162 protein-coding genes and 2 tRNA genes are annotated in these 188,713 nt (G+C 66.1%); 62 read left to right on the top strand and 102 right to left on the bottom strand.

Going from position 1 to position 188,713, the window contains the following annotated elements; all coding sequences use genetic code 11:
- From H7F51_RS13130 to lpdA, 3 genes are all read left to right on the top strand, one after another.
- Positions 1-1,006 (top strand): 2-oxo acid dehydrogenase subunit E2 (locus H7F51_RS13130; RefSeq protein ID WP_185664757.1); only part of this gene is annotated, 1,006 nt, incomplete at its 5' end.
- A 64-nt stretch (positions 1,007-1,070) separates the two neighbouring features.
- The gene (locus H7F51_RS13125; protein ID WP_185664772.1) at positions 1,071-1,406 is read left to right on the top strand and encodes an acyl-CoA thioesterase; all 336 of its coding nucleotides are present in this window, start codon (positions 1,071-1,073) and stop codon (positions 1,404-1,406) included.
- Between the two features lie 5 nt (positions 1,407-1,411).
- Complete coding sequence (gene lpdA, locus H7F51_RS13120) at positions 1,412-2,824, top strand: dihydrolipoyl dehydrogenase (protein WP_185664756.1); 1,413 nt, start codon at positions 1,412-1,414, stop codon at positions 2,822-2,824.
- 401 nt (positions 2,825-3,225) lie between these two features.
- On the opposite strand, the gene H7F51_RS18700 is transcribed toward lpdA, so the two are convergent.
- Complete coding sequence (locus tag H7F51_RS18700; RefSeq protein ID WP_185664755.1) at positions 3,226-4,179, bottom strand: HWE histidine kinase domain-containing protein; 954 nt, start codon at positions 4,177-4,179, stop codon at positions 3,226-3,228.
- A 240-nt stretch (positions 4,180-4,419) separates the two neighbouring features.
- On the opposite strand from H7F51_RS18700, the gene H7F51_RS13110 reads away from it, so the two are divergent.
- Complete coding sequence (locus H7F51_RS13110; protein WP_185664754.1) at positions 4,420-5,520, top strand: MBL fold metallo-hydrolase; 1,101 nt, start codon at positions 4,420-4,422, stop codon at positions 5,518-5,520.
- 21 nt (positions 5,521-5,541) lie between these two features.
- On the opposite strand, the gene H7F51_RS13105 is transcribed toward H7F51_RS13110, so the two are convergent.
- Positions 5,542-7,167, bottom strand: coding sequence for a family 43 glycosylhydrolase (locus H7F51_RS13105; RefSeq protein ID WP_185664753.1), 1,626 nt, complete (start codon positions 7,165-7,167; stop codon positions 5,542-5,544).
- 94 nt (positions 7,168-7,261) lie between these two features.
- Positions 7,262-7,351, bottom strand: a tRNA-Ser gene (locus H7F51_RS13100).
- 172 nt (positions 7,352-7,523) lie between these two features.
- On the opposite strand from H7F51_RS13100, the gene H7F51_RS13095 reads away from it, so the two are divergent.
- The 9 genes from H7F51_RS13095 to H7F51_RS13055 are packed head-to-tail and all read left to right on the top strand — an operon-like array spanning position 7,524 to position 15,610.
- Positions 7,524-8,582 (top strand): lytic murein transglycosylase, encoded by a 1,059-nt coding sequence (locus H7F51_RS13095; protein WP_185664752.1) that lies wholly within the window; start codon positions 7,524-7,526, stop codon positions 8,580-8,582.
- Positions 8,566-9,492, top strand: a complete 927-nt coding sequence (locus tag H7F51_RS13090; protein WP_185664751.1) for a septal ring lytic transglycosylase RlpA family protein — start codon at positions 8,566-8,568, stop codon at positions 9,490-9,492. Before H7F51_RS13095 ends, H7F51_RS13090 begins: the two co-directional genes overlap by 17 nt.
- Before the next feature lie 39 nt (positions 9,493-9,531).
- On the top strand, positions 9,532-10,710 hold the full coding sequence (locus tag H7F51_RS13085; protein ID WP_246448346.1) for a D-alanyl-D-alanine carboxypeptidase family protein: 1,179 nt from the start codon (positions 9,532-9,534) through the stop codon (positions 10,708-10,710).
- 7 nt (positions 10,711-10,717) lie between these two features.
- Positions 10,718-11,347, top strand: coding sequence for a dTMP kinase (gene tmk, locus H7F51_RS13080; protein WP_185664749.1), 630 nt, complete (start codon positions 10,718-10,720; stop codon positions 11,345-11,347).
- A complete protein-coding gene (locus H7F51_RS13075; protein ID WP_343061289.1) occupies positions 11,344-12,297 on the top strand; it encodes a DNA polymerase III subunit delta' in 954 nt (317 codons plus the stop codon). The genes tmk and H7F51_RS13075 overlap by 4 nt, the downstream gene beginning before the upstream one ends.
- Positions 12,298-12,316: 19 nt before the next feature.
- Positions 12,317-13,873, top strand: a complete 1,557-nt coding sequence (metG, locus tag H7F51_RS13070; RefSeq protein WP_185664748.1) for a methionine--tRNA ligase — start codon at positions 12,317-12,319, stop codon at positions 13,871-13,873.
- Positions 13,873-14,649 carry a TatD family hydrolase gene (locus H7F51_RS13065; protein ID WP_185664747.1) on the top strand — a complete coding sequence of 259 codons (777 nt, stop codon included), beginning with the start codon at positions 13,873-13,875 and terminating at the stop codon, positions 14,647-14,649. Before metG ends, H7F51_RS13065 begins: the two co-directional genes overlap by 1 nt.
- Positions 14,646-15,428: an MBL fold metallo-hydrolase gene (locus H7F51_RS13060; protein ID WP_185664746.1), complete on the top strand. Its 783-nt coding sequence runs from the start codon at positions 14,646-14,648 to the stop codon at positions 15,426-15,428. The genes H7F51_RS13065 and H7F51_RS13060 overlap by 4 nt, the downstream gene beginning before the upstream one ends.
- Positions 15,425-15,610 (top strand): hypothetical protein, encoded by a 186-nt coding sequence (locus H7F51_RS13055; RefSeq protein WP_185664745.1) that lies wholly within the window; start codon positions 15,425-15,427, stop codon positions 15,608-15,610. Before H7F51_RS13060 ends, H7F51_RS13055 begins: the two co-directional genes overlap by 4 nt.
- A gap of 163 nt (positions 15,611-15,773) precedes the next feature.
- On the opposite strand, the gene pobA is transcribed toward H7F51_RS13055, so the two are convergent.
- A complete protein-coding gene (pobA, locus tag H7F51_RS13050; protein WP_185664744.1) occupies positions 15,774-16,943 on the bottom strand; it encodes a 4-hydroxybenzoate 3-monooxygenase in 1,170 nt (389 codons plus the stop codon).
- A gap of 126 nt (positions 16,944-17,069) precedes the next feature.
- Between pobA and H7F51_RS13045 the strand changes: the two genes are divergently transcribed.
- Both H7F51_RS13045 and mazG read left to right on the top strand, forming a co-directional pair.
- Positions 17,070-17,945, top strand: a complete 876-nt coding sequence (locus tag H7F51_RS13045) for a helix-turn-helix domain-containing protein (protein ID WP_185664743.1) — start codon at positions 17,070-17,072, stop codon at positions 17,943-17,945.
- 83 nt (positions 17,946-18,028) lie between these two features.
- Complete coding sequence (gene mazG / locus H7F51_RS13040) at positions 18,029-18,802, top strand: nucleoside triphosphate pyrophosphohydrolase (protein WP_185664742.1); 774 nt, start codon at positions 18,029-18,031, stop codon at positions 18,800-18,802.
- A 9-nt stretch (positions 18,803-18,811) separates the two neighbouring features.
- Here the strand turns inward: mazG and hflX are convergent, their stop codons facing one another.
- The 7 genes from hflX to dusB all read right to left on the bottom strand — a co-directional run bounded on the left by hflX (position 18,812) and on the right by dusB (position 28,214).
- Entirely contained in the window at positions 18,812-20,146 is a 1,335-nt protein-coding gene (gene hflX, locus H7F51_RS13035; RefSeq protein WP_185664770.1) for a GTPase HflX, read from the bottom strand.
- Positions 20,143-20,715, bottom strand: a complete 573-nt coding sequence (gene hfq / locus H7F51_RS13030; protein WP_185664741.1) for an RNA chaperone Hfq — start codon at positions 20,713-20,715, stop codon at positions 20,143-20,145. The genes hflX and hfq overlap by 4 nt, the downstream gene beginning before the upstream one ends.
- Before the next feature lie 178 nt (positions 20,716-20,893).
- Positions 20,894-22,279 carry a nitrogen assimilation response regulator NtrX gene (ntrX, locus tag H7F51_RS13025; protein ID WP_185664740.1) on the bottom strand — a complete coding sequence of 462 codons (1,386 nt, stop codon included), beginning with the start codon at positions 22,277-22,279 and terminating at the stop codon, positions 20,894-20,896.
- 16 nt (positions 22,280-22,295) lie between these two features.
- Positions 22,296-24,479, bottom strand: coding sequence for a sensor histidine kinase (locus H7F51_RS13020; RefSeq protein WP_185664739.1), 2,184 nt, complete (start codon positions 24,477-24,479; stop codon positions 22,296-22,298).
- A 187-nt stretch (positions 24,480-24,666) separates the two neighbouring features.
- Entirely contained in the window at positions 24,667-26,085 is a 1,419-nt protein-coding gene (locus H7F51_RS13015; RefSeq protein ID WP_185664738.1) for a sigma-54-dependent transcriptional regulator, read from the bottom strand.
- Positions 26,086-26,095: 10 nt separating this feature from the next.
- The gene (locus tag H7F51_RS13010; protein ID WP_185664737.1) at positions 26,096-27,190 is read right to left on the bottom strand and encodes a two-component system sensor histidine kinase NtrB; all 1,095 of its coding nucleotides are present in this window, start codon (positions 27,188-27,190) and stop codon (positions 26,096-26,098) included.
- A 7-nt stretch (positions 27,191-27,197) separates the two neighbouring features.
- Positions 27,198-28,214 carry a tRNA dihydrouridine synthase DusB gene (dusB, locus tag H7F51_RS13005; protein WP_185664736.1) on the bottom strand — a complete coding sequence of 339 codons (1,017 nt, stop codon included), beginning with the start codon at positions 28,212-28,214 and terminating at the stop codon, positions 27,198-27,200.
- Positions 28,215-28,287: 73 nt separating this feature from the next.
- Between dusB and H7F51_RS13000 the strand changes: the two genes are divergently transcribed.
- The 3 genes from H7F51_RS13000 to H7F51_RS12990 are packed head-to-tail and all read left to right on the top strand — an operon-like array spanning position 28,288 to position 30,515.
- A complete protein-coding gene (locus tag H7F51_RS13000) occupies positions 28,288-29,436 on the top strand; it encodes a bifunctional 2-C-methyl-D-erythritol 4-phosphate cytidylyltransferase/2-C-methyl-D-erythritol 2,4-cyclodiphosphate synthase (protein ID WP_185664735.1) in 1,149 nt (382 codons plus the stop codon).
- Between the two features lie 24 nt (positions 29,437-29,460).
- The gene (locus H7F51_RS12995; protein WP_185664734.1) at positions 29,461-29,991 is read left to right on the top strand and encodes a hypothetical protein; all 531 of its coding nucleotides are present in this window, start codon (positions 29,461-29,463) and stop codon (positions 29,989-29,991) included.
- Between the two features lie 5 nt (positions 29,992-29,996).
- Positions 29,997-30,515: a CinA family protein gene (locus H7F51_RS12990; RefSeq protein WP_185664733.1), complete on the top strand. Its 519-nt coding sequence runs from the start codon at positions 29,997-29,999 to the stop codon at positions 30,513-30,515.
- On the opposite strand, the gene H7F51_RS12985 is transcribed toward H7F51_RS12990, so the two are convergent.
- Positions 30,476-30,937, bottom strand: coding sequence for a type II toxin-antitoxin system RatA family toxin (locus H7F51_RS12985; protein ID WP_185664732.1), 462 nt, complete (start codon positions 30,935-30,937; stop codon positions 30,476-30,478). The two genes, H7F51_RS12990 and H7F51_RS12985, sit on opposite strands and share 40 nt — an antisense overlap.
- A 10-nt stretch (positions 30,938-30,947) precedes the next feature.
- Positions 30,948-31,910 carry a lipoyl synthase gene (gene lipA / locus H7F51_RS12980; RefSeq protein WP_185664731.1) on the bottom strand — a complete coding sequence of 321 codons (963 nt, stop codon included), beginning with the start codon at positions 31,908-31,910 and terminating at the stop codon, positions 30,948-30,950.
- 109 nt (positions 31,911-32,019) lie between these two features.
- Here lipA and H7F51_RS12975 point away from each other — a divergent pair, with 109 nt between their 5' ends.
- Entirely contained in the window at positions 32,020-32,673 is a 654-nt protein-coding gene (locus H7F51_RS12975) for a carbonic anhydrase (protein ID WP_185664730.1), read from the top strand.
- Positions 32,674-32,757: 84 nt separating this feature from the next.
- On the opposite strand, the gene H7F51_RS12970 is transcribed toward H7F51_RS12975, so the two are convergent.
- Positions 32,758-34,047 carry a hypothetical protein gene (locus H7F51_RS12970; RefSeq protein WP_185664729.1) on the bottom strand — a complete coding sequence of 430 codons (1,290 nt, stop codon included), beginning with the start codon at positions 34,045-34,047 and terminating at the stop codon, positions 32,758-32,760.
- A 368-nt stretch (positions 34,048-34,415) separates the two neighbouring features.
- Here H7F51_RS12970 and gyrA point away from each other — a divergent pair, with 368 nt between their 5' ends.
- The 3 genes from gyrA to H7F51_RS12955 are packed head-to-tail and all read left to right on the top strand — an operon-like array spanning position 34,416 to position 37,669.
- Positions 34,416-37,136: a DNA gyrase subunit A gene (gyrA, locus tag H7F51_RS12965; protein WP_221774138.1), complete on the top strand. Its 2,721-nt coding sequence runs from the start codon at positions 34,416-34,418 to the stop codon at positions 37,134-37,136.
- Positions 37,133-37,483 (top strand): DUF952 domain-containing protein, encoded by a 351-nt coding sequence (locus H7F51_RS12960; protein ID WP_185664727.1) that lies wholly within the window; start codon positions 37,133-37,135, stop codon positions 37,481-37,483. Before gyrA ends, H7F51_RS12960 begins: the two co-directional genes overlap by 4 nt.
- Before the next feature lie 9 nt (positions 37,484-37,492).
- On the top strand, positions 37,493-37,669 hold the full coding sequence (locus H7F51_RS12955) for a DUF1289 domain-containing protein (RefSeq protein WP_185664726.1): 177 nt from the start codon (positions 37,493-37,495) through the stop codon (positions 37,667-37,669).
- A gap of 101 nt (positions 37,670-37,770) precedes the next feature.
- On the opposite strand, the gene H7F51_RS12950 is transcribed toward H7F51_RS12955, so the two are convergent.
- Positions 37,771-38,622, bottom strand: a complete 852-nt coding sequence (locus H7F51_RS12950) for a fumarylacetoacetate hydrolase family protein (RefSeq protein ID WP_185664725.1) — start codon at positions 38,620-38,622, stop codon at positions 37,771-37,773.
- Positions 38,623-38,801: 179 nt separating this feature from the next.
- Here H7F51_RS12950 and trmFO point away from each other — a divergent pair, with 179 nt between their 5' ends.
- A complete protein-coding gene (gene trmFO, locus H7F51_RS12945; RefSeq protein ID WP_185664724.1) occupies positions 38,802-40,172 on the top strand; it encodes a methylenetetrahydrofolate--tRNA-(uracil(54)-C(5))-methyltransferase (FADH(2)-oxidizing) TrmFO in 1,371 nt (456 codons plus the stop codon).
- Here the strand turns inward: trmFO and H7F51_RS12940 are convergent.
- The 13 genes from H7F51_RS12940 to pyrC form a co-directional block, all read right to left on the bottom strand.
- Positions 40,152-40,661: an EF-hand domain-containing protein gene (locus tag H7F51_RS12940; protein ID WP_185664723.1), complete on the bottom strand. Its 510-nt coding sequence runs from the start codon at positions 40,659-40,661 to the stop codon at positions 40,152-40,154. The two genes, trmFO and H7F51_RS12940, sit on opposite strands and share 21 nt — an antisense overlap.
- Before the next feature lie 49 nt (positions 40,662-40,710).
- Entirely contained in the window at positions 40,711-41,238 is a 528-nt protein-coding gene (locus H7F51_RS12935) for a hypothetical protein (protein WP_343061288.1), read from the bottom strand.
- Positions 41,239-41,359: 121 nt separating this feature from the next.
- Positions 41,360-42,718 (bottom strand): pyruvate dehydrogenase complex E1 component subunit beta, encoded by a 1,359-nt coding sequence (locus H7F51_RS12930; protein WP_185664722.1) that lies wholly within the window; start codon positions 42,716-42,718, stop codon positions 41,360-41,362.
- Positions 42,718-43,806 carry a pyruvate dehydrogenase (acetyl-transferring) E1 component subunit alpha gene (gene pdhA / locus H7F51_RS12925; RefSeq protein WP_185664721.1) on the bottom strand — a complete coding sequence of 363 codons (1,089 nt, stop codon included), beginning with the start codon at positions 43,804-43,806 and terminating at the stop codon, positions 42,718-42,720. Before pdhA ends, H7F51_RS12930 begins: the two co-directional genes overlap by 1 nt.
- 134 nt (positions 43,807-43,940) lie before the next feature.
- Entirely contained in the window at positions 43,941-44,198 is a 258-nt protein-coding gene (locus tag H7F51_RS12920) for an FtsB family cell division protein (protein ID WP_246448336.1), read from the bottom strand.
- Between the two features lie 160 nt (positions 44,199-44,358).
- The gene (locus H7F51_RS12915; protein ID WP_185664719.1) at positions 44,359-45,750 is read right to left on the bottom strand and encodes an efflux transporter outer membrane subunit; all 1,392 of its coding nucleotides are present in this window, start codon (positions 45,748-45,750) and stop codon (positions 44,359-44,361) included.
- Complete coding sequence (locus H7F51_RS12910; RefSeq protein WP_185664718.1) at positions 45,747-48,941, bottom strand: multidrug efflux RND transporter permease subunit; 3,195 nt, start codon at positions 48,939-48,941, stop codon at positions 45,747-45,749. Before H7F51_RS12910 ends, H7F51_RS12915 begins: the two co-directional genes overlap by 4 nt.
- Before the next feature lie 9 nt (positions 48,942-48,950).
- On the bottom strand, positions 48,951-50,093 hold the full coding sequence (locus H7F51_RS12905) for an efflux RND transporter periplasmic adaptor subunit (RefSeq protein ID WP_246448334.1): 1,143 nt from the start codon (positions 50,091-50,093) through the stop codon (positions 48,951-48,953).
- Between the two features lie 270 nt (positions 50,094-50,363).
- Entirely contained in the window at positions 50,364-51,524 is a 1,161-nt protein-coding gene (locus H7F51_RS12900) for a glycosyltransferase (RefSeq protein ID WP_185664717.1), read from the bottom strand.
- A 20-nt stretch (positions 51,525-51,544) separates the two neighbouring features.
- Positions 51,545-52,102, bottom strand: coding sequence for a DUF2141 domain-containing protein (locus tag H7F51_RS12895; RefSeq protein WP_425491026.1), 558 nt, complete (start codon positions 52,100-52,102; stop codon positions 51,545-51,547).
- Positions 52,102-53,043, bottom strand: a complete 942-nt coding sequence (locus H7F51_RS12890; protein ID WP_185664716.1) for a hypothetical protein — start codon at positions 53,041-53,043, stop codon at positions 52,102-52,104. The genes H7F51_RS12895 and H7F51_RS12890 overlap by 1 nt, the downstream gene beginning before the upstream one ends.
- Positions 53,044-53,234: 191 nt before the next feature.
- Positions 53,235-53,990, bottom strand: a complete 756-nt coding sequence (locus H7F51_RS12885) for a DUF2334 domain-containing protein (protein ID WP_246448373.1) — start codon at positions 53,988-53,990, stop codon at positions 53,235-53,237.
- On the bottom strand, positions 53,987-55,027 hold the full coding sequence (pyrC, locus tag H7F51_RS12880) for a dihydroorotase (RefSeq protein WP_185664714.1): 1,041 nt from the start codon (positions 55,025-55,027) through the stop codon (positions 53,987-53,989). Before pyrC ends, H7F51_RS12885 begins: the two co-directional genes overlap by 4 nt.
- A gap of 86 nt (positions 55,028-55,113) precedes the next feature.
- On the opposite strand from pyrC, the gene H7F51_RS12875 reads away from it, so the two are divergent.
- Complete coding sequence (locus H7F51_RS12875) at positions 55,114-55,485, top strand: YciI family protein (protein ID WP_185664713.1); 372 nt, start codon at positions 55,114-55,116, stop codon at positions 55,483-55,485.
- 8 nt (positions 55,486-55,493) lie between these two features.
- On the opposite strand, the gene H7F51_RS12870 is transcribed toward H7F51_RS12875, so the two are convergent.
- The 4 genes from H7F51_RS12870 to grxC form a co-directional block, all read right to left on the bottom strand.
- A tRNA-Arg gene (locus H7F51_RS12870) sits at positions 55,494-55,570 on the bottom strand.
- A 53-nt stretch (positions 55,571-55,623) separates the two neighbouring features.
- On the bottom strand, positions 55,624-56,109 hold the full coding sequence (locus H7F51_RS12865; protein WP_185664712.1) for a DUF1178 family protein: 486 nt from the start codon (positions 56,107-56,109) through the stop codon (positions 55,624-55,626).
- Positions 56,110-56,118: 9 nt separating this feature from the next.
- A complete protein-coding gene (locus tag H7F51_RS12860; RefSeq protein WP_185664711.1) occupies positions 56,119-56,958 on the bottom strand; it encodes a carbon-nitrogen hydrolase family protein in 840 nt (279 codons plus the stop codon).
- Positions 56,959-57,216, bottom strand: coding sequence for a glutaredoxin 3 (grxC, locus tag H7F51_RS12855; protein WP_185664710.1), 258 nt, complete (start codon positions 57,214-57,216; stop codon positions 56,959-56,961).
- Between the two features lie 199 nt (positions 57,217-57,415).
- Here grxC and H7F51_RS12850 point away from each other — a divergent pair, with 199 nt between their 5' ends.
- Positions 57,416-57,898, top strand: coding sequence for an Hsp20 family protein (locus tag H7F51_RS12850; protein WP_185664709.1), 483 nt, complete (start codon positions 57,416-57,418; stop codon positions 57,896-57,898).
- A gap of 466 nt (positions 57,899-58,364) precedes the next feature.
- Here H7F51_RS12850 and pyrG read toward each other — a convergent pair whose 3' ends face one another.
- The 3 genes from pyrG to tpiA all read right to left on the bottom strand — a co-directional run bounded on the left by pyrG (position 58,365) and on the right by tpiA (position 61,432).
- Entirely contained in the window at positions 58,365-59,996 is a 1,632-nt protein-coding gene (gene pyrG, locus H7F51_RS12845) for a CTP synthase (RefSeq protein WP_185664708.1), read from the bottom strand.
- Positions 59,997-60,213: 217 nt separating this feature from the next.
- On the bottom strand, positions 60,214-60,561 hold the full coding sequence (gene secG, locus H7F51_RS12840) for a preprotein translocase subunit SecG (RefSeq protein ID WP_185664766.1): 348 nt from the start codon (positions 60,559-60,561) through the stop codon (positions 60,214-60,216).
- A gap of 106 nt (positions 60,562-60,667) precedes the next feature.
- Complete coding sequence (tpiA, locus tag H7F51_RS12835; RefSeq protein WP_185664707.1) at positions 60,668-61,432, bottom strand: triose-phosphate isomerase; 765 nt, start codon at positions 61,430-61,432, stop codon at positions 60,668-60,670.
- A gap of 270 nt (positions 61,433-61,702) precedes the next feature.
- Between tpiA and H7F51_RS12830 the strand changes: the two genes are divergently transcribed.
- The 10 genes from H7F51_RS12830 (at position 61,703) to lexA (ending at position 72,195) form a co-directional block, all read left to right on the top strand.
- Positions 61,703-63,643, top strand: a complete 1,941-nt coding sequence (locus H7F51_RS12830) for a SurA N-terminal domain-containing protein (protein ID WP_185664706.1) — start codon at positions 61,703-61,705, stop codon at positions 63,641-63,643.
- Between the two features lie 22 nt (positions 63,644-63,665).
- Positions 63,666-65,204: an anthranilate synthase component I gene (gene trpE, locus H7F51_RS12825; RefSeq protein WP_185664705.1), complete on the top strand. Its 1,539-nt coding sequence runs from the start codon at positions 63,666-63,668 to the stop codon at positions 65,202-65,204.
- The gene (locus H7F51_RS12820) at positions 65,201-65,734 is read left to right on the top strand and encodes a YcxB family protein (protein WP_185664704.1); all 534 of its coding nucleotides are present in this window, start codon (positions 65,201-65,203) and stop codon (positions 65,732-65,734) included. Before trpE ends, H7F51_RS12820 begins: the two co-directional genes overlap by 4 nt.
- A 44-nt stretch (positions 65,735-65,778) precedes the next feature.
- Complete coding sequence (locus H7F51_RS12815) at positions 65,779-66,366, top strand: anthranilate synthase component II (protein WP_185664703.1); 588 nt, start codon at positions 65,779-65,781, stop codon at positions 66,364-66,366.
- A complete protein-coding gene (gene trpD / locus H7F51_RS12810) occupies positions 66,363-67,358 on the top strand; it encodes an anthranilate phosphoribosyltransferase (protein WP_185664702.1) in 996 nt (331 codons plus the stop codon). The genes H7F51_RS12815 and trpD overlap by 4 nt, the downstream gene beginning before the upstream one ends.
- Positions 67,355-68,143, top strand: a complete 789-nt coding sequence (gene trpC, locus H7F51_RS12805; protein ID WP_185664701.1) for an indole-3-glycerol phosphate synthase TrpC — start codon at positions 67,355-67,357, stop codon at positions 68,141-68,143. The genes trpD and trpC overlap by 4 nt, the downstream gene beginning before the upstream one ends.
- A gap of 94 nt (positions 68,144-68,237) precedes the next feature.
- Positions 68,238-69,671: a methyl-accepting chemotaxis protein gene (locus tag H7F51_RS12800; RefSeq protein WP_185664700.1), complete on the top strand. Its 1,434-nt coding sequence runs from the start codon at positions 68,238-68,240 to the stop codon at positions 69,669-69,671.
- 63 nt (positions 69,672-69,734) lie between these two features.
- Positions 69,735-70,205 carry a cyclic pyranopterin monophosphate synthase MoaC gene (gene moaC / locus H7F51_RS12795; protein WP_185664699.1) on the top strand — a complete coding sequence of 157 codons (471 nt, stop codon included), beginning with the start codon at positions 69,735-69,737 and terminating at the stop codon, positions 70,203-70,205.
- Positions 70,202-71,407, top strand: coding sequence for a molybdopterin molybdotransferase MoeA (locus H7F51_RS12790; protein ID WP_185664698.1), 1,206 nt, complete (start codon positions 70,202-70,204; stop codon positions 71,405-71,407). Before moaC ends, H7F51_RS12790 begins: the two co-directional genes overlap by 4 nt.
- Before the next feature lie 98 nt (positions 71,408-71,505).
- Positions 71,506-72,195 carry a transcriptional repressor LexA gene (gene lexA / locus H7F51_RS12785; protein WP_185664697.1) on the top strand — a complete coding sequence of 230 codons (690 nt, stop codon included), beginning with the start codon at positions 71,506-71,508 and terminating at the stop codon, positions 72,193-72,195.
- Here lexA and H7F51_RS12780 read toward each other — a convergent pair.
- Complete coding sequence (locus tag H7F51_RS12780; protein ID WP_343061287.1) at positions 72,189-74,600, bottom strand: ComEC/Rec2 family competence protein; 2,412 nt, start codon at positions 74,598-74,600, stop codon at positions 72,189-72,191. The genes lexA and H7F51_RS12780 overlap by 7 nt on opposite strands.
- Between H7F51_RS12780 and gltX the strand changes: the two genes are divergently transcribed.
- Entirely contained in the window at positions 74,545-75,999 is a 1,455-nt protein-coding gene (gene gltX, locus H7F51_RS12775; protein ID WP_185664696.1) for a glutamate--tRNA ligase, read from the top strand. The two genes, H7F51_RS12780 and gltX, sit on opposite strands and share 56 nt — an antisense overlap.
- Positions 76,000-76,017: 18 nt before the next feature.
- Positions 76,018-77,298: a citrate synthase gene (locus H7F51_RS12770; RefSeq protein WP_185664695.1), complete on the top strand. Its 1,281-nt coding sequence runs from the start codon at positions 76,018-76,020 to the stop codon at positions 77,296-77,298.
- An 82-nt stretch (positions 77,299-77,380) separates the two neighbouring features.
- On the opposite strand, the gene H7F51_RS12765 is transcribed toward H7F51_RS12770, so the two are convergent.
- The 4 genes from H7F51_RS12765 to H7F51_RS12750 all read right to left on the bottom strand — a co-directional run bounded on the left by H7F51_RS12765 (position 77,381) and on the right by H7F51_RS12750 (position 81,318).
- Complete coding sequence (locus H7F51_RS12765) at positions 77,381-78,784, bottom strand: sensor histidine kinase (RefSeq protein ID WP_185664694.1); 1,404 nt, start codon at positions 78,782-78,784, stop codon at positions 77,381-77,383.
- Positions 78,781-79,698 carry a hypothetical protein gene (locus tag H7F51_RS12760; protein WP_185664693.1) on the bottom strand — a complete coding sequence of 306 codons (918 nt, stop codon included), beginning with the start codon at positions 79,696-79,698 and terminating at the stop codon, positions 78,781-78,783. Before H7F51_RS12760 ends, H7F51_RS12765 begins: the two co-directional genes overlap by 4 nt.
- A gap of 24 nt (positions 79,699-79,722) precedes the next feature.
- A complete protein-coding gene (locus tag H7F51_RS12755) occupies positions 79,723-80,916 on the bottom strand; it encodes a hypothetical protein (protein ID WP_185664692.1) in 1,194 nt (397 codons plus the stop codon).
- A gap of 96 nt (positions 80,917-81,012) precedes the next feature.
- The gene (locus H7F51_RS12750; RefSeq protein WP_185664691.1) at positions 81,013-81,318 is read right to left on the bottom strand and encodes an Hpt domain-containing protein; all 306 of its coding nucleotides are present in this window, start codon (positions 81,316-81,318) and stop codon (positions 81,013-81,015) included.
- Between the two features lie 71 nt (positions 81,319-81,389).
- Here H7F51_RS12750 and H7F51_RS12745 point away from each other — a divergent pair, with 71 nt between their 5' ends.
- Complete coding sequence (locus H7F51_RS12745; RefSeq protein WP_185664690.1) at positions 81,390-83,981, top strand: ATPase; 2,592 nt, start codon at positions 81,390-81,392, stop codon at positions 83,979-83,981.
- A 46-nt stretch (positions 83,982-84,027) separates the two neighbouring features.
- Here the strand turns inward: H7F51_RS12745 and H7F51_RS12740 are convergent, their stop codons facing one another.
- The 21 genes from H7F51_RS12740 to H7F51_RS12640 all read right to left on the bottom strand — a co-directional run bounded on the left by H7F51_RS12740 (position 84,028) and on the right by H7F51_RS12640 (position 104,153).
- A complete protein-coding gene (locus H7F51_RS12740) occupies positions 84,028-84,309 on the bottom strand; it encodes a DUF1467 family protein (RefSeq protein WP_185664689.1) in 282 nt (93 codons plus the stop codon).
- Between the two features lie 9 nt (positions 84,310-84,318).
- Positions 84,319-85,953, bottom strand: coding sequence for an MBL fold metallo-hydrolase (locus H7F51_RS12735; protein ID WP_185664688.1), 1,635 nt, complete (start codon positions 85,951-85,953; stop codon positions 84,319-84,321).
- Positions 85,950-86,729 carry a type III pantothenate kinase gene (locus H7F51_RS12730; protein ID WP_185664687.1) on the bottom strand — a complete coding sequence of 260 codons (780 nt, stop codon included), beginning with the start codon at positions 86,727-86,729 and terminating at the stop codon, positions 85,950-85,952. Before H7F51_RS12730 ends, H7F51_RS12735 begins: the two co-directional genes overlap by 4 nt.
- A gap of 20 nt (positions 86,730-86,749) precedes the next feature.
- Positions 86,750-87,460: a biotin--[acetyl-CoA-carboxylase] ligase gene (locus H7F51_RS12725; RefSeq protein ID WP_185664686.1), complete on the bottom strand. Its 711-nt coding sequence runs from the start codon at positions 87,458-87,460 to the stop codon at positions 86,750-86,752.
- Between the two features lie 31 nt (positions 87,461-87,491).
- Positions 87,492-88,955: an NADH-quinone oxidoreductase subunit NuoN gene (gene nuoN, locus H7F51_RS12720; RefSeq protein WP_185664764.1), complete on the bottom strand. Its 1,464-nt coding sequence runs from the start codon at positions 88,953-88,955 to the stop codon at positions 87,492-87,494.
- 11 nt (positions 88,956-88,966) lie between these two features.
- A complete protein-coding gene (locus H7F51_RS12715) occupies positions 88,967-90,508 on the bottom strand; it encodes an NADH-quinone oxidoreductase subunit M (protein WP_185664685.1) in 1,542 nt (513 codons plus the stop codon).
- A gap of 1 nt (position 90,509) precedes the next feature.
- A complete protein-coding gene (nuoL, locus tag H7F51_RS12710; RefSeq protein WP_185664684.1) occupies positions 90,510-92,561 on the bottom strand; it encodes an NADH-quinone oxidoreductase subunit L in 2,052 nt (683 codons plus the stop codon).
- Positions 92,562-92,565: 4 nt separating this feature from the next.
- On the bottom strand, positions 92,566-92,871 hold the full coding sequence (gene nuoK / locus H7F51_RS12705) for an NADH-quinone oxidoreductase subunit NuoK (RefSeq protein ID WP_185664683.1): 306 nt from the start codon (positions 92,869-92,871) through the stop codon (positions 92,566-92,568).
- Positions 92,871-93,488, bottom strand: coding sequence for an NADH-quinone oxidoreductase subunit J (locus H7F51_RS12700; RefSeq protein WP_185664682.1), 618 nt, complete (start codon positions 93,486-93,488; stop codon positions 92,871-92,873). Before H7F51_RS12700 ends, nuoK begins: the two co-directional genes overlap by 1 nt.
- 12 nt (positions 93,489-93,500) lie before the next feature.
- Positions 93,501-93,986, bottom strand: a complete 486-nt coding sequence (gene nuoI, locus H7F51_RS12695) for an NADH-quinone oxidoreductase subunit NuoI (protein ID WP_185664681.1) — start codon at positions 93,984-93,986, stop codon at positions 93,501-93,503.
- The gene (nuoH, locus tag H7F51_RS12690; protein WP_185664680.1) at positions 93,983-95,026 is read right to left on the bottom strand and encodes an NADH-quinone oxidoreductase subunit NuoH; all 1,044 of its coding nucleotides are present in this window, start codon (positions 95,024-95,026) and stop codon (positions 93,983-93,985) included. The genes nuoI and nuoH overlap by 4 nt, the downstream gene beginning before the upstream one ends.
- A complete protein-coding gene (gene nuoG, locus H7F51_RS12685) occupies positions 95,023-97,047 on the bottom strand; it encodes an NADH-quinone oxidoreductase subunit NuoG (RefSeq protein ID WP_185664679.1) in 2,025 nt (674 codons plus the stop codon). Before nuoG ends, nuoH begins: the two co-directional genes overlap by 4 nt.
- On the bottom strand, positions 97,047-98,333 hold the full coding sequence (gene nuoF, locus H7F51_RS12680; protein WP_185664678.1) for an NADH-quinone oxidoreductase subunit NuoF: 1,287 nt from the start codon (positions 98,331-98,333) through the stop codon (positions 97,047-97,049). The genes nuoG and nuoF overlap by 1 nt, the downstream gene beginning before the upstream one ends.
- A gap of 3 nt (positions 98,334-98,336) precedes the next feature.
- Entirely contained in the window at positions 98,337-99,005 is a 669-nt protein-coding gene (locus H7F51_RS12675; RefSeq protein ID WP_185664677.1) for a complex I 24 kDa subunit family protein, read from the bottom strand.
- Positions 98,998-99,195, bottom strand: coding sequence for a hypothetical protein (locus H7F51_RS12670; RefSeq protein ID WP_185664676.1), 198 nt, complete (start codon positions 99,193-99,195; stop codon positions 98,998-99,000). The genes H7F51_RS12675 and H7F51_RS12670 overlap by 8 nt, the downstream gene beginning before the upstream one ends.
- On the bottom strand, positions 99,192-99,542 hold the full coding sequence (locus H7F51_RS12665) for a nuclear transport factor 2 family protein (protein WP_185664675.1): 351 nt from the start codon (positions 99,540-99,542) through the stop codon (positions 99,192-99,194). The genes H7F51_RS12670 and H7F51_RS12665 overlap by 4 nt, the downstream gene beginning before the upstream one ends.
- Entirely contained in the window at positions 99,539-100,750 is a 1,212-nt protein-coding gene (locus tag H7F51_RS12660; protein ID WP_185664674.1) for an NADH-quinone oxidoreductase subunit D, read from the bottom strand. Before H7F51_RS12660 ends, H7F51_RS12665 begins: the two co-directional genes overlap by 4 nt.
- Entirely contained in the window at positions 100,747-101,628 is an 882-nt protein-coding gene (locus H7F51_RS12655; protein WP_221774127.1) for an NADH-quinone oxidoreductase subunit C, read from the bottom strand. Before H7F51_RS12655 ends, H7F51_RS12660 begins: the two co-directional genes overlap by 4 nt.
- A 4-nt stretch (positions 101,629-101,632) precedes the next feature.
- A complete protein-coding gene (locus H7F51_RS12650; RefSeq protein WP_185664673.1) occupies positions 101,633-102,190 on the bottom strand; it encodes a NuoB/complex I 20 kDa subunit family protein in 558 nt (185 codons plus the stop codon).
- Positions 102,187-102,561 (bottom strand): NADH-quinone oxidoreductase subunit A, encoded by a 375-nt coding sequence (locus H7F51_RS12645; protein WP_185664672.1) that lies wholly within the window; start codon positions 102,559-102,561, stop codon positions 102,187-102,189. Before H7F51_RS12645 ends, H7F51_RS12650 begins: the two co-directional genes overlap by 4 nt.
- A gap of 149 nt (positions 102,562-102,710) precedes the next feature.
- Positions 102,711-104,153 (bottom strand): coniferyl aldehyde dehydrogenase, encoded by a 1,443-nt coding sequence (locus H7F51_RS12640; protein ID WP_185664671.1) that lies wholly within the window; start codon positions 104,151-104,153, stop codon positions 102,711-102,713.
- Between the two features lie 118 nt (positions 104,154-104,271).
- Here H7F51_RS12640 and H7F51_RS12635 point away from each other — a divergent pair, with 118 nt between their 5' ends.
- On the top strand, positions 104,272-105,465 hold the full coding sequence (locus H7F51_RS12635; protein WP_185664670.1) for an acetyl-CoA C-acyltransferase: 1,194 nt from the start codon (positions 104,272-104,274) through the stop codon (positions 105,463-105,465).
- A gap of 124 nt (positions 105,466-105,589) precedes the next feature.
- Here H7F51_RS12635 and H7F51_RS12630 read toward each other — a convergent pair whose 3' ends face one another.
- On the bottom strand, positions 105,590-106,075 hold the full coding sequence (locus H7F51_RS12630) for an SH3 domain-containing protein (RefSeq protein ID WP_185664669.1): 486 nt from the start codon (positions 106,073-106,075) through the stop codon (positions 105,590-105,592).
- Positions 106,076-106,296: 221 nt separating this feature from the next.
- Between H7F51_RS12630 and H7F51_RS12625 the strand changes: the two genes are divergently transcribed.
- The gene (locus tag H7F51_RS12625; protein WP_185664668.1) at positions 106,297-107,601 is read left to right on the top strand and encodes an ammonium transporter; all 1,305 of its coding nucleotides are present in this window, start codon (positions 106,297-106,299) and stop codon (positions 107,599-107,601) included.
- Positions 107,602-107,686: 85 nt separating this feature from the next.
- Positions 107,687-108,154 carry a DMT family transporter gene (locus H7F51_RS12620; protein WP_185664667.1) on the top strand — a complete coding sequence of 156 codons (468 nt, stop codon included), beginning with the start codon at positions 107,687-107,689 and terminating at the stop codon, positions 108,152-108,154.
- A gap of 67 nt (positions 108,155-108,221) precedes the next feature.
- On the opposite strand, the gene H7F51_RS12615 is transcribed toward H7F51_RS12620, so the two are convergent.
- From H7F51_RS12615 to H7F51_RS12590, 6 genes are all read right to left on the bottom strand, one after another.
- Complete coding sequence (locus tag H7F51_RS12615; protein ID WP_185664666.1) at positions 108,222-109,628, bottom strand: NAD(P)H-dependent flavin oxidoreductase; 1,407 nt, start codon at positions 109,626-109,628, stop codon at positions 108,222-108,224.
- A 7-nt stretch (positions 109,629-109,635) separates the two neighbouring features.
- The gene (locus H7F51_RS12610; protein ID WP_185664665.1) at positions 109,636-110,391 is read right to left on the bottom strand and encodes a class I SAM-dependent methyltransferase; all 756 of its coding nucleotides are present in this window, start codon (positions 110,389-110,391) and stop codon (positions 109,636-109,638) included.
- Entirely contained in the window at positions 110,388-111,515 is a 1,128-nt protein-coding gene (gene prfB, locus H7F51_RS12605; RefSeq protein WP_185664664.1) for a peptide chain release factor 2, read from the bottom strand. Before prfB ends, H7F51_RS12610 begins: the two co-directional genes overlap by 4 nt.
- Positions 111,516-111,608: 93 nt before the next feature.
- Complete coding sequence (locus tag H7F51_RS12600; RefSeq protein WP_185664663.1) at positions 111,609-112,151, bottom strand: peroxiredoxin; 543 nt, start codon at positions 112,149-112,151, stop codon at positions 111,609-111,611.
- Between the two features lie 118 nt (positions 112,152-112,269).
- A complete protein-coding gene (locus H7F51_RS12595) occupies positions 112,270-114,783 on the bottom strand; it encodes a penicillin-binding protein 1A (protein WP_425491025.1) in 2,514 nt (837 codons plus the stop codon).
- A gap of 133 nt (positions 114,784-114,916) precedes the next feature.
- Positions 114,917-115,786 (bottom strand): N-acetylmuramoyl-L-alanine amidase family protein, encoded by an 870-nt coding sequence (locus tag H7F51_RS12590; protein WP_343061285.1) that lies wholly within the window; start codon positions 115,784-115,786, stop codon positions 114,917-114,919.
- A gap of 589 nt (positions 115,787-116,375) precedes the next feature.
- On the opposite strand from H7F51_RS12590, the gene H7F51_RS12585 reads away from it, so the two are divergent.
- Positions 116,376-119,216, top strand: coding sequence for an Rne/Rng family ribonuclease (locus tag H7F51_RS12585; protein WP_185664660.1), 2,841 nt, complete (start codon positions 116,376-116,378; stop codon positions 119,214-119,216).
- A gap of 183 nt (positions 119,217-119,399) precedes the next feature.
- On the opposite strand, the gene H7F51_RS12580 is transcribed toward H7F51_RS12585, so the two are convergent.
- On the bottom strand, positions 119,400-120,608 hold the full coding sequence (locus H7F51_RS12580; protein WP_185664659.1) for a pilus assembly protein TadG-related protein: 1,209 nt from the start codon (positions 120,606-120,608) through the stop codon (positions 119,400-119,402).
- 227 nt (positions 120,609-120,835) lie between these two features.
- On the opposite strand from H7F51_RS12580, the gene H7F51_RS12575 reads away from it, so the two are divergent.
- From H7F51_RS12575 to zapE, 3 genes are read left to right on the top strand one after another with little or no spacing between them, the layout of a single operon-like run.
- Positions 120,836-121,618, top strand: coding sequence for a succinate dehydrogenase iron-sulfur subunit (locus H7F51_RS12575; RefSeq protein ID WP_185664658.1), 783 nt, complete (start codon positions 120,836-120,838; stop codon positions 121,616-121,618).
- Between the two features lies 1 nt (position 121,619).
- The gene (locus H7F51_RS12570; RefSeq protein ID WP_343061283.1) at positions 121,620-122,081 is read left to right on the top strand and encodes a PaaI family thioesterase; all 462 of its coding nucleotides are present in this window, start codon (positions 121,620-121,622) and stop codon (positions 122,079-122,081) included.
- Positions 122,078-123,199: a cell division protein ZapE gene (gene zapE / locus H7F51_RS12565; RefSeq protein WP_185664657.1), complete on the top strand. Its 1,122-nt coding sequence runs from the start codon at positions 122,078-122,080 to the stop codon at positions 123,197-123,199. The genes H7F51_RS12570 and zapE overlap by 4 nt, the downstream gene beginning before the upstream one ends.
- Positions 123,200-123,506: 307 nt before the next feature.
- Here the strand turns inward: zapE and H7F51_RS18695 are convergent, their stop codons facing one another.
- The 13 genes from H7F51_RS18695 to H7F51_RS12500 form a co-directional block, all read right to left on the bottom strand.
- A complete protein-coding gene (locus H7F51_RS18695) occupies positions 123,507-125,780 on the bottom strand; it encodes an EAL domain-containing protein (RefSeq protein WP_246448331.1) in 2,274 nt (757 codons plus the stop codon).
- Positions 125,781-125,854: 74 nt separating this feature from the next.
- The gene (locus H7F51_RS12555) at positions 125,855-127,750 is read right to left on the bottom strand and encodes an XrtA/PEP-CTERM system amidotransferase (RefSeq protein WP_185664656.1); all 1,896 of its coding nucleotides are present in this window, start codon (positions 127,748-127,750) and stop codon (positions 125,855-125,857) included.
- 12 nt (positions 127,751-127,762) lie between these two features.
- Positions 127,763-129,316 (bottom strand): exosortase A, encoded by a 1,554-nt coding sequence (xrtA, locus tag H7F51_RS12550; protein WP_185664655.1) that lies wholly within the window; start codon positions 129,314-129,316, stop codon positions 127,763-127,765.
- Entirely contained in the window at positions 129,306-130,538 is a 1,233-nt protein-coding gene (locus tag H7F51_RS12545) for a TIGR03087 family PEP-CTERM/XrtA system glycosyltransferase (protein WP_185664654.1), read from the bottom strand. The genes xrtA and H7F51_RS12545 overlap by 11 nt, the downstream gene beginning before the upstream one ends.
- Positions 130,538-131,608 (bottom strand): FemAB family XrtA/PEP-CTERM system-associated protein, encoded by a 1,071-nt coding sequence (locus tag H7F51_RS12540; RefSeq protein ID WP_185664653.1) that lies wholly within the window; start codon positions 131,606-131,608, stop codon positions 130,538-130,540. The genes H7F51_RS12545 and H7F51_RS12540 overlap by 1 nt, the downstream gene beginning before the upstream one ends.
- Complete coding sequence (locus H7F51_RS12535) at positions 131,605-132,486, bottom strand: XrtA system polysaccharide deacetylase (protein ID WP_185664652.1); 882 nt, start codon at positions 132,484-132,486, stop codon at positions 131,605-131,607. Before H7F51_RS12535 ends, H7F51_RS12540 begins: the two co-directional genes overlap by 4 nt.
- Before the next feature lie 19 nt (positions 132,487-132,505).
- The gene (locus H7F51_RS12530) at positions 132,506-133,672 is read right to left on the bottom strand and encodes an XrtA/PEP-CTERM system-associated ATPase (RefSeq protein ID WP_185664651.1); all 1,167 of its coding nucleotides are present in this window, start codon (positions 133,670-133,672) and stop codon (positions 132,506-132,508) included.
- Positions 133,673-133,719: 47 nt separating this feature from the next.
- Positions 133,720-135,453 carry a preprotein translocase subunit YajC gene (locus H7F51_RS12525; protein ID WP_185664650.1) on the bottom strand — a complete coding sequence of 578 codons (1,734 nt, stop codon included), beginning with the start codon at positions 135,451-135,453 and terminating at the stop codon, positions 133,720-133,722.
- A gap of 5 nt (positions 135,454-135,458) precedes the next feature.
- Entirely contained in the window at positions 135,459-136,451 is a 993-nt protein-coding gene (locus tag H7F51_RS12520) for a P-loop NTPase family protein (RefSeq protein ID WP_185664649.1), read from the bottom strand.
- Between the two features lie 10 nt (positions 136,452-136,461).
- The gene (locus H7F51_RS12515; RefSeq protein ID WP_185664648.1) at positions 136,462-137,979 is read right to left on the bottom strand and encodes an XrtA system polysaccharide chain length determinant; all 1,518 of its coding nucleotides are present in this window, start codon (positions 137,977-137,979) and stop codon (positions 136,462-136,464) included.
- Positions 137,980-137,988: 9 nt separating this feature from the next.
- Entirely contained in the window at positions 137,989-138,633 is a 645-nt protein-coding gene (locus H7F51_RS12510; RefSeq protein ID WP_185664647.1) for an XrtA/PEP-CTERM system exopolysaccharide export protein, read from the bottom strand.
- Positions 138,634-138,832: 199 nt separating this feature from the next.
- Complete coding sequence (locus tag H7F51_RS12505; protein WP_185664646.1) at positions 138,833-140,059, bottom strand: pyridoxal-dependent decarboxylase, exosortase A system-associated; 1,227 nt, start codon at positions 140,057-140,059, stop codon at positions 138,833-138,835.
- A complete protein-coding gene (locus H7F51_RS12500; RefSeq protein ID WP_185664645.1) occupies positions 140,056-141,585 on the bottom strand; it encodes an acyl-CoA ligase (AMP-forming), exosortase A system-associated in 1,530 nt (509 codons plus the stop codon). The genes H7F51_RS12505 and H7F51_RS12500 overlap by 4 nt, the downstream gene beginning before the upstream one ends.
- Before the next feature lie 25 nt (positions 141,586-141,610).
- Between H7F51_RS12500 and H7F51_RS12495 the strand changes: the two genes are divergently transcribed.
- The 6 genes from H7F51_RS12495 (at position 141,611) to H7F51_RS12470 (ending at position 146,219) form a co-directional block, all read left to right on the top strand.
- Positions 141,611-142,609, top strand: coding sequence for a GNAT family N-acetyltransferase (locus tag H7F51_RS12495; RefSeq protein ID WP_185664644.1), 999 nt, complete (start codon positions 141,611-141,613; stop codon positions 142,607-142,609).
- 36 nt (positions 142,610-142,645) lie between these two features.
- Entirely contained in the window at positions 142,646-142,903 is a 258-nt protein-coding gene (locus H7F51_RS12490) for an acyl carrier protein (protein ID WP_185664643.1), read from the top strand.
- 9 nt (positions 142,904-142,912) lie between these two features.
- Positions 142,913-143,578, top strand: a complete 666-nt coding sequence (locus H7F51_RS12485) for an alpha/beta hydrolase family protein (protein WP_185664642.1) — start codon at positions 142,913-142,915, stop codon at positions 143,576-143,578.
- Positions 143,575-144,369, top strand: coding sequence for a hydrolase 1, exosortase A system-associated (locus H7F51_RS12480; protein WP_185664641.1), 795 nt, complete (start codon positions 143,575-143,577; stop codon positions 144,367-144,369). Before H7F51_RS12485 ends, H7F51_RS12480 begins: the two co-directional genes overlap by 4 nt.
- A 47-nt stretch (positions 144,370-144,416) precedes the next feature.
- Positions 144,417-145,289, top strand: a complete 873-nt coding sequence (locus H7F51_RS12475) for an alpha/beta fold hydrolase (RefSeq protein ID WP_185664640.1) — start codon at positions 144,417-144,419, stop codon at positions 145,287-145,289.
- Positions 145,290-145,394: 105 nt separating this feature from the next.
- Positions 145,395-146,219 (top strand): flagellin N-terminal helical domain-containing protein, encoded by an 825-nt coding sequence (locus tag H7F51_RS12470; protein WP_185664639.1) that lies wholly within the window; start codon positions 145,395-145,397, stop codon positions 146,217-146,219.
- 101 nt (positions 146,220-146,320) lie between these two features.
- On the opposite strand, the gene H7F51_RS12465 is transcribed toward H7F51_RS12470, so the two are convergent.
- From H7F51_RS12465 to H7F51_RS12455, 3 genes are all read right to left on the bottom strand, one after another.
- The gene (locus H7F51_RS12465; RefSeq protein WP_185664638.1) at positions 146,321-147,604 is read right to left on the bottom strand and encodes an MFS transporter; all 1,284 of its coding nucleotides are present in this window, start codon (positions 147,602-147,604) and stop codon (positions 146,321-146,323) included.
- Between the two features lie 53 nt (positions 147,605-147,657).
- Positions 147,658-148,500, bottom strand: coding sequence for a 2-keto-4-pentenoate hydratase (locus tag H7F51_RS12460; protein ID WP_343061282.1), 843 nt, complete (start codon positions 148,498-148,500; stop codon positions 147,658-147,660).
- A gap of 109 nt (positions 148,501-148,609) precedes the next feature.
- Positions 148,610-150,121: a UxaA family hydrolase gene (locus H7F51_RS12455; RefSeq protein WP_185664637.1), complete on the bottom strand. Its 1,512-nt coding sequence runs from the start codon at positions 150,119-150,121 to the stop codon at positions 148,610-148,612.
- 186 nt (positions 150,122-150,307) lie between these two features.
- Here H7F51_RS12455 and H7F51_RS12450 point away from each other — a divergent pair, with 186 nt between their 5' ends.
- The 5 genes from H7F51_RS12450 (at position 150,308) to H7F51_RS12430 (ending at position 155,673) form a co-directional block, all read left to right on the top strand.
- Positions 150,308-151,336 (top strand): LacI family DNA-binding transcriptional regulator, encoded by a 1,029-nt coding sequence (locus H7F51_RS12450; protein ID WP_185664636.1) that lies wholly within the window; start codon positions 150,308-150,310, stop codon positions 151,334-151,336.
- A 122-nt stretch (positions 151,337-151,458) separates the two neighbouring features.
- Complete coding sequence (gene kduI / locus H7F51_RS12445) at positions 151,459-152,295, top strand: 5-dehydro-4-deoxy-D-glucuronate isomerase (RefSeq protein WP_185664635.1); 837 nt, start codon at positions 151,459-151,461, stop codon at positions 152,293-152,295.
- Positions 152,296-152,316: 21 nt separating this feature from the next.
- The gene (gene kduD, locus H7F51_RS12440) at positions 152,317-153,072 is read left to right on the top strand and encodes a 2-dehydro-3-deoxy-D-gluconate 5-dehydrogenase KduD (RefSeq protein WP_185664634.1); all 756 of its coding nucleotides are present in this window, start codon (positions 152,317-152,319) and stop codon (positions 153,070-153,072) included.
- Positions 153,073-153,080: 8 nt separating this feature from the next.
- On the top strand, positions 153,081-154,115 hold the full coding sequence (locus H7F51_RS12435) for a sugar kinase (RefSeq protein ID WP_185664633.1): 1,035 nt from the start codon (positions 153,081-153,083) through the stop codon (positions 154,113-154,115).
- Positions 154,102-155,673: a carboxylesterase/lipase family protein gene (locus H7F51_RS12430; RefSeq protein WP_185664632.1), complete on the top strand. Its 1,572-nt coding sequence runs from the start codon at positions 154,102-154,104 to the stop codon at positions 155,671-155,673. Before H7F51_RS12435 ends, H7F51_RS12430 begins: the two co-directional genes overlap by 14 nt.
- Here the strand turns inward: H7F51_RS12430 and H7F51_RS12425 are convergent.
- Both H7F51_RS12425 and H7F51_RS12420 read right to left on the bottom strand, forming a co-directional pair.
- Positions 155,670-156,062 carry a cupin domain-containing protein gene (locus H7F51_RS12425; RefSeq protein ID WP_185664759.1) on the bottom strand — a complete coding sequence of 131 codons (393 nt, stop codon included), beginning with the start codon at positions 156,060-156,062 and terminating at the stop codon, positions 155,670-155,672. The genes H7F51_RS12430 and H7F51_RS12425 overlap by 4 nt on opposite strands.
- A 2-nt stretch (positions 156,063-156,064) precedes the next feature.
- Positions 156,065-157,417 (bottom strand): pectate lyase family protein, encoded by a 1,353-nt coding sequence (locus H7F51_RS12420; protein WP_185664631.1) that lies wholly within the window; start codon positions 157,415-157,417, stop codon positions 156,065-156,067.
- Positions 157,418-157,723: 306 nt separating this feature from the next.
- On the opposite strand from H7F51_RS12420, the gene H7F51_RS12415 reads away from it, so the two are divergent.
- From H7F51_RS12415 to H7F51_RS12405, 3 genes are read left to right on the top strand one after another with little or no spacing between them, the layout of a single operon-like run.
- Positions 157,724-160,621, top strand: a complete 2,898-nt coding sequence (locus H7F51_RS12415; RefSeq protein WP_185664630.1) for a TonB-dependent receptor — start codon at positions 157,724-157,726, stop codon at positions 160,619-160,621.
- Between the two features lie 20 nt (positions 160,622-160,641).
- Positions 160,642-161,658 carry an alpha/beta hydrolase gene (locus H7F51_RS12410; RefSeq protein ID WP_185664629.1) on the top strand — a complete coding sequence of 339 codons (1,017 nt, stop codon included), beginning with the start codon at positions 160,642-160,644 and terminating at the stop codon, positions 161,656-161,658.
- Positions 161,655-163,265 (top strand): family 43 glycosylhydrolase, encoded by a 1,611-nt coding sequence (locus H7F51_RS12405; RefSeq protein ID WP_185664628.1) that lies wholly within the window; start codon positions 161,655-161,657, stop codon positions 163,263-163,265. The genes H7F51_RS12410 and H7F51_RS12405 overlap by 4 nt, the downstream gene beginning before the upstream one ends.
- A gap of 8 nt (positions 163,266-163,273) precedes the next feature.
- On the opposite strand, the gene H7F51_RS12400 is transcribed toward H7F51_RS12405, so the two are convergent.
- The 9 genes from H7F51_RS12400 to H7F51_RS12360 all read right to left on the bottom strand — a co-directional run bounded on the left by H7F51_RS12400 (position 163,274) and on the right by H7F51_RS12360 (position 174,344).
- The gene (locus H7F51_RS12400; protein WP_185664627.1) at positions 163,274-163,849 is read right to left on the bottom strand and encodes a cupin domain-containing protein; all 576 of its coding nucleotides are present in this window, start codon (positions 163,847-163,849) and stop codon (positions 163,274-163,276) included.
- A 96-nt stretch (positions 163,850-163,945) separates the two neighbouring features.
- Complete coding sequence (locus tag H7F51_RS18910) at positions 163,946-165,295, bottom strand: ATP-binding protein (protein WP_185664626.1); 1,350 nt, start codon at positions 165,293-165,295, stop codon at positions 163,946-163,948.
- Positions 165,292-165,957, bottom strand: coding sequence for a response regulator transcription factor (locus H7F51_RS12390; RefSeq protein ID WP_185664625.1), 666 nt, complete (start codon positions 165,955-165,957; stop codon positions 165,292-165,294). The genes H7F51_RS18910 and H7F51_RS12390 overlap by 4 nt, the downstream gene beginning before the upstream one ends.
- A gap of 135 nt (positions 165,958-166,092) precedes the next feature.
- Complete coding sequence (locus H7F51_RS12385) at positions 166,093-167,475, bottom strand: dienelactone hydrolase family protein (protein WP_185664624.1); 1,383 nt, start codon at positions 167,473-167,475, stop codon at positions 166,093-166,095.
- A 50-nt stretch (positions 167,476-167,525) separates the two neighbouring features.
- Positions 167,526-168,488, bottom strand: a complete 963-nt coding sequence (locus tag H7F51_RS12380) for an SMP-30/gluconolactonase/LRE family protein (protein ID WP_185664623.1) — start codon at positions 168,486-168,488, stop codon at positions 167,526-167,528.
- Between the two features lie 19 nt (positions 168,489-168,507).
- Complete coding sequence (locus H7F51_RS12375; protein ID WP_185664622.1) at positions 168,508-169,698, bottom strand: lactonase family protein; 1,191 nt, start codon at positions 169,696-169,698, stop codon at positions 168,508-168,510.
- 5 nt (positions 169,699-169,703) lie between these two features.
- Positions 169,704-170,975, bottom strand: a complete 1,272-nt coding sequence (locus H7F51_RS12370) for a PepSY-associated TM helix domain-containing protein (RefSeq protein ID WP_185664621.1) — start codon at positions 170,973-170,975, stop codon at positions 169,704-169,706.
- A gap of 108 nt (positions 170,976-171,083) precedes the next feature.
- Positions 171,084-173,498 carry a TonB-dependent receptor gene (locus H7F51_RS12365; protein ID WP_185664620.1) on the bottom strand — a complete coding sequence of 805 codons (2,415 nt, stop codon included), beginning with the start codon at positions 173,496-173,498 and terminating at the stop codon, positions 171,084-171,086.
- Positions 173,499-173,558: 60 nt separating this feature from the next.
- A complete protein-coding gene (locus tag H7F51_RS12360) occupies positions 173,559-174,344 on the bottom strand; it encodes a hypothetical protein (RefSeq protein ID WP_185664619.1) in 786 nt (261 codons plus the stop codon).
- Between the two features lie 318 nt (positions 174,345-174,662).
- On the opposite strand from H7F51_RS12360, the gene H7F51_RS12355 reads away from it, so the two are divergent.
- From H7F51_RS12355 to H7F51_RS12345, 3 genes are all read left to right on the top strand, one after another.
- Positions 174,663-176,249, top strand: a complete 1,587-nt coding sequence (locus tag H7F51_RS12355; protein WP_185664618.1) for a flavin monoamine oxidase family protein — start codon at positions 174,663-174,665, stop codon at positions 176,247-176,249.
- Entirely contained in the window at positions 176,246-176,674 is a 429-nt protein-coding gene (locus tag H7F51_RS12350) for a c-type cytochrome (protein ID WP_185664617.1), read from the top strand. Before H7F51_RS12355 ends, H7F51_RS12350 begins: the two co-directional genes overlap by 4 nt.
- A 114-nt stretch (positions 176,675-176,788) precedes the next feature.
- On the top strand, positions 176,789-177,859 hold the full coding sequence (locus H7F51_RS12345) for a transglutaminase-like cysteine peptidase (protein WP_246448329.1): 1,071 nt from the start codon (positions 176,789-176,791) through the stop codon (positions 177,857-177,859).
- On the opposite strand, the gene H7F51_RS12340 is transcribed toward H7F51_RS12345, so the two are convergent.
- The 6 genes from H7F51_RS12340 to H7F51_RS12315 all read right to left on the bottom strand — a co-directional run.
- The gene (locus H7F51_RS12340; RefSeq protein ID WP_185664616.1) at positions 177,846-179,135 is read right to left on the bottom strand and encodes an HlyD family type I secretion periplasmic adaptor subunit; all 1,290 of its coding nucleotides are present in this window, start codon (positions 179,133-179,135) and stop codon (positions 177,846-177,848) included. The two genes, H7F51_RS12345 and H7F51_RS12340, sit on opposite strands and share 14 nt — an antisense overlap.
- Positions 179,132-180,187, bottom strand: a complete 1,056-nt coding sequence (locus H7F51_RS12335; protein WP_185664615.1) for a cell wall hydrolase — start codon at positions 180,185-180,187, stop codon at positions 179,132-179,134. The genes H7F51_RS12340 and H7F51_RS12335 overlap by 4 nt, the downstream gene beginning before the upstream one ends.
- Positions 180,187-182,292, bottom strand: a complete 2,106-nt coding sequence (locus H7F51_RS12330; RefSeq protein WP_185664614.1) for a type I secretion system permease/ATPase — start codon at positions 182,290-182,292, stop codon at positions 180,187-180,189. The genes H7F51_RS12335 and H7F51_RS12330 overlap by 1 nt, the downstream gene beginning before the upstream one ends.
- Before the next feature lie 40 nt (positions 182,293-182,332).
- Entirely contained in the window at positions 182,333-183,730 is a 1,398-nt protein-coding gene (locus H7F51_RS12325) for a TolC family protein (RefSeq protein WP_185664613.1), read from the bottom strand.
- A gap of 18 nt (positions 183,731-183,748) precedes the next feature.
- Positions 183,749-184,468: an OmpA family protein gene (locus tag H7F51_RS12320; RefSeq protein WP_185664612.1), complete on the bottom strand. Its 720-nt coding sequence runs from the start codon at positions 184,466-184,468 to the stop codon at positions 183,749-183,751.
- A gap of 48 nt (positions 184,469-184,516) precedes the next feature.
- A partial coding sequence (locus tag H7F51_RS12315; protein WP_185664611.1) for a beta strand repeat-containing protein occupies positions 184,517-188,713 on the bottom strand: 4,197 nt, incomplete at its 5' end.

The raw sequence follows: 188,713 nt of genomic DNA, 5'->3' as shown, positions 1-188,713 counted from the left end.
CGCCGCCCCGGCTCCCGCTGCTGCCGCGCCTGCGCCGGCCGCTGCCGCCGCGCCGGCCCCTGCTGCCGCCAAGAGCGCCTCTGGTGCCCGCGTCCTCGCCAGCCCGCTGGCCCGCCGCATCGCCGCCGAAAAGGGCATCGACCTCGGCGCCGTCACCGGCACCGGCCCGCGCGGCCGCATCGTGCGCGCCGACGTCGAAGGGCTTACCGGCGGCGCTGCCGCACCGGCTCCTGTCGCCGCCGCTCCCGCCGCGGCCTCTGCCGCCGCGCCCGCCGCTGCGCCGGTTTCGAACGCCGCCGCGCTGGTTGACGACCGTGTCCCGCACACGATCGAGAAGCTCTCGAACATGCGCAAGACCATCGCGCGCCGCCTGACCCAGTCCAAGCTCGAAGCTCCGCACATCTACCTCTCGGTCGACGTGCAGCTCGACAAGCTGCTCGCCCTGCGCGGCCAGATCAACGCGGCGATGACCGACGGAACCAAGGTCTCGGTCAACGACATGCTGGTCAAGGCGCTCGGCAAGGCGCTCGTCGCGGTCCCGAACTGCAACGTCTGCTTCGCCGGTGACGAAATCATCAAGTATGAGCGCGCCGATATCTCGGTGGCAGTCTCGATCCCCAATGGCCTGATCACGCCGATCGTGCAGAATGCCGATGGCCGTTCGATCTCCTCGATTTCCAAGGCGATGAAGGACCTCGGTTCGCGCGCCAAGGAAGGCAAGCTCCAGCCCGGCGAATATCAGGGCGGTACGGCTTCGATCTCCAACATGGGGATGATGGGGATCAAGCAGTTCCTCGCCGTGATCAACCCGCCGCAGGGCATGATCCTGGCGGTCGGCGCGGGCGAGAAGCGCCCTTGGGTCATGGCTGACGGTACGCTCGGCGTGGCCGACGTGATGACCGTGACCGGCAGCTTCGATCACCGCGCAATCGACGGGGCAGACGGTGCCAAGCTGATGGCCGTCTTCCGCGAACTGGTTGAAAACCCGCTCGCCCTGGTGGCCTGATCCGGTGTCGGACACGTCGTCAGCCCAGCGCCCGCCGCAGGAGCCGGTCATCCGCGTCACCGCCATGCCGGCTGATGCGAATGCCTACGGGGATATCTTCGGCGGCTGGCTGATGAGCCTGATGGACATGGGTGCGGGGCTGATCGCCGCGCGCCGGTCCCACGGCCGCGCGGTTACCGTGGCGATGGACGGGATGCAGTTCCACTCGCCGGTCAAGATCGGCGACGAAGTCTCGGTCTACGGTGAACTGCGCAAGGTCGGGCGGACCTCGCTGGTGATCGGCATCGAAGCCTGGCGGCGCCCCCGCCACCAGGAAATTGCAAACAAGGTGACGGAAGCGACTTTCACTTTCGTCGCGGTGGACGAGGACAACCGGCCCCGTCCGGTCGGACAGGAGTAGTTCAAGTGGCTGACAGCTATGACGTGATCGTTCTCGGTTCGGGCCCCGGCGGCTATGTATCCGCCATCCGCTGTGCGCAGCTCGGCCTGAAGACCGCGATCGTGGAGCGCGAGAACCTCGGCGGCATCTGCCTCAACTGGGGCTGCATCCCGACCAAGGCCCTGCTGCGCTCGGCCGAGATCTTCCACTACATGAACCACGCCAAGGACTATGGCCTGGCCGCGGAAAAGATCACCGCCGACCTGAACGCCGTGGTCGCCCGTTCGCGCGGCGTGGCCAAGCAGCTCAATCAGGGCGTCACGCACCTGATGAAGAAGAACAAGATCGCCGTGCACATGGGCGTCGGCACGCTCAAGGGCGGCGGCAAGCTCGAGGTGAAGGGCGACAAGGGCACTGAAACGATCAGCGCCAAGCACATCATCGTCGCCACCGGCGCGCGCGCCCGCGACCTGCCCTTCGCCCCGGCTGACGGCAACCGGGTCTGGACCTACCGCCACGCGATGACGCCCAAGGAAATGCCCAGCAAGCTGCTGGTCATCGGCTCGGGCGCGATCGGCATCGAATTCGCCAGCTTCTATAACGACATGGGTTCTGACGTCACCGTGGTCGAGATGATGGACCGGATCGTGCCGGTGGAAGACGCCGACGTTTCGGCCTTCCTCGAAAAGGCACTCAAGAAGCAGGGCATGACGATCATGACCGGCGCCGGGGTCGAGGCGATCTCGGTCGGTGCCAATGGCGTCAAGGCCAAGCTCAAGGCCAAGGACGGCACAGTCAGCGAGAGCGAGTTCAGCCACGTCATCGTCGCGGTCGGCATCGTTGCCAACACCGAGAACGTCGGGCTGGAAGCCCAGGGCATCACGCTCGAACGCGGGATCATCCCGGTCGATCCCTATGGCCGCACCGCCGCCAAGGGCGTCTGGGCGATCGGCGATTGCACCCCGGGGCCATGGCTTGCCCACAAGGCGAGCCATGAAGGCGTCACCACGGCCGAGGCGATCGCCAAGGAACTGGGCAACAAGGACGTCCACCCGCATCCGCTCGACCGCGCCAACATCCCGGGCTGCACCTATTGCCACCCGCAGGTCGCCAGCGTCGGCCTGACCGAGGGCAAGGCCAAGGAAGCGGGCTACGCGGTCAAGGCCGGAACCTTCCCGTTCATCGGCAACGGCAAGGCGATCGCGCTGGGCGAGGCCGAAGGCTTCATCAAGACCGTGTTCGACGCGAAGACTGGCGAACTGCTCGGTGCCCACATGATCGGCGCGGAAGTGACCGAACTGATCCAGGGCTACGTCGTCGGCAAGACGCTTGAAACGACCGAGACCGAACTGATGAACACGGTATTCCCGCATCCTACCCTGTCGGAAATGATGCACGAAGCCACGCTCGCTGCCTACGGCCGCGCGCTGCACATCTGATCCCGGCGACCCGCCCGGCAAATGCTCGGGCGGGAACCCAATCGGGAATGAACATGGGGGAAGGGCGCCGACGCGGTTATCGCGTCGGCGCCCTTCCTGCGTTCCAGCGGTGTTCGCCCGTCAGTGCGAATGCTGCGTTGATCTCAACTGGAAGCCGTGCCCGATCTCGCGCGAGGGCTGCCGCTTCAACTGCTCAAGATGCTGCTTGAATTTGCGACGGTGATTGATTGCCAACCTGACGCGCGAAAATATCCTGTCCACGACCCCACTCCATGCTTTTATTTTGCAACATGGTTACCGCAGATTTCTGCTTACTCAAGCTAATTTAGGTTTGCCTTATATTACATTGCTTTCCCGCATTGCGGGGCAGAATCGGTTCTGCAATGCCACGCAAAGCGAAATCAGGCGCCGATCACGGTCATGCTGCAGACGAGGCCTTCCGGCCGCCAATCCTGGTGCACTGCAGCAAGGCCGCTGTGCGGGGTGAGCAGCCGGGTACCGAGCCCGCGATGGGTCGGTTGCCTGACGCGCGGGCCGCCGGTTTCCCGCCAGACAAGTTCGATGCCTGGATGGGCTGCGTCGCCGGCCGTTCCCCACTTCACGGCGACCATGCCGGCATCGACCGAGAGCGCGCCGTACTTGGTGGAATTGGTGCACAGCTCGTGTAGCGCCAACATCAGCGGCGTAACGGCCTGGCGCGCAACCTGGCACGGCGGTCCGTCCAGTTCGAAGCGCGCGGCATCGAATGGGGAAATCGCCGCTTTTATCATGGCTCCCAGTTCCGCCGATTCCAGCGCACCAAAGCGAAGCAGTTCATTGGCCTTGGCCAGGGCGTCGAGGCGTCCAGCCAAGGTTTCGAAATAGCTTGCCGGGTCCTCGCCCCGTGGCCCCCGTGCGATCAGGGCGCGCATGATCTGGAGTGCGTTCTTGGTCCGGTGCTGCAGTTCGGCGTTAAACGTCTCCTGCTGCTTTAGGTGCGCCTCGTTTTCCTGGACCAGCCTGCGCAGGACCTGCCCGGTGGCGATCACCACCAGGATCGTCATGGCATAGAGCGCGGCAATGGCGAGCGGAATGGCGGGCGTGGTGAGGAGGCCTCGTCCGTTGCCGAACAGGTGGACCGCCGCGGCGGCCGAGGCGACCGCGGCCACGGCCGCATATTCCCCGCCAAGGAACACCGCGCTCAGCAAGACCACGGGATAGTAGGTGAGAAACGGAAATCCGCCGGAGCCGGCATCGACCGCCAGCCTCAGACCGGTCGCAAGCAGCAGGGCGGCGGCAAGCACGGCCCAGTTCACCCACCACGGTCGGTGAGCGACGATCAGCCGCTTGACCTGTTCCAGCCCAACCCGTGCCACGGTGCCCTCCCCGCCGGTACACGCGAGCGGTGATGAGGCCAAAGCACCATCATTGCAACCACTTGCTTGCGTATGGCCATTCCGGGCATTGCGGCGGGCGGAACCATCCACTCAGCCGCGCCGGAAAATCCGCAAGGCCGGGAATATTGGGCTGACTGTCCGTTGCAACAGCGTAAACTTGTACCTATCCGGGCCTTGTTGTCCGGTCACATGGCCGGGCGGCGGGATGGAGTGATGGCGATGAAGCGGGCATTGCGGATCGGGCTGGCTGCAGCCGCGTTGTTGGCCGGCGGTGCGGGGCTCGCCCAGGAACTGAGCGAGCAGCAGGCGGCCGGCGGGCAGCGGCAGGACGATCTGCTGCCGCAGATCACCCCTGCGGCGGATCGCCATTTCGCTGCCGCCTACAAGGCGGGCGAGGGCCTGTTTCCGGGGCCGCTGCAACTGTGCAATTCGGCGCGCCCGGCGGGGCTGAAATGGGACCTGTCGAAAATGATCGACCGGGCCGGCCCGACCAATGCCGAATTGATGCGCATGGGCAAGACCCGGGCCGAGTTTCTCGCCGGCGGCGGGATCGAGCGGCGGGCGCCCGCGCCCACCCGGATTTTCGACAACGTCTATTACGTCGGGATCGAGGACGTGACCGCTTGGGCGATCACCACGTCCGAAGGCATCATCCTGATCGATTCACTCAACAACAGCCGGGAATGGATCGACCGGATCGAGCCGGGGATGCACAAGGTCGGCCTCGATCCGGCGCGGATCAGATATGTCATCGTCACGCACGGGCATGGCGACCATTTCGGCGGAGCCGCCTATATCGCGAAGAAGTATGGCGCCCGCATCATGATGAGCGCGGTGGACTGGGAGATCGCCCCGTCCATGGTCGACAAGCCGTTCTTCGATGCGCCGCCGCCGCGCGATCTCTCGATCACCGATGGACAGGTGTTCAGGCTCGGCAACCAGAGCGTGCGCATGTTCATCACGCCCGGGCACACCCGCGGGACGATCTCGCTGATCTTCCCGGTGACCGACCGTGGCCGCAGGCATGTTGCCCTCCTGTGGGGCGGCACCGGCTTCAACTTTCCGCACACGGCAGACCGCTTCGCGATCTATTCCGGTTCGGCCCGGCGCATGATGGGTCTTGCCAAGGCCGGCCGCGCCGACGTCGTGCTGTCGCCCCACTCGGATTTCGACGGTGCGATCGGCCGGATCGCGAAGCTCGGCCAGCGCGGCCCGCGCGGTCCCAACCCCTTCGTCGTCGGCGCCGCTGGGGTGGCTCGCTACCTGACTGTCCTTGGCGAGTGCGCTCAGGCCTACAGCGCCCAGATGCGCTCGCGCTGAAGGTGAGCGGGGCGATCCGCGTCAGATCGCCCCGTCGTAGTGCAATTCGCTGAACCGCGCCGCACCCGATCCCGCCGCGAACAGGGCAGGCCTCAGGCTGAGGAATCCGCCAGCCATGTTGTGGTTGTAGCCGGATACCTCCATCGCCATCACTCGTGTCCACGCCTTGCCGTCGCGGCTGACGAAGAACTGCGCGATGTCGTCCTTGAACAGCATCCGCACGAAAATGCGCCCGCCGACTTCCAGGTTCAGGGCCGGGTAGACCATCGGTTTGCCCAGCTTGTAGCGGCGCAGGATCGTGCCGTCGGTCGCAAGGCCACAGAACAGGGCATCGTTGTAGAACAGCAGCAGGCCCGCCTCGGCGCCCTGTTCCACCTCGATGCCGATCGTCAGCTCGTAGCGACGGTCGCCGGGGATCATCGCGATCGGCGAGGAATCCCCCGGTCCCTTGCCCCGGGCCTTGAGCGTCAGCGCGCCGTCCGCCAACAAAACCCGGCTCATGTAGTCGGCACGCGGGCGGAAGAAGGCGAGGCGGGCCCCGAAATCGTCCGCGCGGAATGGCCCGGCAAGGGCATGGCCGTTCGGCGCGCCGGGAAGATCGGCGGGCTTGGCCATCGGCTCGGCCAGTATCCCGCCCATTGCCCGGGGCCAGCCGTCCGCAGCCCACGTGATCGGCTCGAGCACGGTCGGCCGCCCTTGCGAGCGAAGGTCCTTCTCGAAGGCCGAATAGATGATCCACCAGCGTCCGTCAGGCCCCTCGACCGGCGTGGCGTGGCCGCGCGACCACCACGGATCGTCACGCGCATCGGCCCGCACCAGAGGGTTGTGCGGCGAATTTTCCCACGGCCCGTCGATGGATTTCGATCGGGCCACGACCACCATCTGGCCGTTGGCAGGGCCGGCGATGCCGCCCTGCGCCGAAAACAGGTAGAACCAGCCGTCACGGCGAATCAGCTTGGGACCGTCCAGGCTGAAGCCCTCGTTGATCATGTCATCGGGGATCGGCCATCCGCCATGCACCCTGCGCACCGGTCCGGCCACCGCCAGCCCGTCGTCGCTGAGCGGCACCCGGTATCCGTCGTCGAGAAAGAGATAGCGCTTGCCGTCCTCGCCGACCACGTGCCCCGGATCATAGCGTCCTTCGAGCCCGAGGTGGACCGGTTCGCTCCACGGTTTTCCGATCGCCTCGGCATGGATCACGTAGACCGAAAATCCGCGGTGCCATTCGCCTCCGGCCGACTGCGGGGGGAGCGCGGCAAAGTAGATGAAATACCGTCCCCCGTGCCGGACCAGCTCCGGAGCGAAAACCGAACCCATCGGACGGTGCAGCGCCGGACCGACCGGGGTCCAGTTCACCAGGTCCCGCGAATGCCAGATGACCAGCCCCGGATAATATTCGTAGGAGGCGAAGGTCGCGTAATAGTCCGCGCCGTCCTTGAGTACGGTCGGGTCCGGGTGGTCGCCGGGGATCACCGGGTTCAGGTATCGCCCGTCGCCAAGGTCGGCGTGCCGCTGCCCGTCCTGCCCGCGCTTCCACGGCCCGCGCCGGTCGACGGTCGAGGCGGCAAGGGCGGGAAACTGCGCCGAGAGCACCAGTCCCCCTGCGCCGAGCGCAAATGTCATCGCATGACGGCGAGTGTGGGCCATGGCCGGCTGTTCCTGGATCAACGCATTGAACCAGCGCCCATACCGGACCGGCGCCTCCCGGCAAATCCAACTTTTTCAAGTGCCGGGCCGGCGTTGGCGGACAGGGTGGGATTCGAACCCACGGTGAGCTTCCACCCACGGCGGTTTTCAAGACCGCTGCCTTAAACCACTCGGCCACCTGTCCGCGCGCCTGGCACTGCGGGCAGTGCGCGGGTCTCAGCGCGGCTAGCCCGAACCGCGCCGCTTGTCACCCCCTCTGCCTCGGTGACCTGCCTTAGCGACAGGGCGGGCTTCTTCCCCGGCCGAATTGCCCTTGCGGGATTCCCATCAGCGCGGCGCTGTGCTTCAGTGACGTCATGACGCCAACTTTCCGCCACCTGCGCCAGATCGGCCTCGGTTTTGCGCTCGTCCTGCTCGGCGTTCCTTGCCAGGCCCAAAATCCGCCTGCCTATTCGCCTTCCGAAGAGGCGGGGTTCGAGGGCTATCTCCAGCTCCTCGCCGCCCGCGCGCGCAGCGAAGGCGTGCGCGAGACGACCATCCAGCAGATGACCGCGGGCCTCACCTTCAATCCCAAGGTCATTGCGCTCGACCGTTCGCAGCCCGGCGCCGCCAACGGTCCCGCGGCCGGTTCCCCCGCCTTCGCCCCCTATCGCCGCACCCATGTCGATGCGGCGCGGATAGCGGCGGGCCGCGCGATGTACGCCAATGTTCGCTCAATCGCCCCTGCGGTCGAGGCCCGGTTCGGCGTGCCCGCCCCGATCCTGCTGGCGATCTGGGGGCATGAGACGAACTACGGCCGCTACACCGGCGATTTCGATCTCGCCCGCAGCCTCGCCACCCTGGCTTACGAAGGCCGCCGCCGCGCGCTCTTTTCCGACGAATTCATCGCCCTGCTCAAGATGGCCGATGCGGGCGTCCCGCGCAGCAGGCTGGTCGGCTCCTGGGCCGGAGCCTTCGGCAATCCGCAGTTCCTCCCATCGATGTACCTGCGCCTCGCTGTTGACGGCGACGGCGACGGTTTTCGGGACATCTGGTCGAGCCGGGCCGATACGCTCGCGTCGATCGCCAACTATTTCCGCGATGCCGGGTGGCAACCGGGTCTGCCGTGGGGCGTCGCCGCCAGCGTTCCGGCCGGGATCGACCGCGCCAGCCTCGCCAGCCCGATGACCGCGCCCGAATGCCCCCGCGTCCACGCCCGCCACTCGCGCTGGCTGACGGTTTCCGAATGGCGCGCGCGCGGTGTCCAGCCGCTCGCCCCGCTGGGGGACAAGGTCCTCGCCAGCCTGATCGAGCCCGATGGACCGGGCCAGACCGCTTACCTGTTAACCGGGAATTATCGGGTTATCCTCGAATACAACTGCTCGAACTACTACGGATTGTCGGTGGGGTTGCTTGCAGATGAGATTGCCCGTTGAAACCCCTGCGGTCCTTGCCCTAGCGCTGCTCGCCGCCGGTTGCGGGGCTGGCGCCCCCCCGCTGAGCCTCGCGCAGACGCCTGCGCCAAGCGGCCCTGCGGCAGACTATCCGATGGTACTTGGCGCGCCGTTCACCGTCGACGGCGTCAAATACACCCCCGCCGATACGCTTAACTATGATCAGGTCGGCTATGCCGCCATCGGCGGGGAAGGGCAGGGCATCACCCTCGTGCACCGCACCCTGCCGCTGCCGAGCTATGTCGAGGTAACCTCGCTCAAGTCCGGCAAGACCGTGCTGGTCAGGGCGGAGCGACGCGGTCCGATGACCGGCGGCGCCATCGTCGAATTGTCCCCCGCCGCCGCCGCCCAGCTTGGCGTGAGCGGCGACAGGGCCCCGATCCGCATCCGCCGCGTCAATCCGCCCGAGGCCGAGCGCGCCCTTCTGCGCAGCGGCCAGCAGGCGCCAGAGCGGATGGACACGCCGATGTCGCTCGTCGCCGTGCTGATGCGCAAGCTCGATCCGGCCGCTCCTCCGCCTGCCGCTACGCCGACTGCCCCGGCCCTGGCCGAAGCTGCGCCGCAGCCCGCGCCCGCACTGGCCGCGGCTCCCATGGCCAAGCCGCAGCCCAAGGCGGCGGTCAAGCTGGGCGCAAAACCGGAAGCACCATCGGTCTCCGGGGCAGAACCCAGACCTGCCGCCAAGGGCATTTTCGCGGTCCAGGTCGCCGCCTTCGCCGATCCCGCCAACGCCGCCGCCGCCGCCCGCAAGCTTGGTGGTTCCATCACTCCGGCCGGCAAGTTCAGGGTAGTGCGGATAACCGGGTTCGCCTCTGCGGCAGACGCCGGGGCCGCCCTCGCCAAGGCGCGGTCAGCGGGTTATAGCGACGCTCGAATCCAGCGCGTGAACTGACCGTCAGGTCCGCATTCCGCGCCAATGCGTGGACCGGACTTGAATCGCCCCATTCTCACTGCCGCCCTTCTCCTGGCCCTGCCGCTGACGGCTGCGCCGGCCCGGGCCCCGCTTGCCCCGGTCTATACCGATCCCCATGTCGTCCCGCCCGAAGTCGGCCCCGCGCCGATCGCCCTGCTGGTCGATTTCAACTCGGGTCAGACGCTCTATTCGAAGGAGCCTGACCGCCGCTTCATGCCCGCCTCGCTGACCAAGGTGATGACGCTCTACGTCGCCTTCGAGATGATCAAGCGCGGCCAGCTCAATCCCAATGCCGTCACCCGGATGAGCGAGGACGCCTTCAAGCACTGGCACGCCGTCGGCTCGACCATGTTCCTCGATCGGCAGCACGACGTCACCGTCCACGAACTGCTGATGGGCATCGCCAATGTTTCGGCCAACGATGCCTGCGTGGTCCTGGCCGAGGCGGCGGCCGGCTCGGTTCCCAACTGGCTCGCCCTGATGAACGCCGAGGCGCGCAAGCTGGGCATGAAGAACAGCCACTTCGGCACGCCCAACGGCTGGATGGACGAGGGGCAGACCTACATCACCGCGCGCGACTATGTCACGCTGGCCTCGGCCATCCTCTCGCGCCACCCCGATCTCTACCACGAATATATCGGTCGCCAGACGATGACGTGGAACGGGATCACCCAGCACAACCACGACCCCATCCTCGGCAAGCTCGAAGGCGCCGACGGGATCAAGACCGGCTTCACCAATCAGGCCGGCTACGGCTTCATCGGCTCGGCCGAGCGCGGCGGACGGCGCCTGATCATGGTCCTCGCCAGCGTTGACCGACATCAGGACCGGGCCAAGGCCGCCGCCGCGCTGATGGACTGGGGCTTCGCCGCGTTCGACAGCCGCGCCCTCTTCGCCGCCGGCACCACGGTTGGCGAGGCGAGGGTGCAGGACGGTGCGGCCGCCAGCGTGCCCCTCGTCGCGCCCGGCAACTATGCGGCCACCGCGCCGAAGGGCGCGGCGGGGCCGATCAAGCTGCGCGTGGTCTATGATGGCCCGCTCAAGGCGCCGATCGCCAGGGGAACCCCGGTGGCCAGCCTCGAAATCCGCGTCGGCGGCAGCGCGCCGAGCCGGGTACCGCTGCTCGCAGGGGCCGACGTTGCCCGCGCCGGGCTATTCGACCGTCTGCTCAACGGCCTGCGCGGGCTTGTTTCGTGAGGGCGCGGTGACCCGGCCCGGACGTTTCATCGCCCTCGAAGGCGGGGAAGGGGCGGGCAAGTCCACCCAGTCCCGCCTGCTGGCCGAGGCCCTGCGCGCGCGGGGCATAGACGCCGTGGTCACCCGCGAACCCGGCGGTACACCGGGCGCCGAGGCGATCCGCAGCCTGCTCCTCGATCCGGCGGGCGAAGGCTTCGGCCCCCGCGCCGAAGCTTTGCTTTTCGCCGCCGCCCGCGCCGACCATGTTGATCGCTTGATCCGCCCCGCGCTCGCCGCCGGACAATGGGTGATCTGCGATCGCTTCATCGATTCCAGCCGCGCCTATCAGGGCGGGGCCGGAGGGCTGGACGATGCCGAGATCATGGATCTCCACCGCATCGGCAGCCAGGGTTTCCTGCCCGATCTGACCCTCCTGATCACCGTCACGCCGGAAGAGGCGGCCGAGCGGCTCGGACGGCGCGACGTCGGCGGGGCCGACCGGATCGGCGGCCGCCCGGCCGAATACCACGCCAATGTCGCCGCGGCCTTCGATCGTTTCGCCGCCGAACAACCTCGGCGCTTCGCCCGGATCGACGGTAACGGCACGCCCGAGCAGACCCATCACCAGATCATGGACGCGCTGGAGGACCTGCTGTGAGCCTGCTCGGCCATGACGAGGCATGGCGCGAATGGCGCGGGGCCATGGCCTCGGGCCGGATGCACCACGGCTGGATTCTCGCGGGCAAGCAGGGCCTCGGCAAGTCGGCTTTCGCCATGGCCGCCGCGCGCGCGCTGGTGGCTGAACCCGGCATTCCCCAGCCCGATCTTCACCCCGACATCCTCCTGCTCGAACCTCTCCCCGCCAATGATGACGAGGCGAAGAAGAAGGAGGAGGGCAAGCCCTATGCCACCAAGCGCAATATCTCGATCGATCAGGTCCGCCAGATCCAGCACCGACTGATCACCCGGCCAACGCTGGGCAGCCGGCGCCCGATCATCATCGACCCGGCGGACGATCTCGAAAAGAGCGCGGTCAACGCCCTGCTCAAGAGTCTGGAAGAGCCGCCGACCGGATCGTTCTTCCTGCTCGTCGCGCACCGGCCGGGCCGCCTTCTGCCCACGATCCGCTCGCGCTGCCGCACCCTGCGGTTCCCGGCACTGAGCGACGCGCAGGTCGGCGAAGTCCTCGCCCGCGAGGCGCGCGGGGCCGATGCTGCCACCCGTGCCGCCGCCGTCGCTGCCGCCGAAGGCTCGCCCGGTGCCGCGCTCGGCTTCGTCGAGCAGGATCTCGGGCCCCTCCACGGCCTGATGGACCGGATCGTCAGCGAAGGAGACGAGCTTTTCGCCCTGCGCGGCGAACTGGCCGGGGAAATCGGCGCCCGCCCCGATCGGGAGCGCCTGCTCGCCACGCTCGACCTCGCCCGCGCGGTCCTCGCCGGGCGCCTTCGCGCCGCCAGCCCCGCCCAGCGCCTGCGCATGATCGACGCTCACGGCGAACTGGCCCGCCTCACCGCGCAGGTTCCGACCTACAATTACGATCCCGGCCTGCTCGCGATGGAAATCGGCGGGTTGCTCGCCTCGGCGGCCATGCCTAGAGAGGCCGCCTGACCTTCAGCTTGGGCGGATCATGGCCGAACCTTATTACATTACCACCGCGATCAGCTATCCCAACGGCAAGCCGCATATCGGCCATGCCTACGAAGCCATCGCCGCCGACGTGATCGCGCGCTTCAAGCGCCTGCAGGGCCGCGACGTCCGCTTCCAGACAGGGACCGACGAGCACGGTCTCAAGATGGCCCAGAAGGCGCGCGACCTGGGGATCGAGCCCAAGCAGCTTGCCGATGAAATGTCTCAGCATTTCATTGATATGTGCCATGCCCTTAACGTCAGATATGATGTCTTCATGCGCACCACCGAGCCGCGCCATCACGAGGCGAGCCAGGAGCTGTGGCGCCGCATGGAAGCGAGCGGCGACCTCTATCTCGATCGCTACGAGGGCTGGTACTCGGTCCGCGACGAAGCCTATTACGACGAGAGCGAACTGACCGGCGGGGAAGGGGAGGAGCGCCTCTCGCCCCACGGCACCCCCGTCGAGTGGACGGTCGAGGAATCGTGGTTCTTCCGCCTCTCGAAATATGCCGACCTGCTGCTCGCGCTGTACCGCGACCATCCCGAATTCATCCAGCCTGACAGCCGCCGCAACGAAGTCATGCGCTTCGTCGAAGGCGGCCTGCGCGACCTCTCGGTCTCGCGCACCAGTTTCGACTGGGGGGTCAAGGTCCCGGGCAGCGACGAGCATGTCATGTACGTCTGGGTCGATGCCCTGACCAACTACCTGACCGGGCTTGGTTTTCCGGATGAAAGTGACGAATTTTCAAAGTGGTGGCCGGCAGACCTCCACCTGATCGGCAAGGACATCGTCCGCTTCCACACGGTCTACTGGCCCGCCTTCCTGATGAGCGCCGGCCTCGCTCTGCCGAAGCAGGTCTTCGGCCACGGCTTCCTGCTCAACCGCGGGCAGAAGGAATCGAAGTCGCTCGGCAACGTCACCGATCCGCTCGACCTCGCCGAACGGTTCGGGGTGGACACACTGCGCTACTTCCTGATGCGCGAAGTCGCCTTCGGGCAGGACGGGTCCTACTCGCCCGAAGCCATCGTCACCCGTGCCAATGCCGAGCTTGCCAACAGCTTCGGCAACCTCGTCCAGCGCGTCTGCTCGATGATCTTCAAGAACCTCGACGGCCAATTAACCGCGTTCACACGGACCGAGGCCGATGAAGCGCTTCTGGCAGCGGTGCAGTCCGGTTGCAGCCAGCTTGCAAATGAGTTCGAGGCACTCAATTTCTCCGCCGGGATCGAGGCGTGGATGAAGGCTGTCTTCGCCTGCAACGCCTATATCGACGAGCAGGCCCCCTGGGCGCTCAAGAAAACCGACCCGGAACGGATGGGCGCTGTCCTGCTTTGCCTGTTCATGGCCATCCGCGATCTGACCATTGCGATCAGCCCGGTCGTCCCCGCCGCCGCCGCCAAGGTCCTCGACCAACTCGGCGTCCCGGCCGGCGAACGCGACCTCGTGGCCCTCGGCGATGCCGGATGGTATGAGCACCGCGTCGCCACCGGCGAGCCGCTCGGCCAGCCCAGCCCAGCATTTCCTCGCCTCGAACTCCCGGTGGAAGAGGGCTGATGCTGATCGATTCCCACTGCCACCTCAATTACAAGGGCTTGGTCGAGGACCAGCAGGGCGTCCTCGCCCGCGCCCGGGCCGCGGGGGTAGGGGGCTTCCTCAATATCTCGACCCGCCTGTCCGAATGGCGCGATATCGTGGCGCTGGCCGAGCAGGAAGGCGATGTCTGGGCCTCGGTCGGCATTCACCCGCATGAAGCCGATGCCCACGCCGACCTCGGCGCCGCTTCGCTGCTCGAAGCGACCCGCCACCCGCGCGTGATCGCGATCGGGGAAACCGGGCTCGACTATTATTACGACCATTCCGACCGCGAGACCCAGCAGGCACTGTTCCGCGTCCATATCGAGGTGGCGCGGGAGACTGGCCTGCCGCTGATCATCCACACCCGCGATGCGGAAGAGGATACGGCGCGGATCATGGCCGAGGAAATGGGGAAGGGCGCCTTCCCGGCGCTGATCCACTGCTTCACCGCCTCGGCCGAATTTGGCCGGAAAATGCTTGACCTCGGCCTCACGATTTCGATTTCCGGGATCGTAACCTTCAAGAACGCCAAGGACTTGCAGGCCGTAGCGGCGGAATTACCGGAAGACAGGTTGTTGGTCGAAACGGACAGTCCCTTCCTCGCGCCGGTGCCTCATCGCGGCAAGACCTGCGAGCCCGCCTACGTGGCCGACACCGCGCGCTTCGTTGCCGGCCTGCGCGGCGTTTCCGCCGAACATCTTGCGGAAATAACCACCCGTAACTTCTTCAAACTGTTCATGAAAGCCTCGGCATGAAGCTGATCATGCTCGGCTCGGGCACGTCGACCGGGGTGCCGCGGATCGGCGGACCGGACGGCCGGGGCGACTGGGGCGATTGCGATCCGGCGGAACCGCGCAACCGCCGCAGCAGGGTCTCGATCGTCGTCGAGAGCGACGCCGGTTCGCGCTTGCTGGTCGATACGTCGCCAGACCTGCGCCACCAGTTGCTGGCGCAAGGCATCGACAAGGTCGACGCGGTTTTCTGGACTCACGACCATGCCGATCACACCCATGGCATCGATGACCTCCGGCCGATGCGCTATGGCCGGGCGGCGCCGATTCCGGGCTACGGCCACGAAGAGACCGTCCGCCGCCTGCGCAACCGGTTCGGCTATGTTTTCGCCGGACAGCACGGCTATCACACGATTTGCGAGATCCAGACGCTCGATCGGTTGCGGATGTGCGCCGGGATCGGTGTCGCCTGGTGCCAGATGGACCATGGCCCCGCACAGAGCACGGCGTTTCGCTTTGATTGTGACGGAAAAACAATCGGTTATGCAACTGATTTTAGTTCGATTAATAAGGATATGATCGACCTGTTCTGGCGGGTGGATCTGCTCGTGGTCGATTGCCTGCGGCGTGAGCCGCATCCGACGCACGCACATCTCGCCATGTCGCTGGAACTGGCCTCTGCGACCAAGGCTGGGCAAACCGCGCTGACGCATCTCGACAAATCGATGGATTACGCGGCGCTTGCGGCTGAGATCCCTGACAATGTCCGGGTCGGCTACGATGGTTTGGTGATCACGCTGTGAGCGGCGGGCGGCTCGACGGCGATGTGGTCGTCGCGCTGCTCGGCGTTGTGATGGTGGCGGCCTTGCTCAGCAGGAACAACGCGTTGCGCGGCCTGCCATTCGATCGCAAGGCGCTCTACGCTGCGATCTGGCTCGCGATCTTCGTCGGCGGGGTAGTTTTGGCGGGTATCCTGTTGAAGTAGCGCGCGGATTTCCGCCCCCGTCGGAACCCCATATTTAACATAATATATATTATCGCTCTAACGCAGGTTTCGAGCCTCGAACTCCCCTGCCGCTACTCCCGGCCCAAAACCAGCGTCGCGCCGGAAGGCAATGGACCCAAGCCATTGCCTTCCGGCTGCGGTGTCAGACCGGAAGACCGACGTAATTCTCGGCAATGCTGGTCTGCGCCGCCTTGCTCGAGGCGATGTAGTCCAGTTCCGCAACCTGCATCGCGCGCTCGAACGGGCCGTCGTCGGGGAAACGATGCATCAGCTTGGTCAGCGACCAGGAGAAGCGTTCCGCCTTCCAGACCCGCGCCAGCGCCTTGGCTGAATAGCCGGCCACCGCGTCACGGTCACTGCGACGGAAGAAGCCCGTCAGCGCTTCGGCCGCATAGTGGACGTCGCTCGCGGCCAGGTTGAGGCCCTTGGCTCCGGTCGGCGGCACGATGTGGGCGGCATCGCCGCACAGCAGGAGCGAGCCATAACGCATCGGTTCAAACACGTAGGAGCGCAGCGGCGCGATCGACTTCTCGATCGCCGGGCCACGCGTGATATGCGCCGCCGCATCGGGCCCGAGGCGGATCGCCAGTTCGTCCCAGATCCGCTCGTCCGACCAGTCCTCGATCTTCTCCGTCAGCGGCACGTCGACATAGTAGCGGCTGCGGGTGTGGCTGCGCATCGAGGCCAGCGCAAAGCCGCGCTCGTGGTTCGCATAGATCAGTTCGTGATTGCACGGCGGCACATCGGCGAGGATGCCGAGCCAGCCGAATGGATAGACCCGCTCATACTCGCGTGCCACGCTGGCCGGGATCGCCTTGCGGCTCGGACCGTGGAAGCCGTCGCAGCCCGCGATGAAGCGCGCGTCGATCCGGTGCTCCGTCCCGTCCTTGCGGTAGGTGACGTAGGGTGCCTCGCTTTCGATGTCATGCAGGGCAACGTCGTCAACGCCGTAAATCACCTCGAGGCCGCGGCTGGGCGCGGCGTCCATCAGGTCGCGGGTGATTTCGGTCTGGCCATAAACCACCACGGTCTTGCCGGTAAGCCCGGCGACGTCGATCCGGATAAGGCGCTCACCGTCGGCGAGATTGAAGCCCTCCTCGACCAGTCCCTCGGCCTTGAGCCGGGCGTCGAGGCCAAGCCGCTCCATCAGGCCGACAGTGACCTGCTCCAGCACCCCGGCGCGGATGCGGCCGAGCACATAGTCCCCGGTCTGGCGCTCCAGCACCACACAGTCGATCCCCTCGGCGCGCAGAAGGTGGCCAAGCAGCAGGCCGGCCGGGCCCGCACCGATGATTGCAACCTGAGTGCGCATGATAACCGTCTCCGCCAGCGGGGCACTCTCCATCCGGTGCCGCGTCACCGTGCAATATTGACAAGTCCGGGCTTCGGGCGGAATGGACGGCAGTACCATAATTCGGGTACTTTTGGGACATTCTCGATGCCCTCAGCGCTCATCCCCAGCTTCCTGCTCTACGGCGAAGACGATGACGATACGCCGCCAAACTTCGCCCACATCGAGACGATCGCATCGCGCAGTTCGCTGCACGACTGGGAAATTGCCCCGCACCGCCATCGCCAGAGCGTTCAGGCGCTGGTGGCACTCGCTGGACAAGTAACCTATCGCAACGAACAGGCGGTCCATGTCATGGCCGCGCCCTGTTTCGCCGTGGTTCCGGTTGGCTCGGTCCATGGTTTCCAGTTCAGTCCGGATACGACCGGGCATATTCTTTCGCTGTCCACCGGGTTCGCCGCGCGCGCGGCCGAGCCGGTCGATCGCCTGCTGCAGCTACTCACCCATGGCGGACAAGGGACCCTCCCCGCCGACGTCGCGCGCCGCATCGACTGGCTTTGCGGGGAAATGCTTGCCACGCAGGCGGATTGGCGCACGCCCGATCCTCTTTTTCTTGCGCTTGCCGAAGTGCTGATGCGCTCGCTCATCGGGGGCGAGGAAGACAATAGCCCGCTCGACAGTCAGCGAATGGCGCGCTTCCGCCGCCTGCTCGAACTCCACCTGCACGAACATCGCAGCGTCAACTGGTATGCCGAGCACCTCGGGATCACCGCCAAGACCCTGTCCCGCACCTGCCGGCAATGTGCCGGACTTTCGCCCATCGCCCTGATTCATTCCCGGCTGGTGCTGGAAGCGCAGCGCCTGCTCTGCTTCACCAATGCCAGTATCGCGCAGGTGGCGGACAGCCTCGGGTTTTCCGATCCGTCCTACTTCTCACGGTTTTACAAGCGGATGACCGGCGATCGCCCGATCCTGGTCAAGAAGCCGGCTGCGGCGGCGGGGGACTTGGTGGATAAAGGCTGACGGGAAGCGCGATGGCGTTTGTCCGCTACTGGCCGGCGCCCTATAGCAAACGGGACCCCATCAGCACGATTCCATAGGCTTCCGTGACCCAGATCACCTCGCTCAACCGCCTTCTCGCCATCATGGCCCGCCTGCGCGATCCCGAGACCGGGTGTGACTGGGATACGGCCCAGACTTTTGCCACGATCGCCCCCTACACCATCGAGGAAGCCTACGAGGTTTCCGACGCGATCGAGCGGCACGACATGGCCGCGCTCAAGGACGAACTGGGCGACCTTCTGCTGCAGGTCGTGTTTCACGCTCGTATGGCCGAGGAGGCCGGGCTTTTCTCGTTTGACGACGTTGCGGCCGCCATTTCCGACAAGATGGAGGCGCGCCATCCGCACATTTTCGGCGATGGCGGGCATGATGGGCAGGAGCGTGAGACGCGCTGGGAAAAGCTCAAGGCAAACGAGCGCGAGGCCAAGGGCGCAACCAGCGCGCTCGATGGGGTCGCCCTTGCCCTGCCCGCGCTGATGCGCGCCGAAAAGCTCCAGAAGCGCGCCGCCCGGGTCGGGTTCGACTGGGAGGACACGGAAGGCCCGGCCGACAAGCTGCGCGAGGAGATGGTCGAACTGGCCGATGCGGCAACTGCGGATGAGCGGGTGGACGAGGCCGGCGACCTGCTGTTCGCGGCGGTCAATCTCGTTCGCGCGCATCGGATCGCGCCGGAAGAGGCCCTGCGCGCGGCGAATGCCAAGTTCGAGCGGCGCTTCCGAGCAATGGAGGCAATCGCCTGCGCGGAAGGCCAGATCTTTGGCGAACTGACCTTGGCCCGGCAGGAAGCGCTGTGGCAGCAGGTCAAGGCCGCCGAATAGCGCTTCTGCTCAGATCCGGCTGAACCGGCCCATTTCCTTGGGCGTCAGCCGTACCGAAACACGCCGCTGGGGCCCGTCGCTCCCATCTCCGGCGTCATCGTCGGACACAACCTCGCCGTGGGCATGAAGCCAGGCCAGCTTCTGGCCCGCGCTGACCGGCAGGACGAAAACATGGAGCTTGGCATCGGCCGTGAGCAGGCCTGAAAGCAGGTCGAGCAGATCGTCGCAGCCTGCCCCGGTCAGGGCCGAGGCGCGAACGACTTTCTCCTCGGGATGCCGGGCGATGTCCTCTTCCAGTTCGGCCATCTGCTCGGCCGTCAGCAGGTCGCACTTGTTCCACACCTCGACCATCGGGACCTGCACCTCCCCTTCCCCGCTCTCCGCATCGGGCAGGATGCCGAGATCGGCGAGGACGGCCAGCACCTGCCGCTTCTGGGCCTGGGTGTCGGGATTGGCGATATCGCGAACGTGGACGATCACGTCGGCCGCCGTCACTTCTTCCAGCGTGGCGCGGAAGGCGGCAACGAGTTGGGTTGGAAGGTCGGAAATGAAGCCCACCGTGTCCGACAGGATCGCCTTGTCGATGCCCGGCAGGCGGATCGCCCGCATAGTCGGGTCGAGCGTGGCGAACAACAGGTCCTCGGCCATGACCGAAGCCCCGGTGAGGCGGTTGAACAGCGTCGACTTGCCGGCGTTGGTATAGCCCACCAGCGCGATCACCGGCCACGGGGCCTTGCCGCGGCGCTGGCGGTGCAGGCCGCGGGTGCGCCGCACTTGTTCCAGTTCACGGCGCAGGCGGGCCATACGGTCGCGGATCATCCGGCGGTCGGCCTCGATCTGGGTTTCGCCCGGGCCGCCAAGGAAGCCGAAGCCGCCGCGCTGACGCTCAAGGTGAGTCCATGAACGCACCAGCCGCCCGGCCTGATAATCGAGGTGGGCCAGCTCGACCTGCAGCCGCCCTTCGGCGGTGGCCGCGCGTTCCCCGAAGATTTCGAGGATCAGCCCGGTCCGGTCGATCACCTTGCGCTTGAGCTTTTCCTCGAGATTGCGCTGCTGGATCGCGGTCAGCGCGCCGTCGACGATGACGAGTTCGGCATCCTCGCGGTTGCAGGCCACGGCGATGTTCTCGATCTGCCCTTCGCCGAACAGGGTCCCGGCGCGCGCCTCGCGAATGGGCACGGCAAAGGCCTCGACCACCTCGATACCGATGGCGAGTGCGAGGCCCTTGGCTTCCTCGAGGCGGGATTCGGTATCCACGGCGGTCCGCTGCCGCATCGCCGGATAGACGATGACGGCACGGGCACCCCTGGTAACCTCTCCCTTGAGGTCTTCGTTATCGTTCAGTCTGCTTCGTCCTCTTCGTCCTCGAACTCGCCGCCGGTCAGGTCCACGGGGGTGACGGGCTGGATCGTCGAGACGGCGTGCTTGTAGGCAAGCTGCACATAGCCTTCGCGTTCCAGCATCATGCAGAACAGGTCATAGGCGGCAACCCGCCCCTGGAGCATGACGCCGTTGACGAGGAACATGGTGACCTGCACCCCGGCCGCGCGGATCGAGGCGAGGAATACGTCCTGCAGCAGCCGCACCTTCTTGTTCGTCGCTTCAGGCCCGCCGAACAGGCGCGCATCGATCGGCGTCGAAGGCATGATGGTCGAGACCGCGTGCTTGTAAACCAGCTGCGACTGGCCATCGCGGCGCAGGAGAATCGAGAAATTGTCGAACCAGGTCACGATGCCCTGCAGCTTGACACCCTTGACGAGGAACATCGTCACCGGGGTCTTGTTCTTGCGCAGGTGGTTGAGGAACTGGTCCTGCAGGTTCTGGCCACCCTTCCCCGCGGGCGCGGGCGGCGGCGCTGCCGGCTGTTCCGGCGGGGTGGGTTTAGGGCGTGCGGAGAGTGTACGACCGGTCACCGAGTACTCCTTTTTCTTCTTCGTTGGCGGCCGCATTTGCGCGGTCCGCGATCTGGCGAGCCGGGCCGGCAGAGCCCGATTCACCGCTTGAGAATGTCACGCTATCGTTTTCCGATGCGTCCGACAATCGCACTTCTGCAATTTTGTTCGCACTTGCACAATAAATTTATAGGCCGCCTCAGCCTTCGTCCTCATCTTCCCGTTCGCCCATGCCCAGCAGCTTGAGCTTGCGGTGGAGCGCCGATCGCTCCATCCCGATGAAGGTCGCAGTCTTGGAAATGTTCCCGGAAAACCGCCGGATCTGCACCTTGAGGTACTCCCGCTCGAAGCTCTCGCGCGCCTCACGCAGCGGTACGCCCATCAGCGTGGACATGCCCGTATCGCCGCCCATCCGGCCGGTCACGATCTCCGGCGGGAGCATTTCGGCTTCGATTTGCCCGAGCTTGTCGCGCGGGGTGAGAATCACCGTGCGCTCCACCACGTTGCGCAACTGGCGGACATTGCCCGGCCATTCGTAGGCCTGCAGCGCTGCCATGGCCTCGGGCGAGACCTTGGGCGGGGCCACCCCCTGGTCGGCGGCGAAGCGGGTGAAGAAATGTTCGACCAGCGCCGGGATGTCGTCGCGCCGCTCGGCCAGGGCTGGCACCTGCACCGGCACCACGTTGAGCCGGTAGAACAGGTCCTCGCGGAAGCGCCGCTCGGCGATTTCCTTCTCGAGATTGCGGCTGGTGGACGAGACCACGCGCACGTCGACCCGAATCTGGCGCAGCCCACCGACGCGGACGAAGGCCTGTTCGGTCAGTACGCGCAGGATCCGTGCCTGGGTCGAGAGCGGCATGTCGGCCACTTCGTCGAGATAGAGCGTGCCGCCGTCGGCCATTTCGAGCAGGCCGGGGCGGATCAGGTTGCCGTCCTGCTCCTCGCCGAACAACTCGTGCTCGAAGCGCTCGGGCGTGATGCGCGCCGAATTGACCGAGACGAAGGCCTTGTCCGCCCGCGGGCTCCACGAATGGAGCAGCCGCGCGGCCACTTCCTTGCCCGCCCCGGCCGGGCCGGAAATCAGCAGGCGGCTGCCGGTGTTGGCCACCCGCTTCAGCGTGGCGCGAACCTGGTTGATCGCCGCCGAATTGCCGGTGAATTCCTCGCCGGTAATGGTGAAGCCCTGGCGCAATTGCTGGTTCTCGCGGCGCAGGCGCTCGGTCTCGGTCGCGCGCTCGACCAGCAGCAGCAGCCGCTCTGCCTCGAAGGGCTTCTCGATGAAGTCCATCGCCCCGCGACTGATCGCGGAGACGGCCGTGTCGATATTGCCATGGCCGGAGAAGATGATCACCGGCAGTTCCGGCTCGCGCGCCTTGATCGCGTCCAGCACTTCAAGCCCGTCCATCGGGCTGCCGTGCAGCCAGACGTCGAGCAGGACCAGGCTTGGCCGTCGCTGGTCGACCGCGTCGAGCGCGGCCCGGCTGTCGCCCGCCGTGCGGCATTCGTACCCTTCGTCGCTGAGCACGCCGGCCACGAGTTCGCGGATGTCGCGTTCATCGTCGACGATCAGGATATCGAGCGCCATTGGTCCTCCAAATATCTTATTCAGCCGCTTCGGGCGCACGCTGGCCCGAGAGCGGATCGCGCGCGAAGCGCAGGGTTACGGTGGTTCCGCCGCCTTCGGCCGAGGCGAAGGTCATGTCCCCGCCATGTTCCTCGACGATCTTCTTGACGATGGCGAGGCCGAGCCCGGTGCCCTTCTCGCGCGTGGTCACATAGGGTTCGACGATCCGCTCGCGGTCCTGCGGCAGACCAATCCCGTTGTCGGTGATCGTCACCGCGATCGAGCCGGCCTCGCCTTCGCCCTCACCGAGCATGGCCACCGAAATCTTGCCGCGATATTCGGCATCGGCCACCCGCGCGCGCGCCTCGGTGGCCTCGACCGCGTTCTTGAGCACGTTGGTCATGGCCTGGCCGAACTGGTGACGGTCGCACAGGATGCGGCCCTGCGCGGCCTCGTCGGCGCTGAAGCGGAAATTGAGGTCGGGCCGCGCCACTTCCTGCAGGAACAGCGACTGGCGAGCGAGGTCGACCGGGTCCTCAGCGCGGAACACGGGCTTGGGCAGGCGGGCGAACGAGGAGAACTCGTCGACCATCTTCCTGAGGTCGCCGACCTGGCGGACGATCGTGCTGGTCAGCTCGTCGAACAGCTCGGGATCGGCGTCGATCTGCTTGCGATAACGCCGCTTGAGCCGCTCGGTGGCGAGCTGGATCGGGGTCAGCGGGTTCTTGATCTCGTGCGCGATGCGCCGCGCCACGTCCGACCAGGCGGCCTGCCGCTGGTCGAGCAACTGGCGCGTGATGTCCTCGAAGGTGATGACGTGGCCTGTCCGGTCCCGCGCGATGCGTACGGCGAGGGTCAGTAGTTCGCCGCCCCGGCCATGCTGGATCACCGACTGATCACGCCCACCTTCGACCAGTGCGGCCAGCTGGGGCGCGAAGTCGGCCAGCAGCTCGCCCGCCGGATGCTCAGCCTCGGGATCGAGCAGTAGGCGCTGGGCCGAGGAGTTGATCAGCTGGACCCGCCCTTCCCCATCGACCGAGATCACCCCGGCGCCGACGGATTCGAGCACGGCCTCGATAAAGGCGCGCCGCTCGTGCAGCTGCTGGTTCGCGCCGACCAGCGCCTGGGTCTGCCGCTCGATCTGCGCGGTCATGCGGTTGAACGCGCGGTTGAGCTGGCCGATCTCGTCCGGCCCGGTGCGCCCCTCCACCCGCAGCGCATAGTTGCCGCTACCCACCCGCCGCGCCGCGCCGACGAGGTCGTAGAGCGGTTTCACCTGCCGGTCGGCAAAGCGTAGGGCGAACCAGACCGACAGGCCGACAAGCGCGAGGCTCGCCACGAACAGGGCGACGTTGAAGCGCAATTGCAGCGTTCGCGCGCGCCGGGTCAGCACTTCGTAGGCGCGCACGATGTTCTGCGCGCGCTGCCCCTGGCTGAAGGCGAGCAGGTCCGAAGAGCGCGCGGCATAGAGATAGACGCCCGAATCCCGGTCGATCGGGGCCACGGCCTCGATCCGGTTGGCATTGGCCGTGACGACCATCGGCTCGCCCTTTTCGAGCCGGCCCATCACGTCGGCGGTGATCCGCTCACGGGTCGAGTTCTTTTCCGGATCGACGATCGCCGCGGTCAGCATCTTGCCGTCGGGCGCCTTCTGGATGATCGCGCTCTCGTTGAGCTTGCGGCTCACGACCTGGTAGGAATAGCCCTCGGCAAAGGTCGGGCTGGTGATTGGCGCCTGCCCCAGATAGTCGCGCAGGTCGCTCGCCATCGCGACCGTCTCGTTGCCAACGTCACGCAGGTTCTGCTCGTAGTAACCGCGCGCCAGCTTGTTGGCATTCTCCAGCAGCCCGCGCGACGAGTCGGAAAACCAGAACTCCACGCCTGACTGGAACAGGTAGGACGCGAAGACCACCACCAGCAGGGTCGGGATCGCCGAGATCAGCGAGAAGAAGAACACAAGCTGGGTGTGCAGCCGCCCGGTTCCGCCCAACGTTTCGGCCGCGCGGCGCAGGGCCATGCGCCGGCCGAGCAGGATGAGCAGGCCCATTGCCGGAACCAGCGTGCCGATAAGCAGGGTCGCGGTCAGGTCCGAGGGCATCAGCTCGCGGTCGGACTGGTTGCGGATAGTAAGGAAGGTCACCACCGTCATCGCCACGAAAGCGACCGCGGCGACCACTTCCATCACCGCGAAGACGTTGGAGCGCCGCGCCGCAACCTGCATCCGCCGCCACCAGCGCGGGGTTCGCCGCAGGGACGTCGCCGGCACACGCGCGGGGCCGGCCGTCTGATCCGTTACGGGGTGAAGAGCTTTCCCGGGCATCGTTGCAGAAAGACAACACTACCTGTTGCAGCAACGCAAGACCCTTGTGCCATTCTGCTACGATGGCCGGGGCAAAACTCCGTGACGATCAGGCGCGGCGGACGAAACCTTCGGGATCGAGCGCCAGTTCGCCCAGCCGCTTGCGCAGGGTATTGCGGTTGATGCCCAGGATCTGCGCCGCGCGCAGCTGGTTGCCGCCCGTATCGGCCAGAACCCGCGCGAACAGTGGCCGCTCGAAAGCGGCCAGAGCCTCGTCATAGACACGGCCGGGAGGCGGGGCCTCAAGCCCGAGCCAGTGTTCCACCGCCGATTCAAAGCTCACCCCGGCCGTTCCCTGTTCGCTTTCCACGCGCTGGGCCTGGGCGAGCAACGGGGCGATCACCGCTGCATCCACTACGTCTTCGCGCGCCAGCAGGGCGAGGCGATAGATGAAGTTCTTCAGCTCGCGCACATTGCCGCGCCACGGCTGGCGCTGGAGCAATTCGGCCCCGTCGCGGGTGAGCTGGCGCCGGGGCAGACCCTCGCCCGCCGCCTGCTTGAGGAAATGGTTGGCCAGCGCCTCGATGTCGTCGGCCCGCTCGCGCAGCCCAGGCATCTGGATCGGCACCACGTTGAGCCGGTAATAGAGATCCTCACGGAACAGCCCGGCCGCGATCATCGGCTCGAGATCCTTGTTCGTCGCGGCAACGATGCGGGTGTCGATCGCCACTTCCTCGCGCCCGCCGACCCGGCGGATCGAGCCCGATTGCAGCGCGCGCAGCAGGCGGGTCTGCGCCTGCATCGGCATGTCGCCGATCTCGTCGAGGAACAGGGTGCCCCCTGCGGCCTGCTCGAACTTGCCGATGTGCCGGGCAACGGCGCCGGTGAAGGCGCCCTTCTCGTGCCCGAACAGCTCGCTCTCGATCAGGTCGGCAGGGATCGCCGCGGTGTTGACCGCCACGAACGGGCCGCCCCGACGATGGCCAAGCTGGTGGATCGCCTCGGCAACCAGTTCCTTGCCGGTGCCGCTCTCGCCCAGGATCAGCACGGTCAGGTCGTTACGCAGAACCCGGGTGATCATCCGATAGACCGCCTGCATCGGCGCCGAACGGCCGACCAGAGGCAGGCCCTCGCCCCCCTGGTCCTCGCCCATCAGGTCGACTGTCTGGGTGTTCATTCCCACGGCCTGGCGCACGGTCCGGGCCAGCTCGTCGATGTCAAAGGGCTTGGGGAAATATTCAAAGGCGCCGGTGTCGCTCGCGCGCACGGCGGTATCGAGCGTGTTCTGGGCCGAGAGGATGATCACCGGCATGTCCGGCCGCAGCGCCCGCACGGCGGGAAGCGTTTCGATCCCATCCCCATCGGTCAGCTTCACGTCGGTCACCAGCGCGGAAAAGGTCTGGGCCGAAAGCAGACGGTCGCGTTCGGCCACCGAATCGCAGCGCGTCACCTCGAAGCCTTCGGCCTCGAGCGCGGCGGTAATCACGATCGCGATCGACTCGTCATCTTCGACCAGCAGGACGCTCATGCCTTGTTCCTTACGCTGCCTTGGCCTTGCGCGCCTTGCCCGGTTCGGGCGCGAGCGGAAGGTGGATGCGGAAATGGGTCCAGCCCGCGCCCTCGTCGCGCTCGTGGGTGATGCGCCCGTTCATGTCGCGCACCAGCTTGCGGACCAGCGCCAGCCCCAGCCCCTGCCCGCTCTTCTTGGTGGTCACGAAGGGCTCGAAAATGTGGTCGCGCATCGCCGGATCGACCCCGGGGCCATTGTCCGAAACGCGCAGTTCCACCGGCAGGCGAACCGGCTTGCCGTCGCTCACCGCGTGTAGCTGCAGCCCGCTGGAAAAGCGCGTGCGCACCTGGATGCGCGGGTTGCGGGTCGAGGCACAGGCCTCGGCGGCATTGGACATGAGGTTGATCAGCACCTGAACCAGCCCGTCGGCGCTGCCCAGCACGGCCGGAAGCGAGGGATCGAACTCCTCCTCGATGCGCGGCCCCTTGCCCGCCGCGTCAAGCACGGCGCGGGCCCGGCGCACCTGCTCGTGCAGGTTGCACGGCGAGACCGGCTCGGCCGTCCGGCGCGACAGGGTCTGCATTTCGTCGATCAGCTTGGCGATCCGGTCGACCTCGTCTGCGATCAGCCCGGTCAGCGCGCGGTCCTTCGCCTCGACCTTGCGGGCGAGCAGCTGCGCCGCGCCGCGAATGCCGGCGAGCGGGTTCTTGATTTCGTGAGCGAGTATTTCCGGCGCGCGCAGCACCGAATCCTCGGCCGTGCCCGGGTCTTCGCCCAAGGCCTCGGCCGCGCTGGTATCCTGCAGGGTGACGATCTGCCAGCCGGGATAGTCGGCCATCGGCCCGAAAGTGACGTCAAGCCGCCGGGGCCCGAGGCCAAGGATCACTGCCCCGGCATCGCGCGCCGAAAGCGGGTAGTCCGTCTGCCCTGCGCGGTCCGCCAGCCGCGGCTCGTCGAACCGGATCAGATCGAACAGCAGCTTGCCCGAAACCCGGCGGAGCGACTGGCCGAGGAACTGCTCTGCCGCAGGATTGGCGCCGACGATCCGCTGCTCCGGCCCAAGCAGCACCACGGCGACATTGAGACTGGCCAGTTGGCGCAGCGCGTCGGGCGTGGCCGGCATCGCGGGCTCAGGCCGCCTGCCGGCTAAGCAGTGGGCGGTAAAACTCGCGCAGGTCGCGGATCACCGCATCGGCATCGTCAACGAAGTTGACCATGTTGCGAAACTCGGCCGAACCCGGCAGCCCCTTGGTGTACCAGCCGAGGTGCTTGCGTGCCATCTTGACCCCGGTATCGCGGCCGTAATGGACCAGCATGTCCTCGTAATGCTCGATCATCGTCTCGAACTGCACGTCGATCGAGGGATCGGCCAGCACCTGCCCGGTCTTCCACCAGTGCATCACCTGGCCGAGCAGCCACGGCCGGCCATAGGCCCCGCGCCCGATCATCAGCCCGTCCGCGCCCGATTGCTCCAGCGCCTGCGCCGCATCCTCGATCCCGCAGATGTCCCCGTTCACGATCACCGGGATCGAGACCGCTTCCTTGACGCTGCGCACGAACGACCAGTCCGCGCTGCCCTTGTACATCTGGTTGCGGGTCCGCCCGTGGACGGTGATCATCTTCGCACCCAGATCCTGCGCGATCCGCGCCAGTTCCGGGGCATTCAGGCTGTCATGGCACCAACCCATCCGCATCTTCACCGTGACCGGCACCGACACGGCCTTGACGCAGGCCTCGATCAGCGCGGCGGCCAGCGGCACGTCGCGCATCAGGGCCGATCCGGCATCGCCGTTGACCACCTTGCGCACAGGGCAGCCCATGTTGATATCGATGATCGCCGCCCCGCGATCCTCGTTGAGCTTGGCTGCCTCGCCCATTTCCTTCGGTTCGCAGCCAACCAGCTGCATCGAGACCGGCTCTTCCGCCGGGTCCCACGCCGCCTTCTGGATTGACTGGCGCGTCTCACGGATCGCCGCGGCCGAAGCGATCATCTCGGTCACGTTAAGGCCGGAGCCGAAGCGGCGCACCATACGGCGAAACGGCAGGTCGCTCACCCCGGTCATCGGGGCGAGGATCACCGGACAGTCGATCCGCACCGGACCGATGTCGATTGGTTTCACTGCGGAGGGTGTCGGAGCAGAGTTCATCATGCGTGCCTAAAAAACAGGCAGCGCATAGTGGATTGTCCTTTGCCCCGCAAGTGATTACCGGCGAGCGAAGATGGTCGCTGCTGTCACCCCTGTCATTGGATGCGCCGCCGTGGTGGTTGCGGCGGGTGCCGGCCTGCGCGCTGGTCAGCCCGTCCCCAAGCAGTTCGCATCGTGGCGCGGCAAGCCGGTGGTACGCCACTCGGTCGAGGCACTGGCCGAGGCCGGCTGCGCCCCGATCGTGGTCTGTATTCCGCAAGGCGGCGAAGACCTCGCTGCCGATGCGCTGTCCGGCCTCCCGGTCCGCTTCGTCACCGGAGCCGTAACCCGGCAAGCTTCGGTCCGCGCCGGGCTCGAAGCGCTCGCCGCCGATGCGCCCGAACTGGTCCTGATCCACGACGCCGCCCGTCCGCTCCTGCCCCGCGCCGTAATCAACCGCCTGGTCGAAGCCCTCGCCCACCATCCCGGCGCCATCCCGGTTCTTCCGGTGGTGGACAGCCTCTGCCACGATTCTGCCGGATTGATGGGGCAGGCGGCCCCGCGTGAACAACTGCGCCGGGTCCAGACCCCGCAGGCCTTCCGCTTCCCCGCAATCCTCGCCGCGCACCGCGCGTGGCTGGGCGCGGCCGATGCGGGTGACGATGCGCAGGTGGCGCGAGCCGCGGCGCTGGAGGTCGTGCTGGTCGAAGGAGACGAAGTCTTGCACAAGCTGACGTTTTCCGGCGACTTTGCCGCCGCCCTGCCCGCCATGCGGGTCGGCACCGGTTATGATGTCCACCGCCTGGCCGAAGGCGAGGAACTCTGGCTCTGCGGCGTGCGGATCGAGCACAGCCATGGCCTTGCCGGCCACAGCGATGCCGACGTCGCGATCCACGCCCTGGTCGATGCCCTGCTCGGCGCGATCGGCGCGGGCGACATCGGCCAGCATTTCCCGCCGAGCGACCCGCAGTGGAAGGGCGCCTCGTCCGACCGTTTTCTTGCCCATGCCGCGGCCCTCGTTGCCGGTTCGGGCCATGCCGTCGGCAACGTCGATCTCACCATTATCTGCGAGGCACCGAAGATCGGGCCGCACCGCGATGCCATGCGCGCGCGCCTCGCCGAAGTGCTGGGGATTGACATTGCCGCCGTCAGCGTCAAGGCGACGACTACTGAAGGACTTGGTCCGGCCGGACGGCGCGAGGGGATCGCCGCCCAGGCAGTCGCCACCGTAATCCGGGCCTGATCGGCCCTTTCCGAAAGCCCCACGATGCGTCGCTTCATCATCCCCCTCGCCCTTTTTGCCCTCACGGTGCCGCAGGTCGCGGCGGCGGCCGAGCCGCCCTGCCTCACTACCGGCGAATTCACCGCGCTCACCACCTATGCCCTGCCCAGCGCGATCGGCTCGGTCACGCGCGGCTGCACTGCCAGCCTCCCCACCTCGGCCTGGCTGCCCCGCAATGGCCCGGCTCTGGCCCAGCGCTATGCCGCCGGCAAGGTCGATGCCTGGCCTGCCGCCAAGGCCGCCTTCATCAAGCTGAGCGAGGCGACCAATCCCGAGGCAGCCCAGTTGTTCGTCGCCATGCCGGATGAAAGCCTGATGCCGCTGGCCGATGCAGCCTTGGCGGGCATCATATCGGCCAAGGTTAAACCCGATTCCTGCCCGGTGATCGACCGGGCGCTCTCCCTGCTTGCCCCGCTTCCGGCCGAAAACACCGCCGGCCTGATCGCGCTTGCGGTCGGCCTCGGTGCCAAGACCAGCGAGCCGCGTCTCGGCAAGATCGCTATTTGCAAGGCCTGATGTCCATGTCCGACACCGTTCCCGAATCCCTTCTCCCGCCGCAGGTCACCGCGCTAGCGCGCCGGGTGATCGAGGAGAACATGAAGCTTGGCCGCAAGGTCGTGGTCGCCGAAAGCTGCACCGGCGGGCTCGTGTCCGCCGCGCTGACCGAGATCGCCGGCTCGTCCGCCGTGGTCGAACGCGGCTTCGTGACCTATTCAAATGAGGCCAAGCGCGAACTGCTCGCCGTACCGGGCGACATTATCGACACCTTCGGGGCGGTTTCGGTCGCCTGCGCCTGGGCCATGGCCCAGGGCGCGCTCAAGCACAGCCATGCCGATGTGGCGGTCGCGGTCAGCGGCATCGCCGGGCCGGATGGCGGCTCCGATCAGAAGCCGGTCGGCACGGTGGTCTTCGCCCGCGCCCTGCGCGATGCGCCCGAGGGAGAGGATTCCGACGCCGAGGAAAAGCGGTTCGCGGCCACGACCCGCGCCGACGTGCGCCTTCAGGCGACGCTGGTCGCGCTGGAACTGCTGCTGCCGTAAAGCTGCTGGGCGCGCGTCTCGAACGCGGCCACCATCTTGCGGAAGGCCTTGTCGAGGTATTGCCCGGCAAGCTTCTGGAACAGCGCGTTGCGGAACGTGAACTCGACCCGGAAGTCGATCTCGCAGGCATCGGGGCCCAGCGCGCGGAACAGCCAGCGGTTATCGAGGTCGCGCAGCGGCCCGTCGATGTAGTGGACCCTGATCTCGTCAGGCCGGCGCTTTTCCACGCGTGAGGTGAACTTCTCGCGCAGCGCGGAAAAGCCCACCAGCATGTCGGCCACCATCTCGCTCTCGCCGTCCGAACGGACCCGGGTCGCGATCACCCAGGGCAAGAATTCGGGATAGCGGCCGACATCGGCCACCAGGTCGAACATCTGCTCGGCGCTCCACGGCAAGCGCCTGGTTTCGTGGATCGCTGCCATGCGCCTGCGCTTACTTCCCGGCGCGCTTCGCCAGTTGCGCCTCGCGGTTGGCGCGCATTTCGGCAAAGTCCTTGCCGGCGTGATAGCTTGACCGCGTCAGGGGGCTCGCCGCCACCTGCAGGAAACCCTTGGCCCGTGCGATCGCGCCATAGGCGCTGAAGGCCTGCGGGGTGACGAATTCGATCACCTTGGCGTGCTTGGGGGTCGGCTGGAGGTACTGGCCCATGGTCAGGAAGTCGATTCCAGCCGTGCGCATGTCGTCCATCACCTGGTGCACTTCGAGCCGCTGCTCGCCAAGGCCCAGCATGACCCCGCTCTTGGTGAAGATCAGCGGGTTGTGGCGCTTGACCTCTTCCAGCAGGCGCAGCGAGGCATAATAGCGCGCGCCCGGCCGGATCGTCGGGTAGAGCCGCGGCACGGTTTCGAGGTTGTGGTTATAGACGTCCGGCCCCGCTGCCACGATGGCCTCCACCGCCTCGCGCATCTTGCCGCGAAAGTCGGGGGTCAGGATCTCGATGGTGGTCGTCGGCGTCATCTCGCGCAGGGCGCGGATCACCTTGACGAACTGCCCCGCCCCGCCGTCCGGCAGGTCGTCACGGTCGACCGAGGTGATCACGATGTGCTCGAGCCCCAGCTTGGCCGCCGCTTCGGCCACGTGAGCCGGCTCGTCGGCATCGACCTTGCGCGGCATCCCGGTCTTGACGTTGCAGAAGGCACAGGCCCGCGTGCAGACATCGCCGAGGATCATCACCGTGGCGTGCTTCTTGGTCCAGCATTCGCCGATGTTCGGGCAGGCCGCTTCCTCGCACACCGTATTGAGCTTGAGATCGCGCATCAGCTGGCGCGTCTCGTTATAGCCCTTGCTGGTCGGGGCCTTGACCCGGATCCAGTCAGGCTTGCGCTGGCGCACGGGCGCGTCCGACGACGCCTCGGGGGTGGGAACGGAATCGGGAATGGTCGCAAGATCGCTCATGGGGCGCAGATAAGCGTTTCAGCCGTTCCATGCCAGAGGCAATCTCCCCTTCCCTGATACCCCCTGCTGACCCTTGCCACGGCGGGCCGGTGCAGCCATGAGGGCGCCCATGACCGATGAAACCTCCCCTCAGCTCGACCGGCTGATCGCCGGTTACCGCCGCTTCCGCGAATCCGGATGGAATCCGAATCGCGAGCGCTGGGCCACCCTGCGCGATGGGCAGCAGCCCGAAGTCATGGTGATCGCCTGTTCCGATAGCCGGGTCGACCCGGCCCAGATCTTCGATGTCGACCCCGGCGAAATATTCGTGGTCCGCAACGTCGCCGCCATGGTCCCCCCGTTCGAGACGACGCCGGGCCACCACGGTGTCTCGGCCGCGCTCGAATTCGCGGTCCAGGTGCTCAAGGTCAAGGAAATCGTGGTCATGGGCCACGGCATGTGCGGCGGCTGCAAGGCCGCGCTCACGCAGGAACTGCGCGGGACCGAGCCGGGCGAAGGCGGCTTCATCGCCGACTGGATCGCCATGCTCGACGAAGCGCGCGTTCCGATCGCGGCCCAGCATGGCACCACCGGCCGGGCGGCGGAGCAGGCGATGGAACTGGCGGGCGTGAAGGTCAGTCTCGAAAACCTGCGCACCTTCCCCTGCGTACGCCGCAAGGAACGCAGCGGCGACCTGCGCCTGACCGGGGCCTTCTTCGCCATTTCCGACGGTGTGCTCCACGTCCTCGACGAAGCGTCGGGCGAATTCGCCCCGGCGGACTGAAGACAAGCCCATCGATCGGGAGCAAACAAAAAGGGCGGCAGGTAACTGCCGCCCTTTCTTTATTCCGGTGCCTTCAGCAGCCTGTCAGCCGCCCTTGGCCTTCTGTGCGGCATAGGCGGTCCACAGCGCGGCGATCGGCTTGCGCACGCCGCCGATCTGGCCAAACGACGCCTGGGCATCGGCATACTTGCCAAGGCCGACCTGGGCGATGCCGAGGCGGGTCAGCGCACGGTCCTTGTCGATCCCCGGCTTGGTCAGGGCGATCTTGTAGAGTTCCTCGGCCTTGGCATTATCGTCGTAGCTGAGGAAGGCGTCCGCCGCTGCAACAACCGTCGCGCCGGTCGCGGCCGGGGCATGGGCGTCCTTGTCGAGCGACGGCAGACCGGCCTTGTCCGCAGCGAGGCGGGCATTGGCCTGAGTGCGGTTCTCGGTGACGAACACGTCCGAGGCATTGAGCTTGCCCGCGGCCACGCCGGCGTCGAGCACCTTGAGCACTTCGCCCGGCGCGCGGCGCGCGTCAGCGGCCTGGAGGTATTCGGAATAGTCGCTGGTGTCGCGGAAGCTGCCGGTGCGGCCCATCAGGCGCATCAGGTCGAGCGTTTCCTGGGCTTGGTACTTGCCGGCAAGCCGCGCGATCGAGATCGCGTCGCCCCAGTTGTCCTTGGTCGGGTAGGTCGCGGCCAGGCCCGTACCGAAGCGCAGCGCCTGGTCATACTGCTTGGCGCGGTAAGCCACCGAGATGCCGCGCGCGAACCATTCCTGCGGCGCCGGGGTGCCGGCGGCCTTCTTGGCTTCGATCGCCTTGGCGAGGGCGTCGTAACCGGCCTGGTTCTGCTGCTGGCCGAAATAGGTTTCCGCCAGCAGGACCTCGATGTCGTTGCCGGTGTAGCCGTTGCTGATCGCCGAATTGAAGGCGGCCTGGGCCCCGGCGTAGTCCTTGGTCTCCATCATGTTGGCGCCAAGGAAGAACTGGAACTTGCCCAGATCGGCGCCAGCCATCTTGCCGCTATCGACCGCGGCCTGGAGGCCCTTGCGCTGCAGCGGCTTGTCATTGTCGAGCTGGCTGGCCTGGATCGCGAACTGGCCGCCGAAGAACTTGTCGTCCGGGGTGGTCGCGGCGGCGAGGGCAGCCTCGGCCTGCTGCTTGAGCGCGGCGATCCCGGCGGCATCGGGCTTGGCCTTCTGCGCGGCGTTCAGGCCGTTCTGCAGGGGGGCGGCAAGCTTGCTGAAGGCCGGCGAAAGCTGCGGCTTGGCCTGCTTCTGGGCCATGGCCGGGGTTGCAACGAGCGTGGCGCCGCCGGCCGCGCCCAGCGCGAGGGCAGCCGCCATGGCAGCGCGCGAAAGCGAACGGGCGCGCTTGGAATTCGGGAACATGGGCCTCTTACTCCTTCCTCTGCCGCGCGATCCCGGATGCGGAATCGAAGCCGCGGCCCAAAACTTCATTTGCCCGCCGCAAATGGCCGGGATTTGCCCCTTTGGCAACAGGAACGCGGCCTAGCCGCCTACGCTTGAACGCGAATTGAACACCGCTTCGCCCCGCCGTTCAGCCAGTCCGGCGCTATGCGGCCCGAACCTTGCGTTGATGTGTGGAAAAAGCGCCCTCGCCGGGCCTTGTGGGACGGGTTCGGCTGGCCTTGCCCGCGCCGATGCCCTAGGGCCAAGAAACACCAATATTCCTGATCAGAAAAGACCGCGCAAAAGCCGTGAGCGACGACACCGAAATTCTCGACAGCCCCTCCCCGATGGGCGAATTCCAGCGCGTCGACATCGTCGACGAGATGAAGACGAGCTATCTCGACTACGCGATGAGCGTGATCGTCAGCCGCGCGCTCCCCGACGTGCGCGACGGGCTCAAGCCGGTGCACCGCCGCATCCTGTGGACCAGCCACGAAAACGGCTTCACCGCGGGTAAGCCCTATCGCAAGTCGGCCCGTATCGTCGGCGACGCCATGGGTAAGTATCACCCTCACGGTGACGCCGCGATCTACGACGCCCTTGCCCGCATGACGCAAGACTGGTCGATGCGGCTCCCGCTGATCGACGGTCAGGGCAACTTCGGCTCGATGGACCCCGATCCGCCGGCCTCGATGCGCTACACCGAGGCGCGCCTCGCCAAGGTGGCCGACGCCCTGCTCGCGGACATCGAGAAGGACACGGTCAACTTCCAGCCCAACTACGACGGGGCGGAAAGCGAACCGCAGGTCTTGCCCGCGCGCTTCCCCAACCTCCTGGTCAACGGCGCCGGCGGCATCGCGGTCGGCATGGCCACCAACATCCCGCCGCACAACCTCGGCGAAGTGATCGACGGCTGCCTCGCCTTCCTCGAGAATCCGGCGATCACCACCGAACAGCTGATCGAGATCATCCCGGGGCCGGATTTCCCCACCGCGCCGCTGATCCTCGGCGCCGCCGGCGCGCGTCAGGCCTACCACACCGGCCGCGGCTCGATCATCATGCGCTGCAAGCATGAGATCGAGGAAGGCCGCGGCGATCGCCGTTCGATCGTCCTCACCTCGATTCCTTACCAGGTCGGCAAGTCCAACCTCGTCGAAAAGATCGCCGAGGCCGCGAAGGACAAGCGGATCGAGGGCATTTCCGACATCCGCGACGAATCGAACCGCGAAGGCATGCGCGTCGTGGTCGAACTCAAGCGTGATGCCACGCCCGAGGTCGTGCTCAACCAGCTCTGGCGCAACACCCCGGCCCAGTCGAACTTCGCCGCCAACATGCTGGCGATCCGTGGCGGGCGCCCGGAAATCCTTGCGCTGCGCGACATCATCCAGGCTTTCGTCACCTTCCGCGAGGAAGTGATCACCCGCCGCACCAAGTTCGAGCTGAACAAGGCGCGAGACCGGGCGCACATCTTGCTCGGCCTCGTCGTCGCGGTCAGCAACCTCGACGAGGTCGTGCGGATCATCCGCGGCGCCCCCAATCCCGCCGCCGCGCGCGAGGCCATGCTTCGCCGCGAATGGCCGATCGGCGACATCGCCCCCTATATCCGGCTGGTCGAGGCGATCGAGCCGAATGCCGATCAGGAAGGCGGCACTTACCGCCTGTCCGAGATCCAGGTGAAGGCGATCCTCGACCTGCGCCTCCACCGCCTCACCGCCCTCGGGCGTGACGAGATCGGCGACGAACTGCAGGGTCTCGCCGCCGCGATCGAGGAGTACCTCTCGATCCTGGCCGACCGCGCCAAGCTCTACGGCGTGATGCGCGAAGAACTGGTCCAGGTGAAGGAGCTTTACGCCACCCCGCGCCTGTCGCAGATCGCCCCGGCGTGGGACGGGATCGACGACGAGGACCTGATCGAGCGCGACGAGATGGTCGTGACGGTCACGCTCGATGGCTACATCAAGCGCACGCCTCTCTCCACCTTCCGCGCCCAGAACCGTGGCGGCAAGGGCCGCGCCGGGATGGCGACCAAGCAAGAAGATGCCGTGGCGACGATGTTCGTCACCTCGACTCACACCCCGGTCCTGTTCTTCTCTACCGCGGGCAAGGTCTATCGCCTCAAGGTCTGGAAGCTGCCCGAAGGCGGACCCGCCACGCGCGGCCGCCCGATCGTCAACCTGCTCCCGGCGCTCGACAAGGACGAGACCATCGCCGCCGTGCTTCCCCTGCCGGAAGACGAGGCTGAATGGGGCAAGCTCCATGTCGTATTCGCCACGGCCAAGGGCAATGTGCGCCGCAACGCGATGGATCTTTTCGCCAACGTGCCCAGCAACGGCAAGTTCGCCATGCGCTTCGAGGAAGGTTCGGCCGACCGCCTGATCGGCGTCGCCCTGCTCGAGCCGACCGACGATGTCCTCCTCGCCTCGCGTCAGGGCAAGGCGATCCGCTTCGCCGGAGACGACGTGCGCGAATTCCAGAGCCGCACCTCCACCGGTGTGCGCGGCATGATGCTGAAGGGCGATGACGAGGTCATTTCGCTCTCGATCCTGCACCGCGTCGGCACCTCGAGCGAGGAACGCGAGGACTATGTCCGCTTCGCTCCGTGGAAGGGCGAAAAGGAAGGCGAACCCTCGATCAGCCCGGAGCGCATGGCCGAACTGGCCGAGCGTGAGCAGTTCATCCTCACGGTCTGCGCCAACGGCTACGGCAAGATGTCCTCCGCCTATGAATATCGCCGCACCGGTCGCGGCGGCCAGGGCATCACCAATATCGACAATATCGGCCGCAACGGCCCGGTCGTCGCCTCCTTCCCCGCCACCCAGGCTGACCAGTTGATGCTGGTCACCGATCAGGCCAAGCTGATCCGCCTGCCGCTGGAAAGCCTGCGGGTCATCGGTCGCGGTTCTGCCGGTGTGCGCCTGTTCAACGTCGCGGGCGATGAACACGTGGTCAGCGCCGTCCGTCTCGACGAGCAGGAAGAGCCGGAAAACCCCGCCGAACAGGCCGTGGCCGACGAAATCGCCGCGAGCCACCCCGAGAGCGGGTCGCCTGCCGACGGCGAGGCCGAGTGAGCCAGCACCCCGCGCCGGCCTACAAGGTTCTTACGGCCGACCAGCATGAAGAACTAACCGCACGGGGCTCCTTCGCAGGAGCCCCGGTCGACCTTGCCGATGGCTACATCCACCTCTCCACCGCCGAACAGTTGGCGGAGACGGTCCGCAAGCATTTCGCCGGGCAGGACGATCTGTGGATCGCGGCGTTCGATCTCACGGCGCTTGGCGATGCCGTGGTCTGGGAGCCGTCACGCGGCGGCCAGCTCTTCCCGCACATCTACGCCGAATTGCCGCTCGCGGCGGCAATCGCGATAGCTCCGCTCGCATGGACCGCAGACGGTGCGGTCGCCCTGCCGCAAGGCTAAGCACGCGCGATGAAGTCCCCCTGCATCGAAAACTGCGTGTTCGACGGCAAGTCCGGCTGGTGTCGCGGCTGCGGCCGCACCAAGCCGGAATGCCGCAGCTGGAAAAAGGCCCAGCCGCACCAGCAGCGCAAGATCGCCGCCGAACTGCCAAGGCGCCTTGCCAAGCTTCGCGCCGCGCAATCCTGAAGCATCGCCAGCTCAAACTCTCGTCGTTGCGATGAGCGAAGCAACGAAGCAATCCAGAGCGCCGACACGCGGCGCCCAGGATGAATGTTGCCCCGCCCCGCTCAGACCGCGTCCCAGCCCCGCACCACGTGGCGCTGGGTGCCGAGCTTATCGATCCCCAGTTCCACCACGTCGCCTTCCTTGAGATAGACCGGCGGCACCTTGCCCATGCCCACGCCCGGCGGCGTTCCGGTGGCGATGATGTCGCCCGGCAGCAGCACCATGAACTGGCTGAGATAGGAAACGATCGTCGCGCAGTCGAAGATCATCGTCCGCGTATTTCCGGTCTGCATCCGCTGGCCGTTGACGTCGAGCCACATGCCAAGGTCCTGCGGATCGCCGACTTCGTCGAGCGTGACCAGCCACGGCCCGACCGGGCCGAAGGTGTCGCAGCCCTTGCCCTTGTCCCAGGTTCCCATGCGTTCCATCTGGAAGCTGCGCTCGGACAGGTCGTCGCAAACTACCAGCCCGGCAACGTGCGCCATGGCCTCGTCCTTCTCGACATAGGCGGCACGCTTGCCGATCACGATGCCCAGCTCGACCTCCCAGTCCATCTTCTCCGCTCCGCGCGGGCGGCGAACGTCGTCGTCAGGCCCCTGCAGGCAGGATACGGCCTTGGTGAATAGGATCGGCTCAGGCGGCACGGCCATGCCCGCCTCCTCGGCATGGTCCCGGTAGTTGAGCCCGATTGCGAGAAACTGACGCGTACCGGCCACCGGCACGCCCATCCGTTGCGGGCCGCTCACCACCGGAAGGGCTTCGACGGCAATGGAGCGTAGCGTTTGCAGCCGCGCCGGGTCCAGCCACTCGCCCGCGATGTCCGGGACATGGCCCGACAGGTCGCGGACCTGCCCCTGATCGTCGATCAATCCGGGCTTCTCGGCGCCGCGCGGCCCGAAACGAACAAGCTTCATCGTGCAACTCCATGGGCTGGCAAGAGCGCCTCGTCCCTATCCGAGCCATAGCCTGCCCACCGGGCACGATGCCATTTCAAAGCGCAGTCGCCACCTATTGAAACCGCAGGCTCCCCGGCCAGACCGGCAATCATCCCCGCCATGGCATTTGCCCGATCGCGGCGCTATTGGCCGGGACCATGACTTACGACATCCACATCATCGGCGGCGGTCTCGCCGGCAGCGAGGCGGCCTGGCAACTCGCCCGCCGCGGCTTCAAGGTCCGCCTGTCCGAAATGCGCGGAACCGGCGAACGCAGCCCCGCCCACCAGACCGACAACCTTGCCGAACTGGTCTGCTCCAACTCGCTGCGGTCGGATGATCACGAGAAGAACGCCGTCGGCCTGCTTCACCACGAGATGCGCCTCTGCGGCTCGCTCATCATGACCGCCGCCGAAAAGGCCCGCGTTCCCGCAGGCTCGGCCCTTGCAGTCGACCGTGAAGTCTTTTCCGGCGCGATCGAACAGGCGCTCACCGCGCTCCCCAACCTTACCCTCGTGCGCGAACGGATCGACGTCCTGCCCGAAGCGGGTCTGACCATCGTCGCCACCGGCCCCCTCACCGCCGCGGCCCTTGCCTCATCGATTGGCGCGGCAACCGGCGCAGACAGCCTCGCCTTCTTCGATGCCATTGCGCCGATCGTCTACCGCGAATCCATCAATATGGACGTCGCCTGGATGGCTTCGCGCTGGGACAAGGGTGCCGAAGCCTCGATCGCGCTCGGCGGAGACGGACGGGACTACATAAATTGCCCGATGACGCGGGACCAGTACCTCGCCTTCCGCGAGGAAATCCTCGCCGGCGAAAAAGGCGAGTTCAAGGAATGGGAGGCCAACACCCCCTATTTCGACGGCTGCATGCCGATCGAGGTCATGGCCGAACGCGGGGTCGATACCCTGCGCTTCGGCCCGATGAAGCCGGTCGGGCTCGACAACCCCCACTGGGCCACGCCCGAACACCCCAATGGCCGGTGGCCCCATGCCGTGGTCCAGCTCAGGCAGGACAATACCCTCGGCACGATCTGGAACATGGTCGGTTTCCAGACCAAGCTTAAATATGCCGAACAGCAGCGGATCTTCCGCACCATACCGGGGCTCGAGAATGCCGAGTTCGCCCGCTTCGGCGGCCTTCACCGCAACACCTTCCTCAACTCCCCCACGCTGCTCGACCGTCAGCTCCGGCTCAAGAACGCGCCGCACGTGCGCTTCGCCGGTCAGATCACCGGCTGCGAAGGCTATGTCGAAAGCGCCGCCGTCGGCATGATGGCCGGGATCATGGCCGCGCTCGAACTTTCCGGGAAGTCGTGGGAAACGCCGCCGCGCACCTCGGCGCTCGGCGCCCTCCTCGCGCACATCACCGGCGATGCCGAGGCCGAGACCTATCAGCCGATGAACATCAACTTCGGTCTCTTCCCGCCGCTTCACGATGTCAAGAAGAAGCAGCGCAAGGAAGCCTATACCGAGCGGGCCAAGGCCGACCTCGCCGCCTGGTTACCCCTCGTCGTCGTCTGACGGGGTGGGCGCCGGTGGCGGTGCCTTTGCACCGCACTTGCAGGCCGGTTGCACTTTCGGTTTGGGCTTGGTCGTGGCGAACTCGCCCCGGTCGAGCAGCCCATCGCCGTTGGCATCGGCGCCCTTGAACTTGTTGCCGGTTTTTACCGCCCATTCCTCGAACGAGAGCAGGTTGTTGCCGTCTGTATCGAGCTTGCGGAAAGCGGCAGCGCGCGGAGCGAGCATTTCGACCCGCGCAATCTTGCCGTCGCGGTTGCGGTCGAGCCGGTCGAAGCGCTTCTGCTCCTTGCTCTGTTCGCTCGCCTGCGGCAGCGCCGCGCCCTTCTGGCCGGCCCCGGTCGCGGTCGGCAGGGAAAGGTCTTCCTGCGGCGCGGCAAGGGAGAACGCCGGAATCTTGCCCGGATCGACGGCCGCGCGGCCCTGCCACCAGAACAGTCCCGCCGCCACCATCAGCAGCGCAGCAAACCCGCCCAGCACCATCCGATTCATGATTGCCCCCGAAATCCGGGCTCCGTAAAAACCCGTGGGGCTATTTACCCTATCTTCCGATAATGCCAAGCCGGATCGCGGCGAGCAGCGCGCCGGGGCCCGAAAGCGCTTCGCTCGCCCCCGTGCGCACGGCGCGCTCGCTCAACCCGGCAAGAATTGCCAGCGGCCGCAAGGTCCCCCCCACTTTCCCGGCGGGGTCGGCTTCGTTCAGCAAGCCGTGGGCCGCCGCCTTTTCGTGAGGGTCACCAAGATGAAGGGCAAGGTCGGCCAGCGCCCACCGCATCGCCGCCGCGCGCGCGATCCCGGCGTCGGCGCCGTGCCTTGCGGCAAGGGCGGCCACGCCCCCTGCCCGGCCCCGGGCGAATTCGGCCAGGGCACTTCCAGCCAAAGGTGCATCGCCCAGCAGGGCTTCCCAGCCATCGACCAGTGCAGCCAAGCCGCCCGCCGCGTCGCCCCAGTCCGCCAGCCGGGCCAGCAGCGGTTCGCCCTTCGGCCATGTTGAAATATCGGCGTTCAGCCGGTCGCGCCACCAGGCCAGCCGCATTTGCGCCAGCATCGGTTCGCGCGCGGAACGCACGATTCCAGCCAGCCGCGCGTCAAGCGTCAGCAGGCTGAACCAGTCATTCCGGGTAGTCGAGGGCGCATAGGCCAGCGCCAGCCGCGAAAGCGGCGGGAGCTGGCCTTCACCCGCTTCACTGTCAGCGATAGCAGACCTGCTTGACGGCAGCGACGATCTTGGCCGTGTCGATCAACGCGGCCTTCTCGAGGTTGGCGGCATAGGGCAGCGGCACGTCCTCGTTGCACACGCGGGTCACCGGCGCGTCGAGGTTGTCGAAGCCTTCTTCCATGCAGATCGCGATGATTTCCGAAGCGATCGAGCAGACCGGGAAGCCTTCCTCGGCCACGACCATGCGGTTGGTCTTGGCAAGGCTGGCCAGCACGGTTTCCTTGTCGAGCGGGCGCAGGGTGCGCAGGTCGACGATTTCCGCTTCGATCCCCTCGGAGGCAAGCTGCTCGGCCGCTTCCAGCGCGAAGCCGACGCCGATCGAGTAGGACACGATGGTCACGTCCTTGCCCTCGCGCACGATCCGCGCCTTGCCGATCGGCAGGACGTGGTCGTCCAGTTCCGGCAGCTCGAACGTGCGGCCATAGACCAGTTCGTTCTCGAGGAAGACCACCGGGTCTTCGCTCCGGATCGCAGCCTTGAGCAGGCCCTTGGCATCCGAAGCGTCATAAGGCGCAATCACCACCAGGCCCGGCACGTTGGCATACCACGGGCCATAGTTCTGGCTGTGCTGCGCACCCACGCGGGCGGCGGCGCCGTTCGGGCCGCGGAACACGATCGGACAGCGCATCTGGCCGCCCGACATGTAGTTGGTCTTGGCCGCCGAGTTGATGATGTGGTCGATCGCCTGCATGGCGAAGTTGAACGTCATGAACTCGACGATCGGACGCAGGCCGCCCATGGCCGCACCGGTGCCGATGCCGCCGAAGCCATATTCGGTGATCGGCGTGTCGATCACCCGCTTCGGACCGAACTCGTCGAGCAGGCCCTGGGTCACCTTGTAGGCGCCCTGGTACTGGGCCACTTCCTCGCCCATCACGAAGACGCGCTTATCGCGGCGCATTTCCTCGGCCATGGCGTCGCGCAGGGCTTCGCGCACGGTCGACATCTTCATGTTGGTGCCGGAGGGCAGCGCGGGGTCCTTTGCCGCCTTGGGCGCAGCTGCCGGAGCAGCCGCAACCGGTGCCGCGGCCGCCGGTGCGGCAGCAGCGGGGGCCGGAGCGGCGGCTGCCGGAGCCGAGGCGGAAGCGGCATCGCCGCCGATCACCGCGATAACCGTGCCGACCTTCACGCCCTCGGTGCCTTCCGGCACGAGGATCGCGCCGAGGGTGCCCTCGTCAACGGCCTCGAATTCCATCGTCGCCTTGTCGGTCTCGATTTCGGCGATGATATCGCCCGATTTGATCTCGTCGCCTTCCTTGACGAGCCAGCGGGCCAGGGTGCCTTCTTCCATGGTCGGCGAGAGGGCGGGCATCTTGAGTTCGACTGACATCAGTAACGCTCCACCAGCACGTCGGTGTAAAGTTCGGGCATTTCCGGCTCGGGCGAATTCTCGGCGAAATCGGCCGCCTCGGAAACCTGCGCGCGGATGGTCTTGTCGATCTCCTTGAGCGAGTCCTCGGAAACGCCGCGGCTGATCAGTTCGGTCTTGAGCCCTTCGATCGGGTCGTGCTTCTCGCGCATTTCCTGCACTTCGTCGCGGCTGCGATACTTGGCAGGGTCCGACATCGAGTGGCCGCGATAGCGGTAGGTATGCAGTTCCATCAGCACGGGGCCGTTGCCGCCCCGCACATGCTCCAGCGCCACTTCTGCGGCCTGGCGCACTTCCAGCACGTTCATGCCGTTGACGCTCATGCCGGGGATGCGGAACGCGGTGCCTCGGCGGTAGAACTCGGTCTCGGCCGAACCACGGCTGACCGCCGTGCCCATGGCATAGCCGTTGTTCTCGACCACGAAGATGATCGGCAGGTTCCACAAGGCGGCCATGTTGAAGGTCTCGTAGACCTGGCCCTGATTGGCCGCGCCATCGCCGAAGTAGGCCATGCAGACGCCGCCGTCTTCATTGTACTGGTGCGCGAATGCCAGCCCCGCGCCGAGCGGCACCTGCGCGCCGACGATGCCGTGGCCGCCGTAGAACTTGTGCTCGGTGCTGAACATGTGCATCGAGCCGCCCTTGCCGCGCGAAATGCCGGCGGCGCGCCCGGTCAGCTCGGCCATGATCACCTTGGGGTCGATGCCGTAGGCGAGCATGTGGCCGTGATCGCGATAACCGGTGATCACGCTGTCGTGCCCTTCCTTGAGCGCCGACTGCAGGCCCACCGCGACAGCTTCCTGGCCGATGTAGAGGTGGCAGAAGCCACCGATCAGGCCAAGGCCATAGAGCTGGCCCGCGCGCTCCTCGAAGCGGCGGATCAGCAGCATCTGTTCGTAGAACTTGAGCAACTCCGCGTCCGTGGCGTCGTAGCGTTTACTGGCTTCGAACTTGTCCTGGAGCGAGCGCAGCGCCGGAGCGTTATCGGCGACGGGCGCCTCGGCTTCGGCCTTCTTCGCGGTCGTGGATCTGGTGGCGGGCTTGGCCAACTTCCTGTCCCCTGTAGCTGTGTTGTTGTGAAGCTATAGGCAACGGATTCCGCGAAAGGAATGCTGCCATACGCATTTTCTTATGGGGTCAATTCAGCTTCCGATTGACCGTAACATTCGAACCCACCGCCTGCTCACTTGAGCAGCATAACCATCTCATCAGGATGAACGACGTTAAGATTGCTGCGCAGCAGTTCACCGGCAAGGTCCGGATCGGCATGCCGCGGATCAAGCAGCGCCACCCGGTTCCGCAACTCGTCACGCTCGGCCGAAAGCTGCTGCACTTCATGCTGGCGCTGTTCCAGCAGCCGCAGATTCTCGCTCCAGGCGAGCAGCCCGCTCGGCCCCGCGATCGCCCAACCACCCATCACCAGCAAGGCGCCGAGGGCCATGGTTCGGGTTACGGCTTCCTTGGCGAAACGGGGTTCGGTGCGGCTACGCTTCATAGGATCACAGGAATCACAGAAGCGCCCGGCACACAAGAAAATTCTCTCGGGAAACCGTCGATTTGCGCCGATCTGCCCTGTCGGGCGCTTTGCCGATCCGCCCGGCTCAACGCGGGCTCGCCGCTGCTTGGTCGCCGCCCAGGACGCGGTAAAGCGTGACCCGGTTGGAAATCAGCAGGAGGCGTTCGCCCACCAGGGTCCTCTGCACGGTATAGAGGCTGCGCTGTGCATCGAGATTGTCGAGCGAGCTGGCAATTCCCCCGCGATATTGCGCGGTTACGAGCGTTGCCGTGTCGGTCGCCGCCGCGGTCCGGCGCTCCACCGCCGCCAGTTCGTCCCCGATCGTGCCCTGCCGGGCAAGCGCATCGGCCACCTCGCGGAAGGCGGTCTGGATCGCCAGTTCGTAAGTCGCCAGGGCCGCATCGCGCTGCGCCTCGCTGACCGCCACACCGGCCCTGGCCCCGCCGGCGTTGAAGATCGAGTAGCTGGCATTGCCGCCGACCGTGGTGTGAAAGGCGTCTCCGGTGAACAGGGCAGCCAGCGAGTCGCTGGCCAGGCCGAGGAGGCCGGTGAGCGTGATTCGGGGGAACAGTTCGGCCCGCGCCACGCCGATGTTGGCATTGGCCGAGCGTAGCCGGTACTCGGCGGCCACGACGTCCGGACGGCGCAGCAGGACCTCCGAACTGGTTCCCGCAGGCAGGGCCTTGATCGACGCGACCACCTCGGAGAGGTCGCCCGGCAGGAGTGCGGGATCGAACGGAGCGCCGACCAGCAACATGATCAGGTTGCGGTCCTGGGCGAGCGCGGTCTTCTGCGCGGCAACGTCGGCCTCGGCCGTCGAGAGCACCTGTTCCGCCTGGCGCAGGTCCGTGCGCGGGGCCACACCGCCCTCGAGACGGGCCCGGGTCAGCTTGACCGTGGCCTGGGCACTGGAGGCCGTGGCCTCCGCCAGCTTCAGCAGTTCCTGATCGGCACCGTAGCCCGCCCAGGCATTGGCAAGGTCGGCCACGAGGCCGAGCCGCACGGTCCGCGCCGAGGCCTCCGAGGCAAGGGCGGTCTGCTTCTGCGCTTCGGTGGCCGAGGCAAGCCGTCCGAACAGGTCGAGTTCGAACGAACTGATCCCGCCCGAGATCGAATAGCTCGTGCTGGCCGCCTTGCCGCCCGTCCCGCTGTCGCGCGAGGCCGAAGCGCTTGCGGCCACCTCGGGGAACTGGTTGGCGCGAACGACGCGCACCTGTGCCCGGGCTGCGGCAAGGTTGGCTGCGGCCACCCGCAGGTCGCGGTTGTTGGCAAGGGCCTGCTCGACCAATGCCTGCAGGCGGGCATCGGTGAAGATGTCGCGGTAAGACACTGCAGGCAGCGCGGCCTCGCTCTGTGCGAGATAGGCATCGCCGACCGGCCACGAAGCAGGAACCGGCGCCTCCGGCCGGACATATTTCGGGGCCATCGAGCAGCCGGCGAGCAGGGCTGCGAGACCGAGCGATGCAACGCGCTTCATGCTCGTGCCTCCCGCCGCTGCGCAAGCCGTCCGCGCACCGCCTTCAACCCGTCGCGCACTCCGCGGCGCACCAGCACGAAGAACAGTGGGATGTAGAACACGGCAAGGATCGTCGCGGTCAGCATCCCGCCGATCACCGACGTGCCGATGGCGATGCGGCTGTTGGCGCCGGCCCCGGTGGCCACGGCCAGCGGCAGGACGCCGAAGATGAAGGCGAAGCTGGTCATCAGGATCGGCCGCAAGCGGATCCGCGCCGCCTCCAGCGCGGCATCGATCACGCGCATGCCCTTGCGCTCGGCCTGTTCGGCGAATTCGATCATCAGGATCGCGTTCTTGGCGGCAAGGCCCATGGTCGTGATCAGGCCGATCTGGAGATAAACGTCGTTCTGCAGCCCGCGCAGCGTCACGGCGAAGACCGCGCCGACGAGGCCGAGCGGCACGATCAGCAGCACGGCGAAGGGGATCGACCAGCTTTCATAGAGCGCGGCAAGGCAGAGGAAGACCACGACCAGCGAGATCGAGTAAAGCAGCGGCGCGCGGCCGGAGCTGAGGCGTTCCTCGTAGGAGGACCCAGCCCATGCCACGGTCGTCCCCGGGATCTTTGCGGCCAGTTCCTCGATCGCTTCCATGGCTTGGCCCGAGCTGGAATCGGACCCGGCCTGCCCCTGGATCTCGTAGGCAGGTACGCCCTGGAAGCGCGACATCGACGTCGGCGCGGTCGACCAGCCGATCTTGGCGAAGGCTGAGAAGGGAGTCATCGCCCCGGTCGATCCGCGCACGTACCACTGGCCCATGTCCTGGGGCTGCGCCCGGTACTGGGCATCGCCCTGCAGATAGACACGCTTGACCCGGCCGTTTTCAATGTAGTCGTTGACGTAGCGGCCGCCCCAGGCGGTCGACAGGGTCGAGTTTACGTCTGACGGGTTCACGCCGAACGCGGTCAGCCGCGGCGTATCGAAATCGACCTTGAGCGTCGCATTGTCCGGCAGGTCCGTCGTGCGCACGCTGGTCAGGCGAGGATCGTTGTTGGCGGCCTGAACCAGCTTGTCACGAGCAGCGAGGAACTCGTCGTGCGACATGCCGCTGCTGTTGAGCAGTTCCATGGTGAAGCCGTTAGACGAGCCGAGCCCGCGAATGGCCGGCGGCACCAGAATGAACACCTGGGCATCGCGCAGACCCTTGCTGGCCTGGGTTGCGCGCTTGGCGATGGCGTCTGCCGAGCGATCGGAACTGGAGCGTTCGGACCAATCGGTCAGGTTGAGGAAGCCCTGCCCCGAATTCTGGCCACCGCCTCCTTGCCCGCCGCCGCCGGCGACAAGGAAACCGCCCGCAACGTTGGCCTTTTCGGGGCCGAAGAAGTACTTCTCAAGATCTAGCTGGACCTCCTGGGTTCGCTCGATCGTTGTTCCCGCGGGCAGACGCATCTGGATCTGGACGAAGCCCTGGTCCTCGGTTGGCAGAAATCCGCTGGGCAGCCGTGCGAAGAGGACCACCAGGACGACGACGGTCACCGCGTAGATGCCGAGGAAACGCCACTTGTTCTCCACCACGCGCTGCACCGAATTGCGATAACGCACGATCATCGCGTCGAAGCGGTGGTTGAATCCGTCCAGGCCCCGTTGCACCAGGCCGGTGAATTTGGGGAAGTGCCGCTCCATCCACGGCCGGTCGGCGTGGCTGCCGTTATCGCGGGCGCGCAGCAGGGTGCTGGTCAGTGCCGGGCTGAGGATCAAGGCGACCAGCACCGACAGGGTCATGGCCGAAATGATCGTCAGCGAGAACTGGCGATAGATCACGCCGGTGGACCCGCCGAAGAAGGCCATCGGCAGGAACACGGCCGAAAGGACCAGCGCGATCGCGACCAGGGCCATCTGGATTTCGGCCATGGACTTGATCGTCGCCTCACGCGGGGTCATCCCCGGGTTCTCATGCAACAGGCGCTCGACGTTTTCGACCACGACGATGGCGTCGTCGACTAGCAGACCGATCGCCAGCGTCAGCCCGAACATGGTCATCGTGTTGATCGAGAATCCGGCGAGATAAAACACGCCGAAAGTGCCAAGCAGCACGACCGGAACCGCGATCGCCGGGATCAGCGTGGCGCGCCAGGATTGCAGGAAGACGAACATCACGACGACCACCAGCGCGATCGCCTCGATCAGTGACTTGACCACCTCTTCCACCGAAAGCTTGATGAACTTGGTGGAATCGTTGACGTAATCGTACTTGATGCCTTCGGGGAAGGTCTTGCTGAGGTTCTCGACCTCGGCCTTGACCAGTTCCGCGGTCTTGAGCGCATCGGCGCCCGGAGCCAGCGAAATCGCCACGCCGGCGCCCGGATGGCCGTTGAACCGCCCAAAGCTGCCGTAGCTTTCCGCCCCAACCTCGATCCGTGCCACGTCGCGCAGGTACACGGTCGAGCCGTCGGTCAGCGTCTTGAGGGCAATGGCGCCGAACTCGGCCGTGGTCTGCAGGCGCGACTTGGCCGTAACCGTCGCGTTGAGCATGTTGCCCTTGGGCGAGGGAAGCCCGCCAACTTCACCGCCGGCAACCTCGGTGTTCTGGTTGGTGATCGCGGTCACCACATCGCTCGGCATCAGCGACATGGCAGCCAGCCTTTGCGGATTGAGCCAGATCCGCATGGCGTGCTGTGCGCCGAAGATGCTGGTTTCGCCCACGCCGTCGACGCGCGAAAGCGGATCCTGGACATTCGACGTCAGGAAGTCCGAAATGTCATCGCGGGTTCGCTGGTCGGATTCGTCATAGACCGCCACGAGCAGCAACTGGTCGTTGGTCGACTTGGTGACGCGCACGCCCTGCTGCTGGACCTGCGAGGGCAGACGCGACAGGACGCTGGCGACCTTGTTCTGGACCTGGACCTGGGCAGTGTCGGCATTGGTCCCCTTGCTGAAGGTCACGCTGATCGTGGCCTGCCCGCGCGAACTGGACTGCCCGCTGAAATAGAGCATCCCATCCAGCCCGGTGAGCGATTGCTCGATGATCTGGGTGACGCTGTTTTCCACCGTCTCCGCCGAAGCGCCGGGGTAGGTCGCACGGACATTGACCTGGACCGGGGCAATGTCGGGGTATTGGGCGACGGGCAGCGAAAGCAGCGCACCGACGCCGCCCAGCATGACGATGATCGCCAGGACCCAGGCGAAAATCGGGCGGTTGATGAAAATGCCAGACATGTCAGCCGATCAGCCGCCGTTGCCCTGGCCGGAACCGGCCTTGCCGGCTCCCGGCTTGCGCACCTCGATCTTCTGCGGCGTCGATGCCGGCACGGGGCGAACGTCCATGCCGTTCTTGAGGCTCGAACTGGCCTGCGTGATGATCCTGTCGCCCGGCTTGAGCCCCTTGCTCACCACCCAGTCGCCGCCGACCGTGCGCGGCGCGATGACCGTGCGGCGCTCGGCCTTGTTCTGCGCACCGACCACATAGATCACCGCATCGCCGTTCACGTCGCGCGAAACCGCGTTCTGCGGCACGAGGAAGGCATTGGTCTCGACCGACTGGGCGAAGCTTGCCTGGACGAACATGCCGGGGAGCAGCAGCCCTTCCGGATTGGGGAAGCGTGCCCGCAGGGTCACCGTGCCGGTGGCCTCGTTGACGGTCACTTCGGAGAACTGCACCGTGCCGGCCTGCGGATAGGCGCTGCCATCCTCAAGCGTCAGCCTGACCGAGGCGCTGCCCGGCGAGGCGCCGCCAGAAGCAAGAGCCCGGCGCAGCGCGACAAGATCGGCGCTCGATTGCTGCATGTCGACGAACATCTCGTCGGTCCGCTGGATCACCGCGAGGGCATCGACCTGATTGGCACTGACCAGCGCGCCGGAGGTGAAGAGCGAACGGCCGATCCGGCCGGAGATCGGCGCCGGTACCGTGGTGAAGCGCAGGTTGATCCGCGCCGTGTCGAGCGCGGCGCGGGTCTGGGCAACGGAAGCTTGCCCCTGCCGCGATTGAGCCAGAGCATCGGAATAGTCCTGCCGCGATACGGCTTCCATTTCCGCGAGCGGCTTGTAGCGGCTGGCCCGGGCACTGACCGCCTCGGCATTGGCTTGGGCGCTTTGCAGGTTGGCCTGGGCCTGGTTGACGGCGGCGCGGTAAAGGCTCGGGTCGATCTGGAACAGCGGCTGGCCCTGGCGGACATAGGCCCCTTCGGTGAACAAACGCGCGCGGATCACGCCTGTGACCTGAGGTCGCACTTCCGACGTCTCGACCGCGACCGTGCGGCCGCCGAGCGTAACGGTCAACGGAACGGCCGACGGCTTGGCGACGACGAAGCCCACCTGCGGCGCGGGCGGCTTGGACTGCTCCTTCGATCCGCTGCAAGCGGACAAGGACAAGATCGCCACCACGGCCCCGGGCGCGAGGATCAGTCGATACGCAGCAAGCAAGCAATTCACCCCATCGGCAGGTCGGCGTCGCAAACAGGCACGGAGGGGGGAAACGCCGTCCAAGCCCCCGGCGAGCCTGTTATTGGATCATTCCCACCAAACTGTCATCCCGCTCTGTGTGCAATGCGACAAATTGCGACAGTGACACGGTTTATGAGTGCGGATATCACAATTCCGTGCGGCTGCTCGTTGCCTGCGTAATCTAGCCGAGGGCCGATTTCAGGCCGCGGCGCGCGCTTGCAAGCCGATCCGTTCGTATTCCGCGAAGAGCCGCTCGAAGTGCTGCTCCATGGTCACGGGCGGATCGATTTCGCCCACCAGCGGCGCCCGCCCGGCAAACAGATCGACGATCGCCTGCGATGCGGCCAGCGCATTGCCTGCCGCATAGGCGATTCCCGCTCCGCCTCGGGCATGGTCGGCCGCCCCGCCCCGGTCGGGCACGATCACGGGCACGCCGGCCGCACGGGCCTCGGCCGCCGCCATGCAGAACGTCTCGGCCTCGCAGCCGTGGATCAGCGCGTCGGCGCTGGCGAGCAGGGCGGCAAAGCGCTGGCGATTGCGTTCCGGCGCCAGCAGGCGGATATGTGGATTGCCCGCGATCTGGCCGAGGATGCGGTTCTTGTTGCGCCCCGCGCCCAGCATGACCAGCCCGATCGGCAGGGTCCGGCTCGCGGCGGCGACAGCGTCGATCACCATCGGCCAGCGTTTCTCGGCGGAAAGGCGGCCGACACCAATCAACAGGTGGGCATCCTCCGGCAGGTCGCAAAGTGTCAGGAGTTCGCGCCGCAGGGCCAGGTCGCGCCGTTCGGGGGTGAACAGCCCGGCCTCGATGCCCATCGGGTGCAACGCGGCATTGGCCACGCCGCCCTCGGCCAGCCGGCCCTGCAATTCGCGGCTCGCGCAGACCACCTGGTCGAAAGCCTCGCCCAGTTCGCGCAGATGGTCCCAGAAACGCTCGAAGCGGCGGTCGATCGTCTCGCGGCTGAGCAGGGCGCCGAACCAGCGGTAGGCATAGGCCGAGAGCGGATCGGCATGCATGATGAGCGCCTTGGGCACATCAGGGCGCCAGCGGGCCACCATGCTCGCACTGCGCCACGGCGACGAACATTCGACGAAATCCGGCGCCTCGGCGGCCAGGGCTTCGTGAAGGCGCGGCTCGTCGTCGAAATACCAGTACTTGCGGTCGAGCGGGAAGCGCGGCGATGCCAGGGTCACGATCCGGGCTCCGGGCCCGCGCGTGATCACCTCGTCGTGGTCACCGGGGGCGATGATCACGATCTCATGACCGAGCCTGGGCCCGATTGCCAGCTTCTGCTCGATATAGGTCTTTACCCCGCCGCCCTGGGGCGAGAGAAAGGCGCAGACGTCGACGATCTTCATGCCAACGCCCTACAGGCGCGTCAGTTCTTCCGCAACGGTCCGAACGACATCAGGCCCGTGCGATAGTTCATCACGACCGCGATGCGCGAAATTCCGTTGCCGGTCACGACCACGCTGGAATGGCCAGCCTTGGGCTTGCTCAGGCCTAGCTTGGGGTTGCCGGAAAAAGCGATCCCGTCGACCGACAGGCCGAACTTGCGGTTGCCGTCGCGGTCGTGGAGGATCGACACGGCATAGGTACCGGGGCCGGGAATGCGCACGCACAGCTCGACCGGGTTTTCCGCGCCGACCGGCTGCTCGACCCGGCGAAACGTCTTGCCTTCCGAGATCAGGATGTTGTCATCCTGCAGGAAATCCTTGTCGTTGGCCGGATAGACTTCGAGCTTGAGATTGCCGCGATGATCCTTGAGCCCATCGACCCGCACCAGCAGCGCCGGCCCGCCCTCGCCCGAACGGCACTTGCCTTCGGCCTTGCCCAGATCGGGGGTCGAGGGAATGATCGGCTGCGCAGCGGCCATCGGGGCCGTCAGCGCCGCCGCTGCCGTCAGGACCAGGCCGAGGGAAACACCAAGCTTCATCACGCACTCCTCCGCGTCTCGATCAGCCCCGCAACGCCGGAAATCACGCCGGCCAGAACGTGGCCGCCCAGCGTGACAACCGCCATCAAGGTCATCAGTGCCGCGATCTCGAGATCATGGCCGAGCAGAAACACGGCGATCCCGGCAAACACGATGTCCTTGTTCGGCAGGAGCGGAAGACGCGAAACCAGCATGCGCAGGGTTGCCAGCACCATCCACAGCCCGACCGAGACCTGCGGAAGGACGAGGTGCCACATCAAGGCTGAAAAGGCGATGAACGTGATGATGCGAAGGCCGTGGATGCCCGTAATGAACCACAGCTCGCGCCGGCTGAGCGAGAACAGCTTCTTGCGGAACAGCAGGATCGCACAGGAAATGAGCAGGACCACGCCGAGCGACAGGAAGACCGAGCGCATCGGCATGCCCAGCGAGCCCGATGCCACCAGCGGCCAGGCCAGCACCAGCATGATCACTGTTGCGGCGTTGCCGGTCAGGGCCGAGAGAATCGCCACGTCCTTGATCGCGCCGAACGGAGCGGCGATCAGGTTGGCCCGCGCCCGCGCCCAAGCATAGAACTGCGCCTCGCCGAGGTAGCCCAGCACCAGCTCGTTCGAGACGAGCTTGCGCAGCAGGGCCATGATCCCGCTAACGAAGGGAACGTGCCAAAGCCGGCGGAAGATCACCCATTCGAACAGCGGGCCGTGCATGTAATAGATCACGAAGATCAGCCAGAAGCCCACGTCGCGCGGGATCATGGCCTCAACCGTGTCGACCCGCAGGTCCCGGTAGGTAAAGGCCGCGGCGAAGACCACCACGACCGACAGGATCACCCCGACCAGCCCGAACAGCCCGTTGCGGGCCGAGACCGACGGCGTGTCGGCCACCTGGATCGGCGGAAGGCCATCGCCTGTCGATTGGTAGGTTGCTTCTGCCGTATGCATGTTCCGTCCGCGCCAAGTGCATCCCTGAAGACGGCGCCCCGTCCGGCCTTGCATCGGATGTATAAGAATTCGATCGAGCCCGTTGCCGGGCCGTCTTTATCGCGCCGTGGCCCGAGCGCAAGCAACAATAGCAAGGAACCGGTCGATCCGGTGCCGCAAAGTCCGCCTATACATCGGGAAAGGCGCGATTTTCACGGCCTGCCGTCCTGCAGCAGATTCCCGTAGCGCACCGCGGGCCGTCGCGCCGCAAAGCTGGCATAGGTCCGCGCTATCGAATCCATCAGCGCCGGAACCGTGGTGTCGCCGGGATGGACCGCGACGCGCGCGACCTTCATCCCGTGAAAGGCCGCGCGCGCCAGCGCAGCCACGCCCAGCGAACTGAGCTGGCGCCCCACGCTGCGGCTCGCCCAGGTTACGACCGGCCCGCGGGCCAGCGTCTCGCCGGTGCGCGCGTTCCACACCTTCATGTGATCCTCGGCGATGGCGAAGTCGGCCTTGGCCAGCGCCGCCAGCGCGTCGGGGCCATAGAGCCAGGCCGGCGCGATGAAGCCTGCGACCGGTCCGCCGATGGCATCCTCGATCAGCGCCTTGCCATCGGCCATGCGCTGCGCTGCCACTTCTTCCGAGAGGCCGAGGAACTCGCCCTCCCCGGCCGTCATGTGCTTCGCCTTGAAGCTGGCCATGCCCGAGTGCTCGGCCATATCCTTGTGGTACCAGCCGTGGACGAACATCTCGATGCCCTGCCCGGCCCAGTCGCGCAGCCGCGCGCGGAAGGCCGCCGCCTCGGCCAGCGGCGCCAGCCCCCAGTGATCCGGCACGACCAGCATGGCGAATTTTGGCCCGCCCAGCACCCCGGAAATCAGCTCGGCCAGCCGGTCGACCTCGCGCTCGAACCTCGGGCCCACGTCATGGATCGAGGCGAGCAGGACCTTGTCCACCGCGCTCAGCCTTCCGCCCCGGCAAAGCGCCAGTTCATCGTTTCGCCGGCAAGCCATGGCACGATCTCGCCCTCGCCCATCGGCAGGCGCGCCGGCATCACCGTTTCCCCGCGCGTCAGCGTGACCGTCCCCTCATTGAGCGGCAGGCCGTAGAACTTCGGCCCATTCTCCGAGGCAAAGGCCTCGAATCGGCCCAGCGCGCCCTCCTCGTCGAACACCGTCACATAGCTCTCCAGCGCATTCGGCGCATTGAAGATGCCCGCGCAGCCGCAGCCCGATTCCTTGGCCTGCACGAGGTGCGGCGCGGTGTCGGTGCCAAGGAAGAACTTGGCGCTGCCGGAAGTCGCCGCCTTGCGCAGGGCGAGGCGATGCACCTCGCGCTTGGCGATCGGCAGGCAATAAGCGTGCGGCCGGATCCCGCCAGCGAAGATCGCGTTGCGGTTGATCACGAGGTGGTGGCAGGTGATCGTCGCCGCCACGTTGTCAGGCGCCGCCGCCACGAACTCGGCTGCTTCCTTCGTCGTGATATGCTCGAACACCAGCTTGAGCGCCGGAAAATCGCGCAGGGTCGGGATCAGCACGCGCTCGATGAACACGGCCTCGCGGTCGAAGATGTCGGTCGCCGCATCGGTCACCTCGCCGTGGACGAGCAGCGGCATGCCGATCGCCTGCATGGTCTCCAGCACCGGGTAGATCGAGCGGATGTCGGTTACGCCGTGGGCCGAATTGGTCGTGGCATGGGCAGGATAGAGCTTGCAGGCCGTCACCGCGCCATTGGCAAAGCCCGCGGCCATGTCCACCGGATCGGTCCCGTCGGTCAGGTACAGGGTCATCAGCGGCGTGAAACCCGCCGGCGCCACCTTGGCAATCCGGTCCCGATAGGCCAGCGCCAGCGCCGTCGTCGTCACCGGTGGCGAGAGGTTGGGCATGACGATCGCCCGCGCGAACTGGCGCGCGGTATGGGCAACGGTATCGGCCAGGAATGCCCCGTCGCGAAGGTGAACGTGCCAGTCGTCGGGGCGGCGGATGGTAAGGCTGTCAGTCATCGCCCGCGCCCATAGCGCAGCTTGCGCCGCCGGCACAACAAGCCCGCGTGCGCGTTGTGCTTGCGGTTCCAGCAAGGAGAGGCCCGATGCGCGTCATGGTCCTGGTCAAGGCCACCGAGGAGAGCGAGGAGAAGGGCTACCACCCCACCCCGGAAACGCTGGCGATGATGGCGGAAATGGGCCGCTTCAATGACGAACTCGCCGCCGCCGGAATCCTGCGGATGGCCGATGGTCTCAAGCCCTCGTCCGCCGGCAAGCGCGTGGCCTTCGATGGCGCCGTCCGCACCGTCACAGACGGCCCCTTCCCTCACCCGCGCGAACTCGTCGCCGGTTTCTGGCTGTGGGAGGTCAAGGACATGGAAGAGGCCGTGGCCTGGGTGAAACGCTGCCCCAACCCGATGGCGGGGCCCAGCGAGATCGAGATCCGCCCGCTGTTCGAGGCCGAAGACCTGAGCTGAGCGGCGAGTGGTGCGCCCGACGGGATTCGAACCCATGGCCCCCAGATTAGGAATCTGGTGCTCTATCCGGCTGAGCTACGGGCGCACTCGCGGCTCCTTTAGGCGGCGCCGCGCGATCGGGCAACCGGGTTCACCCAACTAGTTGGCCTGCTCGGGCGGCACGACTGGAAACAGGATCGGCGCGATTTCCACGCCTTCCTCCAGCAGGTCACGAACCTCCTCCGGCCGTGCCTGGCCGTGGATCGCCTCGGGATCGTTCTCGCCGTAGTGAATGGCCCGGGCCTTTTCCGCAAAGTCCTCCCCCACCCAGCGCGAAGACTTGAGCGCCTGGGCCTGGGCCTCGGCAATCGCCCGCAACATCGCGGCCGCCTCGGGTGGAAGCGCGGGCCCTGCATTGGCAACCGCCGGCACCGGGCCGCCCACCGCCTTTCGCGCTGGTTCGGGCAACTGGTTGCCCTTGCGGCCGACATTGGGCGCCATCACCGCCTTGTTCACCTCGGCCGACCCGCAGGTCGGGCAGCACACCAGCCCGCGCTCCTGCTGGCGCGCGAAATCCTCCGAGGAGGAAAACCACCCCTCGAACCGGTGCCCATCAGGGGCGCATTGCAGGTCGAAAACGATCATGACGCGAATCTAGTTGGGGATCGCGCGCCGGTTGGCAAGGCTCGGCAACTGCGCCCGCACCGCCGCGATCCGCGCCGGGTCGATCTCGGCAAAACCCAGCCCCGCCGCGCCGCCGTCATCCGCCCCGCCCATGTCGAGCAGGACATGCCCCCATGGATCGACCACCAGCGAATGGCCATAGGTCTCGCGTCCGTCCTCGTGCCGGCCAACCTGCGCTGCGCTGATCACGAAGGCGCTGGCCTCGACCGCGCGCGCGCGCTGCATCAGGTGCCAGTGATCGCGCCCGGTCGGCACGGTGAAGGCCGCCGGGATCGCGATGGCATCGCATTGCCGCCGCCCCAGTGCCTCGAACAGCGCCGGAAACCGCACATCGTAGCAGATCGCCAACCCCAGCCTGCCGACCGGAGTGCCCTCGACCACGCCCAGCGCCTCGCCCGGTGCATAGGCGTTCGATTCCCGCCACGATTCGCCCGTAGCAAGGTCGACGTCGAACATGTGCATCTTGTCGTACCGCGCCCGGATTTCGCCGTCCGGCCCGATCACCAGCGCACGGTTGGCAAAGCGCCCGTCACCCTCACCCGACCGGCGCAGCGCCAGCGAACCCAGCGCCACCCAGATCCCAGCCCGGGCCGCCGCCTCGCGCGCGGCCGCCAGCGTCAGGTCGGCCTCCTCGGACACGATCGAGGCCGCGGCCCGCTTGCGGTCGCGGTCGATCAGCCCCGCCATTTCCGGGGTGAACAGCATCGCCGCCCCCTCGGCCGCGGCCCGGGCCGCCCCTTCGGCAACGGCGCGGGCATTCGCGGCGGGGTCGATCCCGCTGGTCATCTGCAGCAGCGCGATGCGGGTCATTCAGAGGCCCAGCACGGGATCGAGCTTGCCCGCCCGGTCAAGCGCGTGAATGTCGTCGCTCCCACCATAGGCAACATCGTCGATGAACACCTGCGGCACGGTCCGCGCGCCCGGCGCGCGCTCGACCATTTCGGCCCGCTTCTTCGTGTCCATCGTCACGTCGTACTCGGTGTAGGCCACACCCTTGCTGTCCAGCAGTGCCTTGGCCCGCACACAAAAGCCGCAGCCCCACTGGGTATATATCTCGACCTTGGCCATCGTCGTCCTTTGCTCGGCGCGCCGATCGGCTTCATGCCGGGCGCAACCCTTGAAACGCCCGGGCGCTAACATATCTCCCACCACGTGTCATGCGCCGCCCCCGCCTGTCCCGAGTGAAGGTGAAGCGGGCGTGACACACTGCCGGGATGCCATTCGGGTCCCGCCGGTCCGTTGAATTGCTCGAATGAGGATTTGCACCATGAACCGCTTTGATTTCACCCCCTATCGCCGCAACACCGTCGGGTTCGACCGGTTGTTCGACCTGCTCGAGAATGCCTCGCGGGCCAGCGGCGGTGACAATTACCCGCCCTTCAACATCGAGCGCCGGAGCGAGGATGCCTATCGCATCACCCTCGCCGTCGCCGGGTTCAAGCCCGCGGACCTCGATATCACCGCGCAGCAGAACCTGCTCGTGATCCAGGGCCGCAAGGTCGACGAGGGTCAGGGCGATGGCCAGTTTCTCCACGTCGGGATCGCCCAGCGCGGGTTCGAGCGCCGCTTCGAGCTTGCCGATTTCGTCAGGGTAGAGAATGCCAACCTCGAGGACGGCCTCCTGATCATCGACCTCGTGCGCGAAGTGCCCGAGGCGATGAAGCCGAAGAAGGTCTCGATCGGCACGCAGAAAAGCCTCGACGTGGTCGAGGCGCGCCCGGCGGTCGGAGCGCAGGACAAGGCTGCCTGATTGATTGCGGCTGGCGCGCCTGACTGGCGCCGCCACGGGAAATTCGGGGGTGGGTCCGGGAAGACCCACCCCCACGACGCCGCGAGGACATCGCCAAGCCCCTTCCTGATCGTCCGGGTCGCAGAAGACGATCGATCCAGGTCAAGCCTGTATTACGGGCGGGCCAGGCCCGATCCCAAACATCGTGCTGCACTATTGATGGACGGCAGTGATCTATCCCCGCAGCTCGCACAATAGCGCGCTGATGACAGGAAAAATGATCACGAATTCTGTCACAATTCGCAAAACGGGTGTGAGCCTCCGGTAGGGCATGCCGTTTTGGATTGGCAAGGACTTTCCAAAATATAACGAAGAATTTGCATTTCATTGTGCATCGGAAAAATGCAGTCCGCAGAAACAGAAAGGGCGCCAATTCGCCGTTAATTCGGCAAATTGGCGCCCTTCTAGCGGTATTTACTTGCTGTCTTTAGACAAGGCGTGCCTGGCGCAGCGCGGCTCCGATGAAGCCGCTGAACAGCGGGTGCGGCTCGAACGGCCGGCTCTTGAGTTCGGGGTGGAACTGCACGCCCACGAAGAACGGGTGGTCCGGCCGCTCGACGATCTCGGGCAGCAGCCCGTCGGGCGACATGCCGGAGAAGACCAGCCCGCCCCGCTCCAGCGCGTCGCGATAGGCGCAGTTGACCTCGTAGCGGTGGCGATGGCGTTCGCTGATCTCGCTCGCGCCATAAATGGTTGCCGCATGACTGTTGGGCGAAAGCTTAGCCGGATAGGCACCGAGCCGCATGGTGCCGCCCAGGTCCCCGCCCTCGGCGCGGGTCTGCAGCCCTTCCTCGGTCATCCACTCGGTGATGATGCCCACCACCGGTTCTTCGGTCGGGCCGAACTCGCTCGAGGATGCTGCAGCGATGCCCGCCGTGTTGCGCGCGCCCTCGATGCAGGCCATCTGCATGCCGAGGCAGATCCCGAAGAACGGCACCTTGCGCTCGCGGGCAAAGCGCACGCTGGCGATCTTGCCCTCGGTGCCGCGCTCGCCGAATCCGCCGGGGACGAGGATGCCGTGCATCGGCTCAAGCTGTGCCGCGATTGCCGCATCGTCCTGCTCGAACAACTCGGCGTCGAGCCACTTGATCTTGACCTTGACCCGGTGGGCGATGCCGCCGTGAACGAGCGCCTCGTTGAGCGACTTGTAGGCATCCTGCAGGCCGACGTACTTGCCGACCACGCCGATCGTCACTTCGCCCTCGGGGTGCTGATAGCGCTCGACGATATCGTCCCAGCGCGAAAGGTTCGGCTCTACCGAGGTCAGCCCGAAATGGCGCAGCACTTCGGCATCGAGCCCTTCGGCGTGATACTGCAGCGGCACGGCATAGATGCTGGAAGCGTCGAGCGCCGGGATTACCGCTTCCTTGCGCACGTTGCAGAACAGCGCAATCTTGGCGCGCTCGCCGTCGGGAATTTCCTTCTCGCAGCGGCACAGCAGCAGGTCGGGCTGAACCCCGAGCGCGGTCAGTTCGCGCACCGAGTGCTGGGTCGGCTTGGTCTTGAGTTCACCCGCCGCCGCGATGAACGGCACCAGCGTCACGTGAATCGAACAGGTCTGATCGCGGCCGAGTTCATTGCGCATCTGGCGCAGAGCCTCGATGAACGGCAGGCCCTCGATGTCGCCCACCGTGCCGCCAATCTCGCACAGCACGAAATCGAGGTCTTCGGTGTCGGCCTGGGCAAAGGCCTTGATCGCGTCGGTCACGTGCGGAATGACCTGCACGGTCGCGCCGAGATAGTCCCCGCGCCGTTCCTTGGCGATGATCGTCTGGTAGATCCGGCCCGAGGTGATGTTGTCCGCCTGCCGCGCCGAAACCCCGGTGAACCGCTCGTAGTGGCCAAGGTCAAGGTCGGTTTCCGCGCCGTCGTCGGTCACGTAGACCTCGCCGTGCTGGTAGGGGCTCATCGTTCCGGGATCGACGTTCAGGTAGGGGTCGAACTTGCGGATCCGCACGCGAAAACCGCGCGCTTGCAGCAGTGACGCGAGGCTCGCCGCCATGAGACCCTTGCCGAGCGAGGAAACCACGCCGCCGGTGATGAAAATGTACCGCGCCATGGGAGTTGGGCCTTAGTCCTGTTCGGGGGACAAGGGCAAGCGTCTCCGGCAAGGGAGCACGCAAAATCCACAGTCCCGCATTGCTGCACAATGCCGGAAGCGCCGCAATCGACTGGCGATGCGGAGCAGGAAGACCGGCGATGGGGTTGCGCGGCCCTTGCGAGCCGCGCCTGGGGAGCGCGCGGCCTTGGGTCAGGCCGCGCATGTCTGGTCCGGCTTACTGGGCCGGGGTGGCGGCGGGCAGCGGACCCGCTGCCGGAGCCGGATTGGCGAGCGGGTCCGCCGGCGCCTTCTGGACCGGGGCAACACGCTCGAGCGAGGTGTCGAGATCGCGCGAGCCGATGGTTTTCACCGCCAGCCCTGCCAGGGCGATCGAGAGGACGACGAAGATCGTGGCCAGGATCGCCGTGCTGCGGGTCAGGAAGTCCGCCGCGCCGCGCGCCGACATGAACCCGGTCGGGCTGCCGCCGGTGCCGAGGCCGCCGCCTTCCGACTTCTGCATGAGGATCACGCACACGAGGAGCGAGGCAACGATCGCCTGGACGACCATGAGGAAGATGAACAGATTCATGAATATCCAATCCGTCAGGCAAGAGCCCGGAATCGACCGCCATCTAGGCGCCCATCACGCGCAGCGCAAGGGTGGGAATGCCCCGCCCTCGTTGCCGGCGTCAGCCCTCGCGCACCGCCGCGGCGGCCGCCACGATGGCAAGGAAGCTCTCGGCGGTCAGGCTCGCCCCGCCGACCAGCGCCCCATCGACGCCCTCGGCCGCGAGCAGGTCGCGCGCATTGTCCGCATTGACCGAGCCGCCATAGAGAATGCGCACCGAGGGCCCGGCCTCGCCAAGCGCGCCGGCCAGCGTCTTCCCGATCGCCCCGTGCATGGCGACGACGTCGTCCACCGCGGCCACCCGCCCGGTGCCGATCGCCCAGACCGGCTCATAGGCCACGGCAACCTTGGCCGCCTGCCCCTCGTCGGCAAGGTCCGGCAGCGATCCCGCCACCTGCCCTTGCACCACGGCCTCGGCGCGGCCCGCGTCGCGCTCTTCCAGCGTCTCGCCAACGCAGATGATCACCCCCAGCCCCGCCGCCAGTGCCGCCTCGGCCTTGGCCTTGACGAGGCCATCGGTCTCGCCATGGTCGCGCCGCCGCTCCGAATGGCCGACGATCACGAAGTGAGCGCCCGCATCGGCCAGCATGGCCGCTGAAATGTCGCCGGTGTGGGCACCCTTGACGGCAACATGGCAGTCCTGCCCGCCCGTCTCGAGCGCACCGACCTGTTCGGCCATGGCCTGGACCAGGGTGAACGGCGGCGCCAGGCCCACCTGCACCTCCGGGTAGCGGCCCGCCCCGCGCTCGATCGCCCGCGCCTCGGCGAGCATCGCGCGGATGCCGTTCATCTTCCAGTTGCCAACGATATAAGGCCGATTGGACATGCATGATCCCTGCTGCACCGCTTTGCTGGCGCGCCGACCGCGGCCATCTGGCCCGCGATTCCCCCCGCGCCACGGCATTTGCCGCGCTGCTAGGCACCCGGCGCCCGCTTGTCAAAAGCGCAAGGCGCGATTTTCCCGTGGCTGAGCCGGTAATACGACGAACCGCAAGCGGGATGAAGCGCATAGGCCCGTTGCGATTGGCGCGATTGCCTCCTAAAGCCGCCCACCGGACCGCCGCCGCGCGCGGCGCCTAGAGGTGACAGGTTTTTCATGCTCAATATCTTTCGCTCGTTCATGAAGTCCAAGGTCGGCGCGGCGCTTGCCCTGCTTTTCCTCGGGCTGATCGCGCTGGCCTTCGCCGCCGCCGACGTTACCGGCAGCGGTACCTTCGGCTCGGTCACGGGCGGAGACCGGGTGGCCAGCGTCGGCAAGCGCAAGATCAGCACCGCCGATCTCGGCCAGGCCGCAACCACCGGGCTCGAGCAGGTCAAGCAGAACAACCCGCGCCTGACGATGCAGGCCTTCGTCGCCGGCGGCGGCCTGACCGAGGCGCTCGACCAGCTGGTCGACCGCGCCGCCATCTCGGAATTCGGCGCCGAACACGGCGTCATCGCCAGCGATCGCCTGGTGGATAGCGAACTGGCCAAGATCGACGCCTTCAAGGGCATCGACGGCAAGTTCAGCACCGCCACCTTCAAGGCCGTCCTCGCCCAGCGCGGCCTCAACGAAGCCGCCGTGCGTCAGGACATCGCCGATGGCCTCGTTGCCCGCCAGCTGCTCGTTCCGGCCGCCTTCGGCGCCAAGATGCCGCAGTCCGTGGTCGGCCGCTACGCCGCCCTGCTGACCGAGCAGCGCACCGGCTCGATCGCCCTCATCCCTTCGGGCGCCTTTGCGCCCAAGGCCCAGCCGACCGACGCGGACCTCGCCGCCTACTACAGCGCGCACCGTGACAATTTCATCCGGCCCGAGCGCCGCGAGATCCGCTGGGCCGTGTTCGACGACGCCGCGATCAAGAACGTCCCCGCGCCGACCGAGGCCGAGATCGCGGCCCGCTACAACGGCAACAAGGCGCAATATGCCGCCACCGAGAGCCGCAAGGTCACCCAGCTCCTGCTGCCGACCGAGGCTGCCGCCAAGGCCGTCCTCGCCGAGGTTTCCGGCGGCAAGACCCTCGAGGCCGCAGCCTCGGCCAAGGGTCTCGCCGTCGCCGCGATCGGCCCCTCGACCAAGACCCAGCTGACGACTCAGACCAACCCGGCGCTCGCCGATGCGGTCTTCGCCGCGGCCAAGGGTGCGATGGCCGGGCCGATCAAGGCCACTCTCGGCTGGGCGATCCTGCGCGTCGACGTCATCGACCAGCGCCCCGGCAAGACCCTCGATCAGGCCCGCGCCGAAATCAGCGCCGACCTCGCCGCCCAGAAGAAGCGCACCGCGCTGTCCGACTTCTCGAGCAAGATCGAGGAAGAGTTCGACAATGGCGGCTCGCTCGGTGACGTCGCCAAGGAACTGTCGCTGACCCTTCAGCAGACCGAGCCACTCACCGCGGATGGCAAGGTCTATACCAAGGGCACCCCGGCCCCGGCCGAACTCGCCCGCGTGCTGCAGACCGCCTTCTCGATGGAGCGCGAGGGCCAGCCGCAGCTCGCCGAAATCGAGCCCGGCAAGAAGTTCGTGGTCTTCGACGTCGCCCGCATCACCGCGTCGGCCCCGGCCCCGCTCGCCGAGATTCGCGGCGACGTCGCCTCGGCCTACCTGCTCGAAAAGGGCGCCGCCGCCGCCAAGGCCGCCGCCGAGAAGGTCTCCGCGCAGGCCCGCAAGGGCACCGATCTCGGCGCGGCCCTGGCCGGCCTCGGCGTTGCCGGCCTGCCGCCGGTCCAGCGGCTGAACATCAACCGGCAGGAATTCTCCCGTCAGGCGAATGGCATTCCGCCCGCGCTCGGGCTGCTGTTCTCGATGGCGCAGGGCACGACCAAGGTCCTTGCCGCTCCCGGCGGGCAGGGCTGGTTTGTGGTCAGCCTCGCGAAGATCGTCCCCGGCACGCCGCAACAGGCCGCCCCGCTGCTCGCCTCGGCCACGGCCGAACTGTCGCAGATGACCAGCCGCGAATATGCCGAGCAGCTGCGCAAGGCGATGCGCGATGCAGTCGGTTTCAAGAAGAACCAGATCGCGATCGACGCCGTCTCCCGCCAGCTGACCGGCACCGGCAACTGATCGCCCGCGAAGCACCCAGCGCATGACCCTGACCGCGACCGCCGCCGCCACCAGCACCCCGGAAAACGCCGCGCCGGCCCTTGCCCAGCTCGCCGCTGGCAAGCCGGCGCTCGTCTGGCGCCGGCTGGTGGCCGATACGGAAACCCCGGTCGGCGCCGCGCTCAAGCTGTTCGAGGACGGGCGCGGCGATTTCCTGCTCGAGTCGGTCGAAGGCGGCGCCGTGCGTGGGCGCTACAGCCTGCTCGGGATCGATCCTGACCTCGTTTTTCGCGCCACCGGCCACGGGGCCGAGATCAACCGCGCCTGGCAGACCGACCGCGCGGCCTTCTCACCGCTCGCCGGCGATGCGCTTGCCGAACTGCGGGCGCTGGCCGCCTCCTGCCGGATCGACGTCCCGGCCGAGTTGCCCCCGGCGCTGGCCTGCCTCGTCGGCTATTTCGGCTACGAAACGATCGGCCTCGTCGAGAAGCTGCCGCGCGCCCCCCAGTCCGCGCTCGAACTGCCCGACATGCTGTTCGTCCGGCCGACCCTGATCCTGGTGATCGACCGCTTGTCCGACGCCCTGTGGTGCGTCGCTCCGCTCTGGCCCGGTCAGGGCGAGCCGCAGGCCCAGATCGACGCCGCGGCCGAGCGGATCGACGCCGCCCTCGCCCGCCTCGCCCGCCCGGCCCCGCCGCCGGTCCACCGGGCCGACCTGCCCGAGCCGGTCCGCACCCCGGTCATCGCGCCCGAGCGTTATGAACAGATGGTCCGCAAGGGGCAGGAATACATCGTCGCGGGAGACATCTTCCAGGTCGTTCTGGCCCAGCGCTTCACGACGCCTTTCGCCCTGCCGCCGATCGCGCTCTACCGCGCGCTGCGCCGGGTAAACCCCTCGCCGTTCCTCTATTTTCTCGACCTGCCCGGCTTCGCCCTGATCGGGTCGAGCCCGGAAATCCTCGTCCGCGTTCGTCACGGCGAAGTCACGATCCGCCCGATCGCCGGCACCCGCCCGCGCGGCGCCACGCCCGAGGAAGACCGCGCCAACGAGGAAAGCCTGCTGGCCGATCCCAAGGAACGGGCCGAGCACCTGATGCTGCTCGATCTCGGCCGCAACGATGTCGGCCGGGTCGCGGCCAAGGGCTCGGTCAAGGTCACCGAGAGCTACACGATCGAACGCTACAGCCACGTCATGCACATCGTCTCGAACGTGGTCGGCAAGCTCGATACGGCCAATCACGACGCGGTCGACGCGGTTTTCGCCGGCTTCCCGGCGGGCACGGTTTCGGGCGCACCCAAGGTCCGCGCCTGCGAGATCATCGCCGAACTCGAACCCGAAACGCGCGGCGCCTATGCCGGCGGCGTCGGCTATTTTGCCCCCGATGGCTCGGTCGATTCCTGCATCGTCCTGCGCACCGCCGTACTCAAGGACGGGGTCATGCACGTTCAGGCCGGCGCCGGAATCGTTGCCGACTCGGTCCCCGCCAGCGAGCAGGCCGAGTGCGAGAACAAGGCAGGCGCTCTCTTCGCCGCCGCGCGAGAGGCAGTCCGGCTCGCGGCCGAACCCGGCTTCGGGCAATGAACGGCGGCGGCTTCGAGATTACCCTCACCGAAGAGGATCTCGTCGCCGCCTTCCGCCTTCATGCCCGGCTCGAACGGACCCGCCCGCTGTTCCTGGCCGTCCTGCTGCTGGTCGAACTGCTGGTGATCCTGCTGATCTGTTCGCCGCAGGCACGCTGGTCCGTTACCTCGCGCCCGCTCACCCTGCTGCTCGAAGGCGCCCTCGCCCTCGCCGCGCTGCTGCTCTTGGCGGTGATGATCGCCCTGCGCCCGCTCTGGCGCCTCGCCGCCCGCCGCCAGCTGGCCCAGCGCCCCGACCTCTCGGGCCCGATCCGCTATGCCTTCACCGATGAAACGCTCAGCCACGGCACGGTCTTCAGCGAATCGACCTATCCCTGGTCCGCCCTCCATGGCTGGCGCGAGGACGAGCGCACGCTGATGATCTACATCTCGTCCCAGTTGTTCTACCCGATCCCCAAGGCCAAGGTTCCACCCGCAACGATCGCCGCGCTCACCGGGGCCTTGCAAGCCGGCGGTGTCGTGCGCAGGTAGGATTTGCTTGCTTGCCGCGCCGAAGGCTGAAAAAGGGCGGGACCATGATCCTTGTCATCGACAATTACGACAGCTTCACCTGGAACCTGGTCCATTACCTGATGGAACTGGGCGCCACGGTCGAGGTCGTGCGCAACGATGCCCTCACCGCGCAGCAGGCGGTGCAGTCCGGCGCCAACGGCTTCCTGCTCTCGCCCGGTCCCTGCACACCGAATGAGGCGGGGATCAGCCTCGATCTGGTCGGCGCCGCGGCGGACAACGGCTTGCCGCTCCTCGGCGTCTGTCTCGGGCACCAGTCGATCGGCCAGTATTTCGGCGGCAAGGTCGTGCGCGGCGGGCTGATGCACGGCAAGACCAGCCCGGTGACGCATGACAATACGGGCGTGTTCGAGGGTATCCCCTCGCCGTTCCTCGCCACCCGCTATCACTCGCTCATCGTCGATCCGGTGCCGAACGCGCTCGCGGTCAATGCCCGTTCCGACGATGGCCACACGATGGGCTTCCGCCACGTCTCGCTGCCGATCCACGGTGTGCAGTTCCACCCCGAATCGATCGCGACCGAGCATGGCCACGCCATGCTGGCCAACTTCCTGAAGCTTTGCGGAGTTCAGCCCGCCGCCCTTCCGGCATGAGTCTGCTGCCGCCCGTCACCACCGCTTCGCTGCACGAAGACGAGGCCGAGGCCGCCTTCGCCGCCATGCTCGACGGCAGGGTGGCTGACGAGGACATCGCCGCATTCCTCGTCGCCCTGTCCGACCGGGGCGAGACCGCAAGCGAGATCACCGGCGCCGCCCGCGCCATGCGCGCGCGAATGATCCCGGTGGCCGCCCCGGCAGGCGCGATCGATGTCTGCGGCACCGGCGGCGACGGCCTTCACACCCTCAACGTCTCGACCGCTGTCAGCCTCGTCGTCGCGGCCTGCGGCGTGCCCGTCGCCAAGCACGGCAACCGCGCCGCCAGTTCCAAGTCGGGCGCGGCCGATACGTTGGAAGCTCTCGGCCTCAATCTCGACCGCGCGGTGGAGACGGCGGAGGACACCCTTGCCGATCTCGGCATCTGCTTCCTGTTCGCTGCCCGGCATCACCCGTCGATGGGGCGGATCATGCCGATCCGCAAGGCGCTCGCTCGCCGCACCATCTTCAACCTGATGGGCCCGCTCGCCAACCCGGCCGGCGTCACCCGCCAGCTCGTCGGCATCGCCCGTCCGGCATATGTCCCGATCTATGCCGACGCGATCCGCCGTCTCGGTACCGAGAAGAGCTTCGTCGTCTCGGGTGATGAGGGGCTCGACGAACTCAGTCTTGCTGGCGGCAACGAACTGGCCGTGGTCGAAGGCGATGCAGTGCTGATGCAGCGCGTTTGCAGTGCCGATGCAGATATCCCGTCGTCGCCGGTCGAGGCGATCCGCGGCGGCGATCCGGCCTATAACGCAGCGGCCCTGCGCGCGCTGCTGATGGGCGAAACCGGCCCCTACCGGGACGCCGTCCTTTTCAACGCCGCCGCCGCCCTGATGGTGGCAGGAGAGGCGGAAAACTGGGCTTCCGCCGCCGAGGAAGCCGCCGAAGCCATTGACAAGGGGCTGGCCAAGGCCCTGCTCGACTGCTGGATCAACGTGCTCAAATGACCGACAAGCTCGCTGAAATCTGCGCCACCACGGCCGCCGAAGTCGCCCGGCGCAAGCCGTTGAAATCGCTCGCCGATCTCGACGCAATGGCCGCCGCGCAAACGCCTCCGCGCGGGTTCGAGGCCGCCCTGCGCCGTGCGGCCCAAACCGGCTACGGCCTCATTGCCGAAATAAAGAAAGCCAGTCCTTCCAAGGGCTTGATCCGCGCCGATTTCGATCCCCCCGCCCATGCCCGGCAATACCAGGAAGGCGGCGCCACCTGCCTCTCGGTCCTCACCGACGCGCCCTATTTTCAGGGGCATGAAGACTTCCTGATAGCTGCAAGAAATGCCTGCCAACTTCCTGTAATCAGGAAGGATTTCATGGTTGACCCATGGCAGTGCGCCGAGGCCCGGGCCATCGGCGCCGATGCCATCCTGATCATCGTCGCTGCCCTGTCGGACGCCCAGATGATCGAGATCGAGGCCGCCGCCATGGAGCGCGGCATGGACGTTCTGGTCGAGGTTCACAACGAGGAGGAAATGGCCCGCGCCCACGTCCTCAAGTCGCGCCTCGTCGGCGTAAACAACCGCGATCTCAAGACTTTCGTCACCGACCTGACCACTACCGAACGCCTCGCCCCGCTCGCCCCGAACGGCGCGCTGCTCGTCGGCGAAAGCGGGATCAATGCCCATGCGGACATCCTGCGTCTCGAACAGGCCGGCGTCCGCTGCTTCCTCGTCGGCGAGAGCCTGATGCGCCAGTCAGACGTCGCTGCTGCCACGGTAACCCTTCTCAACGGCTGAAACCCTAGGGACTTGCCCGCTGGGTCGCGGCCATCCGACCTTTACCCTGCCCGTCTAGAGAAGCCACATTTCCGGCTTTGAGGACGAGGCGGTCATGGCATTTGTAACCCTCAACGAAACCAACTATCGCTATTTCCCGCGCATTCGCGCCCTGATCGACAAACATGCTGGCGGGGCATTGGCGAAGCTCTACGAGCGCATCTCCAGCGATCCATCCGCCCGCGCCCTGTTGCCGACCGAGGAGCAGCGCGGCAGGGCTGCCACTGCCCAAGTCAAGCACTGGCAGGCCCTGTTTTCGGGCGCTTTCGACGAACAGGCCTACAACCGCTCGGCACACATCGGCCGGGTCCATGCGAATGTCGGCCTGAGCCCCAACTTCTACATCAGCGGCTATGCCGTGGTACTCGAAGGCCTGATCAAGAAGGCCAGCACCGACAATCTGCTACTCCGCCTCGGCGGCGCCGGCCTTGGCGAGATGATCGGGGCCATGGTCAAGACTGCCTTGCTCGACATGGAAGCAGCCCTTTCGGCCTATTTCGCGGCCGAGGAAAAGTCGCGCAAGGATATCATCGAGCGGCTTGGCAAGGCCCTGGCCGATATGGCCAAAGGTGACCTGCGTGCCGAACTGGGCGAAGTTCCCAAGGTTTATGAAGAGCTTGCGGCCGACTTTCACAAGATGCGCTACCATGTCAGCAGCATGGTCAACTCCATGATCGACATTGCCGAGCAGATGGACACCGGCGTGGGCGAGATCACCGCCGCAGCAAATGATCAGGCGCACCGCACCGAACGCCAGGCCGCCGCTCTTGGCCGGACGGCCGAGGTCATGAAGAATGTCGCCGAAGGCACCCTGACCACGGCCGACAGTGCCCGCAGGGTCAATTCGAGCTGCGCGGAGGTCGACGTCCAGGCCAAGCGCGGCGGCGCCATCGTGGAGCAGGCGGTGCTCGCCATGCAGAAGATCCGGGCCTCGTCCGAAGAAATCGCGCAGATCACCGACGTGATCGAATCGATCTCGTTCCAGACCAACCTCCTTGCCCTCAATGCCGGCGTCGAGGCGGCTCGCGCCGGCGAGGCCGGAAAGGGCTTTGCGGTCGTTGCCAACGAAGTCCGCGCGCTTGCCCAGCGAACGACCGAATCCGCGATGAATATCAAGGACCTGATCGGAAAGTCTGCGCAATACGTGCTCGAAGGGGTCGAACTGGTCGATCGGACCGGCACTGCCCTTGGTGAGATCATCGGCAAGGCCGGTGAGGCGACCGGCCAAGCGGCGGGCATCGCCGCCCACTCCGGCGCCCAGTCGGAAAGCCTGCAAAAGATCAGCGGCGAGATCCAGCAGATGGATCTCAATACCCAGCAGAACGCCGCCATGGCCGAAGAAACCAGTGCTGCCGCCCGCAGCCTGTCGATGCAGGCCGAGGCCTTGACCGATCTGGTCGGCCAATTCCGTCTCGAAAGGCGCACCAATCCGCGCGGCTCGAAGGGCAAGGGCCAGCACGCTGCCCAAATGGAAACCCGCGCCGCCTGAAACTGTGCGGCTTCCTGAGATCCGGGGCTGTTTTCACGGCCCCGGGTCTGGCAAGGGAGGCGCATGAGCGCACTCACCCATCTGGACGACCAGGGCAAGGCCCGCATGGTCGATGTCGGCGGCAAGCCGCAAACGGCGCGCGTCGCCGTCGCCTCGGGCCGGATCACCATGTCGCCGCCGGCCCTCGCCGCGATCCGCGACGGCGCAGTGCCCAAGGGCGACGTTCTCGCTGCCGCCCGCATCGCCGGGATCATGGCGTCGAAGAAGACGGCCGAACTGATCCCGCTGTGCCACCCGCTCGCGCTTGACGCCGTCACGGTCGATTTCGCCATCGAGGATGACGGCGTCCGGGCGACGGCGACGGCCAGCCTGACCGGGCGGACCGGAGTGGAAATGGAGGCTATGACAGCGGTTTCGGTCGCACTCCTGACAATCTACGACATGGCCAAGGCCATCGACAAGGCGATGGTCATCGGGGACGTTCGCCTCGTTTCCAAGAGCGGCGGCAAGTCCGGCCCCTGGATCGCGCCATGAACCCGCCGTTGCTTTCGCTCGAAGAGGCACAGGCCCGGCTCATCGCGCTGGCCAGTCCGCTTTCGATCGAGCGGGTCGACGTTCCCGGCACGCTCGGGCGCTATCTGGCCGAACCCTTGCGCGCCCGTCGCACCCAGCCTGCGGCCCACGTCTCGGCGATGGATGGCTATGCCGTCCGCGCTGACGATCTTGCCGGTCCGTGGCACGTCGTCGGAGAAAGTGCCGCCGGCCATCCGTTCCATAGCCCGGTTAATCCGGGCGAAGCCGTTCGGATTTCCACCGGAGCGATCGTGCCCTCCGGGGCGCAGGCCGTCATCGTCCAGGAAGATGTTACCCGCAGCGACGGCAGTGTAAGCCTGACTGGCTCTGGCCCCAATCCTTGCGGACGTCATATCCGCGGCGAAGGCAGTGATTTTCGCCGTGAAGCCGAATTGCTGCCGGCCGGAACGCGGATCGGTCCTGCCCAGATCGCCCTTGCCATCGCGGCGGGCCATCGGCACCTCGCCGTTCGCCGTTCGCCGCGCATCGCCATTATCGATAGTGGTGACGAACTGTCGGCCGATCCCGAGACTTGCGCCTTGCATCAGGTTCCGGCCAGCAACGGCGCGATGATCGCTGCCCTCGCGGCGTCTCTTCCGGTTCAGGTTAGCCGGATCGGCCCGGTAGCCGATTCGCGCGAAGCCATCATCGCTGCCTTTGATGCGGTGGAAGACGCCGATGTCATCGTGACCTCCGGTGGGGCCTCGGTCGGCGATCACGACCTCATCCGGCCCGCGCTGGAGCAGTGGGGGGCGCGGCTCGATTTCTGGCGGATTGCCATCAAACCCGGCAAGCCCCTGCTCGTTGCCGAGCGCGATGGCCGCCTGATCGTCGGCCTGCCCGGCAATCCGGTCTCCGCGATGGTGACGTCCTATCTGTTCCTTCTCCCCCTGCTGCGCGGGCTCCTTGGCGCTGCCCGGCCGTTGCCGGTGGCCATCGACCAGCGCCTTGCCGGGCCCCTGCCCGCTACGGGAGACCGCCGTGAGTTCATTCGGGCGCGGTTTGAGGCAGGCGGCGTGAGCGCCGTTTCCACGCAGGACAGCGGCGCGCTCGGTGCATTGGCCATGACCGATCTGCTGGTCGATCGACCTGCCGGAAGTCCGGCCCTGGCGGCGGGAGAAAGCGTGCGCGCCTACTTGCTCCAAAATGGCGGACTGTCTTGACGTGTTCCTGCAAGTTGCTTAATTGTTCCTTGTTCGTTCACTGAACGGCGCGGGAACATTCACCTTTGCCCGCTCCGTCCATACGGGAGTGTGTAGCGATGCTGACGCGCAAGCAGCACGAGCTTATCCGTTTCATCCAGGCTCGGCTGGAAGAAAGCGGCGTGTCCCCCTCGTTCGAGGAGATGAAGGAGGCGCTCGATCTCAAGTCGAAGTCGGGTGTGCACCGCCTGATCTCGGCGCTGGAAGAACGCGGCTTCATTCGCCGCCTCCCCAACCGGGCCCGTGCGCTCGAGGTTTTGCGCCAGCCTGACGACGTCAGCGCCAAGGTAAGCGCCCCTCCTGTCACCACGCCTCAGGTCGCGGCGGCCAAGGCTTCGGTCGTCTCCCGCCCCGATCCGGCGAACGACGTCATCGAAATCCCGCTCCATGGGCGCATCGCCGCCGGCGTTCCGATCGAGGCGATGGAAACGGCGTCCATGCTGCCTGTCCCGGCCGCGCTGCTTGGGCCGGGCGAGCACTATGCCCTGGAAGTATCGGGCGATTCGATGATCGAGGCGGGCATCCTTGACGGGGATTTTGCCCTGATCCGCCGTACCGATACGGCGCGCGACGGGGAAATCGTCGTCGCTTTGGTTCGCGGCGAGGAAGCAACGCTCAAGTATCTCTATCGCGACAAGGGGCAGGTGCGGCTTGACCCGGCCAACGCGGCCTATGAACCGCAGGTCTATGGTTCGGGCGAAGTACAGGTCCAGGGCAAGTTGGCGGGCCTTCTGCGGCGTTATCACTGATTGCCGGCGGGCGCCGCCGGGCCTTGACTGGCCCGGCCCTCGCTCGAAGCGCGGGGTGAAGGGCTGGTTCCGGGGCGCCACCAGCCATGCTGCCCCTGGCTTTCGGCAACGGTCCTGATCGTTGCTTCGGTGAGGTCGAGAGCCATTCCGCCGGTTTGCTCCAGCAGGCTGCGGTCGGCCTTAAGCACCGCCGGACGACAGGAGCGCGGTAGGTATCGGTCGGCAATGACCACGTCCGCACCCGCGCAAGCCGCGGCCGTTTCGCCGAGCGGTGCCTGGTTGTGGCTCCGCGCCATCAGGAAATGCCAGACCCGCCCGCCTTTAGTGATCTCCAGCGCGCAGAAATCCGTGTTGCACCGCGCGCCCGGCCATTGGTCGAGCGGTGTGATCTGCCCGTCCATACCGGCGCTTTCGGCCAGATTGTCGCGGGCAAAGGAGCTTCGCCCGTCGCGGAGCATGAGCAGACTGTCGGGCGCGAGGGTAGCGAAGGCGACATGGCGGCCATCGCCGGAGATGAGGACATCGGGCGGGCGCAGGAAGGCGAGCCACAGCGTCCCGGCCAGCAAGGGGACGATGCCCCAGTAGCGAATCCGGCGATGCCACAGCGCCAGCCACAGCCCGCCGCTGACGAACAGGGCGAAAGCACCTTGGCCCATGGTCGGAAACATCGTCACTGCCCCGGGCTGGCGGGCCACGAAATGGGCCATGCCCAGAAGCAGCGACAGCGATTGGCCGGTCAGCCACCACGCGGGGCCGCCGGCGCCGAACAGGTCAAGCAAAAGTGCGGTGGCGATCATTGGCATGGTCACGAAAGTGGTCAGCGGGATCGCGAGGACATTTGCGAACGAGCCGTAAAGTCCGGCCCGATGGAAGTGGAACAGGACGATCGGCGTAAGCGCCAGTTCGATCGCAATGCCGGTAACCAGCAGAACTGCACCGTGGCGAAGGGCCCGCGCCCAGAGCGGTTCGATCCGCCGCGCGGCAAATGCCCGAACCGGGGCGGCGCCATGAAGCGTAACGATGGTCAGAACGGCCGCGAAGCTCAGCTGGAAGCTCGGTCCGACCACGGATTCTGGCCAGATCAGCATGACTGCGAAGCCGGCGGCGGCCAGCATCCGGACCGACAGCGCCGAACGCCCCAGCGATACGGCGATGAGAACCAGCATGGCACCGGCAACGCTGCGAACGGTAGGCACTTCGGCTCCGGTCAGGAGCGTGTAGGCCAGGCCGACGAAGGCTGCGATACCGGCCGAGACGATCGGCAAGCGCAGCCGCAGCGCAAGCCAAGGCCAGAGCGCGAGCAGCCTCAGCGCGAGCAGGTATGTCGCGCCGATTACCGCGCTGACATGGAGCCCGCTGACCGACAGGAGGTGGGTAAGTCCCGAATCCCGCATGGCATCTTCGTCGTTTGCCGCAATCCCGCCTCGGTCGCCGCTGGCAAAAGCGGCCGCGATCCCGCCCGGCGACCCGGCAAGGTTGCGCCGGATGTGAGCGGACAGGCTTCGCCGCAGGGGGTCGAGCAGACCATCGCGCCCTGGTTGCAGAACTGCGACCGGGCTGATCGCCGTCCCGGTGGCCGCGAGCTGCTGAAACCAGGCGATGCGGGCAAAATCAGACCCGCCGGGAAGCATTGGCGCGGCCGGGGGCATCAACCGCGCCCTCACCCGGATCAACGCGCCTTCACGGGCTGAGGCCGCATCGCGCGCGGCCGGGACATTGATCCTGACCCTGATGATCCTCTGGTGCGCGTAAGGGTCTCGAATCGCCACGACCAGGCGGGTCCTCCCCTCGGCCGGCTGTTCTTGACGAGATACCACGATGCCGGTGATTTCGCCGAACGAGGGGCGTTCGATGGCGGGCATTCCGGTCAGCACCGACTTCGTCCAGATCGTTGCGCTTCCGGCGGCCATGGCCAGCGCAACCGACACAATGGCCGCGCGAAGGTAGGGAAAACGTCCTTCCCGGCTCAACAGCATCGCGGCAAGCCCGGCAAGGCCGAGGAGGCCCGCCAGCAGGGCGATCCATTGCCAAGGTGCCCCTAGGACGAACCAGGCTGCAATCCCGGTCCCAAGGGCCACGGCAAGCCATGGCGCGCGATCGAAGCCGGCGCTCGCGACAAAATGCTCAAGGCCATCAACCAGTCTGGACAAGGCCGCTGGCCTGCGCCAAGGGGCCTGTTGCAGTGCAGCGGTCAACCGGTTCGAAGAATCGCCGGAAACCCGCTGCGATCCGGCATAGGCGGTGGCAGGCTCCGGCGCGGAAAACGCATCGGTCCCGGAAGGGGCAGGCGAAGCCGAACCGGGAGCTGCAAGGCCGGACATGGCGGCATTGGACAGGAAGGTGGCGATGATGGCAAGTGGCAGCGTGTCAGACGGAGCAGTGACCGGCGGTCGCGGCGTCGTCACCCGCTTTGCTCCCTCGCCCACAGGCTATCTGCACATTGGCGGGGCCCGCACGGCCCTGTTCAACTGGCTCTATGCCCGCCACCACGGCGGCACTTACCTTTTGCGGATCGAGGACACCGATCGCGCCCGCTCGACCGAGCCAGCCATTGGTGCGATCTTCGACGGGCTCGAATGGCTGGGGCTTGCCGGTGACGAGCCGGCGGTATTTCAGTTCGCCCGGTCGGACCGTCACGCCGAAGTGGCTGCCAAGCTGCTCGAGGCCGGCAAGGCCTATCGCTGCTATCTCACCCAGGAAGAACTCGCTGCGCGCCGGGAAAAGGCCCAGGCCGAGCGCCGCCCGTTCCGGATCGAGAGCGAATGGCGCGATGCTGATTCCTCGACCTGGCCCTCCGATGCGTCCTACGTGGTCCGGATCAAGGCTCCGCGCGCTGGCGAGACCGTCATTGCAGACGAGGTCCAGGGCACGGTCACGGTCCAGAATGCCGAAATCGACGATTTCGTGATCCTGCGCAGCGACGGCACGCCGACCTACATGCTGGCCGTCGTGGTGGATGACCATGACATGGGCGTCACTCACGTGATCCGCGGTGACGATCACCTTAACAACGCCTTCCGCCAGCTCGTCATCATCCGGGCGATGGATGGGATCGAAGGTGGTTGGCCCGACCCTGCTTACGCTCATATTCCGCTGATTCACGGCGCCGATGGGGCCAAGCTCTCCAAGCGCCATGGCGCGCTCGGCGTCGATGCCTATCGCGACGAGATGGGTCTGCTGCCCGAGGCCGTGTTCAATTACCTCCTCCGTCTCGGCTGGGGCCACGGCGACGAGGAAATCATCAGCCGCGACCAAGCGGTCGCGTGGTTCGACCTTGCCCATGTTGGCAAGAGCCCCTCGCGCTTCGACCTTGCCAAGCTGCAGAACCTCAACGGGCATTACCTGCGCGAAGCCGACGATGTTCGCCTCGCCGGGCTTGTCGCAGCGCGGATGAGCGGTCCGGTCGATCAGGGCTTGTTGGCCCGGGCCATGCCGGTGCTGAAGGTCAGGGCCAAAGACCTCAATGAACTGGCGGCCGGTGCTGCGTTTCTCTTCGCCCAGCGCCCGTTGGTGCTGGAAGAAAAGGCTGCCGGCCTGCTGACCGGCGATGCCCGCGGCCTTCTGGCCCGGATCGCGGCGGCGCTGGAAGGTGCGGCCGAATGGTCGGCAGAAGCATTGGAGGCAACGCTCAAGGGCCTTGCCGCTGAATGGGGGCTGGGGCTCGGCAAACTCGCGCAGCCGCTTCGCGCTGCACTGACGGGGCAGACGACCTCCCCGGGAATTTTCGACGTGCTGGTCCTGCTCGGCCGGGAAGAAAGTCTCGCGCGCATCGTCGCGCAGGCCGAACCCGCCGAACAGGCTTGACAACAAGGAGTTGTACAGGTGGCAAATGTTAAGCTGACCTCGGAAGGCAAGGATTTTGAATATCCGGTTCTGAGCGGATCCGTCGGGCCGGATGTCGTCGACATCCGCAAGCTCTATGGGCAGACCGGGCTGTTCACGTTCGATCCGGGCTTCACGTCTACGGCGAGCTGCGAAAGCGCCCTGACCTATATCGATGGTGACGAAGGCATCCTGCTGCACCGCGGCTATCCGATCGGCCAGCTGGCCGAACACTCGAGCTTCATGGAGGTCAGCTACCTCCTGCTCAACGGCGAACTGCCGAGCCAGGACGAACTGGGCCAGTTCGAATATACGATCAGCCGTCACACCATGCTGCACGAGCAGCTTGCCACGTTCTATCGCGGCTTCCGCCGTGACGCGCACCCGATGGCAATCATGTGCGGCGTGGTCGGCGCGCTCTCGGCGTTCTACCACGATTCTACCGATATTTCGGACCCGATGCAGCGCAAGATCGCCAGCCACCGGCTGATCGCGAAGATGCCCACTATCGCGGCGATGGCCTACAAGTATTCCGTCGGCCAGCCGTTCATGTACCCGCGCAACGACCTGTCCTACACGGGCAACTTCCTGCGCATGACCTTCGGCGTTCCCGCCGAGGAATACGAGGTGATCCCCGAGGTCGAGAAGGCGCTGGACCGGATCTTCATCCTCCACGCCGACCATGAGCAGAACGCTTCGACCTCGACCGTGCGTCTCGCCGGTTCGTCGGGCGCCAATCCGTTCGCCTGCATCGCGGCCGGCATCGCCTGCCTGTGGGGCCCCGCACACGGCGGCGCCAATGAGGCGGCGCTCAACATGCTCCGCGAGATCGGCACCCCCGACCGGATCAAGCACTACATCGAGCGTGCGAAGGACAAGAACGATCCGTTCCGCCTGATGGGCTTCGGTCACCGCGTCTACAAGAACTACGACCCGCGCGCGACCGTGATGCAGCAGACCGTGCGCGACGTGTTCAAGGCGCTCAAGGTTACCGATCCGGTGTTCGAGACCGCCCTGCAGCTCGAGGAAATCGCGCTGAGCGATCCCTACTTCGCGGAAAAGAAGCTGTTCCCGAACGTCGACTTCTATTCGGGCATCATCCTTTCGGCGATCGGTTTCCCGACCACCATGTTCACCGCGCTGTTCGCCCTCGCCCGCACCGTGGGCTGGGTTGCGCAGTGGAACGAAATGATCTCCGATCCCGGCCAGAAGATTGGCCGTCCGCGTCAGCTCTACACCGGGCCGACGCAGCGCGAGTACGTGCCGGTCGCCCAGCGCTGAACGCTGGGCCGAACGGCCGGATGAAGACGCCGCCCCCATTCGGGGGCGGCGTTTTTCGTTGAAACGATCCTTTTGAGGCGGATTACGCCGCGGCGCCGGAACCGACGGCGGGGACGCTGAGGATGAAGCGGGCCCCCTGCCCCGGGGCGCTTTCGACCGACAGTTCGCCGCCCATCGCCCGGGCGAGCTTGCGTGAAATGTACAGTCCAAGGCCCGAGCCGCCATCGCCGCTGCGGCCGAGCCGCTCGAATTTCTCGAAGACCTTGCGCTGCTGCTCCGGATCGAGCCCCGGCCCTTGGTCGGCAACGATGACCCGGGCGAGATGCCCCTCCTGCTCGAGGCGAATCCAGACCTGCGACTGGCCCGGGGCATAGCGCAGGGCATTGCCCACGAGATTGAGCAGGACCTGCAGGACCCGGCGGAATTCAGCCACGGCCATCAGGCTCTCACCCATTCGCGGAGGATCGATCGAGATTTCCGCTTCGCGCGCCTTGACCCCGAGTATGCCCGCCGCCTGGCGGGCGACTTCGGCAAGGTCGATGCGATCAGGCGCGGTCGAGAAATCCTCTGCCTCGACAACTTCGAGGTCGGTCAGATCGTCGATCAAGGCAAGCAGGTGCTGGCCGGCCGCAGCAATGTCGGAGGCGTAAGCGCTGTATTCGTCGTCGAGGGGACCGGCCAGTCGTGCCCGTATCGTTTCGGCATTGGCGATGATCCGGGCGATCGGCTGGCGCAGGACCGGAGCTACTTCGCGGCCGATGACCCGGGCTTTCATCCCTGTGGCGGGGGCGGTATCGGCGGCCGGTGAAGCGGGCTCGAACGGCACATCGGAGGCGAGATAGAGTTCGAACCCGGCCGGCTCGATCCCGCCGCGAAACTGCGGCACCAAAGTGGCGCGCCAGGGCCGATCGGACCCGGGCACACGCACCGGCGCCCCGTCGAGCAGGCGCCAGTGAAGCGGCTGGCGGTGGCTGCTGCCTTCGATCGTCAGAAAATCGGTCCACGGGCGCCCGACGCCAACCGCCATGGCCTCGCTCAGGGCGGTCAGTTCGCCGGGCAGGGCCTCGGCGAACAGGACCTGCTGGGCGGCATCAAGCCGGGCGGAAAACTCTGCGATTTCGCGTTCGACCGCGATTCGGCGCCGGCTTGCGGCCTGCTCGTCCTCGGCCGGCAGGGGGCGGGTCTGCCAGCCGCGCAGGGAAATGAGCGCGCCGGCACCGCCATCGGCAGTCTCGCCAAGCGGTTCGATCTCGACCCATGCTGTGATGGTTTCGGCAGCACCGTGAGCAATGATCGGACGCGCCAGCTTGAGCCCGAGCGCCCGGGCTTTGCGCACCGCTTCGAACAGGGCGGGAATGGCCAGCGTGCCGGGCATTTCGCCGCCGCACTGCAGATGGAGGCCGAGCAGCGGTTCGTCTGCCGCGATCAGGCGATCGTTGCCGTCGGTGCGCGCCGATGCACCCGGCTGCGAAACGGTGCCAGTCATCGCCGCGCTCCCTCGGCCAGCAGGGCAATGGCCGCGTCGCGTTCGAGGCTCATGGCAGCGCGTGGCAGGGGGGCGCTGGGGTGAAGGCGGATCAACACGGTCTCGATCGCGGCAGACGACAGGCCGGCCAGGCGCAGGATCAGGGCGAGGCGCGATTGCTGCCCCTGGCTCGTCGCCAGGACCACGGCAGCGCGCTCATGGCCGGTGGCCAGCGCCACGGCGGTCAGGAACAGGGCGAGCCCGGCCTGGTCGAGATCAAGCGCCGGGCCAAAGCCTTCGTCCAGCCCCAGCACGACCCGAGCCAGCAAGGCGGTGCGAGACTGTCCCTCATCGAATTGATCGCGCAGGCAATGCGCGGCGTGATCGGCGGTCGGACCGCCGACGAGGCTGAACGCAAGCAGGACGTCAGGCAGCAGGTCGGCCGCCAATTCACCGACGGGCAACTCCATTCGCCGCTGGCACTGGGTGAAGCGGGCCTGGGCGGCGAGCAGTTTCATGGCTGTGCCGGCCGCCTCCGGGTCTGGATCGGCGATCTGCTCCTGAAGGAGCGGCGACAGCACGGGATCGATCCCGCCATCGCGCGCGAGCCGTTCGGCCAACTGCGCTTCGATGGCGAGCACATGGCAATGGGCGAGCAGGGCGGGTTGCTCGACCAGAGCCCCGGCGAGCACCCTGCCCTCGGCCGCCGTGGCGAGGTCATCGGCGGTGCGGACCAGCGCCCTGGCCAGCGACTCGACCTGTCCGCGCGTGCGGGCCACGATTTCCTCGCTGAAGACGGCGTGGGTCTGGTTGGCGACGAGATGGGCCAGAACCGGCGGAATGGCTGCCAGTACTCCGCCCGCCCGAGCCAGATCGGCACGAACGGTCAGTTCGGCCGCAGGAACGACCGGTGTATCTCGACCTTCGAGGTTCATGGCCCCTGTCATAAACGTGCGTGGTTAAGCTCGTGTTAGCCCAGGCTGATCGGTGCCGCGCGGAAGTATGAGCGCGGCGAGCAAAATCAGTGCTGCGAGCGCTGGCACGCCCGGCCAGCCGACCTGGCCAAGGAACAGGCAGGCCAGGACGACCAGCAGCACCAGTCGGTCATCGGCCCAGGCTGACCAGTTCTGCGAGAACCCCCGCGACAGTATCCTCACCAGACCCACGAGCATGACCGGCGCGAAAGCACGTTCAAGCAGGGGCTGGCCGGGGAATTGCGGGAGCAACATGGTCAACATGGCCACGATCCCGGCATCGAAGGCAAAATCGGCCGCGGGGCCGTGCCACGCCGGTCCACCGCTTTGGGCCAGGGCCTCGCGCCGGAGTTGGCCGAGCATGGCCCAGCTTCGCCCCATGAGCCAACCAAGCCCGGCCAGGACCAGCCCGGTCGCGCCAAGCCCGAACCAGGTGACGGCGATTCCCATGGCCACGAGCGTGACCGCGATGCCGGCAATGATCAGGATCGAGCCCTGGCCGTGGAGCAAGGCCGGGCCGAACTTGCGAACCAGCAGCCGCACCAGCCACGGCCCCGGGCTGCGGGCGGCAGCGGCGGTGTGCCGTTCCATCCAGCCATCCTCGGCGGCATGGGCCTCGGCCTCGGAGCGAACCAGCAGCCAGCGCCCGGCCGAGCGGATGTCCTCAGGCACACTCCGCTGGGCCACGCCGGCCTGAAGTGCGATCCTGAGCAAGGCCGAGCCGGGTTCGACATCGGGCGGCAGGTCCATCAACCGATCGACCAGGCGCCCGGGAATGAGAATGAGCCCCGCATCCGCGTGGTTGAGGTCGATCCGCTCGAATCCGGCCGGAATGCCTGTTTCCGATGGTTGCACCAGTATGGCCGGCGGTCCGTCGATCAGCCGCAGCGCCTCGCCTGTGGTCGGCAGCAGGCCTTCGGCGACGACAAGTACTTCGTCAGCCGCGCTGATCAGGCCCGACAGGCCCCGGGCGCCGGCAATGACGTGAAACGAGGCTCGCGCGCGCTCTGCCTCGTGCTGAAGCTCGATCAACTCCGGTCCCAGCCCGCGCGCCAGGCAGATTACCCGCTCGCAGCCTGCGGCCAATACCAGCGCCAGTTGATGGCGCGCGATGCTGGCCCCGCCGACGCGCAGGAATGCGCGCGGTGCAGGATCACCGGGGGCGGCCGGTTCCATCATGGTCAGAAGCGCGACCCGCAGGGCTAGTCTCCGAAAAAGGGTGCCATTGTCTTAGGGACAGCTGCCGGACCTGCCAATAGGCGGCTGCGGTCCGGTTCAGGCGCCAGAGACGAGCGCGTCGTGGAAAAGTTGCAGCCGCCGGACCACGCCGGGCTCGCCCGGAGCCGCAACCAGGGCTTCTTCGGCGAGGGCGATCAGCGAGACTTCGTGAAAGCTCGCCGCCAGCCCTTTCAGGCGCTGTGCGGCGATCTGCCAGTTGCCATCGCAGCGGGCGCGCCCCAGCAGGTCGATCTGACGCTGCAGGCTTTCGGCAAAGGCGCAGCGAAGCTCGGCAAGAAGCGCCGGGTCGTCGCCCGCCGCCGCTGCCAAGGTCTCATCAAGGGCGCCAGCTTCGTAAGCCATGCGCCATACGGTATCGCCTGAGGGTTAAGCCGGGGTTTATCCCGAGGACCAAACCGTGTTAACTTACGAAAATGTCTGGGGGATCGCGCATCGTCGCATTCGGGCCGGGCGGCGACAAGCCGCTGGCGGCAGGGGAACTCACGCTGGAGGCGGCCGATGCGCTGCCCGAAGAGGTTTGGCCGGAAGACAAGATCTTGGAAGATGAGCCGGAGCCCGAGGCCATGCGGCGCAACTGGCTCGTCCCTGCCCTCGGCCTTGCGGCCGTGGCAGGGTGGACCGGATACTTCTTCTGGGCAATGTGGACGCGAATTTCCTCCGGGACCACGCCCAGCGAAGGGGTTTCGCTGCTCGGCAACTGGGCCGTTCCGGTGCTGCTGATCGGCGTCGCATGGCTCATCGCCCTGCGCACTTCGCGGCGCGAGGCGCGGCGGTTCGGAGAGGCGGCATTCGTGCTTTCCACTGAAAGCGCTCGGCTCGAGGCACGGCTCATCACGGTCAACCGCGAACTCAGCCTTGCGCGCGAGTTCATTGCCGCCCAGTCCCGTGATCTCGAGGCTCTCGGTCGTATTTCCGCCGAACGGATCTCCGAACATGCTGCCCGCCTACAGGAACTGATCCGCAGCAATGGCGCCCAGGTCGAAGCGATCGCCAGCGTTTCCACGACCGCGCTCGATAATATGGAGCGCCTGCGCGGCCAATTGCCGGTGATCGCCAGCTCAGCCAAGGACGTGACCAATAACATCGGCAATGCCGGGCGCACGGCGCAAGGCGTGCTCGGTGAGCTGATCGCGGCGTTTGACCGGCTCGCTTCCGCCGGGGCGGCCGGCGAAGCCCAGGTCGGCACGCTGCATGGCAAGGTCGACGAGGCGCTTGGCCTTTTCCACGCTCGGCTCGGTGAACTGCAGGCTGTCGTTTCCGGCAGGCTCGAGGAGCTGGAGCACCGTGCGGGCGAACTACGCGCCCGCCTTGCCGATGACGAAGCTGCCGGGCTCGCCGCGCTCAAGGCCCGGGCTGAGGCCTTGGCCGAAGAATTTGCCCAGACTCGTGTGCGCCTTGACGAGACCGAGGCTGAATCCCTCACTTCGCTCCGCGCCCGGCTTTCGGCACTGCGCGACGAAGGTTCGGCTCTGGCGCGGGCCCTGCGCGATGGAGAAAAGGGCGCCTTGCAGGCGCTGCACACCGCAAAGAACCGACTGGAGGAAGAAGTGCGCGGCGTGCTCGAGCGGCTCGATGCGCTTGATCGGCAGGCACTGGAAGCGGCACGCAACCGCATTGCAACGCTGTCGCAAGAGGCGAGCGACTTCGACGAACGCCTGCTTGAACGCAATCGCCAGTTCCTGGCCGAGACCGAGCAGCGCCTCGCCGATACGACGGGGCAGTTCGCCCGGATCGACCAGGAGCTGGACGAACGCCGCGCCGAGCAGAACCAGCGCCAGCAGGCCCTTGCCGCCTCCGGCGAGGCCATCGCCATGCAGATCGAGGCGATGTCGGACCGGATCGCGGCGATCGCTGCCTTCGGGCATCAGGCCGAAGAATCGCTCGGCAACGGGTTGGGCGTACTGACCGACCGGCTGGGCGCGAGCCGCGAGGCTCTCGCCGGCACCCATGCCGCCGTTACGGACCTGACCGACGGCGCCGTGCGGCTGCTGGAATTGATCCAGGCCAGTACGGCGCAGTCGCGCGACCAGCTTCCTGCGGCGCTGGCGCAGGGACAGGCCGGACTTGAAGATTGGGAACAGCGTGTCGCGGCAATGGCAGAGACGATCCGCGCGGCTTCGGCGCAGGGCGATGTTCTTGCCGCCACGACCGCTGACACGCGGGCTGCGCTCGGCAAGGCCCTCGATGAACTGGGCGCGCTGCAAGGCAATCTCGGCGAAGGCGCGGACCGGCACGGGCAAAAGCTCGGAGCGCTGCGCGAAGGCCTGGCTGCGCTGGAGCAGGAAAGCCTCGCCACAGCCGGGCAGGCGCAGGACGCGCTGACCGCGGCTATCGAGCAACTGGGCGAGGCCACGCGCAGTGCCGTGGCCAACCTGCGCGACGAAAGTGCCGGCGCCGTGAGCCAGGTCGCCGAGCGGCTCGGCGAGGAAAGCGCGGCGGCGATCGACCGGGCGATGCGGATGCGCATGGCCGAGGCGATCGGACAGCTGGAACAGGCCGCGGGCCATGCCGCAGGGGTCAGCCGCGAAGCTGCGATCCAGCTGCGCGACCAGCTCGGCAAGGTGGCGGAATTGACCGCGAACCTCGAACGCCGGGTGGCCCACGCCAAGGCCCGCGCGGAAGAGCAGGTCGACAATGATTTCGCGCGGCGGGTCGCGCTGATCACCGAATCGCTCAACTCCAACGCGATCGATATTGCCAAGTCTCTCTCGACCGAGGTGACCGACACGGCCTGGGCCGCCTATCTCAAGGGCGACCGCGGTGTCTTCACCCGGCGTGCGGTGCGCCTGATCGACAATTCCGAAGGCCGCGAGATCACCCGGATCTACGAGGAAGACGGCGAGTTTCGCGATTACGTCAGCCGCTATATCCACGATTTCGAGGCAATGCTGCGCCAGCTGCTCTCGACCCGCGACGGCCATGCGCTGGGCGTGACCCTGCTCTCGTCCGACATGGGCAAGCTCTATGTCGTGCTGGCCCAGGCGATCGAACGCCTGAGGCACTGATCGGGGGACGAGGTAGTGAGAACCCGGGGGGCAGCCCCCGGGTTACCTACTTCGGATCGCCCGGATAAAGCCGGCTGAGGTCGAGGTCTGCGGCGACGATCCACCCGTTGACGTAGTTGAGGTAAAACAGCGCGAAGAGAACGAGGCCAAGGACCGTCGCGCGCTTGATCACCCGTTTGCCGCTGAAGTTGACCGGGGCGCTTTCCGCGTGGCCGGGCGTGACGGAGTCGCCGGTTTCGTCCGGTGTCCGCAGGCCAAAGGGCAGGACGAAAACGGCGGAAAGTACCCAGAACAGGGCATAGATGGCGATCATCGAGGTCCAGCGCATGGTGCTTCCTCAGCCCTGAAGCAGCATGACCTGGACCTGCGGCTTCTTGCCCGACCAGCGCGTGGCCGCGCGGCGGGCGGCAAGGCGCGCGGCCTCGATCACGGCCTCTCGATCCTTGCGGGCATGGCCCTTCAGCTTGGCCATCGCGGCCTTCACATCGGCGGCGGCTTCCTCGCAGAAGGCCTCGTAGTCCTCTTCGAGCGGAAGACCCATTCCGGCCACTTCGCAGTGGCCCTTGTGGTCGATCGCAACGATGACCACCCCGTTGAATGCCAGACGGCGGCGCATGACGATGCCCAGTCCGTCGGCCGGGGCGATGATGTCGCCATCAAGGATCAGCCGGCCGGCGCGGACTTCACCGAACTTTCCGGCCTTGCCGGGGGCAAGGCGGACGAGATCGCCGTTCTTCTGCACGACCTGCGCCGGAATCCCGGCCTGCTTGCCGAGCCGCGCCTGTTCCGACATGTGGCGCATCTCGCCGTGGACGGGGACGAGGATCTGCGGGCGGATCCATCCATACAGCGCGAGCAATTCGGGCCGGCCCGGGTGGCCGGAAACGTGGATCGGGCTCTGCCGGTCGGTGATGATCGTTATGCCGTCACCGGCGAGCTTGTTCTGGATCTTGCCGATCGGGATCTCGTTGCCGGGAATCTGGCGGCTGGAGAACAGGACGACGTCACCCCGTTCCAGCTCGATGTCATGGTGCCCCTCGGTGATGCGGGCCAGCGCGGCGCGCGGCTCCCCCTGCCCGCCGGTGGCGACGATCAGGACTTCGCCGCGCGGCAGGTTCATGGCTGCTTCCGGATCGATGGTGGCCGGAAAGTCCTTCAGGTAACCGCTCGACTGCGCGGCGGTGATGATCCGGTCGAGCGAGCGACCCGCGACACAAAGCTGGCGGCCGGTTGTCTCAGCCACTTCGGCGAGGGTTTTGAGCCGGGCGACATTGGAGGCGAAGGTGGTCACCAGCACGCGCTTGCCGCGATGCTTGGCCACTTCGGCCAGGAGGCCGCGATAGACCTCCCCTTCCGAGCCGGACGGTTCCGGATTGAACACATTGGTCGAATCGCAGACCAGTGCCAGCACACCCTCGTCGCCGATCGCCGTCAGTTCGGCCGAAGTGGCCGGCTGCCCGATCCGTGGTTCGTCGTCGAGTTTCCAATCCCCGGTGTGGAAGATCGAGCCATAAGGCGTGTCGATCAGCAGGGCGTTGCCCTCGGCGATGGAGTGGGCGAGCGGGACATAGCGCACGCCGAACGGGCCGAGGGCGAAGCGATCGAGATGGTCGATCACATTGAGTTCGACGCGGTCGGCGTTGCCGGCCTCTTCCAGCTTGGCCCGCACGAGCCGCGCCGTGAACGGGGTGGCATAGAGCGGCACGCCGAGTTCCTCGGCGAAATAGGGAACCGCGCCGATGTGATCCTCATGCGCATGGGTCAGCACGATGCCGATCAGGTTCTCGCGCTCGCGCTCGATGAATTCGAGATCGGCAAAGACGAGGTCGACGCCGGGATATTCATTGCCGCTGAAGGTCATGCCGAGATCGACCATCAGCCACTTGCCGTCACATCCGTAAAGGTTGACGTTCATGCCGATCTCGCCCGAACCGCCGAGCGCGCAGAACAGGAGTTCCTTGCCGGGTGTCACTGGCTGCGAGCCCTTTCCGCGAGAATGGCCAGGCCATCGAGAGTGAGATCGGCATCGACGGCATCGAAGATCCGGGTGTGCTGCTGGAACAGCACGGCGAGCCCGCCGGTGGCAATGACTTTGGCCGGGCGGCCGATTTCCGTCTTCATGCGCGCGATCAATCCTTCCATCATGGCGACATAGCCCCAGAACACTCCGATCAGCATCTGGTCTTCGGTATTGGTGCCGATCACGCTCTCGGTCCGCGGGGCCTCGATTGCGATACGGGGCAGCTTGGCCGTGTTGCCGACCAGCGCGTCGAGCGACAGGTTGAGGCCCGGGGCAATGATCCCGCCCTTGTAGGCGCCGTTGAAATCAACCGCGTCAAACGTCGTTGCCGTGCCGAAATCGACGATGATCAGGTCGCCGGGGTAGCGGGCATGGGCGGCAATGGCATTGACGGCCCGGTCTGCCCCCAGCGAGCGGGGCTGCTCGACGTCGATCTGCATCGGGTATTCAGCGGCGCCTTCCCCTGCGATCAGGGGCTCCAGCCCGAAATATTTGCGCGCGAGCACCTGGATGTTGTGCAGCGCGCGCGGGACGACGGTGGACACGATGATCCCGTCGATCGCGGATCGCTCCACTCCTTCGAGCGCGAGAAGCTGCGAAAGCCAGACGGCGTATTCGTCGCCGGTGCGGCGGGGATCAGTGGCGATGCGCCAGCGCGCACGGACCTGCCGCCCCTCGAACAGGGCGAAGACGACATTGGTATTGCCGAGGTCGATAGCGAGCAGCATCGCAGCGGTTCCCGATAGGCTCAGGCGAGGCGGACTTCGCCGGCGTGAATGGTCTGCCTCGTGCCGTCTGCAAGGTCCAGGATCAAGGCCCCTTGCGGATCAAGCCCGGCAAATGTGCCGCGAATCGGGATTTCGCCCGGTTCGCCGACGGCGAGATGCGTGCCCGGCGGGTGCGCCGCGGCAAGCCAGCGGGCGATCAGCGGCGCGAGGCCTTCGCTCCGCCAAAGTGCCAGTTCGCGGCCGAATGCCACGGCCAGGGTGTGCGCGAAGTGATCCCGTTCAGGCTCCGCCCCGTAATCGGCCAGTGCCGCAGTCTCCCGGGCATCAATCGCCGGAGCGACGGCAAGGTTGACGCCGATGCCGACGACTACCCCGCCCCCTGCCCGTTCAAGCAGGATCCCGGCGAGCTTGGCGCCGCCGATCATCAGATCGTTGGGCCATTTGAGAAACGCGATGTGGACCGGATCGAGCCATTCGCTGCTCGCGGCGTGGAGCGCGAGACCCGCGACAAGCGCCAAGCTGGGCAGCGGGGGATCGCCGAGGCTGGCCGCGACCCAGGTTGACCCCATGAAATTGCCGGAACCATCAAACCAGGCGCGGCCTTGACGGCCCCTGCCCGCCGTCTGGCGATCGGCGACCAGCCAGTGGCCCTCCGCCAGTTGCTCGCCGCGTTCGATGCGCGCGGCGAGATCGGCATTGGTCGAGCCGGTTTCAGCGATGAATTCAATCACGCGGGGTGCCGGTTCGGCCCACGCCGCCCGGTCAGGCGACGTGGAACAGGGCGGCGGCCGCGGTGTCGGTCATCGCACCAAGCCACTTGGTGAGCAGGTAGCCGAGCGGCGAGAGGAACAGGCCGGTGACCACGAGCAGCGCGGCATGAGCAACCTCACCCTTGCCGACGACCTTGCCGGCCGGTTCGTCGAAATACATCACCTTGACCACCTTGAGGTAGTAGAAGGCGCCGATCACCGAGGCGGCGATACCGATCGCGGCGAGCGGGACGAAGCCAGCGGCAACAGCGGCCTGGAAGACCACGAACTTGCCCCAGAACCCGAACAGCGGCGGGATGCCGGCAAGGCTGAACATGACGGAGGCCATGGCCAGAGCCAGCCACGGGCGCGTGCGCGAAAGGCCGGAAATGTCGGCAAAGCTCTCGACCGAGTTGCCGTCCTCGTCCTTGAGCAGGAGCACGACGACGAAGCTCGCGACGGTCATCGCGACGTAGATCGCGAGGTAGGTGAGCATGGCCGAGGCACCCTGCGGGGTGGCGACGGCGAGGCCGATGAGGATGAAGCCGACATTGTTGATCGATGAATAGGCAAGCAGGCGCTTGATGTTCTGCTGACCGATCGCGCCGAGCGCACCGATCACGATCGAGGCGATGGCGGCGAAGATCACGATCTGCTGCCAGGCGCCGGCCTGTCCGCCGAAGGCTTCGAGCGCGACGCGCATCAGCATGCCCATGGCGCCGACCTTGGGGGCCGTGGCGAAGAACAGGGTGACCGGCGTGGGGGCGCCTTCGTAGACGTCGGGAGTCCACATGTGGAACGGCACGGCGGCGATCTTGAAGGCAATGCCGGCGAGGACGAAGACAATTCCGAAGATCATGCCGGTGGTCAGGCCGCCTGCCATCGCGGCGCGCACGCCCTCGAAGCCGGTGCTGCCGGTGAAGCCATAGGTCAGGCTGACGCCGAACAACAGGATGCCGCTGGCGAGGGCGCCAAGCACGAAATACTTGAGGCCGGCTTCGGCCGAGCGGTCGTCAGCGCGCAGGAAGGCGGCGAGGACGTAGCTGGCCAGCGAGTTCATCTCGAGGCCAATGTAGAGCGTCAGGAAGTCGGTCGCCGAGACCATCATCCCGGTGCCGATGGCCGCGAAAAGGATCAGCACGGGATATTCGGCCCGCATCGCGCGGAACTTCTCGAAGAACGAGGGGGCTACGATCAGACCAACGGCCGCGGACCCGTAGATCAGCAGCTTGGCGAAGGATGCGAAGGCGTCAGCTCGGAACTGACTGCCGAAAGCGCTTGTCTCCGGGCCCATTGCACCATTGCACAGCGCCGGGGCGACCAGCGCCATGGCGCCGACCAGCACGGCCACCGCGGCGATCGAAATAGCGCGCGAAGCCTTGTCCCCGGCCCAGCCGGCGACGAGCAGCAGGACCAATCCCGCGATGCTCAGCAGTTCTTCCGGCGCGATCAGGCGCAGCGACTGCGAGAAATCCATGGCCGGAGCCATCAGTGCGCCCCCTCTTCGTGTTCGCTCATCTGTGCATGGGCACCGGGTTGACCGGCCGTGACCTTCGCATCACCTGCAGGCTTGGCCCGGGCGACGCGCGCGTCCAGCGCGGCGATGTCAGCCCGCATCGGGGCCAGGAAGCTCTCGGGATAGACGCCCATCCACAGGACCGCGAGGCCGAGAGGAATGACCATCGCCAGTTCGCGGAAGGTCAGGTCGGTCATCGCGGCGGCATCGGCATGCTTCTGGTCCCCGAATGCCACGCGGCGATAGAGGTAGAGCATATAGGCGGCGCCGAGGATGATGCCGGTGGTGCAAACCAGCGCGACCCAGCTCGAGACCTGGTAGATCCCGCCGAGCGACAGGAATTCGCCGACGAAGCCGCTGGTCCCGGGAAGGCCGATCGACGCCATGGTGAACAACAGGAAGAACAGCGCATACTTCGGCATGTTGATCGACAGGCCGCCGTAACGATCGATCTCGCGGGTGTGCAGACGGTCGTAGATGATGCCGACACAGAGGAACAGCGCGCCCGAGACGAGGCCGTGGCTGAGCATGACGATCATCGAGCCTTCGAGGCCTTGCACGTTGAAGGCGAAAAGACCGATCGTGACGATCGCCATGTGCGCGACCGACGAATAGGCGATCAGCTTCTTCATGTCGTGCTGGACCAGCGCGATCAGCGAGGTGACGACGACTGCGATCATCGACAGGGCAAAGACCAGCCAGGCGAACTGGGCCGAGGCTTCCGGGAACATCGGCAGTGAGAAGCGGATGAAGCCGTAGCCGCCCATCTTGAGGAGCACGCCAGCGAGGATCACCGAGCCGGCCGTCGGCGCCTGCACGTGTGCGTCAGGCAACCAGGTGTGGACCGGCCACATCGGCATCTTCACCGCGAAGGAGGCGAAGAAGGCAAGGAACAGCCAGGTCTGGGCCTTGGCGCTGAAGTTATAGGCCATCAGCGTCGGGATGTCGGTCGTCCCGGCTTCGTGCACCATCCACAGCATCGCGATCAGCATCAGGACCGAGCCGAGCAGCGTGTAGAGGAAGAACTTGTAGCTGGCGTAGATCCGGTCCGCACCGCCCCAGATGCCGATGATCAGGTACATCGGGATCAGGCCGGCTTCGAACATGATGTAGAACAGGTAGAGGTCCTGTGCCGTGAAGACGCCGATCATCAGCGTCTCCATCAGCAGGAATGCGGCGTAATATTCGCCCTGCCGCTTGGTGATCGATTCCCAGCTGGCGCCGATGCAGATCGGCATCAGGAAGACCGACAGCATGATCAGCATCAGGGCGATGCCGTCGATCCCGAGGGCCCAGGAGAAGCCGGCGAAGAGCGGCACGTGTTCGACGAACTGCCACTGCGGATGGCCGGCCGAGAGATCGAAGTTCAGCCACAGCAGGATACCGAGGACGAGATCAACCAAGGTTACGACCAGGGCGATCTGGCGAGCTGACTGATTGCCCGACACGAGGCAGGCGATAGCGCCAGCCAGCGGAACGAGCAGCATCAGCGAGAGGATGGGGAAACCCGTCATGTCAGCGCACCATCACCCAGCTGATCCCGACCACAAGGCCGATGAGCATGACCAGCGCATAGCTATAGAGATATCCCGACTGCACCTTTTGGGCGACGCGCGAACCCTGCGCCACCACCCAGGCGGCGCCATTCGGGCCGAAACGGTCGATGATCCCGACGTCGCCCTGCTTCCAGAACACCTTGCCGAGCCAGAAGGCCGGACGGACAAACAGGAAGTTGTAGAGCTCGTCGAAATACCACTTGTTGAACACGAACCGGTGGACGACGCCGAACTGCTCGACGAAAGCCGCCGGGAACCGGGGGTTCTTGAGATAGGCATACCAGGCGGTGCCGAAGCCGACGGCCATCACCGTGAACGGCGCCCACTTCACCCAGCCCGGCACACCGTGCATCGCGTGGAGCAGGTGTTCGTTGAACACCAGCGCGCCCTTCCAGAACTCGCCCTCACCTTCGCTGATGAACGAATGGGTGAAAAGGAAACCGGCAAAGATTGCGCCGAGCGACAGGACGATCAACGGCACCAGCATGACCAGCGGGCTTTCGTGCGGATGGTAGCCCGCCGTGCCTTCGCCGTGGTGCGGGTCAAGCAGCTCGTGCGAGTGATCGTGGTCGTGACCGTCCTCGGCATCCGCGTCCTCATGCTCGCCGTGGACGGCGTGCTGGATATGCTCCGACGCGGCCCAGCGCGGCGCACCGTAGAAGGTCAGGAAGACCAGGCGCCACGAATAGAAGCTGGTCATCAGTGCCGCGGTGATGCCGCACCAGAAGGCGAAGCTGCCGACCTCGCTGCCCGAGGCGTACGCCGCCTCCAGGATCGAGTCCTTCGAGTAGAAACCGGCGAAGCCGATCACGTCGACGATGCCGACGCCGGTGATGGCAAGCGTTCCCGCCATCATCGCCCAGAAGGTCCAGGGGATCTCCTTCCGCAGGGCGCCGTAGTAGCGCATGTCCTGCTCGTGGTGCATCGCGTGGATCACCGAGCCCGCACCGAGGAACAGCAGCGCCTTGAAGAAGGCGTGCGTGAACAGGTGGAACATGGCCGCGCCGAACGCGCCGGAACCGGCGGCGAAGAACATGTAACCAAGCTGCGAGCAGGTTGAATAGGCGATGACCCGCTTGATGTCCCACTGGGTCGTGCCGACGGTGGCGGCGAAGAAGCAGGTGGCCGCGCCGACGAAGGTGACGACGCCCATCGCGGTCGGGCTGACGACAAACATCGGCGAGAGACGGCAGACCATGAAGACGCCGGCCGTGACCATTGTCGCGGCGTGGATCAGCGCCGAAACCGGGGTCGGACCTTCCATCGCGTCAGGCAACCAGGTGTGCAGGCCGAGCTGGGCCGACTTGCCCATGGCGCCGATGAACAACAGGACGCACAGGACTGTCATCGTATCGAAACGGTGGCCAAGGAAGCCGATGGTCGAGCCGGCCATCGACGGGGCGGCGTGCAGGATCTCAGGGATCGAAGTGGTCTGGAAAACCAGCCAGGTTCCGAAGATGCCGAGCATGAAGCCAAGGTCGCCGACGCGGTTGACCACGAAGGCCTTGATTGCGGCGGAGCAGGCCGAAGGCTTGCGGAACCAGAACCCGATCAGGAGGTAGGACGCAAGGCCCACCCCTTCCCAGCCGAAGAACATCTGGACAAGGTTATCGGCCGTCACCAGCATGAGCATGGCGAAGGTGAACAGCGAGAGATAGGCGAAGAAGCGCGGCTGATCCGGCTCTTCGTCCATGTATCCCCACGAATAGAGGTGGACGAGCGCTGAAACGCTGGTGATCACCACCAGCATGACGGCCGTCAGCGTGTCGACGCGCAGCGCCCAGTCGAAGCTCATGGAACCCGACTGGACCCACTTGAGGACCGGCGTCACGCTCGCCTCGGCAGAGCCCGCCACGAACGACAGGAAGATCGGCCACGACAGTGCGCAGGAAATGAACAGCGCGCCGGTAGTGATCACCTTGGCCGGGACATTGCCGAGCGCCTTGTTGCCGAGCCCGGCAACAATGGCTGCCAGCAGCGGCAGGAAAACGATGAAGAGGATCGAATGCACGGACTTACCCCTTCATCCGGTTCACGTCGTCGACCGCGATGGTGCCGCGACCTCGGAAGTAGATCACCAGGATCGCGAGACCCACTGCGGCTTCACCCGCGGCGACGGTCAGGACGAACATGGCGAAGATCTGCCCGGTCAAGTCCCCGAGGAAGCTCGAGAAGGCGACCAGATTGATGTTCACCGCAAGCAGGATCAGTTCGATCGCCATGAGAATGACGATGACGTTCTTGCGGTTGAGGAAGATGCCGAGCACGCCGAGCACGAACAGGATCGAGCTGACGACGACATAGTGTTCGATGCCGATCATTAGAGGCTGACCCCCTTGCCAACTTCCGGCGAGACGTTGCGCGTGGCCTCTTCCGGCCGGCGCGCGACCTGCTTCGAGACGTTCTGCCCGCGCACGTCGGAGCGCTGGCGGTGCGTGAGGACGATGGCCCCGATCATTGCCACCAGCAGGATGATGCCGGCTGCTTCAAACAGGAACAGGTAGCGCGTGTAGAGCAGCGTGCCGATCGCCTCGATGTTGCTGGCATGGGCCAGCGGCGCGGCGCTGCCATCGGGCTTGCCGAGCGTCAGCTTGCCGGCGCCGCGGGCGATCAAGCCCACGAACAGTTCGACGAACAGGACGACGGCGAGCAGCATCCCGAGCGGGAAATTGCGGATAAAGCCGGCGCGCAGTTCGGCAAAGTCGATGTCCAGCATCATGACCACGAACAGGAACAGCACCGCGACCGCGCCGACATAGACGATGACGAGCAGCATCGCGATGAATTCGGCGCCGCACAGGACCATGAGCCCCGCCGCGTTGAAGAAGGCGACGATCAGCCACAGAACCGAATGGACCGGGTTGCGGGAAAGGATCGTCAGGGCGCCGGCGAGGATCGCAAGCGCGGCGAACAGATAGAAGGCGATGACCTGAATCATGAGCGGGGGCCCCTAGCGATACGGCGCATCGGCTTCAAGGTTCGCGGCGATTGCCCGCTCCCACTTGTCCCCGTTCGCGAGCAGCTTGGCCTTGTCGTAAAGGAGCTCCTCGCGCGTTTCGGCGGCGAATTCGAAGTTCGGACCCTCGACCACGGCGTCGACCGGGCAAGCTTCCTGGCAGAAGCCGCAGTAGATGCACTTGGTCATGTCGATGTCGTAGCGCGTCGTGCGGCGCGAGCCGTCTTCCCGCGGTTCGGCCTCGATCGTGATCGCTTGCGCCGGGCAGACCGCTTCGCACAGCTTGCAGGCAATGCAGCGCTCCTCGCCGCTGGGATAGCGGCGCAGGGCATGCTCACCGCGGAAGCGGGGCGAGAGCGGGTTCTTCTCGAACGGGTAGTTGATCGTCGCCTTGGGCTTGAAGAAATACTTCAAGGTCAGCCAGTGCGCCTTCACGAACTCCCAGAGGGTGAAGCTCTTGATGAGCTGTCCGACGGTCATGCGAAGTGTCCGGTAAGCATGAGGTAGCCGCTGACGAGGAAAACCCACAGCAGCGAGATGGGGAGGAATACTTTCCAGCCCAGCCGCATCAGCTGGTCATAGCGATACCGCGGTACGGTGGCCTTCACCCAGCTGAAGATGAAGAAGAAGAAGAAGATCTTGAGCAGCAACCAGATGAAGCCCGGGATCAGGTAGAGCGGCGCCCAGTCCAGCGGCGGCAGGTAGCCGCCCCAGAACAGGGTGGCGTTGAGTGCACACATCAGCAGGACGTTGGCATATTCACCGAGCCAGTAGAGCGCGAAGCTCATCGAGGAATACTCGGTTTGGTAGCCGGCCACGAGCTCGCTTTCGGCCTCGGTCAGGTCGAACGGCGCGCGCTGGGTTTCGGCCATGCCGGAGATGAGGAACATCACCCACATCGGGAACAGCAGCGGGTTGAACACGAAGCCGTTGAGCAGGCCGAAGACGTGGCCCTTCTGCGCAAGGACGATGCCGTTCATGTTGAACGTGCCGGCCCACAGCACCACGCAGATCAGGATGAAGCCGATCGACACTTCATAGGAGATCATCTGGGCGCTCGCGCGCATGGCCGAGAAGAACGGATACTTCGAGTTCGACGACCAGCCCGCGATCACCGTGCCGTAAACGCCGAGCGAGGAGATCGCGAGGACGTAGAGCAGGCCGACGTTGATGTTGGCCAGGATCGCGCCCGAGTTGAACGGGATCACCGCCCAGGCCAGCAGGGCGACCGTGAAGGTGATGATCGGCGCGATCAGGAACAGGCCCTTGTTCGCGGCGCTCGGGATGATGGTTTCCTGCAGGAAGACCTTGGCGCCGTCGGCGAAGGACTGGAGCAGGCCGAAGGGGCCGACGACGTTCGGGCCCTTGCGCAGGGCCATGGCCGCCCAGATCTTGCGGTCGACATAGATGATCATGGCGACGCCGAGCATGAGCGGCAGGGCGATCAGCAGGATGCCGCAGATCGTCGCCAGGGCCCATGCCCAGTCGTAAGTCAGCCACTGTCCGAAGAAGGCGGTCATTCCGCGGCCTCCGCGATAGCATCACCGTGGATCAGCTCGGACGAGCAGCGCGCCATCGTTTCCGAGGCCCGCGCGATCGGGTTGGTGAGGTAGAAGTCCTTGATCGGATAGCCCGTGATCACGCCCTCGGCCTTGGCTCCCTTGGGAGCCTTGGGGAGAGCGCCATAGTCGGCCAAGCCCTCGGCGCCGAGCGCCGGAACCGCGGCGACCATTGCGTCGCGCAGTTCGTCGAAGCTGTCGAAGCCGACCGAAACGCCGAGTGCATCGGCCAGCGCGCGCAGGATCGTCCAGTCTTCCCGTGCGTCACCCGGCGCGAAGACGGCCTTATCGGCGAACTGGACCCGGCCTTCGGTGTTGACGAAGGTTCCGGCCTTTTCGGTGAAAGCCGCTGCCGGCAGGATCACGTCTGCGGCGTGGGCGCCCTTGTCGCCATGATGGCCGATGTAGACGATGATCGAATCCGCAAACTGGGCGTAGTCCACTTCGTCCGCGCCGAGCGAAAGAAGCAGCTTGGGCTTGGCCGTGACAATATCGGTAATGCCGCCCTTCTGGGCATAGCCGAGCATCAGCCCGCCCATGCGCGAGGCCGCCATGTGGAGGGCGTTGAAGCCGTTCCAGACCGTGCCGTCTTCCAGCGTGCGAACGAGGTTGAACTGCTCGGCGAAAGCGAGCGTCGCATCAAGCGCGCTCTTGCCCAGCGCCGCGCCGCCGACGATGATCGCCGGTCGCTTGGCTGCGCTGAAGGCATCGCTGACGCTGGCCGGAAGATTACCCAGCACCGACAGGTCAGCACCGAGGAACGCGGCCTTGTAGGTCAGGTCGTATTCCGGCCCGACCACGAAGACCTTGGCGCCGCGCTTTACCGCCTTGCGCAGACGGGAATTGAGCAGCGGGGCTTCCCAGCGGACGTTGCTGCCGACGATCAGGATCGCGTCGGCCTGTTCAATGCCCGAGAGGGTGGTGTTGAAATTCACCGCTGCAAGATTGTCGGCCCGATAGGCGAGGCCGGTCTGGCGACCTTCGAGCAAGGTCGAGCCGAGCGCGGAAACCAGCGCCTTGGCGGCAAACATGGTCTCGCAATCGACAAGGTCACCGGCGATCGCGGCAACACTGCTGCCGGGCTTGACCTTGGCGACGGCGGCGAAAGCCTCGTCCCAGGTGGCGGCGACGAGCTTGCCGTTCTTGCGCAGCCACGGCCGGTCGAGGCGGCGGCGGGTGAGGCCGTCGACCTCAAAGCGCGCCTTGTCGGAGATCCACTCCTCGTTCACGTCGTCGTTGATGCGCGGCAGGATGCGCAGGACTTCGCGGCCCCGGCTGTCGAGCCGGATATTGGCGCCGATCGCATCCGAAACGTCGATCGAGAGGGTCTTCTTGAGCTCCCACGGGCGGGCTTCGAAAGCATAGGGCCCGCTGGTGAGCGCGCCGACCGGGCAGAGGTCGATCACGTTGGCCGACAGCTCGTGCTTGGCGGCCTTTTCGAGGTAGGTCGTGATCTGCATGTTCTCGCCGCGATAGAGCGCGCCGATTTCATCCACCCCTGCCACTTCCTCGCTGAAGCGCACGCAGCGGGTGCACTGGATGCACCGCGTCATCGTGGTCTTGATCAGCGGCCCCATGTACTTTTCAGTCACGGCCCGCTTGGGTTCGTGGAAGCGCGAGGAACCGCGGCCATAGGCCACCGACTGGTCCTGAAGATCGCATTCGCCGCCCTGATCGCAAATCGGGCAATCAAGCGGGTGGTTGATGAGGAGAAACTCCATCACCCCTTCCCGCGCCTTCTTGACCATCTCGGAATCCGTGCGGATTTCCTGCCCCTCGGCGGCCGGCAGCGCGCACGAAGCCTGCGGCTTGGGCGGTCCGGGCTTCACCTCGACCAGACACATCCGGCAGTTGCCCGCGATGGACAGCCGCTCATGATAGCAGAAACGGGGGATTTCCTTGCCGGCCAGCTCGCAGGCCTGCAGGACGGTGGCGCCCTGCGGAACTTCGAGCTCGACGCCGTCGACGGTTAGCTTAGGCATTACTCAGCGGCCTCCCGAACGTTCGCAGCGATGCGACGTTCGATTTCGGGGCGGAAATGGCGGATCAGACCCTGGATCGGCCAAGCGGCCGCATCGCCAAGGGCGCAGATGGTGTGGCCTTCGACCTGCTTGGTCACCTGGAACAGCATGTCGATCTCTTCAAGCTCGGCGTCGCCGGTGCGCAGGCGCTCCATGACGCGCCACATCCAGCCCGTGCCTTCGCGGCAGGGCGTGCACTGGCCGCAGGACTCGTGCTTGTAGAAGTAGGACAGACGGGAAATCGCGCGGACGATGTCGGTCGACTTGTCCATGACGATGACCGCTGCCGTGCCGAGGCCCGAGCCGACGGCGCGCAGGCCGTCGAAGTCCATCGGCGCGTCCCAGATCTGGTCGGCCGGAACCAGCGGGACAGACGAGCCGCCCGGGATCACGGCAAGCAGGTTGTCCTTGCCGCCGCGAATGCCTCCGCAGTGCTTCTCGATCAGCTCGCTGAACGGGATCGACATCTCCTCCTCGACCACGCAGGGCTTGTTCACATGCCCGGAGATCTGGAAGAGCTTGGTGCCCTTGTTGTTCTCGCGCCCGAAGGAGGAGAACCACGCGGCGCCGCGCCGCATGATGGTGGGAGCGACGGCGATCGATTCCACGTTGTTGACCGTGGTCGGGCAGCCATAAAGGCCAGCGCCGGCCGGGAACGGCGGCTTGAGGCGGGGCTGGCCCTTCTTGCCCTCGATCGATTCGATCATCGCGGTCTCTTCACCGCAGATGTAGGCGCCCGCGCCGCGATGGACGAAGACGTCGAAGTCGTAGCCCGAACCGCAGGCATTCTTGCCGAGCAGGCCGGCCGCATAGGCTTCATCGCGCGCCGCAAACAGGGTCTCGGCCTCGCGGATATATTCGCCGCGAATGTAGATGTAGGCCGCGCGCGCGCGCATCGCGAACCCTGCAACCAGCGCCCCTTCGAGCAGCTTGTGCGGATCGTGGCGGATGATCTCGCGGTCCTTGCAGGAACCGGGCTCGGATTCGTCGGCGTTGATGACGAGGAAGCTCGGACGGCCGTCCTTGCTTTCCTTGGGCATGAACGACCACTTCAGGCCGGTCGGGAAACCGGCGCCGCCACGGCCACGCAGGCCCGAGGCCTTGATCTCGTCAATGATCGCGTCCTGACCGCGTTCGAGCAGGGCCTTGGTATTGTCCCAGTCACCCCGCGCCTGTGCAGCAGGCAGGTTCCACGGCTGATAGCCGTAGAGGTTGGTGAAGATGCGGTCCTTGTCTGCAAGGGCCATGACTTACCACTCCCCCCGGTAATCGTGGTTTTCGCCGGCCATCGCGGTGAGCGAAGACAGCGCGCCAACCGGCTCGACCGTGTGGCGGCCAGGCTCCTGCGTGCCGGTCTTCGGCTGCTCGCCCCGGGCCAGTGCGTCGAGGATACCGTCGAGGCGTTCCGCCGTCAGGTCCTCGTAGTTGTCGTCGTTGATCTGGACCATCGGCGCCGAGGAGCAGTTGCCCATGCATTCGACCTCGGTGAAGGTCCAGAGACCGTCTTCCGAGACGCCGCCGGCGGGCATGCCGCGCTTCTTGCAGGCCGATATCAAGTCGTCCGACCCGCGCAGCATGCACGGCGTCGTGCCGCAGACCTGCACGTGATAGCGGCCAACTGGCACCAGATTGTACATGGTGTAGAAGGTTGCCACCTCGACCACGCGGATGATCGGCATGTCGAGGTAGGCCGCGACATATTCCATCACCGGGATCGGCAGCCAGCCCTGCGTGTTCAGTTCTGCCCCAACCTGACGCTGCGCCAGATCGAGCAGCGGCATCACCGCCGAGCGCTGGCGGCCGTCGGGATAGCGCGCGACAATCTCGCTCGCCTTGGCGGCATTGGCCTCGGTCCACGCGAACGAGCCCCAGCGCGCGCGCAGTTCGGGCGTATCGGCCTCAAGATGACGATCAGCCATTTTGGCGCTTCCGCTTGAGCACGAGGTCCTGGACGTAAAGCATCATTTCGAAGCCGCCGATGGCCGAGATGAGCATCGGCACCGTGTCGCTGGTCTTCATGCCGAGCCACAGCGTTCCGAAGAACCAGGCGGCAAGGACGAGGCCGGTCAGCACGGCCCAGACGCGCATCATGTCGAATGTGGTCTTCACCGGATAAACTCCACGCGGGCGCACTTGTCGCCCTCGAAAGAATAGACTGCGATCACCTCGAACGGCTCGACCAGCGGCGATCCGTCGGTCGAGGGGCCGCGCGTGACGTGTTCGCGGAACAGGACGTAGTTGCCGATTTCCTGCGCGTGGACGATCTCGGCCTTGTTCCGCGGCCAGACCTTGAACGCGGCGGCGAGACCCGAGCGCGTGCCTTCCTTGCCCTCGCGCACCACGGCGCCGCGATAGCCGGCTTCGCAGGCCTCGTCGGTCATGTAGGAAACGTAGAGGTCCACGTCCTGCGCGTTATAGGCGGCGATCATCGCCTTGGCGGTTTCAAGATTGCTCACCGGTCACACTCCCCGAACACCACGTCGATCGCGCCGAGGATGGCGGTCGCGTCAGGCAGCATGTGGCCCTTGGACATGAAATCCATCGCTTGAAGGTGGCTGAAGGCGGTCGGGCGGATCTTGCAGCGGTACGGCTTGTTCGATCCGTCCGAGACCAGATAGACGCCGAATTCGCCCTTGGGGCTTTCCGTGGCGACATACACTTCACCCGCCGGAACGTGGAAGCCCTCGGTGTAGAGCTTGAAGTGATGGATCAGCGCTTCCATCGACTGCTTCATCTCGGCGCGCTTGGGCGGCACGACCTTGCGGTCTTCGCTGGCGACCGGGCCGGACGGCATTTCGGCGAGGCACTGCTTCATGATCCGGGCAGACTGGCGCACTTCCTCGACGCGGACCATGAAGCGGTCGTAGCAATCGGAATTGGTGCCAACCGGGATCTCGAAGTCCATGCGGTCATAGACATCGTAGGGCTGGCTCTTGCGCAGATCCCACGGGATGCCCGCGGCGCGGATCATCGGGCCGGAGAAGCCCCAGGCCAGCGCGTCTTCCTTGGAAACCTTGGCGATATCGACGTTGCGCTGCTTGAAGATGCGGTTGTCGACCACGAGGCTCATCGCGTCTTCGAACAGAGGGAACAGCCGGGTATCGATCCACTCGCCGATATCGACCAGCAGCTTTTCGGGCACGTCCTGATGAACGCCGCCTGGGCGGAACCAGGCCGAGTGCATGCGGGCGCCGGACGCACGCTCGAAGAAGTTGAGGCAGTCCTCGCGGATTTCGAACAGCCACAGGTTCGGGGTCATGGCGCCCACGTCCATGACGTGCGAGCCCATGTTGAGCATGTGGTTGCAGACGCGGGTCAGCTCGGCAAACAGCACGCGCAGGTATTGCCCGCGCAGCGGAACCTCGAGGTTGAGCAGCTTCTCGATGGCGAGCACGTAGGAGTGCTCCATCGCCAGCGGCGAGCAATAGTCCAGCCGGTCGAAGTACGGCAGGGCCTGGAGATAGGTCTTGTGCTCGATCAGCTTTTCGGTGCCGCGATGAAGCAGTCCGACGTGCGGATCGATCCGCTCGATGATCTCGCCGTCAAGCTCCATCACCATGCGCAGCACGCCGTGCGCCGCGGGGTGCTGGGGCCCGAAGTTGATCGTGTAATTCGTGATGACTTCGTCGCCGGTGGTCGGCGATTCCTCGAGCGAGAAGCTCATGCCTCGCCTCCATCAGTCTTTTTTGCGCGCGGCTTGCGGGCTGGCCGGGTTTCGGTCGGCTCGGGCGCGCCCGGTTCGGCCTTGTTGCTGGCCTTGGGCGCGGCCTTGGCCTTGCTCACCTTCTTCGCCGTTTCCTTGGCGGCCGGTTCGCCCGCGCCGGTGTCGGCAGGCTTTTCGGTCACCTTGGGCGTCTCGACCTTGGGGGCCTCTACCTTTGCGGGAGCCGTTGCGACCGGCGCTGGAGCCGGCGGCGGCGTCAGCGCCTTCTCATCACCCGGCAGGACGTAGTCGGCGCCTTCCCATGGGCTCATGAAGTCGAACGAACGCAGGTCCTGCGCAAGCTTGACCGGCTCATAGACCACGCGCTTGTCCTCTTCCGAGTAGCGCAGTTCGACATAGCCCGTCAGCGGGAAGTCCTTGCGGAACGGGTGCCCCTCGAAGCCATAGTCGGTCAGGATGCGGCGCAGGTCGGTGTTGCCGGCGAAGAACACGCCGTACATGTCGAACACTTCGCGCTCGAGCCAGCCGGCGACCGGCCAGACGGTGGTAACGGTCGGCACCGGGGTATTTTCAGCAGCCGAGACCTTGACCAGCAGGCGATGGTTCCGAGTTACCGACAGCAGCATGTAGACCACTTCGAAGCGTTCGGCGCGCTGGGGATAGTCAACCCCGGCGATTTCCATCAGCTGCTGGTAGTCATGCTCGTCGCGCAACAGGCGCAGTGCATCGTCGATTGCGGCGCGGCGGACGGTCAGGACCACCTCGCCATGCTCTTCCTTGCAGGCGAGCAGCTTGTCGCCGAGCGTGGCGGAGAGCGCGGCGACGAGGCCATCCTCGGCCTGATAGCGCGGGGCGGAATGGAGAACGGTCACGCTCATCCCCTCAGCGTTCGAGAGTGCCGATGCGGCGGATTTTCCGCTGCAGCTGCATCACGCCGTAAAGCAGGGCCTCGGCAGTCGGCGGGCAGCCGGGCACGTAGATGTCGACAGGAACGATCCGGTCGCAGCCGCGCACCACCGAGTAGGAATAGTGGTAATAGCCACCGCCATTGGCGCAGGAGCCCATCGAGATGACGTACTTCGGCTCCGACATCTGGTCGTAGACCTTGCGGAGCGCCGGGGCCATCTTGTTGCACAGCGTGCCGGCGACGATCATGACGTCCGACTGGCGCGGAGAGGCGCGCGGGGCTGCGCCGAAGCGCTCCATGTCATAGCGCGGCATGTTGACGTGGATCATCTCGACCGCACAGCAGGCAAGGCCGAAGGTCATCCACCACAGTGAGCCGGTGCGGGCCCACTGGAACAGCTCCTCGGTGCTGGTGACGAGGAAACCCTTGTCGGAAACCTCGGAGTTCAGGCTGTCAAAAAAGGCCTGATCCGGCGCGATGATCGAACCACCGGCAGCAGAACCGGCAGCGGGAGTGGTAGCCATGGTATTCATTCCCAGTCCAGAGCTCCCTTCTTCCACGCATAGGCGAAGCCAATCACCAGTTCAGCGAGGAAGACCATCATCGTCAGCCAGCCGGCCCAACCGGTTTCCTTGAGGCTGACAGCCCAGGGGAACAGGAACGCCGCTTCAAGGTCGAAGACGATGAACAGGATCGCCACGAGGTAAAACCGCACGTCGAACTGACTGCGCGGATCCTCGAAAGCGGGAAACCCGCACTCGTATTCGGAATTCTTCTCGGGATCCGGCTTGTGAGCGCCGGTCAGACGGGCAACGCCCATAGGCAGGAACACGAAAGCCGTCGAAAGTCCCAGTGCGATGACCAGGAAAATCAGGATCGGCAGGTATTGCGAGAGGTCGACCACGCACACGCCTCGAAGATGACTCGTAAGGACGCCTCGAAAGAAGCTTCAAGGCCCCTAGTCCCGCCCGCCCCGCCGCGCAAGTGGGGGAACTGCCGCATTGCACCATTTGCGGGTATTTCCGTAGGGTGCGGCCTGGCCCGCCTTGGCATTCAGGCGCCCAGCTTGAGCCTGAGGATCTGCTTGAGCTTGGCGCCGTAGGGCGGCTTCAGTCCGATCAGCCGGGCGATGTCGTGCCGGGACTGGCGATAGACCGCGCGGGCATGGCTGAATGCCTTGAATCCCTCGATCCCATGGTAGGCGCCCATGCCCGATGCGCCGAGCCCGCCGAATGGAAGATCGTCGACCGTCACGTGGGCAATCGTGTCGTTCAGGGTCACCCCGCCGGACCGTGTGCGAGCGACGACTCGCTCCGCCTCGGCTTGATCCTCGCCGAACCAGTAGAGGCCGAGCGGCGTCTCGTGGTCATTCACGTAGGCCAGGGCTTCGTCGAGCGAGCGGTAGCTGACCAGAGGCAGGACCGGTCCGAAAATTTCTTCCTGCATCACCTGCATCGTGTCGTTGACGCCTCTAAGCACGGTCAGCGGCAGTTTGGCGGCGTTGCTTGCGGAAAAATCCTCGCCCGCGGGGTTGATTTCGGTCGCCCGCGCGCCCTTGGCGACAGCGTCGGCGACGAGGGCGCCTAGCCGCCCGATGTGACGATCGGCGATAAGCGCGGCGTAGTCGTCGTTGGAAAGCATCGTCGGATACATGCCGCGAACAGCGGTTTCGAGCGCAGCTATCATCTCGTCGGTCCGCTCTTCCGGGACCAGGACATAGTCTGGTGCGAGGCAAACCTGGCCTGCATTCATCAGCTTTCCAAGCGCAATGCGGCTGGCCGCGTGGGCCAGGTCGGCGCTGCGCGAGACGATCGCGGGGCTCTTGCCGCCAAGTTCCAATGTCACCGGCACGAGGTTTTCCGCGGCTGCCCGGGCCACTTCACGGCCAATCGCGGTCGCGCCGGTGAATACCAGGTGATCGAATTTCTGGGCGGCGAAGGCGCGTCCCGTTTCAGCGTCGCCGGTGACGACGGCGACCTCTTCCGGGGCGAAGGCGGACGCGAGAATCTCCGCAAAAAGCGCTGAAGTTTCAGGGGTATGCTCGCTGGGCTTGAGCAGTGCACGGTTGCCGGCGGCGAGGACCTGGGCGAGCGGGGCGAAGGCGAGGACGACCGGGAAGTTCCACGGCGAGACGATGCCGATCACGCCCTTGGGTTCGTAGCGGACTTCGGCGCGGGCGCCGAGGAAGCTCAACGGTTTCAAGGTCTTGCGGCGTTCCGGACGGGCCCAGCGGTCGAGATTCTTCAGGCAGTAGTCGACCATGCTGACGCCGGGAAGGACGTCGGCCAGGCGCGTGAAGTCGCGGCTGCGAGTGCCGAAATCGGCTTCGACCGCCTCTGCAATGGCGCTGCAATGAACCTGCAACACCGCGCGAAGACGCTGCAACCTGTCGCGCCGGACGGACAGCGCTTCGGGCATGGCGGAGAGGAAGCTCGCCCGCTGGCGCTGGACCAGCGCAGCGATCAATTCGGCGGGTGCTGAGGTGGGCGAAGTCATCAGGTCTTGCCTTGCCACTTTATGAGTTGTTGACAAGAGGGGGCCGCGTCGGCTTCGCTTGGGACCAAGCCAATGCATTTCCGCGGCGCTCATGCGCCGCTCATGGGAGATTTTGAGCATGCCGCATATTTCCGCTGCCGACCCGGTTGTCTTCCTGTCCTATGCCCGCACTCCGATGGGCGGGATGCAGGGCGTATTCTCGGACGTTTCGGCGGTCGATCTCGGTGCCACGGCGATCAAGGCCTCGATCGAACGAGCCGGCGTTGCGGGTGAGGACGTCGAGCGGGTCTACATGGGGAACGTGCTGCCCGCTGGCCTCGGCCAGGCCCCTGCCCGCCAGGCCGCGCTCAAGGCCGGCCTGCCGCTTTCGGCCGAGGCGACGACGGTGAACAAGGTCTGCGGCTCGGGCATGCAGACCGTGATCATGGCGGCCGAGGCGCTGGCGGCCGGTTCGATCGACATGGCCGTAGCCGGCGGCATGGAATCGATGACCAACGCCCCCTACATGCTCAAGAAGCACCGCGCGGGCGCGCGTTTCGGCCATGATACGGCGTTCGATCACATGCTGCTCGACGGGCTGGAAGATGCCTACGAAGGCGGCTCGATGGGCTCCTTCGCACAGGTTACCGCCAACGAGTACCAACTGACCCGCGAGGACATGGACAATTACGCCATCGAATCGCTGCGCCGCGCCCAGGCCGCGATCAACGACGGCGGGTTCAAGGGCGAGATCGCCCCGGTCACGATCAAGACCCGCGCCGGTGAAACCGTGGTCGACACCGACGAGCAGCCGCCCAAGGGCCGCCCCGACAAGATCCCGGGCCTGCGCCCGGCCTTCGCCAAGGACGGCACGATCACGGCAGCTTCGTCCTCCTCGATCTCGGACGGCGCCGCCGCCCTCGTGCTCAGCCGCGCCAGCGTGGCCAAGGCCAAGGGGCTGGAGCCGGTGGCGACGCTGGTCTCGGTCGCGACTCACGCCCATGAACCGGCCAAGTTCACCACGGCCCCGGTTGGCGCGATCCAGAAGGTGCTCGACAAGGCTGGCTGGACCGTGGGCGACGTCGACCTGTTCGAAGTGAACGAAGCCTTCGCCTGCGTCACCATGTTCGCCATGCACGACCTTGGCATCGCTCACGACAAGGTGAACGTCCACGGCGGCGCGACGGCGCTCGGCCACCCGCTCGGCGCTTCTGGCGCCCGCGTGATCACCACCCTGATCGGCGCGCTCAAGGCCAAGGGCGGCAAGCGCGGCGTGGCCGCGCTGTGCATCGGCGGCGGCGAAGGCATCGCCATCGCGCTCGAACTGGCCTGATTTCCGGTGGCAGGGGCTTCGGCCCCTGCCCTCACCTGTTACGTTGAGTAACCCCTGCGGAAAGTCGCCCTGGATTGCCGCTGGGCTTCGCCCTTCGCAATGACGAGTGGTTCAGCTGCCCGCCTCAGGGCGTGCCTGCACCCCAGAGTGATTGCTCGCGGACGTATCCGGCGTGGCCGCCGACGTCGAGCTTGCACCAGCCCTCGGCGCAGTCTCCGAGCTTGCCGGTTACGCCGGGTTCGAGTTTCCACATCAGCTTGGATGCCGCATCGGCCTGTTCGTGCATCTCGGCGAGGTCGCCCTTCCGGAGGGTGACGATGGCGCCGCGATCGCGCTTGAGGAAGCGGGCGAGCATCCAACCGCGTGAACCATCGGGGTCCTGCACCAGGCGCCAGCCTTCCATCACGCGCAGGACTTTCATCGGCAGGTCTTCGCGGTGATACTGGAAGGAAATCCGGTAATCCTCGCCCGGTCCAACGCGCAGGTTGGCAGTGCGGCCGCGTAGCGAGGCCCAGTAGGGCACGCCTTCATCGTCGGCTGCCGCCGCCGGACCGGTGGCGGCAAGCAGGCACAGACCGGCGATGGTCGCGGAGGCAAGTTTGCGAAACATGCAAGTCCCTTAAACCCGGCGACCTGAGTCTCTCAACCCTGCATGAGCATTAAGTCTTTCGCGTTGCGGAAAACCTGCCGTGGCAGCGCGATACAGCACTTTGACGGAGCTTTTTCGCAAGGATGCTGCGCAGCATCCTTGCACCTTGTGCAACTGTTGTCCTAATCGCTGCAATCATTGGAGCGTGACCGGGCAAGCCGGCGCGCAGGAGGGACAACGCGATGAACAAGTGGACCGCGCGTGCGGGTGCCGCTCTTTGCCTGTTGGCGCCGGTTGCCGCGCGGGCGCAGGGTGCTGCGGGCGGTGGCGCCGACAGCGGCGATACGGCGTGGATCCTGGTGTCGAGCGCGCTGGTCATGATGATGGCCGCGCCGGGACTGACGCTGTTCTACGGCGGGCTGGTGCGCGCCAAGAATTTCCTCTCGGTGCTGGTCCAGTGCGGCGCGATCGTGGCCGTCGCCTCGCTGCTCTGGCTGGTCTGCGGTTATACGCTTGCCTTCGGTCCGGCGAGCAACGGCTGGCTGGGCAATGGCGACATGGCCATGTTCAACCAGCTCGGCACGGTGCGCGAGGGGACGACGGTTCCAGAGAGCGCCTATGCCCTGTTCCAGATGTGCTTCGCCGCGATCACCCCGGCGCTGATGGTCGGCGCCTGGGTCGACCGGGCGCGATTCGGATGGGTCGTGGCCTTCTCGGCATTGTGGGGCCTCATCGTCTATGCCCCGGTTGCACATTGGGTCTGGGGCGGCGGCTGGCTGGCGGCGAAGCTGGGCACGTTGGATTTTGCCGGGGGCATCGTAGTTCATACGACGGCGGGCGTTTCGGCGCTGGTTGCCGCCGCCCTGCTCGGCAAGCGCGATGGTTTCCCCAAGACGCTCATGCTGCCGCATAGCCCGGCCCTGACCATGGCGGGTGCAGCCCTGCTGTGGGTGGGCTGGTTCGGCTTCAACGGCGGCTCGGCCCTTTCCGCCAGCGACGATGCCGCCGCCGCGATCATCAACACCCATGTCGCGGCCTGCGCCGCTGCCTTGATGTGGCTGGCGATCGAGCGGGTGACCGTGGGCAAGCCGACCTCGATCGGTTTTGCCACGGGCGCCATCGCAGGCCTAGCCACCGTGACCCCGGCGGCGGGCTTCATCTCGCCGGGGGCGGCGCTGGTGTTTGGCCTGATCGCGGCCTCGGTCTGCTACCCGATGATCCAGCTCATCAAGTTCCGCCTGAAGATCGACGATTCGCTCGACGTCTTTGCGGTCCACGGCGTCGGCGGCATGGTCGGCTCGCTGCTTCTGGCCGTGTTCCTGGCCCCCGCGCTGGGCGGGACGGGCTATGCCGAGGGCATGACCATGGCCAGCCAGATCGCGGCGCAGGTGATCGGCGTGGGCGTGGTCGCGGTCTTTTCCGCGATCGCCAGTGCGCTGCTGGCGCTTGGGATCAACCTGTTTCTGCCGATGCGCGTATCGGAAGATTCCGAGCGTGAGGGGTTGGACCTTTCCAGCCACGGCGAGCGGGCCTGGGAGATGGATTGAGCCGTCAAGCTGATCGCAGGAGGGCGGGAGCGCGCGGTTGACCGGCCGGGAATGGCGGGTCAAGTTGATCCGAAAGGATTTTCCGATGCGCTCCTACCCTCTGCTTGCTGCCTGGACCTTCCTTGCCGGTGCGGGCATTCCGTTGATCGGGGTGCTCAATAGCGGGGTTTCCCGCGCCGTGGGCAATCCCTTCGCGGCGACCGCGATCATGTTCGCCATTGCCCTTATGGTCGCGGCGGGGATCACCATCCCGCTATATGGACTGCCGACCCTTGCGCAATTGGGCGCGGCGCCCTTGCCCGGCTATGGCGCGGGCCTGCTGATCGGGTTCTACGCCCTATCGGCCACGATCATCATTCCGCGCATGGGGGCGGCGAGCTTCGTCGCGTTCATCCTGATCGCGCAGTTGGTGACTTCCGCCGTTATCGACCAGCACGGCCTGCTGGGCATGGCGCGGCGACCGATGGACGCGATGCGGATGATCGGGCTTGGAGCGATCTTCATCGGGATCGTGGTGATGGAGATCGGGAATTTGCGGTCAGCCAAGGGCTGAACCGGGCAAACGAGAAGGCCGCCGAAATCGGATCGGCGGCCCATCGTCTTGCTGGCGATTTCGGCGCTCAGTCTCCGGTCAGGATACGGTCGACCAGTTGCTTCACCGTGGGGGTGAAGTTGTTGGAATAGAACGGGTCCTGCTTGAAGCGGTAGGCCGCGTGGCCGGCAAACATCAGGTTCTGGTCGATGTCGCCGCCGTGAGCGATGTCCTGCAGGGTCTTCTGGATGCAGAACGAGCGCGGATCGGCGAGACGGCCCGTGGTGTAGTCGTCATGGTCTTTCCATGAGGAGAAACCGCAGTGCGAGAGGCAGCCCATGCAGTCCGCCTGATCCTTGCGGATTTCCTCACGCTCGGCGGGGTTGACGAAGATCACGGTGTCGTCCGGCGTGCGCAGGGCCTCGGTGAAGCCCTGGCCGAACCATGCCCGGGCATGATCAAGATCGCCGGGCGTGACCCAGAAGTTCTTGCCCTTGACCCCGACGTCGAGCTGCACGGTGTGTTCGCCGGCCGAAACCTTGGAATAGGGGATCTGGCGCATCGAGCGCGCTTCGAGGCTGCGCAGGAAGGGATTGCGCACGGCCGAGCTGTAGAAGCCCGTCGGCGAGAAGCGATGCAGCAGGACATCGCCCGGTTCGAGCGTGCGCAGGTGGTCCTTCCACGCCTGCGGGATCGGGCTTTCCTCGGTGAGGAGCGGGCGCGTGCCGAACTGGAAGGCGATGGCGCCAAGTTCCGGATTGTCGATCCAGTCGTTCCATTCGCGCAGGAACCAGACGCCCCCGGCCATGATGATCGGCACGGAGTCGGGCACGCCTTCGGCGCGCATCGTGTCGCGCAGGGCCTTGACCCGGGGATAGGGATCTTCCGGCTTCCTGGGATCTTCGGCGTTGGACAGGCCATTGTGCCCGCCGGCCAGCCACGGATCTTCATAGACCACGGCGGCCATCAGTTCGGCGACCTTGTGATAGGCGCGCTTCCAAAGCGCGCGGAAGGCGCGGCCCGAGGAGACGATCGGCAGGTAGTGCACGTTGAAGCGGGCGGCGATTTCCGACAGCTTGTAGGGCATGCCCGCGCCGCAGGTGACGCCGGTGACGAGGCCGCGGGTCTTTTCCAGCACGCCTTCGAGCACGGCCTGGGCCCCGCCCATTTCCCACAGGACGTTGATGTTGATCGCGCCCTTGCCGCCCGAAATCTCGTGCGCCCGGCGGACCTGCTCGACCGCGCCGTCGATCGCATAGTCGATCAGCTGGAGGTGGCGTTCCTTGCGGGTCAGCGCATTGTAGACCTGCGGGATGATCTTGCCCTCGGCGTCGTAGCTGTCGGCATTCACCGCGCTGACCGTACCGATGCCGCCGGCTGCCGCCCATGCACCAGAGCTCATGTGGTTGGTTGCGGCAACGCCCTTGCCGCCTTCAACCAGCGGCCACACTTCGCGGCCACCGTAGAGGATCGGCTGTAGTCCCTTGAATCCCATTTTGCCCTTACTTTCCGCTGCCCTGCCGTGCCGCTGTGGCCCCTGCCCCCAGTCTGCACGGCACGATGGCCGCCGGTGCCGGACGCGGCCCCGCGACCTCGAACTTTGCATAGTAACCCGTCACCTCCGGTTTACGGACAAATTCCGCCAAGCGAAACCCCACTGCGGCGAATTCGCAGAAGAGAAGGTCGGGCGGTATTCCGTGACGGTCGGCCGGACGATCGACGTCGACCACGATGACGCTGCCGTTCTCCTTCAGGGCGGGCCTGAGGTTCCAGAGAAAGGCGTAGGGTTCGGCCACTTCATGGTACATGTGGACCATGAAGATGCGGTCGAACGAATTTTCGGGAAGGCGCGGGTCTTCCGGGGTGCCGGTGCGCAACGAGACGTTGTTGAGCTGGTCCTTCTCGACCCGGCGGGCGAGCCGCTCGATCGCGCCGGGGTCGATGTCCTCGGCGAGAACGCGGCCCTTGCGGCCGACCTGTTCGGCGAGGCGGACGGTGTAGTAGCCCTCGCCCGCGCCGATGTCGGCCACGGTGGCGCCGGGGGTGATCCCGGCCAGCGTCATGACCGTGCGCGCTTCGCCCAGATGGTCGCGCTGGACTTCGGTGGAGAACTGGGTCGAGCCAGTGCCGGAAACGGGGCGGTCGGCGCGGGGGAAACCGCGCGCGGCGGCGGGCCGGCCAGCGTCCGGGTCAGGCGCCTGAGGCTTGCACCCGGCCAGCGCGGCGAGCGCCAGGGCCAGGGCGAGGCCGGATTTCAATCGACGTCTTCCACGGCGACCTTCTCGCCCGTCACGCGCTGGGCGAGAGCCGCGGCGATGAACGGGTCGAGTGCGCCGTCGAGCACGTCGTCGGGCGCCGTGCTGGTGGCGCCAGTGCGCAGGTCCTTGACCAGCTGGTAGGGCTGGAGGACGTAGGAACGGATCTGGTGGCCCCAACCGATTTCGGTCTTCGCGGCATGTTCGGCGCTGGCGATTTCCTCGCGCTTGCGCATTTCTTCCTCGAACATCCGCGCCTTCAGCATGTTCATCGCGGTTTCGCGGTTCTTGTGCTGCGAACGGTCGATCTGGCTGGCGACAACGATGCCGGAGGGAACGTGGGTGATGCGCACGGCCGAGTCGGTGGTGTTGACGTGCTGGCCGCCCGCGCCCGAGGCGCGGTAGGTGTCGATCTTGAGGTCGGCCGGGTTGATGTCGATGTTGATGTTGTCGTCGATCACCGGGTAGACCCAGACCGAGCTGAACGACGTGTGGCGGCGGGCCGAGCTGTCATAGGGGCTGATGCGGACGAGGCGGTGGACGCCGCTCTCGGTCTTGGCATAGCCGTAGGCGTTCTCGCCCTTGATCAGCAGGGTGCAGGACTTGATTCCGGCCGCTTCGCCGGCGTGGTAGTCGACCAGTTCGACCTTGTAGCCGTGGCGCTCGGCCCAGCGGGTGTACATTCGCTGGAGCATCTGCGCCCAGTCCTGGCTCTCGGTGCCGCCGGCCCCGGAGTGGACTTCGAGATAGGTGTCGTTGGCGTCGGCCTCGCCCGAGAGGAGGGCCTGGACCTTGTCGTTGTCCGCGCGCTCGACGAGGGCGGCGAGGGTGGCGATGCCTTCGTCAACGGTCGCATCGTCGCCTTCCATTTCGCCGAGTTCGACGAATTCGACGGCGTCGGCCATTTCGGCGGTGATCGCGTGGACGGCGCTGACCGAAGCGTCGAGCCGGCGACGCTCACGCATCACCGCTTCGGCGTCCTTGGGATTGTCCCAGAGCTTGGGGTCTTCGACGCGCGCGTTCAACTCGTCGAGACGGCGCAGGGCGCGCTCCCAATCCAGCGAGCGGCGGACTAGCGCCAGCGCCGCTTCGATCCGGTCGATATGGGCCTGCCCTTCGGCACGCATGACACTACACTCCACAAAATCCGAGCGGCCCGATTAGCGACCGCCCGGGTTTTGTAAAGGTGGCTATCGGCGCAGGCTTTTGAAGTCCCCGCCTTACTTACGCTTGAGGCCCTGCACCGCCGCCAGGGTCAGCTTGACGTGATCGGCATAGTTCATGTCAGAATGGACCAGCACGACTTTGCCATTCGGCGCGATGACATAGGAGGTGCGGCTGGTGAGACCGGTGGAAACGCCCTCGCGCTTGAGGTCGACGTCATAGTCGGCAACGATCTTGGGAGTGGCCGAGGCGACGGCGAACTTGCCGCGGCAGGCCTCGGTCGAGAACTTCTGGAGGACCGGCAGGGCGTCGTTCGACATGCCGATGATCGTGGCGCCGGACTTGTGGAAGTCGTCGCTCGCCTCGGAGAAGGCATGGGCTTCGAGAGTGCAGCCCTGGGTGAAGGCCTTGGGGTAAAAGTAGAGGACGACCGGGCCCTTCTTCAGCGCCTTTTTCAGGTCAAAGGCAAAGGGCTTGCCATCGAGCGCACCTTGGGTGGCGAACTCGGGCGCCTTGGCGCCGACCGGGAGGGCTGCGTGAGCGGCCGGGGCGAGGACGAGCGCTGTGAGCGCGGCGAGCGGGGTGAGGCGGCGGACCATGGCGCGAAGATGCCTTGGTTGAAGACCGGCCGCAAGTGCGCCCGAAATGAAAGCGGGGCCCCGGGTCGAGCCCGGGGTGACGAGGCCAAGTTGGCGGACCGCCTAAACCCTTTGAACGTCAGTAAACGCCGCCTTGCTGTTCGACGAAATCGGCACCCGCCTGTTCGCCGCCGTCGGGCGCGGGGGCGCCGGACTGGGCCTGGCGCAGGCGGCGGATCGCGCTGAGGATGGCGTCGCGCTGGCTGGCGAGCTGGTCCTGGCGGGTGGCCCGTGGCGGCTCTGTGTCGGCCTTGAAGGCCTCCCAGATGATCGAGGTCTTGGGATCGCTGGTCGGCTCGCCCTCGAACACCCGCTTGCCGGTGGCGCGGTCCACCTTGACCATGCGGATGTCGTTCGGGGCGGTGAACGGGGTGTGATCCCAGCGCCCCTTGGTGGCCAGCACGAAGTCCTTGAAGATCGGCGCGGCGAACGTGCCGCCTTGGGCATAGCCGCCGAGCGAACGGGGCTGGTCGTAGCCGATGTAGACCCCGCCGACGATGTTGCGCGAGCCGCCCATGAACCAGACGTTGGTCGGGCCCGAGGTGGTGCCGGTCTTGCCGAACAGCGGCAGACCGAGATCGCGCAGGCGGGTGGCAGTGCCGCGCTGGACCACGCCTTCGAGCATGTGGACGACCTGATAGGCGGTGCGGGCATCGAGCACCTGCTTGCCGCGCAGGGCGAGGCGCGGCATCGGCTTGCCGTCATACTCGGCCATATTGCAGCCGTTGCACGGGCGGTTGTCGGCCCGCCAGATCACCTTGCCGGTGCGGTCTTGCACATAGTCGATCACCGACTGGACATATTGGATGCCGTTGTTGGCAAGGGCGGCATAGGCATTGGCCATCTGGGCAACGGTGGTCTCCCCTGCCCCCAGCGCGAAGCTGAGATAGGGATCGTACTTGCCTATGCCGACCCGGTCGATCGTGCGCACGACGCGGTCCATGCCGGTATCATTGGCGATGTGTACGGTCATCAGGTTGCGCGACTGTTCGAGGCCCCAGCGCATGGTGTGAATCCCGCCCGAGCCCTTCATGTCGAAGTTGCGGAAGCACTTCTGGCCCAGGCCAGCGCCCTGATAGACGCAGAAGGTCTGGTCAGGCACCATGGTGGCGGGGGTCATCCCGTAGTCCAGCGCCGTGGCATAGACGAAGGGCTTGATGGTCGAGCCGGGCTGGCGTTCGGCCTGGGTGGCGCGGTTGAACGAGCCGAGTCCGGAATCGAAACCGCCGGCCATGGCGAGCACCCGGCCCGAATGCGGGCTTTCGACGACCATGCCGCCCGAGACTTCGGGCACGGTCCGCACGGCCCACGAGCCGCCTTGCGGCGCGGCGGCGATCACGTCGCCGCGCTTGAGCGCGTCGGGCAGATTGACCAGCGGCGAAGTCTTGCCATCTGGGAAGCCGATCGTGGCGCTGGGACCGGAGCGCTGGGTGACAACACCGATCCGCCAGTCCTGATAATGGATCGAGAGATTGGCGCTGATCAACTGGCTCTGCCAGTCATCCTCGCCCAGCTTGAGCCAGGCCACGGGGCCGTGCCACGCCTTGCCCGCAGCATAGCGGAGCAGGCCGGCGCGCAGCGAATCCTGCGCCGCCTTTTGCAGGGCGGGATCGAGCGAGGTACGCACCCAGAGGCCGCCGGCATAGACGCTGTGCGGGCCGTCCTCGGCCTTTTCGCCGTATTTCTCAATCAGGCGGCGGCGCACTTCCTCGACATAGTAGCCCACCGTGGGATCGTAGGATTCGACCCGGCGCGGGATCAGGCCGAGAGGCTGGGCCTTGGCGGCGGCGGCTTCGGCCGGGGTAGCCCAGCCGTTCTTGACCATCTGGTCGAGCACCCAGTTGCGCCGCTCGATCGCGCGGTTGGCGAACTTGGCGCGGCTGTAGGTTTCGGGCGCCTTGGGCAGGATGGCGAGGAAAGCCGCCTCATGCAGGGCGAGCTGGTCGACATCCTTGCCGAAATAGGCCTGCGCGGCGGCCTGCACGCCGAAGGCCTGACGGCCGAGCGGAATCTCGTTGAGGTAAAGCTCAAGGATCTGCTGCTTGTTGAGCACGCCTTCGATGCGCCGCGCGAGGATCATTTCCTTGACCTTGCGGGTGACCGAATATTCGTTGCCGATCAAGATGTTCTTGGCGACCTGCTGGGTGATGGTCGACCCCCCGCGGGCACGCTCGCCCGAGCCGAACTTGACCGCATAGTCGAACACCGCGCCGACGAAGCCGATGTAGTCGATCCCGCCGTGGGACCAGAAGGTCTTGTCCTCGGCCGACAGGAAGGCGTTGATCACCGGGCGCGGGAAATCGACGAAGCGCAGCTGGACGCGGCGTTCACGCGCGTAAGAATAGACCACTTCGCCGTTCACCCCGCGCACCATGGTCGGCAGCGGCGGCTGGTAAGTGAGCAGGCTGTCGGCCGAGGGCAGGTTGCGGCCGATCGTGGCCCAGATCACGAGATAGAGCGCGACGAACAGGCCGAGCAGGCCGGAGGCGATGCGGAACTGCTTGCTGGTGCGCCACATGTGGCCCCACCATTCCCGCGCGCTTGAGAGCCAGCGGCCAAGGCCGGCCACCTCGCGCCGGATGCGGACCCGCATCGGGGCGGACCCATCCGGGTTTTGCGGAGATTGCGGCGGCGGGGGTGTGTCTTCGGCCATGATCGCTCAGCGCTTTAGCGGCTATCGCCGCCGGGCTGCAACCGTGTCTTGCGACGGATCGTTTCCGGCATGGTCATGGCTGCGGCTCGCGGCGGGCGAAAAAGGCCCGGACGGCGCGGGCCGTACTGTCGGCAAAGGCCGCGCGGCCGGCATCCGAGGTGAGTTCGCGGGCGTCGGCCTCGTTGCTGATGAAGCCGGCCTCGAACAGGACGGACGGCAGGTCGGCGGACTTGAGTACGACGAAGGCGGCGGATTGCAGGGCCGGTTCGCGGAAACGCAGCGCGCCGCCCGCCTCGCGCAGCACGAGCCGGGCGAATTCGACCGAGCGGGCCGCGCTCTCGCGCTGCGAAAGGTCGACCAGGATCGCGCTGACCGCGTCGCTCTGCCCACCGAGCGCGATGCCGTTGACGGTGTCGGCCCGGTTTTCCTTGGCGGCGAGCTGAGCGGCGGTGTCGCTCGAACCGCGATCGGACAGGGTGTAGAGCGTGGCGCCGCTAGCCTCCGCATTGTCGGCGGAATCGGCGTGGATCGAGATAAAAAGGTCGGCCTTGAGCCGGCGGGCGATGTCGGCCCGCTCGGGCAGGAGGAGGTAACGGTCTTCGTCGCGGGTGAGCGCGACGCGGATGCCGCCTTCGGCCAGCAACTGGTCACGCAGGGCGCGGGCCAGCGCGAGGGTGACCGCTTTCTCCGGCATGTCCGCCGGGCCCGCGCCAGGGTCGTGGCCGCCATGTCCGGCGTCGATCACCACCAGCGGGCGGCTTGCATCGAGCGGACCCTGCACCGGAGGCAGGCCGAGCGCGGCGCCGGCGACGGGCAGGACGAGCCGGACGACATAGGCCGGTGCGCGGGCATGGCCGAAGTGTCGGTCGGCCGCGATCATGCCGGCGTAGATCGCCACCGGCGCTAGTGCCAGCAGGACCAGGTCGACGATGCGGGAAGCCACGGAGCCGCTCATGCAGGCTGGGTTAAGGCGAACCATGCCATCGGGCAATGGATGGCAAGCGTTCATCCGCAGCTGGAACGCACTTGGGGCGCAGCTTGCGGTTTGCGCAAAAGATCGATGCCAAGGCACGGTCAACACGCAACATTCTTGCCGCCGTGCCAAAGCGATGCTAGGCAACCCTTTCCGAGGCAGGCCTGCCTTGATCCTCCCGCACCGCTTCATGCGCCAGAAAGGGCCAAAGCTGTGCAATTTCAGAAGGATCGCGCAGGAACCACCCGGACAAGACCGGACCGCAACCAGTGCGACCGGCACAACCGAGTTGATGCTGACATGAGAAGCCGTTCGCCGTCCCGTTCACTGCTGTCCTTCCGGGCGGCGGTGTTTGCGACGGTGCCAGAATCGCGCCCAGTTTCGCGATTCCCGGCGCGTCCGTTTTCGCCGCGCCCTTCCTTGTCTGCAGTCACGCAAACCGCAACCACCCCTGCCCTCCGTCGTGCTCCGTTCGTATCGGATCGCCGGGGCGGCACACTGAATAACCGCGCCCGCCTGCGTATGACCGCAAGGCCGCGGCGCGACTGGAGATCATTTGATGACAACGCGCATGCTTATCGATGCGCGCCACACGGAAGAAACCCGGGTGGCGGTGCTCAAGGGCAACCGGATTGACGAATTCGACTTCGAATCTGCCGAACACAAGCAGATCAAGGGCAATATCTACCTTGCCAAGGTAACCCGGGTCGAACCGTCGCTGCAGGCGGCTTTCGTCGATTTCGGCGGCAACCGGCACGGGTTCCTCGCCTTCAGCGAAATCCATCCCGACTATTACCAGATCCCCAAGGAAGACCGCGAACGTCTTCTGGCCGAAGAGGCTGCTCACGCCGAGGAAGAGGCCGCCCTGCGCGCCGTTGCCGAGGGTGAGGAAGACTTCGTTGGCGACGACGAACTGGGCGAGGCCCTGGCCGACGATTTTGCCGGAACGAGCCATGACGAGTTCGGCGGCGACTTCGGCGGGGTGACCGAGATCGACACCTCCGAGAAGGACGAGGTGGCAACGATCGAGGCCGGGCACGTCGAGAACGGCTTCGATCATGACAGCGAAGAGGCTGCCGAGGGCGATGGCGAGGAACAGCCGCGCCGTCGTGGCCGCCGTCGCCAGGGTGGCGACCGTGGCCGTGCCCACGCCAAGGAAGCAGACGAGATCCGCGCCAAGCGCATGGCGCTGCGCCGCCGCTACAAGATCCAGGACGTGATCCACCGCCGTCAGGTGCTGCTGGTGCAGGTCGTCAAGGAAGAGCGCGGCAACAAGGGCGCGGCCCTGACCACCTATCTGTCGCTGGCTGGCCGCTATTGTGTGCTGATGCCGAATTCGAGCCACGGCGGCGGGATTTCGCGCAAGATCAGCTCGGCCGCTGACCGCAAGCGGCTCAAGTCGATCATTTCCGAGCTCGACCTTCCCAAGTCGATGGGCTGCATCGTCCGCACCGCCGGGCTGCAGCGCACCAAGACCGAGATCAAGCGCGACTTCGACTATCTCGCCCGCCTGTGGGACGAGATCCGCGAGAACACGCTGAAGTCTTCCGCTCCGGCGATGATCCATTCGGACAGCGACCTGATCAAGCGCGCAATCCGCGACATCTATAACCGCGACATCGAGGAAGTGGTGGTCGAGGGCGAGGCCGGATACCGGGCCGCGCGTGACTTCATGAAGCTGCTGATGCCCAGCCATGCCCGGCGGGTGAAGGCCTATTCCGACCCGGTGCCGCTGTTCCAGCGCTACGGCGCGGAAGACCAGCTGACCGCGATGTATGACCCGGTGGTCCAGCTCAAGAGCGGCGGCTATCTGGTGATCAACCCGACCGAGGCGCTCGTCTCGATCGACATCAACTCGGGCCGTTCGACCAAGGAACACGGGATCGAGGCGACGGCGCTCAGCACCAACCTGGAAGCCGCGCGCGAAATCGCCCGCCAGTTGCGCCTGCGCGACATGGCCGGCCTCGTCGTCATCGACTTCATCGACATGGAGTACGGCTCCAACGTCCGCAAGGTCGAGAAGGCGATGAAGGAGGCGCTCAAGAACGATCGCGCCCGCATCCAGGTCGGCCGCATTTCGGGCTTCGGCCTGATGGAGATGAGCCGCCAGCGCCTGCGCACCGGCGTGCTCGAGGCCACTACCCGCACCTGTCCGCACTGCGACGGTTCGGGCCTGGTCCGCACCGCCTCGAGCGCGGGGCTTTCCGCCCTGCGCCTGATCGAGGACGAGGCAGCCAAGGGCAAGGGCACGGTGATCACGCTCTATGCCTCGCAGGAAGCGGCGATCTACGTGCTCAACGCCAAGCGCGACGACCTGCAGGAAATCGAGCACCGCTATGGCGTGCGCGTGGAAGTAATCCCCGAGGGCGAGAACGAAGGCGCGAAGATGCGCGTCGGCTCGTCGGGGCCGCGTCCGACCTCCCTGCCCCGCTTCGAGCCGATCATCGAGCCCGAGGATGATCTTCCGTTCGAGGACGAGGAAGAGTTCGAGGAGGAGGAAGCCGAAGTCCGCGCCGAGCCGCGCGGCGAGCGGCGCGCCCGTGACGAGGATGAGGACGGTGAAGGCGGTCGCCGCCGCCGTCGCAAGCGCCGTCGGGGCGGTCGCAATCGCACTCGCGACGGCGCTGAGCAGGCCGAGGGCGAGGACTTCGAGGCCGAGGACGGCGAAGGTTCCGAAACTGACGGGGCCGAAGGCGACGGGGCTGAAGGCGATATGGCCGAGGACGCGTCCGGCGAGGCCGGCGCCGACCACGGTACTGAAACCAATGGCGAAGACGGGCCGCGCAAGCGCCGCCGTCGTGGCCGTCGGCGTCGTGGTGGTCGTGGCCGCGGCGAGAACGGCGAGCAGACTGACGAGGCCGGCGACGAAGCCGGCGACGAGACGTCTGCGGCCGGGGACTACGACGCGGTGGAAGTCGCCGTCGATGCCGAGGCCGAAGCTCCGATTGCTAGCGAAGCGGTTGCTGCGGATGCCGCGGAAGCTCCGGCCAAGCCCAAGCGTTCGCGCCGGAAGAAAGCCGATGCCGATGTTGCAGTGGAGCCGGCCGTTGCCGAGGTGACCGCCGCCGAGGCGACCGCCGAGGAAGCCCCGGCCAAGCCCAAGCGCACCCGCAAGAAGGCCGCCGCCGTCGAGGCACCGGCCGAGGAAGTGGTGCCCGCGCCCGCGGCCGAGGAAGCCCCGGCCAAGCCCAAGCGCACCCGCAAGAAGAAGGCCGATGCCGAGGCTGCCCCGGTTGCCGCTGAGGACGCCGTTCCGGCCGAGGCCTCCGAGCCGGCCGTGGCGGCTTCTGTCGACGCGGACCCGGTTCAGGACGCAGTTACCGCTGATGTGGACGGTGAAGGCGAATCCGACGCGGGCACTCCGCGCCGTGGTTGGTGGCAGCGCACCTTTGGCGAATAAATGCTGAAATGATGCTCGCGGAGCTTCAGGTTCCGTGACAAAAACAAGACGCCCGGCCGGTCATCCGGCCGGGCGTTTTCGCGTTCAGTGCAGCGCTCCCGTGGACGTGAGCGCCCTTGCGCCTATTCGACCAGGTGAACCTGGAACCCGCTGAACGCATCGGCGCCGGAGCCGGGCGGACAGCTATTGGTAACGGTGCTGCTGCCGGTGAACTCGACCTGCCGGGCCACGACCTGCAGGCAATTGGTGATCAGGCCGGATGGTGATCAGGCCGGAATTGCCGGTGAATTTGACCTTCTGTGCCGGGAAATAGATTGCACCTTGCAGCACGGAGCCGGAATTGCCGGAAATGTCGTTGGCCTGGTTGGCCAGGCTGGCGCGGCGGTCCTGATAGAGGAAGACCCCGGCATAGGTCCCGCTCGTCGGCGCGGTCAGGTTGATCCTCGCATTGCCGTTTATCGTGATCGTGGCGGCGGAGCCGGGCGCGGTGTCGATCGTGCTGCTGGTGAGAATGAAGATCACCTCGCTGCCCGAAACATTGGCCGTGGCATTGATCGAGATCGAGCCGCCGTCGATCAGGTAGACACCCGGAGCGAAAGTGACCGTGCCCTTGAGGTCCATCGACTTGTAACAAGCGGTCCCGCTGTCGTTGGCCACGGCGCGGCTCTGGTTGGGGTTGACCGTGAGGCTGGCGCTGCATCCACCGGGCACGACCGGATCGGGCAGGCCGGCGAAGGGATCGGGCTGGACCAGGGCGTAGGGGATCTGGGCCGTGCCGGCGGCGAGATTGCGATCGGCGGCCGAGATCGCGCCGACCGCCATCAGCGAGGTAGCCGTCACATAGCTCGAACCGCCGATCGCGATGGCGCTCGATCCCTGGGCATTGGCGGCCATCCCGCAGCCGAGCGCAGCCGTGGTGTTGCCCGTGGCGGTGATGCCCGTGGCGGCGCCGGTTTCGAGGGCGAGAATGCAATAGTCCCCCTGCCCGATCGCGGCGGCCGTGGCCGAGGCGCGCATGGTGACGGGACGGTTGAGGAATATCCCCGAGAACGGCAAGCTTGCATCGGCCTCCAATGTGACCCGCACTGCCTGCGTGTCGCCCGCATAGGTGCCGGAAGTCGGCGCATTCTCGATGACGGGCGAGCCGAGCAGGGTAACCGAGGTATACCGTTCTATCTCGGCGAGGGCCGCGCTGGTGACGCTGGAGCCGGACATCTTGGCAAGAGCGCCGGCCCGCGCCGCCGAATCGGCCTCGCGTTGCAGCTTGCGCTTGAGCAGGGTCCACTGGACCGTGTCGGTGCCGACCCCGGCCGCGCCGATCAGCACGAGCAAGGACAACGCGGTAACTATGGTGGCATTGCCACCCGGATCACGCAAAAGTCTTCGCATCATGGTCGCATGCCTCCTTCGATCTTGCGACCTGAACCGTTCAAGGTTCTAGAAGAGTTTGGTGAAGGGGCCCTGCGATGACCCCCCGCAGTTTCCCGTGCCTGGGCCGAAAGCAACAGGCAGGCATGCGGGTGCTGCGCATTTCCCGCCCAAGGAGGCCATCACGCACTTGCCCTTCGGCGCCGAATCGCTAGAGGGCTAATCGAACCAAATTCTTACGGACAGGGACCATGGCGACCTTCACCCTCCCCGCGAACAGCAAGATCACGGGCAAGTCCCGCCATCACAAGGCCGAAGGCGCCGCGCGGGTGAAGAAGTTCACCGTTTACCGCTATGATCCCGACAGCGGCGAAAATCCGCGCTATGACTCGTTCGAGATCGATCTCGAGCAGTGCGGGCCGATGGTTCTCGACGCGATCATCAAGATCAAGAACGAGATCGACCCGACCCTGACCTTCCGCCGTTCGTGCCGCGAGGGGATCTGCGGGTCCTGCGCGATGAACATGAACGGGCGTAACGGCCTCGCCTGCACCACGGCGATCGAGGATCTCAAGGGCGACATCCGCATCACGCCGCTGCCGCACATGGAAGTGATCAAGGATCTCGTCCCTGATTTCACGCACTTCTATGCCCAGTATGCCTCGATCCGGCCGTGGCTGCAGACCGTTTCGACCACGCCTTCGGGCAAGGAGCGCCTGCAGAGCCCCGAGCAGCGCGAGAAGCTGGACGGGCTCTACGAGTGCATCCTGTGCGCCTGCTGCTCGACCTCGTGCCCGAGCTACTGGTGGAATTCGGACAAGTTCCTCGGCCCGGCGATCCTGCTTCAGGCCTATCGCTGGCTGGCTGACAGCCGCGACGAGATGACCGGCGAGCGGCTCGACGAGCTGGAAGATCCCTTCCGCCTCTATCGCTGTCACACGATCATGAACTGCGCCAACGTCTGCCCCAAGGGGCTGTCCCCGGCGCGCGCGATCGCAGAGATCAAGAAGATGCAGGCCGAACGCCACATCTGACGTGAGTTCAGCCGAACCCGTTATCTTCGTTCACGAGCCTGATCCCGCCCATCCCGGCTGGTCGACCTGGAACCTGTCCGACCCGTCCTGCTTCAACGGGCTGGCGATCGGCCACCTCATCGTTCGGGCTGAGGGTGAGCGAGCTGTAAGGCTGCGGCTGCACACCCAGCGGCGCCACGCGAACCTTTCGGGGACGGTGCATGGCGGCGTGGTCCTGTCGATGGTCGATCTTTCGCTGTTCGCCAGCGCGCAGCTGGTGATCGGCAAGCATCTCGCCGGGTCGGTGACGCTTGACACCTCGTGCCAATTCCTCGGTTCCGGCAGGATTGGCGCGCCGCTCGATGCGGTGACCGAGGTGCTGCGCGAGACTGGGCGGATGGTGTTCCTGCGCGGGTTGATGATGCAGGAGGATCACCTCGTCGCATCGTTCACCGGCACGATCCGCAAGCCGAGCGCGCGATGAGCGGTTTGCTGGCCAGATACCGTGAGCTTCTCGCCGCCGGGGAACTGCGGCCAGATCCGGAGCAGGCCGCCGCGGCCGAGCGTCTGGCCCGGTTACAGGACGAACTGGAAGTCGCCCCTGCCGCGACGGGCGGGCTGCTTGGACGACTGCTGGGGCGCAAGCCCCCTGCCCGGCCGCGCGGGATCTACATGTGGGGCGGCGTCGGGCGCGGCAAGTCCATGTTGATGGACCTGTTCCACGATAGCCTGGCGATTGCCGAGAAGCGCCGGGTCCACTTCCACGCCTTCATGATCGAGGTCCACGCCCTGCTTCGCGAGGAGCGCAAGAAGGAAAGCGGCGATCCGATCCTGCCGGTGGCGGCGACATTGGCGCGCGGTTTCAAGGTTCTGGCCTTCGATGAGATGGTCGTCAACAACAGCGCCGACGCGATGATCATGAGCCGGCTGTTCACGGCCCTGATCGAGTCGGAAGGGGTGACCATCGTCACCACGTCAAACCGCGCGACGTCCGAATTGTACAAGGACGGCCTTAACCGCGAGCATTTCCTGCCCTTCATTGCCCTGATCGAACGGGAACTCGACGTTCTGACCTTGAACGGCCCGGTGGACTATCGCCTTGACCGCCTGGCCGGCATGGCAACCTGGCACATGCCGTTGGGCGATGCCGCCACGGCCCAGGCGCGCGAGGCGTTCTTCAGGCTGACGGACTACCCGCCGGAAGACAGCGCGCACGTCCCGTCGGCCGAGCTTGATCTTGGCGGCGGTCGCAAGCTGTTCGTGCCCAAGAGCCTGAAGGGCGTGGCCGTGTTCAGTTTCAAGCGGCTGTGCAGCGAGGCCCGGGGCGCCGCGGACTACCTGGCGATCGCCCAAGGCTATCACACGGTGGTCATCGTCGGGATACCGCAGCTCGGGCCGGACCAACGCAACGAGGCGGCGCGCTTCGTCACGCTGATCGATGCGCTTTACGAGCACAAGGTCAAGCTGATCGCCGCGGCAGATGCCTTGCCCGAGGATCTCTATGCCGCTGGCGATGGCCGGTTCGAGTTCGACCGGACGGTGAGCCGCCTCATGGAAATGCAAAGCCTCGACTATCTCGCGCTGGGCCACGGCGAGGATTGAGGCCTGTCCCCTGCTGGTACGGTTTGCGCCCGAAATTTGCGACGAGTTGAACGAAAATGGGCCCCGGCAGTTACCTGCGGGGCCCATTTTTTCGGTCTGTTCCCGTTAACGCCGCATGGCTGACGTTAACTATTCCGAATCACTTCAGCTTGAACGACCTGTTGACTGCGCCCACCCCAATTGGGGGAAAATCGCAGAACTCCGCGAATTAATCGCCGAGCAGGATAGTCCAGAGCCAATCGCTCAGTGCTACGATCATGGGTTGCCTCCATCGATGGAAGCCAACCATTAACCAAAGTTTCCATGGTTAACAAGACGTAAACGATTTTACCCCGTCCCGCCCAAATGACAGGTATCTCGCGCGCAATTGTTCGAAAGTTTCCGGACGACCTATGTAATACCCCTGAGCAAGGTCGCAACCGAGGCGGCGAAGCATATCAAAAGTCGTGATGTCCTCGATTCCTTCGGCGACCACTTGCTGGCCGAGCGCATGGGCCAGGTTGATCGTGCTGTGGACGATCTTGCAGTCCCGGTCCGACGTAGTCATGCGCGAAACGAAGCGGCGGTCGAGCTTGAGTTCATCGCTGGGCAGGTCGGCAAGGTAGCATAGCGAAGCCTCGCCCGTGCCGAAATCATCGATCGAGAGGCGAAAGCCCATCGCCTTGAGCGCAAGAAGGTTCTTGATCGCGGCCGGGCGGTTGTAGACGCTCGCGGTCTCGGTAACCTCGATCGTCAGCAGGCGGCAGTCGATCCCGCGGCGAAGGACAATTTCGGAGGTGGCACTAACCAGCGAGGGCTTGTCGACCAGTTGGGCCGACAGGTTTACGCTCATCTGGAAGCGGCTGCCCAGCGCGTTCATCGCTTCGGCCGAACTGATCGCCTGCTCGAGAACCCAATAGGTCAGGGCATCGATCCGCCCTGCCCGCTCGGCCTGGAGGATGAATTCATCGGGACGGATCGGGCCGCGGACCGGATCGTTCCAGCGGATTAGGGCCTCGGCCCCGCTGATCCGGCTCTCAGCAAATTCCCACTGCGGCTGGTAGGCGAGCCAGATGTCGCCATTGCGCATGCCTTCGTCGATGCGGGCGAGCAGCGAGAGCTCCCACGGCGCGTTGGCAAGGCGATTGGCCTCGAACTGTTCGATCGTGCGGCCGCTCTTGAGCGCTTCCGAAGCGCTGGCGAGCGCGGTGTTCAGCCGGGTCAGCGTGTCGAACTGGCCGTTCCGGTCAATCCCGAAATGGACGTTGGTATCGAACATGTGTCCGCCGACCAGCAGCGGAGCCGAAAACAGGGCCTTGAGACCTTCGAAGTGCTCGAGTTGCTCGTCGGCGCCGTGATCCTGTTCAAGCCAGGCGAAATGGCCGCCCTCGCCATGGTAGATTTCGCCCGTGCGGCATCCAACCGAGAAGCGGCGCGCGATCTGGCGCGCGCATTCGCCATGCAGGTCGGTGGGCAGGGTGGCGAGGAACTCCTCGTATCGGCCGATGACCGCCACGACGAGATTGAACCCGGTCGGAACCTTCTGCTTGCCCAGAGCAATGAAGTTCGGAAGACCCGAATTTCCGGTTTCGATTACGCGCTCGCGCCAGCGTGACCACGTTCGCCAGCAGCCGAACACGACCATAACGACACAGGTGCTGCCAGCCCCGACTAGCAAACCGTAATGTTCGAACGCGACCGGCCCGAGCAAAGCGATGCCGACCCCAACTCCATAACCGCTCCAGCGTACCCAGCGATTGTTCATCCGCCGAACCGGCCAGACCGTGAAGATGAACAGGATCACCACGATCTCGAACCGCCAATCCACGAATGGTCGAGGGCTCGCACCAGCTGCTGCCGCAATGTCCAACATGACCAGCGGCTGCTGTCTATGGCCGAAATAGCCCAGCGTGCCTGTCGCCGAGGTGGCGGAGGTAGACAAGAGCACTGTCCGACCGGCCAGCATCGAGGCTTTGGCCGAGCCATCAACCAGAGCACCGGAATCGATCACTTGCACGCTTACCGGATCGATTGAAAAGTCTGGTCGGAAATCACCCCTGTTGCACCCGATGCCAGCCATGGATGCGGCAAGGGAACGATAGGCTTGTCCATCCACCTCGATGGAGCACGGCGCCAATGTGACGTATTTCCAGAAATTCACCCGAAATCCGGAAACCAGAACTTCTGCCGTTCCCGCCAGTGCGCGATCAGGGAGGTCGAGGGCCGAGACGCTGGAAGTTCCGTGGGCAATGCTGGTCGGGTTGACCCGCGCAACGAGTGAAAGGCGATTTCCCCATGAACGAATTTCGGTGATCAACGCGGAATTTCCACGCTTGATCCCTGCGTCAAGGTAAACGTGAGCCGGCGCAGTTTTGTGCAGGCTCTTCAGGACTTCGGCGTAATAATTGGAATTGCCGTCAGCTTCGTCGGAGACCTGATCGAGGCGGACGACAACGACCGACTTGTCCGCCTGGCGCTCACTGAGAAAATAGCGGGCATTCCAGTAGACCTGATCGACCGGTGCGGCAAAAATCCACCACGCGAAAGCGTATGTGAAGAGCGCAAAGACTGCGACGTAGAGATTGCGGTGCTTTTGCATCATCCGTCAAGGTTGACCATTCGTCTGGGCTCTAGGGCAAATCGTTTAAGAACTGCTTACCATAGAGTCCCGAGGATTCAGGCGATCTTGAGCCGGGTCAACGAACGGTCGAGCATGAGGAGCTGCCAGAGCAGCCGGGAATTGTCGGCCCGGCCGGAGATGTGGGCCTCCGCCAGCGCGCCGATGCGGGAGGGATCGAACCAGCCTGTCCGCGCCAGAGTGGCCGAGGTGGCAATGGTGCGCGCGGTTTCGGCCAAGGGGCCGCGAAACCATTGGGCGATCGGGGTGACGAAGCCCTGCTTGGGGCGAAACAGGATCGGTTCGGGCAGGTAGCGGCGCATGGCCTGCTTCATCAGCCATTTGCCCTGCCCCTGCCTGATCCGCAGGTTTTCCGGCAGGCGGGCCGAAAATTCCAGCAGGCGGTGATCGAGCAGCGGCTCGCGCGCTTCGAGGCTGACGGCCATCGAGGTGCGATCGACCTTGGTCAGGATATCGCCGGGCAGCCAGAAGGCGAGATCGGCATATTGAGCACGGTCCAGCCCGCTGCGCGCCGGGGCGCGGGCCATGAGCTCGAGCAGAGGCTGTTCGGCCCGGTAATCGCCAAGCTGGGCCTTGAGTTGCGGTGAATAGAGGGCCTGGCGCCCGCTTTCAGGAACGATCGCAAGGGCCTGACAATAGCCAAGGTCGCTGGACGAGGCGAGCGAAATCAAGGTGCTCTTCGCCCGCAGCGGGCGCGGGGCCCAGTCCGCCTTGGGGTAAAGCGAGCCGAGCGCACCGAACAGGGGGCCGCGCAAGGGCTGGGGCAGGAGGCGGCGCAAACGGTCCTCCGCATGGTGGAAGCGGTGTCGGCGGTATCCGGCCAGAGCTTCGTCCGCCCCGTCTCCGGACAGGGCCACGGTGACGCTTTCGCGCGCCAGCTGGCAGACCCGCCATGTCGGCAGGGCCGAAGCATCGGCAAAGGGTTCGTCGAACATGGCCGCGAGAGTATCGACATGATCGAAATCGTCGGCCGAGACGGTCCGGCTGCGATGGTCGGTCCCGAAGCGGCGGGCGACCTCGTCGGCATAGGAGGTCTCGTCCAGCGCGGCGGCATCGAAGCCAATCGAGCAGGTGCGGACCGGATCGGCGCTGATTTCCGCCATGAGGGCGACGACGCTGGAACTGTCCACCCCGCCCGACAGGAAGGCGCCCAGCGGCACATCGGCCACCATCCGCGAGGACACCGCTTCGCGCAGGTGGTGGAGCAACTCGGCCTCGAGATCGGCGGCCTTGCCGCGATGGCGCTCGGCAAAGGAAATGTCCCACCAACGCACCGGGCACGGCAGCGGGGCGCCATGGCGGAGCAGGAGGTAGTGCCCGGCGGGTAGCTTCTCCACGCCCTTGAGGATCGAGCGGTGATCCGGGACATATCCCCAGGCGAGGTAATCCTCGACCGCCAGCGGATCGGCTTCGCGCCTCAGCAGCGGGTGAGCGAGCAGTCCCTTGAGTTCGGAGGCGAAGGCGAGGCTGCCGTCGCTGAGCGGGGCGAGGAACAGGGGCTTCACCCCAAGCCGGTCACGCGCGAGGAGCAGGGTGCGGGCGGCAAGATCGTAGATTGCGAAAGCGAACATGCCGGACAGGCGCGGCAGGCAGTCCACGCCCCATTTCTGCCAGGCGGCGAGGATCACCTCGCTATCACCGTCTGTGTGGAAGGTGGCCCCGGCGGCCTTCAGTTCGGCTCGCAGTTCGCGGAAATTGTAGATCTCGCCGTTGAAGACGAGGATGCAGCGGCCATCGCTGCTGGCCATGGGCTGGGGCGAGCCGGCGACGTCGATGATCGAAAGGCGGCGGTGGGCAAGGCCGACGCCGGGTCCGGTCCAGACACCGCCGCCGTCGGGGCCGCGATGGACCATGGCATCGGCCATCCGCTCGAGCCGCGCGGGATCGACCGGCTTGGGGGTAGCGAGATGGTAGAGACCGGCAATACCGCACATGCGAGGAGCGGCCTACCGGACTTGGGCCACGCGGTCCATCCACCGATCGAGCGGGCCGGCCGAGGCGCGGAACGCATTGACCGCCCGTTCGGGCTCGTCGCTGCCGGCGGGGGCTTCGGCGGACAGGATCAGGAGCATGGTCGGGCGCGGACGCAGCAAAAGGCGGTCGGCGATGTTGGCGAGCTTGAGGCGCATGTTGGAGCCGGTCAGCAGGCTGCCGGTGCGGTAGTAGGTTTCGGCGAGGCGTTCGGCCCTGCCCTTGCCGAGCAGGCGTTCGGACTTGCCACCCGCGACTGCCGGCCCATCGGCGCGCCATGCCCAGCCGCTTTCCGGGGTCAGTGCCCCTTCTCCGAAGCCGCCGGCCTCGCGCCCTTCGGACTGGCCCGAATAGAGCGCGAAGAACACGTCGACGGTATGGCCGCGATCGTCGGCATAGCGGCCGAGCAGGCGGTGTTCGGCGCCGCTGGCGCGTGGTTGCCAGCCTAGCAGGGGCGCATAGTTGGCCCTGTGCCAGCCGGGCACTTCGGGCAAGTGGATCTGGCGCGGCAGGGGGGCGTCAAGACGGTCGGCAGCGGCGGCCCAGCCCTGCCCCGCGGCGGTCAGCAGGGCGATGATGGTGAGCGCCGGCGCAAGGCCGAGGCGCTGGGCGGATAGGTGCGCAAGCAGCGCGGAGCGCTCGATCGCTGCGGGATCGACCACCGCAGCGTCGGGCGCGCGGTCGAAAAAGCGCCAGGACAGGGCGATGATCGCGGCGATTACCGCGCCGAAGAAGATCCAGCCGTAGATGATGTGATCGAAGCCCCCGGCCCATGCGGTGCCTTTCACCTGAGCGACGGCAATCGTGCCCCAGGCCCGCACGCCGTTGGCGAGGACGGGGATCGCAGCGCACAGGACAAGGAATGCGGCGCGGCGCCACGGACTGGTGAAGCAGAGATGGGCGGCGAGAACCCCGAAGGCGATCATCGCGATCAGGAACTTGATGCCCGAGCAGGCTTCGGCAACCTCGAACAGGCCGGCGGGTGTATCGATGAACACGCCGTCGATCGCGGCGGGGATGCCCGAGAGGTGAACAAGGGCGATGGTGAGTTTGGCGGTGACCGTCTGCAGGGGCGGGATCAGTTCGTCGCCGAAGGGGACGAGGAAGGCCATGTAGCCCAGCGGGAAGGCAAGCGCCCAGCCGATGCGCGGGCCGAGCAGGGCCAGCACGGCAGCGCCGAGCATGGCCACTGCACCGGCCTGCGAGACCAGTGAAAAGCCCGCGAACGTCCCTAGCACCCAGCCGAACAGGGCCAGAGCGAACAGGACGAGGCCGGGCCACCACGGGGCAGGCGCGAGACGGCTCAGTTGCGGCCAGCGCTGCCAGACCAGCCAGCCAAGGATCGGGGGGATCAGGACCACGTGATTGTAGGTCGAGCTGTTCCACCATTGCCCAGCCATCTCGGCCCAGTCCCGGGCAAAGGCGATGAGCAGTGCGAGGGTGACGGCGCCCAGCCCTGCCAGCGGCGCACGCCATCCGGCCGGGATGCCCGGTGCCGGGGATGGCCGGGCGGCGGCCTCAGGCGGCATTGCGGCGGGCTTTGCCAACGGCGATCAGGGCGGGCAGCGGGGCGAGGACGGCATCCCAGTTGTGGGCCTGCTCGACGAAGCGGCGGGCGGCAAGGCCGATCCGGCGAGCGCCGCGACGGTCTGCCAGCAGGGACAGGCACTGGGCGGCGAGATCCTCGTCGCTGTGACCGATGGCAAGATCGCGGGCGGCCACGGCGGGGATGCCGGTGGCGGCCTGCGGGCTGGCGACGACAGGGAGCGCCATGGCCATGGCCTCCAGCACCTTGTTCTGTACCCCGCGCCCGATCTGCAAGGGAACCAGCGCCAGATCGGCTCCCTTGAGCCAGGGGCGGACATCCTCCACCCGGCCCCAGACATGGGTGCCGTTTACGCCCTGCAGAGCCATGACCGCCGGTGCCGGCTTGCGGCCGACCACGTGGAAGGTCGCGTCGGGCACGACGGCGCGGATAAGCGGCATGACCCGGGTGGCGGCGCGAACCACGGCATCGACGTTGGGCGGATAGTCCATCTGCCCGGTGAAGATCAGCGGCGGACCGGATAGCGCGGCCATTTGCGGCTCAGGGGTGACGATGGCCGGATCGAACAGGTCCGTGTCTATCCCGTTGCCGAGCGTGACGAGCGAGGAGCGCGCGCGCTGGGCCGGAGCCAGCCGGGCGGAGAACAGCGCGCTTTCCTCGGGCGAGATGAACAGGGCGGCATCGGCCCGCATGGCGACGCGCGCTTCCTCGGCGGCGAGCAGACGGCCCTCGCGGGCGTGGACCCAGCGCATCGGCCAGCGGGCATCGGCGGCATAGGCATCGAACTTGGCGGAATCGACGTCGACGAAATCGACGATCACCTGCCCGGCGAAGTCTGCCGGGACATATTGGGCCATCTGGCCGGAGAAGACGACGATGGTCGAGATCGACCTGACACGCAGGGTTTCGGCTACGAAGTCTGCGATCCGGGAATCGCGGAAGGCGGTCAGGCTGACCGGAAGGCCGCGGGCAAGGGCCATGGCTCCGGCCAGCGGCAGCGGCAGGCGGCGACGAACAAGGCGCCACGAGCGCGCGGTGATCGCCAATTCGACTTCGTGAGCGGCGTCCTGTTCGTCGTCCGCGAAAGTGGCGACGTGGACCGGGGCAATCGCGGCGAGCCGCTTGAGCAGGTGGTGCGAGCGGATCTTGTCTCCCCGGTCAGGCGGGAAGGGAATGCGGTGGGAGAGGAACAGGATCTCGCTCATCAGCCGAGCCCCCGCGCGATGAACGGCCCAAGGCGATTGGCAATGGACAATGGCAGGCGCCGCCATGCGGCGATGCGGGCGGCGTGCTTGGCGCTGGTGGGGTCGGCATCACGCAAGGGGGCGCCGGGCGCGGTCCATGTCGCATAGGCCAGCGGTTCGGGAGTGAAGCCCCAGTTGCGCTTGAAATGCCAGGCACCGGAATGGGTCTTGGAGCGGCCGAAATCGAACCGGGTGCAGCCGCGCTGTCGGGCATGGCGCATCAGTTCGAAATACATCCGGTCGTTGGCGCGCAGGGCCCGGGCGGCCATGGTTCCGCCGCCCCAGTAGGGCATGACCGCGCCGCCATGATAGAGCGAGAGGACCGATGCGACCGGGGCACCATCGTGCCGCACGGTGAGGATGTCGGCCGCCGGACCCATGCGGTCGAGCACGGCGTCGAACAGGGCGCGGGGGAATACGGGGGTGCCGAGGTTTCGCACGCTTTCCGCATAGACCGCGTAATGGGCGGCGCGGTCGTCCGCGGCCGTGCCGACGTGGACGGTCAGCGGCTGTTCGAGGCCCTTGCGCACTTCGGCGCGCTGCTTGCGCGGAATGGCGAGAAGTTGGGCCTCGTCATTGCCCGCCAACGGGGCAACGAACCCGGCGTGGCTTTCGGTGCGGTGGCGCCATTCGGGCGAGCGTTCGGGCAGCGATCCGCCGCGCAGTTCGATTGCCGGACAGGACAGGCTGAGCGCGAGGCGTTCGGCAGCGTGGATGATCGGGGCCGCGTCCGCTCCTTCGGACAGGAGAAGTCCGCCGCCGACGGCAAAGCCGGTCGATGCCAGCATTCGGCCGAACAGCGGGGAGTGGATCTCGCTGAGCGGCAGATAGGCGGTGAGCGCCCTGCCCTGTTCTGCAACGAGAGCCATGGCGCGATTGGCCGTGCCTTGTTCGACGGCCAGCAGCCAGTCAGGCCGGTGGAACGGGGTGGCATCGGGATGATCGGCGAGGAAGGCGTTCAGGGGCGCGGCCTCATTCGCCACCTCGGCAAGGCGGATCGTGGCGCGCGGGGGAGCGAAAGGCGCGTTCATGCGGCGCGGCGCGCAGGCTGGGGCACGAACAAGGGCGCGCGGGCGGCCTCGGCGGAAACGATCCGGTGCATCGGGCCCCAGGTAAAGTCTTCGAGCAGGGTGGCCAGCTTGCCGGCCATCTGGTCGAGTTTGGTATAGTGCCGGAGGCGCGAGCGCAGCGGGGCATGGGCCACGCGGGGCTGGCCGGGGTCGATCTCCCACGGGTGGAAATAGAACACGGCCGGTCGGCCGGCGGCATTGACCTGCCGGATCGCCCAGCGCGAGAAGGCGTAGGGCAAGACGCGGAAGAAGCCCCCTCCCCCGGCCGCGAGGCGGCGACCGACGAATTCGGCGGTGGTGACCGGGATCTCGATGAGTGCGCTGTCCGACAGCGGGCGAAAGGCGAAGCGCGGGGCCTCGCGCCAGCCGTAATGATCGTGGGCGACGGGAGCGACACTGGAGGAATAGGCGTAGCCCTGCTCGGCGAGGACATCGAAGGCCCACGGGGTGCGCGCGTCGATCGAGAAGCTGGGCGCGCGGTAGCCGAGGATCGGCTGGCCCGAGGCATCCTCCAGCGCCTTGCGGCTTTCGGCGAGATCTTCGCCAAAGACCCTGGCGCCGAGGGTGAAGACGCGGGCATGGGCAAGGCCGTGGCTGGCGATCTCGTGCCCGGCATCGGCGATACGGCGGATCAGCGCTGGGTGGCGGCGCGCGATCCAGCCGAGGGTGAAGAAAGTGGCGCGGGCATTGGCAGCGGCGAAAAGATCGAGAATCCGGGCGCAATTGTCCTCGACCCGGGGGGCATAACTGCCCCACGCGGCCGGATCGATCACGCGCTCGAAGGCGCCGACCTGGAACCATTCCTCGACATCGACCGAGAGGCCATTGATCACCGTCACGCCGATCCCCCTGCCGCGATCAGGCGGCGGCCTTCTGGTCTGCCTCCAGCCACTCGATCAGCATGGCGAGGGCGTGCTTGACGCTGGCCTCCTGCTGGACGAGGCGCTGTTCCATCGCGCCGAGGCGCTGGGCGAGAGCGGTGAGTTCGGCTGATGGCACAGCGGCGGCCGGGGCCGGCTGCTCGACGCTGTTGGCCAGTTCGATCACGGCCTGCTGAAGCTCGGAAATCAGGGCGTCGCGTTCTGCGAAGGCGGCCTTCATTTCCTCGAACGGCACGGCGTCGATCGGCTCCGGAGCGACAGCCGGGTGGGCCATCGGCGGCGCCGGAGGCGAGAACTGGGGATGGACCACCTCGCGGGCCGGAGCAAGGCCGGTGTCGGTCCGCACCTCGGCGAGGACGCGGGCGAAGAGGTCGGCGTCGAAGAGATCGCGCTGCTCGACCGAACCCATCAGGAACAGGCGATTGGCGATCTGGTTGACCCGGCGCGGAACGCCGCCCGAAGCTTCGTAGAGCGCGGGGTAGACATCGGCCGCGATCTGCGGGCGCCCTTCCCAGCCGACCAGTTTGAGCCGGTGCTCGATATAGGGCCGGATTTCATCGGCCTCCATCGCATCGAGGTGGTGGGTGGCGATGACGCGCTGGCGCAGCTGTTCCAGTTCGGGGCTCGACTGGAGCAGGTCGCGGAACTCGGGCTGGCCGAGCAGCAGGGTCTGTAGCAGCGGCTGGGCGCCGAGCTGGAAGTTGGAGAGCATCCGCAGTTCCTCGATCGCCTCGATCGAGAGGTTCTGCGCCTCGTCCACCACCAGCAGGCAGCGGCGGCCGCCGCGCGCCTCGGCGTGGAGCAGGCCCTCGATCGCGGCGAGCGCCGAGGCCTTGTCATGCCCGTCGATGACCAGGCCGAAGGCTTGCGCGACGACGTGGATGATCTCCTCGCCGTTCAGCGCCGAGGTGACGACTTGCGCTGCGGTCAGCCGCTGGGGGTCGATCGTGGCCATGAGGTGCGCGACAAGGGTCGACTTGCCCGCGCCGACCTCGCCGGTAATGACGATGAAGCCTTCGCCCTGGGCGAGGCCATAGCCGAGGTAGGACAGCGCCTTGCGGTGCGTCAGGCTCTCGAAATAGAAGGCCGCGTCCGGCGTGAGCTGGAACGGGCGGGCGGAAAAGCCATAGAATTCGTCGTACATCGAGGTCTCCTGTTCCCGTTTTCCGCGTGGTTCAGAATGAAGCTTGGTCAAAATGCGTAACGCATGCCCACCAGGGCAGAGGCGTTCCAGGTGTTTTCGGCCGCCTCGCGTTCCAGCCCGTAGAGCGAGAGCGCGGCATTGGCCGACAGGTGTTGATCGAAGGTGTGGCTGAGCGAACCGGTCACGCCGAAGGCGGTACCGTCGCCGTTCGGCACTTGCCCTGAGTGATACCAGTTGGCGAAGACATAGCTGCCGAAGGTGGTGCGCGGGCCGAGGCGGCCGTTGAACCAGGCCGAGAGCCAGGTGGTCTCGTCGATCACGCCATTGGCGCTGGCGAGGATCGTGCCCGGCGCGGCGATGAACTTGCGGTTGTCATAACCCCCGGCAAGCCCCGTGCCGAAGCCGCCGATCTGGGTGGAGTAGCTGGCCATGACCCCGCGCCCGCGGAACGTGGCCGAGCGGGCCGAGCCGAAGGCGCCGGTGACGCAGGCGCCGGGCTGGAGCGTGACCACGCAGCCGTTGATATCGCCGGTGACCGGATCGCGCTGGGCGAGGAAATCGCTCGGCAGGGAGACCAGAGCGCGGTTGATCGTGCCGCCGATGCCCGACATGCTGTCATAGACCGAGACGTTCACGATGGTGCGCCGGTTGGGCATCCACCCGAACGAGCCATAGGCCGTGGTGCCGCCATAGCGCCAGCCGACATGGGCCTCGAGCGCGGTGCGGCGGCTGGGGCGCCAGGTTACCCCGGCGTCCCAGATCACACCGGTACTTTCGTAGGCGATCTGGCGGGGGGCGGAATTATCGGTGACGTAGCGCAGGTCGGCGCCGATGACCGGGGCGCCCGAGCTGTCGCGCAGGACGTCGCGGCTGGAGATCTCGACTTTTTCCCAGCCGACGCCGCCGACGAGGGCCAAATTGGTGTCGACCGGCACGGTGATGTCGGCGCGGGCGGTGAAATCATCGACGCGCTGGGCGAGGTTGGAAATGTCTTCGCGGTACCACGCCGCGCCGGCTCCGAGACCGACCGGCAGGACCTCGCCCGCGCCTACGCCGGCATGGAGGCCCGCGCTCTGCACCCAGGAGTGATCGAAAAGGTCGGCACTGGCGGCCGCGCCGTTGGCCGTGATCGAGGTGCTGTTGCCGAGTTCGGTATAGCCGACGCGGTAGTAGCCGTTGACCGCGGCGGGCCCGGCATGGGTGGTGAGGTTGGGCCCGGCATAGGCGGCCCACATCCGGCTCGATCCGCCGGGCTTGAAGCCGCCGGGCAGGCTCTGGCCGCTGGCGCCGATCGTGGTGCGGGTGGCGAGAGCACCGCCTTCGAGGCTGAGCGTGTTGGGGACGATCACCGTGCCGCCACGGACCAGCCCGCTCAGGGTGCCTGAATCCGCTGCCCTGCCGTAGCCGATGGTGCGCTGGTAGCGGACCGAGAAGGCCGCCTCGCTCGACCGGTTCTTGATCTGGCCGTCGACCCCGGCCGCGAGCGTGGTCCAGGTGAGGACGTCGTGATCGGGCGAGAGGTCGGCGGTCATCACCTGCGCCGCCTCGATATAGGGCTGGAGCTTCAGCTTTTCGCGGTGGCCATTGCGGCCGGTGCCGGGCATTTTCTTGCCCTGCGGCAAGCCGTAGGCCTCGTCGCCCTGAGCGGACGAATCTTCGGCAGGGCTGTCGGAGCCGGTCGCGGCTTCGCTGGACGAGCCATAGCCGATGGTCTGCGCGCTGGCGGGAAGCGCGGCGACGGCCAGCGCGGCGCCGGATAGCAGGAGGAGACGTATCCGCACCGCGCCTATCCCTTGTAACCGTAGTAGGTGCCGAAGCGGCGGCCGGACGGGGAGAAACGCACCGCATTGAGCAGCAACTGGATGTTCGGACAGGCCGAGAGCAGCGAGATCGCGTCTTCCAGCGCGGACTGTCCGGTCCGGTCAGCGCGGGCGATGACGAGCGCCTGCCCGACATATTTCGCCAGTTCGGCAGCCGGAGAGGCGGCCAGCGCGGGCGGGCTGTCGAAGATCACCATGCGGTGGGGGGCGCCCTGGGTGAGCCGGTCGAGCACGGAACGGGTGCGCGATGAGGCGAGGTATTCGGTGTCGGCCGTGGTCGCGTTGCCGGCGGGCAGGACCCAGAGGCCGGGAATGTCGGTGCCGAGCACACAGTCCGCCACGTCGATCGCCGGATCGGCCAGGGCGTCCATCAAGCCCGGCCCGCCGGGCAGGCCGAGCGTGGAGAGCACTGACGGCTTGGCGAAATCGGCATCGACGAGGATCACCTCGCTTTCCTTTTCCGCCGCGATGGCGAGCGCGAGATTGACCGCCGTGTAGGTCTTGCCCTCGCCCGGAAGCGGGGAGCAGATCAGGACGCGCTGGGCCGCAGCGCCCATCCCACCCCGGCGCAGATCGGCCGACTGGACCAGAAGCTGGCGCTTCACGATGCGCAGCTCCTCAAGCAGCGCGGTGACGCTGCCCTCGGGAACGATCATGCCCTGATTGCGCAGATGGACGCGGTCGACGGCGTGGAATACCTGCGGGAAAGCAACGGGAGCGGCTGTCAAAGGTTCGGGGCGCATCGGAACCGCGTGGCGCGGTTCTGGTGTTTCGGCCGGAACGGCTTCCGCCGGCGGCTCGGGCATGGGCTCGATCGTCAGCTCGCGCATCACCACGCGCTGGCGCGCGTCGGGCGGAAGATTGCCGGGGCTGGCGATGCCGCCGAGTTTCGAGAGGTCGAAGCCGGAAATCGCCCGTTCGACCGAGGAGGGCAGCGGGATCTTCTTCTGTTCAGTCATCGCCGGCTCCTCACGCCACCATGCCGCGCTGGATCATCTCGGCGGCGAGGAGCATGACGAACACGCCCCCCAGCGCCGCCGAACCGGCGATGAAATACTTGAGCCGCTTGCCCTGCAGCGCGCGGGCGCTGTCGGTCAGCGTATGCGAGATCGCGCCGAGCACCGGAAGGCCGAGCGCCTTTTCGAGCCGGGCCGTGGTCTGGAAAGTCGAACGCAGCTGGGCGACCGCGAAGGCCGCCGCCACGCCCGCGCCGATGCCGATCACCAGCACCCCGAGCAGGAGCAGCGGGCGATTGGGGGCAACCGGCGAGCGCGGGGTGGTCGGCGGGTCGATCACCTGGAACTTGACCGCGCTGCGCTCATCCTCGACCTGCCCGCGCAGGCGCAGGGCCTCGCGGTCCTGCAGCAGCTTGTCGTACTGCTGCTTGAGCACGTCGTAATCGCGGCTGATGCGCTGGGCCTCGCCAGCGACGGCCGGATTCTCGATCTGCTGGGCATCGACCCGGGCCAGATCGGCCTGGGCCGAGGCACGGCGGGTCTGCAGGGCCTGGAGATTGGCCTGCTTTTCGGCGCGGATTGACTGAAGCGAAGAATAGGCCGGGTTGGGCGTGCCGGTGGCCGGACCTTCGAAGGCGGTGGCGGCGCGCAGCTGGGCTACCTGGTTCTTCATGGCGATGACGTCGGGGTGGCTGTCGGTCAGCCCGCGGGCGCGCATGGCGGCAAGCTGCGCCTGCGCATCGGACAGTGCGCCGCGCGCACCGCCGGTTCCAGGGCCGCTCAGCGTGGACGGGGTTCCGGCCAGTTGGCCGTTGATCGCGGCCAGCGCGCTTTGGGCGGCGGCGATGTCGGCATCGAGATCGCGCACCTGGGCACGGCCCGCTTCCATCCGCTGGACCAGCGAGGCGCCGCCCTGCGACAGTTCGGGATACTTCGCCTCGAAGGTAAGGCGGCGCTGTTCGGCGGCTTCAAGCTGCTTCTGGCGGTCAGCGAGCTGCTGGTTCATGAAGGCGATCGTGTCGCTCATCTCGCCGCGCCCGCCGGCGAGGTTCTCCTCGCGGAAAATATCTATCAGCTTCTGGACGATGTCCTGCGCGAGCCGGGCGCTCTGCGCGTCGGGGAGCGAGCCATCGGTCGAGACGGCGGTGATCTCGAACAGGTTGTCCTGCTGGTTGACGACCTTGACCGCCTTGCCGAGCGCAAGGACCATGTTTTCCATCTGCTTGGGCGTGTTGATGCCATCGCCCAGCGAGGTCGAGCGGACGACCTTTTCCAGGCTGACCGCGCTCGTCAGGGTCTGGCGCACGCGGTCGATGTCGCGGCGGCGATCACCCATGCCGATGCCGATCTGGTCAGCCAGCGGATCGTCGAGCTGAACGAAGATGCGGGCGCGAGACTGGTATGAATTGGGTACGGTGGCCACGGCGAGCCAGCCCAGCAGGCAGACGCCCCAGGCCACGCCGAGCGCGATCCAGCGGCGATGCCAGACGCTGAACAGGGCCGCGCGCAGTTCGTCGATGAGGCCGTTCATCGCCGCACCTCAGAACGCGCTTTCCGGGATGATGATGACGTCGCCCGGCATCAGCATCACGTTGGCCTTGCTTTCACCCTTCTTGAGCAAGTCAGCCAGGTGCAGGGCATATTCCTGCTGATGGCCGCTCCCTTTGTCGAAGCGGATCAACTTGGCCCGGTTGCCCGCGGCAAATTCGGAAAGGCCGCCGACGGCGATCATGGCGTCGAGCACGGTCATGTTGGCACGGTAGGGGATCGAGGCCGGCTTGCCGGTTGCACCGACCACACGGACCTGCTGGCTGAAGGTGCCGGAGAACTTGTTGACGATGACCGAGACCAGCGGCTCCTGAATATATTGGGAAAGCTGAAGCTTGAGGTCCTCAGCCAGCATCGACGGCGTTTTGCCCACGGCCGGCATGTCGGTGATCAGCGGCGTGGTGATGCGCCCGTCGGGGCGGACCTGGACGCTGGCGCCGAGTTCGGGATTGCGCCAGACGAAGATCGTCAACTCGTCCAGCGGGCCGATCACGTAGTCCTCGCCCGGCCCCTCCTGCATGGCAACGAACGATGCCGGAGGCAGGGTCGGCCCCTTGCTGGCGGTGGCGCATCCGGCGAGCGACAGGCTGGTCATGGCACAGCCGGCAAGCAGCCAGGAAACGCGGGTCTTCGGCATCATCACTTCCTTCGCGCGGGGCAGACCGGCGGCACCGCGCGAAGCACCCGTCGATGCCGCGCTGCCCCCCGGGCCTGCCCGTTCACCTGCCCGCTATGGTCAAAAAGGGTGAACAACCGGTTAGTGATCTCCCCGGAACTACGGGGATTCCAGCTGCTTGCGCGTGCCGTCCCGGAATGGGACGAGTAGAATCAGGAAGTTAAACGAGGATTTCGGCGGCGGGGCCATGGCCGAGGAAATGCATCGGGCTGGCCGTGGCGCCATAGGCTCCGGCGCAGAAAACCGCGACCAGATCGCCCGCTTCGGCGCGCGGAAAACCGGCCTTGTCGGCAAGGCGATCAAGCGGGGTGCACAGGCAGCCGACGACGCTGGCCTCTTCCTCGACCGGGGCATCGAAGCGCGTGGCGATGGCCACCGGGTAGTTGCGGCGTACCACCGTCCCGAAATTGCCCGATGCGGCCAGTTGGTGGTGCATTCCGCCATCGACGATGAGGAAGACTTCGCCGTGACTTTCCTTTCGTTCGATCACACGGGTCAGGTAGACGCCGGCCTCGCCGACCAGATAGCGGCCGAGTTCGATGCAGAACTCCGTCTTCGCCAGTTCTTCGGGCAGGCTTGCCATGCGGTCCCCGAGGGCGGCGCCCACAGCCGGGAGATCGAGCGGGGTATCGCCCGGAAAATAGGGAATGCCGAACCCGCCGCCGAGATTGACGTGAGGAACCGGAACGCCGCTCTCCCGCCCGAGGCGGGCGGCAAGCTCGAGCGTCTGGCGCTGCGTTTCGATGATGGCCTCGGCCGAAATGGCCTGGCTTCCGGCGAAGATGTGATAGCCGCGCCACTCGGCCCCGGACGCAACGATCCGCCGGGCCAGGGGCGGAACCCGGTCCTCGTCCAGCCCGAACGGCTTGGCACCGCCGCCCATCTTCATGCCAGAGCCCTTGAGGTCGAACGACGGGTTCACCCGGATGGCGAGGCGCGGGGTGCGCGAGAGGCGCTCGGCGATGGCGAGAGCGCGATCAGCCTCGGCCTCGGATTCGAGGTTCAGCGTTACCCCCGCCGTGATAGCCGCTTCCAGTTCGGCATCCCGCTTGCCCGGGCCGGCGAAGGAAACCTTACGCGGATCGATGCCCGCCCCGAGTAGGTTTGCCAGTTCGCCAGCCGAGGCAATGTCGAAACCATCCACAAGTTCAGACATTACATGAATTAATGGAAGGAATGGATTTGCTTTTACGGCATAATGCAAACCAATTGAGCTGGGCATTGCGGCGCGGAGGCTGGCCACGCGCTGGCGGATGATTTCGGCTGAATAGATGAACAGCGGGCTTGATCCGGCCCGGGCAACCAAGGCTTCAGATACCTCACCCGAAATTTCAAGAATACCATTTATGCTACTGAAATATGGTGGAATCGGCCCAAGCAGCTTCATGCCACCAGCTCCGCCTGAAGACCTGTCCGATCAATCTTTCCGTTGGGGCCGATCGGCATCGCAGAACGCCAGTGGATGACCTTTGGCTGCATAAAGTTTGGCAATTCCTTCATCAGGATAGATCGCAATTCTTCTTCATTTTCTAAAAACCCCGGCGCCGGCCGCACTATGAGGTGAACGGCCTGTCCGAGCCGTTCGTCAGCCACGCCGAGGGCCACGGCTTCGGCCACGAGCCCGGTCGCCAGCGCCGCTTCCTCGATCTCCTGGGGGCTGATGCGATTGCCAGCGGATTTGAGCATCGCATCGCGCCGGCCAACGAAATGGAGCAGCCCTTCCCTGTCGCGGCGCACCCGGTCGCCCGACCACACCGCCGTGCCTCCATGGCGCGACATGGCCGGCGCCGGACGGAAGCGCTCGGCAGTCCGCTCAGGATCTTGCCAATAGCCTTGCGCGACAAGCGGCCCGCAATGAACCAGTTCGCCCTCCTCGTCGTCAGCGGCCAGTTCGCCGCGATCGTTGATGACGAGGATCTCGGCATGGGGGATCGCCTTGCCCATGGAGGTCGGGTGAAGGTCGACCAGGGCTGGATCGAGATAGGTCGAGCGGAAGGCCTCGGTCAGCCCGTACATCGGGAACAGGCGGGCGTTGGGGAACAGGGAACGGAGACGGCGAACAAGATCGACCGTCAGGGCGCCGCCGCTGTTGGTCAGACGGCGCAGCCCGGCAGCGACTTCCGGCGGCCAGTCCAGCTCGGTAAGTTGCACCCAGAGCGGCGGCACGGCGGCCAGCGTGGTGATATCATGGCGGGCTATCGCCTTGATCACGTCGCGCGGGGTCAGATAGTCCAGAGGCGCGACTGCTCCGCCGGCGAACCAGGTCGAGAGCAACTGGTTCTGGCCATAGTCGAACGAGAGCGGAAGAACCGCCAGCACACGATCCTTTGGGGTCAGGTCCAGATAGGAGGCGACGCTTTCGGCGCCGAGCCACAGGTTGGCGTGGCTGAGCATCACGCCCTTGGGTCGGCCGGTCGACCCGCTGGTATAGAGGATGGCGGCAAGGCCGGCCGGATCGGCGGCCGAGGGCCCCAGTTCGCGCCCGGCGGCATAGGCTTGGGCCAGGGCCTCATCCTCGCCAAAGCTCCGATATAGGCCTGCGATATCATCTGGATGAAGCGTGGCGAGGCGGGCCGGAGAACCGATCAGCAGGCGCGCGCCGCTGTCCGCCAGGATATGGGCGACCTGGGCACGCTTGAGCAGCGGGTTGACCGGCACGTGAACCAGCCCGGCGCGCGCCGCGGCCAGCGGCATGAGGCAGGTCATCTCGCCCTTGGCGGCCCATGTTGCCACCCGCGCGCCCGGTTCGGGCACGATGCTGGCCAGCCATCCGGCAAGGGCCGCGATACGCGTTCTTAAGTCCTTGTAGGTTAGTGCCCCGCTACGCAAAAGCAGTGCCGGCGCTTCATCCGCTCCGGCCTGTGCGAGGTGATCCAGCGGCCGGGCCGCGGGGCTGGTCTGGACTTGGGCCAAGGAGAATACGGTTCCTGCCGGAGTGATGGTGAACGACGTAATCTATCTGGCCGAGCTTGACAAAGCGTCAAGGGTTCCGGGCCTCGCGGACCAGCTGAACGCCGCTCTGGCGGACGCGCGCGGGCCCTTCGACAGGGCGGAGTGGTGGCGACTGCTCTGCGCCCATGGCGGCGTTGCGCCGTTCTATGCCCTGGCCCGCAGCGATGGCCACAGCGCGCTGATGGCGCTGACGGAACGCGGCGGCGTCATCCGTCCGCTGGCCAACTGGTACACTTTTCGATGGCGACCGCTGGTGAGCAGGGATGCTGCCTCCCTGCCCTTGTTCGAAGCTCTCGGCCGCGACCTGCCCCGGCGCGGCTGGCGCCTGGTGCTGGAACAGGTGCCGGACGAGGACGGGAGTGCCACTGCGCTGACAGAGGCCCTGCGCAGGGCGGGCTGGGCCGTGCGGATGGCGGTTCACGACAGCAATCACGTGCTGGCGTTGGACGGACGGGACTATGCCGCATTCCTTGCCGGGCGCCCCGGTGCCCTGCGCACCATGCTGAAGCGCAGGAGCGGGCGGGTGGCGACCGAACTGTTCGGCACGTTCCGCCCCGAGGTCTGGCAGGCCTACGAGGAAATCTACGCCGCGAGCTGGAAGCCTGAGGAGGGCAACCCGGCCCTGCTCCGGGCCTTTGCCGAGGCCGAGGGCGCCGCCGGGCGGCTGCGTATGGGGCTGGCCCATGTCGAGGGCCGCGCCGTGGCGGCGCAGTTCTGGACGGTCGAGGACGGGACCGCCTACATTCACAAGCTCGCTCACCGCGAGGACGGCAAGGCGCAGTCTCCCGGCACGGTGCTCAGCGCGGCCCTGTTCGAGCAAGTGATCGACCGCGACCGGGTCAAACTGGTTGACTTCGGGACCGGCGACAATGCCTACAAGCGGGACTGGATGGATGATATCAGGCTACGCTATCAGATCGACGCACTCTGGCCAAAAGCACCGCGCGCCTGGCCGCGCCTTGCCCGCCGGCTGCTCCGTCGCTAGAGGCGCGCGTTCAAGGGAATCCGTCCGGGGCTGCGAATGAACATCGATATCGACCAGAGCCTGCGCCAGATCCTGGCTGATGTGCTGGGTCTTTCCGCCACGCAAGTTGCGGCCTTCGATGCCGAGACGGGCCTGTTCGGCCACTTGCCGGAACTCGATTCGATGTCCGTCGCAGGCCTTCTGACCGAGATGGAAGACCGGCTGGGCTTCATCATCGAGGATGACGAGGTCGATGGCGAACTGCTCGAAAGCTATGGTTCGCTGCTCGCTTTCGCCCGCGCCAAGCTGGCCTGATATCAGCCGATGATTTCATCCTGGCCCTGCCCGATACCGGACGGCATGGCCGAGGAAGCGGCGATCGTATTCGATCGCGGGCGAGCCCTGCGCATGCTGGTGGTCCCTGCCCTGTTCGACGAGGCAAACCGGCTGCGGCGCCAGACCATGGAACTGATGCGCCGGCTTGACCGGCTCGGGATCGATTGCTTCCTGCCCGACCTGCCCGGTACCGGAGAGAGCCTGCGGCCGGGCGAAAGTATCAGCCTTGATGACTGGCGCGCGGCGATGGCCTCGGCCGCAGAGCATTTTCGCGCGAACCATGCCCTTGCCCTGCGTGGGGGCGCCCTCGTCCGGCCGAACTTGCCGGGGCCGGACCACGCCCCGGTTAAGGGAGCGACGATCCTGCGGCAGTTGCTGCGGATGCGGGTTCTTTCCGCGCGCGAGGCCGGGCGGACCGAGCGCGCTGACGACCTGCTGGTTCGGGCGCTGACCGAGGGAATTGAACTGGCGGGCTACCGGCTCGGCCCAGCCATGGTCGCCCAGCTCGAAGCAGCGATGCCCGATGAGGGGCGGCCTGTGATATCGCAGGGCGATATCGGCGGCGGCGCGCTGTGGCTTCGGGCCGAGGCTGGCGAGGACCCGGTGCAGGCCGATGGGCTGGCCCAGAGGGTCGCAGCCGGAATTGGCGCATGACCCGGCGGCACCTGACATTCGCCTGCGAAGGCCAGGCGCTGGTCGGAACGCTGGACGATGCGCCGGCCGCGACGGGCCTGCTGATCGTCAGCGGCGGCAACGAGATCCGCTGCGGCGCCTGGAACGGGCAGGCCTTGCTCGCTACACGCCTTGCCGCCCGGGGCTTTCCAGTATTCCGGTTCGACCGCCGGGGGATTGGCGACAGCGAAGGGAGCAACCTCGGCTTTCGACACTCGGCCGAAGATATCCGCGCCGCGATTGAGGCCTTCCGAGCCGAGGCACCGCAGCTGACGCGGGTTGTCGCCTGGGGCAATTGCGACGCGGCAAGCGCCTTGATGCTGGGGAGCGGTCTGGGCTGTGACGGTCTCGTATTGTCCAACCCTTGGACGATCGAGGGCGACGAGGCGGATGGAGCGGCGGCGGCCCTGCCGGCCGGTGCCTTGCGCAGTCACTATCTCAGGCGGCTGCGCGATCCGGCGGCCCTGCTTCGCCTGCTTGGCGGAAAGGTCTCGCTGAAGGGGCTGATGCGCTCACTGCGCGACATGAGCCGGCGGGCTGAGCCGACGAGCCTTGCCCGGGAGATTACCTCCGGGCTGGCAGGATTTTCGGGCCCGGCGCTGCTGCTGATCGCCGAACGGGACCGCACCGGGCAGGCGTTTCTTGGCGACTGGGACAGGACCGATCCCCGCCTGTCCATCTGCGCCGGAGCGAGCCACAGTTTCGTGGAACAGGCGGCGCAGGAATGGCTTGAGGACAGGATCGCAGGCCTATTGTCTTCACCGGCTGGCTAAAGGCCCGCGAGGTTGACCTCCCGGCCGACCCGGAGCAAGCATCGGCCATGTCTCTTCCTGCTCCCGTTTCCCAGACCTTCCTGTCGCAGCGTCTGCGCCTGCACTATCTTGACTGGGGCAATGAAGGAGCGCCGCTCCTGATCCTCCAGCATGGCGGGCGCGATCACTGCCGGTCGTTCGATGCCGTTGCCGAGGAGCTGCGCCGCGACTGGCACGTGATTGCCCCCGACTTGCGCGGCCACGGCGACAGTGAATGGTCGGCCGATGGCGACTATTCGCTGACGGCCTTCGTCTACGACTTTGCGCAGTTGATCCATGCGCTCGGCGACGGGCCGGTGACCCTGATCGGCCATTCGCTCGGCGGCAATGTGGTTGCGCGCTATGCTGGCATCTATCCCGCGCGCGTGGCGAAGATGGTCAATATCGAGGGATTGGGATTCACCGCCAAGTCGATCGCCGAGCGGGCCGAAAAGGGCTATGCCGAACTGATGCGGCGCTGGATCGAACTGCGCCGGTCCATTTCGACCAGGCCGCGCCGAACCTACCCCGACTTCGAAGCCGCCCTTGCGCGGATGATGGAGGCCAACCGTCACCTGACCGACGCACAGGCCCGCCATCTCACGCTGCATGGCACGCGGCACAACGAGGATGGTACGCTCAGCTGGAAGTACGACCATTACATAAATGCCTGGTATCCAGTCGACGCGACCTACGAACAGATCCGCGAGGTCTGGGCCGCTATAGATTGCCCCAGCCTGCTGCTGTGGGGGCGGGACAGCTTCTTTTCCAGCCCGGATGAAGATGGCCGCCTGGCCTGCTTTCGCAATGCCGAACTCAAGATCTACGACGATGCCGGCCATTGGCTGCATCATGATCAGTTCGACCGGTTCATGGCCGACATTAAGGCTTTCCTGGGCTGACCGGGAAATTATTAACCCTGCCCCTTAAATTCCGTCTGCCGCCGCCGGTCTTTGCTTCAGGTGCTCCGGACCCCCGGGGCACGCACACACCGGGAGCAACAGACCATGGCGGTCATCAACACCAACATTTCCGCGCTGCGCGCTTCGAACGCGTCAGTTGCGGCCGACAAGATGCTCGGCTCGGCAATGGAACGCCTGTCGACCGGCAAGCGCATCAACTCTGCCAAGGACGACGCGGCGGGCCTTGCCATCGCTACCTCGATGACTTCGCAGATCAAGGGCATGAGCCAGGGCATCCGCAATGCCAATGACGGCATCAGCCTTGCGCAGACGGCTGAAGGCGCGCTGTCGGAAGTCTCCAACATGCTGCAGCGTATCCGCGAACTGGCGGTTCAGGGCGCTTCGGGCACGTTCCAGACTTCGGACCGGGCGGCCATGCAGTCGGAAGTCACTAACCTGACCCAGCAGATCTCCGACGTGCTGGGCAACACCACGTTCAACGGGATCACCCTGTTCAGCACCACGGCCGGCACCGATGTCAGCATCGACATCCAGACCGGATCAGAGAGCGGCCAGACCGTGACCCTCACCTCGACCGCGATCGACGGCACCAACATCTCTGCCACCGCGCTCGACGTTACGACCACTGCGCTCGCCTCGACCACGATGGACAATGTTGACCTCGCCCTGGCCGACGTCAACGCCAGCCGCGCTTCGCTTGGCGGCGGACAGAACCGGCTGGAATCGGCGGTCAACAACATGACCAGCAATATCGCCAACCTGTCCGATGCCCGTTCGCGGATCGAGGATACCGACTATTCGGTGGAAACCACCAAGATGGCCAAGGCCCAGATCCTCTCGCAGGCTTCGACCGCGATGATCGCACAGGCCAACCAGGCGCAGCAGAACGTTCTCTCGCTGCTCAAGTAACGGTTCCCGGTGGGGGGCGGCTCCTGCTTGCGGGAGCCGCCCTTTTTTGGGAAGCGACGGATTGACGGCAGGCGGACGCCCTTACGGGTGCCCGCCTGCTTTCAGTCCAGATGAACCGGCGCGAGCCGCGGCGAGAGCAGGTGCACGATCGCCAGGGCAACAAGATAGGCGCTCGCGCAGATCGCGAAAAGCAGGGCGTAGCTGTGCGTCGTGTCGAGCACGTAGCCGGTGAACTTGGCCATGAACATGCCGCCGGTTGCCCCGATCGCGCCACCGATCCCGATCACGGTGCCGACCGCGCCTTGCGGATAGACATCCGACGGCAGCGTATAGAGATTGGCCGAGAAGGCCTGGTGCCCGGCCGTCGCCAGCCCGATCAGCAGGACCGCGCCCCAGACCGTGCCGACATCCTGGGCGAACCAGATCGGCAGGATGGCTATTGCGCTGACCAGCATGGTGATCTTGCGGGCGAAGTTGACGCTGTGCCCGGCCGCGATCAGGCGCGAGGACATCCAGCCCCCGAAAATGCTGCCGGCGTCTGAAATCAGGTAGATCGCGGCGACTGGCAGGGCGAAGGTCTTGAGATCGAGCCCGTAGCGCTGGCCAAGGTAGCCCGGAAGCCAGAACAGGAAGAACCACCAGATCGGGTCGATGCAAAACTTGCCGAGCGCATAGGCCCAGGTCTCGCGCCGTCCGATCACGTCGGCCACCCCGGCCTTGATCGAGGTCGCGGGCGGGCCGTCCTGCTCGATCCAGGCCCGCTCCTCGGCGGAGACCTGCGGCTTTTCGGCCGGTACGCGGTAGACGGCGAGCCAGGCGATCAGCCAAGCGGCGCCGAAAATGCCGGTCATGTAGAATGCCATCCGCCAGTCAAAGCCCCAGTGATCGATGATCAGCCAAAGCAGCAGCGGGGTGAGGATCGCGCCGACATTGGAGCCGGCGTTGAACAGGCCCGTGGCGAAAGCGCGCTCGCGCTGTGGGAACCACTCGGACACGGCCTTGACGCCGCCGGGGAAATTCCCCGCCTCGCCGATGCCGAGGCCGGCGCGGGCCAGAGCGAATTGAACCGTTGTCGTGGCAAGGCCATGCGCCATATGTCCGGCCGTCCAGATCACCACGGCCACGGCATAGCCCAGCCGCGTGCCGAGCACGTCGACCACCTTGCCGAAAACAAGGTAGGCCACTGCATAGGCCAACTGGAACCAGAACACGATGTCTGCATAGTCGCTCTCGGTCCAGCCGAGCTCGTTCACCAGGGTCGGCTTGAGTACGCCGATCATCTGGCGATCGACGTAGTTGATCGTGCAGGCCGCGAAGAGCAGCGTGACGATCAGCCACCGGTATCGGCCGCCGGGGGCGGCAGGATTGCTGGCATTGCCTTGCATCGATCTCTCTCCCGGCGCCGCCGGTTCATTCCGGTCGGGCGCGATGATGTTTCCTAGTCTGGCCGTGCCGCGACAATCCGGCAGCGCACCTCGCCCAGATCGCCGAACACCGCGCGGACCTCCTGTCCCGGCTCGACCACATGGACCCCGGTAACAGCCCCGGACGAAACCCAGGTCCCGGCGGTGACGTCTATCCCGCGATCGGCAAGGTGTCCGAGGAGAAACCGCACCGCGCCAAGCGGGCCGTCCAGCATGGTTTGGGCCGTGGCGCAGCCGACCGTCTCGCCGGCCACCTCGGTCCGGATCTCGACGGCCTGAAGATCAAGCTCCCGCCAGTTCTCGACGCGCGGGCCCAGGACCAGCCCGTGATTGTTGCCGAAGTCGGACGCGGTGACGGCCGGTCCGTCGGCGTTGATCCCGCGCCACGGGGATGAGGCGATCTCGATGCCAAGGCGCACCTCGTCGATGAGCAGCCGCGTCGCTGCATCGTCAGCCGGACGGGCATCGGCCTTGCCCGGGACAATATGGAGCAGGAATTCAGCTTCGGCGGCGGCAAATCCATCGGCGAAAACCGGCATCTCGGGGGCGCTGCCGTCGTCGGCCAATCGCTGGGTGCCCTCGAAGATCGGGCCGGTCAGGCGGTTGGCACCAAGCTGTTCGACCAGCGGCGGGGCGATGCGCCCGACCTTCCAGCCCATCACAGTCCGACCGTCGAACGCGATGGCACGCTCCTGAATCAGGTAGGCGCCGGCAAGATCGCCTGGCCGCTCGCCCGGATAGGCGTCGAGGCCAAGTCCGACACGGCGGGCCGTGACAAAAGCTTCGGCCGTTGCCGACGCCTCGGCGGAGATGTGGGCCGGGCGGCCTTGGCTGGGATGAGCGGACGTGGGCATCATGATGGGTTCCATATTGTCGGAGAGCGACGGCGCAGCAATCCGGTCCAGGCCCGGCGGCTAGGAGAAACCGGTGTCATCTGCAAGTACAGGACGCCGTGCCAAGCCGGCGTCACAGCGTGACGCCCCGTTTCCAGATCGCGATGGCGCGGTTGCCGCTCCGTTCGGCAGCGGTAAGCTCGCCGCTGGCAAGGGCGCAGACACGTTCGAGGAAGGCCGCGTCAGCCACATCCTGCCCTTCGTCGAGCGCCAGGGCGGCGTCAAAGTCGATCCAATGCGGTTTGGCCACGGCGAGCGCCGAGTTTGATGCAACCTTGACCGTCGGCACCGGAAAGCCCAGCGGCGTCCCCCGGCCGGTGGTGAACAGGATAAGTGTCGCCCCGGCCGCAGCCAGTGCGGTTGAGGACACGGCATCATTGCCAGGCGCCTCCAGCAGGGTCAGCCCTGACCGGCGAACCTGGGCTCCGTAGCCGATCACGTCGACCAACGGGGCACGCCCGCCTTTCTGGACCGCGCCGAGCGACTTTTCTTCGAGAGTGGTAATGCCGCCGGCGATGTTGCCGGGTGAGGGATTTTCCGAAACCGGCAGTCCTTGATCGAGATAGTAGCGCTTGAAGCCGTTGATCAGATCGGCGGCCGACTGGAAAACGCCGGCATCCGTCGACCGTTCGAGCAGGGGTTGTTCCGCCCCGAAAATTTCGGGAATCTCGGTCAGGATCGCGCGTCCTCCCGATGCGGCGAGCGTTTCGCTGAACCGTCCGAGCAGCGGATTGGCGGTCAGCCCGGAAAATCCATCGGAACCGCCGCATTTGAGCCCTACGGCCAGCTCCCCGAATGGGATGGTTTCGCGGCGGCAGGCGGCAGCCTGCTCGGCCATTTCGTCGATCAGGGCGGCCGCCTCGGCAAATTCATCCCCGGCCGACTGGGTGGCAAGTGTGCGGACCTTGGCCCGCGCCCCGTCGGGCAGACTGTCAACCAGCGCGCCAAGCTGATTCGATTCGCAGCCCAGCCCAAGCAGCAGGACGCCGGCGGCATTCGGGTTGGCGGCGAGTCCGGCCAGCAATGCGCGGGTCCCGGCGAGGTCGTCGCCCAGTTGCGAGCAGCCATGGGGATGGGTGAAGGCGTGGATTCCATCCAGCCCCCCTTCCCGTCCGGCCCGCTGATGGCGCTCCATGGCTTCGCGGGCGATGGTTTCGGCCGTTGGGCCGACACAGCCGACAGTGGGAAGTATCCAAATCTCGTTACGCGTGGCCGCGCGGCCATCGGCGCGCCGGTACCCCTGCCAGGTCAGTGCCGTGGCCGGTCTTTGGGTCAGGGCAGACCGGGCCGACGCCGGATCATAGCCCAGTTCGCCGACAAGCGCCGTCACCAGGTTATCGACATGGACGTGAGCGCCTGGCGCGATCGGCGCCGTCGCCCGGCCGATCGGGGCGCCAAACTTGATCACAGGATCACCAGGCTCATGGGACCGCAGTGCCAGCTTGTGGCCCTGCGCGATGGGTTCGGTCAAAGTGACCGCGACCTGTCCCACGGTGACGGTTTCGCCGGCACAAAGCGCGCGCAGGGCTACGGCGACGGTATCGTCGGCATGAATGCGCAGCGCTGCCTGGCCTTTGGTCGACATCTCTATCCCGTGGTCGGTTATGGCGGAATCACTGTTTGGTAACCGGTGTCAATATAAGCTTGCCGACTTGCCGATGACAAGGCACAAGTTCGCCTGCCGTATCGCAAACGCTCTTGCTGCACGGTCCTGGACGCGGCAAGACCGCGCAAATCCGCCGTCGGCGGAGGTCGAAGGAAGCAGTATACGATGGGAGCAATCACCGCACGCGAGGCCAAGCCGACGATCAACGACGTCGCACGCGAAGCTGGCGTCTCGAAGAAGACGGTGAGCCGGGTGATCAATCGTTCGCCCCTGCTCAACGACGCCACGCGCGAAAAGGTCGAGAAGGTGATTGCCGCCCTGGGCTATGTGCCCAACCCGCAGGCGCGGGCGCTTGCCCTGCGCCGCAACTTCCTGATCGGACTGATCCACGACAATCCGAATGCCCAGACCGTGCTGAACGTGCAGGAGGGCATCCTCTCGGCGATCCGCGATACCGAGTTCGCTCTCGTCGTGCGTCCGGTCAACCGCCGTTCGCCCCGGATGCTGGACGATGTCCGCGCCTTTCTCGAGCAGCAACGCCTGTTCGGAGTGCTGCTGATGCCGCCGATCTCGGAAAATGACGAGTTGGCACGGGTCTGCGAGGAACTGGGCGTAGGCTATGTGCGGATGGGATCGGCCCAGCTCGACAGCGGAGAGCACCTAGTCGAATCGAATGACCGGGAAGCCGTGCGCAAGGCCATGGAATACCTGGTCGCGCTGGGGCACAGGCGCATCGCTTTCGTGGCGGGACCGGAAGGCTTCCGCTCGGCCCGGGAGCGCGAACTGGGATACCGCGACGCGGTCAAGGCGGCAGGCCTGCCGCAGGGTCCGGAGCTCGAGGCCGCCGGAAACTACACGTTCGAGACCGGCAAACTCGCCGGGGACAAGCTTCTTGACGCCACCGAGCGCCCGACTGCGATCTATTCCTGCAATGACGAGATGGCCGCCGGCGTGCTCCATGCGGCGCGCGAGCGCGGCCTTTCGGTGCCGGACGACCTCTCAATCGTGGGCTTCGACGATTCGCCCATCGCTGCACACATCTGGCCGCCACTGACCACGGTGCGCTGGCCCGTGGCAGCCATGGCGCGCACGGCGGCGCTGAAACTGATCGATCCGGGCCATGCCTCTGGCCAGCCGGCGCTTTTCCCGTCCATCTTCATCGAGCGCGGGTCAGCGGCTCCGCCGCGGCGCTGACAGCTTGCGTGGCAATGCAGTTGCCGCTATCATGACACCGGTTACCGTGTTGCATCCTGCGAAATACGAGTCCAGATAATGGACTTTAGCCAGCCTGCAACATTCCTCTGGGAGAGATTCACATGTTCGCCAAGACGTACCACGCCACCCATCCCGACATGATGGAGTGCGTCAGCAATGACGAATTGCGTGAGCGCTATCTCGTCACCGACATGTTCCGGAGCGGCGAGATCACGCTGAACTACTCTCACAACGAGCGCTTCGTGATTGGCGGCGCGGTGCCTGCCGGCGGCTCCTTGCGCCTGCCCGAGCAGGCCGTGCCGGCCAGTGCCGCGGGACGCCCCTTCCTCGAGCGGCGCGAGATGGCCGCGGTCAACATCGGTACGGCGGGTGCGATCACGGTGGACGGCCAGCGCTTCGCACTGGGCAACAAGGAATGCCTCTACATCCCGATGGGCAGCGCCGAAGTGCTGTTCGAGGGCGACGGCGCGCGGTTCTATCTGGCCTCGGTGCCCGCCCACAAGGCCTGCCCGCTCAAGCACATCACCCTGGACCAGGCCAACCCACTCGAGCGCGGTGACCTCGCCAGTTCCAACCAGCGTACGATCTACCAGTTGGTCATTCCCGGCGTCTGCGAGAGCGCCCAGTTGCTGCTCGGCCTGACCGTGCTGGAAGAGGGTTCGGTGTGGAATACCATGCCCCCGCACCTGCACGACCGGCGCAGCGAGATTTACCTTTATTTCGACATGGCCGAGCCCAACGACCGCGTGTTCCACTACATGGGTGAGCCCGATGGGATGCGGCACCTCGTCATCGGCAACGAAGAAGCGGTGATCAGCCCGCCGTGGTCGATCCACATGGGATCGGGCACCCGCAAATATGCGTTCATCTGGGCCATGGGCGGGGAAAACCTCGACTATACCGACATGAACGTCCTCGACATCTGCCAGCTCAAGTAAGCCGGGCGGGAGAGGACTGACATGGCAATTTCATTTGATCTTGCGGGCAAGTGTGCCCTCGTTACCGGGGCCAACACGGGGATCGGCCAGGCCATCGCCGTGGCACTTGCCGAGGCAGGCGCCGATGTTGCGCTCGCCGGGCGATCCGAGCCGGCCGAAACGGTGGAGCGCATCAAGGCCGCCGGCCGCCGGGTCGTCGATGTCCGCGCCGACCTTTCCGGCACCGCCGAAGTGCAGCGCGTGGTTGACGAGGCGCTAGGCGCGCTGGGCCGGATCGACGTGCTGGTCAACAATGCGGGGATCATCCGGCGCGATGATCTGCTGCAGTTTTCCGAGGCCGACTGGGACGCGGTGATCGACACCAATCTCAAGGCGCTGTTCTTCCTCAGCCAGGCCGCCGCCCGGCACATGGCCGAGCGCGGCAGCGGCAAGATCATCAACATCGCATCGCTGCTCAGCTTTCAGGGCGGCATTCGCGTGCCGAGCTATGCTGCGGCAAAATCCGGCGTGGCGGGCCTGACCAAGGCGATGGCGAACGAACTTTCCGCCAGCGGCATCCAGGTCAACGCCGTCGCCCCCGGCTACATCGCCACGAACAACACGGCCGCTCTGCAGGCCGACGAGACCCGCAATCGCCAGATCCTTGAACGGATCCCCGCCGGACGCTGGGGCAAGCCGGAGGATATTGCCGGCGCAGCAATTTTTCTGTCGTCCAATGCATCAGATTACGTGACCGGGCACATTCTGGCCGTTGATGGCGGCTGGCTGGCGCGCTAGGCGGGGACATGGCTGATACAACTCCCGCTCCCGTTTCCGGTCACATCACCTGCTTCGGCGAACTTTTGCTGCGCCTCTCGCCGCCTGCGCCGCGGCTCATGGCCCAGTGCGACTTGCTCGAAGTGGCAGTCGGCGGAGCCGAGGCGAATGTCGCCGCGGGGTTGGCCATGTTGGGCCACACCGTGAAGTTTTGCGGGCTGGTGGCTGACAGTCCCTTGGGTGCCAAGGCCCGTTCGGCCCTCGCTGCAACGGGTGTGCAAACGGACTGCATCGCCACTGCAACGGGACGGATGGGCCTCTACTTCCTCGAGGCCGGCGCAGGCCTGCGTCCTTCCGCGATCACCTATGACCGCGCCGGCAGCGCCTTTGCCGAGGCCGTTCCGGAAATGCTGGATCTGCCGGGCGCGATAGCCGGGGCACGGTTACTTCACACTGGGGGGATTACTCCGGCGCTCGGCCCGAAGGGGGTAGCTCTTGCCCGCGCGGCCAATGCTGCAGCCCTCGCAGCCGGCGTTCCGATCTGTTTCGACGGCAATTACCGCCCCCAACTTTGGGACGCCTGGGATTCCAATCCCGCCGAGATCTTGCGCGAACTGGTGCAGGATGCGACGATCCTGATCGGCAATCACCGTGATATTTCCCTGCTGCTCGGAAAGTCCTTCTCCGGCGAAGGGGAAGATCGCCGCCGCGAGGCTTCCGAGGCGGCCTTCGCTGAATTTCCCAAGATCGAACTGATCGCATCTACGGCCCGTCATCTGGTGACCTCGGCGCATCACCGCATTTCCGCGCGGGTCGACAGCCGGGATACGGCCCATCAGACCGACGAGATGGACGTTACCGGGATCGTCGACCGGATCGGCACCGGCGACGCCTTCGCGGCAGGGGTGCTGCACCAGTGGCTGCTGGGCGGCGACCCAAAGGCCATGGCCGAGTCCGGCCTGGCCCTGGCCGCGCTTAAGCACACCATCCCGGGCGACCTGTGCCTGGTCAGTGCTGCCGAACTGAGCGCTTTTTCCCGCTGCGGAGGCGATGTTCGCCGCTGATCAGACGCGCCGGGCCCTGCTCCTCCAGGCAGGTGCGGCCGGGATGGTAGCGGCCATGCCGCTGAAAGCCGCTGGTCCCAACCCGGTGATGCGGGCCGGACACCTGACCGGGGTTCGTGAGGGCACCGTCATCGCTTTCCGCGGCATCCGCTATGGGCGCGCCGAACGCTTTGCCCCGCCCTCGCCCGAGCCCTGGCCCGAAAACGGGCGGGGACCGCGGCAAGTGGCCGATCGGTTCGGACCGATTGCCCCGCAGCATGGCTCACCGACCGGCGAAGCGATGAGCGAGGACTGCCTGTTCCTCAACATCTGGACCCCCGAGATCCATCCCAAGGCACGACGCCCGGTCATGGTCTATTTCCACGGCGGCGCCTATACCTCCGGCACGGTGACCGACCCGGTGACGCAAGGCGCGCAATTGGCTGCGCAGGGCGATGTGGTGGTGGTCACGGTGAACCACCGCCTCAATGCCTTCGGCTATGCCTGGCTCAAACCGCTTGGCGCCCGCTTTGCGGACAGCGGAAATCTCGGCCAGCTCGACCTCATGCTGGCACTGCGGTGGGTGCGCGAGCGGATCGCCCTGTTCGGCGGCGATCCGGCACGGATCATGGTGTTCGGACAGTCCGGCGGCGGTGCCAAGATCGCCACGCTGATGGCCATGCCGGCTGCGCGCGGCCTGTTTCATGCCGCCGCCACGATGAGCGGGCAGCAGGTCGTGGCGAGCGGGCCGAACAACGCATGGAAACGGACCGGCGCCCTGCTTGCCGCGCTCAAGCTGGGTGCCGGTGACGCCGAAGTGCTGCGCACCATGCCATGGCAGCGCCTTGTCGAAGGGCTTGGCGCGACCGACCCGGTGATCGGCGGCTCGCTCTATTTCGGGCCGGTGCTCGACATGACCAACCTGCCGCGCCACCCGTTCTGGCCGGACGCCGCGCCGCAGGGGCTGGCCGTACCGATGATCCTCGGCAACGTGCATGACGAGACCCGCGCCTTCATCGATCCGCGCGGCCCCAAGCTGGCCGGCCTGAACTGGGATAACCTTGCCGCGCGGATCGCGCCGGAAATCAAGGTCGATCTCGACACGGCATGGGTCACGGCGCAGTACCGCGCGCGCTATCCGGACTGGAGCCCCGAACGGGTCTTCTACGCGGCAACCACGGCCGGACGGTCATGGCCGGGGCAGGTGATCGAGGCTGATGCGCGCGCTCGGGCCGGGGCGCTGAGCACTTGGGTCTATCAGCTCGACCGCCCCTCCCCGCTCGATCCCTTGCGCGGCGCGGCCCATACCGATGACTTGCCCTATGTCTTCGGTACGCTGGGCGCGCCGGGCGCGATGAGCGGAACCGACGCCACCGCGAGGGCGGTGCGCGATGCCATGATGCAGGCCTTTACCGGCCTTGCGCGGACCGGCCGGCCGGGCCTTTCCGACTGGACAAGCTATACCTTGCCCAGCCGCGCGACGATGGTGTTCGGCGATGCACCGCGCATGGTGGACGATCCACGCCGCTGGGAGCGCGAGCTGTGGGGCACCGCGCCCTACGCGCAGCCCGGTAGCTAAGGGCGGGACGGGTTGGGATAGGCCACGATCAGTGCCAGCGGGGCCGCGCCGATCTGACGAATGCCAACCACGGCGCCATGATAGAGATAGGCCGTCATGCCCTGCCGGACATGGGCGGCCTTGCCATCGGAAACGACCTCCCCTTCCCCGCTCAGCACGTAATAGACCTCGTCGTGCTCGATCGGATGCGGGCCGATCGCCGATCCGACGTCGAGCGTGCGGCGGCGAAATTCCATCTCGCGTGGGCCCGGGGCAAAATCGCTGATCCGCCAGGCCGTGCTCATGCCGATCTCGCCATGTGGCACGGGCTCGCGTTTGACGGTGTCGCGTTCGTCGATCACGGCCATCGCCGGCGCGGCGGCGGCGATCAGCAGGGCTGCGGCAAGCATAGTCACACTCCTCCCTGACGCATGGCCGCATCGCGCGGCGAAAGCTTTTCCTGCGGGCCGGTCTGGTCTCCGGGGTAGCGACCGGACCTTGGGGTCATCGTATCGAGGTTCCAGGCGGCAGGATTGAAGGAAGCGCGGGTTTCCGCCGCCTTGGGATAGCCGTTTCCGACCTGGTGCTCGTCGTCGATGATCTCTCCGCGCCCCTCGGCGACGAAAAAGAGGACGCGGATGTCATCCGGCGCCCGGTCCCACGGCCGCGCGCCCGCAGTCTGCAGCACGCTGGTCTCCACCTCGCCAGAAGGCAGCACGGGAATGCCGGTGACGCTGCGGAGCGGAGCCTTTTGCTGCAGGATCCTGGCCTTGGTCTCGCCATAACGTCCGAACATCGGCAGGGCCTTGCCGAAGCGGTCGACCGCGCGGTTGTCCTGCCCATAATACTTGAGGTCGCCGTCGCCGCCGATGGTCAGGAACGGCAGGTCGGCGTCGGTCGAATTGCCGCCGCGCATCACGTTGCCGACCGCGGTGATCTCCCCGGTCACATAGGGATGGCCAGTCCACTCGAGGTTCATCAGGTTGTAGTGCACCGCGCGGTGGCCCGGATCGTAGATCAGGTTGTTGACCATCAAGACCTGGGCCCCGCCCTTCACCAGCGGCGAACGCTCGACGTTGTGGGCGAAGACGTTGCGGTAGAACGTGATGTTGGTGGCGTTGTCGTGGATCAGTGATCCCTTGGAATGCTCGCCCTTCGGGTGGCTGGAGAAGGCCAGCCCTTCGGCGGCGAGATTGTCTCGGAACACGACGTCGTGGCTGGTGTTGGCGCGCCATTCGGCGAGGGTCTTGCCGGTGAAGCGCGGGCCCGAGGCCGACATGTTCTCGTCCAGCGCCCAGAGGAACGAGCAATGCTCGACCAGTACGTGATGGGCAGCCACAGAGGAGAAGGCATCGGCTTCCCAGTCTGAAAAATGCGGCTTGCCGTCGGCGCCGGTCATCACCCGGATATGGCTCAGGATGACGTCATGGCCCTTGAGGTCGATCCCGCCCCGGATGATGGTGATCCCCGGCGACGGCGCGGTCTGCCCGGCGATGGTCAGGTAGGGTTCGGCAATCGTCAGGACATCGCGGCCAAGGTCGATGTTGCCACCGACTTCGAACACGACCACCCGCGGGCCCTTGGCCTCGACCGCTTCCTTGAGCGAACCTGGCCCATCCTTGGCAAGGGTTGTGACCCGGATGATTCGGCCCCCGGCGCCGCCTTGCGTCGGATCGAGCGGACCGGCGGCGGCGTTAGCGGTGGAAGCGGCAAGTGTAAGAAATGATGCGGTAATCGCGGCCTTGCGCCATGAGCTGACTTGCATGGTTCTCTCCCGGGGGTCGTTCCCTTTGCCTGCATTCTTGACAGAGGCCTCGAGACACGGCAATAAAAAATGACACCGGTTACCATGAAGGTCATCGCCGCGCTCGCAAGCGGGGCGGCAAGACCGGAAAGCAGGGACCGGACAGCGGGGACAAGCCCCGGGATTACGCCGAACCGGGCGGGGACAGGGTGAAGAATGGCATGGGTGACATCGGTCACGCACATTTGACACCGGTATCAAGTCGGGCCCTCGTCCCGAAATGAAGACAGATCTGCGGCGAATGATCGCAGGATGAGGAGGTTGAGGATGCGCAACACGATCACGCCGCTGGCCTTGTTCAAGGCAGCACTCGTCGCCGGAAGCGCGCTGGCCGCGCCTTCGCTCGCCATGGCCCAGACCGCGCCCGCTGCCACTGCGGCCGAGGCAGGGCAACCGGCAACCGGCGAAGAAGCCGCGCAGGACATCGTCGTCACCGGCTTCCGCCAGTCACTCGAGGCCGCGCTCAACGTGAAGCGCAACACGATCGCCGCGGTTGACGCGATCGTAGCCGAGGATATCGCCAAGTTCCCCGACCAGAACCTGGCCGAATCCCTTCAGCGCATTCCCGGCATCTCGATCGTGCGTGACGGCGGCGAAGGCCGCGCGATTACCGTGCGCGGGCTTTCCAGCCAGTTCACACGCGTTCGCGTCAACGGGATGGAGACCATCGCCACCTCGACCGATGGCGCCAGCTCCAACCGCGACCGCGCTTTCGACTTCAACGTCTTCGCCTCGGAACTGTTCAGCAGCCTGGTCGTGCACAAGACGGCCGAGGCCTCGCTCGACGAGGGATCGCTCGGCGCGGTTGTGGACCTCAACACCGGCAACCCGCTGACCGGAAAGGCCGGCCTGCATGGCGCAATTTCGGCGGTGGCGTCCTATAACGACCTGTCCAAGAACCTCGGCCCGCGCCTTGCCGGGCTGGTCAGCTGGCGCAACGACGCCGGAACCCTGGGCGTCTCGGTCTCGGCCGCATATTCCAAGATCCGCACGCTGGAGATGGGCAACAATTCCGTGCGCTGGGCTCAGGCCCGGTTCGACTCGGTCGACGGTACGCCCTGCTGGTACACCAGCTCCACCAGCTCCATCGTCTCGCCCAACAGCGGCGGCTCCTATCGTTCCAGCACGGCCTGCGACAAGGCCGCGCTCACCTTCCACCCCCGCATTCCGCGCTACGGCGAAGTCAGTCACCGCCGCGAGCGGCTTGGCCTGACCGGTTCGATCCAGTTCGAGCCGACCGAGCACACCAAGCTCTCGCTCGACGGGCTCTATTCCCGCTTCAAGGAAGACCGCGAGGAGCAGTGGGGCGAAGTGCTGCTGCGTTCCAACGAACGCGCGATCGACGTCGTCAATCCAGTTTACGATGCCAACGGAAACATGATCAAGGCCACGCTCAACGACGTCTACGTGCGCACCGAGCATTACCTGCGCAAGAGCTCGACCGAGTTCTATCAGCTCGGCGCGACGCTTGACCAGGACGTGACCGACAAGTTGCGCTTTACCCTGATGGGCGGCTTCTCCAAGTCCGACGCCAGCATCCCGGTCGAAACCACGATCATGTTCGACGACAAGGACGCGCAGGGCTATTCCTACGACTATACCGACATGCAGCACCCCAAGCTGACTTTCGGGACCAGCGTGACCGATCCGGCCAATTTCCAGCTCGCCGAAATCCGCGATCGTCCGTCGAGCGTGACCAACCGCTTCAAGACCGTGCAACTGCGCACCGAATGGGACGTGGCCGAAGGCTACACGCTGAAGCTCGGCGGGGCCTGGCGCCGGTTCAATTTCGACGTGGCGAGCTATCTGCGCGACACGGCCGTGTGCGGCAATGGCGGCACCAGCCTGGTGACCAGCACTTCGGGCACGATTGCCTGTTCGGCTTCCTCGGTGTTCGGCCCGACCGCGATCTACGGCTTCCCGGTCACCTCGGCGCTGTCGCAGCTGTTCACCCTTGCCCCTTCGGGTCAGCCAGGCGGGACGACGACCCAGTGGCTCGTTGCCAACCTGCCTGCGGCAGCGGCCTTCACCCAGCTCTACAGCCGCACCGCCGCGCCCGACATCGGCAACATCCGCGGGGTGCAGGAAACCTCCAAGACGGCCTATCTGCAGGCCGACGCGAAGGGCAACATCGCCGGGCTGGAATATGCGCTCAACGCCGGCGTGCGCTATGCCGCGACCGAGCAGGTGACCTCGGGCCTCGGCCAGGCCGCGCCGATCAAGCGCACTTACGACGATTGGCTGCCCTCGCTCAACCTCGCCCTGTTCCCGACGCAGAACATCATCGTTCGTGCCGCCGTGGCCAAGGTGATGACCCGGCCCTCGCTGGGCTCGCTCTCGGGCGGAACGGCCGACGGGTTCAACTACCGCGTGACCCAGGGCAACCCGGACCTCGAGCCCTACCGCGCCACCAATTACGACCTCTCGTTCGAATGGTACTTCGGGCGCGGGGCAGTGGCCTCGGTGGCGCTGTTCAAGAAGGACGTCAGCACCTTCACGCAGTCGCAGTCGATCAGCGGGCTGACCTTTGCCGAAACCGGGGCGAGCGTCGCGGCGCTGAGCCCCTCGTCGCCGGCCTACCTCTCGATCGGGACCAGCGGCGACCAGTTGCTTCAGCCGATCTGGCAGCTGTCGAAGACGATCAACGGCACCGGCGCTTCGCTGAAGGGCGTGGAACTGGCGCTGCAACTGCCGTTCAAGGTGTTCCTCGACAGCGGCTTCCTGTCCAACTTCGGAGTGCTGGCCAACGCGACCTTCATCGACTCCAAGGCCACCTTCACCCTGCAGGGACCGGCCACGACCCCCGGCGGATCGCTGCCCAACGTCACCGTGACCAACACCTTGTCCAACGTCTCGAAGACCGCGTGGAATGGCACGCTCTACTACGATGACGGCAAGTTCAGCAGTCGCATCATGGTAAGCTATCGCGGGCGGTATCACGAGGGCGCATCGGGCACCGGCAACCTGCTGGAAGGATACGGCGCGACCACCAATCTCGACGCCTCGATCCGCTACAAGCTGACCGACAACCTCGAGGTTTCCGTCGAAGGCAACAACCTGCTCGACACTTACCGCTATCGGTTCACCGACTTCGATACGGACCGGAATTACGAGAACAACCACTTCGGCCGCACGATCCTCGTCGGCGCACGGTTCAGGTACTGACGGAACGGAAGGCCCGCGACATGACGATCGACCGTCGCTCCCTGCTTGTCGCGGGTCTTGCCGCCGGCATCACCGGTTCCGGTGCGCGGGGGCAAACCCCGCCGCCGCTCTCGCCCAGGCCCCTGGCCCGGGGCCTGCCGCAGCCGGCCGAGACGATCGATCTCTGGCCGGCGGGGGCAAAAGCCCTGGCGCGCAGGCCCGGTGCGGCCGCGCTGCCCGCCAACGAGACGGTGGACGACCGTTCGGCCGACAACCTCATCGCCGACCGGGCCGTGTGGCAGATCAGCCGTCCGCGGATGGTGGTTTTCCGCCCCGATCGTCCTAATGGCGCGGCCGTGCTGATCACGCCGGGCGGGGGATACCGTCTCGTGGTCGTGGACAAGGAGGGCTATGAGATGGCCCGCTGGCTGGCCGCGCGCGGCTTTACCGCTTTCGTCCTGTTCTACCGCCTGCCCGGCGAAGGCTGGGCCCTGGGGCCTGACACGGCCTTGGCCGACGCGCAGCGTGCGATCAGGCTGATCCGCCAGCGCGCCGGTGACTATGGCGTGCAGGCCGAGCGGGTCGCGACGATGGGCTTTTCCGCTGGCGGCCACGTTTGCGCCGATCTTGCCGCACGCTTCGAAGCAGCCGCCTATGCCCCGATCGACGCGGCAGATCGCCTGTCCGCTCGCCCATGGTGCGCCGCTCCGGCCTATCCCGTGGTGAGCATGGACCCGGCGATCGCTCATCCCGGTTCCCGCGCACTGCTGCTGGGGCCGAACCCGCCTCCGGAACTCGAGGCCGCCCATTCGCCTGACCGGGTGGTTCCGTCCGACGCACCGCCGCACTTCCTGCTTCACGCCGAGGACGACCCGACCGTGCCAATCGAAAATACCTTGCGCCTGCGCGCGGCGCTTCGCGCACGGAAGGTCCCGGTGGAAACGCACCTGTTCGCAGCGGGCGGGCACGGCTTCGGACTGCGCAGCACGGTGGGCAAGCCGGTAAGCGCCTGGCCCGAGTTGTGGCGGGCTTGGGCCGCGACCGTAGGCCTGGTATGACGGTCGGCCGGCGCGGCGCCCTGAAGGCAGCCCTACTGGGCGCGGCAGGCATCGTCCTGCCAGGCACGGCGAACGCGGCCACCCCCGCCCCTTCCCGTCCCCAGCCTCCACACTGGCGGCGCGGTTTCGACAACCAGCGCGTGCCTGATCTCGGCAACGGCACTTTCCTCAACCCGGTTCTGGCGGGCGATCACCCCGATCCCGCGATCCTCAAGGATGGCGCGGATTACTACCTGACCTTCTCCAGCTTCGATGCCTATCCCGGCCTCACCATCTGGCATTCGCGCGACTTGGTGAACTGGCAGCCCCGCGGCGCCGCGCTGACCCGCAACATTGGCTCGGTCTGGGCGCCCAGCCTCGAGAAGCACGGCGCCCGCTATTTCCTCTACATCCCGGTCAAGGCCGATCCCAATGACATCTTCGTCTCATGGGCCGATCACATCGACGGTCCGTGGTCCGATCCGGTGGCTCTTGGCCTGCACGATCACATCGACCCATGCCATGCCGTGGCCGAAGACGGCAGCCGCTGGCTGTTTCTGTCGGGCGGAGACCGGGTGCGCCTTGCGGCCGATGGACTCTCGCTCGCCGGACCGGTCGAGCATGTCTACGATCCCTGGCGCTACCCCGAGGAATGGGACGTCGAAGGTTTTTCGCCGGAAGGTCCCAAGATCCATCATCACGGCGGCTGGTATTACATGCTGACGGCCGTCGGCGGGACCGCCGGGCCGCCCACCGGCCACATGGTGATCGCCGCCCGCGCCCGCTCGCTTCACGGCCCATGGGAACAGCATCCCGGAAATCCGCTGGTGCGCACGGTCAACGACAGCGAGGCCTGGTGGTCGCGCGGCCATGCCTCGCTGGTGGAAGCCCCGGACGGCACATGGTGGTCGCTTTACCATGGCTTCGAGGCGGGTTTCTGGACCCTGGGCCGGCAATGCCTGCTCGATCCGATCGAATGGACCGCCGACGGGTGGCTGCGCATGATCGGCGGCGATCTCTCGCGCCCGCTGCGCAAGCCGCGCGGCGCCGGTGTCGTGCCGCACGGCATGGCTCTGTCGGACCGGTTCGATGGCCCGCTGGCAATGGGGCGCAAATGGGCATTCTTTCGGCCCGGCCCGGATGAAGGCAAGCGGGTGCGGGTTGCCGACGGGGCCCTTCACCTCGCCGCGAGAGGGGCCGCGCCGTCCTCCGGCTCACCCCTGCTGCTCACTGCGGGCGATACGTCCTACAGCTTCGAATGCGACATCGAGATCGATCCCGGCACGACCGCCGGCCTGATCCTGTTCTACGACGACCGGCTCTATTGCGGCCTTGGCTTCGACGCGGAACGCTTCGTCACGCACCAGTACGGCATGGAGCGCGGCCGGCCGGCTAATCCCCATGGCCGCCGGATGCGGCTCAGGGTCACCAACCGGCGCCACATCGTGAGCTTTCACACCAGCGGCGATGGCGGCAAGACGTGGCGCCGCTTTGACCGTGGGATGGAGGTTTCCGGCTACCACCACAACGTGCGTGGCGGCTTCCTGATGCTGCGCCCGGGCCTCTATGCCGCAGGCGCGGGGGAAGCCCGGTTCCGGGACTTCACCTTTAAGGCTCTTGAAGACTGATCGCCGCGTTACTGCGCCGTTTCACGCAGATCCTTGGGCAAGGGCGGCGGGTTCGGTCCGGGATCCGGCAGGTGCAGGGTCCAGATCGCAAGCGTGCCATTCACCTTGTTGACCGTGTGCGGCATGCCCGGCGGAATCATGATCACGTCGCCCTTGGCGACCTTGACCTCATGCGCGCCGACAACCCCTTCGCCGATCAGCGTGGGCCCTTCCCAGCGATTGGGTCCGGCCCGGCGCGGCTTCACCAACTGGCCGCCGAGGAGCATCGCCCCGGAACCTTCAGCGACGACGAACAGTTCGGCATCGGTCTCGTGAATGTTGGTGTTGAGTTGGGGCGCATTGCGCCATTCAAGCTGGGCACGGTAACGCCCCTGCATGACAACGGGGCCCGGGTCGAACGTCTTTCCGGCCCGCGCCTCGGCCGCGAACTGCGCCATCTTGGCGGCCATTTCAACATGGCTCATCATCATTTTCGGTTCGGCCGGGGACCACGGCGGGCCATTGCGCACCTGAAGCGGGGTTGAGGCCGGCGGCGTTGCCGCGATCAGCAGCAGTCCGCCGGCAAGGGCGACGAATTTTCTCACGGTCACTCTCCCGGATCGGTGCAATATTCCAGAGCGATCATTGCCTTGGCAAAGCAGTTTGGCAACAATCTGGCGAAGCAAAATTGTCGACATAGTTCACGCGCGGCGGGGCAACGCCAGCTCCACGTTGAGGCCGCCGAGGTCGGCTGAGCGCCCCAGCGCAAGCCGCCCGCCGTAGAGCTGGGCAAGTTCCTGCACGATCGCCAGTCCGAAACCGTATCCCATCTCATCCTCGTCGAGCCGCGCACCGGGGCGCAGCGCCATGGAAATGTCGTCCGCCGCGATGCCCGGCCCGTCGTCACAAACGTCAATCAATACCAGCTGCCGGTCGATCCGCGCCTTGAGGCGCACCTGAGTGTGAGCCCACTTGCCGGCATTATCGAGCAGGTTGCCGACCATCTCGTCGAGATCTTCCCGATCGACCGCGAGTTCGCACGGCTGCGGCACATCGATCGCATAGGCGATGCCGCGCGTGCCATGAACGTGATGCATGGCGAAGGCGAGGTCGGCCGCGACCTGGGCAAGATCGGCCCTGCCCCGCTCACCAATCCCCGCAGCCGCGCTGCGCGCCCGCCGCAAGTGATGGGCGATGCGCCGATCGAGCTGCGCCACGAGCGCGCGGCTTTCAGGGCTTGCCCCCTCGCGCGCGAGCCGCAGCGAAAGCGTGGTGAGCGGGGTCTTGAGCCCATGCGCAAGATTGGCAACATGGCGCCGGGCGTAGGCGAGCCCGGCCTCGTTCTGAGCCAGCAGGGCGTTCACTTCGGCCACCAATGGCAGAAGCTCACGCGGCTGCCGCTCGGACAGGCTGGCACTTTCGCCCGCCCGTACGGCGGCAACGGCCTGCTGCAACTTGCGCAGCGGGCGCAAACCGAAGCGCAGCTGCAGAATGGCCGCCGCGCCCAGGCCCAGACTGAGCAGGGCAAGGGTGCCGACAATCCAGCGGAAGCCCTTGGCCACGGGCTCGTCCATCACCAATCGCGGCGCGGCGACCATGATCTCGGCCTTGCCCGAGGGCAAGCCGACCAGTTCATAGCGAACGTGCATCGGCACGCCCTTTTCCGACGTGGCATCGGCGGAGAGCAGGTCGCGCGCGTAGTCGGGATCAGGGGGATAGCGGCGGGACACGGCAAACCGTTCGCCCCCGCGCCATTCTCCGGCGGCAGTTCGCACCGACCAGCCCCAGCCCTGGCCGCGAAATTCAAGGTCCGGCAAATAGGCTACCTGGTCCTCGACCAGGCGCCCCTCGCGGTCGATGGCTCCGGCCAGCGACAGAACCTGCAGGTCGATCTTCTCATCGAAACTGGCACTGACGACCCGAACGATCCAGTGTTCCATGACGAAGCCGCAGCCGACCAGCGCCACGATGACCAGCGCAAAGGCCGAAAGGGCAATACGCGCATGCAGCGACAGCGGGCCGCGGGCCTTCGGCGCGGCGGTCTCGCTCACTCCCGGCTGCACGTCAGGCGGTAGCCATGGCCGCGCACGGTTTCAATCATGCAGGCACCGATCTTTCGCCGCAACCGGCCGATGATCACCTCGATCGAGTTGGAATTGGCGTCAGAGTTGAACTCATAAACCCGCTCGATCAGTTCGCTGCGCGAAACCACCAGTTCCTTGCGCAGCATCAGGGTGGACAGTACCCGCCATTCGAACCCGGTCAGGCGCAGCGGTTCGCCCTCGAATTCAAAGCCGCCCATCTGGCTGTCGAACACCAAGCCGCCGCACTGGACGATCGATGCGGCATAGCCGCTGGCGCGGCGGATCATGGCCCGCACCCGCATGACCACTTCTTCCGACACGAAAGGCTTGGTCAGGTAATCGTCGGCCCCGGCGCGAAAGCCCTGGACCTTGTCGGACCAGGTATCGCGCGCAGTCAGGATCAGGACCGGGAAATTACGCGCCGCCGCGCGCCATTGCTGGACCACGCTGAACCCGTCCAGCCGAGGCATCCCGACGTCGACCACAGCCGCGTCATATGGCTCGGTATCGCCAAGATGCACGGCATCTTCGCCATTTTCGGCCGTATCGGTGGCGAAGCCGGCCGCGCGCATTACCTTCGCCAGTTCGCTGGCGAGATCCGGATCATCTTCCGCGATCAACACGCGCATAGGTTTCCTCCCCGCCTCCGCAGGCAGGGTTTCCCCCCGCTCTGCCAGTTCATGCGGGGAAGTATGTGCGTCAGCGCGGCTCATCGGACAAATGCGAAACCTTCTGCAAGTGATCGGAATTCCACAACCCGCTCCTCAAAAGCGGCCCGGCGCGGCGAGCCACTTGTCAACGAAATCGTAAGTCAGCTTCACCGTATCGCCATAGGCCGCCGCCGGCTTTACGCACTTGTCGCAGGGCGTGTAGACGTGCGAAGCGCCCTCGATGAAGGCCACGGTCTTGTCGGCGCTGGCTGCATGATTGCCGATCTCCTCGGCGGCCAGGCCTTCCCAGTGCCCGCTCATGCCCAGCGCGAGCAGCGGTACGCGTATCCCTTCGGCGTTGCCCGGCGGGCTCGCATAGGTCGATCGCCAGTCGACCCCCCGGATGCGATGTTCGTCATACCCGAAATCGGGCAGGGCCCTGATCGCATAGCTGGAGAGGAAGTTCTTCACCGTGGTCTTGAGCGCGCCCATGGCCATGCGCGCGGTCGGGTTGCCCCGCCCCTCAGACAAGCGGAGCGAGCGGATGATCTCGGTCGTCACCGTTCCATCGGCATGGACGAGCGGCCAGGGCTTCAGCGACGCCGCCAGCAGGGTATTGTCTTCGGAGAACAGGCGATTGCCGATGAAGCTGGCACCGGCCACGATGAATGGCTCATCGTCGTCGTAATTGCCCTTGCCGGCCTCGATCAGTGCGAGCCGGGCCTGGGCCTTGGCGATCAGGCCATTGTTGCGCGCGGCTTCGGCCTTGAAGAATTTGTCCCGAAAAGCCGGGCTGTAGCGCGAACCGTCCCGCCCATAGCCATTCGCGGGATTGTACATGTCGAGTGCCGGATCGAGCTTCTTGCCGCTGTCATCAGCGATGACCGACGGATCGACGCTGAGCAGGACCATTTCCGCCTGTCCCCAGTTCGCGTCGGCCAGCACCACGCCATCGGCCTTCGGCAGGCCGGCAAGGTTATCCGGGCACTTGTGGATCTTGGCCGCATCCTGGCACGAGGGCAGGCCGCCCTCAGCGATCATCTGGTAGGCGGTCATCAAAGTCGCCCCGCCCGAATGGCCGAACAGCACGATCTTGCTCACGCCCGGCCAAGACCGCAGGAAGCCGATGCCGGCCTTCATCTCCAGCAAGACCCGATCCATCACCCCATCATCGAACGCGCCAGACTTGCTCGTGCTGTTGTTGGCGCAGAGCACGCGGTAGCCGCGGCTGGCGAGCTCGCCGCAGGCGGAGAAGGTCAGGTAGTCACCGCTGGCATGCATGACGAACAGGGCGATCGCGGCCTTGGCGCCGGGGCTTGCCGGTTCGTAAAGCACCCCGGGCGCGCCGCTGGCAAGGCGGACATAGGTCGTCTTGACCCCCTCGATCCGCACCACATCCGCCGGGCGGTTCGGCATGCCCTGTGCGTTCGCAGTGTGGCAAAGTCCGAAGGCCGAAGCTGCCAGGGCCAGCGAAGCAAGCGTTCGAAGAGGGATCATCCTGATAAAGTCCTGTCCGAAAGTGGTGCGGCGCGTCCGGCGCGTGCCGATCAGTTGCCCCGCCGGACGAGCGAGAGCGGAACGCGGGCCAGTCCCATCGGGAAGACCGAGGCCTTGGCGTCGCGCCGGTTGAACTGGCTGTTGGGCGTGACGAGACTGTCCCCATAACGCACCACGGTTGCCGGATAGACGAAACTCGGATCGCCGTAGCGCGACAGCAGGCTTGCCTTCTTCAGCCCCGCCTCCATCTGCAGGCGCACGATCCGGTTGGACCATTGTTGCACGACGTAGAGCGTATTGCCCTCCAGCAGAAGCCCGTCGGACCCGACCAGATCGAGCCCGCCGACATCGATCGGCGTGACTTCCCGGCTGGCAATGTCGACATGGAACAGCTTGCCCTTGTTCATCTGCACCACGATCAGGCTGCGCCCATCGGCGCTGGCGGTGATCCCGTTCAGATTGGGGCCATCGGCAAAGCCGATCGGGGTCGTGGTCAGATCGATCCAGGCCTCGGGCTTCTGGCCGGCCCGCATCCGCCACAGGATCGGCACGAAGGTATCGGTGACATAGGCCGTGTCACCGATCACCACGAGGTCGTTGAGCAGCGTCTTGGGCGCTCCCGAGACCTGCTCCTGCTGCAACAGACGCCCGCTCGCCGGATCGACCAGGGTGATCAGCCCCGAGAACCCGCCCGCGATCCACAGCCGGCCCTTCCCGTCAACCTTCATGCCCAGCATCGAGGGAAAGGTGCTGCCCGTCGGCGCGATCCGGCCCGGCGGCACGATGGTCCGGGCCCGGCCGGTCGTCGCATCGATCCTGACCAGTTCGCCGCTCTCCGCGCTCCCTGCGTAGAATGCGCCGCGCCGGGCATCATAGGCCACACCCTCGGGATAGGCGATATGATCGGGCAGCGCGATCTGGCGAACGGCGGGCGCCTCGGCCGCGGCAAGGCCGGCCAGTCCCGACAGGGCGAGGGCGCAAAGGCCGATGCGAAGCAGGCGGGCCGTGTTCATGAATGGGCTCTCCGTGAAATCAGGGGCCGACAACGGCGATGGTTACTGGATGGGCAGAGGCGAACGATCCCCCGCCACCCGCCAGGGTGCCGCGCGCACGATCGACGGCGTAGGCGCGCACCTTGCCCTCCCCCTCGGTCGCCACGAGCAGCCAGCGCCCGGTCCGGTCGAATACCAGCGCCGCCGGATTGGGCCCGACTGCCAACCGCTGCACTTCGGCCAGACGGCCCGTCCGCCCATCGACGCGGAACACGACGATCGTGTCCTCTCCGCGATTGCTGACATAAAGGAAGCGGCCATCGCGCGAGAGCAGCAGCTCGGCCGGGCTGTTTTCCCCGGCAAAGCCCGCCCGCGTGGCGGGAACCCGCCCGCGAGCCGTGAGCCTGCCCTTGCCCGCGTCGAATGCCAGGATGGCAACGTCGTTGCTGAACTCGTTGAGCGAATAGACGAAGCGTTCGTCCGGCGTCAGCGCAAGGTGGCGTGGGCCGGTACCGGGCGTCAACTGAACGAACGGCTGCTCTGCCGGGCTGATCGCATGGGCGGCGGGATCGACCTTGTAGACGAAGATCCGGTCTGCCCCAAGATCGCCGACCAGCAGCAGGCGCCCCTTGGCCGCCGAAACCACGGCATGGGGATGCGGGCCTGCCTGGCGCGGGCTCGGCCCCGAGCCGGTATCATGCTGGACCGAGGATGGAGCCAGCAGGGCCCCGCCCGGCTGCAACGGCAGGGCCGCAACGGTTCCGCCGCCATAGTTGGCCACGAAAACCGTCGGCGGCATGCCGCCCAATGCCAGATGGGTCGCCCCTCCTCCGCCCGAAGCGACACGGCTCAGCAGGGTTAGTTTCCCGGTCGCCGCATCAGCCGTATAGCTCAGCACCGCCCCGTCGGACTTGCCGTCGTTGCCCACTTCGCTCACCGCATAGAGCACGGCCCGGTGCGGGCTTGCCATCAGCCAGGTCGGGTTTACCGCCTCGACCGCAAGGCCGAGCGGCGTGAACTGGCCGCTGGCGGCATCGAACCGCGCAGCTGAGATCCCGATCCCGTCTCCCCGCCCTCGCGTGCCGACATAGACCAGCTGGCCGCCATCGCGGCGCGCTTCTGACGTGCCTGCCGGCGCCTCGGCTGCAGCCGGTCCCGTCACCGCTCCCACGGCGATGAGCAGTCCCGCCGCAGCCGACAGCCCACGGACAAGGCGCAAGGTCCCGGCCATCCCGGTCACTTCCAGAACAGGGCCTTGCGGCCCGTCCGCGCGCGCTGACGATACATGTCGATGTACATCCACAGGCCCGAGACCGAGAGGAAGATCAGCGACAGGCCTGCGAGCAGGTCGAGGAAGCGCGCCGGAAGACCGAAGAGGTATCCGGAATGGAAGTGCTTGACCCATTCATGCACGTTGAGGCCGAGCGGGAAGCCGTTCTTCGGATATTGCGGCTCGTTGAGCGTCATCTCCTTGCCGCTCGGAATGTCGTAGATCTTCTGGCGGGTGAAGGAAGTGCCGGTGACGATCCCGGCCTCTTCGTTACCGGCATAAAGACGGGCGCGAACGGTGCGGACGGGAGTTTCCGGCTCGGCCGTGCGGAACAGCTTGTAGGCCGCGGCGGTCAGCCGCACGCCCTGTTCGTCGGTCAAGGTTTGCGGCTTGGGCGGCGGCGTACGCTTGGAAAAGGTGTTCCAGCTGCTCTCGAACCCGAGCCAGGTGCCGCTCGCCGCAACCATGACCAGCAGGATCGCGGCAACCGTCGACACGCCCCGGTGCAAGGTCTTGAGCATCCCGCCGGCGCTCCAGAACAGCTCCGCCCGCTTCATCTTGCGGCGCTGGCGCAGCAGGCGGAAATACATCACGATCCCGGTGAAGATCAGGGTGCTCATGACCAGGCCGGTCAGGAATTCGGCATAGACGCCGGGCTTGTCGCTGTCCTTCCAGAAGCGGTGCCATTCCTTGAGCGCCTGGCGGGTCGAACGCGGCGGCATGGCCGGCGTAATGTCGGCGGGGCTGACCGCAGCGCCGGTCTCGACGTCGTAGGCCCGCACGGCCAGCGAAGCGCGGCGTTCGCGCCGCTTGGGCGGCACCATTGCCGGGTCCTTGAAGCCGACCTGCCCCACGACGCGACCCTCGACCATGCGCAGTTCGACCATCATGGGCTCGAATTTCGGCTCGGCCGCGTGGAAGGCAGCAAGCGTCGTGGCGATCCCTTTGGCCACGTCGACGTTTTCGGGAAGCGGCGCGCCGCTCCAGTCCGAAACCGAGGTGATGGAATAGGCGCTGCCGCCGAACTTGCCTTCGTTGATCGACTGCATCGTGGCATCGCTCTCGGGCGTACCGGTCAGCAGCTTGCCGAGATCGATGCTCTGGATCAGCGTGCCGGTGACGCCCATGTAGAGCATCAGGAGGCAAGCGAGGAATGACAGCACCCGGTGGACGGTGCGCATATCGGCAGGCCGCTTCTTGCGCGCCGCCGAGGCCGTTTCAGATTGGACGTCGTGCATGGTCAAGGTTCTCCCGCCCACCAACAGGCAACGATTGCAGCCGCGTGACAAATTGAAAAAGGGGCAGGTGTGCCAAAAATCGGCACACCCGCCCAGGGGGAGGACTGGTTAGTACTTCACGCCGAGCCGGACACCGAAGGTGCGGGGATCGGAAACGCGGGCAAAGACGCGATCGTTGCTGCCAGTGCCCATACCATTCGGTGCACCGATGAACTGGAACTTGTTCTCGATATTGCGCACATAGGCGCTCAGCGAGAGCTTCCCGTTCTCGGAGGTGTAGCCAAGATTGACGTCGGTACGCGTGAAGCCGCCCTGACGATACTGCTGCGGCGGAGTGGAATACCCGGTCGTCGCCTGCGTCGGATCACCCCCGGGCTGGCCGCCAAGGTCACTCAGGAAATAACCGTTCGAGAACTTGGTACCGATGCGGGCAGCAATATTCCCGCCGTTGGCCAGCTCAAACCGGTGCTCATAGGAAGCTGTGCCCGAGAAGGTCGCGAGGCTGTCCGGACGCTTGCCCTCCCAAGACACCTGATTCAGGAATAGGAAGCCGGCCTTGGCACCCTTGCCAAATTCGCCGCCGGCGAGCGCGAACGACAGGTTGAGGGTATCGTTAGACGTCGGCGTCCAAGTCAGCTCGTTTTCCCAACCGTAGAACTTCGCCGGGGGCGTCGTCGTGAAGATCACAACGACCGGGGGGCCGCCAGTAACCGACGGGGCAATGAATGTTGCGCCGGTCAACTGGTAATGCTTGTAGTCGTAGTAGTAGAGCGCAGAGTTGAACTGAAGGTTCGCAACCGGGCGTCCCTTGTACCCGATCTCGTAAGCGATCAGGCTTTCCGGCCCATACGCCTTGGTCGTCTTTGTGGTAGGATCGAAGTCGTTGAAGCTACCGCCCTTGTAGCCGGTTGCGACCGACGCGTAGATCAGCTGATTGGGAGCTGGAGTGAAGTCAATTCCCAACCTCCAGGTGAACTTGCCGCTCTGCGACAAACCAAGCCCCTTAGTTCCGATACAGGGATTACCGGGACGGCAGGGAAGGCCATTGGCGCCCGACCAGTAATCGGCGCCCGGAGCGGGCCCTGCGGCAATGGTGTAGTTGCGGGACGACTTGTCGTCCGAGTAACGGCCGCCGGCGGTCAGCTTGATCGTTTCCGAGACGGCGAAGCTGGCTTGACCGAATACGCCCTTCGACTGGTGCGTGCTGGGCCCGATAATCTGAGGGTTGGGCGAATTGCATTGATAATCGAAGTTAGGCGTCGCGCAAAAATACTTCGGATTATCGTTGGGATTGTTCGGCGTACCGTCCGGCAGCGAGATAGTGCCCGCTTGGGTCTGCCAGTTCAGGTCGATCTCGTTAATCGTTTCCTTAACGTAGTTGGCGCCCAGAACCCAAGTCAGGCGACCAGGCTGTGCATTGGAAAACCGGATTTCATGAGAGTCGTTGTTCACCCACGACTGGTATTGCGTCCAAGTGTAGTTGGGGATGCCGCCACTGCCAGCAGGATCGGTTACCGAAGGCGACGGATTGTCGTTGGTATCGAGATGGATATGCGCACCCGTATAGGTGACCTTCACGCCACCCAGATCGAGATTCACGATCCCGGTGATGTTGCTGAAGTTGTCGTCAACACCGGTTGCATAGGGGTTGTAGTAGACAGTGCGAGCTGCCTTGTTCGCCACCATGTTCTGGCCAAGCGCACGGTACCACAACACTTCGCCATTGCTACCGGCGCCACCAACGTGACCAAATGTGCCCGACAGTGTGATGTCACCGAGATCGCCCAGGCGAGCGAGCCCGGTAAGCCGAGTCATCCAGTTGTTTTCATCTTTAAGGGGACGCTGCGAGGAACCGGCGACAGGCGCATTGATGGTCGGCAGAATATAACCATCGCGATTGTTGATAACCGCAGCCGCCCGGACGGCGAAGGTATCGCCAAGCGGGATGTTGACCATGGCTTCGCCGCGGCGAGTGTTGAAGTTGCCCAATTCAACCGAGGCTGAGGCCTCGAGCGTGTCCTTCGGCTTGGCGGTGATCAGGTTGATCGCGCCGCCGGTCGAGCTCTTCCCGTACAGAGTGCCCTGCGGACCGCGCAGGACTTCCACGCGCTCGAGATCGAGAAATCCGAGGCTCATGATCTGCGGCACACCGGTCGGCACGCCGTCGATGTTGAAGGAAACGCCCTGCTCACCCTTCGAGGTGATGTCGGTCGTGCCGACGCCGCGGATGGTGATGTTCGCGCCGCGCGCCGCCGAACCGACGTTGAGCGCCGGGGCGACGTTCTGAAGGTCTGCAACGCTGACCACGCCGCGCTTGGTCAGGTCGTCGCCCTTGAACACGCTGAGCGCGATCGGGGTCTTGGACGCGACCGTTTCCGTCTTCGTCGCAGTGACGATGATTTCCTGCGAGTCCAGGTTCGTCTCGGCCGGCGCGTCCTGCGCCAGAGCCGGGCCTGCCATCACGTTAAGCGCGGCAAAAGCCACGCCTACCGCCAGAGTTGTCCGGAAAGTTCTTGCCATCATGTTTCACTCCCTTCGACCCATTTCGGGCCTGATTTTGCAGTCTGCTTGTTATGCCGTTGCTTACGGCTTGCGCCCGATCATCAGGACAGTGTCGAGCCGCTGCCAGACGACCTGGACATCGGTGATCCCCGCGGCGTGGAAGGCGTCGAGCTGCTCTGCCAGGGTCGGGGTTCGGTAATCGGGATGATGGACCGGCGGCCCCTCGGTCTTGACCGCGAGGCCCAGCGGGATGGCAAGGCCGCGCGCGGCCTTCATCCGCTCACCCCAGGCCGGGTCCGGGAAAGTCACGTGATCGAGGTTGATCACCCACCCGCCGGAAGGAACGATCGCGGCCGCCTCCTTGTAGAACCTGCGAATACCGTCGAGGTTCTGGTGGATCGACAACCACGAGGTGATGAGAACGTCGGTATTGGCGGGAACGCAGCCAGCGGCGAGATCGCGCGACGGGCATCCGATGCGGTAGGTCACCCGCTCGCCATAGCCGCCAAGCCGCCGCACGGCATTGACCCGGTTGTTCTCGACCGGCTCGGTCCACTGCCCGTGCGAGGTCGGGAAGCGGTCCATGAAAGCTTCGAGGAATTCACCGGTGAACGAACCAACATCGGTGACCTGACGCGGTGTATAGCCAGCACCCGCAAGCACGGCCGCAGCAAGGCGGCGCGGCGGCGCGAGTTCGTCACCGCCGCCCTGCCCGGGATTGGCCGCTTCGAACTTGATGATCGGCATGACAGGCTGTGCCGGGCGAGCGGCGGCCGGTGCACCCTGCCCTGCCGGCGCGCCCTGCGCCAGCGCGGGAAGGGCGCTCGCTGCGCCGAAGGCAACCGCCACGGCAGCGGATGTACGCAAGATGAGCTGATGAATGTTTCGCATGCTATCCTCTCGGTCGCGCGGTTACGTGCCCGCATCTCAAACGCTGCTATGGCCATGCGACCCAAACCGAATCTGAATGGCGGAAAATCCTTCGATTTATTTGATCTCCGCACCCGTTCACGTGCCAACGAACGCTTCTGGGACCGATATCAATCGACCGGCTCCCACAAGGAGCCGTACGTAATCCGCGCCATTGGCAAGACGTGCCGTGCGGGCGAGCCAGTAGCGGGGATCGCCGCCCTCGGCCCACGCGCCGCAACGTGATCCCGGATCGACTTGACCAGGGGGATCGCAATGCACGAATTCGAGATGCCGAGCCGCCGCGAACTGCTTGCCGCGATCGGCAAGGTCGGCGGCGCCGCCGCCATGTATCAGGCCATGACCGCCCTGGGTCACGCTCAGCCGACCCAGTTCAGCGGGCCTCCCAAGCTCTCCGGCGCGCGTACGGGCGCAAGCGTGCTGATCCTCGGCTCGGGCCTGGCCGGCATGGTCGCCGCCTACGAAATGGAGAAGGCCGGCTACAAAGTCAGCCTGCTCGAATTCCAGAACCGACCGGGCGGGCGCAATTATTCGATCCGTGGCGGCGACGTCGTCAAGGAAGTCGGCGGCGCCGTGCAGCAGTGCAGTTATGCACCCGGCAACTACCTGAACCCGGGCCCCTGGCGGATTCCCTACCATCATCAGGCCTTGCTGCATTACTGTCAGGAACTGGGCGTCCAGCTCGAACCGTTCATCCAGCTCAACCACGCCGGCTATGTCCACTCGGACAAGGCCTATGGCGGCAAACCACAGCGCTATGCCGAGGCGGGGGTCGACTTCAAGGGGCATGTCGCCGAACTCCTCGGCAAGGCGGTCAACAAGGGCGCACTCGACGATACGGTCTCGAAGGAAGACAAGGAGCGCCTGCTCGAAGCGATGCGCGGCTGGGGCGCGCTCGACAAGGACATGGCCTACAGCTCGAGCCTGAGGACCTCGGCCCAGCGCGGCTATGATCGCCCGCCGGGCGGCGGCGTCAACGGGGCACCCGTACCCTCAGCCATTGCCGGCCTTTCCGACGTGCTCGATCCCCGCGTCTGGTCGACCATGGCCTTCTACTTCGGCAATGTGATGCAGCAGACCATGTTCCAGCCCGTCGGCGGGATGGACATGATCGGCAAGGCCTTTGCGCGTAAGCTTGCAGGCAAGATCCGCCTCAATGCCAAGGTCACGAATATCGCGCAGGACGGCAAGGGCGTGAGTGTGGACTGGGAGGACACCGTCACCGGCGCAAAGTCGGTCGCAAAGGCGGACTTCTGCGTCTGCACAATCCCTCTGACCATCCTCAGCCAGATCCCGATCCAGGTCTCGGAAGCCAAGAAGACCGCGATCAGCAGCGTGCCCTATCATTCGTCGTGCAAGATCGGCCTGGAAATGAAGCGCCGGTTCTGGGAACAGGACGAGCAGATCTACGGCGGGCACAGCTTCACGAACCAGACGATCGGCCAGCTCTCCTACCCCAGCGGGGGTTTCTTCAAGCCCGGCCCGGCCGTCCTGCTCGGCGCCTATACCAGCGGCCCTGCGGCGTACCAGTTCGCCGGCATGACGCCGGCTCAACGGATCGAGACCGCGCTCCAGCAAGGCTCGGTGTTCCACAAGCAGTACCGCTCGGAATATTCCAACGGCATGGCCGTGGCATGGAGCCGCCTGCCGTGGATCCAGGCCTGCGCCTCGTCGTGGACCGAGGACCTGCGCGGCCCGCATTACCAGAACATGGTCTCGGTCGATGGCCGGATCGTGCTGGCGGGCGAGCATTGCTCCTACATCGGCGCCTGGATGGAGGCGGCGCTGCTGTCGTCGATCGATGCGATTTCCCGGCTCCATCAACGGGCCCTCGCGGCATGACCGGAGCTGGTGTTGCCACTTCGATACTGGCCGTCATGGCGTTGCTACTGGGTGCAGGGAGCGTCGCCCTCGCTCAAGCGACGGGCGATACTGCGTCAGCAGGACAGGCGGCGGCGGTCTCGACCACGGGCGAGCAGACCTACCGCGAGATCTGTCAGGCCTGCCACATGGCCAATGCCGAAGGCGGACAGGGCGCGGGCGTGGTCCCCGCCCTAGCCGCCAACGCCCATCTGGCGGATCGTCAGTTCGTGCTGGATCGGGTTACGCACGGCAAAGGCGGCATGCCAGCCTTCGCCGAAATGCTGTCGGCCGAGCAGACCGCCGGGGTGATCGGCTATGTCCGCACTCACTTCGGAAATTCCTACACCGATGCGGTCACCCCTGCCGACGTAAAACGGGTTACCGCGGCCATGGGCGGCGATTGACCCGGAAATCCGCCATAAACGGCCGATCGGGACAATCTCCTACATCGAAATTAACCACTCCACGTAACCACGCCCTGAAACCGGGCTCTCAGCTTATGCCGGCAGATTCGCGGTATGAGCCGCCTGCCCCGCCTGCTTGGCCCGATTCTGGCCTGTTCCGCCCTAACGGCGGCGGGCCCGGTCATGGCGGCTCCGCTCTTCGCAGTCTTGCCCGTTGCGGTCATGGCAAGCGTGCAGGTATCCGATCCCGCCCGTTGCCAGGCGGTGCCGGTCGCCGTCATTCCCGCCGCATCGAGCAAGGCCTCCGCGATCCTTGGCGGAATGCCCTCTGCGCTCGACCGCATCCGGCAGGAGCAAGCCGTAGCGCCGGCTACGGCCGCACTGACCGCGACGCAGCCGGTCAATTGCGCTCTGCCCGCTCCGGCGTTTGCCCAGCCTGCGCCGCCCATCGCTACGATTTTCGCACTCACCGCGCCCATCCCCGGCGAATTTCTCGCCAGCCGCCGCCTTGCCGTGGCACACACCGCGTTCGACACGCAGTGGGAGCGGGTCAGCCACGCCGCGCTCGGGGCCTCGGCCATTCGCCGCCTGGGTTTCGCGACGGGCGGTGACCTCGAAAGCCGCCTGCGCGCCGTCAACGGCTGGACCAATGCTCACGTCCGCTATGTCGAGGACGCAGCCCAGTTCGGCCGGGCCGATTACTGGGCAGATGCCGGCGAAACCTTGCGCCGCGGCGCGGGTGACTGCGAGGATATCGCGATCGTCAAGCTCCAGCTCCTCGCGGCGAGCGGTGTGCCGCGCGACGCGATGTTCCTGACCATCGCCCGCGACCTCCTCCGGCACGCCGACCACGCCCTGCTTATCGTGCGCGATGGCGAGCGCTTCTGGATGCTGGACAATGCCACTGACACTCTGGTCGACGCCGGCGCATCGGCGGACTATCGTCCGGTTTTCTCATTCGGAGAGCACGGCAAGTGGCTCCACGGATACGAGACGCGCAAGGCCGTTACTCCCGTGCCGGCGCCGATGCCCATAACCGACGCGCCGTTGCAGATCGCGCTCAGCCCAGCCTTGATCGATGCCCCGGCCATTGCTGCGCCGCAGATTGACGGCGCGATGCTCGGTTTCGCCCGCTTCGGCCTCGGCGGTCAGCGCAGCCAGAAGCTCGCGTTCAACGCTCGGTAAGCGCCTCGTCGAAGGCGCGCAGCACGGGCTTCAGCAGGTAGGCCAACACGCTCTTGCTGCCTGTAATGATTTCCACATCGCAGATCATGCCGGGCATGATCGGAAGCTGTCGTCCGTTCTTCACGAGGTAGGATCGGTCCGTCTCGACCACGACCGTGTAATAGGCCTGCTTTTCGGCCTCGTCGTAGATCGAATCCGCGCTGATGTTGCGCACCTTGCCGGGCAGGCCGCCGTAGATCGAGAAATCGTAGGCCGTGACCTTCACGTTGGCACGATCGCCGATCTTGAGGAAGGCAATGTCCTTGGGGGAAACCCGCGCCTCGACCAGCAGCTTGTCACCCACCGGCACGACCTGCATCACCGCTTCACCGGGCGTCACGAAGCCGCCGACCGTGGTGACCTTGACGTCATTGACGAGGCCGGTCACCGGCGCGCGCAATTCGTTTCGCTCGAGCCGGGCCGAAGCGCCCTTGATCGTCTCTTCGTTGACCGCCAGCTTGGTCGCCACTTCGCTACGCTCGTTCAGCGCCTGTTGCCGGAAGTCGAGCCGGGCGGAGGAAAGCTGGGCCTGAGCCTCGGCGATTGCCGCATTGGCCCGGCCCATGCCTTCGCGCGCGGCCGAAAGCTTGCCCTGCAGGTCCACGAGTTCACGCTGGGCATTGAGGAGGTCGGTCTTGGGCACGATCCCCTTGGCCGCGAGCGGGCTGAGCATGTTGACCTGATCCTGCTGCAATTTGACGCTGCTGGTCAGCGATGACACCGTTGCCGCTCCCTCCTGCAGATCCCGGCGCCTCTGCTCGACCGCTGCTGACAGTGCCGATTGCCGGCTCGCTGCCGTTTCGCGGCGAATCTGGGCCAAGGCCTGTTCTTCGACGCAAGGAGTGCCTAGCGTACAATTTCCGCTACTACCTCCGGTGCCCTCCTGCTGTAGCCGCGCAGCCTTGGCTTCGAGCCGTTCGCTCTCGGCCTGCAACTGCCCGAGTTGCGAAGCGGACTGGCTGTCATCGAGCCGGACCAGCAGTTGGCCCTGCTTCACCAGTTGTCCCTGCCGGACAAGGATCTCGCGGACCACCGAGGCATCGGCGGCCTGCACCACCTGGACCTTGCTCGACGGGATGACCTTGCCCATGCCCCGGGTGATCTCGTCCACCGGAGCTATCGCCGCCCACAACAGGAGCAGGCTCACGCCGATCGCCGAAACTGCGATCAGGCGCTGGTCAGGGCTCATCTCATCGCGGCGCGCAAAAGAGTCCCGCAGCGCGGCAACGGCATTCATGGGGCAACCTCAGTCTTGTTTTCAGCCGTTCCGGCCGCCTCGGAGCCGATCGCGGCACGATAGCGGCTGCTGGCCTCGGTGGGATCCGGAATGGTCAGGCGCCAGGCGCGGGTCGTGTCAATCCGGCCGCCCACGTCATTCTCGGCATGGCGGTCGGTCACGTGCGGGGCCACGGTCAGGCCCGGCACAGTCTCCTCCGCCACAGGCTCCTCGGCCCCTGCCGCCAGCAGCCGGGCGCGCAGGCGCGAGAAATCGAGCGCGGGGATCGCTTCGCGTCCGTTGTACTGGCCCGAAAAGAACCCGGGACGGCCCCAATTGCCCTCGAACCGATAGAACAGGTGGCGGCCGAGCTGGGCGATCTTGTCCATCTCATAGGCCCAGCGCGGCAGGACATAGTCGGCATGGTAGTGCGTCGCCGTGCCCACTTCGGGCTCGACATGCCCGGCCAGCGCCGCCCGCGCTATTTCCTCGGCCTCATTCCAGGGCCGGACCATTGGTTGGCGCAGCAACGAACCATCGCAAGTAAAGCTGAATTGGCAACCCGTGCTCAGTTCCGCACCCTGATAGACTACGCCGCAAACGCTCTTGGGATAGGCCGGATGGCGCACCCGATTGAGCACGACCTGCGCCACGGCGCGCCGCCCAGCCAGCGGCTCGGTCGCCGCTTCGTAGTAGATCGCCTGGGTCAGGCAACGCAGGGCCGTATTGCCCGGTGCGGAGAGGCGGAACGAAACCATCGGCACCGCCGCCCCGGCGGCGAAGGGTATCCGGGCATTGCCATCCTGCGCGCTGCTGCCCTCGGCCACGATCTGGCTACGATCATCGACATTGAGCGTGGCCACGCGGTGCAACTGGGCAATATCGACGCGCACCGCCTGCGGCGCGGCCGGCGACTTGCGGGTGGTGAAGGCATTCCAACCCCCGATCGCGGCGCCGATCAGGATCACGGCAGCGCTGACGAGATAGAGGTCCTGCCGATGCCGACGGCGCAGAGGCGCTGCCTTGCCATCCAGTTTGGCAAGATCGAGCACGGGAGGGCTCGAAGCGGACATCATCCCATCTCCGTTCCGGCGCGCGAAAGCACGTCCTTCGACGGTCCGTCGACCACGATCCGGCCCTTGTCCAGCACCACAATACGGTCGCAGACCGACAAAAGGGCCGGGCGATGGGTCGAAATAACCAGCGTCTGTTCCGGTGTCAGGAAGCGGGACAGTCGCTCGACCAGAAGTTTCTCGCTATGGCTGTCCATAGCACCGGACGGCTCGTCCAGGAACAGCACGCGCGAGGGACGAACCAGCGCACGGGCGATCGTCAGGAACGAGCGCTGCCCGCCGGAAAGACGCCCGCCGCCCTCGCCCACCGCCCGGTCGAACCCGCCTTCATCGCGGGCGAGAAAATGCTCGGCCCCGGCTGCTTCAAGCGCGGCCAGCATCGCCGCTTCGTCGGCGTCACCGCTTCCCAGCGCAAGGTTGTCTTTGATAGTCCCGCTGAACAGCGCAGCGTCCTGACCGACGAACCGGAAAGCGCGCCGAATGTCCGCCGGGCGATACTGCCGGCTGTCGAGCCCGTCGATCAGCATGGCGCCTTCGCTCGGTTCGGCCAGACCGCACAGGACGCGTCCCAGCGTGGATTTGCCCGAAGCCACCCGGCCGATGATCGCCACCCGCTCACCCGGGCGGATGACGAGATCGATCTTGTCGAGCGCCGGCTGAGCCGCGCCCGGATAGGCGAAAGATGCGCCTTCCAGCCTGATTTCGCCCGACCGGATCGAAGGCGTCAGCGTGGCGGAACCCTTGCGGCGCTCGTCTTCGCCCTCCCACAGCTTTTGCAGGGAATCGAGCGTTTGCCGCGCCTGCTGTCCGCGGGTGAGCAGGAAAGCCAGCTGCGCCGCCGGCGCGAGCGAACGCGAGGCCAGCATGACGATGGCGATGATAGCGCCCATCGTGATGCGCCCTGCGTCAAACTCGTAATAGCCGCCCAGCACCAGCATCACGCTGCAGGCCTGCTGGCAGGTTGCCGCGGAGCCGATCGCCGTGGTCGACACATCGCGCAGCCGGGCCTGAGAGCGCGAACCCATCTCGGCCAGGCGCCGCCAACGGCCAAGCATGACCCCCTCGCCCGCCACGCTCTTGAGCGTCTCGAGTCCGGTGATCGCCTCGACCAGCACAGTCTGCTGCAGGCCGTGATCGGCTTCGGCCTCGCGCACCGACCGTTCGACCCGGCGTTGCAGGCGCAACCCCAGCAGGGCCATGGCGGCCATGGCGATGAACGGCACCAGCGCCAGCCAACCAGCGAGATAGGCGATCAGCACCACGAACAGGACGAGGAAGACCATGTCCACCACGAGAACGATCGTCGTCGAGGTGAAGAAGTCCCGCACGATTTGGTATTCGCTGACCCGTGCGACGAGATTGCCGGTGTGCCCCTTGCGCTCGGACAAGGGGGCGGCAAGGATGCGGGCGAAGATCTTCTGCGAAAGTTTCAGGTCAAGCTCACGCGACAGCTCGTCGATCACCCCGGTCCGTGCGCGGCGCAGCGCATAGTCGAGCGCGAAGGCGAGGAACACGCCGACCGCCAGAACCCACAGCGTTGCCTGGGCGCGGTTCGGAATGACCCGGTCGTAGACGTTCATCGAGAACAGCGGCAAGGCCAGCGCCAGAAGGTTGATGATGACACTGGCCACCAACACGCTGTTGAAGCGATGGCGCAGCTTCCATGCCTCGCTCCAGAACCAGTGGCTGCGCGCCGCCGCTTGCCACGGCTGAGCTCCCTCGCGCAGCGTGGTGGGATCGCCGAAGACGGAAGCAAACCAACCGTCATAGGCTGGTTCGACATCCTTGATCCGTTCCCAGGCTGCTTCGGCCGTCGCTGGGCGCCAGACCAGCGCGTCGCCGTCGCGCACTTCGTGCACAACGGCGCAGCCCCCCTCACCCAGAGAAATGATCGCGGGATAGCCATCGGGGCGCCGGGGCAGCTTGCGCGGCCGGTGCACGTCGACGTTGAGCCCGACCAATTCGAGCGCCGCTTCGGCCTGGTGAAGCGGCAGGCGCCCCCCGGGGTCGAGCGCCAGCGAGTCGAACTGGCCGGGGCCGCACGGCACGCCGAACCGATCGGCAAGCTGGCCTATGCAGGCCCGCAGGGTGTCATTAGCAATCATTCGGCGCGCCCGCCTTCACTCAACCTGGGAAAGATGCAGCTTACTTCGGATAGGTCCGGTACTGAAGCTCGGCCGGAACCGGTGGCCCATAATGGAACCGTTCGCGCTCATTCATTCCCGCCCCGGCGCCCGGCGCCACCGACAGGGCAGTGAGCAGGCGATTGGTCGACGCGAGCAACTGGAACCGCGCAAAGATTTCCGAGAACCGCGCGGTCTCAAGCCGGACCTGGGCATTGTAGCGCGTATTCTGCGCGTCCAGCACGTCCAGCAGCGACCGGCGACCGACATTGAACTGGCTGCGGTAGGACAGCAGCAGGTCGTCACTCACCTTGTTCTGGGTCGTTATGGTCGTGACCAGCGTGCCCTGGGTCCTCAGCGTCGTCCAGGCGGTGCGGACTTCTTCCTCGGCCTGACGGGTGATGTCATAGAGCTTGTAGCGCGCTTCGCTCGAACGGCGGACCATTTCCTGGTAATTGGCGCGATTGATCCCGCCATCGAAGATGTTCCAGCGCAGATAGCCGCGTGCCTGAAGGTCGGTCGTGCGGCCCCGGAACCCATCGACGTCATCGCCGATCCGCCCCGTGAGCTCGACGCCCACCTTCGGATAGCCATCGCCCCTGACGCTCGACGCCAAGGCGTTGGCCGCATCCACATCCGCCGCCGCTTCACGCACCAGGGGGTTCTGGGTCCGCGCCAGGCCGACCGCCTCTTCGATCGAAACCGGCACGTTGCTCGCCACCTCGGGCGGCATCTGTACGTCGTTGATGTCGAGCCCCGTCAGGGTCTTGAGCTTGATCCGGGCCTCGGCGAGATCCTGTTCAGCCTCGGTCTGCCGGACCAGCGCAGCTTGCAGCCGCTCTTCGGCCTGCTGCTGGTCGGCTACCGAGATCGACCCCTGTTGCACGCCCGTGGCAAGGTCCCCAGCCAAGGTGCGGTGGAACGAGACGTTGTCCGCCGTCGCGGCCACGACCCGCTGCTGCAACAAGAGATCAAGATACTGCCTGGTCACCTGCAGCGCGATATATTCCGAGCGCTCGATCACGCGCAGCGATGCACCATCGACTCGTGACGCCTGGCGCAGCAATTCGCCGCGGCGGCGCCCGAAGTCGAGCACGGTCCAATCAGCCTTGACCGATGCCTCGAGCGGATAGAGCACGTCATCGGCAATCCCGAGCGTACGGCGCGTGGTATTGTCGAGCTTGCGGATGCCCGCCGTGCCTTCCACGTCGACCCGCGGCGCGTAGAGACCCTGGGCCTGCTTGCGCTCCATCTGGATCGCCTCGGTGTTGTACTGGGCCTGAGCGACCTGCGGGTTGGAGTTCACCGCCACGGTGATCGCTTCAACCAGGCTGGTCGGGGTCGACTGGGCCAGAGCGCCTTGCGCAGTGCCTGCCAAAAGTACGGCAAGGCCGGCCGAGATGTGATTAATGGTCTTCATGATTGCCTCCACCCCGATTTATTGAACCGTCAGTTCGACGCGGCGGTTGGTCGGGTTGCGTTCCCCGTCCGGCGTCGGCACCTTCGGTTCGGTTTCGCCCCTGCCGACGACCTGGAGCACGCCGGCCGGCATGCCCTTGGCTTCGAGCTGCGTGGCGACGGCCTGAGCACGCCGCACCGAGAGCGCATTGTTGTAGGCATCGCTGCCCGACCGGTCGGTGTGCCCGGTGACATTGAGGTGCTGCCAAGAACAGACCTTGGCGTAGTTGACGACGGAATCGAGCGTCTGGCCGGCGGAATCCGGCACGACCGAGCTATCCCATTCGAAGAAGACGATGCCGGCGATGGGCTGCGAGCAGGCTTCCGGGAGGGCCGCAGGCGGTGGCGGCGGCGGCGGCGCAACGATCGGTACCGGCGCCATCTTCATCCGCATGGCCGCATCGACGCACTTGCCGATCGAGACCGGATCCTTGGTGCTGCTCTTCATGAAACCGATGGCAATGCCGCACTGGGCCTTGGCTTGCGAGGCCCAGAGAAAACGGTTGTCGTCGGCCGAGACCACGGCCGCGTCGCGCGTCATCGCCAGGGCCTCGTCATAGCGAGACTGCAATTCGCCGCGCAGTGCCGACCCGTCAAGCGCCATCAGGTCCGCCCCCGAACCCTGTGCGTGGGCGGCCCCCGCCAGCGCCAGGGAAAGCGCCACGCTCCCTGCCGCCGTTACGGTCTTTTTGCTCAGCATGACACTTTCCCCTTCTTTATACCCCTGGCGATCCTCGGCCCACGCTGGTCAGGCGTGAGCCATCGCCATCATTTCACTCGCATGATCAACCGGCATCACCGGCATCGGCGCCGGTGCGGCCGTCGCCTCGCCGGTGACGTGTGCCGCCAGCAGCGCCGCCAGATCGATCGACTGCGGCGCGCTGGGGACGTGGCCCTCACCCGCCGTAGCAGCCTCCGGGCCGACAACATGGTTGAGCAGGTTGTCGACAAAGCTGGCGGCATGACCTTCGGCAAGCACCTCGCTCACCACCGGCTGAGCCGCGGCGGCCACGGCCGGTGCCGGAGCCTGTCCGCCGTGACCTGCGGCAACCAGCAGAGCCTCCATCGCCTGGCTCGCTCCGCCGACATCGCCGACGATCGCCGCAGCGAAGTGCACTGGCCCCTCGCTACCCGGCGCATCGGCCACCGCTTCCGGCGCGTGGCTCGAAGCGGCCTCGGTGAAGCCGGCCAGATGGCCCTGCGCGTCAGCCGTATGCTGTACTGCATGTTCCTCTACCGGGGGCTTTTCGCCTTCGGTCGAGGCGAGCAGCGTGCTCGGAGCCGGTTCGCTGGTCGTGGAGGCCCTATCTACCGGGGCGGGCTCGGGCGCGACCTCGGTCGTGATCGTGGTTGACGACGCCGGAGCCACAATGTTCTCGCTGATGTCGGTCACGACAGCCGCGGCGACCGCTGCGGTCAGCACTGCGCTTGCCGCGGCCGCGGTCACCGCATTTTCCACCTGCTGGCTGATCCGGGCGATCGTGAAGTCAGCATCGGCCGCTGTCGTGGTCGAGCCATCAACATAGGTCACGGTTGTGGTCCCGGCGACATGGACGTCGCCATCAGCCGCCGCATAGGCCTGCCCATCGGAGGTCAGCTTGATCGATGCGATGCCCAGCTCGGTCAGCGTGCGGAACTCGCCCGGATCGGCGACACCATTGCCATTGGCGTCCTGCCAGACCCCGAACTTGGCAAAGGCCACGTCCTGGGCATTGAGCACACCGTCATGGTTGCTGTCATATTGGGCCGCCGCGCCCTGCAGGTCCGTAAGACCATTTCCACCGAACACGAACTCGGTCGACGAACTGACCTTGCCGTCACCATTGAGATCGATCGCCAGTATCCCGTCGCCAGACCCGACCCAGGCGGTGTTGACCACCTGCCCCTCAAGATTGGTCGAGACCCCTGCGGCCAGCCCGAGCAGTTCGACCCCGTCGTGATCAAGATCGATCACTACGGGCCCCGCCACCGGGCTCAACACCACGGTCGTGACCACTCCGCCAGCGACGTAGCTCGCGGTCAGCGAGGCCGGCGACGTGTTGACATGGGCAACCGTCACCCACTGCGCCCCATTGCTGCTGCCAGAGAGATCGACCTGGACGTCGCCTGCGCTCGTGAAGCGCAGGAAATTGCCCGATACCGAGGTTCCACCAGCGACCTGGAGGATCTGCGTCAGGTCCACGACCTCACCCGCAGCATAGTCCGTGATCGTATCAGCATTGCCCGCGGTCACGGCCGAGGCGTCGATGATGAACTTGTCGACGCCGGTGCCTCCCGTGAGGGTATCCGCGCCAGTGCCGCCGATCAACGTATCGCTGCCAGCCCCGCCATTCAGGATGTCGTTTCCGCCATCGCCGTAAAGCGTGTCATTGCCATCGTTGCCGTTGATCGTATCGTTCCCGGCATTGCCGGCGATGGTGTTGTCGCTGGCGCTCCCGTTAAGCGTTTCGCCCGAAGTGGTGCCCACCTGATTGTCGGCGGAGACAGGAACGATCGTCGCCTGGACCGTAGCCGATGCCGTGTCGCCGTCAGCGTCTGTGCTGACCACGTCATAGTTCAGGTCGATAGCGGCCCCGGCCGTCGCAGACCCCAGAGTGAAGATCCCGAGGTCGAAATTGTTGTTCGTGGTCGGCGACTCTACCAGCACCGCGTTGAAGTCCGAATTGGTCTCGATGGCGTAGCGATCGCGCAGAGCCTCGGAACTATCGGAGTCCAGCCCCGTGATCGTGACGGTCCCATTCGCGTTGAACGTGACCGTGAAGCCGGCAGCAGTCAGCGTATTCGTATTGCCCGGATTGTTGAAGCTGTAGCTCGCGCTGGCGCTGGTGTCGTAGAGCGTTACCTTGGAGATCTGCACCAAGTCCTCATCAGGTGCGGAGATGACCCCGGTGAACGTATTTGCGAAGGACTGGTCGCTATCTCCCGTCGTCGAGTTGTAGATCGCCCCGACGATGATCGACGCGGTATTGTTCGGATTGCCACCGATCTGGGCGATAGTCTGCTCGAACCGGGTCGTCTCGTAATGATCGGTCCAGTTGAAGCCGCTCGTCGAGATCGGCGCGGCGTTATCGGTCGTCAGGTTGGTGACGAAGTCGATGCGGACTGCTGCGCCCGGAGTGACCGACTGCTGGTCGACGCCGATCGAGTCGCTGTCGGTATTGATCGTTCCAGTGGCGCCGCCCGCGCTCTTAGCCGTCAGGATGATGTCGACGTTGGACGCATTGTTGGTCAGACTGTCGCCCCCGATCACCGCATAGGAGACGTTGCCGGCCTTCGTGCTCGAAAGGTCAGTAAAATTGGTCGCCGTCCCGTTCGATATCGTCCCGTTGACATCCAGCGTATAGGTATTGCCTGCCGGGTTGAGGGAGACCGTGTAGCCAACTGTTCCGCCGGTCGTGGCAGAGGTTGTCGCGGTTAGGGTCGAGGTCCCGTCGCCGTGAAGATAAAGGGTCTGCCCGTTGAGTGTCAGGGTGCGGCCCACCTCGTCAGTGGCAACCTGGCCTTCGACGATGTCGAAGACCGCTGTACCCGGACCATCTGCACCGATCGAACCCAGGAAATTCAACGCCCCCGTGATCGGCGCCGTATTGCCGTTGAACGCGGAAACCGAGTCCGGATAAAAGTCCCTCGGAATGTCGTCGATGATGTCGACCAGGATCGTGCCGGTGGTGGTGTTGCCGTTGCTGTCGGTCACCGTGTAGCCGAAGCTGTCCTTGTCCTGCTCCGTGGTGACGCCGTTGTCGGCGCTGGCCCCGGTATAGGCCTTGGTCAGCGTATAGGTGTAGCTCCCGTCAGCGTTGAGCACGAGGTTGCCGTAGGCCCCGGTCGCGCTGGTGCTCAGCGCATAGGTGTAGCCGCCCGAGCCGCCCGAGGCGGTGATCGCGCCGTTGAACACCTCACTCGTCGCCGCGGAATTGCTCCCCGTCGCCAGGCCCGCCTCGTTGACCAGCGCATCGCTGTCGCTCGCCGTCACCGTCACGTTGTTGACCGTGATGTCCAGCGTCGTGGTCGAGGTGTCGCCGTCACCGTCCTTGATCGTGTAGACGAAGTGGTCGACCAGCGCCGCGCCCGAGGTGACGTTCGCGTTCGCCTTGTAGCTGTAGGTGCCGTTGGCGTTGAGGATCAGCGTGCCGTACTGGCCCGCGATCCCGGTGCCGCCGAGACCGCCCGAGACCGGCGTCGTCGTCACGCTGCCCGTCGCCACCCCGACCACGCCCGCGCCCGCCACGGTCGGACCATCGGCGCCGAACACGTCCGGCGTGCCGTTGGTCAGCACGTTGCCGGCCACCGTCGCCCCTTCCGACACCGCGTTGGTGTTGGGATAGGCCGTCGGCACGTCGTCGATGATGTCGACCAGGATCGTGCCGGTGGTGGTGTTGCCGTTGCTGTCGGTCACCGTGTAGCCGAAGCTGTCCTTGCCCGCCTCGGTCTGGGTCGCGGTCGTCAGGCTGTCCGGGCTGGTGTCGAAGGCCTTGGTCAGCGTGTAGGTGTAGCTCCCGTCGGCGTTGAGCACGAGGGTGCCGTAGGCTCCCGTCGCGCTGGTGCTGAGCGCATAGGTGTAGCCGCCCGAACCGCCCGAGGCGGTGATCGCGCCGTTGAACACCTCGCTCGTCGCCGCGGAATTGCTCCCCGTCGCCAAGCCGGCCTCGTTGACCAGCGCCTCGTTGTCGCTCGCCGTCACCGTCACGTTGTTGACCGTGATGTCCAGCGTCGTGGTCGAGGTGTCGCCGTCACCGTCCTTGATCGTGTAGACGAAGTGGTCGACCAGCGCCGCGCCCGAGGTGACGTTCGCGTTCGCCTTGTAGCTGTAGGTGCCGTTGGCGTTGAGGATCAGCGTGCCGTACTGGCCCGCGATCCCGGTGCCGCCGAGGCCGCCCGAGACCGGCGTCGTCGTCACGCTGCCCGTCGCCACCCCGACCACGCCCGCGCCCGCCACGGTCGGACC

The organism is Novosphingobium flavum (assembly GCF_014230315.1).
Lineage (GTDB): Bacteria > Pseudomonadota > Alphaproteobacteria > Sphingomonadales > Sphingomonadaceae > Novosphingobium > Novosphingobium flavum.
The sequence above is the reverse complement of the archived record's forward strand: the minus strand, read 5'-3'. Positions and strand labels throughout refer to the sequence as shown.

What these genes read in the sequence shown, in the direction of transcription:
- H7F51_RS13125 (WP_185664772.1), top strand. Translation starts at nt 1,071, where the DNA reads ATGCCGGCTGATGCGAATGCCTACGGGGATATCTTCGGCGGCTGGCTG.
- H7F51_RS13110 (WP_185664754.1), top strand. Translation starts at nt 4,420, where the DNA reads ATGAAGCGGGCATTGCGGATCGGGCTGGCTGCAGCCGCGTTGTTGGCC.
- H7F51_RS13105 (WP_185664753.1), bottom strand. Translation starts at nt 7,167, where the DNA reads ATGGCCCACACTCGCCGTCATGCGATGACATTTGCGCTCGGCGCAGGG.
- H7F51_RS13095 (WP_185664752.1), top strand. Translation starts at nt 7,524, where the DNA reads ATGACGCCAACTTTCCGCCACCTGCGCCAGATCGGCCTCGGTTTTGCG.
- H7F51_RS13090 (WP_185664751.1), top strand. Translation starts at nt 8,566, where the DNA reads ATGAGATTGCCCGTTGAAACCCCTGCGGTCCTTGCCCTAGCGCTGCTC.
- metG (WP_185664748.1), top strand. Translation starts at nt 12,317, where the DNA reads ATGGCCGAACCTTATTACATTACCACCGCGATCAGCTATCCCAACGGC.
- H7F51_RS13065 (WP_185664747.1), top strand. Translation starts at nt 13,873, where the DNA reads ATGCTGATCGATTCCCACTGCCACCTCAATTACAAGGGCTTGGTCGAG.
- H7F51_RS13060 (WP_185664746.1), top strand. Translation starts at nt 14,646, where the DNA reads ATGAAGCTGATCATGCTCGGCTCGGGCACGTCGACCGGGGTGCCGCGG.
- pobA (WP_185664744.1), bottom strand. Translation starts at nt 16,943, where the DNA reads ATGCGCACTCAGGTTGCAATCATCGGTGCGGGCCCGGCCGGCCTGCTG.
- H7F51_RS13045 (WP_185664743.1), top strand. Translation starts at nt 17,070, where the DNA reads ATGCCCTCAGCGCTCATCCCCAGCTTCCTGCTCTACGGCGAAGACGAT.
- ntrX (WP_185664740.1), bottom strand. Translation starts at nt 22,279, where the DNA reads ATGGCGCTCGATATCCTGATCGTCGACGATGAACGCGACATCCGCGAA.
- H7F51_RS13020 (WP_185664739.1), bottom strand. Translation starts at nt 24,479, where the DNA reads ATGCAGGTTGCGGCGCGGCGCTCCAACGTCTTCGCGGTGATGGAAGTG.
- H7F51_RS13015 (WP_185664738.1), bottom strand. Translation starts at nt 26,085, where the DNA reads ATGAGCGTCCTGCTGGTCGAAGATGACGAGTCGATCGCGATCGTGATT.
- H7F51_RS13010 (WP_185664737.1), bottom strand. Translation starts at nt 27,190, where the DNA reads ATGCCGGCCACGCCCGACGCGCTGCGCCAACTGGCCAGTCTCAATGTC.
- dusB (WP_185664736.1), bottom strand. Translation starts at nt 28,214, where the DNA reads ATGAACTCTGCTCCGACACCCTCCGCAGTGAAACCAATCGACATCGGT.
- H7F51_RS13000 (WP_185664735.1), top strand. Translation starts at nt 28,288, where the DNA reads ATGGTCGCTGCTGTCACCCCTGTCATTGGATGCGCCGCCGTGGTGGTT.
- H7F51_RS12995 (WP_185664734.1), top strand. Translation starts at nt 29,461, where the DNA reads ATGCGTCGCTTCATCATCCCCCTCGCCCTTTTTGCCCTCACGGTGCCG.
- H7F51_RS12990 (WP_185664733.1), top strand. Translation starts at nt 29,997, where the DNA reads ATGTCCGACACCGTTCCCGAATCCCTTCTCCCGCCGCAGGTCACCGCG.
- H7F51_RS12985 (WP_185664732.1), bottom strand. Translation starts at nt 30,937, where the DNA reads ATGGCAGCGATCCACGAAACCAGGCGCTTGCCGTGGAGCGCCGAGCAG.
- lipA (WP_185664731.1), bottom strand. Translation starts at nt 31,910, where the DNA reads ATGAGCGATCTTGCGACCATTCCCGATTCCGTTCCCACCCCCGAGGCG.
- H7F51_RS12975 (WP_185664730.1), top strand. Translation starts at nt 32,020, where the DNA reads ATGACCGATGAAACCTCCCCTCAGCTCGACCGGCTGATCGCCGGTTAC.
- H7F51_RS12970 (WP_185664729.1), bottom strand. Translation starts at nt 34,047, where the DNA reads ATGTTCCCGAATTCCAAGCGCGCCCGTTCGCTTTCGCGCGCTGCCATG.
- gyrA (WP_221774138.1), top strand. Translation starts at nt 34,416, where the DNA reads ATGGGCGAATTCCAGCGCGTCGACATCGTCGACGAGATGAAGACGAGC.
- H7F51_RS12955 (WP_185664726.1), top strand. Translation starts at nt 37,493, where the DNA reads ATGAAGTCCCCCTGCATCGAAAACTGCGTGTTCGACGGCAAGTCCGGC.
- H7F51_RS12950 (WP_185664725.1), bottom strand. Translation starts at nt 38,622, where the DNA reads ATGAAGCTTGTTCGTTTCGGGCCGCGCGGCGCCGAGAAGCCCGGATTG.
- trmFO (WP_185664724.1), top strand. Translation starts at nt 38,802, where the DNA reads ATGACTTACGACATCCACATCATCGGCGGCGGTCTCGCCGGCAGCGAG.
- H7F51_RS12940 (WP_185664723.1), bottom strand. Translation starts at nt 40,661, where the DNA reads ATGAATCGGATGGTGCTGGGCGGGTTTGCTGCGCTGCTGATGGTGGCG.
- H7F51_RS12930 (WP_185664722.1), bottom strand. Translation starts at nt 42,718, where the DNA reads ATGTCAGTCGAACTCAAGATGCCCGCCCTCTCGCCGACCATGGAAGAA.
- H7F51_RS12920 (WP_246448336.1), bottom strand. Translation starts at nt 44,198, where the DNA reads ATGGCCCTCGGCGCCTTGCTGGTGATGGGTGGTTGGGCGATCGCGGGG.
- H7F51_RS12915 (WP_185664719.1), bottom strand. Translation starts at nt 45,750, where the DNA reads ATGAAGCGCGTTGCATCGCTCGGTCTCGCAGCCCTGCTCGCCGGCTGC.
- H7F51_RS12910 (WP_185664718.1), bottom strand. Translation starts at nt 48,941, where the DNA reads ATGTCTGGCATTTTCATCAACCGCCCGATTTTCGCCTGGGTCCTGGCG.
- H7F51_RS12900 (WP_185664717.1), bottom strand. Translation starts at nt 51,524, where the DNA reads ATGAAGATCGTCGACGTCTGCGCCTTTCTCTCGCCCCAGGGCGGCGGG.
- H7F51_RS12895 (WP_425491026.1), bottom strand. Translation starts at nt 52,102, where the DNA reads ATGAAGCTTGGTGTTTCCCTCGGCCTGGTCCTGACGGCAGCGGCGGCG.
- H7F51_RS12890 (WP_185664716.1), bottom strand. Translation starts at nt 53,043, where the DNA reads ATGCATACGGCAGAAGCAACCTACCAATCGACAGGCGATGGCCTTCCG.
- pyrC (WP_185664714.1), bottom strand. Translation starts at nt 55,027, where the DNA reads ATGACTGACAGCCTTACCATCCGCCGCCCCGACGACTGGCACGTTCAC.
- H7F51_RS12875 (WP_185664713.1), top strand. Translation starts at nt 55,114, where the DNA reads ATGCGCGTCATGGTCCTGGTCAAGGCCACCGAGGAGAGCGAGGAGAAG.
- H7F51_RS12865 (WP_185664712.1), bottom strand. Translation starts at nt 56,109, where the DNA reads ATGATCGTTTTCGACCTGCAATGCGCCCCTGATGGGCACCGGTTCGAG.
- H7F51_RS12860 (WP_185664711.1), bottom strand. Translation starts at nt 56,958, where the DNA reads ATGACCCGCATCGCGCTGCTGCAGATGACCAGCGGGATCGACCCCGCC.
- grxC (WP_185664710.1), bottom strand. Translation starts at nt 57,216, where the DNA reads ATGGCCAAGGTCGAGATATATACCCAGTGGGGCTGCGGCTTTTGTGTG.
- H7F51_RS12850 (WP_185664709.1), top strand. Translation starts at nt 57,416, where the DNA reads ATGAACCGCTTTGATTTCACCCCCTATCGCCGCAACACCGTCGGGTTC.
- pyrG (WP_185664708.1), bottom strand. Translation starts at nt 59,996, where the DNA reads ATGGCGCGGTACATTTTCATCACCGGCGGCGTGGTTTCCTCGCTCGGC.
- tpiA (WP_185664707.1), bottom strand. Translation starts at nt 61,432, where the DNA reads ATGTCCAATCGGCCTTATATCGTTGGCAACTGGAAGATGAACGGCATC.
- H7F51_RS12830 (WP_185664706.1), top strand. Translation starts at nt 61,703, where the DNA reads ATGCTCAATATCTTTCGCTCGTTCATGAAGTCCAAGGTCGGCGCGGCG.
- trpE (WP_185664705.1), top strand. Translation starts at nt 63,666, where the DNA reads ATGACCCTGACCGCGACCGCCGCCGCCACCAGCACCCCGGAAAACGCC.
- H7F51_RS12820 (WP_185664704.1), top strand. Translation starts at nt 65,201, where the DNA reads ATGAACGGCGGCGGCTTCGAGATTACCCTCACCGAAGAGGATCTCGTC.
- H7F51_RS12815 (WP_185664703.1), top strand. Translation starts at nt 65,779, where the DNA reads ATGATCCTTGTCATCGACAATTACGACAGCTTCACCTGGAACCTGGTC.
- trpD (WP_185664702.1), top strand. Translation starts at nt 66,363, where the DNA reads ATGAGTCTGCTGCCGCCCGTCACCACCGCTTCGCTGCACGAAGACGAG.
- trpC (WP_185664701.1), top strand. Translation starts at nt 67,355, where the DNA reads ATGACCGACAAGCTCGCTGAAATCTGCGCCACCACGGCCGCCGAAGTC.
- H7F51_RS12800 (WP_185664700.1), top strand. Translation starts at nt 68,238, where the DNA reads ATGGCATTTGTAACCCTCAACGAAACCAACTATCGCTATTTCCCGCGC.
- moaC (WP_185664699.1), top strand. Translation starts at nt 69,735, where the DNA reads ATGAGCGCACTCACCCATCTGGACGACCAGGGCAAGGCCCGCATGGTC.
- H7F51_RS12790 (WP_185664698.1), top strand. Translation starts at nt 70,202, where the DNA reads ATGAACCCGCCGTTGCTTTCGCTCGAAGAGGCACAGGCCCGGCTCATC.
- lexA (WP_185664697.1), top strand. Translation starts at nt 71,506, where the DNA reads ATGCTGACGCGCAAGCAGCACGAGCTTATCCGTTTCATCCAGGCTCGG.
- gltX (WP_185664696.1), top strand. Translation starts at nt 74,545, where the DNA reads ATGGCAAGTGGCAGCGTGTCAGACGGAGCAGTGACCGGCGGTCGCGGC.
- H7F51_RS12765 (WP_185664694.1), bottom strand. Translation starts at nt 78,784, where the DNA reads ATGACTGGCACCGTTTCGCAGCCGGGTGCATCGGCGCGCACCGACGGC.
- H7F51_RS12760 (WP_185664693.1), bottom strand. Translation starts at nt 79,698, where the DNA reads ATGAACCTCGAAGGTCGAGATACACCGGTCGTTCCTGCGGCCGAACTG.
- H7F51_RS12755 (WP_185664692.1), bottom strand. Translation starts at nt 80,916, where the DNA reads ATGATGGAACCGGCCGCCCCCGGTGATCCTGCACCGCGCGCATTCCTG.
- H7F51_RS12750 (WP_185664691.1), bottom strand. Translation starts at nt 81,318, where the DNA reads ATGGCTTACGAAGCTGGCGCCCTTGATGAGACCTTGGCAGCGGCGGCG.
- H7F51_RS12745 (WP_185664690.1), top strand. Translation starts at nt 81,390, where the DNA reads ATGTCTGGGGGATCGCGCATCGTCGCATTCGGGCCGGGCGGCGACAAG.
- H7F51_RS12740 (WP_185664689.1), bottom strand. Translation starts at nt 84,309, where the DNA reads ATGCGCTGGACCTCGATGATCGCCATCTATGCCCTGTTCTGGGTACTT.
- H7F51_RS12730 (WP_185664687.1), bottom strand. Translation starts at nt 86,729, where the DNA reads ATGCTGCTCGCTATCGACCTCGGCAATACCAATGTCGTCTTCGCCCTG.
- nuoN (WP_185664764.1), bottom strand. Translation starts at nt 88,955, where the DNA reads ATGGATTTCTCGCAGTCGCTGCGCCTGATCGCGCCGGAAGAACTGCTG.
- H7F51_RS12715 (WP_185664685.1), bottom strand. Translation starts at nt 90,508, where the DNA reads ATGACGGGTTTCCCCATCCTCTCGCTGATGCTGCTCGTTCCGCTGGCT.
- nuoK (WP_185664683.1), bottom strand. Translation starts at nt 92,871, where the DNA reads ATGATCGGCATCGAACACTATGTCGTCGTCAGCTCGATCCTGTTCGTG.
- H7F51_RS12700 (WP_185664682.1), bottom strand. Translation starts at nt 93,488, where the DNA reads ATGATTCAGGTCATCGCCTTCTATCTGTTCGCCGCGCTTGCGATCCTC.
- nuoI (WP_185664681.1), bottom strand. Translation starts at nt 93,986, where the DNA reads ATGACCGTCGGACAGCTCATCAAGAGCTTCACCCTCTGGGAGTTCGTG.
- nuoH (WP_185664680.1), bottom strand. Translation starts at nt 95,026, where the DNA reads ATGACCGCCTTCTTCGGACAGTGGCTGACTTACGACTGGGCATGGGCC.
- nuoG (WP_185664679.1), bottom strand. Translation starts at nt 97,047, where the DNA reads ATGCCTAAGCTAACCGTCGACGGCGTCGAGCTCGAAGTTCCGCAGGGC.
- nuoF (WP_185664678.1), bottom strand. Translation starts at nt 98,333, where the DNA reads ATGGCCCTTGCAGACAAGGACCGCATCTTCACCAACCTCTACGGCTAT.
- H7F51_RS12675 (WP_185664677.1), bottom strand. Translation starts at nt 99,005, where the DNA reads ATGGCTGATCGTCATCTTGAGGCCGATACGCCCGAACTGCGCGCGCGC.
- H7F51_RS12660 (WP_185664674.1), bottom strand. Translation starts at nt 100,750, where the DNA reads ATGAGCTTCTCGCTCGAGGAATCGCCGACCACCGGCGACGAAGTCATC.
- H7F51_RS12655 (WP_221774127.1), bottom strand. Translation starts at nt 101,628, where the DNA reads ATGAGCGTGACCGTTCTCCATTCCGCCCCGCGCTATCAGGCCGAGGAT.
- H7F51_RS12650 (WP_185664673.1), bottom strand. Translation starts at nt 102,190, where the DNA reads ATGAATACCATGGCTACCACTCCCGCTGCCGGTTCTGCTGCCGGTGGT.
- H7F51_RS12640 (WP_185664671.1), bottom strand. Translation starts at nt 104,153, where the DNA reads ATGACTTCGCCCACCTCAGCACCCGCCGAATTGATCGCTGCGCTGGTC.
- H7F51_RS12635 (WP_185664670.1), top strand. Translation starts at nt 104,272, where the DNA reads ATGCCGCATATTTCCGCTGCCGACCCGGTTGTCTTCCTGTCCTATGCC.
- H7F51_RS12630 (WP_185664669.1), bottom strand. Translation starts at nt 106,075, where the DNA reads ATGTTTCGCAAACTTGCCTCCGCGACCATCGCCGGTCTGTGCCTGCTT.
- H7F51_RS12625 (WP_185664668.1), top strand. Translation starts at nt 106,297, where the DNA reads ATGAACAAGTGGACCGCGCGTGCGGGTGCCGCTCTTTGCCTGTTGGCG.
- H7F51_RS12620 (WP_185664667.1), top strand. Translation starts at nt 107,687, where the DNA reads ATGCGCTCCTACCCTCTGCTTGCTGCCTGGACCTTCCTTGCCGGTGCG.
- H7F51_RS12615 (WP_185664666.1), bottom strand. Translation starts at nt 109,628, where the DNA reads ATGGGATTCAAGGGACTACAGCCGATCCTCTACGGTGGCCGCGAAGTG.
- prfB (WP_185664664.1), bottom strand. Translation starts at nt 111,515, where the DNA reads ATGCGTGCCGAAGGGCAGGCCCATATCGACCGGATCGAAGCGGCGCTG.
- H7F51_RS12600 (WP_185664663.1), bottom strand. Translation starts at nt 112,151, where the DNA reads ATGGTCCGCCGCCTCACCCCGCTCGCCGCGCTCACAGCGCTCGTCCTC.
- H7F51_RS12595 (WP_425491025.1), bottom strand. Translation starts at nt 114,783, where the DNA reads ATGCGGGTCCGCATCCGGCGCGAGGTGGCCGGCCTTGGCCGCTGGCTC.
- H7F51_RS12585 (WP_185664660.1), top strand. Translation starts at nt 116,376, where the DNA reads ATGACAACGCGCATGCTTATCGATGCGCGCCACACGGAAGAAACCCGG.
- H7F51_RS12580 (WP_185664659.1), bottom strand. Translation starts at nt 120,608, where the DNA reads ATGATGCGAAGACTTTTGCGTGATCCGGGTGGCAATGCCACCATAGTT.
- H7F51_RS12575 (WP_185664658.1), top strand. Translation starts at nt 120,836, where the DNA reads ATGGCGACCTTCACCCTCCCCGCGAACAGCAAGATCACGGGCAAGTCC.
- zapE (WP_185664657.1), top strand. Translation starts at nt 122,078, where the DNA reads ATGAGCGGTTTGCTGGCCAGATACCGTGAGCTTCTCGCCGCCGGGGAA.
- H7F51_RS18695 (WP_246448331.1), bottom strand. Translation starts at nt 125,780, where the DNA reads ATGATGCAAAAGCACCGCAATCTCTACGTCGCAGTCTTTGCGCTCTTC.
- H7F51_RS12555 (WP_185664656.1), bottom strand. Translation starts at nt 127,750, where the DNA reads ATGTGCGGTATTGCCGGTCTCTACCATCTCGCTACCCCCAAGCCGGTC.
- xrtA (WP_185664655.1), bottom strand. Translation starts at nt 129,316, where the DNA reads ATGCCGCCTGAGGCCGCCGCCCGGCCATCCCCGGCACCGGGCATCCCG.
- H7F51_RS12545 (WP_185664654.1), bottom strand. Translation starts at nt 130,538, where the DNA reads ATGAGCGAGATCCTGTTCCTCTCCCACCGCATTCCCTTCCCGCCTGAC.
- H7F51_RS12540 (WP_185664653.1), bottom strand. Translation starts at nt 131,608, where the DNA reads ATGAACGCGCCTTTCGCTCCCCCGCGCGCCACGATCCGCCTTGCCGAG.
- H7F51_RS12530 (WP_185664651.1), bottom strand. Translation starts at nt 133,672, where the DNA reads ATGTACGACGAATTCTATGGCTTTTCCGCCCGCCCGTTCCAGCTCACG.
- H7F51_RS12520 (WP_185664649.1), bottom strand. Translation starts at nt 136,451, where the DNA reads ATGACTGAACAGAAGAAGATCCCGCTGCCCTCCTCGGTCGAACGGGCG.
- H7F51_RS12515 (WP_185664648.1), bottom strand. Translation starts at nt 137,979, where the DNA reads ATGAACGGCCTCATCGACGAACTGCGCGCGGCCCTGTTCAGCGTCTGG.
- H7F51_RS12510 (WP_185664647.1), bottom strand. Translation starts at nt 138,633, where the DNA reads ATGCCGAAGACCCGCGTTTCCTGGCTGCTTGCCGGCTGTGCCATGACC.
- H7F51_RS12505 (WP_185664646.1), bottom strand. Translation starts at nt 140,059, where the DNA reads ATGAAGCTGCTTGGGCCGATTCCACCATATTTCAGTAGCATAAATGGT.
- H7F51_RS12495 (WP_185664644.1), top strand. Translation starts at nt 141,611, where the DNA reads ATGGTGAACGACGTAATCTATCTGGCCGAGCTTGACAAAGCGTCAAGG.
- H7F51_RS12490 (WP_185664643.1), top strand. Translation starts at nt 142,646, where the DNA reads ATGAACATCGATATCGACCAGAGCCTGCGCCAGATCCTGGCTGATGTG.
- H7F51_RS12485 (WP_185664642.1), top strand. Translation starts at nt 142,913, where the DNA reads ATGATTTCATCCTGGCCCTGCCCGATACCGGACGGCATGGCCGAGGAA.
- H7F51_RS12480 (WP_185664641.1), top strand. Translation starts at nt 143,575, where the DNA reads ATGACCCGGCGGCACCTGACATTCGCCTGCGAAGGCCAGGCGCTGGTC.
- H7F51_RS12475 (WP_185664640.1), top strand. Translation starts at nt 144,417, where the DNA reads ATGTCTCTTCCTGCTCCCGTTTCCCAGACCTTCCTGTCGCAGCGTCTG.
- H7F51_RS12470 (WP_185664639.1), top strand. Translation starts at nt 145,395, where the DNA reads ATGGCGGTCATCAACACCAACATTTCCGCGCTGCGCGCTTCGAACGCG.
- H7F51_RS12465 (WP_185664638.1), bottom strand. Translation starts at nt 147,604, where the DNA reads ATGCAAGGCAATGCCAGCAATCCTGCCGCCCCCGGCGGCCGATACCGG.
- H7F51_RS12460 (WP_343061282.1), bottom strand. Translation starts at nt 148,500, where the DNA reads ATGATGCCCACGTCCGCTCATCCCAGCCAAGGCCGCCCGGCCCACATC.
- H7F51_RS12455 (WP_185664637.1), bottom strand. Translation starts at nt 150,121, where the DNA reads ATGTCGACCAAAGGCCAGGCAGCGCTGCGCATTCATGCCGACGATACC.
- H7F51_RS12450 (WP_185664636.1), top strand. Translation starts at nt 150,308, where the DNA reads ATGGGAGCAATCACCGCACGCGAGGCCAAGCCGACGATCAACGACGTC.
- kduI (WP_185664635.1), top strand. Translation starts at nt 151,459, where the DNA reads ATGTTCGCCAAGACGTACCACGCCACCCATCCCGACATGATGGAGTGC.
- kduD (WP_185664634.1), top strand. Translation starts at nt 152,317, where the DNA reads ATGGCAATTTCATTTGATCTTGCGGGCAAGTGTGCCCTCGTTACCGGG.
- H7F51_RS12435 (WP_185664633.1), top strand. Translation starts at nt 153,081, where the DNA reads ATGGCTGATACAACTCCCGCTCCCGTTTCCGGTCACATCACCTGCTTC.
- H7F51_RS12430 (WP_185664632.1), top strand. Translation starts at nt 154,102, where the DNA reads ATGTTCGCCGCTGATCAGACGCGCCGGGCCCTGCTCCTCCAGGCAGGT.
- H7F51_RS12425 (WP_185664759.1), bottom strand. Translation starts at nt 156,062, where the DNA reads ATGCTTGCCGCAGCCCTGCTGATCGCCGCCGCCGCGCCGGCGATGGCC.
- H7F51_RS12420 (WP_185664631.1), bottom strand. Translation starts at nt 157,417, where the DNA reads ATGCAAGTCAGCTCATGGCGCAAGGCCGCGATTACCGCATCATTTCTT.
- H7F51_RS12415 (WP_185664630.1), top strand. Translation starts at nt 157,724, where the DNA reads ATGCGCAACACGATCACGCCGCTGGCCTTGTTCAAGGCAGCACTCGTC.
- H7F51_RS12410 (WP_185664629.1), top strand. Translation starts at nt 160,642, where the DNA reads ATGACGATCGACCGTCGCTCCCTGCTTGTCGCGGGTCTTGCCGCCGGC.
- H7F51_RS12405 (WP_185664628.1), top strand. Translation starts at nt 161,655, where the DNA reads ATGACGGTCGGCCGGCGCGGCGCCCTGAAGGCAGCCCTACTGGGCGCG.
- H7F51_RS12390 (WP_185664625.1), bottom strand. Translation starts at nt 165,957, where the DNA reads ATGCGCGTGTTGATCGCGGAAGATGATCCGGATCTCGCCAGCGAACTG.
- H7F51_RS12385 (WP_185664624.1), bottom strand. Translation starts at nt 167,475, where the DNA reads ATGATCCCTCTTCGAACGCTTGCTTCGCTGGCCCTGGCAGCTTCGGCC.
- H7F51_RS12380 (WP_185664623.1), bottom strand. Translation starts at nt 168,488, where the DNA reads ATGAACACGGCCCGCCTGCTTCGCATCGGCCTTTGCGCCCTCGCCCTG.
- H7F51_RS12375 (WP_185664622.1), bottom strand. Translation starts at nt 169,698, where the DNA reads ATGGCCGGGACCTTGCGCCTTGTCCGTGGGCTGTCGGCTGCGGCGGGA.
- H7F51_RS12370 (WP_185664621.1), bottom strand. Translation starts at nt 170,975, where the DNA reads ATGCACGACGTCCAATCTGAAACGGCCTCGGCGGCGCGCAAGAAGCGG.
- H7F51_RS12365 (WP_185664620.1), bottom strand. Translation starts at nt 173,498, where the DNA reads ATGATGGCAAGAACTTTCCGGACAACTCTGGCGGTAGGCGTGGCTTTT.
- H7F51_RS12355 (WP_185664618.1), top strand. Translation starts at nt 174,663, where the DNA reads ATGCACGAATTCGAGATGCCGAGCCGCCGCGAACTGCTTGCCGCGATC.
- H7F51_RS12350 (WP_185664617.1), top strand. Translation starts at nt 176,246, where the DNA reads ATGACCGGAGCTGGTGTTGCCACTTCGATACTGGCCGTCATGGCGTTG.
- H7F51_RS12345 (WP_246448329.1), top strand. Translation starts at nt 176,789, where the DNA reads ATGAGCCGCCTGCCCCGCCTGCTTGGCCCGATTCTGGCCTGTTCCGCC.
- H7F51_RS12340 (WP_185664616.1), bottom strand. Translation starts at nt 179,135, where the DNA reads ATGAATGCCGTTGCCGCGCTGCGGGACTCTTTTGCGCGCCGCGATGAG.
- H7F51_RS12335 (WP_185664615.1), bottom strand. Translation starts at nt 180,187, where the DNA reads ATGTCCGCTTCGAGCCCTCCCGTGCTCGATCTTGCCAAACTGGATGGC.
- H7F51_RS12330 (WP_185664614.1), bottom strand. Translation starts at nt 182,292, where the DNA reads ATGATTGCTAATGACACCCTGCGGGCCTGCATAGGCCAGCTTGCCGAT.
- H7F51_RS12325 (WP_185664613.1), bottom strand. Translation starts at nt 183,730, where the DNA reads ATGAAGACCATTAATCACATCTCGGCCGGCCTTGCCGTACTTTTGGCA.
- H7F51_RS12320 (WP_185664612.1), bottom strand. Translation starts at nt 184,468, where the DNA reads ATGCTGAGCAAAAAGACCGTAACGGCGGCAGGGAGCGTGGCGCTTTCC.